Source organism: Candidatus Marithrix sp. Canyon 246, assembly GCF_001723685.1.
Classification (GTDB): Bacteria; Pseudomonadota; Gammaproteobacteria; order Beggiatoales; family Beggiatoaceae; genus Marithrix.
Window position 1 is genome coordinate 57,672 of the sequence record NZ_MCBX01000003.1, and the last position, 170,569, is coordinate 228,240.

Below are 170,569 nucleotides of genomic sequence, written 5' to 3' on the forward strand. Positions count from 1 at the left end.
TTACAGAACAATTGCCTAACTTAATAACAGCTATTTACACTGCTCGCAAAACTTTGAGTATTATCCGTCAAAATGTTACATGGGCAATTGGATATAATGTGATTGCTTTGCCAGCGGCGGCGGCAGGATTGGTAGCTCCTTGGATGGCTGCTATAGGGATGTCACTTAGTTCTTTGTTGGTGGTAACAAATGCTTTGCGGTTGTTGAGGCGTTAATTAACCACAAACTAGAAATAGGAAGTGAGGCTTTAGCCTCATTATGGATAATGTTGTAATAAAATATTAACAATTTCATTCAAGGTTTCATAAACTATTTTCGGCTTCAGATGGGTTGCTGATGGTAACTTGCGAGGATTTTTTCCATGTGCAACCCAATCTCTATATTCTAATATTTGCTTTGCTACTCCAATAATATTTTTACCGCCAATGCTAGTAAATAAGCTATCCTTTAAAAATTCTAAAATATCAGCAGGTTTCCAATATTCTACTTCTTTATAAAGATGTTGATAAAAAGAATCAGCTAATGTAGGAGGTTGCATAGATTTTTTTAGTGCTGTAGCTTTTTGTTGTAGATAGTCTCTAACAAATCGTTCAAAGCTTGCCCATAAACCCAAGATAAATAAATCTTTATTATCCTTTTCTGTTTGTTGAATTAACAATTCAATATTATCTTGTGTTGGAAATTTGGTATGGTTCAGTAGATGACGTTGATACTTTAATAATTCTGCTTGACAATCAATGTTTTGAGTATTAGTTTGTCTAATAACTCTTTTAACTACCTTAAAAGAATTTTCTGATATTTGAAAAGAAACCCATAAGGATGGCAAAGGATTAACCAATGGGTTAAAACTCATAATCGCTTACCAACGTGATTAAATCTTTGAACAGAATTTGGTTCATCAAATGAGCTTTATTTCTATAACTATCTTCTATCCAATACCAACCATTTTCATTAATTCCCTTATACATTGGACGATTTTGACCATATCTATCTGTTATCATTAACCCCCCCTTTAACATATAAATAATGGATTCAGTGCCAACTTTACCTTCCATTTCAATTAAACCTTCTCCGAGTAGCACCGAAGTACCTTTTGATAATAAGTTTGCTAATATTTCTCCATTTTTGGTTTTAATGGATAACTGAGCCGCTTGATAATTCCCTAATGCTTCTCTTATATCTATATTGCTAGTTTCCAAAATAAATGGTTCATCTTGCAACCAATTTTTGATGTTGATATGTAGTTGATTAATAGCTTGTAAGTATATTTGCTGTTTTGGTTCAGGGTTTTTATGTGATTGTTGTTTCATTGTTCATCTTTCCATTCAGGTTTTTGGTTTATCATATCCTCACCGTTTTCTATTACTTAATATAGACTACCACAAATATGATTTTTATTCACTACTAACAAAGCTATATTCCCCAATTTAGTACAACGAATAAACCTCAACACACACAAAAAACTACATGGATTACATATAAACAGGGAGTTTTATCCTTACTTACATGCAATCTCTGTAGTTAATAAATATCCCCGTAAATAACCCCAAAAAAAAAATTGCAAGGGGGGAATTCCCCCCTTGCATCCCCCCTTTAAAGGCAAAATGGTAAAAGTGATAAAGTTTAAAGGGTTACGAGCCTGGAGACCCGGAAGCCCACGATGTTGTTGCGGTTCGTCGGCTTGCTCCTGCCGCGGACAGCCGAGCGCACGCTCCTCGCGCTGCTGATCCACGAGCCGCCGCGAAGGGACAAACGGCTTCCAGTTATAACACATTGTTTTTCTTTGCCTTTATATTTATTTTCAAATTCAGAACACGTCCACTCCCATACATTCCCTGAAGTATCATATAAACCAAATTTATTATCTTTATAATTTCCCACTGGAGAAGTTTTACCAGGATATCCGCCATAATTTGCTTTACTTTTATCAATCTCATTACCCCACCAATGCTTAGTTTCCGTACCAGCTCTAGCTGCATATTCCCATTCAGCCTCAGTAGGAAGACGATAATTTTTACCTGTTTGATTACTAAGCCATTTTGTATAAGCTGTAGCATCATTCCAACTCACACATGTCACTGGATGATTGTTATTTTGAGAAAAATTAGGATTACGCCAATTTACACCTTTTACATGCTTCCAACCATCTTTATATGCATAACAACTACCTTTTTTGTCTGCATCAGTTCGATAAGCAGTTGCATTAACAAATTTGCTAAATTGACCTTTTGTCACCTCATACATCCCCATAGCAAACTTCCCAACCGAAACCCGATGCACTGGTTTTTCATCATAATTACCACCACCTTGAATATCACCCATTCTAAAAGAACCAGCCGGGATTTTAACCATTTTTGGACCCAAACCGCCATCTCTTAAACGATCTTGAAAGACTTTTTTACTGCTGGCAGGAATAGGTTTTGGTTTTGGTTGAGGAACAACATTTGCTACTTGACAACCACCAAAACAAAATGGAGTTCGCAACGAAGCATTATACCAAGGTTCTTGCTTGCCCCTACTTTCCTGCAACACCGCACTGCTTACCTGCATAAACATATCATCTATACGTTGATGAGTTTTATTGGCGGAACTTAACGCTGAAATCAGATGTGAAGTAAATAAACCATTACGTCCATTTCGACTGACATCAGCAGCAATATCTCCATCCGCCGTCGCAAAAGCAATAATTGAACCTCGATTTTGCATTTGCTTTAATCCACGACTGGAATTTTTACCAATGCTACGATAAGGTTTATCACGACACGCATCTAATACAATAATATTCATATCAGTTTTCGCATTGTTCATAGTTTGCAAAACTTTACTAGCTGGCACTGCTTCATATTGCAAATCGTCTGCTGTTCTTATAGATTCATTATCTATAGGCAGCAGATAATTTTCACCATCACCACGCGCCCCATGTCCAGAATAATAAAACCAACCAATACTACTGCGGCTTGCTTTCAAACGCTGCCCAAACTCATGGATGGCATTATTCATAGCGCGGCGATCTAAATCAGTTTTCAAAATAACCTCAAAACCGATTTGTCCTAACACCCGCGCTACATCTGTCGCATCATTAACAGTATTTGCCAATACGCCATATTTGTATTGGCGATTACCTATGACTAACGCCAATTTTTTAGAATTTCTGGATACAACTTGCGTGTTTGCAGGCACAACATACATACCCTTACCACTTGTCGTGCTTGTTTCACAGCCACTGAGCAATAGTGCTGTAATCATAAATATAAATATTTGTTTCATAATAGACTCCTCTATAAATGTTTAGTCTCAACAATCAGTGGCACCACTGTTTTGCCATGACTTACTGCCGAAAATTCAATTTTCGATTTAGTATATTTGATGTCAGATGGTATCACACTTTGATTGCCAAGTGCTTTTTTTACTTTAGTGACAAAATCACCAGAAGCCGCCGCAACTTCTTGCCGTATCGCTTCTATATCTAATTCTTCTTTGGCATATAAGACACAAAGAAAATCGCTGCCCACAGTGTCATCCATTGCAATATAATGATCTTCATCTGGAATGGCTACTTCATTGCCATTATAAGTAAGGGCTGGACTTATTCCCTTTTTATGGGGGAATATTGGATAAATTCCTCCAGTCAAATCTGAAGCAAAAGCATATACATAAGCTGGTTCATTATTAGAAATATATAACCTGAATCTAGTACCAGAACGGTATGCTTTTTTAATTTTATAATGTTCTCCCATCCATTTTGCTTGCATTCATCTATTAATTCAAAGGCATATTTTATCCAAATATAACCGCCATTGCCCCAGCCTGTCCCCCAACTGTTATTTCAAACGCTCCGCCATATTTATCTTCGTCATAACTAATCACTGTCATCGCGTGTCCACCGTAATTAGTAGTTGGATTTTCATTGGCTGCTGGTTGCCAAAATTTATTCCGTGGTCTGAGAAGCGCGTGCCGGCACTACATACAACCTACGACTCAAAGGTGCTTTCAATAGCACCTTATTATACGCGCCATCATCAAAAATCAAGCCCTTTCGATATTGGGATTGAGCCAAGACATTGTTTGATGTTTGGCTTGATGAATCTTTGACATTCTCACAAGATATTTATAGCTTTATTTTCAATAAGATAAATTGTAGGTTGGGTTAGATTTTTTTACGCAGTAAAAAAACGTAACCCAACAGAGCGTGATAAATGTTGGGTTACGCTCAATAAGCTAACCCAACCTACGATATAAAGTAAAAACTACTGGGGAAGAGATCATTGCAGGCAGTGTTAATATTGATAATTCATTAAAAATACAAGTGCATAAAGTCGGCACAGAAACAGTATTATCACATATTTTACGTTTATTAGAACGCGCTCAAACTGAAAAACCTGCTATCACTAAATTGGCTGATCAAATTGCTTCATGGTTTGTATTAGGGGTGCGAATATTCGTGATATTTTCAGCGTTTGGGCAGCAATCACCAAAGAAGCATCTGCTAAATCCATCGGACGATCATGATATATTTCCATCAATTTCAGCATCACGTCTAGCTATTTCTTTAGAAACACTTTGCCAAGGAATTTGTTGATTCTCTGTTGCAACTGCAACCTTATTAGTAACATAAGTCAACATATCCGACACACTGATATTAGGTCTATTTTTCAAAGCTCTAACTAAATATTGAGTATAAACACTATTAGGTGTTCTTTCGCTACTTTTTTAATATAACCCTTATTTCATTTTATCTAAAACCCAACTAGAATTAACCGCTTGAGTCTTAATATTAGCATCGACAGGAATCATTTATTATATTAGTAAATTTATTAACAGCGCATTTCATAGCATCATTAAGCGGATTAGCCAACCAATGGGCTTTTTTATTATAATTAGAATTAACAAAAATACTTAATATTATGTAAATATGTTAAAATATTTGTGATAAGTGTATTAAGGTTTTGTCTTTTAGACATGAATAAAGTTGTCAATATGCTAATATAAGTTATGGATAGTTTTAATTTTGAATGGAATAAAAACAAGAATCAGTCAAACCATGAAAAACATGGTGTCAGAAACCGTAATTCAATTAGAGTTATCTCCGCCCGAAAAGCAAACAAACTGGAATACATAAGGCTGACCTATTATGTATTTATGAATATTAGCGGCAATAGTTGGCATTTTTGCCAGTAAGCGAATCGCTGCTTCATAACGATGTTCTGGATTTTTTATATCTTGAACTTGATCAGGATAATAGCTTGATAATGCTCCTACCACACCAACAAGCATTGACATTGGGTGAGCATCATGTCTAAAGCCTTTGTAAAAGTCGAGCAAGCCCTCATGCAACATTGTATGATGATTGATATTGTTTGTTGTTGTGTAGGTAGTTCACCATTTATTAATAAATTATTGAAGGTACGCATAAAGAGATTTATAAAAATAGTTTTGCTTTTATACGGCGTAATTTACATCATATTCAAAATGGGCAAAGTGTGAATTCAGTGGGAGAATGAGAAATCCTCTTTTAGCTTCTCATGGTAGTCATATTTTACCTTATCGTGGTTTAGGTACTGGTATTCCTAGAGCTTTAGAATATTATAATGATATAGAAATTATTGATGATCGCGCTGCTAATCAATTTAAGATAATAATAAAACGTAGTGTTCCTCAAAGCTGACAGGTTTTTTAAACCTGTCAGCTCTTTTTCTTTACCGTGATACGGAATTTACACAAGATTTGATTTTCTTAGGTTTTCTGAGTTTATCAGAAACTGGGCAACTTACGACTTTAAATTCAACCCGGCGATCAATTGCATCTTGAGCATTGTCAGTGCCAGAACCAACAAGGTTTGCTGCCCAAGCTTTACCGGTACTTTTTGACTTTTTCTTTACACGATTATAATATGGTTGCAATTTTTGTTGAATTGCTTCTGCACGATTTAAAGATAATCTACAATTGTACTGCAATTTTCCAGTGTGACTACTATGCCCTACAATATTTAAACAGAGATTATTTTTCTTAAAGTATTTACCTATTTGACGTAACCAAATAGGATATTCGGCTTTTAACTTACGATCAAAGCTTGTTTTGCTGACTAAAAAGAGAAATTTAATTCCTAAAGTATTATATTCTTCAATACTCAATGCAACCAACTTTCCAAAAGCTTTTTCAGCAGCTTTCAAATTTCTTAAATGAATGTTAGTTCTATATAAACCAACATACACATTCATCATTTTCTTTTTTTCAAGCGATTGCTGTTTAGTAACTTGAGTATATAAGCGTAATGCTGTTTGATAATCTTTATTTTCATAAGCTGCATCAGCTTTAGTTATTAATGCACCTGCTTTTAAAAAGCTTTTATAATGACTTGGAGTTTGTGCGCCAATATTAAGTTTTACTACTTCTTCAGCGATACTTTGAGAACCTTGAATAACCATAGGGCTTTCTTTCACTGTGACATAATCCAAATTTTTATTGGAAATCCAAACGTCTGATTTTGCGACGACTTGACTAGTTTTTTTATCTATTACAGATGATATAGCATGATAAAAATTCCCTTTTTTACGGTATGGTTCATAAAGAATCACACCGTGCATAACATAGTTAGCTTGACTTCTATTTTCGGGAATTAAGCGTTTGATAGTGAATTTATCGGCAAAATTTTTCTTAGTTTCCCTAAAAACAATCCGCTCAATTTGCCGACTCACTTTTACAACTTGATGACTTTTGGTATCAATAAATGGTTCAAGCACGATATTTTTTTGACCAAAACCGTCTAACATTCCTTGCTTATTTTTTACTTGTATTAGTAAACTATTTGCTAACATAGGAATCGCCTCATTAAAGCTAATGGGCAAGTCAGAAGTTTGAGCAACAGGTGTAGAAACACATGATGCCAATAATGAAATACTTAATAAAGTAATCGGTAGTTGTATGTGATTAAGTTTTAAATTTGACAAGTTTTTTTAAACTCCTGTTGTTGAGATGTAAGAGGGGGAAATCCCATAGATTCTGCTCTACGAATTTCTTCGCAATCGCAGTTTTTACAAGAAGAAATGGTTTGTTCTTGTTGTTGTATTTGCTTTTGCTGCTTACGTTTTATTTCTGCTTTTTTAGCATCTGCTAAACGTTCTTGCTGCTTACGTTTTATTTCTGCTTTTTCAGCAGCTAAAAGTTTTTGCTGCTTACGTTGCCTTCTTTCTTCAGCTAAACGTTTTTTTTCATCTTCAATTTGTTCATGATTTATTGTTCTAGCCAAATAAATATCCTCACCATCTAAAGAGGTAGATTCCCATGGTGTTTGTCTTTTTTTAGTTTGTTTTTGAACAGCATTGCGTACTTTTTTGAATATTTCTTCAAGATATAAATCTTGATCAAGAATAAACTTTTTTAAATACATAGTATAAGGGCTATTGCGTCCAACACCATCTTCTGCCACTTTACCGGGCGATGTCGCATAAGCAATTAGTGAACCACTAGGTGCTGTAATTTGCGCCAATCCCTTTCGTACAGCTCTTGTTCCATTTTTAAAGGGGTTATTACGACAAGCGTCAAGAACGATAATATTTACCTGATTATTAGCTTCTTCCATATTAGATAAAACATATTCAATTGGTATTGATTTGTATTTAATTGCAGATACTGTTGGCTCAGATATATCAGCAGGAATCATATAATTCATGCCTTCATATTGCACACCATGCCCAGAAAAATAAAACAATCCAATAATATCATTACCCAGTTTCTTTTTAAAGTTCTTAATTGCTAAATCCATTGATTCATAGTTAGCATTTTTTAGAAATATGACATCAAATCCTAATTTTTTTAGAGAAGCATTCATATCTTCTGCATCATTCACTGGATTTTTTAATGGTGCAAATTTATAATCAGCATTACCAATGATTAAAGCAACACGTTTTTTTGAAATTACCTGTGTTTGTTGAGGTGAAGTATCAGGTATTATTTCAAAACCTTTATTTTTAGTAGGTTTAGGTTCATTACAAGCAAATAATATTATTAATAATGTTATCAATAAATATAATTTTTTATTCTTCATGGTCTTAACTCCTTAATAAAGATTAATAGGATTTAATAATTTTAACATATATAATATAGTAATTACAAACAGAAGAATGAAAAATAATAAAACGCCCGTTATGGTAAAACTACAGGGATTGCATATAAGCAAGGATAAAACTCTTTATAAGAAAATCCCTGTAGTTATCTTGACAAATAACAACAAACTATTGCGTTCCGCCACTTAGCTGCGCTGACTCCGTATCGTATCGTTGTACTAACTGAATACAGTATTGAGTACAACGAATAAATATCAACACAGTAAAAAAATTCGCCGCAGCGCGGGGCTTTAAGTGTAAAAGGACAAAAGCAAAAAGTGCTAATTTGTCCACGCAGCGCTAACTATACGAAAACCAATGTAGTTATCATGATAGAGATCTGAGAACATGCTCCGGCTAGCAGTCCGAACCCCCCAAGGTTTATTGAACCATGAACCACCGCGAATCACTAGGAAATTTTCACCAGCAGTACTAACAGTCCATTCCCAGACATTTCCTACAGTGTCATATAAGCCAAACTTATTAGGAGCAAACGAACCAACCAGCCCGAATAACCACCATTTTTGGACCTAAACTGCCACTTCTTAAAGGATCTCGAAAGACTTTTCCAGCTAAATTAATAGTTTGTTGTTGTAATTGTGCTTCTAAACGAGCTATTTTGGCATCACGTTCAGCTAATTCTTTAGAAACACCACAACGACTAAAACAAAAAATATCTTTCATAGAACCACTTTGCCAAGGAATTTGCCTATTACCAGTTTCACCAGCAACCTTATTAGTAACATAAGTCAACATATCCGACACACTCAAATTAGATCGAGTTTTCAAAGCTCTAACTAAATATTGAGTATAAACACTATTGAATTAACCGCTTGATATTGAATATCTGCTTGAGTATTAATATCAGCATCAACAGGAATCAAATAATTATGAGAATTATTATCCTGTAAACCATGCCCAGAAATTTAATCACTGAGTAAAATTATTAACAGCGCGTTTCATAGAATTATGATCAATATCCTGTTTTAAAATCACATTAAAGTTCAAACCTCTCAACACAGCAGCCATATCAGCAGCATCATTAAGCGGATTAGCCAACCAATCGGCTTTTTTATTATAATTAGAATTACCAATAATCAAAGCCAAACGAGGCAAATTATCAGTAGCGGTAAAACTTGTCGAAGAACTACTAGAACCTACCGAAGAACTAGAATTACCATCACCTTTAGTCTGATTAGAAGCCTGACAGCCACTAATTAATATTACTAATATTACTAAAAAATATTTTTTTATCATTTGAAATTCCTATTACTTTAGACCTGACAGGTTTTAAAAACCTGTCAGGTCTGACCATGAATTATTTATTGTCATTTTATTAAAAATTCGTTATTATTTTAACTTAAATTTAAACTAAGGAGAATAGTATGTTTATAAAAAACCAATTTATATTGACCATTATTTGTATAACTTTAGCTCCATTAGCTTGGGCTGATAACTATCCAACTACAGCGGCAGAAATTGTAAATGCCTTAAGTTCATCGCCGTGGCAAAGAAAATCCTATAACCAAGATAAAAATATCGGTGGCTTTGCATCAGATATACCTACAGTTATAGCAGCAATTAAAAACTTAATAGAAATTGGTGGCCATACAGATAGTAGGGGTGGTTGGAATTACAACAAATATTTATCAAAGCGTCGCGCTAGTTCAGTAAAACGATTCCTAATTAGACAACGAATAAATAGCCGACAATTAAAAGTAGCTGCCTATGGTGAAAGTAAACCAATAGCAACTAATCGTACAAATAGTGGGCGAACTAAAAATCGTCGAGTTGAATTTAAACGATTGAATTAAAAATAGAATTGGAGAAAATAAATTAATATAGGTATAATTAGCTTGTGTGCGACTATTGTTAGTATTTATATAGACAAAAATTGGCCTGATGACGGTCTACCACTTCCTCAACCGCCACTAAAATTTAAAATCGACTACCTCTATCGCCACAAAGATCAATTTGAATTCAAACCACTAACCAACACAGCTAGATTAAAGAATGGTGATCTTTATAAAATAATTTTCACGCCAATAGAAAAATCTTATGTATATATGTTTCAAACCGATTCAAAATCGAACAAGATAGTACAACTATTTCCAAGGTATAAATTTAAAGGTGTAAAATTAAATAACTCTAATCCAGTAATAGCGGCTAAAACTTATCACATCCCTAAAAAAGGCATCTCATTTACCTTAGACAACAACAGCGGCACAACTGAAACAATATATTTTATAGCGGCGCGTGAACCACATTTTGAATTAGAACAACTATATAAAGAAATAAAAATAGCTCAAAACAAAACAATTGGTGAACAACAATATATGGTAGAAGCAGCAACAGTGTCAGGATTTATGGAGATTTGTGATAAGTGTATTAAGGTTTTGTCTTTTAGACATGAATAAAGTTGTCAATATGCTAATATAATTAGAGTTATCTCCGCCCGAAAAGCGACTAAAAAGGAGGCAAAAGTTTATGAAAGAGGAATATGATTTTGAAAATATTAAAGGGCATAAAAACCCTTATGCTTCAAAACTAAAACAACAAATTACGATTAAAGTAGAAACTGATATATTAGAAGATTTCCAAAACGAATCAAAACAAACTGGAATACCCTACCAAGAATTAACTGACAGGTTTTAAAAAACCTGTCAGCTTTATTCATCATCTATTATCTATAGACACATAATCCCGCTGCGCTGATCCAGTATATAGTTGGCGTGGTCGTCCGATTTTTACTGCTGGTTCTTCCATCATTTCCATCCATTGTGATATCCATCCCACTGTTCGCGCTACTGCAAACATTACTGTAAACATATTTAAGGGGATTCCCAAGGCTTTAAATATCATTCCTGAGTAGAAATCTACATTTGGATATAGTTTGCGTTCAATGAAGTAGTCATCTTCTAGCGCGATTCGTTCTAGTTCCATCGCTACTTCAAACAGGGGTTGTTGTGTTGTATCTAATTCTTTTAATAGTTTATGACAAATATTTCTAATGATTGTTGCACGAGGGTCGTGGTTTTTATAAACTCTATGTCCAAAACCCATTAGTCGTGTGGGATCGTTTTTGTCTTTGAATTTTTTGATGTATTGAGGTATATTTTTTATATCACCTATTTGTTCTAACATCTTAATCACAGCTTCATTGGCTCCACCATGTGCTGGACCCCATAAGGTTGCAATTCCTGCCGCTACGCAAGAAAATGGATGTGCTTGTGAGCTACCTGCTAAACGTACTGTTGAGGTGCTAGCATTTTGTTCGTGATCTGCATGTAATATTAGGATAATTTCTAAGGCTTTTTTAGCCGTTTCGCTAAATTTATAGTCTTCTTTAGGTACCGAAAACATCATGTTCATAAAATTATCTACATATCCTAAATTATTACGCGGATATATATAAGGCTGACCTATGATGTATTTATGAATATTAGCGGCAATAGTTGGCATTTTTGCCAGTAATCGAATCGCTGCATCATAACGATGTTCTGGATTTTTTATATCTTGAATTTGATCAGGATAATAACTTGATAATGCTCCTACCACACCAACAAGCATTGACATTGGGTGAGCGTCATGTCTAAAGCCTTTGTAAAAATCGAGCAAGCCCTCATGCAACATTGTATGATGATTGATATTGTTAGTAAAATCAATCGTTTGTTGTTGTCTAGGTAGTTCACCATTTATTAATAAATAACAAACTTCAAGATAACTACTATGTTCTGCCAATTGCTCAATTGGATAGCCGCGATATAATAAAATCCCTTTATCACCATCAATAAAGGTTATTTTACTAGTACAACTAGCTGTCGTCATAAAAGCAGGATCATAAACAAACATTCCCAAGTCTTTATATAAATTTTGAGAATGAATAACAGATGGTCCATGTATGCCCTCGTGAATAGGGTATTCAATGGATTTTCCTGTACGATTGTCTGTTATAGTTACTGTTTGCTTGCTCATTTTTTTACCTCATTATTCCTGTTTAAAGATAATAGCATCTATTAATAGCATTACTGCTCCAATGCTAATTCCAATATCAGCTATATTAAAAGCTGGCCAATGCCATGCTTGATAATATATATCTATAAAATCAACTACATACCCATAAATTAGTCTATCCACAACATTACCTAATGCTCCGCCTAGTATTAAAGCTAATGCACAAGCTAACCAACGTTGTTTGCTGTCAAGGCGAGTTAGCCAAATCATAATAACTATGCTAACAATAATAGCCAGCGCACTTAAAAACCAACGTTGCCAACCGCCTTGATCAGCTAAAATACTCCATGCTGCACCGGTGTTATGTAATAATCTTAAATCAAAGTAGGGTAATATGTTTACTGGTTGATTGTAAGATAAATGAGTACTTACCCATGTTTTGGTGATTTGATCTAGTATCAGTATTATTAATGATAAGAATAGCCACATCAAATAATTTTTAGGCATATTGACGTTGTTCTCCTTCACCAGTTACATTTTCTACACAACGCCCACATAATTCTGGATGATCGGCATTGGTTCCAACATCTTCGCGATGATGCCAGCAGCGTACACATTTAGTGTATTCAGATGCTTTAATTTTAAGTTCAAAATCTTCAATGTCTGTAGATAAATGAATTTGCGCTGATGAAGTTATTAATACAAAACGTAATTCATCTTCTAAGAAACTTAATTGTTTATACAGTTTTTCGTTGCAATAAATTTCAACTTCAGCATCTAATGATGAACCAATCGTGCCAGCATTACGTAGTGCTTCTAATTCTTTACTTACAGCTTCACGTATTGTAAATACACTATCCCATTGTGTTGTTTGTTCTTGGCTTGCAACTAAACCTTGATACCATGTTTCAAGCAAGATTGATTCCCCACGTTCACCGGGCATATGTTGCCAAATATCTTCAGCAGTAAAGCTTAGAATTGGAGCTAGCCAACGTACTAGGGCTTCTACAATATGGTAAAGTGCAGTTTGGGCTGAGCGGCGAGCAAGACTGTCTGTTTGGCAAGTGTATTGACGATCTTTAATTACATCCAGATAGAGGCTACCCATATCTACTGCGCAGAAATGATGTAGTTTTTGATATACTTGATGAAATTGGTAATTGTCATAAGCTGTTATGATTTCTTGCTGTAATTTGCAAGCGCGATCCATTGCCCAACGATCAAAAGCTAACATGTTTTCAGGTTCAACACAATCGGTAGCTGGATTGAAATCATGTAGATTTGCTAGTAAGAAGCGGGATGTATTACGTAAACGTCGATAAGCGTCAGCAATGCGTTTTAGTATTTCATCAGATACTGTCATTTCACCAGTATAATCTGTTGCTGATACCCAAAGGCGTATAATATCTGCACCTAAGTTTTTCATGACTTTTTGTGGTGCCATTACATTGCCCAATGATTTGGACATTTTTCTGCCTTTGGCATCAACTGTAAAGCCATGTGTTAATACGGCTTTGTATGGCGGTGCGCCATCGTTCATTGCTACAGATGTTAAAAGCGAAGATTGAAACCAACCGCGATGTTGATCTGAGCCTTCTAAATATAGATCTGCGGGAATTTTGTCTAAAACTGTTGAATGTGTGACACCTGAATCAAACCATACATCTAAAGTGTCAGTAATTTTGTTATAATCATCAATCTCGAAGTCAAGCCACGCATCAGTGCCTTCTTTTTCAACGCGCTGCGCTATAGTTTCAATTAGTTCCAGAGTGTCTGGATGTAATTCGCCAGTGGTTTTATGGACAAATAAGGTAATTGGCACACCCCAATTACGTTGCCGTGATATACACCAATCTGGTCGATTTGCAATCATTCCTTCAATACGTTGCTCACCCCAATCAGGCATCCAACTAACTGTTTTTACAGAATCTATCGCTTTTTGTCGTAAACCTTGCTTATCCATGCTAATAAACCATTGAGGAGTAGCACGGAAAATAATTGGGGTTTTATGTCTCCAACAATGAGGGTAACTATGGCGAATATTATGTATAGCTAATAAACGTTCACGAAGTTTTAGTTCTTCAATAACATCTTCATTGGCATTAAATACATGTTTGCCAGCAAATAAAGGGGTATCAGGTAAAAATACGCCTCTTTCATTAACTGGATTCTCAATTGGTAAATTATAACGACTACCAACCACATAATCTTCTTGACCATGCCCGGGGGCTGTATGTACAGCACCAGTACCTGCTTCTGTAGTGACATGTGTGCCTAAGATAATAGGTACTTGACGATCATAAAACGGATGCTGTAATTGTAAACCTTCTAAATCTTTACCTTGACAATATGCTATTACATGATATTTTTCAATATTATATCGCAACATAGTATCTTTTAATAAAGCTTCAGCAACAATTAAACGTTCACCTTCACATTGCACCACAGAATATTCCAATTCTGGATGTAAAGCTACTGCTTGATTAGCTGGCAAAGTCCAAGGAGTAGTAGTCCAAATTACTACTGACAATGGTCCATTACCATAATGATCTGGAGCATGATGACAGCGTTCTAATAAGCTTGCTTCATCAATAACAGCAAAACGCACATCAATAGCAGTAGAAGATTTATCCTCATATTCAACTTCAGCTTCTGCCAAGGCAGAACCGCAATCTGTACACCAATGAACTGGCTTAAAACCTTTATCTAAATAACCAGCTTTTATAATTTTTCCCAAGGCACGAATAATATCAGCCTCAGTTTTATAATTCATGGTTAAATAAGGATTATCCCAATCAGCAATAATACCTAATCTTTGAAAATCAGTACGTTGCTTATTGACTTGACGTTGGGCATATTTACGGCAAGACTCACGAAATTGAATAGCATCAACTTTATGCCCTGCTTTACCAACCTTCTTTTCTACTTCTAATTCAATTGGCAAGCCATGACAATCCCAACCCGGAACATATGGTGTATTATAACCACTTAAAGTCCGAGACTTTATAATAATATCTTTTAAGATTTTATTGACAGCATGACCAATATGAATATCACCATTAGCATAAGGGGGACCATCATGTAAGATAAAACTAGGCTGATCTTTCCGCTGTTCTCTCAGCTTTTCATATATTTTTAGCTGTTCCCAATGCTTCAAAAATTCGGGTTCACGTTTTGGTAGATTACCCCGCATGGGGAATTTGGTTTTAGGTAAATTTAAAGTATCTTTATATTGACTCACGATATAATTCTCTTTCTCCACCCAAATGGTGGGTTTCGCTGTCGCTCTACCCACCCTACATAAAAAAATGAGTAGTTGTAGTTGTAGGGTGGGTAGAGCGCAAGCGAAACCCACCATTTGGTGGGCATTTAATTTATGCTAATAAAAATTCAAGCAATGCTTTTTGTGAATGTAAGCGATTTCCTGCTTGATTCCAGACTACACTTTGATTACCATCAATAATATCCGCAGTTACTTCTTCGCCACGATGAGCTGGTAGGCAGTGCATAAATAAAGCATCTGATTTTGCTAATGACATTAATTTATTATTGACTTGATAAGCAGCAAAAATTTTAGCGCGTTCTGTTTGTTCTTGTTCTTGCCCCATGCTTGCCCAAACGTCAGTAGAGATTAAATCAGCATCAGTAACTGCTTGTTCTGGATTATGACTTAATCTAACATGATCCTTAAATTTATTTAATAAATTTGCATCAGGTTCATAACCAACTGGATGTGCAATAACTAATTCAAAATCAAATTGATGTGCTGCTTCCATATAGGAATGACACATATTATTACCATCTCCAATCCAAGCAACTTTTTTACCTTGAATACTACCACGATGTTCAACATAAGTTTGTACATCTGCTAATAATTGGCAAGGATGGTGGAGATCAGTTAAGGCGTTAATAACTGGTTTTACTGAATATTCAGCAAATTTTTCAATCTTATCATGGGCATCAGTACGTACAATAATACAATCAACCATACTAGATAATACTCGCGCCATGTCTTCAATTGATTCACCACGCCCTAATTGAGTATCACGCGGTGATAAAAATATCGCGCTGCCTCCACATTGAGCCATAGCAGTTTCAAAAGAAACGCGAGTACGAGTGGATGATTTTTCAAACACCATTCCAGCGACTTTGTTTTTTAATGGTTCATAGATTGTTTTTTGTGTTTTAAGTTCAATAGCACGAGCAATTAATTGTTGTAATTCATCTTTAGATAAATCCATCAAACTTAAAAAGTGACGATATGCCATTTTTTTCTCCTTTATATAGCATCAAAAAAATTTTTAATCAAATCACTTACCGTAAGCACAATTTTATTCGCTTCTGCATCAGTGATAATAAAAGGTGGCAATAAGCGAATAACATTTGCTGCGGTAACATTAATTAATAAGCCTTGTTCTAAGGCTTGACTAACTAATTCTCCACAAGGCTGATCAAGTTCAATGCCAATCATTAAACCTTTGGTACGAATATCTCGTACACCTTTAATACCATTTAAAGCGGCGATAAATCCTTCAATAAAAATATTATTTAACTGATTTACTCGTGGTAATAAATTCTCCAGTTCAATAGTTTCAATCACTGCTAAAGCAGTTTTACAAGCTAAAGGATTACCGCCAAAAGTGGAACCATGCGTACCCGGTTGAAATACATTAGCCGCTTCACCACGCGCTAAGCAAGCACCAATTGGTATTCCATTACCTAATGCTTTAGCCAAAGTTAAAACATCAGGAATCATATCAAGATGTTGATAAGCAAACCATTTTCCAGTACGCCCAATTCCGGTTTGGATTTCATCCAGCATTAATAACCATTGATGCTGATCACATATAGAGCGTAATTTAGTTAAATAGTCATCGCTAGGAATGACTACTCCACCTTCACCTTGAACTGGTTCAACCAGCACAGCTACCACTTCAGAATTTTGTGATGCTATATTGAGTATGGCATCTATATCATTATAAGGCACTCGAACAAAGCCTTCTACTAAAGGTGCAAATCCAGCTCGGATTTTAGGATTACCAGTAGCACTTAAAGTGGCTAAGGTTCGCCCATGAAATGAACCTTCAGCAACAATAATAGTTGGACATTTTAAACCTTTTTGATGACCATATAAACGCGCTAATTTTATTGCAGCTTCATTAGCTTCAGCCCCTGAATTACAAAAAAATGCCTTCTCCATATCAGAGATTTGCATTAATTTATCTGCTAAAGCTTGTTGATTTTTAATATTATAGAGGTTAGAAGTATGTAATAACTTCTTTGCTTGTTCGCATATAGCAGAACTTATTGCTGGATGAGAATGACCTAAATTGCAAACGGCTATACCTGAAACAGCATCTAAATAAGCTTTATCTTGCTCATCCGATAACCACGCACCTTTGGCTTTTACAAAGCTAACGGGTAGAGGAGCATAATTAGACATTAAAGTACTCATAATTGAATTCCAAAAAAAAACAGTCTTTAAAAGACTGTTGTTGTCATTAAATATAATTATAACACATTGTGTTGATTTAATTTTTAACTAAGTTGAACTCTATTACTAACATGAGTCAATAATTCATAAGCAATAGTACCTGATAGGCTGGCAATTTCTTCTACTGGTAAATTTTTACCCCATAATATTACTGGATCACCTACACGAGCATTAGGTTGATTACGTAAATCTACTATTATCATATCCATAGAAACTCTACCAATTAAGGGTACTCTTCTACCATTTACTAAAATTGGAGTTCCTGAAGGTGCATGACGTGGATAGCCGTCTGCATATCCAATTGGAATTATACCAATTGGCATGGTTTGTGGGCAATGCCATGTTGCTCCATAACCAATTGCTTCACCTTTGCGACATCGTTTGATGCTCATTAAGGATGATTGTAATTGCATTACAGGCTGTAAACCATCATCTTGAGCGACGCTGTTCAGAAATGGCGAAACTCCATATAACATAATTCCCGGGCGTACCCAATTTGCATGAGTTTGAGACCATCCTAAAACTCCGGCTGAATTAGCTAATGATGCTTCCAGATTTAAATTTCTGGCTAAATCTAAAAATATTTGAGTTTGTTGTTTGGTTGTATTATCTTTAAGATCATCAGCACAAGATAAATGGCTCATTAAACGAATAGGATCAGCAACTTGTTGACATTGTGATAATAACTTATAAATAGGTTCAATTTCCGTGGGGCTAAAACCTAAACGGTGCATTCCAGTATCAACTTTTAACCATATATGTATAGGTTGTTCAACTTGAGATTGGACTATAGCTTCAAATTGCTTGGGGGTATGAAGAACAATTTGTAATTGATGTTCTACAATTATCTCTAATTCTTCTGCTTGAAAAAAACCTTCAAGTAAAACTATTGGTAACTTAATACCAGCATCCCGTAATACCAATGCTTCTTGAAGACAACAAACAGCAAAAGCATCGACTTCGGATTCTAATGTATTAGCAATTTTAACAGCACCATGACCATAGCCATTTGCTTTTACAACAGCCATAATAGATTGTTCAGGGGCGCAATCTTTAACTCGTTGTAAATTAGCACGTAAAGCTCCGCTATCAATGAAGGCATTAGTGGGACGGCTCATGTTACTTCTTCTCCGTGAAAAGAATCTGTAGATAGATCTGCAAATTTGGTGAATCTTCCCTGAAAAGACAACTTAGTCATTCCAATAGGACCATTACGTTGTTTACCAATAATAATTTCAGCAATGTTTTTATCGGGACTATCAGGATCATAAACTTCGTCTCTGTAAATAAATACTATTAGATCGCTATCTTGCTCTAGGGAACCCGATTCTCTCAAGTCTGACATTTTAGGTCTTTTATCTGGTCGTTGTTCTAAGCTACGATTTAATTGAGATAAAGCTATTACTGGTACATTTAATTCTTTGGCTAATGACTTCAGGGAACGAGAAATTTCAGAAACTTCGGTGGCGCGATTTTCGTTGCTACCATGAACTTGCATTAGTTGTAAATAGTCAATTATAATTAAGCCTAGTTGACCATGTTCACGCGCTAAGCGGCGTGTTCTAGCTCGTAGATCTGTTGGACTTAATGCTGGTGAGTCATCAATAAATAATAATGATGATTCTAATTTACTGAGAGATTGCGTCAACTTTGACCATTCATCATTATTTAATTTACCGGTACGTATATTTTGTAGATGGACTTCCGCTGTAGATGAAATTAAACGCATCATTAATTGTTCACTTGACATTTCCATACTAAACACAGCTACTGGCAAGTTATTATTTACTGCTACATGTCCAGCAATATTCATTGCAAAGGTTGTTTTACCCATAGATGGTCGCCCTGCAACAATTATTAAGTCTGAAGATTGTAAGCCTAATGTTTCTGCATCGAAATATTTAAATCCCGTTTCTACTCCAGTAATACTTCCTTGTTGTTCAGATAGATATTCTATACGATCTAGCGTTTTACTGGCAATAGTTTTCATATCCTGAAAACCAGTATTTTTATGTGCGCCTAGTTCTGCTATTTCAAAGACTAATTTTTCGGCATTATCTAGCAGTTGAGAGCTTTTTTGTCCCTTGGTATTTAATGCACTTTCCATAATCTTTCGACCAACTTGTATTAATTGGCGTAAAATGGAACGTTCTTGTACGATTTCTGCGTAATTTTCAATATTGGCAGCACTAGGCGTGTTATTAGCTAATAAAGCTAAATATACACCACCCCCAATTTTTTCTAATTTATCATGTCTTTGTAACCATTCACCTAAAGTTACTGCATCAGAAGGCTGACCCTCTTCAGATAATGACTTAATTGCACGAAATAGAATTTGATGTTCTGGTAAATAAAAATCAGCTTCAATGACTACATCGGCAATAGAAATCCATGCTTCATTATTCAGCATCAAGCCACCTAAAACGGACTGTTCAGCTTCTTTTGAAAATGGGGGGGTTTTTAAGGATTCAACTTCTCTATCTTGGGGAACATGACTTTGCATTTTGAGGATTACCATACTAAAATAGTATGGTAAATTAAAACTTAGCTTTCTGAAATAACTTGAATAGTTACAAAAGAATTTACGTCTGGATGTAAATGAACATCAACATCATATTCACCTACATGTCGTATTGGTCCATCTTTTAAACTAATTTCATTTTTTGAGATTTGAATACCACCTTTATTAATCGCTTGAGCAATATCAGCGGCACTAACAGAACCAAATAGTTTACCTTCAAGACCAACTTTACCTGCAATTTCAACTATAATTTCTTGTAATTGTTCTGCACGTTTTTTCGCGTCTTCTAGTACATCAATTTGATTTTTTTCAAATTCAGCACGACGAGCTTCAAATTCAGCAAGATTATCAGCAGTAGCAGCAGCGGCTTTTCCATGAGGAATCAAGTAATTACGACCATAGCCATTTTTAATGACAACTTTATCGCCTAAATTACCTAAATGTTTGATTTTTTCGAGAAGAATTACTTCCATTGTACTAAACTCCTAATTATCGTGTGCATCACTATAAGGTAATAATGCCAAGTAACGAGCGCGTTTTATTGCTTGTGCTAATTGTCTTTGGTAACGAGCTTTAGTTCCTGTAATACGGCTTGGCACAATTTTACCTGTTTCGGTAACATAAGCTTTTAAGACGGCTAAATCTTTATAATCAATGGTTTCAATATTTTCAGCAGTGAAACGGCAATATCTTTTACGACGAAAAAAGCGTGATTGGGTGTTACGTTTTTGCTTATTCTTGTTTTTAAAATTTCTCATAATATCATTTAATAATGGCTAGATTTCTCAGCTTTTTTCTCAGCCGGATTCTCTTTGAATAATGGAGATACTTCAGTAATTGCCTTTTTTTGATTCATAATCATATGACGAATTACTGCATCATTAAAACGAAATGCGGTAGAAATTTCTTCAATTACTTCAGTATCACATTCAATATTCATCAATACATAATGAGCTTTATGTATTTTATTAATCGGATAAGCCAATTGTCGCCTTCCCCAATCTTCAAGGCGGTGAATATTACCATTATTATTGGTAATGATACCTTGATAACGTTCAATCATTGCTTCTACTTGTTCACTTTGATCAGGATGAACAAGAAATAGTATTTCGTAGTGTTTCATAGAAACTCCTTACGGGTTAAACAGCTTTATGTTTATAATTATCATAAAGCAAGGAGAAATAAAAACATTATATTATATAATAATTGAATGTAAATTACAACAATGTTTAGAAAAACATCAAAAAAAAGCTATTAAAGCTGATTCACAGTCCAATTATAATCATAATTGAATGAGCCACGATAATTTCTAAGTCGTTTAGCTAGCTGTGGTTTAGCATATTTGATTAAATGTTGTTTGACATTGCGAAAATCAACTTGATACCATTGATAAATACGAGAAATGACTAATTTGCGACCCTTAAACTGTACACCACGTGTATGATTGATATAATTTATTGCCGCATTATTTAATAAGCTTTCTGTATTTGCAGAAGTATAAGCTGTTGCAGCTAAATTAGGGCAACCAAGACTAGCGCAATTAACTGCATAATGTATTCGATTATCGCGCCAAATTGGACGTAATATATTATGTTCAATATTGTTCAAGCTTAATTTTTTACCCAATACAGTAACATATTTATTATTCCAAGGACCTCTGCCAAACCAGCCAATTTTTTTAATTGAAGAAATCGGATAATTATCGACAACTACCTTTACTGTCAAAGCATTATAAAAGTTAATCCAATATGCTTTTTGTACTTTCTTTGAATAGCGGCGTGGATTTATGGCTTCTAAAGATCTAATATACGCATTTAACTTATTACGATTTCTTTTATTAGCTTTTAAAGCTGCATAGTTGAAACGGTTAATATCAGAAGCTATTAAATAGCCGTTTAAAATTTGTTGCCAAGCATTATGATTAATTTTGACTTTATTGGCTCCATTGCTGTGATTCCAGAATGGCATTAACCGCGCTTGAGGAGCGGCATTTACAGATCCAACTATTGTTAATAACAATATTGCAACTGCATATTTTAACTGCATCATACTTAATTCTCTAATTTAGAATGATTTTATATATGAACATATTAAACTTGTTTAGTCAAGGGTTAAATTCACTTGATATAAATATTGATACCAAACACCAACAACAGATATTAGATTATCTGGTTTTGCTGAAAAAATGGAATCGCGTTTATAATTTAACTGCAATAGCTGATGAAGAAATGATACCTAAGCATGTATTAGATAGTTTAGCTGTATTGCCTTATATTTGTGGAACGCGAATTTTAGATGTTGGTACAGGAGCTGGTTTACCGGGATTATTATTGGCAATCGCACGCCCAGATTGGCAATGTGTTTTAGTTGATAGTAATGCAAAAAAAATTCGTTTTATCAAGCAAGTTATAATTGAGTTAAAACTTGATAATGTTGAGGCTGTATGTTCACGTATTGAGAATTTTAATGATCAAAAACTATTTGATACTATTATTTCCAGAGCATATAGCGATATACAAAGTTTTTATATGCAAACTGAAAGATTATGTTCAAATGGCGGCTGCTTATTAGCTATGAAAGGTAAGAAACCTGAAATAGCAGAAATACAAGCATCTATAAAAATAATACCTTTAAAAATTCCATATTTGCAAGCTGCACGACATTTGGTTAAAATACGTCTGTAGATAAATACCTAATTGTCTGAATCAGAATTTACAGGATTTTAGAATTAACAGAAACGAAGTAATAAAACTCCAAAACCCATTCTGAAAATTCTAAAATCCTGAAAATCCTGATTCAGACATAATTGGTGCTTCTTCATAATTCAACGGCTCACACACAAAATCCACATCTCTTTCGTCATCATAGCGTTTCAAAGCCGCTGCTACATTTTCGCCCCGTGCCACTGCTAAAATCAATTCGCTATATTCCTGTTTTAATTCATACTGTGTACCAGCAAAATTGGCTTTGGCTTCCCGGGCTAAAACTTCATAATTTTTCCAAATTTCCGCAGTTTCAGGGTCTAAAGTTTTTTTAATTGCTAAGGCTTGCTCGGCGAATTGTTGGGCTTCAGGTAAACGGTTGGGATTATTTTGCAATAGATTAGCAAGGTTATTCATTAATAATGATGCTATTACCATATCTTTTCCATGTTCGATTGCTTTTCGATACCAAGCTTCAGATTCTTTGTCTTTACCAAGAGATTCTGTTATACAAGCTAATGCATTCCAATTTGCTATAGCACCATTTTTACCAAAAATTATTCCCAAATTTTCCTTAATCTGGACTGATTTCCTATATACTTTTTCTGCTTCCTCGAATTGATTAGCTTCTTCATACAATAAACCTAATCTATATATAATTATAAATCAAAAAAAGCATACTATTATTTCCAGATCATATAACGATATACAAAGTTTTTATATGCAAAATTTAGAAATAACAGCTAATTGATATTGATAATCTTCTTCTTCTCCCCAAATTTCTTCATTTTTTTCTTCAAGAGTTTGGCGATTAAGCCTGAATAAATTTCCATTTATATAATCATAAAGATAGGTAAATAATCCTTTATCTATCGCTTGCAGTAATCGCGTTTGCCAAAAAAACATCCCCTGTTCTGTTTGAATGTTATCGCTCATGATAATATCGTAAGTTTCAATAATATACTCAAAAAATATTTTTTCAGCTAAACCAGCTGTTAATCCTTTATATTTAGGATCTACAGTTCGCCACAATAAGATTTGTGTTGCTGGGCGAGAATTTAAAAAAACATCATTCACAATAATGACTTTATTGTAATAAATGACTTTTTCTTCCGTTTTTGAGATTAACGCAATTTCAAAAGTATTATCAGCTTCTCTCTCATCAACTCTAATCAGATCAAATCCTTCCAAAATGGATAAGCCCAGTTTAGTCAGTATAGAAACTGGTAAACTATCCATCAGTTTATGATACAAATCATGATTCATTCTTATTTGCATCAACTTTTTAAAATCATGTTTTATATCTTTACGGTTAAGATATAACTGTGGCATAGTTATGCACTCCGGTTATTCAGGAAATATTCCAGTAGATAAATACCTATCGCCTCGATCACAAATAATTACTACAATTATTGCATTATTGACTTGTTCAGATAATTGCAAGGCTCCTGCTACTGCACCACCTGATGAAATACCGCAAAAAATACCTTCTTCAACTGCTAAAGCGCGTGTTGTATTTTCCGCGCTTTGTTGGTCAATATCAATAATGCTATCTACTCGTGTTTCATCAAAGATTTTTGGTAAATATTCTTTAGACCAGCGGCGAATTCCGGGTATTTTAGCCCCTTGGGCTGGTTGCAATCCAACAATTTGTATTTCTGAATTGACTTCTTTTAAATAACGAGAAGTACCCATAATAGTGCCAGTAGTACCCATTGCACTTACAAAATGGGTGATTGTTCCTTCTGTATCGCGCCAAATCTCTGGTCCAGTTGTTTTATAATGAGCCAAGGGATTATCGGGATTGTCAAATTGATTTAAAATTTTGCCTTTACCCTCTTGTTGCATTTTTATAGCTAAATCACGTGCTTCTTCCATGCTGCCTTGTTGTGATACTAGTATAATTTTTGCGCCATAAGCCTTCATTAATTGTCGCCGTTCAAGACTCATATTTTCTGGCATAATCAATACCATTTTATAAGCCTTAATAGCGGCTACCATAGCTAAAGCTATACCAGTATTGCCGCTAGTTGCTTCAATTAATGTATCGCCCGGTTTAATCTCACCTCGTAGCTCCGCTTCTTGAATCATACTCAAAGCAGGGCGATCTTTAACTGAACCAGCAGGATTATTACCTTCTAATTTTAGTAAAATGGTATTATTATTAGGATTTAATCGTTGTAAACGAACCAGTGGTGTATTACCAACAAAATTTTCTATGCTTGGAAATTTCATAACTTATTTTTTTAATGGAGTAAATTTATATTGAATCAACAAATTTTTAAGGTTTATACCAATCGCCAACTTGATAAGATCGAAGCATTACAAAAAATACCTCAAGACATGCTTTTTTCTATGCAAGTAGTCGCAAATGTATTGCCTTTTAGGGTCAATAACTATGTTATAAATGAATTAATTGACTGGAATAATATTCCTGATGATCCAATATTTCAATTGGTTTTTCCTCAACAAAGTATGTTAGAGCAAACCAGTTATGAACGTATGGCATCTTTATTAAAACAAAATCCAGCACCACAATTAGTCAAAAAACTAGCTACAGAATTACGCGCTGAACTCAATCCTCATCCTGCTGGACAAATGGATTTAAATGTTCCATCATTAAATAATGAGCCAGTCAAGGGCATACAACATAAATATAAAGAAACAGTTCTATTTTTTCCAAGTCAAGGACAAGTATGTCATAGTTATTGTACCTTTTGCTTTCGTTGGGCACAGTTTGTAGGCGATAAAAATTTGCGTTTTGCCTCACATGAAATAGACCAATTACACACATATTTGAAAACTCATACTGAAGTTTCTGATATTTTATTTACTGGTGGTGATCCTATGGTTATGAAGACCAAAAATCTACGACCATATTTGGAAACTTTGTTAAGCCCAGAATTATCTCATGTACAAACCATCCGTATTGGTACCAAGGCTTTGACTTTTTGGCCATATCGTTTTGTTACAGATGATGATGCAGATGAGTTGTTAGAGTTGCTGGAAAAGCTTGTAAAATCTGGTAAACATGTTGCCATTATGGCACATTATAATCATTGGCGTGAATTAGAACCACCTATAGCACATGAAGCGATTCGTAGGATTCGTAATACTGGTGCAGAAATTCGCAGTCAAGGGCCTTTATTAGCACATATTAATGATGATCATAAAGTTTGGGCAAAACTATGGCGTGAACAAGTGAAATTAGGGATTATTCCATATTATATGTTTGTAGAACGCGATACTGGAGCCTGTAATTATTTTGAAATACCTTTAGCTAAAGCATGGGAAATTTATCGTCAAGCTATACAAAAAGTTTCTGGTTTAGCACGTACAGCGCGTGGTCCATCAATGAGTGCTGGTCCGGGTAAGGTTGAAATTCAGGGAGTTACAGAAATTCAAGGAGAAAAAGTATTTGTATTGCGCTTTATTCAGGGGCGTAATCCTGAATGGGTGCAAAAACCATTTTTTGCCAAATATGACCCTAAAGCAACTTGGTTGAATCATTTAGAACCAGCATTTGGAGAAAAACAGTTTTTCTTTGAAAAACAATAATATCAAGCATGTCCCCTTTCAAAAAAAGGGGAAGTAAGTGGAGTAATTTACTAAATTATTTATACATATAAGTTTTGGTACGAATTTTCCAACCAGCAAACCAGCGAGATTCATTACGTTGTGCTGGAGAATTTTGAATACGACGTTTCAGTACATATTCAGCACTGTTGGCAAATTCTGTCATAACATCATCAGCATTATTTGACATATTTTCTAAGACTTGTAATAAGCCCCAGCCTTGACCATTATAACGTTCAGTCGGTTTAGTACCTTCACCTTTGAAATTAACATAATCAATTAGGGCATAAATACCATTAGGTCTGGCATTTGCTACTTGATAAAATTGTTCACGTACATGATCACGTTTTCGTTCAGAAGTTAAGCTATCCAACATAATTGGTAATGCTTTTTCTAAACGTTGAATAATAAATTGTACTTGTTGAGGGATAGTATTTTCAAGCAATGTACGTAATTCATTCATGCGAGAACTGTTCTGATCCCTTTTGAAGGCTTCATGAGATTTCCAAGGGGCATCTTCAGGTAACCAAGTTGGAGTTGCTACTCCTTGTTGTTCTAAAAAGGCGATTAAATCAGGAAAAGTTTCATGAAAACGTCCTTCTTGAGCGGCAGGATACCAAATAAAATGACCAATACCTAGTGAGGCAAAATTTTCACCTTTATTCCAAGCGGTTAAATGTTCTACTTTCGCAGAACCTTCATTCATCCAAATTTTGTGTCCAATTTCCTTAGCTTCAGCCATTGCAACTTGGATGTATTTAGGTTTGGGTGCTTCATCTACGACTGTTATGGGTTTTGCTTCTGGTGGCGGTGTTTCTGTGGTAGCACAAGCTGAGAATAAAAATGCTACTAAAAACATTGATGTTTTAATATACATATGATTCATAATGGTCTTATAAGTTATTTAAAAAATTATATCTTATCACAAAATCCGCCTAAATCGAAACTTAGGTTCTGGTGCAGCAGCCACTAATCCACTAGTGGTTTTTTGTAAGTTTTGATTATAAAATAATAAATAACCTTCACTCCAACCTAACAATAAAAATAATAGATAAATGGTTTGTTCTCCTAGCCAAACTGTAGCTATTGACCAAACTATTACAATATATATACTAAACAAAGTAAAACCTAGTGAGCTACCTAATGGCTGAGCTACTGGTTGTAACATTGCATGAGCAAATAAGCGCGTCATCATACTTAACAATAAAGCTAATAATAATCCTAAACCCATCATGCCATGTTGTAAAAAAATCAATAAATAATAATTATCAATTGAAGGTTGAGAAGGAACTTTTGGCCATGTCATACGCCCCCAGCCCCATACAAAACGTTTATTTGCTATATCAACATAATTTTCTATCAATTGCCAACGATATGCTACTGTTTGTTGATTTTCATTTCTTGCTAGTGCTGGATCTACAGAGGCATAATTAATAAACCAACTGATTGCTGGAATACCTACAATTACAAATAATGCTACCAGTGTCCAAAATATCGTCCAACGTTTTTTGGTTTTACCAATTAATAGTACAATTGCCGCAACAATTGCACCGCTTAAAGGGCCTCGTACTAAAGTTATCAATGCCCCTATAAATAAGGTAATGGTTAATAAAGTTGGCAAAGGTATTGGTAACCATTGTAATTGAGCTGGACGTTGAGGCCATGCTTGACTCCACTGTAACCAACGTTGAATTCGATAGCCTACAACCATTACAATACCTGCTAAAATAGCATGACCAAATGGACCGGCGGCGCGTGGTAAACCCCAACGATATTGAGTCGGCCATTCCCAACCTTGTCCACCAAAAAATGGTCCCATCACTTTTTGCCATAAAGTAAAATCTGCTTTTGTCACGGTCTGAAATAAAGCAAATACAGTTACCACTGCTAGAACAATTACAATGCTTTTAGCAAATTGTATCCGTAAACCGGCTGGTTCAATTAATGCTTTGGCTAAAACATAAGGTGCTATCACAGCTCCAATTACAGTGGCAATAAAATTTTGTGATTCCTTATAGCCAACATTGCTATATTCTGAATATATAAGTGTTAGAGCAAAGCCAAATACTAATACATCAGTAAATGAAAACTTCCACCCCGGGGTACCTCGTATAAACCAAACTCCTAAAATAGCTAAAATAGCCGCTTGTTGAGCATTAGGATCAGGTAAACCCGGGGCTTTCCAATAATAATAAGTAGGTATAAATAACAATACAGGCACATAAATTTTTAAAAAAGCCTTATGTGGTGATTGTGTTAAAGCATAATAAAATGCAATAAAGCCGGGTATAAGAATAATAATTGACATTTTTATTTAAGCCACAATTTCTGCTGCTACTTCTCCAATTTTAAGTTTTAAGCCTAATCTTAAAGGAGCAGCGCGTTGTGGTTCTATTACTTTTTTTGTTCCGTCAGGAAATAGAGCAGTCCATTCCATTGTCGTTAAATTTCTAATTCCCCATATTTTGGGATTATTAGGATTTTGGACGACTTGCCCAATAAGCTGAGATTCTGTAAATAATTGTTTGTTACTAGTTAATAATACAATCTGTTGACTAGTTTCATCTGTTAAAACTAATTTAGGTGCTATGGGAATTTCGCTATTACAATGCCAACAATTAAGTGGTGCTTGATCCCATAAATTTTCTGCTTGACATTTATTGCAGTTAATACTACCATTTTTTAGTTGCAAGAATAACTGTTGCCATTCGCCTTCTGTTACACGTGAACTAGGATTATGAATGCCATCAGTAAAAGCGCGAATAAATAAAGCTTGTAATGAAGCAGGGCAATAGTTCCAACGTTTATTAGCGGTACTATATTCAGGATCATTAGGTAATTTATTACGATTATCAATCGGGTCAAAAATAAAAACTGGTATTTCAGCATAAATACGCCGCTTAGCTGGAATATCCCAAACATAAATGTTATATTCCATTTGTCCATGAAATGGATGATGCCATACCCAAATATTAAATAATAATACCGCTAAAGCATATAAATCGGTTTCAATAGAAGGATCAGCTTTTGCTAGTATTAATTCTGGTGCCATATACTCCATAGTTCCCCATACTTGGGATTTGGATTGGCGATTAATACCTACATTATCATTATCACAAATTAAAACTTCGCCGCTATTTGGGTCAAACATAATATTACCAGCAGCAATATCACGATAACAATAACCGCTTAAATGTAAAGCGCGATAACTATTGGCAATTTGATAAGATATTTCGCAAAGAGTTGGCAAGCTAGGAGCTGGTTTACGATGTGCTTGCACTTCCCCTAATTCTGCAAAACGATTGGTATCAATAAGCGGCATTAAATAGCCAAATTCTTTTATTTGTTCTATAGTTATTATGTCTAGCGGCCAAATAAAACGTTGCCCAGCAATACCAGTTGGTCCACCTTGTTTAACTAAATAATTAATAGCTTCTTTTTGTTCTTGCGTTGATTGTTCAAAGCTATACCATTTTAAAGCATAGGTATTTTCACCATCAGTGACGCTATAAACTTCACCTTGACCACCTTCACCTAATTTTTCTTGTACTACTAGTCTTTGTTCTAAGGTATTTGCGTAAACTAATTGTCCTTTTTCTAATGACATTGCTTAAAACACCAATAATGCTAATATGGAAATAATTAATAACCATATTATAGTTAATAATATATTAATACGTTTTTGACTATAATTAATATTCTTAGTTAGGGATGATTTAATTTCTACTCCTAAAGCAAGTGCCCAACTTTCTACTGCCCAAGCAGCAACTTTTTTATCTAAGCCGACATTATCATAAAGTCGTTGTACTAAACGATTAAATAAAGCTGCCTTTGGTAAACCTCGTGGTGGATTTAACAAATCTGCTGCTACTCTTTGTTTTAAAGCATTAATTAAGGCAAAAATTTCAGCTTTATATTTTTTTTTACCAGCACACATATCTTGTAACCATGCTTCACAACGTTTCTGATCTTCACATATAGTATTGCCATGAGAATTAATTAATTCTTGCAATTTTTTACGCGGAAAATTGTTCATTTTTGTCTTCGCAATTTGACTTTAATGATTTTAGTCTTTTGCAAATTAATTTGCTGTTCAAATGCAATATAATTTGGTTTTTCAATTCGCAAAGTATATAAGCCCGGTGCGAGTGCTATATTATATAATGGTGTAGTTCCATAAGCTTTACCATTAATAAATACTTTATCATGATAAACATTTGAACGAATGGTCAAAGGGATGGTTTTGATTGCTGGTTGCTTTTTTTCAATCAGTTGTGGAGCAATTGGTTCCAGTTTTACTTGTGTTGTTGCTTCTGGTTCAACCAATAAAAAGACTATACTAAAAAAAAGAACAAGGCTAATAATTGCTAATGCTTTAACAGAGAAACGCCCTTTTGAGAGTTTATCTAATGAATTAGCCCAAGTGCTGACAGCCCATGCTGATAATTTTTTATCTAAACCTAAACCCTTATGTAAACGAGCAGTTAAGTAAGAAAATAATTGATTTTTTGGTAACCATAGAGGCGGATTCAGCAAATTTTCTGTGATTTTTTCTTTTAAAGCATTAACTAATAATGAGATTTCACGTTGATGTTTGCCACCACAACTATCCCTTAATAAAGCTTCACAACGTTTAGGATCTTCACACAAACAAGTACCATAATGGTTAATAAGTTGTGATAGGGCTTTATTAGGAGTCACATATGGTTTTTTTATGTGATGATCAAATACTCGCTGCTGATATTGTTTGGTTAGCAAGACTTCTAAACCTGCTTTTATTAAAGCATTTTTATCAGTAATTCCTGTTAATTCAGAAGCATTATCTAAAAGACTATCATCAATATTCAAGCTAGTTTTCATGAAAAAACCTTATGAAAGTTGAAAATAATCTGTGAACATGACTAATGTGATATCGTCACCAGTTGCTTGTGAAGAATAGTCATCTAACCATTGTGGTAATACAGATTCAACTGATTTCATTCCAAATTCCTGAATTCGTCGAAAAGTACTACTGCAAAAAGCATGAAATTGTACTTCATCTATAAACGCATTACTTAAACCATCAGTTGCTAATATTAAAGCTTCTCCTTTATTGCGTGTCAATATAACAATTTCCCAAAGTTTATCTGCACCCGGTGATGATAAAGAATAAGTATAATTAGCAATTAATTCATTATTTTCATTAAATAGATTTTCTATTTGATTTTCAGCAGTAAAACGCAGTATATCACCATCCCCAATTTTTCCCATTAGTAATATATCTGGTAACACCAATGCCACTAATAAAGTAGTGCCATAGCGTTTTATCATATAAGTATCATTTTGTTGTGTTAATGCAATCGGTAGAGATAATCTACGATTAAGTGCATCTTTTAATATAGCATTACGCCAATGCAAACCAAGGCGACGAGGAAAATTATCTTTAAAATTCTTTTTTAATAAGGTTAGACTCTTTTCTTGTGCATAAAAATTTTTAAAAAATGCTAGTAATTCTTTGATAGCAATTTCAACAGCATACTCTGCGCCGTATTGACTTAAATCATGATCTTTACTACCATGCCCATCCGCAACTGCTATAGCTAGACATTGTTTATCATCTATGCGTGTAGAAGCAACTGCATAAGCGTCTTGACAAGCAGTATGATTTTTACGGTGAGAAGCACCACGCCGCTTATTAGCTAACACCCAACCTAATTCTGTTTGTTGTAATGACATAGTAATTAAAATACATCATTAGAATCTGCTAATGTAGGTTGAGATTTAGGAGGTGGGCTAAGAATGATATTGTCATTATTTCTATTTTCTTTAAGATTAGCCTGTGAGGCACCAATTGTAGCAGTGACGCTAGCCCATTTGATATATTTAATAAGTTTTGCCGGATTATCTGCTTTAAGAACACCAATATCTTTATGACTGACAAATTTTAATAATTGATCTTCATCATAATCTGATTCATCACCTATAGCGATAGCTAAACGTACTGCCTTTTTACCCCAAGGTTGAGTTATTAACTTATTAATTGCGTTAATATATTCTTGTTCTGGATCAGTGCAGAAACCATCAGATATTAATAAACAAACCGGTGGTAATCCACGTCGTGGCATTTTTTCAAAGCTTAATTCATCAGCTAATAAGTCAATTGCTTTGGCAGTAGCTGTCATTCCATCAACATCTAATTCTGGCCATGAAAATTTTTCTAAAGATACAGCGTTTGGTCCTACATGCCAGCTAGCATCATCGGCAAATTTAATAACACGCATATTGACTTGTACTTGAGGATGATGAGATAATGCTTTTTTTACTTCTGGTAAAGCCTCACGAATTGCTTGGTTTAATGTAGCTATTTTTTGGCCGCTCATTGAGCCTGAATAATCAGTTATCCAAAAAAACTCTAAGGGACGTTTAGCAACTTCCCCACTTGGTGAAGGTATATTTGTTGTCATAATTTATATTATATATTTTGCTTGAATTACTACCATAATAATTTAACTAGCAAAAGTCATGGCAGTTTTTTAAAATCTTTAAAAAAATGTTTAATTGTTTATAATTGATGATTTCATATTTTCAAACCCTCTTTGGTTAAAAAATTAATTATGTCACAAGCCGCAGAATCATATATAGAAAATTATAATAAACTTAAGCAAATTGCTAAAACCATTGCTGAAACTGATGAACCTGATATTGATCAATTAGTTAGTTTAATTGGTGATGCAACTGAGGCTTATAAAAATTGTCAAGCACGTATTGAAGCGGTGGAAAAGGCTTGTTCTATTTCTAAAACTGCTGCAACTGTATAAAATGATCCAAATACAATTATTCTGTCTCCTTCATTGGCATTAGATAGTATTTGTTTGTAAGCTATGTCTATAGATGGATATTTATTTATCGCAGAAACTCCTAGATTTTTCAGTTGTGCTGCTATAAATCCACTGCTAACGGCGCGTTCTGCTTTTAAGTCTGTTACGTGCCATTCTGTAATAGAATCTATTAGTGTTTTTAATACTTGAACAATATCTTTGTCTTTTAGCATTCCTATCAGTGCATGGGTGTTAGCTTTACAAGTTTGTTCTGCCAATAAAGTGGCTAATTTTCGCGCTGCTAAAGGGTTATGTGCTACATCTAAAATACGTGTAATTGGTCCGGGTAATATTTGAAAACGCCCTGCTAATGTGGTTGTAGTTAATCCTTTTTCAATTGCCGCTTCCGAAATTGGAAACTTCAATAATTTTAATACCATTAAAACTCCAGCGGCATTTTGTTGTTGATATTCTCCGGCAAGTTTTGGTGCTGGTAAATTAGCTGGATAACTAAAATCACGATTTATACAATATAATGGTGACTGTAAGTTTTCAGCATGTTTGATCAAACTTTGTGGTGGATTAGGATCAGAACATACTGCTGGGCGTTGTTGACGCAATATTCCAGCTTTTTCAAAGCCAATAGCTTCTCTATCATCTCCTAGCCAATCTACATGATCAATATCAATGGCTGTGACTAAGGCAATTTCAGCATCAAAAATATTAACTGCATCTAATCTGCCGCCTAAACCTACTTCTAATATGGCTAAATCAACTTTATATTGTTGAAATATTAATACAGCGGCTAAGGTTGAGAATTCAAAATAAGTAAGTGAAATTTCTGCACGTGCTTTATCTATTAATTCAAAAGCTTGACAAATATCAGCATCTGTAGCAGTGTTACCATTAACACAAATACGTTCGTTGTAGTGTAATAAATGAGGTGAAGTATATCTACCGATATTATAACCAGCGGCAGATAAGATATTATCTAAAAACATCACGCTCGAACCTTTACCATTGGTGCCAGCAACGCTGATAATTGGAAAAGCTGGAGATAATAAATTTAGACGTTGAGCAACTGTACGACAACGTTCTAAGCCTAGTTCTATTTCTTTAGGATGTAGAGTTTGTTGCCAGTTTAGCCATTGATTTAGTGTATTAAAACGCATATTAATGATTAATTTTATGAATTATTGATATAATATACTATTATTATGAGAATTGCTTTAGGTATAGAATACGCTGGTACTAATTATTGTGGCTGGCAAATTCAAGATCATGCGCCTAGTGTGCAAGCTTGTGTTGAGGCGGCTTTGTCTAAGGTTGCTAATCATCCAGTCAAGGTGGTTTGTGCTGGGCGTACAGATACTGGGGTTCATGCTTTGGAACAGGTTGTTCATATTGATGTCACGGCTGAACGTAGTATGCGATCATGGATATTGGGAGCAAATGCAAATTTACCTACTGATATTAGTATTTTATGGGCAAAATTAGTTGATGATAATTTTCATGCTAGATTTTCAGCTACAGCGCGTCACTATCGTTATGTGATTTTAAATCGTATGACTCGCCCAGCTATATTAGCTAATAGAATAACTTGGGAAAATAGAAATTTAGATGTTAGCAAAATGCAAATAGCGGCTAATTATTTAATAGGTACTCATGATTTTAGTTCATATCGCGCCATTGTCTGTCAAGCAAACAGCCCTGTTCGCACAATATCAGTTTTAAAAATTGTTCGTAAAGATGATGAAGTTACTATAGATATATCAGCCAACGCTTTCTTGCATCACATGGTAAGAAATATTGCAGGAGTCTTGATGACAATTGGTTATGGTAAACAAGCTCCTGAATGGGCAAAAACTGTTTTAGACGCTAGAGATAGAAAATTGGGAGGAATCACAGCACCAGCAACTGGTTTATATTTTTGCCGTGTTGATTATAGATGATATCTAAAGAACTTTTTAAGTATTTTGAAAATACCAAAAATCTAAGCGTTAAACCCAAAAGCTAACAACATGTACAAAAATAGAATAGATAGAGATAGTTATCTACATAGTTTATTAGCAGAATTATGTCATCTACTTGTGTGGGGTATTGATGATCAAACTCATGAAATTGTTGGAACCGACTTTAAACACCGTTGTGTTAAAAAAGGTAATGAGGAACTAGAGAGTTGGTTATTACGCTTGTTCAATCCCAAAATAGAATTTCGTTTTTTTGAACTGCTTGCAAATGATCAACCAGTGGTTATTTTGGAAATTAATTGTGCTAATCATGAACCAGTTAAGTTTAAAGGCACGGCGTATATTCGTATAGGAAGTTATAAAAAACGACTTAAAGATTTTCCAGAAAAAGAACGTAAATTATGGCGTTTATTTGATAAAACCCCCTTTTGAACATCAAATTGCTCTCAATAATCTAAACGCTGATGAAGTCTTAATTTGTTTAGATTATCCTGCTTATTTTGATTTAACAGCACAAAATTTACCTAGTAATAAAAACGGTATTCTGCAACAGTTGGAAGCCGAAAAAATGATTAGAAAACATCGTATAGAAATGACCAATACAGGTAAACCATTAGTTGATCCTCAACGTTTTTTAGACACTCCGCCTCAGTCGCGTAATGAACCATTAGCGGCTTTTTTGCGGCGTATTGAAGTTTGTGAAGAACGTGGTAGTGGTATTGATAAAATAATGCAAGCGATTGAAAAACATCATTATCATTTACCTGCACCACAGTTTGAAGTACTAGAAAAACATACTCGTGTTACGCTTTCAGCAACCAAAACTTTTGCAAAAATGAATCGAGAAGAACGAATCATGACTTGTTATTTTCATGCTGGTTTGAAATATATAAATAAAAGCTATATGACAAGAACTTCTTTGCGCCAACGCTTACGCTGTAGCGATAATGCGGCTAAACAAGTCATTGGACAAACTTGTGAAAAATCTTTGCTTCGCTTATCAAATCCTGAAGCTAAACGTAATTTTCAATATTTGCCTTATTGGGCATAAAAATATCTTAATTTTATAAGCCGTATTTACATATAACGGATTATGGAAATAAACTTGTCTGAATCAGAATTTACAGAATTTAAGAATTAACAGGATGTCTTAATTGAAATTTATTCCTAGACGGTGTCTTATCAGAGATTATCTTGATTATTGAAAAGTTTTTTCCAAATATCTGGAAAATTATTTTTGATTAAATATTTCCATGCTACCGTTTCTGAACGACGCTTTTCTAAGTAGTCTTTGTGGTATATAAGCAGTATATTAATATATTCTGCATCATTATCTAAAAATAGAATAATTCTATTTCCAGATTTTTTGGGAGATTTCTGTGTTCCCGCAACTGCAAAATCAAATTTAAATAAACCATAGGAATCACAAAATTTAATACAATCTAAACGATCTGTATCTTTTAAGCGATAAATTCGCTTAAGAGATTCTATAATCGCTTTTTCTGTTATTTCCCACCCCTTGGTATATTTTTTCTTAAATTTATTTTGATAATGTTTTTTAGAATACTCAGAAAAACTCACATTGAAATCAATGTCTTTAATAAACATTCTTCGGTTCCTCTTGAGTAATCAGTTCATAAGGAATAACTTCATTATCTCGTGAAATTTTCCATGGTAACTGTTCATGTGTGAAATCAACAATACTTTCCGTATTGTGCTGACACCATTTCTTAGCAATTTCCCGAATTAATTCAATTTCTGATTCGTTGAGCAATTCCCTTTCTGGTTCTTCTATTAGAGAAATAAGATTAGCCACTCCTTTTTTTTCTTCTAGTGCAATGCCATGAGCAATCATATATTCTAATACTGAGAAAAATTCTACAGTTACTGGACCATATGGCAACTTTTTATATTCAAATCCGGTCATGGGAGTTAAAAATTTATAAAACATTGCAAAATCTGCTAGATAAACCAATTTCGCCAGTTTAGTTTTCGTAATTTTTCCATCTTTCATGGCACCATCTGCAATACAATGTGCAATGATTTCTTGTAATTTTTTTAAAGCGGGTGTTTTCATTTGTGTGTCTCAATAATGAAGATTTAACATTTTGACATATTCATAATATTTTAACTTGTAAATTTACATTTGTCTATAATATTTGAGGTGATTATAGCTTATGTTATAATAATGATTCAAGAACTGAAATGGAAAATACCAATTATGGAATTAACTTCGTGAGGATTGGATTAATCAACATTTACCTAAAGCCAGTTTGGCTCATATTCTAAATCACATAAACTCAATAAATTATTAGAAGAAGTTATTCAAGCAACCGCATTTAAAACAAACAAATCAAAATATCGCAGTGATTTAATGGTGATTACAGTCTGTGCTGAAGAATACAGATATAATTTTGATAGCGTAGTTATATGTAATCAATTACTCAAAGAACTTATTAGTTTTGAACTAAACGCAGTTTAACTATGCTTTTGTTGCGTTGATTATTTTTTAATTATTTGCTGCCGCCGCCTACTTACCTGACCAATCAATAAGTATTCTTATGCTATAATAAACAATGACTAAATTAATAGACAATTTTAATAGAAAAGTTACCTACTTACGCATGTCAGTTACAGATCGTTGTGATTTTCGGTGTGTTTATTGTATGACTGAGAAAATGCGATTTTTACCGCGTAATCAAGTTTTAACTTTAGAAGAATTAGAATTTTTAGGGCGTGCTTTTGTAGAGCTTGGAGTAAATAAAATTAGAATTACTGGTGGTGAGCCGCTAGTACGTAATAATATTTTAACTTTATTACAAAGCTTAGGAAAATTAAGCGGCTTAACAGAGTTAGTTATAACTACTAATGGTTCGCAATTAACAAAAATGGCTGAACAATTACGAGCCGCTGGTGTTAAACGTATTAATATTAGTCTTGATAGTTTAAAAGCTGAACGATTTGAAAAAATGACTCGTGTAGCTAAACTTGATCAAGTATTGGCTGGTATTGATGCCGCTATAAATGCAGGATTTGAAGCTATAAAATTAAATACTGTTATTTTAAAAAATCGTAATGATGATGAAATCAATGATTTAGTAGCATTTGCTATAGATAAAGCTATAGATATTAGTTTTATTGAAGAAATGCCATTAGGAGTTGTAAGTGATCATCAACGTTCTGAGACTTTTTATTCTAATCAACAAGTTTTAAAAAAGCTTGAAAAATCATATACATTAATTGAAAGTATAAAGAATACGGGTGGACCATCTAAGTATTATAATGTAATAGATACAAACACCCGCGTTGGCTTTATTTCTCCTCATAGCCATAATTTTTGTGACACTTGTAATCGAGTACGCTTAACAACAGAAGGGCGTTTATTATTATGTTTAGGGCAAGAACACTCAATTGACTTAAAACATATAATACGAGCTAATCCTGACAATATGTCATTAGTCAAACAAGCCATAATTAATGCAATGGATATAAAACCCAAGGGGCATGATTTTGATATAAATCAATCTCCAGAAATTATACGTTATATGAATATGACGGGTGGATAATCTTGATATATACTTGTATTATAGTTTATATATTTTTTTAAAAGAGGCATCTTTTGGCAATTCATCAATTCCATTATCAAGCCTGTGATGCAGCAGGTAAAGTTCAAGAAGGGCAAATTTCTGCTGAAACTGAGCAGGAAGTTGTTAATACCTTACAAAGTAAGCAGTTAATTCCTTTAAAAATCGAAAAACAAGCCGCTCAGGGTAGTTTTTTCAAGCGACAAACCATTAAAAATGATGACATCATTGATTTTACTAATGGCTTAACCACTTTGGTTGAAGCGCGAGTTCCTTTAGATAGAGCTTTAGGGCTATTGCAAGGTTTAACCGAAAAGCAAGTTGTTCAACAACTAATTGAAGATTTACGGCGCGATGTTAAAGATGGTAAAACTTTAGCCGATGCTTTACAAACACGCCCTGATATTTTTTCCAAAATGTATATCAATATGGTACACGCTGGTGAGGAAGGCGGTATCTTAGAAACTTTATTGCCTAAATTAGCAGACTTTATGGAAGCTGCGGATAAGGCTAAGCGTTCGATTTTATCATCCTTAATTTATCCTATCATTTTAGGAGTGGTTGGCATACTTAGTGTAATTATGTTATTGGTATTTGTAGTACCATCATTTGCTACTTTATTTGAAGATATGGGATCTAATATTCCAGCTTCAGCCGCGTTTTTATTGGCTTTAAGTGATTGGTTAGTCCATTATGGATGGACTTTAGTGGCGGTGCCAATTTTAATTGGGTATTGGTGGCGACAATTAGACTCTACACCTGAGCGGCGTTTCAAACGCGATACTATGTTATTATCTTTACCCTTGCTTGGTAGCCTGATTTTACAAGCAGAAACTTCACGTTTTTGTCGTACCTTGGGCGCATTACTTGGAGCAGGCATTCCTTTATTAAAAGCCTTACATATTGCTCGTGGTGTTATGGAAAATCAGGTACTTACCAAAAGTTTAGCCCAAATAGAAGAAACTGTACGTGGTGGTACTAGTTTAGGAAAAGCTCTGGTAAATCAAGCTAAATTTCCAGTATTATTAGCGCAACTGGTTATAGTTGGTGAAGAATCAGGGCGCACGGCTGAGATTTTAGATAAATTAGCAGCAACATTTGATACTTATGTTAAACAACAAACCTCACGTTTGGTAGATTTATTGGAACCATTAATGATTTTAATATTAGGAATTGTTGTAGGTTCAATAGTTATTATTATGTTATCTGCAATATTTAGTATAAATGAAGTCAATTATTAATTAATTAAAGTATATGTATTGTAATTTAGAAAAACAAATTATTGTAGTGTTGTTATCTAGTAGCATATTGCTAGCTTGCACTGCAAGACCGCAACAACCACAACCACAAAAATCTAGAGTTAGTGCAGAAGAATTGGCGATGTTTGATGCAGCTGTAGTTACTAAAACTCCTAGAACTCAGCCACTAATAGCAGAATTGCCTACTTCTCAGCCTCAATCTTTACTGGGCATCAATCAAAAAGGGCAATTACCGATAGTTACTACTATTACTGAGCATAATATCAATTTACCAGATATAGATTTATCTGACGATGATCCAATTAATTTGGATTTTGATCAAGTTGCTTTGCGGCAAGTTCTACAAATTCTTAGTGACGCTTTGGGTATAGGTATAATTATTGATCCCAAAATTACTGAGAAGGTGACAATACGCACAGCTAAAGATAAACCTTTGACTAAAAAGGATTTATGGCCATTGTTACAAATGTTATTAAGGGATGCTGAGATTACAATGGAGAGGAAAGGTAATGTTTATTATGTCAAGAAAACCAAACCTGAACATTTACCAGATACAGTTGGTATGATTCCAGAAACATTAACTGCTACTTCGTTTGAAGAGGTAATGCAAGTTACTCCTTTACGTTATATTACAGCGGATGCAGTGAAAAATGTTATTGATCCATTATTGAAACCAAAGGGGCGTATAGTAGCATTACCCGGTTTAAATTTTATTGGGATTGTAACTACACCGGCAAGATTAAAGCGTATTAACAAGTTAATTAAGGTTATAGATGCTGATCCTTTTTTACATCGTGGAATGCGTTTATTTCGTTTGTATAATTCTAAAGCGACTGAAGTTCAAGCGGAACTAGATAAAATTTTAAAAGCTATGTCAGGTAATACCAAATCAACTTATCAAGTTATTGCTTTAGAGCGTGTTAATGCTTTATTAGTAGTTGCTCCACCTCGTAGTGGTTTTAGTAAAGTAGCTTCATGGGTTCAGATTTTAGATGAAAGAACTCCAGATATAACTCAACAGTTATTTGTTTATAAAGTAAAAAACTTAGAAGCTAAAAAATTACAAACTACTTTATCAGCGGCTTTTAAAATCACTGATAAAAAAGCCGCTGAAGAAAAAAGACAACGGGAATTACGTCAACAACAGAATCAAACTGCTATAACTAATCCACCTTTAGCACCTCCGGGTTATGGTTTATTACCTGTGTCAGCAGAATTAGATATTACTATAGTTGCTGATGAAGCGACAAATAGCTTATTGATACGGGCAACAGCTAAAGAATATAGACAATTATTAGAAACTATTGCTGTACTTGATCAAATACCGAAAGAAGTATTGATAAATGTAGTAATTGCAGAAGTTGGTTTAAGTGAAGTTAATAAGTTTGGTATTGATTGGAGTTATATGTTTGGTGGGAACGCTAGAGAAGGCAGCGGCGATACAGTTCAGCGTAGCTATATTGGCACTGAGTTTAAGGTAGGTTCAGCTTCAGGTTTAGTTCTTAATCATTTAGCAGGTAGCATAAATGCATTGTTAAATGTAATTTCAACACATAATCAGACTCGTATCTTATCGCGCCCTTCATTATTAGTACGTAATAATGAAGAAGCTTCAATTAATGTTGGTGCTAATGAGCCATATTTAGGCGATCTTACTACTGGGGCGGTTGGTGTTCAACCAACTCAAAGTGTCCAATATAAAGATGTAGGGATTACTGTCAAAGTCACACCTCGTATTAATGATGATGGTATTATTAATATGAAAATATATCAAGAACTATCGCAACTAGGGGATCTGAGAACTGAAAAACAGTTACAATCTTTTATTCAACGTAAGATAGAAACACATGTAGTTGTACGTGATCGTAGCGCGATTATTATTGGTGGTTTAATTGAAACCATTAATAAAGATAATAAACAAAGTATTCCCGGTTTAAGAGATATACCAGTTATAGGTGATAAAGTTTTTTCTACAAGCGATTTAGATAATAAGCGTACCGAATTAGTATTAATCATTGTACCTCAAATAGTTGATCCAGCAGTAGATAATAGTCCAATTATACAAAATTTCAAACGACAAATGAAAAAAATAGCAAAATTATTAAACAACGAATATGTATTTGTTGGTGAAATAGCTGATCTACCACAACAGAGAAAAAATAATTAATGAACACACATAAGCAAGTTGAAGAATATTACGGCAAAACATTACAAAGTTCACAAGATTTAAAAACTGATGCTTGTTGCACTGATAGCAATATACCTGCTTATATAAAAACTGCTCTTGCTGATGTGCATGATGAAGTCATGGCGCGTTATTATGGTTGTGGCTTAGTCGCGCCAGAACAGTTAGATGCTATGCGTATTTTGGATTTAGGTTCAGGCTCTGGGCGAGATTGTTATGTTTTATCGCGCTTAGTTGGTGAAAATGGTTATGTTGTTGGTGTTGATATGACAACTGAGCAACTTGATGTTGCTAATAAATATATTGATTACCACACAGAAAAATACGCTTATCAGAAAGCTAATATTGAATTTAAGCATGGTTATATTGAGCGTTTAGATGAATTAGGTTTAGCTGATAATAGTTTTGATATTATCATTTCAAATTGTGTTATTAATCTATCACCAGATAAAGAATCTGTACTACGTGAAGCTTATCGAGTCTTAAAACCCGGTGGTGAATTGTACTTTTCTGATGTTTATGCTGATAGGCGGGTGCCAGAAACTCTTACGAAAGATCCTGTATTATATGGAGAATGTTTAAGTGGTGCTTTATATTGGAATGATTTTATCAGATTAGCTAAAGCGGCGGGATTTAAAGATCCACGTTTAGTAGAAGATCGAACTTTGGCTATTAATAATCAATCTGTAGCTGATTTATTAGGAAATATTAATTTTTATTCTGCTACATATCGCCTGTTTAAATTGCCGAATTTAGAAACTGCTTGTGAAGATTATGGGCAAGCGGTAATTTATAAAGGTACGGTTCCACATAATGAACATGTATTTACATTAGATCAACACCATGTTATTGAAATTGGGAAAGTTTTTCCAGTTTGTGGGAATACATATCAAATGTTACATGATAGCCGCTTTGCAGTTCATTTTGAATTTATTGGCAATTGGGATACACATTATGGCATTTTTGAAGATTGTGGAACTAGTGTTCCATTTAGCGGGGGTGGCGGATGTTGCTAAAAAGGCTTAATCGCTTAGAAGAACATTTGATTGCCTTACTGTTAGCGGCTATGACATTAATAACATTTTCTCAAGTTATAGCACGCTATTTTTTTAATAGCGGCGCAGTATGGGCATTGGAATTAACTACATATTTATTTGCTTGGTTAGTTTTATTTGGAATGTCTTACGGTGTGCGCGTTAGAGGGCATATTGGAGTTGACGTTGTTACCAGATTATTATCCAATAAATGGCAAAGAATTTTTGCCATTGTAGCCGCTTTATTATGTATCCTTTATTGTGTGCTGATATTTATCGGTGGATTAGAATACGTTTATAAATTTTATGAACTAGGTATAGGTGCCGAAGACTTACCGATTAAACAATGGATTATTTATAGTATATTACCCATTGGATTTCTGTTACTGTTTTTTCGCTTTGTGGAAGTGATATTTAACAAGGAATAAAAAATGAAATATCGTGTATTAGTTGAAGTAGATGAAGATGGCATGTTTGTGGTTCAAGTTCCTTCTTTGCCGGGGTGTTTATCACAAGGAGAAACCAGAAAAGAAGCATTAAAGAATATTGAAGAAGCCATTGCCGTTTATTTAGAAAGCTTACAAGCATATGATGAACCAATTCCGCCTTCAATTTATGAAGAATTGGTGGAGGTAGCAGCGTGAGCAGTTTGCCTTGTGTTTCTGGGCGTAAAGTTGTCTATGCGCTAAGTAAAATCGGTTACGAAAAAGATAGACAGAGGGGTAGTCATATAGTGTTAAGAGAAATAGAATACCCTCATAGGCGACTTGTAGTTCCAGATCACAATGAAGTTGCTAAAGGAACACTTCGTGCCATAATAAGCCAAGCAGGGTTGACAGTTAAAGAATTTATTGAGCTATTAAACTAAGGAATGTTCCTAGAACGACAATAAATCCCCCCCTTTGAAAAAAAGGGGGTTAGGGGGGGATTTAATTCAACAATCCCCATCTTCATTTTCCCGACTAAATTTCATATTACCAAACCGTAACACTAATTCTGCTAATGTAAGAATGAAAATAGCAATGGTCAGCGTTATAATTGATTCATTTGGCAATGTTTTTATATCAATTGCAAGCAGTCTAGTTAAAGCTGTAATTGCTATATAGATTAAGAATCTTACTGGTAAGCGGTGAGTCTTAAAATAAATGCCGATCATCGCACCTAATTCTAGGTAGATGAATAATAGTAGAATATCATCTAACCCAGCATGTGATTGGTGCATTATACCTATATAAGCATGAACTGCTGACCAAACTACAGTTCCTCCAACCACAAATAATCCAACGGTGTGAAATAGTTCGACTAATACATCGCCTGCTTTTTCTATGTAATTAAATGATTTAGTATTTCTCATATATAATAAAACCTGACAGGTTTTAAAAACCTGTCAGGTTTCTAATTAATCAGAATTTGCTTCCAAATTCTCTTCAGCTTCTAACCATAATAGATTAATGATACCTATTGAACTGGCTAATAATACTCCTAATATCCAAGCAAAATACCACATAATTATTATTTCCTCTTAGTATGATGTGTGTTCAGTATCACGAATATGTTGTACTGTAATTTTACCACGTAATACACTATATACCCAACTAGTATAAAATATTATTAGAGGGATAAATATTACGCTAGCCCAAAATATAATTGTCAAAGTCAGATAGCTAGAAGCAGAATCCCAAACAATCAAGCTATGATTAGGATTAGTGCTGGATGGCATTACAAATGGAAACATCGCCATGCCGGCTGTCATAATCACACCAACTATGCTCATACTACTTGCAATAAATGCTAATACTGGTGCATTTAACGCTGACCAAAATATAGCTATAATAGCACCTAAAAATGCTAATGCTGGAAATAACATTGACCAAGAATATGTTTCATAATTACTCATCCATGCTCCGGGAGCAATTTCAACAGTTTTTGCTAAAGGATTTGATAAAGCATCAAGTGCTGGCATTGAAATAACTTTAAAACCATCAATACCATAAGCGATCCATACACCAGCTATAGCAAAGCTAACTATAAATATTAGACCAAATAGTTTGACTGCTTTTTTACAACGATCATAAATAACATCGGTAGTACGTATTTGCAAATAAACAGCACCATGCATGATTAACATGGTCAGACTAACAATACCTGCTAATAAGGCAAATGGATTTAATAATCCCCAAAAACTACCGGTATAAAAGGAACGTAACTCATCATCAAAATGGAATGGCACCCCTTGTAATAAATTACCAAAGGCAATCCCAAATATCAATGGAGGTACGAAACCGCCTATAAACAAGCCCCAATCCCATGTTGATCTCCAACGGGGATCCTTTAATTTACTACGATAATCAAAACCAACTGGACGGAAAAATAAAGCAAATAATGTTAATAACAATGCTATATAAAAGCCGGAAAATGAGACCGCATAAACAATAGGCCATGCAGCAAAGATGGCTCCAGCCGCGGTAACAAACCAGACTTGATTACCTTCCCAAGTCGCGCCGATAGAATTAATAATCACACGACGTTCCTCATCAGTTTTTCCTAGAAAGGGTAATAAAGCGCCGACACCCATATCAAAACCATCCATAAGTGCAAAGCTAATTAGCAATACACCTACAAGTAGCCATGTAATAAGTTTTAAAGTGTCATAATCAAATATCATTTACTTGCTCCATTTTCAAAATGATAGCGTCCAGTATGTAAGCTACTTGGACCAAGTCGAGCATATTTAAACATCAAATACATTTCAACTACTAATAACAAGGTATAAAAAGCAATAAAACCACCTATACTAAAATATAATTCGCCAACAGTTCGCGTTGAAACACTTAAATGTGTAGGTAATATTCCACCAATAGTCCAAGGTTGTCTGCCAACTTCTGCGACAATCCAACCCATTTCACAGGCTATCCAAGGTAAAGGTATGGCAAATAATGCACTCCATAATAACCAACGTTGATTAACAATTGTACGTTTAGCTGTAAAGTAGAAAGCTAATAAGAACAATAATAACATTAAGAAGCCTGATGCCACCATAACGCGAAATGCCCAAAATAGAGGTGCAACTGGTGGAATAGTATCAAGTGCAGCTTTCTTAATTTGCTCTTCAGTTGCGTCAACTACATTTACGGTATATTTTTTCAATAATAAACCATAACCTAACTCATGCTTATATTTTTCAAACTTAGCTTTAGTTTCTTCACGCACTTTGCCTTCTTGTTTAAGCTCTTTACGTAGCTGTTTAAATAAACCATAAGCAATCATACCTTGACGAATACGCCCCTCGTTAATTTTAATTAAGTCTTTAATTCCTGTCACTTCATGACTAATAGAACGAGTTGCAATAATACCCATTACATATGGTATTTTAAGAGCGTAATCAGTATGTTGTGTTTCTTGATTGGGGAATCCAAAAGCAGTAAATGCAGCAGGTGCTTCTTCTGTATGCCATTCAGCTTCTATAGCAGCTAATTTTACTTTTTGAACTTCACCAGCGTTATAACCACTTTCGTCGCCTAAGATAATCACTGAAAGTATAGAAGCTAAACCAAAACCAGAAGCTACTGCAAAGGAGCGGGTAGCAAAGGCTAAATCGCGTTTTTTCAGCATATAATAAGCACTGATACCTAACACAAAAATAGAAGCAGTAACATATCCAGCAGCTACAGTATGAACAAATTTAACTTGAGCGACAGGGTTAAAAATAACCTGAGCAAAGCTAGTTAATTCCATACGCATGGTTTCATAGTTAAATTCAGCACCAACTGGATTTTGCATCCAACCGTTTGCAATCAAAATCCATAATGCAGACATATTAGAAGCAAAGGCAATTAACCATGTCACCATTAAATGTTTACGCTTACTTAAACGATCCCAACCGAAGAAAAACAGACCGATCATAGTCGATTCTAAAAAGAAAGCCATCATGCCTTCAATGGCTAAAGGTGCGCCAAAAATATCACCTACATAATGGGAATAATAAGCCCAATTGGTTCCAAACTGGAATTCCAGTGTCAAACCAGTAGTTACACCAAGTGCGAAGTTAATTGCGAACAATTTACCCCAAAACATTGTCATATCTCTATAAATCTGTTTATTAGTCATTACATAAACAGATTCCATAATCGCCATTAAGAATGACAACCCTAAAGTTAGGGGTACAAATAAGAAGTGATACATTGCCGTAATGGCAAATTGAAGACGTGACAAGTCAACCACGCTTTCATCAATCATAAATTTTCTCCTAATAAAACTTTATCAATATCAGGTGCTTGCCATGATATGGCAACTGGATTATTAAAAAAAGTTATTTTTAAAAAATAAAGAATTAATACTTTAATTGCTAACACTATTATTAATTCACGTATTAATGGTCTTTGAAAAAACTTATACATATTGTTTCCTATATTAGACGCAAATAATATATATTGACAATATTTATGCCAGCTAGTGAAATAGCTGTGATTAACATAGGTTTTTAATCAAGTTCTTACTTCAAAACCACAAAATATCATTGTGTAATTAATTTGTAATATTGTCAGTTATGACATATAATATTGTCATTAAATGACAATATTATCAGGAGTTATGTCGTGTTACCTATTATTTCTGGGGAAGTTCTGACACTATTGCAGTATTTTTCAGAACCAGCCACTTTACTCAGCACCAATTATCAAATTTTAGCAGCCAATGATGCTTATAAGCGTTTATATGGTAAGGATATTTTATTAAAACATAGTCATTGCTATGAAGTTTCCCATCAATATGATAAACCTTGTGATCTATCTGGAGAAACTTGCCCATTAAAAGAAACATTAAGATCTAAAAAACCACAACATGTTTTACATTTACACCACACTCCACATGGAGAAACTCATGTAGAAGTAGAAACCTTACCTATATACAATGATGATAATGATATTATTTATTTACTTGAAATCATGCGTTGCACTAAAGTTGCTACGCCTAATGCTAAAACTAAAGGTTTATTGGGCAATAGCGCAGCTTTTAGGAAAATATTAGATTTAATTACAAGAGTGGCTGCTAGTAATGCTACGGTTTTATTATTAGGTGAATCTGGTACAGGTAAGGAAGTAGTTGCTCAAGCTATACACGGTACAAGTGCTAGAGCGCAAGAAGCATTTATACCTGTTGAATGTTCAGGTTTATCTGAAAATTTATTTGAAAGTGAATTATTTGGACATCAAAAAGGCGCATTTACTGGAGCATATAATAATAAGCAAGGTTTAGTTGAAGCAGCAAAAGGTGGAACTTTATTTCTGGATGAAATTGGAGATATTCCTTTAAGCCTTCAAGTGAAATTATTGCGTTTATTAGAAACAGGTATTTATCGGCGCGTTGGTAGCATAGAACCACAAGAAGCAAATTTTAGAGTAATTTGTGCTACACATCGTGACTTAAAACAAATGGTTGAGCAAGGGAAATTTCGTCAAGATTTGTATTATCGCATTAGTACTTTCCCTATCAAGTTACCTCCATTACGTGAACGACGTGAAGATTTACCTTTATTAATTGAAAACCAATTACAAATTATAGCTCCTAAACGTAAATTATCCTTACATAACAAAACATTATCAATATTATTACACTATGAATTTCCGGGTAATATTAGGGAATTACGCAACATTTTAGAACGCGCTAGTTTATTAACAGATCAAAATATAATTTTGCCTGAATATTTACCTGAAGAATGTAGCAAACTTACAAAAAAACTTGAAAATTCACCAGTTTCCGCAGCTATAAAGCCACTACAAAGTGTAGAACAAGAATATTTACAATGGGCAGTAAAATCTTTTGATGGTGATAAAGCAGAATTAGCTCAAAAGTTGGGCATTAGTGAACGAACTTTATATCGTAAATTGCAGAAACTTAATTGTAACATTTAATGATATTAAGGAACGTGCTTGAAATAACTTAGTCAACTTTTTAGACAAACCTGTCAGGTTTAATTGCACACATTAGTGGAAAATCCAGATGGTATGACAATTAATATCAACTCAGGGCTAGTTGGACACCGCCTGAATCAGCGGCAGGTAATAACTACTCTGTTCAAGTTAAGATTACAGATGGTATTTTATTTTCAGAGATAACTTTTTCAGTTAGTGTCGCAAGTATCACACCATTACAAACAAACACTGAAGGCAATACAGTAGCAGTAACAGAAGAAGATAGTAATCTTAAAGGTCTCTCTATTAATATAATTGATACTGGCTTGAATAGCTCAGAGATTATATTAAATAAATTGTCAGGTAGTTCCACTTCCACTATATCTAACGATAATTTGCAAGACCGTTCTATGCTTACTATTCCTGACTATATTTCACGTATTAGCGATTTTTTTATAGTTAAAGATCCTGTAGATGGAAAACTGAAAGTAAAACTTCCACTTTCTCTTTAAATGCATATATTTTAGAAGAGCGTGAAGGATACAGAATATTGAAAGCAGGTATCAATGGAGAAGGAAAGACTGTAATACACAGACCATATCAAAGGTAATAATATAACAAGCCATACAGAGATTGCATTACATATAAAAACCACCTCTAACTCAAAGCCTCTTATTATTTCAATAATAGGAAATGCTACATATGATCCAAATATGGATAACGATTCAGCATTCGAGACTGGTGGATATACAGGTTTTTTAGGCAATTCTAAGATTAACGGCAAACGACACTATCATTACAAAACTAAAGATATTACAAGATATACTTTTCCTAAAAAGACATCAGGAGAATTCTTTGTTACTTTGCTTAACCATAATGATACTGATGTATCTCTTGATAAAGCCTATTTAGATGTAAGTAGCTTATTACTTAAAAGCGGCACTTGGACAGTGCCAAAAACTGGTAACTATGAAGTTTATGGTATAGCAGCTGGTGGTATGTGGGCAGGAGATGGCGGAATTGCATATATATCAAGTAAAAATGGAAAAATTTCTAAATCTAATAGAGGTGAAGATTCACTAGCTCAATCTGGATTTGGAAAAGGTGAAAATGGTTACAATAGTGGATCTTCAATCATGCCTAAGAATTTTGGCGCAGGTGGTAATGGAGTTATCAAAATAACAATTATTTAATTTGAGTAGATTGGACTGATGCTAAATTAGACCTGACAGGTTTTAAAAACCTGTCAGGTCTTTCGTAGTCGGAAGTTAAACTACATCGAAATGGTTGGTTATAATTTGGAAAAAACTTTTGAAATTATAGATGGACTTAGACGAGCAAAAGCGGCTGATCTGGCAGGATTTCTATATTTTTTATGTTTATTTGCTATAATATCATATATATGAACTTTCTATTTAAAACAAATACAACCACATTAGTAATATGACAGCAAAAATATTAGATGGTAAAGCAATAGCGGCACAACAACGTCAACTTGTAAAAACACAAGTGGCTGCACTTAAACGCGCACCGGGTTTGGCAGTTATACGTGTTGGCGATAATCCAGCATCACAAGTTTATGTACGTCATAAACGCAATGCTTGTGCTGAAGTAGGGATTAATTCACAAGCCTTTGAATTACCTGCAAATACATCTGAAGATGAATTATTGGTATTGCTTGAAAAATTAAATAATGACAATGAAATTGATGGAATTTTGGTGCAATTACCGTTACCAGATCATATAGATAGTGATTTGGTGTTAGAACGTATCTTGCCAAAAAAAGATGTTGATGGTTTTCATCCTTATAATGTTGGACGTTTGGCTCTACGTATGCCGCTATTACGTTCATGTACGCCTAAAGGAGTCATGACATTATTGGCACATACCGACATTGACTTAACAGGTTTAGACGCTGTTATTGTTGGACAATCGAATATAGTTGGTCGTCCAATGGCATTAGAATTATTAGCAGCTCGTTGTACGATCACAGTATGTCATAGCCGTACCCGTAATTTACAAGAAAAAATTGCTAATGCAGATATTGTAGTAGCTGCTGTAGGTAAACCTAATTTTGTGAAAGGTGAATGGATTAAATCGGGCGCAATTGTGATTGATGTTGGAATTAATAGACTAGAAAATGGCAAGTTAGTTGGTGATGTAGAATTTGAAGCGGCTTCTGAACGCGCAAGTTGGATAACTCCAGTGCCGGGTGGAGTTGGTCCAATGACTGTAGCCACTTTATTGGAAAATACTTTACAGGCTGGTCAGGGATAAATTACCCCAAATTTATTATTTCTACGTCATTGGTTTTTGGGGCGATGTAAGTTACTCTTTTGCCTTCTAAGGAGCTTAGTTGTCCAAGTTGACTTGACCATTTTACTGTATCTGCTCCTCTTGCTTGTAAAGATGCAGTTTCACCGATTTTTCTGTATAAGCTTGAGCATTCAATGGGGTTTTCCAAAAAACAGAACTTAAATGACCTGCTGGAATTCGCCATTTATATTTTCACTTCAATTGAAGTATTGATAAAAACCAAAGTTAGTGTCATGTAACACACCATCTTTATCTTGCCAAGTCCATTTAAATGGTTCTGTTCCACCTACTACTTTGATTTTTTTCATTTTGAAACTCCTTATATAAGAACTAATGATAAATAGCAAAAAAATCCGTTTATTCCGTAAATCCGTTGTACTAAATAGAGTTAAATAGTCAAATGTTGGGTTACTAGAGTTAATGTTGTTATATGGTTAATATTTTTCATGAAGTACAACGGATTATGGAGATAAGTGTGTTACTTCTTTCATATAATGATATAATTACTAATTATATACTGATGTTACGCATTGAACTTCCCGCCCCCCCTGAAAGGGGCAACTGAGAAAATTGACAGGAATCGGGGTGCGTAACATCAGTTGTTTTACTATTGGTAAATTGTATATTATAAATAATAATATACTTAAAGCTACCTATCATTCTCATATAAGTGACACTACAGGAAAGCTTATTTTGGAAACAAAATTTTTTTGAAAGTCATGCAGTTAATGGATTTTCGATTTAAATAGGTATATACTATTAGTATATCTTTTTAAAAAGGGTCTTTTTATGTTAAAGCAAACTATATTAGCAATCATTCTTATGCTTTCCACTGAAGTAACGTTTGCCGCAGTTACATTATTAAATTCAAGCTTTTTAGGTTCAAAAGAGTTTGAAATCACTCATGCTCTTGCTATCGCAGATAATGGTGATGTTATAGTCGCTTTACGAACCAATTCACCAAATTATTCTATTCCAGCAGGGGCTTATTTAAATACATATCAAGGAAATTTTGATGCATTAATTGTTAGATTAGATGCGAATCTAACACAATTACGCGCCGCTACATATTTTGGTGGAAATGGTGATGATACTATTCAAGCTCTAACTATCGCGCCAAATGGCGACATTATAGTAGCTGGCATCACTCGTTCTTCTGATTTTCCAGTGACGGATGGAGCATATTCAAGACATAAAGGTAAAGCAGATAGTTTTATTGCAAGATTCGATGCTAATTTAACTAAGTTGCATAGTGCTAGTTTATTAGGTGGTAATAATGAGGATTATATTAGAGCAATTGCAGTTGCAGAAAACGGAGATATAGTAGTGGCAGGATGGACTGGTTCTGTTGATTTTCCTACTACTGAAGGGGCTTATATGAAACAATATCAAGGTAGCTCATATGGAGATGGTTTTATTGCTCGATTAGATGCTAATTTAACACAATTACGTGCTGCAAGCTTTTTAGGTGGTAGTAACGGTGATTTTATTAATACGCTTGCTATTGATAACAATGGAGAGGTTGTAGTAGCTGGTAAAACTTGGTCTGTTAATTTTCCTACCACCGAGAATGCTTATTTAGGTAAATCTGATGATAATGCAGAAGCTTTTATTGCGAGATTGGATCCAAATTTTAGCCAATTAGTGGCTGCAAGCTTTCTTGGTGGTGGAAAAAATCCTGATAATACTGATTCTACGGATGAGATTAAAACTTTAATTATTGGTCCAAACTCTGAAATTATTGTAGCAGGTTCGACCAAATCATTAAATTTTCCAACAACCGAAGCTGCTTATTTGACTAAGTCTCCAGATAGAACTAATGGTTTTGTAGCTAAATTTAATTCACAACTATCTCAATTAGAAGCAGCTACTTTATTACAGGTTGAAGTTATTAATAGTTTGGGTTTAGCTGCAAGTGGTGAAATCGTGGTAGCTGGTAAAACTATTTCAGCACACTTTCCAAATACAGAAGGAGGGCAAGCTCAGGGTGGATTTGAAGGTTTTGTGACTAGTTTTGATAATAAACTTAGTGAGTTGCATAGTTCAATATTTGTTGGTGGCAAAGAGTATGATGAAGTTACCCATCTTGCTATAACGTCTGCGAATCAAGTGTTTGCCATAGGATGGACAAACTCACCTGAATTTGTTACTACAAAAGGTGCTTATTTAGAACAATTTCAAGGTGGTAATTATGGTGATGCTTTTGTTGCCTCATTTGAGGGTATAGTAGAAAAAGCTATTATTAATACTAATATTTCCCCTTTAGAATTTGTAGGAATAAAACCAAGTTATGCCATTGGTGAAAAGATGAATATAGATTTAAAGGTAAAATTTTTTCCAAATTCTATTTGTGAGCGTGCTGACTTGTGGCTGGCTTTGAGGCTACCTAATGGACCTATTTTCTATCGAGATAATAGTGGAGTTAATATATTTAATTTACTCCCAGTAGCTTTTCAGACAGATATTAAGAATAAAATAGAGACTAATTATCATATTTTAAAAGATATTCCAGTAATACCTGAACTAGCTGGTGAATATACTTTTTATGCTTTTTTTAATTTAGAAGGTAAGGGTATTGATAATTGGATGGATACGCTATGTTCGGAAATTGTTCGTGTAAAAATTAGTTTAGTCTTGTGATAAAATACTAGAATTTAGTGTTGATACCACTTGTTAAATGATCTCATTGAAAAATTATCGGTTGAGGATGCTCAGCGATTCAAAGCAATTGAACGTACCACTAATGGGTAAATTGAATGGACTCTCCAGCTTGCCTCACGGTAATGCAGTTGCTTTCAACTATAAAGTTATGGCATACTTTAACAGGGAGTTTCACCATGCTGATGAACCGCCTTAGTGGTCGTACCCTGTCAGTTGTAAATTACTATCTTTTGATTTTATAGTGTATTATTTGTCGCTAAAGGCGATTTGTTGACCATTTTTAATATTTGTTTTTTATTAGAATCTAAAAGATTGTTATCATTTGCTTCCGATCTGCGATTGCCCCATGCTGCATAAAGATAGTCTAAATGCTTTTCTAAGGATTGATTAGATGATAATTGTTCAATTAGGGTTGCCCGTTTATCAGAATTAACCGCTTCTGGTTTCCTTTTTATCAGTTGTAACAAGTTAATAGGTTTTAGTGCAAATTTAAGTAATATATCTTGCGATTCTTCTTGTAAGGCACCATTCTCATATTTGCTAAGAGTTCTTTCTTTCCAACCTAGCAAACTATTGAATTCTTTTTGAGTTAATCCATATTGTTCACGCCAATTGCGAATTTCTTCAGGTTGTAACAAGTTATGACGACGGCGATATTCACGATAAGCTTCATCTAAGGCATCATGTCCAAGACTACTGGTAAATGCTTGTCCGCAGGTAGCAGTTACTACCACAACTAAAATATTATCCCATATTTCGTAGATAATACGATAATCCCCCACTCGAATACGATAACGATTTTCATAACTTTGCAGCTTTATAGCACCATGTGGACATGGATTATTAGCTAAAGCTTTTAAACTCTCCTGTGTTTCAAGATCATCTATTCTGGCTTTAAGTTGTACCTCATGGCAAATGATAATATAGTGCATTATAAATCTATATCACAAATAAATCAAACCTGACAGGTTTTAAAAACCTGTCAGGTTTAATAGTTAATGTTAAAACGGCAATTCTAAATTACTATCTATAGCCAATAATTGCTCACTAAACTGTTTTTGTATTCTGCTTAGTGCAGCTTCATTATCGGCTTCAAAGCGAAATACTAAGCATGGTGTGGTATTAGATGGGCGTACTAATCCCCAAGCATCTTCAAAGTCTGCTCGTAAGCCGTCAATAGTGGTTACTTTTGCTCCTTCAAATTTGAAGCTGTTTGCAATTTTGTCCATGAATTCATAATGTTCTCCAAATTCTTTAAATTCTAATTTTATTTCTGGAGTATTAACTGCATCTGGTAAGCTTGCAAATACTTCTTCCGGGGCGCGGCTGTCTTTTGATAATATTTCTAATAATCTAGCAGCAGTATATAAAGCATCATCAAAACCATACCAGCGTTCTTTAAAGAAAATATGACCGCTCATTTCTCCGCCTAATAAAGCTCCACTCTGTTTCATTTCTGATTTTATAAATGAGTGCCCTGTTTTCCACATTTTAGGCTTACCGCCGGCTTTAGAAATAGCATTAGGTAAATGGCGACTACATTTTACATCAAAAATAATTTCTGCTCCGGGATGACGACCTAATAAGTCAGTAGCATATAAAATCATTTGGCGATCTGGCCAAATTACACGCCCTTGTTTATCTACTACTCCTAAGCGATCTCCATCTCCATCAAAAGCTAATCCGATGTCAGCGTCTTCTGTTTTTACTGTCTTAATCAAGTCATCTAAATTTTTTAGAACACTAGGATCAGGGTGATGATTAGGGAAAGTTCCATCAACTTCAGTATATAATTCAACTACTTCACATCCTAACTTTTTAATTAGGTCAGGAACCATGACTCCTGCTACACCATTACCGCAATCAATTACTACTTTAAATGGACGCTCTAATTTAATATCACTAGTAATACGTGAAATATAATCATTATAAAGATCAGCCGTAGTTCGTGATCCGTTTCCTGTGACTAAATCACCTGTATCTATACGTTTTTTCAGACCTTGAATCGTATCTCCTGATAAGGTGTTTCCTGCAATCATCATCTTTAAACCATTATAATTAGCAGGATTATGACTACCAGTCAGCATAACACCAGTACCAGTATTCAAAAAATTAGTAGCAAAATACAATACTGGTGTAGGTACCATACCAATATCTATAACTTCACGCCCAGCCATTTCTAAACCGGTAATTAAAGCTTCTATTAAAGATGGACCAGATAAGCGTCCATCGCGTGCAACAACAACTTTAGCTTGATTTTGTGCAGCGGCTTCACTACCAATAGCTTGACCAACTTGTGTCACAATTTCAGGTGTTAAAGATTCTCCAACGATTCCGCGAATATCGTAGGCTTTAAAAATAGACATATTGCATTTCCTTTAAATTAAACTGCCACTGAGGCTTTTATATGTGGATGACTTTGATAATTAATTATTTCAAAGTCTTCAAATTTATAGCTAAAAATATCAGTAGGTTTATCTTTTATAATTAGTTGTGGTAATTCATAAGTTTGACGACTTAATTGTAATTTCACTTGTTCTATATGATTTAAATATAAGTGTACATCGCCACCTGTCCAAATAAATTCTCCGACTTCCAAATCACATTGTTCTGCAACTAAATGTGTTAATAAAGCATAACTAGCAATGTTAAATGGCACACCTATAAAAAAATCAGCACTACGTTGGTATAGTTGACAAGAAAGCTTACCCTTAGCTACATAGAATTGAAATAATAAATGACATGGCGGTAAAGCCATATTTTCAATTTCAGCAACATTCCATGCAGACACAATTAAGCGTCTGGAATCAGGATTAGTTTTAATATCAGTAATTAATTGACTAATTTGATCAATAGATTGATCATCGCAAGTGGGCCATGATCGCCATTGAGAACCATAAACTGGTCCCAAGTCTCCTTTTTCATCTGCCCACGCATCCCAAATATGTACATTATTATCAACTAGGTACTGAATATTAGTTTCGCCCTTTAAAAACCATAACAACTCATAAATTATACTGCGACTATGAAGTTTCTTAGTAGTTAAAAGAGGGAAACCTTGCGATAAATCAAAGCGCATTTGTGGTCCAAAAAGTGACAAGGTACCAGTACCGGTTCTATCATCTTTTTGAACGCCATGCTCTAAAATTTGTTGCATTAAACTTAAATATTGTCTCATTACTTTAAACAGAGTTACTTAATTTAATGTTAATTAATTGTTTATGAATGGTGGGTAGAGCGATAGCGATACGAAGTCAGCGAAGCTAAACCCACCATTCAGACTATTAAATTAAAATCACATTTGTTTTAAATGCACATCTTGTTGAGGATATGGCATCTTTATGCCTGCCTCTTTGAAGCTATCCCAAATAGCAAATAAGATTTTAGATTGCAGCTCGAAAGCATTGGTATTCCTTTGATCAATAAAATAATTAATACGAAACTTGACTTGATATTCGGCAAATTCCGATAAGAATACTTTATAACTAGGCTCGCTGATAATTTCAGAAAATTGATCTAGCACTGATTTAATAATTTTTTCAGCGGCATAAGGATCGTCTTCATAACTAATACTAACATTGAAATGTTTACGTAATATCTGATCAGAATGATTGCGGTTAATTAGATGACCATTAAGCAATTCAGAATTTGGAATTATGACATCTTCACGATCAGGTGTAATAATACTGACATTATTTATTCCAATTCTTGACACATTACCTTCATCATCGCCAATTTTTATATAGTCGCCAGTTTTTAATGGGCGTTGCATTAATAATAAAAGCCCACTGATAAAGTTACTAGCAATATGTTGTAATCCAAATCCTATACCAATACCTAAAGCACCAGCAAATACCGCTAATGTTGTGGGATCTATCCCTAATACTTGTAATGTTACTAAAAATCCAAGTGCGATAATAGTATATTGTGTAAATACTGATAAACTTTGTCGTACTCCTTCATCAGCGAAATTAGCAAATAACCATTGTTCTGCTAGTTTGCGTGACCAATGAGCTAGCCAAAATACTATGATAAGTGTAAAAATTCCTAATAAAGCAGTACCTAGTGTCATGTTTTGATTTTCACTTACTGAAAATAAGGAAAAATCTAAAATTTGTTTAAGCTTATCCTGCACCGCGACATCTGATGACCATCCTGTTATTGAAAATAATATAAATAGTGCTAAAACAAATATACTAATATTTAGGATTTGAGATGTTAAAGGTATTAATACTTGTTTTAATAAATTATTGTTTGCAGAAGTTTTACAATGCAAAAATTTAATCAATGAATTAACAATTCCACCCGCTACCATCCAAACAATTAATACTGCTAAAAATATACTTAATTGTTTCGCAATTGTCCATCCTAAATTGATATAACCAATTAAACCAGTTATTGCAATTACTAAAATGAAGAATGGTAATACTAAAGTAGTTAGACGAATTACTAATACCCAATGAGCTTCTGTGGTTTCGGGTAATGATTTCATAATCAATGAGCTGATACGTATTAGCGGCAATACTATTAAAGATAGTAATATCATAAATATACTATCAATAAAATCTAGCATATTTAGGGATAATATTATTGTATTAGCCTCATCTTTGATATGTGCTAATGCAGTGATAATGCTTAATATTGTTAAAACAATTATAATCCAGCGTAGTTGTCGGTAGAGTTTTGGTTGTTGATGAATAATAAATTTTCTAAGTAAGAGAATTAATAATATTATTATTACAAGTATTAAGCTTACACTTTGCCATGCTACTTTAAATTGTTCTATGAAAAAATCTGGTAAGGTTTTTATTTCTCTAAGAAAAGCATTCCATTCATTGGTATTAGAAGGCAAGGTTCTAGGTTTAGATAATAATAAACGTAAATTGCTTTTATAAGCACTTTGCAATGAAGCTTGTACTTTTTCGCCAGTTTCTAATAATTTAGGCAATTGTTTTGATTCGGTTGCTAAACTTTTCCTGAGTTGGATTAAAACTCGTTGTGCTTTTTTCTTATATCTTAATTCTTGACGACTTAAATCATCGCTACGTTTTTTTAATAATTTATCTTGTTTATCTAAGATAGATAATTTTTGTTGTAAAAAACTTTGTGAATTATTAACTTCTTTTAATAAGATATTAACTTTTTCAATTAAAGCATTTGTCTCTGTTAATTGAGTTTCAGAAATATCTGTTGCAGCCTTGCGGGTTTTCGCGATATTTTGCCATTGTGATAATTGTTGTTGTCGATGTTTATTTTTAAATAAACGTACAACTTGTTGTGCTAATTCATTTTGTTGTTGTAATTGTAGATTTAATAAATCAGCTTGTACTGAATCGCTATCAGCGAGTTTATTTAATTGCCAACGAAATGTAGCAGCAATAGATAGATAATGCTGTTGTTTTTGTTCCATCTCGCGTTCGACGGCTTGTTGATAGTATTTGGGATAAAAGGCTTGTAATTTATCATACCAAGTCATAGCAAGTTTTAAACGTTTTTCGGCTTGTTGAATACGTTGAAGAAGAATATCAATTTGTTGTTGTTCTAAATCTAATTTCTTTTGTTTTAATTTTATTTTATGTTCGCGTTCTAAAATTCTGGCTTCATGTATTGCTAATTGTTCATCAGTAACTGGCTTATTACGAAATTCTTCTAATTGTGTTTGTCGTTGAGATAGTTTTTGAGTTTGTTTTTCAAAATGAGCTTGAGAGCTTTGACGTTCTAAAGCTAGATTATTGAGTTCAACTTCTACTCTATCTTTTTCTAAGGCAGATTTTTCTAAGATCTTAGTTAGAGTGTCTAAATTGACTTGTATGGTTTCTAAATTGGAAATTTCATTAGGTAAATTTTCTTGTGCTTGCTGCAAACGTTCTTGTTTTCGTTCTAAGGTTGTTTTAGCAGCTAAGATAGCTTGTTCTTGTTCAGCAACTAAGCTTTGTTGATTAGCAATTTTTAATTGACTATGCCAATTAATAGCAAAAACAGTTCGTTTAATCGCGATTTCCATTCTGGAATTAATTAATTCCAATAATTTTTTATTAAGATCAACGATCTTAGTTTGTATTAAAATCGCTTGTGATATTTTTTGTTCTTGAAGTGTGGTAAGAACCTGTTGTTCTGCCTCAAGATTAATTTTTTGACGCTCTAAACGTAAAGCTTTGCGTTTGTCATTAGCCTTTTGTCTTTCAGAAGCGGCTTTTTTTAACAGTGATTGACTAAGTTTTCTCTTTTGCCAAATTCGCTCTTGAATTAAGAAAGTAGTTTCTTCTGTTTTTAATAATCTTTGTTGTTGATGAATACGTCGTTTATGTTTTTTTAGTGACTGTATTGTCACATTTTTCAGAATTTCTTCTAAGTGTTTCGCCTCCTCATTAGAAGAGGAATTTATATCTGGTTCTGCATAAGCAGTATTTATGATTAGATAAAGTATAAGTAAGTAATATTTCATATATATGTTCCTAAAAATTATTAATAATTTATGTTAAATAATCTTAACGATAAGCTTTACTACGATGAATAATTTGTAAAATGTTTACAACTTGTTCGGTCTCAAATACTTCATAAATGATTCGCCAATCACCTACCCTACAACGATAAAGTCCAGTTAAAATACCTTTTAATGGCTTGGTATTAGGATGTTTATATGGATTTTGACGTAAACGATCAAAACAACGATTTAAACGTCGTGCTAGATTAACATCAGCTTTCTTATAAAGCTTTTCTGCATCTTGATCTAGTCTTAATTCATACATTGCGTTTAATATCTTCATAACGAACAAATTTTCCAGATTGCATTCGCTGTTTAGACTGTTCTATGGCATCCACTATGCCCGGCATTTCTAATAATTCTTCAGTAGCATATTGTTCAATTTCTTTTAAGTATTGAACAAGTGCTTCCCAAATTGGAAAATCAAGCTGTGCTGCTTTTTTATTACCTTTTGTATCTACTACAAATTGTACTTTATCAATAACTTCAGTTAGCATCATAATGACCTCTTAATTAAGTAATATTTCATATCAGTTCATAACTTAATAGTATCACGATTCAGTGCTTTTTCGATTGTTATTTTTATTATTTTAATTTATGTGCAGACATAGTTTTTAAATAAGCAATGAGATCATCAATTTGTTGCTCTCGATTTTCCATATTGGGAAATGCTGGCATTCTCCTATAAGGAGAAACACTCAATGGATTACGGATTAATTTTTTCAGTTGCTCTTCTTCCATATATTCTGTCACATTGATAGGATAGTTTAAATCTATCATTTTTTTGCCACCATCTCCATTAATTGAATGACAATTCATACAAAAGTTTTTAAAAACTATAAATCCGCGCTTAGTTGGCGCGTTGCTATTTGCTGGGGGTGACACTTTAGGGAATTTTTCAGCAAATGTCACAAATTCAATTGCTATAACTTGATAGGGCCATAATTTAGCGTCAAATATATTATCCCAAATTAAATAAAATGGTCCCAATTGGGCTTGCTCTTTATTTTGAAGATAATTAATAATTTGAAAATTAGTCCTATTAGTTTTTTGATAAGCTAAAAAGCTATTATGTTGAAGGAAAGTTTTAACTGGAATGGAAGATTGATAACCATCATTAGCAGTAAATAAAACTTGTTCATGTTTTTGCCAAGACTTACCAAATAAATGATCGAACAAAGCATTAACCGAAATCGCAGAAAATTGCATCAATTTCTGTTCATGAGGTTCTAAAACGGTGACATTTGTAGGTGGAACAATAGCTTTCATAGTGCTGAGTTTGACTATCATTCCCTTGTCTTTGAAGCTTAGTTGAGCTTCACTTTGTGCTTGAGGTGCTACTAATAATAATAAGAAAAGTATAAGATTTTTTTTCATAATTTAATTTGTATGATCTTCAATATCTGTAAAAATAGCATCAATAATACGGTTATCTTTTACAAGGTTATGACTTGTTGTTGCTAAAAGATGAACCCCAGCATAATGTTTTCCTATTATATCATTATTAATAATTTTATTATGGCAACTAGGAAAATCACTTTGTTCTGGATGTTGGCGTTGTGCGACACCAATCAATACGCCAAAGAAATGAAATTTGTCATTTCTGCCTTTGTTATTGTTAGTTATCAGATTATTTGCTGCTGTACAGGCATAAACTGAGCGTACAAATTTTATTCCATCTCCCCAATTGTCTTCAATTGAATTATTTTCAATACGACAATAAGCGGCATTATCGAGACTGATTCCGGGTAATTTGGCTTTTGAACTACCATCTTCCATAATTCCCATTTGTTCAACAAAATCTTGATTTAATTCCGTTTCATCTTGTAAACCACGTCTGCCGTTATTATAAATATGACAATTGAGTATTTGGCAACCCCATGAGCCATTATCAATAGTAATACCTTCACAATCATTGTTGGCAATCACGCAATTAACCACATTTAGATTGCCTACTCCATCGGTAGTAATACCCATTTTACGATTATAACGAAATGTACAATCTATTAAGCTATTGCGATATGGTAGAGGATCTAGTGGATCAAATGGGGCGAAATTTCCAATTATTTCAGTAGTATGATGTATTTGATTGTGAAAATCTAAGGGATCAATATGCGAAGGTAATTTCAGATCAGTTAAAAAAACTCCACCTTGTTTACAACCTTCTGCTACACAAGATTGTAATATGGTATCCCAAACATTGCGTACCATCATAAAACCAACTAAATTAGCTTCATAAACAGAACAATGTGCTAATCGTGTTCTATGTACATTATCAGCAAATAGAAATCCTACAGCGCGAGGTTTAATAATTTCTACATTGGAAAAAATTAAGTCAGTTGCTTGAGTGATAAAAATAGCAGCACAGAATTTATGTGTGCCTTGATGACGAATTCTTAAATTTTCTACTTCAATTCCATTATGATTCTGAATCATTAAACCAAAATCAACATCTTTAAATATCAATTCAGTTTTGCCAGCAATTCCAATTAAACGTAGATTAGAGGGTAATTTTAAAGTTTCAGTTAATTCAAGTTGCCCCTCTGGTAAGTGAATTTCACCTCCAGTCTTTGCTAATGCCGCTATTTCTTTAAATAAGCGTTTAGCAGTAAATTCTTCTGCTGGAATAATAGATTTATATGAATTACTTGCTTTTGAGAAACGCGCTGGAATTTCAATTTGATTAATCAAATTCATGCGCTCAAACAATGCCCATTGCATTTCTAATTCAATGGTAAAGCTTTGTAATGTTGGTGTTGCTGCAATTTCAATTGGAATCTGCTGCTGAGAGTGATAAGCATCTGCTGTAATATCAAAGCTATATTGATCTGGTAAACATCGTTCAAAAGAGATATTACCATCCTGATTAGTAATTAATGGAGATAATTGATAACAGGAAAGTTTAGCGTTTGAAATTGGTTTCTTTAGTAAATTATCAACCACCTTAATCATCAAGGTGGGTAATATTATTACTTTAGGTGGCTTTTTTTTTAAAGGAATTGTGGATTTATGTAATAATTTTTCTGCTGAAATATCTATAAATAGATCATCTTGAATCATATACTCTGGGGCTGAAATTTCAAATATATATCTATTAGGAAGATAATGATCACATAAAATAGAACCATTTGCATCGGTAATTTTAAATTTATCCAATAATTGTGGACAAATTATTTTAGCTCCTGCTATTGGTTTCTTAGTATCTATATCAATTACATTGATTTGAAGCTGATATTTTGGAGTTGGTACTATTTTAGCTGGGAACCAAGGAGTTTTGCCTAACAGTTTATGTTGTATTCTTTTCAGCCTGTTAGCTTCTGGAAACATAATGTACATAGCTTTATCAGTCTTTTTATGCAAAACTGCTATTTCAGCTGATATTTCAATCAATTCGATATGATTTGGAATAGCGCGATAAGCTTTTAGATGTTCAATTAGCACACGTGAACCAGAAGTTTCTGAGTAAATTTTATGCAGAATAATATAGCCACCTATGCGCACATCATTATAATAAGTATTAAAATCTGCAAAGACTCCTTTTACGGAATAATCACCATCAATGTAAAGCAGATCAATTTTCTCTTTGGTCTGAATATAAATAGATACTGGATTGATCATTATAATTCAGCACATTGCGGTTGATTACACAAATGTAATATGTATTTGAAACTGTTCTCAGAACCAGTCAGTGGCACACCGGGATTCTTAACTATACTATGCAATACATATCGCGCTGGATTGTTAAAAGGCGGTGTGCTTCTAGCAATAGCAGTTAAAAAATTTCCATTGAAATTTATGAGAGAAAAATTCTTAACAGTAGCTTGTGCTTGGTTAAAACTAGCGACATTATTCCAAGTAGCTAAATCTGAACCAAGATAGTAAAATCTAGTTGTAGAAATTGCTTGTAAGTTAGTTCCAATAGCGTTATATGGTCCTGCTGCTATGAGATATAAATCCTTTGGATTAGTAGCAGTTCCCTGAAGTCTAGCATTAAAATTAATAGTTTCACCGACACCATAGAACATTTTATCGCTGCTGATTTCTAACAAATCTTCAGTTGGTGTTGGCATCTGAAATTCAATAAATTTTAAATGTGTATCTCGTGCATCACCTAATACCATTAATAAATATTTGTTATTAAATATTTTGATTCTACATTGACCCTCAGCAGAATAAGGTAATACCACTTGTCTAACATTCCAATTTTGACCATCAGGGCTAAATCTATACATTATTGTACCAGCACCAGCTTGCCCACTTTCTCCATCTATAGGTTTATCAGGCGAATTATCCCAAACTCCATGAAAATTTCCAGCAGCATCTATAGTCAATTTTGGTCCCATTCCTGCACGAGATGCAGATGCACCAGTGCTTTTACCTGCAACAGTTTGAATTTGCCATGCACTATTAATAAATTTACCTATAATATTAGTGCTACCTTGGTGCATTCCTTTAGCATCAGTTTTATATCTAAAATTCGCTACATAGGGTATTCTATTTCGATCTAAAATCAAATCAGTCCAAAATTCATTTTCAGAAATACTTCCACTAGGATCAATTATAGATGTTGACCAGTTTTTTAAATCATCTGAATAAGCATACCATAATTTATGTCCAGCTCCCGCTGGAAATGGTACTGGTGTTTTACCTGCTGTAAGTGGTGGATTTGTAGTTGGATATGTATTTCTTAAAACAACAGCATTTTTATCTCCATAAGTTAAATGGTAACGTCCAACTTGTTTATCGTATAGAAAAGTAGCTAATCGGTAATCTTCTGCTGGAGCAGTAGGAGAAGCTAAACGTAATACATAGTCTCTATCTGTCCATTTATTTTCAGCGTCTGCAATTGGTAATTGTATTCTTAAAGCTTTAGGAAATGGAGGGCTGAGAAGTGTGCCATCTTCAGTTACAAAGATTTCATATTCACGAGCAAAAATTGCTTGTCCGTTTGCATCTAATTGCATTTTGGTATTAAAATTACCTGAAGAAATATTTCTTTTTGGTCCAATCACGCCATTTTGAACAGTTTGATAAACCAAACCACCGTTATGAGTAATACCATCTTTATCAACAAAATCTCTTTCTACAATATAACAAATATGTACTATACCAGTATTATCATCATATATTAAATAAGTTGAAATTGAGGGAATTGAACCATTAGTTTCTAATATATTTCTTTGTTGAAATGTACCACCAACTGGTTTACTAGTATAAATAATATGTGCCTTATTGCCGCCCGGTACAGGTTGAGAATAGACAGCATGAACAATACCAGCTTTACTGACATCAAAGTCATAAGAATAGATGCGTCTTGAAAATGGTTCTTCTGAATTGGCGAGACTTTCTTCTGAGAGTTTAGTTAAAATTGCCCAACTGGGTGTAGTTAATGAGATGCCTAAAATGGCAATTAATAATAAATGTAAGTTTTTCATAAAAATTAACCCTTTATCCATCGCATAACAGCTTTCCAAACATCACTAAATTTAGGTGCTGGGCGGCGACAGATGTTTTCATCATTAACATATAATATTTCTGCTTTTAACCATGATAATCCAAATGATGCTTCATAGTCTGATTGAATCACTAAATCATAATTGCCTCGTAATTGCCAGTATTTTTTCCAACGAGTGAAATTCTTTGGCATAGCAACAAAGTTAGCATTGGGTATTTGAAATCTTGGTTTACCACCCGGTTGTGTGAGAAATTCTATACTTAAATCTGGACGCTGTTTTATTGCTTGTACAAATGCTTCTTGTAGTTGTGTTGCTTGTAAATTGACTGTCCATGATACCAAAACCCTTTTAATCTTAGGATCTAATAAAATTGATATTATTTCTTTGTTTGCTTGTGACTTATAAGGTAATTTTATGTCTTTTTTGCCGAAGTTTCCAGCTTTAAAATCTGCTAGCGCATCATAATGTAATTGTGCTAACTCTGGTTTTCCTATTAGATGATAGTATAGGGCTTTTTTGAGGATGTAGCCTTGCATTCGTTTGAGAGTGGCATTGTCAGCTCCGTGTTTTTGTAATAAGTCTAATATGTTGCGATTATCGTAATATAATACCCATGTAGGAACTTTAGCTGCTGCTGATAGGTGCCAAATCAATGACTTAGCTGATACTACTACGCGATGTCCCATTTTTGCTATGCGTAAGCACCATTCGACATCATCAAAATGAATAAAATAGTCGCGCCATAAGCCAGCGTCTCTAGCTACATCTGCACGAATTAATAAGGAAGCAGCTGCTACATATTCTATATCCATATAAGGCTGGCAGTGCATTAAATATTTGCTTAAGTCTATGTCTATATTTAATAATTCCTGTGCTGAACGCCCTTGCCATGCTGGAATTTTTTCTAAGTGACGATTTAAGACTAATAAGCCGGTGCCACGATCAATAAAGGCTCCCATTTCATTAATTCGCCAAGGGTAGTCAAGTTGCATCATGGTAGAACCTGCTACTGCAATATCTGGTTTGGCTTCTAATAAATTGACTAGTTCGGTTAAGGCGCGTTGATGTACTAACACATCATTGTCAAGTAACCAGAGGTATTTATAATTTTCTAATGGCTGTTCAAATGCCCAGCTTAAACCGGTATTAAATCCACCAGTGCCACCGATATTTTCTTTATTGCAAATTAGGTTTATGTCTGGATAATCTTGCTTGATAGCATCAACAGTACCATCAGTACTAGCATTGTCTATTACTAAAATATCCAAATTTTCTTTAGGATATTCTAAGGTATTAACTGCTGCTAACAGATCTAAGACGTATTTTTGTTTATTCCAAGTAACAATTATTATTAGTATTTTAGCTGTATTGGTCATAATGTTATCAATGTTTCAAAAGACGCACTTATGATAACAGCTAAATTATAGAAATTGTTATTTTTAACGCACAATTTCATACTCAATAGTGCTTAATGACCAACGCGCTGAGCGATTTAATTGTTGAGTTAATTTTTGTAATGTTGCTGTTGCTTGTTTGGCTGGTATTTGTGTAAATGCTTTGGGAATTAGGTTTTGATATTTTGATATGTTATCTTCTATCAAGATGGCTATTAATGATCCTTTGCCTATCGGTTCTCCGGTAATGAATTTAAAGCCATAAAATCGGTCTGGAATTGTTATTGTTGATCTTGCTTTTATATAACGTCGCTTGTTTTGTTTGGGAAATAGGCGCATTAAGTCACCTTTACTATTGATTTCAAATAGTAATAAATAGCCGTTTTTATTGCTACGTATTCTTATTTTCATGCTTTTGCCAATTTTAAGGCGGCTATTTGGTAAGACGCTTATTTGTAGATTAGCCTGATTATTATCTCTTGAAACTTTCCAAGTGCTAATATCCGCCGCTAGCATTTCTGGTTTGGCTTCTAGTTGTGGGCTGAGTTTTCCAAGTCGGCATTGCCACGGTTTTCTATCACAATAGGCTTGTGATTCTCGGCGTATATAATCTAATAATTCAGCATGAGTAACTTTGCCATCTTTATTATTATCAGCGCGTTTGTTTTTAATGCCTTCAATAAAGCGAGAAGTAAATACTCCACGATAGGGCTTTTCTACATCTACTAAAGCCACTTGGTTAGGAGCTACGGCACTATAAGCAATTATATTTTGCTGCGTAGCAATAAAACCATCCCGTTCAACATATAAACCGCGTGTTAATTTGGGTAGGCGACTAAAAACGGGAACTTTGATAGTTGGATTGGCAATGCTGCGTGTTATGGTGCCAGAATGACAAGCATCAATAACTATCATCACTTGTCGCCCTTTTAAGTGTTGCAAACGAGCGTTAATTTCATCATCAATAATCATACGTGGAAAATCGACAGGCAATAAGAATTCATCATAACCATCGCTTTCGTCGCCATTTCTATCATTAGTATGAGAACCATGCCCACTGAAATAAAATAATATTTTATCACCACGGCTACTACCTTTGATTAGCCAATTATCAAAGGCATTTAAAATGGCTTGACGAGTAGCTTGAGCATCGGTTAAGATGCGAATTTGATGATTTTTATAGCCCCATACAGATTTAATAAATTGTTGCATATCTTTGGCATCTTGCTTACTGCCAACTAAGTTGCTAGCATTTTGGTATTTATCAATGCCGATTAATAATGCACGATCTTGAGCGTTGGTGGGAATATTAAGTATGAAAAATAAGAATATGCTAGTAGATATGTTTTTGATTGTCATAAGAGTTGTAGTTAATATTGTTATTTGATAAATGGAACTGTATAACTACAGGGATTGCATATAAGCAGGGATAAAACTAATATATATACCTATATAATCCCTGCTTATATGCAATCTCTGTAGTTTTTAAGATTGAAAGTAGTGATGTGAATTGAAATCATGGATTAGACCTGACAGGTTTTTAAAACCTGTCAGGTCTGTTGTGGTTAGAAGTGAAGATTCACACCAAAAACCAAACCATTTATTGTATTATTATAATTGCTATTTTCATAGCCTAACGCTTGGAACCGATATCCCAAATGGATAGAAGCAGCTTCAAATACATTAATATAATCTAACTTAGAAGAATATATTAGTCCTAACTCTCCTAACTTATATTCAACATCACTACTATCATCCTTCAACCACCCAAAAGAAAAGTTTCCATACATGCCAAATTTACCTCTTAAGGGAGCTCAAGTTTAAACTGGGTATCAATACAAGTTATTTTTTATCCACAAATCCATCAAACTCAGTGTGCCACGCCTTTACACCAACCGAAGCAGAAAAATCCTTCTTAAAATGAGACTTAGAAAGGGAACTTAATAAAGAACTTTCATCTGCAATAGCAGAGTTTCCTAACCCGATACAAATCAGGCTTGTTATTGTAATGTAAATTGTTTTTTCATAGTTTATTTTTCCTCAGAAATTAAAAAGCAATTGGTGCTGTAATAAAATCATAATCTCTTTGTGATGCTTGTCTTTCTGCCTCTTGTGCCCGTCTTTCAGCTTTTTCGATTTGCGGATTTCTACAACCTGACGGTGAAAAACATAATTTACGATATAATGAGGTGTTATTTCACATTACATGTTGAAATTATTAATTTTTAAAATTTATTGTTTTACATTTGGTCGCACTAATATCAACATGTCTTGAATTGATAAATGACCATGTTCCTTTATGCCATTCAATAGGTGTTTGGTAAATACACCATTGCTTCCATGACCATCATAAGCCTGTTTGCCTGGAGCTGTAGAATAAATCAGAATTGAGCCTGCCGGATTATCCATTTCTGCTAAACCATTTTTTGCTACTAATTTAGGTCTTATACTTCTAGTTTCACTTTTGACAGGAAGAGGATTGTCTCTACAAGCATCTAATACAATAATATTAAGAGCATTTCGAGCGAACTTCATATTATCAAGCACATAATTGGCTGACATCGCCCTATCTTTAAGTTTTTGTTGTGTTGGAATACGAGTTTTGGTAGGAATTAGATAATTTTCTCCCTCTGCTTGTATGCCATGACCTGCGTAATAAAACAAACCGATGCCTTTTGCCCGCTTTAATTGCCAATAATTAGCGCATAACGTTGCATTTCTTGAGTGTTTATATCGGTGCTGAAATGATTACTTATGCTATCTTTTAATTGGTTACAACTAGATAGTATGAATATCAATGTAATACCAAGAAATAGTCTATTTATTTTCATTACATTTCTCCTATTGAGTAATAATTTCCACTCGTCGATTAAGTTCATCAATTTCTTCTTGTGTGTAATTGTCAGAATTTTCTAACAGTAATGGTGCTTTTTCTCCTCTACCAGTTGTGGAAATATCAATTGTTACAGCTTCAGTTTTCAAATAGTTTCTTAAAAATCAGCGCGTTTAAGCGATAATTTATCATTAAACTCTCGACGATAGGAGAGACCTTCATCTTAGATGGTTTTCGTTCAGACATTAGTTAAGTATTTGATCTAAGCCCTGAAGGGGCGAAATAATATAGCCTAGGGCAACTTTCGAGGCAAAAGTTTTTTGAAAAAAAACATTTGCCTCGAAACTAGGATGATATATATTATCCCAACCAAGCCCTGAAGGGGCGACATATATGACATATATATATAAATGCCTCATTATTTCGCCCCTTCAGGGCTTATAAATTTGTGGGGGGGGGTTTCCACGCGGAGCGCGTGGAAATTAAAGAAGGGAGACTAAATTATTTAGCGTTCATTAAAGCTACTGTGGTGTCTAACATTCTGTTAGAGAAACCCCATTCATTATCATACCAAGATAGTACTTTTACTAATGTACCACCTGTGACTTTAGTTAAACTAGCATCATAGGTTGATGATACTGTTGTATGATTGAAATCAACAGATACTAATGGTTCGTCATTGTATGCTAACACGCCTTTTAAATCACCTTCAGAGGCTTCTTTCAATATGCTATCAATTTCTTCTTTGCTAGTGTCGCGAGCGGCTACGAAGCATAAATCAACTACTGATACATTGATTGTTGGAACGCGCATAGCAAAACCATCTAATTTACCATTTAATTCTGGTAATACTAAACCTACAGCGGCAGCAGCACCAGTTTTAGTTGGAATCATTGATTGGGTTGCTGAACGAGCGCGACGTAAGTCTGGATGATATACATCAGTCAACACTTGGTCATTAGTATAAGAATGAATAGTTGTCATTAAACCATGCTTAACACCAATTTTGTCATGTAATGGTTTAATCATTGGTGCTAAGCAGTTGGTGGTGCAAGATGCGTTAGAAATAACAGTATCACTAGATTTAAGTACACCATGATTAACACCATAAACAATAGTAGCATCAACATCATTACCACCCGGTGCTGAAATAATAACTTTTTTAGCACCACCGGCGAAATGCGCACTAGCTTTTTCTTTGCTAGCAAAGAAACCTGTGCATTCATGTACTACATCAACACCTAATTCACCCCAAGGAAGTTTAGTTGGATCACGTTCTGCTAATACGCGAATTTTATCGCCATTAACAACCATGTAATCACCTTCCATTGACACTTCAGCATTAAAACGTCCATGTACAGTATCATACTTGGTTAAGTGAACATTAGTGTTGACATCACCTAAATCATTAATAGCGACGACTTGAATTTCATCTGTACGCCCAGCTTCATATATCGCACGTAAAATATTGCGACCAATACGCCCATAACCGTTAATTGCGACTTTAATTGCCATTAATTTTTCCTTTTTATGTAATTTAAATTATTGATTCTACTGAACTTACAACATTTTCAACGGTAAAGTTAAACAATTTGAATAAATCACCTGCTGGTGCAGATTCACCAAAGCGATCCAATCCAATTACTTTACCTTGAAAACCAACATATTTGAACCAAGCATCAGTAACACCTGCTTCAACTGCTACTCTTGCAGTTACATTTGAAGGTAATACAGATTCACGATAAGCATCGTCTTGAGCATCAAACATATTTGTTGATGGCATGGAGACTACGCGAATTTTCTTGCCTTTTTCTGTCAATTGTTGAGCTGCATTCATAGCCAATTCAACTTCTGAACCGGTAGCTATAATAATAGCTTCTGGAGTACCATCACAGTCAGAAAGGATATAACCACCTTTTTCAATGGCTGCTATTTGGTCTGCGCTACGATTTTGAGGTGCTAAACCTTGACGTGAGAAAATTAAACTACAAGGACCATCCTTACGTGCAATCGCAACTTTCCAAGCAACAGCAGATTCAACCGCGTCACATGGTCTCCATACAGACATATTAGGTATTAAACGTAAAGTGGCTGTTTGCTCAACTGGTTGATGAGTTGGACCATCTTCACCTAAACCTATGGAATCATGGGTATAAACAAAAATACCTTGAATTTTCATTAAAGCTGCCATGCGTAAAGCATTGCGAGCATATTCTGAAAACATTAAGAATGTTGCGCCATAAGGAATGAAACCGCCATGCAGACTAATACCATTCATTATAGCGGACATAGCAAATTCACGTACACCATAGTAAATATAATTACCATCGGCATTGTCTTGTATGCCCTTACAACCAGACCAAAGTGTTAAGTTTGAACCGGCTAAATCTGCTGATCCACCTAAAAATTCTGGTAATAATGGTCCAAAACCATTAAGGGTATTTTGTGAAGCTTTACGTGAAGCTATTTTTTCTGCTTTAGCATCAACATCAGCAATAAAGGCATCAGCTTTTTCTATGAAGTCTGCTGGTAAATCACCTTTTAAGCGACGACTTAATTCAGCACCAAGCTCTGGGTATGCTGTTTGATAAGCGGCAAATTTGTCATTCCATTCTTCTTCTATACGACTACCAGCTACTTTAGCATCCCAACCTTCATAAACCTCATCAGGCATTTCAAAAGGTGCTTCTTTCCAACCAATAGTTTCTCTAACTAAAGCGATTTCGTCATCACCTAAAGCGGCACCATGACAATCTTCTTTGCCTTGTTTATTTGGTGAACCCCAACCAATAATGGTTTGGCAACAAATTAATGTTGGTTTGTCGCTAACAGCGCGAGCTTCTTCTATCGCTTTTTTGACAGCATCAGCATCATGCCCATCAACTTTTGAAATCACATGCCAACCATAAGCCTCAAAACGCTTAGGGGTATCATCTGTAAACCAGCCTTCGACTTCACCATCAATGGAAATACCATTGTCATCATAAAACGCGGTTAATTTACCTAATTTATGTGTTCCTGCTAATGAACAAGCTTCATGAGAAATACCTTCCATCATGCAGCCATCGCCTAAGAATACATAAGTATTATGGTCGATTATTTCATTATCTGGCTTATTAAATTGTCCAGCTAAGACCTTTTCGGCAATAGCCATACCAACAGCATTGGTAATACCTTGTCCTAAAGGACCAGTGGTAGTTTCAACGCCCGGGGCATAACCATATTCTGGATGTCCCGGTGTTTTAGAATGCAATTGACGGAAGTTTTTAATTTCTTCCATTGGTAAGTCATAACCGGTCAAATGCAATAAGGAATAAATCAGCATTGAGCCATGCCCATTAGACAATACAAAACGGTCACGATTTGCCCAATTTGGATTAGCCGGATTGTGGTTCATGTAATCGTTCCACAATACTTCGGCAATATCAGCCATACCCATTGGCGCACCGGGATGCCCTGAATTGGCTTTTTGTACGGCATCCATGCTTAAGGCACGAATAGCATTAGCGAGTTTTCTTCTCGAAGTCATTGACTTCTCCTGTGGCTAGCTATAATAATAATTAAAAATATTGATTATACATTTGATTATGTAATGTATAATGAATTTACTATTGTATGATGTTTTTTCAATGATGTTGAGATTAAAATGTTTTTGTAAGAACAAATTTTGCTTATATTGCTTAAATTGAATTAAAATTAATTAATTATTTGGAGTAAAAAACATGGGTGTATTTGAGATCGTAGCTGGTATATTAGTACTAGCAATAGGGGCTTTTAGTGTTAAAATTAAGCGGGATTTAAATGAGGTTTCGGTAAAATACCAAGATGTGCAAAAAAAACATCGAGATGTTGAACAAAGCCTTAAAGATAATCAAGCTAAATTATCTGCAACTTCAGATAAATTGACAAAAGAACAACAACAAAATAAAAAGAATGAACAATCTCTTAAAGACAATCAAGCTGAATTAGCTAGCACAATAAAAAAATTAATTAAAGTTCAAACTCAAAATACCAAATTTGAACAAACGTTAAACGACACTCAAGCAAAATTGACAAAGGCAGAAACTAAGCTTCATGATATACATACAGAAGCTGCTGGATTAAAACAAAGCTTAAACGACACTGAAGCAAAACTGACACAAACAGAAACTAATCTGAAGAATAGCCATAAAGAAGCTGAAGGATTTAAGAAATCGTTAGAAGCTGCTGAAGCTAATCTTAATAATAGCCGCACAGAAGCTGAAGGATTTAAGAAATCATTAGAAGAAGCTGAAGCTAATCTTAATAATAGCCGCACAGAAGCTGAAGGATTTAAGAAGTCTTTAGAAGAAACTGAAGCTAAATTAGTTGAAACAGAAAATAATCTTAATGATAGCCATAAAGAAGCTGAAGGATTTAAACAATCATTAGAAGCTGCTGAAGCTAATCTTAATGATAGCCGTACAGAAGCTCAAGGATTTAAGCAATCATTAGAACAAGCTGAAGCTAAAGTAGAAGAACTTAAAAAATCTCTTGCTGAAACTAATGAAAAATTAAATAAACTTAGTGAGACTCCAGAAATTATAGATGAAGATTTGATTTACAGTATTAAATCAGTAGCAACTGGTAAAGTTTTATTTATTCCGCAGGGTTCATTAAAGAATAATACGCCCATTAAGCAAGATACTTGGCGCGGTGGGCAAAATCAACAATGGCGTTTACAGTTATTAGGTGGTGCTGATCAAGGTTATTGTTATATTTTTTCGGTTAAAAGTAAAAAATGTATAGTCGCTTCACCGAAAGCAAAAGATAATAAAGCTGAAATTAATCAATATCAATGTAACGCTGAAAATCATCAAAAATGGAAATTAGTTCCTGTAAATGATGAACATTTTGTGATTGAATCTAAAAATAGTGGCAAAGTCTTAACGGTGTCAGATAATAAAATTATTGAAGACACATTACATGATGATGAGAATCAATACTGGATTTTAAATCAAGTAAATTCAAAATAAATTGGATAAATATAATGTCATTTATAGAATGGGATGATAAATATAGTGTTAATATCACTAAAGTTGATGATCAACATAAGCATTTTATGTCTATAATAAATAAATTATATGATGCACTAATGGTTGATCAACATCCAAAACCAGTAATTGAGAAAATAGTTAATGAATTAGTTGATTATACTGACTATCATTTTAAAACTGAAGAAAACTGGTTTGAACAACATAATTATTCAGATAAAGAAGCTCATAAACAACAACATGATAATTTGCGAGCTCAGGTATATAAATTGCGAGATGATTTTGCTGCAAATCGCGTAGAAATAGATTTATCAGTTTTGAGTTTTTTAACAGAATGGCTGGTGGAACATATACTGGGTAGTGATATGGAATATTCTCCTTATTTAATTTCTAAAAACGTATGAAATATATTAATCTTAATCCTTCAGTGCAAGGTGCTGAAGATAGCGAAGATACACTAGTTGCTAGTGAAATCTTAGAAACAAAATTAGCCGATATTGAGCAAAAGTTGGCACAATTACCTGCTAATTCTTCTATGGAACGCGCTAATCTTTTGTTAGATTCAGCTTATACTCGCTTAGAGTTAGAAAAGGATGTTGAAGCTTGGCAATTAGGGCATGAGGTTTTTAAAATCTTTGCAGATGCTGAGGATTGGGAAGCGGCTGTGCAAGCGGCTGATATTATTTATAATGCTAATCAATCAGATGCTTTAGTTGCATTAGGTAATGGCGTATGGTTGGCAGTTACTTTTCCTATTGATCCTGAACTGACAGCTGTGATGTTAGATCATATTGTTGAGGAAACGCCTGCTGATTCTGATGGTGCAGCAGTAGCGGCAGTGACTGCTCATTATATCGCAGATTTACGTTCTGAAAATGAAAATTTATTGTTTTTCACTAATCAATTATTGGCAAAAGTAGCGCGTCGTCATAGTAATGTTGAAAAACAAGCCGATTTTGAAGCATGGATGAAAAAAATGGAGCTTGATTCTCCACCTGATTTCTTGGGGCGTTTATCACAGGTATTAAATGTGATGGTTCAAGATGATTGGTGGGTAAATAGGGATGCGCTTAGAGAGAAGATTGAGCAATGAGTGTACAGGAATATATGTTGCGTATCGGCAAACAAGCTCGTGCTGCCGCTAAAGTTTTAGCTCGTGCTGATACTGGTATTAAAAATAAAGCCTTAGAATCAATCGCGCAACAATTGGAACAACAGCAACAACAATTACTTATCGCGAATGCCAAAGATTTAGAAAAAGCTAAAGGTTTGGATAGTGCCTTATTGGATCGTTTAAGTTTAAATGAGTCTCGCATTGCTAGTATGGTAGAAGGTTTACGCCAAATGGTGCAGTTGCCTGATCCAATTGGTACTATTACTGATTTAAGCTATCGCCCCAGCGGCATTCAAGTTGGAAAAATGCGTGTAGCTTTAGGGGTAGTGGGAATTATTTATGAATCGCGCCCTAATGTTACTGCTGATGCCGCTGGTTTATGTTTGAAATCTGGAAATGCTACGATTTTACGCGGTGGTTCAGAGGCTATTCATTCTAATCAAGCTATTGCTGAATGTATTTATGCTGGTTTAGAAGCCGCTGGTTTACCTCGTACTGCTGTACAAGTTATTGAAACTACTGATAGAGCTGCTGTTGGTGAATTAATTGCGATGCCAGCTTATGTGGATGTTATCATTCCACGAGGCGGTAAGGGTTTAATTGAACGTATCAGTGCTGATGCGCGTGTTCCTGTAATTAAGCATTTAGATGGTGTTTGTCATGTATATATTGATGATCAAGCAGATATTGATAAGGCAATTAATGTAGCTTATAATTCTAAAACTCAACGCTATGGTACTTGTAATACTATGGAAACTTTGTTAGTTGCTAAATCTGTAGCTGATGAGGTATTACCTAAATTAGCGGAAAAATATCAAGCAGCAGGTGTTGAGTTGCGTGGATGTGCTGCGACACAAGAAGTATTAACTAATATTAAAGCGGCTACCGATGAGGATTGGCAAACAGAATATTTAGCTCCAATCTTATCAATTCGTACAGTGACAGATATAGATGAAGCAATGGAACATATACATCAATATAGTTCCCAACATACTGATAGTATAATCACAGAAAATTGGAGTAAATCGCGACGCTTCTTAACAGAAATTGATTCAAGTTCTGTGATGGTAAATGCTTCAACTAGATTTGCTGATGGCTTTGAATATGGCTTAGGTGCTGAAATTGGTATTAGTACTGACAAATTTCATGCCCGTGGTCCTGTGGGATTGGAAGGCTTGACTTCTCAGAAATATATTGTCTTGGGTGATGGGCATATTAGGCAATAAGTTGAATTTTAATATTATTAATATGAGTTATACAGTAAAAGAGATATTTTATACCCTTCAAGGTGAAGGCAGATATGCAGGGCGAGCGGCAGTCTTTTGTCGCTTTACTGGTTGTAATTTATGGAGTGGGCGTGAAAAAGATCGCGCTATTGCTAATTGTAAATTTTGTGACACTGATTTTATTGGTGGGGAAAAATTTAAAACCCCTCAAGCTTTAGTTGATAAAGTCATTAATACATGGGCTGCTACAGAAAATGATCATAAATTTGTAGTTTGTACTGGTGGTGAACCTTTATTGCAATTAGATACTCCATTAATCAATGCTTTTCATGAAGCTGGATTTGAAATTGCTATTGAAACCAATGGCACCTTAGCGGCACCACAGGGAATTGATTGGATTTGTGTTAGCCCAAAGGCTAATATGACATTAAAAATAACAACTGGTGATGAATTAAAATTAGTTTATCCTCAAATTGAAAATACACCTTCCAATTTTGAACACCTTGATTTTAAATATTTTTATTTGCAAGCTCTGGATGGACCAGAACTAGACAATAATATCAAATTAGCCATAGATTATTGCTTAAAGCATCCACAATGGCGTTTAGGTTTACAAACTCATAAAATCATTGGGCTTCAATAGCCGCACGAGGCGATGATAATTAGAAAACCCGAGAACAAACATTATCAAATTTCCATATAGCATAAGTAATTATTATCGAATAGTAACGGAAAATTTTTTTAAAATCCCTAATTTAGTAGCACGTAAGCTTTATGTTGAGCGGCTATTTGAAATGCACTTGACAAAGTCAGAACGTGAATAAACAGGTAAACTTGCTCAATAATTTTTTCAAGGTTTTTGACAATCGTGATTATAAGCTCGCCAATATATAAGTTTATCAGAAGTGAATCTAAGCGGGAAAGAACTTAGAAATATGAATGTTGATAAATTAAAATTGAAATTGATTAGTGTTGTGGCTGTGGGGTTTGATCGCTTGGTTTGGGAAATTGTTGGTGAATAGTTAGTCATAGCGTCATACACCAATGAAGTTTTGTTGTATGACGCTATATAGCTTATACAAGCTACTTCACTATATACCATAGTGCTCGATTATAATAATTGGCATCCGCTCCTACAAGCTCGGGACTTTTGAGCCAACCACCCTCATTTCCGTCAGCACCAGTATGTTTCTTCCCTGTTGAAAACAGATATCTATTTGTCTTGAGGTTTTTCAACATATAGGCATCTCCTCTTTTAATAAGTGTCCACTGTGCTCGGTTATAATAATTGGCATCTGCTCCTACAATAGTAGGACTCTTAAGCCAACCACCCTCATTTCCGTCAGACCCAGTATGCTTGCTCCCTGTTGAAAATAAGTAGCGTTTAGTTTCTTTGTTTTGGAACTGGTAGATATTTCTATATGTAGTCATACACCAGCGTGCTCGGTTATAATAATTGGCATCTGCTCCTACAATATTAGGACTTTTTAGCCAACCTCCTTCTTTATTATTCACCGGTTTTCCTGTTGAGAATGCATAACGCTTAGTCTCTTGATTTTTCAAAAACACCGCATTTGCACACTTCAGAGGAGGAGTACTTTGTATTTCATTATTCTTACAACTATCAGCTTTTGTTTCTTTAACAGAATAGATTGCAATATTATATTGACCAGCATTTTCATCAAATCCACCATCTGACACGCCGAAAGATAACTTACCAGCATCTTTAGGAACTTCAATCACAAAATGATAACGATTATTGGAATTATAAGTTGGAAGATTTGCTTTTCCTATACCATCTACAAACTTGATAAAGTTTGCAATATTGCGTGGTTCGCCTGCATAGGGTTTAAGCGGAGCACCATTCCAACCTATATTTAATTGATAATATTGTGGATCAAGAGGTTTACCAGTTTTAACACCAAAAAAAGCATCATTAACTGTCATTCCATAACTGTATCCAGTTCCAGAAACTATCACTTCAACTAAGCCACTATAAGATTTAGCTGTAGAAGTAGATGGAGATGTAAATGGAGCTACTAAGCTTTCACCAGTACCAGTACGAGTGTAGGCTTGTGAAATATTCTTAGTGTTGCAATTTTCCACATACACAGCAGCACTTTTCATATAAGTAGTCATTTTCCAGTGCCCAGTACTGCCATCTGTACCCTTAGAACCGCCAGCACCAACATCCCAGTCACCAATAGGTTTATAACCGTTTGGTCCAGGACGAGGAGTTCCTGTGTTTGATGCGGTTAATTGAACATCTGTCACACAATTTTTTGTACCTGAACCAATTTTGGCTGTATTAGCATACATAGCCATCATATAGTGTCCAGTACTACCATTAGTACCATGAGAACCGCCACCATCGACATCCCAATAACCAATCTGCTTATAACCAGCGGGGCCATTTGGAGGTGTTGATGAACTTGAAGCTCTTAATTGGACATCTGTTACACAAGTAGAAGCCCCAGTTAAGTTGCCCTTTTTGAGATACAAAGCCATCATATAGTGTCCAGTACTGCCATTGGTTCCCTTTGAACCGCCACCATCGACATCCCAGTAACCAACACGTGTGTAACCATTTGGCCCACTTGGGGGTGTTGCAGAGCTTGAAGCTCTTAATTGGATATCAGTTACACCATAATTCACATTTTGAGCATTAACGGTACTCACCGCAGCTAAACCAAAAGACACTAAACCAATGATTATTTTTTTTGACATTATTTAAACAATTTCCAAGAAAAGAAACTCCAATTCTACAACATAAATTAATAATTAATACTATTAATTATTAATAATAACCATTACTAATTTTAATAAATTGCAAAAATATCTCATATTCCCCACAAATGACCAATTTTATTGTTACTTGATAAACTATTTGATAATCTCAAAATAGACTGAATGAAGTCACTTTATTTAATAGAGTTGTCCGGAAATAAGTATTTTATAGGTTTGTTTAAATAATTGTTTTTATTCAGTGAAAATTTATTTCCGGACAACTCTAATAAACAAAAAGGCGTTGTTGCATAAATATAAAATCAATGATATATCAAACGAATGATTTAGTTATGAGCAAGAAACAACGTTATAAAGTAAGAAATTGGAAATAATATAATGAGGCTTTGGTAAAACGAGGTAGTGTGATCTTTAAATCACACTTTGCATTTAAATGCATGATGCTGGCAAATTGCTCTTCACAGGATAAACTTTAATATTATATTGACCACCATTATCAGCAAAATCACCATCTGCTACGCCAAAGGATAAACGACCAGCATTTTTAGGAACTTCCATTACAAAATGGTAACTGTGCTTATTGTTATAGGCTGGAAGAGCAGCTAATCCCATACCATCCACAAACTTGATGAAGTTTGCAATGTTACGTGGTTCACCTAAGTAGGCTTCAAGTGGAGCACCATTCCAACCAAGGTTTAACTGATAATATTGTGGATCAAGAACTTTACCTGTTTTAACACCAAAAAATACATCATTAACTGTGGTTCCATAACTGTATCCAGTTCCAGAAACTACTATTTCAACTAAGCCACTATAAGATTTAGTAGTGGAAGTAGATGGAGAAGTAAATGGAGCAACTAGATTTTCACCAGCACCAGCGCGAGTGTAGGCTTGTGAAATTTGCTTCGTTTTGCAGGGATTTGGCACTTTTATGAAAGTGTTACCAAAATCTATATTTCCAATACTATCACCAAGCTTCACGACTATTTTATAACCACCAGCACTTGAATTCAAGGCAGTGTCTGCCTGAGCAATGTTGCTGATAATAGTTATCGGCAGAAGGCTTGTAAGAACTGCTACCTTACTGTAGTGCCATATTTCTCTTTGTACCATGTGAATACCTAAAATTGAATGATTTTAGCAGGAGTGATGATAAAAACAAAACTATCAGACCTGTCAGGTTTTAAAAACCTGACAGGTCTTTAGGCCAAAATATTTAGAAAAACTATATATTAGTTACGAGGACCGGGAAAGGTTTGTCTGTAGCCTTGAGGAACGATTTCGCGTACCACATATGTGCCAGCTTCCAAATTGGAGAATTTGTATTTACCGTTTTTATCAGTAACTTGACTTGGTTCACCTTTGTCGAGTTTACCATTCTCATTAACATCCAGATAAATAGTCACGCCGGCTATTCCAGCTTCATCCTTATCGCGTAAACCATCGCTATCTAAGTCATTCCACTTAGTACCCCAAATTTCAGCTAACTTGATTAAAGTATTACCAAAATTGATATTTCCAATACTATCACCAAGCTTAACTACTACCTTATGACCACCTGCAATAGTTTGTTGTCCCATAAAGCTGGTAGGAGAAGTGGTTTGGTTTGGAAGATTATAAGAACCTGAACAACCGTTTATAACTATAGAATCAAGAGCAAAGTTGACCCCAGTACCGACTTTGTTGGGATTATTAACTACACTTAGTGCCTTATGATTGTATCTTGTCCAGTAAATTTTACCATTATGGGCTAACTTTGGACCACCAAAACCAGCAGTTAAACTCAACTGGGTCTTGATTTTATCTTTTAGATCGAATTGCCATGCTTTGCCATTATATCCATTAATACCATCAGTATAATACAATTTGCTACCGTCTGGAGAAAAAGCTGTTGCATATCCAACTGTGCCGGTTATTATCTCTTTGAGATCAGAAATTTTACCAGTGGAACGGTCTATTTTAGCAGTAGCAATACGTTTATTTCCCCAACCCAAAGCAAGTGTATCATAATTAGGGCTATGAACAATAGAACCAGAAGCTATATTGCCAGTAAAACCAGTGTTGGAAGTAACTGGTAAGCGGGCTAACCCAGAACTATTTAGTTTGTAAGCATCTATTTTATCAGCTTTGTTAAAGACAAGTATCCATAAATCAGTACCATTGGTATGTGGTACTACACCAAGTGTATGACCAGTATTATTGGCTAGCAACTCTTTTTTTCTGATAACTGTGCCGTTAGATCCCATAGACAAATCAGCAACAGAGAAATATACAATGTTGCCGTTGCTAGTGAAAACATAGAACAAGTCAGGATTGGTGCCTATAGCTGGCACAATCATTGCTATCCCCAAATGATTTGTCGTGCCACCCAATACAGTTCCGTTTTCTAAAGCTTGATTAGTTTGTCCATTGAAAACTGTATTTCCATCAGTGTAGAGTATTAGTTTGCCAGAATCTGGATCAGTAAAGTTGGCGCTGCCCCCATAACTCGCGCTTTGACCAACTGGAGTTTTGCAAGTTATTTTAGGATTTTCATCAGTGAAATCAATTAAGAACTTTTTATTTTGATTACCAGAATACCAGATTTGTTCCAAAGATGTGTTCGCCTTAACAACACCAGTAGCAAGAGCTATCGGCAGAATGCCTGCAATAAGTTTGGTAGAAATTCGTACCATATTAATACCTTAAATTAATGTTAATTGAATAATAATAGTAGTTGCAAAATCTATAGATTCTGCTTTCAGTGGGCTTATTGACTGACAGAACTGTGCAATTCTAGCCCACCCGAGACACTACTAATCTCGGGTTCGATGTGTGATTGAAAAAACAATGTGAAAACTTAGAAGAATTCAATCACTAACTAATTTCCTATTTTGAGCATGATGCTGGCAAATTGCTCTTCACAGGATAAACTTCAATATTATATTGACCACCGTTATCAGCAAAATCACCATCTGCTACGCCAAAGGATAGGCGACCAGCATTTTTAGGAACTTCCATCACAAAATGGTAACTGTGCTTGTTGTTATAGACTGGAAGAGCAGCTAATCCCATACCATCCACAAATTTGATAAAGTTTGCGATATTACGTGGTTCACCTAAGTAGGCTCTAAGTGGAACGCCATTCCAACCAAGGTTTAACTGATAATATTGTGGATCAAGAGGTTTACCTGTTTCAACACCAAAAAATACATCATTAACTGTGGTTCCATAACTGTATCCAGTTCCAGAAACTATCACTTCAACTAAGCCGCTATAAGATTTAGTTGTTGAAGTAGATGGAGATGTAAATGGAGCAACTAGATTTTCACCAGCGCCAGTGCGAGTGTAGGCTTGTGAAATTTTCTTGGTTTTGCAATCAGGCTTGACACCAATTGGCTCAAATCTATCACGATATGTCCATGATAGAATGTCATGATTTGCAAAAGCAGCACCGGTAGCAGATGTAAAACCTATAAACGCTTTAGGAGCAGCACCGATGATTTGTGAGAGATTCAACGAACGCGCCAATAAAGCTTTGGCTGGACGCTTGCCAGTAGTGTTAGCACGTACTTCCATCTTGCCACCATCATAGTCTATCCACACATGCCAAATTTGACCTCTTTCAAAAGCGGGATTGACTACAACCGTAGGACCATTAAAACCGCCATTAATGTTGATACCGACATGGTTGTCGTTAGGATCGTTCCAAGAGCGACTATTGTTCCATGTGTCAAATTCTACATTTGAACTGATGGGTTGTACCACAAAAACGATACCATCTGCACCGCCATTACCCGGGCTACTTATTTTAAATTTAGTTAAGCGTAGTACCACACCATCTTGTGTTCTTACAGTTTTGGCGTGTCTATTTAAGCTACAGTACTATTCGCTATAGGAGAAAATGCTGTTAATACACCTGTCATGATTAATGTTGACGGATTAGTCATTTTTTTTACTATCTTCATAAATAATATAATTATTAATTGTTTAAATGAAACTTTTTATTAAAATAGGGTGACCAATTCAATTATACAGCATAAATTTATAAATAATAATAATTTTTATTAACTGACATTATTAATACATGAATATAACTTAAAAAAACAATATATTAAGATTGTAATTATTTTAATTAGTGTTTCTAAATAGCAAAAAATACCATATTCCCCATAAATTACAGTTTTATTACTTCTTGATAAACTATTTGATAATCTCAAAATAGACTGAATGAACTTTTTTAAAAAACATATTAAATAACTGGATAATATAATAATTATAATAATTATGGAAGTTTTCTCTTTTTTATTTAACTTTACTTTCTATTATCCTTTATTTATGGCATATGTCTGGATGCTTGGTGCTATATATTATTACTTTTACTGGGAGCGAAAAGGCACTACAGAATTACCTACATTATCTCAATACCCCCCAGTTTCTATTCTAATACCTTGTCATAATGAGGGTGATAATGCACGAGAAACTATTCATTATGCCATACAGCAAGTATATCCAAATTTCGAGGTGATTGCTATCAACGATGGTAGTACCGATAATACCGCTGAAATATTGGATGAATTGGTCAAACAATATGACAAATTACGTGTAATCCACTTAGCTACTAACCAAGGTAAAGCTATGGGATTGTGCATGGCTACTTTAGCATCATCCTGTGAATATCTGATTTGTATTGATGGTGATGCTTTATTAGATCCTCATGCAACTCATTGGATGATGAAACATTTTGTGGACAATCCTTCGGTAGGAGCAGTCACTGGTAATCCACGCATTCGCAATCGTTCCAGCATACTAGGAAAGCTTCAAGTTGGCGAATTTTCCTCTATTATAGGACTGATAAAACGGGCACAAAGATTTTATGGGAGAATATTTACAGTGTCAGGAGCTATTGTTGGCTTTCGTAAAGTAGCTTTACAACGTATTGGTTATTGGAGTTTGGATATGATAACTGAAGATATTGATGTTAGTTGGCGACTACAATTAGATCATTGGGAACTCCATTACGAACCTCGTGCCTTGTGTTGGATACTCATGCCTGAGACTTTAAAAGGACTATGGAATCAACGCCTACGTTGGTCTCAGGGTGGTACAGAGGTTTTAATTCGATATTTCAATAGGTTGTTTGAATTAAAAAGCTGGCGCATGTGGCCCTTATATTTGGAATACCTTATCAGTATATTTTGGGCTTATTCTATGGTTTTGACTGTAATTATTTTATTAATAAATATATTAATATCAAATATGTCAGATTCTTTAAATCAACCCATTTTGATCTCAGGTTGGAGCAGTATGTTACTTGGTGTAACTTGTTTGTTGCAGTTTTTACTTAGCTTAGTTATTGATGGACGCTATGAAAAAGGTTTAGCTAAATACTATTATTGGATGATTTGGTATCCAATTGCTTATTGGTTAGTAAATGTAGCAACCTGTGTAATTGCTACACCTAAAACTTTTTTAACGAAACGTGGTAAACGAGCCACATGGGTTAGTCCAGATAGAGGTAAGAAAATATGAATTCAATTATAATTGAAACACCTAATTTGCAAATACTGAAACAACACTATCAAGATAGTACATTAGTTTTAATCGGTTGGATAAGCTGGTTTTATTTCTGGCGACCAATATTGAATTTAATATTGTGGGGAGGCATGATATGGTTTGTTTACAATAAAGTATTGTTTATAAATTTTACCAGCATCTTTAATGAATATATTGTAATTATTTTAATAATTGGAATTCTGATGGCTTTTTGGTTGCTTTATACTCATTTCAAATACCAATATCAGAATAATCAACAAACTCTAACAGCGAATCATCAAAACATTGCTAATGATTTTGGTGTTACAATACAGACATTGGGGACATTACAAATGGCACAACGGATGATAATCCATTTAGATGATAAAGGCTGTATCCACCAAGTTGATGTTTCATAGCAATTATGAAACAAGTGTAGTGGCAGTGGGATTTGATCGATTGGTTTGGGAAATTGTAAATTAGTTGTACTATAATATATTTCAATTATTAGAAAATCCGAGAACAAACATGATCAAATTTCCATATGGCATAAGTAATTATTATCGAATAGTCACAGAAAATTATTTTTATGTAGATCGTAGTCATCACATTAGACTAATTGAAGAAGCAGGGGATTAATTACTTTTTTTACCCCCTCGTCGCTTTGGTAAAAGTCTGCTATTATCAATGCTATAAAATTACTACGACGTAGCCAAAGCTGATGATTTTGATAAATTATTTGGTATGTCGGTATGTATAAATCTTAATGCATATTTACATAATATTAAGTACAGCGAATTACGTGGATAAACAAATTATTTAAATTAAACTTTATTAGTTTATCCACGTAATTCGTTGTACTTATTTTTGTAAATTAATATCAATCCTAAAGATGCTTTAGCTTCATGGCAATCATTATTAACTGCAATACAAAAAACTTCTTACAAACTCTATTTATTGACGAATATTGCCAATGAAGTAATGATGGGCAAACAGAAAATCAGCTACTAGCGGGCAAGGTTTAGAGCGAGTTTTTATTACTGGTGTTTCTCCAGTTTTAATGACTGATATTACCAGTTCTTATAATGTTGCAAAAGATATTTATTTAAGATCAGAATTTAATGATTTATGCGGATTTAGAGAATCTGAAATTAAATCACTTTTAAGCCTCTAAACAAAAAGAACAAGATGCCTTACATCTAATCAAAAGCTTTTATAATGGTTATTGTTTTAACGAAACTGCTCAGGAATTTCTTTATAATCCCTAATTTAGTAGCACGTAAGCTTTATGTTGAGCGGCTATTTGAAATGCACTTGACAAAATCAGAACGTGAACAAACAGGTAAACTTGCTCAATAATTTTTTCAAACTGCTGATTTGCAAGCAATCTGCGATTTTATGGAACCGCATTATTTCAAGGTTTTTGACAATCGTGATTATAAGCTCGCCAATGAATTAACTATAAAAACAGCATTTTTAACCATTTTATTTAATGACGTTCTTTATGTAATGGATTCAGAATTTTCAACCGGGCGACGCTATGTAGATTTGAGTATGATTATTCGCCCAGAGCGACGTAAGTTTCCAATTTTTGATTTTATTTTAGAATTCAAATATATAAGTTTATCAGAAGTGAATCTAAGCGGCGAAGAGCTTAAAGATATGAGTGTTGATAAATTAAATGATTTGGCTCTTGTTAAGAAAAATGCTGCTGATGCTAAAAAGCAATTGCTTAGCTATAATGCTAGTTTGCAGAAAAAATATGGTGATGAATTGAAATTGAAATTGATTAGTGTTGTGGCGGTGGGGTTTGATAGATTGGTTTGGGAAATTGTTGGTGTTTCATAATCGCAATTATGAAACAGAGTGTGACCTAAATTTGAGGTAACATAAAATTATATGTCACAGTATAATTTTTTAAATGTTTTATAAAAAATTATTCTACACAATGCCTAGATTTATTACTATAATCGGCTATTATGGAGCAACTACTTTGAAACTACTAAAAGCCTTAGTAGTAGAATACCCATTCTTTGCAAACATACGCAACTCATATTCTCCAATACCAAGCTTGGCTAAATTAAACGTTAATCTACCGGAGATATTACCAGAATATTGAAAATCAATATACTGCTTATGATTATTAACACCCTTTTTGTATATACCAATCCAGTCCTTCGAGTTGCGGTTTAATTTATTTTTATAGCTAACTACTATATGATCACCATATTTGATAATAGCTTCATTATTTATAAAAACTTGTTTTGCATTGGGGTTAGGATTTGCAATCTTGTAAACACTATTTGTCCAAGAGTCACCGCATTTTTGGCTTGGATTACCCTTACAAGGCATATTGCAATTACTGGCAGTCCCATATTTGCCATAACTATTCCCACAATGACAGTAGCTACTATACTGAGTCCCAGCATAGGCATATCCCAGAAGTTTACAGTGTTCTATGCACTTTTCAGTTGTCATTTGAGAATTATCAATCCACTGGACTCCATTTAAATCACGATCATTTATTGTAGAACCACTGTCTTTAAAACAACCGAGTGCTTTAGCAACTGCTTCTGAATCGGGTTTATTATTTTCAGAGTTACAAACAAGCTGATTGTTAATAGGATAGATTTCAATATTATATTGACCATCATTTTCATCAAATCCACCATCTGACACGCCGAAAGATAACTTACCAGCATCTTTAGGAACTTCAATCACAAAATGATAACGATTATTGGAATTATAAGTTGGAAGATTTGCTTTTCCTATACCATCCACAAACTTAATGAAGTTTGCAATATTGCGTGATTCACCTACATATGGTTTAAGTGGAGCACCATTCCAACCAAGGTTTAACTGATAATATTGTGGATCAAGAAGTTTAGCAGTTTTAACACCAAAAAAAGCATCATTAACTGTCATTCCATAACTATATCCAGTTCCAGAAACTATCACTTCAACTAAGCCACTATAAGACTTCGTTGTTGAAGTAGATGGAGATGTAAATGGAGCAACTAAGCTTTCACCAGCACCAGTGCGAGTGTAAGCTTGTGCAATTTTTTTACTTTGGCAATTTTCCACAGACACATCAGCACTATTAGCTATAGGCGAAAATGCTGTTAATACACCTGTCATGATTAATGTTGACGGATTAGTCATTTTTTTTACTATCTTCATAAATAATATAATTATTAATTGTAATTAAATACTTTTTGTTGTTTAAATAGAGTCACCAATTCAATTCTACAGCATAAATTTATAAATAATAATAAATTTTATTAACTGACATTATTAATACATAAATACATTTAAAAAAACAATATATTAAGATTGTAATTATTTTAATTAGTGTTTCTAAATAGCAAAAAATACCATATTCCCCATAAATTACAGTTTTATTACTTCTTGATAAACTATTTGAGAATCTCAAAATAGACTGAATGAACTTTTTTAAAAAACATATTAAATAACTGGATAATATATTAATTATGGAAGTTTTCTCTTTTTTATTTAACTTTACTTTCTATTATCCTTTATTTATGGCATATGTCTGGATGCTTGGTGCTATATATTATTACTTTTACTGGGAGCGAAAATGCACTACAGAATTACCTACATTATCTCAATACCCCCCAGTTTCTATTCTAATACCTTGTCATAATGAGGGTGATAATGCACGAGAAACTATAAATATTGGATGAATTAGTAAAACAATATGACAAATTACGTGTAATCCACTTAGCTACTAACCAAGGTAAAGCTATGGGATTGTGCATGGCTACTTTAGCATCATCCTGTGAATATCTTTCGGTAGGAGCAGGATCTGGTAATCCACGCATTCGCAATCGTTCCAGCATACTAGGAAAGCTTCAAGTTGGCTTTCGTAAAGTAGCCTTACAACGTATTGGTTATTGGCAACTCCATTACGAACCTCGTGCCTTGTGTTGGATACTCATTTCTTGGGAAATTGTTGGTGAATAGTGAGTCAAATCATCAACCTTAAAGTGTTAGGTTGATGATCTACTTGCTTATTCTTCAATAGCCGCACGAGGCCATGCTGCTAACAATGCTTTAACTAATGTGGCCAAAGGTATGGCAAAAAATACTCCCCATACTCCCCACAAATTACCGAATACTAAAATTGATACCATAATTGCTACAGGATGTAAATTTACGGCTTCTGAAAATAGTAGAGGTACTAAAACATTACCATCAAGTGCTTGTAGAACCAAATAGGCACCTACTGCCCAGAAAAAATATGGATCAACTCCCCATTGAACATAAGCTACTATCATAACAGGAAATGTTACTACTACAGCTCCAATATAGGGAATTATAACTGATAAACCTACTAGCACTGCTAATAAAGAGGCATAATTCATATCTAAATATGCAAATAATAAGTATGCCGCAATACCAACTAAAAATATTTCATATACCTTACCACGCACATAATTACCCATCTGACTGTTCATTTCAGTCCAAACTTGTGCAGCAACAGTATGTTCATTAGGCAAGAAAGCTACCAACCAATCTATAATTTTATCTTTATCTTTTAAGAAAAAAAAGACTAACAAAGGAACTAAAATCGCATATATAACTAAAGCAATTAAAGTTGGAATTGACGATAAAGAATAAGATAATACCTGTTTGCCTAATTGATTCACGCGCTCACGTATTGATTCTATAATACCATTAACCTGATCAGCAGAAATAAACTCATATTTTTCTGGCAGATCTTTTAATAATTTATGTCCCTCTACAACCATTGTAGGCAGTTCTTTAATTAATTGTGTTAATTGATATGATAATAATGGTAATAATACCACCATAAAAAATAGCAATATTGTTATAAAGCCACTATAAACTAAGAACATTGCTAAAAAATTTGGAAAATGCCAATGCTTTAAATTTTTAATTAAACCATCTAATAAATAAGCAATTACAATACTTGCTAACACTGGAGCCAATATTTGACTCATTGTCATCAATACAGTAAAACTAACGATCAATAAGATAGCTAGCAATACCGCTTGCGGATCAGAAAAATAGCGATGGAACCATTCTTTTATTACTTTAATCATGTCGTTTGTTCTTTATAATGTCGTAAAAAAACAGCTTCTAATTCATCAATGATTTCAACTGAATCCCGTCCTTTTAACATATGTTCAGTCATTAAATTAGATGTTTCATCAAGCATCTTTGCCTTATCCAGCATTGGATAACTTTTAGATAGACGCTTGATAGCAGCAATTACTGATTCATTAGGTGGACGGGGTTTAATTTGAGGTTTTGCAGGAGATTCTGGAATTGTTTGTGCAAGCAAAAACTCTGCAAAACTCAATATAGTTTCTTTATGTTGCGGCGGTAATTGTTTAAAAATATTTTCTAGCCGCCGCTGTGCTTCTAATGATGCCATTAAGCCTTAGAATTTTTTTCGCAATGATTAGTAGAAAATTTTAATAACTCTTCTATCGCACGTAAACGAAATTTTTGTTTTTGATGAACAAAAGACAGAGGACGTTCTAGTATCGGACTCAGCTTCAATTCTTTTAAAGTTCCTAATTCTATATCTTTTTGAATTGCTGCATGTGACAAAATTGATATTCCCATACCAGCCGCTACTGCACCCTTGATTGCTTCTGGACTACCTAATTCCATTACAATATCTAAATTGTCAGCAGATAAACCAGCTTGAGCAATATATTCACCAATTACTTCACGAGTACCTGAGCCTTCTTCTCGGGAAATATAGGGATAACTAATTAAATCTTTCGCAGAAACTTTCTCACGACTTGCTAACTTATGCCCCGGTGGAACTATAGCAACTAGTTGATCCATACGACAAAGATTCACAACTAAATTTTTATTATTAACAGGTGATTCAACCATACCTAAGTCAATAATATTATTTTCTACCATTGAGACTATTTCATCGCTATTAGCAACTTTTAAACGAATATTTACATCTGGATATTTAGCTTTAAAATCACCCAATAAGACTGGTAATAGATATTCTGCAATCATGGTGCTAGCACCAATCATCAAAATTCCATCAACATCACCAGTCATTTCTTTAACGGTGTTTTCCATTTCTCCATATAACTGAAAAATATTCTGAGCATATTCATAAACTCGCTTACCAACTTCAGTCAAGGTAATACGGTTATGGGTGCGATCAAATAAACGTGTATTAAAATGTTCTTCTAATTGACGAATTTGAAACGTCACTGCCGGTTGAGTCATGTGTAATGCTTCAGCAGCTTTGGTAAAACTTAATAAACGAGCCACGGTATGAAACACCTGAAGACGACGATCTGCCATAATTATTTTAATCCTTCAATTCGTTTTATAAAACCATTTATCATAACATATTTATGACTTATAAATCCTCATAATCTTGTACCCAGTGTCCAAAATGAGCGTGTATGAAATACAATTGGACTCAATTTTTGATTTTCGACTTTTAAATGACGATTTAGCACAAAATTAAATAATAAAGGGTTATGTTGACGCAATTGTGCTAATACTTTTACTTGTTCTGCTGTCAGAAGTTCTTGTGCTTGTAAATCTTTTAATGAAATTAAGGGTATTATACCGGGTAATGGGTAATCAGAACCATATAATAAACGTGAATGCCACTCTTTACGACTAATAACAGTTTTAAGCGCTAACATATCATCACGATTAACTTGTGACATAGCAGAAATATCACCAAACAATAAACCTTCATAACGCGGTTCTTCCATTAGTTGAGTAAATAACTCAAAATTATTTTTACCCAATGAGGCGCAATGAGCAATTATTACTTTAACTCCGTGATCTAAAGCGCGTCGTACCAATAATGGATTACCATAAGCATAAGCTTCAATATTAGCTCCATCAACAGCTTCTTCATCACCGCAATGACATAACAAAGGAATATTCCAATGTACCATTGCTTCATAAAATGGATCACATAATGCTGAATCTGGATTAATATTCATAGCTTGTGGCAACCATTTTACTCCTAATGCGCCATCAAACACTGCTTGTTGTAAAGCTTCAAGACTATCTTTACGATAAGGATGAATTGAGGCTAGCCATTCAAAATGTTGTGGTGACTCTTTATGAATCTGTGCAGCATAACTATTAGGTGTATGAAAAGCAGTTTGATCTAGCAAACGTTCACCTTGTTCATCATAACTATAGTCAAATGCGAGTAAAATCACACGTGATCCTCGTCCCCATTTTAAGGTTTTTAAACGATTCACAAAAGCTTCATCTACAGAGATACCCGGTTCTACACACGAAGCATTTAGATAAAAACGAAATTGAATATATTTTTTTAACTCGAACACATCCTGATAATTAGGATTCACAAAAATTCCACTATCAGTATCACCTAAACCGATTAAATGAACATGCCCATCCCACATGTGGGTACTATCAATTCCTTCCAATGCTGATAAAATAACTTCATGTTTTTCTAAGCTTTCTGGTAATTTACTATCTAAACAAGGATTAAAAAATTGATTATCATTAGGCCAATATTTAGACTTTTGTAGTTTTTGAAAACCAAATGCAGAAAGACCTCCTACTCCTAATACTCCTAATAAACTAAGGAAATTACGGCGTTTCATTTATATTATTACTCAGTTTGAATTAATTGACTTAATAATCTTAATGGATTATCTACTATATATTTACCATTATGAAATAATGATATTAATTTTAAAGGGCCTTTTTTTAAGGCTTTTGAAGCAACATTATCTGGGCTAATAGTAAAACGACCTAATGTTTTATTAGTAGGCCAACTTATTCCCGTATAAACAATATAAATTAATTCAGAACAAACTATTTTATCTGTAGTTTCAACATCAAAATTAAAGTCATATTCTTTACCTAGTTGACGTAAAGCCAAAATAATACGTTCAGCCCGTGTGTTATTATCCATTTTAGTATCACGTAAAATTGCTAAATCATCAATATTAAGAAAGTGTTGTAAAGAATTTAATTGAACACCGGGGCGTAATGCTTCTACAACTAATTTGGCTTGTCTAATCTTATGATGATATTTTTTTACCACTGGATGATGCCAAATTTTTAATTGTTTTAATTCTGACTCAGTTCCAATCCAAATAGCAGCATGACCCCAATGACCGGGAATAAATTTATCAGTTAAACGAAATGGTGTTTTTTCTAACAGAATATCACCGGCTTTTAGCTTGTTATTCAGAAATGTTAATACATCAGCGCGATTGTACAATAATCCCTTACGAGATTCTATTAAACCAATAGAATTACCAAAAAATTTACTAAATAAATTTAATCCATCATTACCAAATGAATATAATTTATCACTACCAATAGCGTTCATAAATTGTAACTTTCTACCAAATATATAAAATATCCCTTTCTTTTTTAAAGTTAAATGATAAGATGGACTTTGATCTATTAATAGTTTTAGAGATCTGAAGGATTGATCATTTTGCATCTGCTTTGATAAGGCTACAACACGCTTAGAATAAAATCTTAATGCTTTTTGAATACGTTTGCGTTTACGGTAGGAATTATAAGAACGAGTAATTTTTTGCAATTCATCTTGTCCAATACCATAACCAGAATCTCGTGTATTAAGAACGCGACGTAATTTTTCATCTTCTTCAAATATAGAAATAGCCAATAAATAATTATCATATAAAAGCAAAGCGGCAGACAATGATAACATTACAGCTTTTAATTGTTCTTGATCTGAAATGGGTTTAATTGTAAGGGATTTAAAAGCAGAAAGATTTAACCAACATTCATGCAATTCAGCTATTTTATAGAATTTCTTGCGAATCTTTAGATATTTTAGTAAGGATTTATTCAGCTCGTCTAAATCAGCACCTGATAATGGTTTATCTTCGCTAATTTGTTGTTTTAAATGTTTAGCAAGTCTGATTGTTTTAGCTCTATGAGTCAGAGACATTTCAACTAATGATTCATAATCATGAATTTCATGATTTATAACTGCTGTCATAGATTCGTCAGTATTACCATGAAATTTCATTAAATGTTGCCAACAAGGCTGGTTAGGATTGATTTTTGCAGTCGGAGCTATATGTTGATGTGAGCATCCTATTAATAATAACGGTAGAAGCAATTTTAAAAAATTTTTAGTATTCATAACAAAATCAAATGAAACAAAATAATTTAATTATAACATTATTACTATCGTGGCTGGTTTCTGGCTGTGCCACTACGACTCCAAGCGATCCATTTGAAAAATTCAATCGTGGTGTATTTGCTATTAATGATGGTATTGATAAAATCATGATTAAACCAGTAGCAGTATTTTATAAAGAAGTTGTACCAACAAGAGTTTTAACGGGAGTTACTAATTTTTTTAGTAACCTCGATGATGTTTTTGTTGTTGCAAATGACGTTTTTCAATTTAAATTTAAACAAGCTGGTTCAGATACAGTACGTTTGTTATTAAATTCTAGTGCTGGAGTCTTAGGTTTATTTGATGTAGCTACTAAAATGGGTTTTGAAAAACATTATGAAGATTTTGGACAAACTTTAGGTTATTGGGGAATTGGTAGTGGTCCTTATATAGTATTACCGATTTTTGGCCCTAGTTCAGTACGTGATACTATCGGTTGGGCTGGAGATATTCTATTAAGACCTGATTATTATTACGGACAATCAAAAAATAAATCAGCGCGTTATATATTATTAACTAGTACTAGTATTGAATTTGTCGATGAACGTGCAAAGTTATTGCAATTTGAATCAGTACTTAAAACCGCAGCTTTAGATAAATATAGTTATATTCGTGATGCGTATTTAGCTAGACGTAAATATTTGGTGTATGACGGTAATCCACCAGAAGAAGATGCAATTTTTGAAGAAGATGATATATTTGATGATGAAGATGAAGATGAATAATATGTCTGAGTTAAAATCATTAGAAACTAAAATTGATAGTATCATCCAAATTTGTAAAAGATTAACTGAAGAAAATAAGCATTTAATTTCTGAACGCACCGCTTTGTTAGAAAAAAATTCTTTAGCTAAAACACATATTGAAGATATGATTAAACGGCTAAAAATCATGGAAGAAGATCAATGATTATAGGTAAATCTATTCCAGTAAAATTACATATTATTGATAAGGATTATGTCATTGCTTGTCCAGAAGAAGAACACGAAACTTTGATGGCTTCAGCACGTTATCTAAATGAGAAAGTGCAAATTGTGCGTGAAGGCGGTAAAGTGGTTAGTACTGAACGTATTGTTGTAATCAGTGCATTAAATATTATTCATGAATATTTACAATACAAACAATCTACAGAAGAAGATAAAAACCATCTTCAAGAAAAAATAGAACTTGCATTATCTGAAATAAAGTAATAAAATGTAGTCTAAAGTTTTTAGCATTCGCTCCATATTGTAAATTGGATAAAACACTTGAACCTAACATTATTGCATAAGGGACTAGGTGTAGTGGATGTTGTTGAGCAAATTCAGTTTAAATGAATAGCCTGATACATCTCTCGAAGGACCCGAATTATCACGCTGTGGTTCAAAGCGGCAACAATTTTACAATATGGCTGTGAATGCTTCCTATCTATTATTCTCCTAACATATATTCAATAGCAGCCTCTAGTTCTTCATCTGTTAAACTAGGATTACCGCCACGTGCTGGCATGTTATTTAAACCATTGATCGAATTTTGAAGTAAAACATCTTTTCCTTTGGCAATACGATTAGCCCAATCAGCTTGATCACGAAATTTAGGCGCAGCTAATACGCCAGTTCCATGACAAGCAAAACACACACCATCATAAACTTCTTTACCTGATTTTGGTGCAGTTACTACTACTACTTCTTCTTCTTCTGGTTTGGAACCTTCAATATTGACTTGACCAATAGGTTTTATTCGCTCAACGCGCAAATCTTTGGGTTCTTGATAATCACTATTATCAAGTCCAGCGCTTAATAAGAAATACATTAAAAATAGTATAAGTACTGATACTACTGTATAAATAATCACTGTCCAGTTACGAGCTGAATCTGTAGTATTTTTATCGGTCACAAACATCTCCTTTTGGTAAAAAACCAAATATTATAACAGAAAAAATTGCTCTAAATAAAAAATTATGGTATTATTGAGTGATAATGCGCCCGTAGCTCAGTTAGGATAGAGCGTTGGCCTCCGGAGCCAAAGGTCACAGGTTCGAGTCCTGTTGGGCGCGAAAGTTTTTGGAGTTGGTTGAGCAGTCGCTATATTTATGATTTATAAGAATATAGAGGAAAGTCCGGGCTTCATAGGGCAAGGTGCCAGATAATCTCTGGGAAGCGTGAGCTTATGGATAGTGCCACAGAAAATATACCGCCTACGGGTAAGGGTGAAAAGGTGTGGTAAGAGCGCACCGCATTAATGGTAACATTAATGGCAGGGTAAACCCCACCTGAAGCAAGACCAAATAGTTAAACATTGATGTTGTCCGCATCGTTTATGGGTAGGTCGCATGAGGTGACTGGTGACAGTCATCCCAGATGAATGACTGTTCTTGACAGAACCCGGCTTATAGACTAACTCCACCTTTATTGAATATAAACATTATTTGATATGTTAATTAATTTTGTTACATACTTAATGTAGGTAAATCATTAAGGTTTTTCAAACTGAAATAATTCAAAAATTCACGAGTAGTACCATATAAAGCAGGGCGACCAGGAGTCTCTCGATGTGCTAATACTCGTATCCAATTATAATCTTGTAATTTTTTGATTATATCTGTACTAACACTAATTCCACGTATTGATTCAATTTCCCCACGAGTTATAGGTTGTCTATAAGTAATGATCGCTAGAGTTTCTAGTAATGCTCGCGAATAACGCGGTGCGCGTTCAGCTTGTAAGCGTTGTAACCATGAATTTAGTGTAGCTTTGGTTTGGAAACGATAGCCGCTTGCAACTTCAACTAATTCTATACCTCGATCAGTATAATCTTCAGCTAGTTGTTTTAAGCTGGTTCGTATAACTGATCTTTCTGGTTGTTCCAGCTCAGGAAATAATTTTAACAAGTTATCAATTGTTAAAGGTTTAGTAGCTATAAATAAAGCGGCTTCAATTATTGACTTATGATCTGTCATTAATATTTATTATTTCAATTTGTATTAGTGATTCTTTTACTAATTCTAGTATTGCTAGTAATGTTACTACTACTCCTGCTCGACCTTCTTCAAGTTTAAATAAGCTTATAAAGTTTATTGTTGTGGTTGTGCTTTTAATCTTCTCTAAAATGAAGCTCATACGCTCTCTGACTGACAGAGCTTCTCGTATGATTTTATGTGAATTTAGCAGTGTAGCGCGTTGCATTACCTCTTTTATTGCTACTAATAGTTCAGAATATTCTATAGTTGGAACTATAACAGGTGTTTCAACTTGATTATATTCAACTGATGCAATAAATAAGTCTCTATCTATTCTAGCTAAAGCCTCTATATATTGAGCTGCTTGTTTATATTGAGCGTATTCTTGTAATTGTTGTACTAAATTTTTTCTAGGATCAGACGCTGTTTCAGTTGTAGTTTGTGGCAGCAACATACGGGATTTTATTTCCATTAATAATGCTGCCATCAGTAAATATTCTGCCGCTAGTTCCAAATCTAATTCTTGCATTAAATCAATGTATTTTACATATTGATTGGTAATATCTGCAATTGGAATATCAAGTATATCTAACTTTTGGGTTTGTATTAAATGTAATAATAAATCTAAAGGACCCTCAAAGCTTTCAAGAAATACTTGCATAGCATTTGGCGGAATATAAAGTTCCTTCATTGATATTTTAAACCCATAACTTCTCTGACTTCGCTAAGGGTTTCACGAGCAGCAGCGCGTGCAACTTCGCAACCTTCATTAATTATTGTTTGTACGGATTCTGGATCTTCAGTATAGCGTTGAATACGTTCTTGTATCGGTTTTAATTCTGTTATCACAGCATCTATTATTGGTTTTTTACATTCTATACAGCCGATTTCAGCAGTTTTACAACCGTTTTGTACCCACTTTTTAGTATTTTCATTAGAATAAACTTGATGAAATTGCCAAACTGGACATTTTGCAGGATCACCAGCATCAGTTCGACGTACTCGTGCTGGATCAGTGGGCATGGTACGGATATTTTTTTCTATAATTATAGGATCATCACGTAATGCGATAGTATTTTTATAGGATTTGGACATTTTTTGTCCATCCAAACCGGGCATTTTAGATGTTGGAGTTAATAAGGCTTCTGGTTCTGTTAAAATTGTTTTAGTTTCGCCTTCTAAATAACCTAAAAGACGTTTTTTATCTCCTAGATTTATATTTTGTTGTTCATCTATTAAAGCTTTAGCGGTACTTAAAGCATCATCATCACCTTGTTCTTTATAAAGTTTTCTTAAACGCTTATAATTTTTACCGATTTTTTTACCCATTTTACGAATGGCTGCTTGTACTTTTTCTTCAAAATCTGCTTCACGCCCATAAATATGGTTAAAACGTCGTGCTAATTCGCGGGTAAATTCAATATGAGGTACTTGATCTTCACCAACAGGTACACCACCAGCTTTATAAAGTAAAATATCTGCCCCTTGTAGTAAGGGATAACCTAAAAATCCGTAAGTAGAAAGATCTTTATTTTGTAATTTTTGTTGTTGATCTTTATAAGTTGGAATCCGTTCTAACCAACTTAGTGGAGTTGACATTGATAATAATAGATGTAATTCCGCATGTTCAGGTACTTTAGATTGAATAAATAAAGTTGATTCACTCGGATTAATACCTACAGCTAACCAGTCAATTATCATGTCATAGACACTTTGAGCAATGATTTTGGTGTTATCATACTCAGTAGTTAATGCGTGCCAGTCTGCTACAAAAAAGTAACATCGGTATTGATGTTGTAATTCTACCCAGTTGTTTAGTACGCCGTGTAAATGTCCTAAATGTAATTGCCCTGTTGGTCGCATACCAGATAAAACACGTTGCGATATAGACGAATCCAAGAAAGTCTCCTTAATTTAAGTTAATAAAGATTAAAAATTGTAAAAGTACTTGCATAAATCCAAGAAAGTATTGCATAATTTGTTGCAGAACACCGGTTAAAAGTAATACTATTAATACAATTATACCAAAAGGTTCAAGTCTGCCATATTTATCTGCCATATTTAGTGGTAACATTGCATGAACCACTCGCCCACCGTCTAATGGTAAAATTGGTAATAAGTTTAATAACATTAATATAAAATTAATAATTACCCCTGCTTGACCTACGTAAATAAAGAAAATTGCAGAATCATAACTTGAGTAAAAAAAGAAACCTATATTAATTATAATAGCCCAAAATAATAGCATTAGCAAATTGGCTCCCGGGCCAGCGAGAGCAACTAATGCCATATCACGGCGCGGCTGATTTAATTGTTGAAAATTTACAGGTACAGGTTTAGCCCAGCCAAATACAAATCCAGTAAATATCAATAATAATGATGGTAGTATCACTGTGCCTATTGGATCTATATGCTTAATTGGATTGACTGTAATACGCCCTAGTTGATGAGCAGTATTATCGCCTAGTTTGAAGGCAGCCCAACCGTGTCCAACTTCATGTAATGTAATAGCAAATATTACTGGTAATATCCAAATCGCTATAAGTTGTAAAGTAGTTAATTCATTCATTGGCTAACCAATCTATTAAACCTTTTCCTTGTCTGATAATTTTTGGGGGATCACTAATTAAATCTACAACAGTTGTGGGTTTCAAGCCACAATTATCTCCATCAATTATAAGATCTACATGTTTTTCTAATAATTGTCTAATTGTTTCTGGATCAGTTTCTGGCATGTCTTGCTCTGGCAAAATTAGGGTAGAACTCATAATAGGTTCACCTAATTCTGCTAAAATTGCTTGAGCAATAGGATGAGCAGGCACACGTAATCCAATGGTTTTTCGTTTTGGATTTTGCAAGCGACGTGGTACTTCATGAGTGGCTTGCAGTATAAACGTATAAGGACCGGGGGTTAAGCTTTTCATCAGACGAAAAGCGGCATTGCCTACTTTAGCATAAGTTGCAATTTCAGATAAATCACTACAAACTAAAGTGAAATTATGTTCTTTATCGGTTTGACGAATACTATTAATGCGTGCCATAGCGGTTTTATTACCTATAGAACAACCGAAGGCATAACATGAATCGGTTGGATAGATACATAACGCGCCAGCACGAATGTTAGCAACAACTTGTTGAATAAATCGTGCTTGTGGATTTTTTGGGTGAATAGTAACAAATTGACTCATTTTTTATGAAATTTGAAATCCCATACCTTATGCCCTAGTTTTAAGCCACGTTGTTCAAATTTTGTTAATCGACGTATATCAGGGCGATCTGCAAAACCGCCATTAAATAATGGCGTAGTTTCTAATACTTCATTAATATGTTCAGCATAATTTTGCCAATCAGTAGCTATATAAAGCTCAGAATCTAATTTCATTACTGTTGCTAGTAATTTCAGAAATTCTGTTTGTATTAGTCGCCGTTTATGATGACGTTTTTTGGGCCAAGGATCAGGAAAAAATATATATACACAATCTAAAGATTCTAAAGGCAAATAATCTGTTAATATTTCTACAGCATCAGCGCAAATGACTTTAACATTAGTTAATTGAGCAGCTTCTAGTTCTATTAATAGATGACCAATACCGGGATTATAAACATCAATCCCTAAGAAATCATGTTCAGGATTATTTTTTGCCATACTGATTAAAGCATCACCCATACCAAAACCGATTTCTAAATGCTTAGGATTTGATCTACCAAATATTTGTTCTAATTTTAATACTTTTTTGTCTAAATTAATACCGTATTGGCACCATAATTTTTCACGCGCTTTTTTTTGTGATGCTGTTATACGCCCACTACGACTAACAAAACTACGAATCATTTGTTTATAAGCCCATCTAATGGAGATGATGCACTTGCATAGCGTTTACGTGGCATACGCCCTGCCATATAGGCTTCATATCCAGCTTCAATCGCTTTTTTCATTGCTGATGCCATTAAAATTGGTTGTTTAGCTGCGGCTATGGCGGTATTCATTAATACTCCATCACAACCCAATTCCATTGCTATCGCAGCATCTGAAGCAGTACCTACACCAGCGTCAACTAAAATTGGTACATCTGCATTTTCGACAATAGTCATGATGTTTAAGGGGTTTTGAATTCCTAAACCAGATCCAATTGGAGCGGCTAGTGGCATAACTGCAACACAACCTAATTCTTCAAAACGCTTTGCTATAATAGGGTCATCATTAGTATAAACCATTACTTGAAAGTCATCTTTAACTAAAACTTTTGCTGCTTCTAAGCTGGCAGTAATATCTGGATATAGGGTTTTTTGATCGCCTAATACTTCAAGTTTGACTAAATTATGACCATCAAGTAATTCTCGCGCTAAGCGACAAGTGCGTATAGCATCTTCTGCGGTATAACAGCCTGCTGTATTAGGTAATATCGTATATTTATCAGGTGATATGACTTCTAATAAATTGGGTTCATTTGGGGTTTGACCAATATTAGTGCGTCTAATTGCGACTGTGACAATTTCGGCACCACTGGCTTCAATCGCAAGCCGCGTTTGTTCTAAGTCTTTATATTTACCAGTTCCTACTAATAAACGAGAATTATAAGTTTTATTTCCTATAGTGAATGTATTTGACATATCACTCCTTATTGTGTGTAAATAAATTCAACATCTACTGATGAAAATTTGACATATCAGCAGCTTCTAAAATTAGATACTTATATATATAATTAATAAAATCAGCATATTACAATATTGGCAACTATATTGCAATACATATGAGTATCACAATCAAACTAATCCTACCTAGTTTATATTGTGACTAAGGTGCATCTCGTGTTGGTCACATTTAGATGCACCTTTCTATTTTACTCCTTACCTTCTTCGCTTTCCCGGCATTGATTTATTTTTTAATCCACGCATCATATTTCCCATACCGCCTTTTTTAGAAACTTTCTTTACCATTTTTTGCATTTGAGTAAATTGTTTTAATAAACGATTTACATCCTGTATTTGTGTTCCTGAGCCATTAGCAATACGCTTTTTACGAGAACCTTTTATAACCATTGGTAAACGTCGTTCATGTGGAGTCATAGAATTTATTATGGCTTCCATACGAGTTATTTCTTGATCATTTAATTGTGATTTAGCTTGCTCAGGAATTTGTTCTAAACCGGGCATTTTATCCATTAAGCTGGATACTCCACCCATACTTTTCATTTGAATTAATTGAGTACGAAAATCTTCAAAGTCAAATCCTTTGCCCTTTTTTAATTTCTTAGCTAATTTATCAGCTTCTTTTTGATCAACTTTACGTTCAACTTCTTCAATTAAACTTAGTACATCACCTTGACCTATAATTCTTGAGGCTATTCTGTCAGGATGAAATACTTCTAAGGCATCGGTTTTTTCACCGATACCTAGAAATTTAATCGGTTTGCCAGTTATATGACGTACTGATAATGCCGCTCCTCCACGAGCATCACCATCGACTTTGGTCAGAATTACCCCTGTTAAATCTAAGGCATCATTAAAAGCTTTGGCTGTTTTTGCAGCGTCTTGCCCTGTCATACTATCTACTACAAATAAAGTCTCAGTAGCTTCAACAGCTTTATGTAATGCCTTGATTTCACCCATCATTTCTTCATCAATATGAAGACGACCAGCGGTATCAATTATTAATACATCAATAAAGTCTAGGCGAGCTTGTTTAAGTGCATTTTTAGCAATTTTAACTGGTTTTTGTGTAGTTTCACTAGCAAAAAAATTGGCACCAACATCTGCAGCTACAGTTTCTAATTGTTGAATCGCGGCTGGGCGATATATATCGCAACTAGTAACCATAACTGATTTTTTATGGCGTTCCATCAACCAACGCGCAAGCTTTCCAACAGTAGTGGTTTTACCAGCACCTTGCAAGCCTGCCATTAAAATAACCATTGGTGCCGGAACATTTAAATTTAGTTCATTCGACTCAGCACCCATTAATTCAGTTAGCTCATCGCGCACTACCTTAATCAGAGCTTCCCCGGGTGTCAGACTACCAATAACTTCTTGACCAATAGCTCGTTGTTTTACTTGTTCTATAAATTCTTTAACAACTGGTAAGGCTACATCTGCTTCTAATAATGCCATACGTACTTCACGTAGTGCATCTTTAATATTTTTTTCAGTTAAACGCCCTTGCCCGCTTAAATTTTTTACCGTTTTGCTGAGACGTTCGCTAAGATTATCAAACATTTAAACTCCTTCTAGTGTTTCAGTGGTTTCTAACCACAATAATTCTGTTTCTTCTAATTGTTCGGTTAATTGTGCTTGCTTTTGAATATATTCTGTTAATTTTGCTTGATCATCATATAATAATGGATCAGCTAATAATGTTTCTACAGCTTGTTTTTCATTGCTTAATGTATCTATTTTTTTTTCTAAGGTTTTTAAGCGGTTTTGTAAAGTGCGACGCTGTTTACGTTGTGTATTATCTACACGTTTAGATGAAGATGATTTTTTTTCAGCGCGATGTTTTAGTAACCATTGTCTATAATCGTTTAAATCACCCTCAAAGGCAGCAACCCGCTGTTGTGCTACCAGATATAATTGATCAGTTGTAGTGCTTAATAGATGACGATCATGAGATACTATGACTAATGCACCAGCATAGTCTTGTAATGCAAAAGTTAGTGCATGACGCATTTCTAAGTCTAAATGGTTGGTGGGTTCATCTAACAGTAAAATATTAGGATTTTGCCACACAATTAAAGCTAAAGCTAAACGTGCTTTTTCTCCACCTGAAAAAGGGCTAATTGGTTCATATATTATATCTCCAATAAAACCAAAACTGGCTAAAAAATTTCGTAAATTTTGCTCAGTAGCTTTACTATCAATTGCTTGCAAATGTTGTAACGGACTATCTTGAGAAGATAATTGTTCTAATTGATGTTGGGCAAAATAGCCAATTTGCAAGCCATCTGCTAAACTAGATTCACCATTAATAGATTTAATTTCGCCAGCTAATAATTTTATTAATGAAGATTTACCAGCCCCATTAGGACCCAACAAACCAATACGTGACCCAGCAGAAATACGTAGTGTGATATTTTCTAATATAGGAATTTCGGTATAAGCTATACTTACTTTATCTAATAAAATTAAATTGTTAGGAATACTTTCAGGCGATTTAAAGCTAAAATTAAATGGTGATTCTACATGAGCAGGTGTAATGATTTCCATTCGTTCTAAAGCTTTTAAGCGACTTTGCGCTTGTTTAGCCTTAGTTGCTTTATAACGAAACCGTTCAACAAATGAATTAAGATGAGTAATTTGACGCTGTTGTTTTTTATAACTAGCTTGTTGTAGGGCAAGCTGAGCCGCTCTTTGCTGTTCAAAAGCTTCATAATTACCCGTATATAAATTTAGGCTTTCTTTTTCTAAGTGAATAATATTATTAATCACATTATTTAAAAATTCACGATCATGAGAAATTAATAATAAAGTGCCGGGATAGTGCTTTAGCCATTGCTCAAACCATAAAATGGCATCTAAATCTAAGTGATTAGTTGGTTCATCTAATAATAATAAATCGGAACGGCATATAAGAGCGCGTGCTAAATTTAAACGCATTCGCCAACCACCAGAAAATTCTGCCACTGGTTTATTAATATCATTTTCAGCAAAAGCTAAACCGTGCATCAATTGTGCAGCGCGTGCTTTGGCGGTATAACCATCAATAGCCTCAAATTGAGAGTGTAAATTAGCATCATCTTGTGCTATGCTTAATTGTTTTTCAATGTCTCGTAATTCTTGATCTCCATCTAATATATATTCAAGAGCAGATGTTGAAACAGCGGGAGTTTCTTGAGCGACATGGGCAATGGTTAAATTGTTTGGTAAAATTACATTACCTGAATCAGCTTGTAATTCATTACGTAGTAAAGCTAAGAAGCTAGACTTACCACTACCATTAGCACCAATTAAACCCAGTTTTTGCCCTTTATGCAAAATCAGATTAGTATTATTAAATAATATTTTCGTCCCTAATTGTAGGGATAAATTTTCAATAGTAATCATTAAAATTATAGAATATTAGAATTATGGCAAGAAATATAAAAGTTAAAGTTGCGAAAACTAAACATGGTACGAAAGTACAATCTCCAATGATTGTACATGAATCTTCAATTTTTTCATTTAAAACAGTTTTTTTAATGATGATATTATTGGGATTAATTGTATTAACTCATTTAGAATTAAAAGAACAATTTGTATTAAATAACATTATTGAACCACTTTTATCAGGCAAGAAGTCAGTTCCTGAAGAAGAAAAAAGGGATTTTTCTTCTACATCAGTGACTTTTCATGACAGGTTACAAAATGCAATGGATGCAGTTGAAAAAGTTTCTTTAATGGATCCACCTACTCAAATATTTAAACCAGTAATAACACCAACTCCAAATCCAACTGTAACAACTCAAACTGATGTAGTAAAACCTATAGTAACAGCATCTGTTTCAAATGTAGTAACTAAGTATCATGCTGTAGTTTCAGGAGATATTTTATATAATATTGCACAAAAATATGGAGTTAATTATAAGGATTTAGCGGATTGGAATAATATTGATAATCCTGCGGATTTGAAATTAGGACAAAAATTATTACTTTCTGAACCAGCAAAACCCACAGTGGTTGCTGTGAATAATAAGGGTTTAGAACAACCAGCTTATCATGTAGTAAAAAGTGGTGATTTTTTAGCTAAAATTGCAAAACAATATAACGTGAATTATATGAATTTAGCGCGTTGGAATAATATTGCTGCTCCTTATGCTTTGAAATTAGAACAAAAATTATTAGTTTCTGAACCTCCCAAAACTAAAAAACCCGAACCAGTTCCAGTGATTGATAAGCATCATATAGTAAAAAGCGGTGATTTTTTAGCTAAAATTGCAAAACAATATAACGTGAATTATATGAATTTAGCGCGTTGGAATAATATTGCTGCTCCTTATGCTTTGAAATTAGGACAAAAATTATTAGTTTCTGAACCACCAAAACCAACAGTGGTTGCTGTGATTGATCATGATAAGGATGGTGTTCCTGATGATAAGGATTTTTGTCAAAATACTACAACTGAAGAAATTAGTAAGGGAATTGATAATATGGGTTGTGTTATCAAAACGCAAGAAAAACCGAAACAATCAGAACAACCAGCTTATCATGTAGTAAAAAGTGGTGATTTTTTAGCTAAAATTGCAAAACAATATAACGTGAATTATATGGATTTAGCGCGTTGGAATAATATTGCTGCTCCTTATGCTTTGAAATTAGGACAAAAATTATTAGTTTCTGAACCACCAAAACCAACAGTGGTTGCTGTGATTGATCATGATAAGGATGGTGTTCCTGATGATAAGGATTTTTGTCAAAATACTACAACTGAAGAAATTAGTAAGGGAATTGATAATATGGGTTGTGTTATCAAAACGCAAGAAAAACCGAAACAATCAGAACAACCAGCTTATCATGTAGTAAAAAGTGGTGATTTTTTAGCTAAAATTGCAAAACAATATAACGTGAATTATATGGATTTAGCGCGTTGGAATAATATTGCTGCTCCTTATGCTTTGAAATTAGGACAAAAATTATTAGTTTCTGAACCACCAAAACCAACAGTGGTTGCTGTGATTGATCATGATAAGGATGGTGTTCCTGATGATAAGGATTTTTGTCAAAATACTACAACTGATGAAATTATTAAAGGAATTGATAATATGGGTTGTGTTATAAAAACGGAAGCAACACCGGAACAACCAGCTTATCATGTAGTAAAAAGCGGTGAAATATTATTTAATATTGCTAAAATTTATAAAGTCTATTATAAGGATTTAGCGCGTTGGAATAATATTCCTTATCCTTATGCTTTGAAATTAGGACAAAAATTATTAGTTTCTGAACCAGAAGCACCAGAAGCACCAGAAGCACCAGAAGAAACAATTATTGCTGTTCCTGATAATGACAAAGATGGTGTTAATGATGATAAAGATTCTTGCCCCAATACCACTACTGATGAAATTATTAAAGGAGTTGATGATTTCGGTTGTGTTATCAAAACGGCAGAAAAACCAGCTTATCATATAGTAAAAAGCGGCGATTTTTTAGCTAAAATTTCTAAACGTTATCGAATTTCTTATAAAGATCTAGCTCGTTGGAATAATTTACCGCGCCCTTACAATTTGAAACTAGGACAAAAATTAGTACTTTCTGCACCTCTTGATCAAGATCACGATGATGTTCCTGATGATAAAGATCATTGCCTTAATACCACTATTGAAGAAATAGGTAAAGGTGTTGATGCTATGGGTTGTGTTATTAATACACCTGAAATTTCAAAAAATGAACCAGTATATCATATTGTAAAAAGGGGTGAAAGTTTATTTAAAATTTCTAGGTTGTATAAAGTGTCTTATACAGATCTTGCCCGTTGGAATAACATTTCCATATCTTCTTCATTGAATCTGGGTCAAAAATTATTAGTTTCCAAACCTATAGAGTCATTTTTAAGTGTGGATACAGATGAAGATGGGATTGATGATGACAAAGATCGTTGTCCAAATAATACTGAAGATGAAGTTATTAATGGGGTTGATGAAAATGGTTGTGCTATTAAAATAGAAGATTATTTTGATTTTCCTAAAAAAAAAGTTTCTAAACCAGTATTAAGAACTACAAAAAAAAAGTTATTGTTTCATGATCGTTTAAGAAATGGCAATTTAGGACCACAAATGGTATGGATACCTGCTGGTTCGTTTAAGATGGGTGATCTGCAAGGAGGCGGTGAAAAAGATGAACAACCTATTCATAAAGTAGATATTAAACGCTTTGCAAGTTCTCGTTATGAAATAACATTTTCAGACTATGATAAATTTGCTACAGCCACTAGACGCAAAAAACCACATGATGAAGGTTGGGGTAGAGGAATTAGACCAGTTATAAATGTTAATTGGGAAGATGCCAGAGCTTATTGTACATGGTTAAGTCGTGAAACTGGACATCACTACCGCCTGCCTACTGAAGCAGAATGGGAATATGCAGCTCGTGCTGGAAGCAAAACCAAATATTGGTGGGGAAATCGTATTGGAACTAACAATGCAACTTGTAATAAATGTAATTCTAAATGGGGCTGGGATGCTCAAAATATGACTGCACCAGTTGGTTCTTTTAAAGCGAATCCATTTGGATTATATGATACAGTTGGTAATGTTTATGAATGGACTTGTTCTGCATATGGAGTAGAACTAAAAGCTAATAAAAAAGAACTGGTAAAATATAATGGCAAAGAACAGACTTGTGTGAATAGAAAAACTAAAAATAAATTCAGAGTTATTCGTGGCGGGCATTGGTTAAGCGATCCTGAAGATAATCGTGCCGCACACCGTTTTGAGTCTTGGTTAGGTTATCGGGTTAATTTTATTGGATTTAGAGTTGTAAGAGAATAAAAATGAAAAGCTCGCCCATCAAATTCAGTATAGTTAATAATATAAGAGGAGATTTAAAATGATTTTTGATCTTGAAATTGAAAATTTTAGATGTTTTGGTAAATCGTATCTGTCTGGATTTGGTCAAATTAATTTGATCGGTGGTCAAAATAATGTTGGCAAAACGGCTTTTTTGGAGGCTTTGTATTTAAATCATTCGCCTCAAGTTTCCACTCTAATGCAGCTTAGAGGAATTAATCAAGATGTGATAACTGCTTATCCGGCTAAGGCTTGGAATAATTTATTCTTAAATCAACAGAAAAATGCTACCATTAATATTAAATCAGTTAATGAGGATAATATTACTAATATTATTAGTATGAATGTTGGTCTGAGATTTTATTACATAATGATAAATCTAAAATTTCTACCTTAAACTTAATCTATCAAAACGGCGAACCTTTATCTTCTTTAGTGGCACATTCTAAAGGCATTTTAGTCAAAGCCAATAGTGAATACTCAGATAATCTTCCTTTTAAACAGATTTATTGGATACCAGCGTCAGGTAATTCTTCTGAGCAAAACTTAGCCAGACTTTATGATCAATCTTATTTAGATGGTAATAATGATAAAGTCATGAAAGCATTCAAAATCATTGATTCATCTATATTAGATGTAAGAACTTTGACACTTGGAACTCCGCTGATTTATTTAGCTAGGAAAGATGAAAACCTTATGCCTTTATCTGTTTTTGGCGAATCTTTAAATAGGGTAGCTGATTTATTTCTGAAATTGGTGAATGATCGAGGAGGTATTTTGCTGATAGATGAAATCGAAAATGCGATTCATCATATTCATCAATCCAAATTATGGGAAATGTTATTTGAATTAGCCACTGAATTTAATGTCCAAATATTTGCCACAACTCATAGCTTAGAAATGCTTAAAGCATTTACACAAGTATCTTCCGCTCAAGATAAAGTTGTGGTTATTATTTTGAGTTTGCGCGTCATGTTCACACTAATCAAATTATTGGGATGAAATATGATATGGAGGTTTTAGATTATGGATTAAAGCGCAAAAAAGGAGTTAGAGGTGAGTAATGTTTTAATAGTGGAAAGTGAAAATGATAAATACTTTGTAGAAACATTAATCGAACACTGGCAATATGCCAATATTACTCTGAATTCACCTATTTTAGTTGTTTACTATAGTTTTATCATTACCACGCGCCTGCTTCCAGTTTTAAGAGAAGAATCTTGACGCTGGCGCGTGGGATACCCAGGAGGTGCCAGCTAACCGGAGAAATTATTGAAAGCAAGGTAGCTAATTTATTGTCTTATATTGATTTATCTAAAAGAGATTATCCTTGTTATTTTTAATTGAATATTGCAGATATAACAGACAACATGATTATCCAGAAAATTAGGTCTATACGCAAGTCAAAAGGTTGGTCACTGTCTGTGAATGGATATGCTAATATTGAACGCGGCGAAACTGATGTACAAGTTTCTAGGCTGGAACAAATTGCTGAGACTTTCGGGATGGGATTATTGGAATTATTTAATTTTGGTGAAAAAAATGAATTTGAACATGAATTAGAAAAAGCCCGTCTTCTATTGCAACAACAGCAAAAAGAAAATAATTATCTAAAGGAAATTATAGCTAATCTTATGAAAAATGAAAGCGAATAATTTTATGACAGGCTTTAATCCTGTCATAACTGCTAGCCGGGATAAAATTCATCCAGTAAGATTTGTTTAATTGTATATTCACAGGCTGTTGCAAATTGGCTTGTCGCTAAGCCAGTTTCTGCTTTCGCTAATTTAACCGCGTCAGGATAGGCTTTTATCATCAAAGTTTCAAGTTGATTCTTAAGACTAGGGCTATCTTCCAATTGTTTTTCAATTTTATAGCGTTGTTCCACAATTGAGCCTCGCCAACTGTTACTGCGATGTGTTGGCTGATATTGCCACTTGAGTAGATGAGCCAACAATATCACAAGCCGGCTTAAAAGTTCACGCCTATCGCGTTTTGCCATACTTTCTAATTCATCAAGTAAAATTTCCGTATTAAGCTCAGACAAACGTCCCTGTTTGAGTAAATTTATTGTATGTTCTAGCCACCCATAAAAATCTTTTTCATATAATACTTGGTTAAACATCTTTAATCCTAAATGGACGCATATGCTGGACCGCGTTTTTGCCCTGCTTTTTCTAACTTATCCAAATATTCTTGCCACAATTGATCATGATTTTTACCGATATTATATAACCATTCCCAAGAATAAATTCCTGAATCATGATCATCGTCAAAAACTAATTGTACAGCATAAGTACCAACAGGTACAATTTTATCAATATTTATATCAGCCTTACCAACTTGTAAGACAGCTTGATCAGGGGAATGCCCACGCACTTCGGCTGAAGGTGAAGAGATTCTTAAATATTCACAGCTTAATTCAAACTGTTCACCATTATCAAAGCTGATTTCTAAAATCTTAGATTTTTGATGTAATTCTATATTAGTAGGGATTGGATTTTTCATAATATCAAAGATAAGATTAAAAACTGATTTTACAATAGTAAAAGTGTTATAAACAACAGCGAGGTTAAATTATATCCTTATTCATTGGCAAGTAACAATCGGTCAGCATGTTGATGCTTATATAAAGCCATTGCTTCAAGTTCGCCTTTTCCCAAACCTTGAGCTACAATGATAAATTTAGATAAATCAATATCAATGATTTTATCAAATAGATAATTTCTTAATGCACTTGCTTGAGGAACTTGTATTTCATCGAATAATGTATCCAGCCAATGAAGTCCATTACAAGCAGCAATAGCAATAAGGGCGGATGTGTCTGCAATAATTAACATCAGGAAATTTGGCGCAAATCAGCAAGTTCAGCATCTAAACTTTCAGGTGAATAATTCAAAATTGGTATATTATGTTTTTTGCATTCTGCTATAAAAGCATAACGATCTATTCCTGCTAATTCTGTAGCTGCTCCTGCTGATAATTTACCAGATCTAAATAAAGCTAATGCAGCATAAAGCTTCAATGTAACACCTATTTATAGTGGTGTTTTGTTAAAAGCAAATTGTTCTGGTATATCTAATGTAACTTGCATGTTAATTACTCCAAAATACATTACAAACTTAAATTACCCAAGTGCGTAACATTAGTTAATACACTGATTTCTAAAATCTTAGATTTTTGATGTAATTCTATATTAGTAGGGATTGGATTTTTCATAATGTCAAAGATAAGATCAAAATCTCATTTTACAATAGATACATTTTTCGCATAAGCCCTAGCCATTTGATCAGCGCGGCGTAATGGTTCACAGATTCTATATTTTGGACTTAATTGCAAGATTATATTTATGGCTGTATTAAGAGTTATTTTATTGCCAATACTTACAAAAACTGGCTTTATATTATCTTGTGTACGTAGAACTTTACCAACTATTTCTTGTTTTAAAAAAACTGCTAAACAACTACCACGTTTTTCAGCTAAATTTCCTTGGTATGGCAATAAACTACGCTTAGCACAACCAATAACTGGCAAATTAGTTTGAACACCTAACCAACAAGCCACTCCAAAACGACGCGGATGAGCAATACCATGCCCATCTACGATTAATAAAGCTGGATTTAAATTCAATTTTTTTTGTACTAACTGTATGATTTCTAAAAGAGGTGGACCCTCTCTAAAGCAAAAAAATTGTGGAATATATTCCATCTCAACACTGGTTTTTTCTACATAAGTATCAATTATTTCACCAGCATAAGTTTGAATATCCACAGCAACAAAAGCAATATTATCAAGATATTGAATATCCAAACTAAAAATAAGATCACTTGATTTGAATCTATGATCCTCATTAGGAATAATAACCTGCTTGGCTAATTGTTGTTGTAAATTAGATAATTTATTTAAATCCATAATTCTACTGATACCGATTTTGGCCTAAAGACCTGACAGGTTTTAAAAACCTGTCAGGTCTGATACGAAGTCTATTGTTAGACCTGACAGGTTTTAAAAACCTGTCAGGTCTGATACGAAGTCTATTGTTCTAATTTATCATAGCTTTAAATCCATAATTCTACTAACACCGATTTATAACTAGGTGTTTTGCTACGTTGGTCAGTTGTTTTTGGAATCAGTACATTAGATTCAGGAAAATAAGTTAGCAGATTGCCGGCTGGAATATCGAAAGAGCGTACTTTCAGAGCAAGCATCTTGCCTGTTCACGATATATGTCTTCTTGTTCATAAATAATCGTATTGAATTGCCCCTCACTGCGCACCGATGTCATGCGATAAGTTTTATCAGTTTGTCTGTATTCAGGAATCGCAATTACGCGGAAAAAAGCTTTACCATTTGTTGTCGGAAAGTCTGGTTTATGGAAAGTACGCCCATCAATTTGAAATTCTTCGCGCTTTTCCATAGCTTCAAATCCGGGAATGCTATTAGCAATGGCATCACGAATGTTGGCATGTTTGGCAAATACTGAAAAGTCGAAAATATCTTTAGCAATCACCGCGCAAGCAAGCTGATTAATCAATTCCACTTCTGAACGTAGTTCTGGAAAACGATAAATTCCGCCTTCGCTGATACGCACATAGTTGACGAAGCCATTATGTTGCGTAATCCCCATGCCCCAAGCAAAAACGGCTTTTTTAGCTGTTATATATAACTCGGCTACTTTTTCAAATGTGGCTTGATCAAGCCCTGATTGTTTAGTGATGCTATGCCAACTGGTATTTTCAATATCAACAGCATAGGCTGCAAAACCTCTGAGCCGCCACCAAGCATGGAACGCCAATCACTTGGCAAAGTAAAATTGACTAAACCTTTTTCTGTTACTGGATTGATAATAATTACCTGACCATCTGCTTGTTTATAAAGCGGCGTGGTGAGACGACCATCAAGCTTATCTAAATCACAACTTTTACAAGTATTTTTAGCATATAAGGCTTGTAATGAAGGGCTGATTCCCATCTGGCGTGCAACTTTAAGGGTATAAGCTAAAGCTGCTGTACCACCAACTGTTTTTTTCATTAGATTTTTCCCTTGCGAATATATTTATATGAACCATAAAAATAAAAAATATAACAAAACTCTCCAGCAAGCATTCTATATAAACATAAAGAAAAATTTTTTTTCTATTGAAAACCATTTAATGGCCATTATATTTATAGCAAAGGCCGTTTAATCCGTTTATTCCGTTAATCCGTTGTACTATTTTTTTTATTAAGTACAACGGATTTTCCGAATAAACGGATTGACACAATTTAACTCTTAAAGGACAAACTTTCTTGAAAAAATATACATTTATAAATGCTATGGTCTTATCTGCTGCATTAAGCGGCAATGTTTGGGCTGATTTGAAAGATGGATTGGTTGCTTATTATCCGTTTAATGGTAATGCTGAGGATGAATCGGGGAATGGGAATGATGGAACGGTTAATGGCGCGACGCTGATTGAGGATCGGCTTGGGAATAAAGGAAGTGCTTATAGTTTTGATGGAAATGATGATTATATTTGGATTGGTGATAAAGGCAAACCAGAAAGAATTACTATCAGTGCTTGGTTTAAAACCACATCTGAAAATGGGTTAGTAATAAGATACCGACTTTATGGTTATGGAATAACTTTGAGAGGAAATTCAATACATACTTATATATCTGTAGATAATAGAAATGTATACACTTTGAATACATCAAAAGGTAATTATCAGGATGGTATTTGGCATCATGTAGTATTGAGTTTTGATGGTGAACAAGCTAATTTGTATGTTGATCGGCTACTAATTACCACTGATAAGCAACATGATTCAAATTCTATATATTATCAAACAGGTGGCTTATCTATAGGAAGAGATGGTGATTATTCAAGTAATTATTTTCAAGGTGATATTGATGATCTCAGAATTTACAACCGCGCCCTATCAGAATCCGAAATCCAACAACTTTATAAGATTGAAGAGGAAGAACAAGAAAAACCACCAAAAGAAATTTCATCAAAAGCCATTTACGATATAAAAACTAAAACACTATCTTTAAAAGGTGTTTTAGTTCCATTTTTAGATGGTTTTAGCCGTGAAGAAACTGGTGAAAAAGGAATTTTTAATGTTCAATTACAGGAAAAAATTAAAGATGCTTTTGAACTCATACCTTGGAGTATAAATCTCTTAGCTATGTTTGAAGGAAAAGATACTAGCGGCTATATTAACTATGATCATGAAGCCAGATCAGTTTATATTCCTTGTTTTAAAGTTGCTACAATTGCTGAAATAGGTGATGGAATTGAAGGAAAAGTTATATTTTACAAGGATGTAACTATGAAGCAATGGAATCAATCCTATCCAATATTTCATATTAAAGATATGACTAAAGCTGATAGTTGTAAATAATTTTGTAAGTTGGGCTGATGACAGAAAGCCCAACAATGCCACTGCCATAAATTCTACAATTCTGTAAATTCTGATTCAGACAAACAATATTGTAAAAACTCTTCCATATGAGTACAGCGAATTACGTGGATAAACTAATAAATGTGATAAATCCGTTTATCCACGTCATTCGCTGTACTTATTTTATGTATATTTTCATATTCCATTTCAACGCTGGATATTTCTACATAAGTACCAATTATATCACTAGATAATTTCTTTAAACCCATATATTAAACATGACAAACAAAATTAAATTAATCGAACAATTGTTACCAAACAAATACAAAAACCATCCAATTTGGATATCACTAACAATTTTATTAGGATTTATTCTATACCAATGTACTGACACTAATGTTCAACCTAACTTTCCTGAATCCGCTTGGCTACCAACAGCAAATAATTATCCAAACCCAATTACACCGCTTGATCGTATTGGTTATGTAGTTGGTTATGATGAACAGCGTAAAAATCCAGCATGGGTATTCTATCATTTAGCCCTAATAGAAAAAAAACCAGCTGGTATTTCAAAACGACCAAGTAAATTTAATACCGACATGACTACAGAAGCCAAAGTATCACATAAAGATTATACCCATAGCGGCTATGATCGAGGGCATATGGCACCAAACTATGGTATTTCCACTCGTTATGGAAGACAAGCACAAGTAGAAACCTTCTTAATGTCAAACATTGTGCCTCAAAAATCTAACTTAAATCGAGGCGTTTGGCGAGAATTAGAAATGAAAGTAGCAAAATTAGCCAATCGTTTCGATAGCGTATATATATACACTGGTCCAATTTATGATAATCAGATTGAAACAATCGGTAAAAATAAAATAGAAATTCCAGATAGCTTCTATAAAATCATAGTAGATTTAGAAAACAATACCCCTCGCGCACTGGCGTTTATAATGCCACAAAACGTCAAGCGCAAAGATGAACCAGAAAATTTTTTAACTAGCATTGACGAAATTGAAAAACAAACAGGCTTAGACTTTTTTGCAGACTTAGAAGATTCATATGAATCTCAATTTGAAGCTAAAACAGCTAAACAAATTTGGTAAATATGACTTATATAGTTATAATTACTATCTGAAGTCGGGTTTTAGACCTGACAGGTTTTAAAAACCTGTCAGGTCTTGCGCCTAGATTAATTCTTAAAACAGGAAAATCTTATGAAACTAAAATCAGCTTTTATGGCAACAATAACACTGCTAGTATTAGTCAGTTGCGCTACATCCCCTTTAGGGCGCAAACAAGTGATGATGATGCCAGACACTCAATTAAACCAAATGGGCATAAAAAGTTTTGCAGCTTATAAACAAAAACTACCAATAGAAAGAGATTCTACTACTAATCGTTATGTTCGTTGTATTGCAAATGCGATTTTAACTGCCGCTAATTTACCTGCTAATCAATGGGAAGTCGTAGTATTTCGTGATGATTCAGCAAATGCTTTTGCTGTGCCCGGCAATAAAATTGGTGTACATACAGGTTTAATAGATATTTCTGAAAATCAACACCAATTAGCCGCTGTAATAGGGCATGAAGTGTCTCATGTGCTGGCTAAACATAGTAATGAACGCGCTTCTCAAGGTGCTCTTTTAAATACAGGATTAAATGTAGCTCAACAACTTGGTAAAAATCAAATGATAATGGGCTTATTAGGTTTAGGCGCTCAATTTGGAGTAATGTTACCTTTTAGTCGTATTCATGAAATTGAGGCTGATGAACATGGCTTGTATTTAATGTCAGCGGCAGGATTTAATCCTAATGAAAGTGTGAGATTATGGCAGAATATGAGTAAAGGCGGTGGTAAACCTCCTGAATTTTTATCAACCCATCCATCTGGGCAAACTCGTATTAGCCGCTTAAATCAGGCAATGCCTAAAGCTATGAGAAATTATAATCAAGCACAAGCGAGTGGCAGAAAACCACGTTGCGGATAAGAGGCAAAAAAAAAGCCTTTCACGAAAGTGAAAGGCAAAACCACACAAAAAGGAGAAGTCAATAATAAAATATATTCAAGATATATTCCACTTCTTTCTGCTACTCAAAAAAAACCGTTCAATCTATGAGAGAACGGCTAAATTACATAAAGGAGGAATGCGATTCAAATATATACAATATTCATTCCATCTAACTTCACAATACATAAGACAATAAAAAACCCCTTAACCAGAATAATTAAGGGGCTAAATGAGTACATAAAGGAGAAATGTACATATCGAATATATGCAATATTATTACCATATTTATTGAAGTCAAAAAAAAACCTCTCGACTAAGAGAGGTTAAAACATAAAGGAGGAATGCAATGATGTTTTAAGCATATAATATGCCATAAAATCATATTCAAACCTCACAATAATCTCAAGCTGGAATCAATACATCACCAAAATCATCTAATATATCAAATCGTGATTTTTCAACTTTTTGTGTCTTTGCATGATCTTGAGCTTGCATTTGAAGAATGCTTAAAATATGCTGATGTAACCAATTAGTAATAAAATTGATTATTTCTTCAGCGGCAAACATTTCAACCTTAACTAATTGTGTTTGTGTTTCTAATAACTTAGCTGAAAGCTCATCATATTCATCTTGATGATAATCAAGATTGGAATAATTACGTTCCTTGAAAATTCTTTCTTCAGTTTGAAAATGATAATTCATAAAGTTAAACTAAACCCTCTATGTCGCCATAAAGAACTCGTCTTCAGAACCGGACGTGAGACTTTCACCTCATCCGGCTCCCCCCATGTGGTCCTCATCGGTGCGCACCTTTTACTAATCTTTTAGCTCAATATAACTCATCACCGTCATAATATGATTTTCCAGCCTGTACCTTGACGTGTCTTTTTATCTTGGTATCTGTATATTTAATCAATATTTGATCTACGATTCCGTCTTTTTTCGTGGCAAAGCACCATTTTCTTGTACCAATGGTGTGGAAATACTTGCCTACTATCCATTTTTTTCCTTTGGAATTGTGCCTTCTTTTGGCCCATGCCCAAAGTTTTTGCCACATCAAATAGTCCAACTTTTGAAATGTTTCTGAAGCCACGCAAGTTTTGTAATAGTTTGCCCACCCCCTAATTATTGGGTTTAAACGCCAAATTACTTGTTCTTGATTCGCTGCTTTCATTTGTCTCAGCACTTCTTTGATCTTGTTTGAATGTGTTTCTATGGATTTTTTACTTGGTTTTATGAGTGTCTTGAAACCTTGTTTGTTCGCGAAATTCCTTGCTTCGTAACCAGTGGTTTTATTCTCGTAGTGCCTGCAATTGAAACCCAAAAAATCAAACCCTTCTGTGCTATGCACAATTTTAGTTTTTTCTTCTGATAATTCCAGACCACGAACCTTTAACCATTCAGCTATTATTGGCTTAGAATCTTCTATAACTTTTTTGTTTTCGTGCATTACCACAAAGTCATCGACATATCTTACGACTCTGATTTGACCATGACTTCTGTATCCTTTCTCTCTTAGCTTTTCACATAAATAACCTTCCATTCCATCTAAGGTTATATTAGCTAAAAGTGGGCTGATAATTCCGCCTTGCGGCGTGCCAATATCTGACGCTTGGAATTTTTGGTTTTCCATTACGCCTGCTTTTAACCATTGTTTAATAGTAGCTTTAGCGGCTTTACCATCTATTAGACTTAGCAAATGGTTGTGGTCAATGTTATCGAAACAAGCTTTGATGCCCGCGTCCAGTACCCATTTCTGTTTATGAGATAGACATTTGAAAATGTCTTCCAGAGCATCGTGGGTACTGTGTGCCGGCCTGAAGCCATAACTATTAGGCTCAAAAGTTGCCTCAAACTGAGGTTCTATAGCAGTTTTGATTATTCCTTGAACCACTCTATCTTTGATAGTTGGTATCCATACCCTTCTTATTGGTTTTGCACGATAATTTTTGAATGATGATTGGGCAAGTTCCATTAACTCTTTAACTAATTCTTTCTTTTGTAAAGAACTTAATGATTTAATCTTCCCAGAATTATCTTGTGTGATTATGCGAACGTTCAAGAGTATCGAGCAACTACTTCGTAAAAGTAGTTTACTTAAAGCTTTTGCTTGTTTAAGTTGACCAGTTTTGGTGGCTTTATAAATACGCTTTTGCAAATTAAAAACTCTGTTCTCAACTTTTTTCCAGACAATATCCTGCCATTCCCACTTATCTATTAGATAAGTCTTCTCAATATAGTTTTCGTTTAAAGTTTCTACTGTTATCATTTTACAATGTCTATTCACCCTGTTTATCAAGGGATTTACTATTTACGATTTACTCTCCATATGACACTAAGGTAATCCTATATCCATATAATTTCCCCTTAGTTCCTACCCGGATGCTGCGCTATCAGTTGACTGCTGACCTCGTGTGTTGCAAAACTACCACAACAGAGTGCTTTACTACACCCGTTTTTCCTCGTTCCGATAAAAATGTATTCATTGATCGTTTAGGCTTTAGCTTTACGCCGAGGTTCTTGAGTTGATTAAATCACAGACTATGAACTGTGATTTACTAACCTGTTGTGTCCTTTCGAATTACCGACGCTTCAAACGCTAATTTCTTGCGTAGCCATACTATCTTGCTTGCCTTTCATCCTTTTACGGCTTTTTACCCTTGCTCAACCAGCAACGTGTCATTGCGCCAGCCGGGTAATGCTTTTGAACATATTTCAACTAATGTTCTGGGTTTTTAACCCTACCATTTTTATCAGTTATACTGAACTCCTGTTCAGTACTCTAATCCCTGAATACTACTTCGATTTCAGTTAGTTAGAAACGAGTCGCACCATAGTAAATTCATTAAAATACCATCTGAATAAACTATGATCTACAAGCTTATTCTGCCACGCTTTATAAGCGTTTTCAAGATTATTAATTAAAGTAATTAGTTCTTGATGTTCTTCATCAATATCATTAATATTTACGCAATACTCATTAGACCATGTTATCAAAGCCATTTTGTGTCTCCTTTTATGTACCAAATAAGAGCTAACTATCTTCTATAGTTAGTACTTATTGTTTTTTTTATGGGTTAATAGATATTTTTCACTTAATTAAAATGGTCACTTTTTAAAAAAGTTTATATGCAATTCCTACCCAAATCAGTACATATACTATTATAACAATATCCTAGATTGTTATCTAGCTTTTTACATCATATATATGGCAAAGTTCGTGAATATAATAATTCATATTATTTTTTACTATTGAGAGTCAACCTTGAAACAATATATAAGCAATCTTTTTACTCAAGCATTAACTGAATTAAAAAATCAAAACATAATCCCTGAAACCGTCAATGTTTCTATAGAACGAACTCGTGATAAAAATCATGGAGATTTTGCTTGTAATGCCGCTTTAATTTTAGCTAAAACTGCCGCCATGCCTCCGCGTGCTTTGGCAGAAAAAATTATTAAACAATTAAATAATAATAATCCTGCTATAAAAAAATTTGAAATTGCGGGTCCGGGATTTATCAATGTATTTTTAACGCCACAAGCTTATTCTAAAGTCATAACAGATATATTAGAAAATAAAGACAAATATGGACACAGTAATATTGGTGCTGGGCAATCAGTAATGATTGAATTTGTTTCCGCCAATCCTACTGGTCCATTACATGTTGGACATGGGCGTGGTGCTGCTTATGGTGCGGCATTAGCTAATTTATTATCTGCTGTTTCTTATAAAGTGCATAAAGAATATTATATTAATGACGCTGGCAGACAAATGGATATTTTGGCAATTAGTGTCTGGTTACGTTATTTAGAATTGGCTGGAGAAACTTTGAACTTCCCTGCTAATGCTTATCAAGGAGATTATATTTGGGATATAGCAGCTAGTCTTCATCGTGAGCAAGGCGATAAATGGCGACATACTAGCAGTGTAGTATTTGATAATCTTCCAGATATTGCTGATAAAGAATTACATATTGATGGTTTAATTCAACGTTGTCAACAATTGCTTGGTGAGAGCGAATATAAGATAATTTTTCAACGCGCTTTAGATGTAATTACAGAAAATATTCGTCTTGATTTAGAACAATTTGGTGTGGTTTATGATCAATGGTTTCCTGAATCACGTCTAACTTCTTGCATTGATCGTTTAGCAGAACACACTTATAAAAAAGATGGTGCTTTATGGTTTAAATCCACTACTTTTGGTGATGAAAAAGATCGAGTGCTGGTTCGTGACAATGGACAATTTACCTATTTTGCTTCAGATGTCGCTTATCATTTAAATAAATTTGAACGTAATTTTGATAAAATAATTAATATTTGGGGTGCAGATCATCATGGTTATGTGGCACGAGTCAAAGCGGCAATCACTGCACTTGGCATGGATGCAGAACGTTTAAAAGTATTATTAGTACAATTTGCGGCACTATATCGTGGCAAAGAACGTTTAAAAATGTCCACTCGTAGTGGCGAATTTGTAACCTTACGTGAATTACGTCAAGAAGTTGGAACTGATGCTGCTCGCTTTTTTTATATACAACGTAAATCTGAACAGCATTTAAACTTCGATTTAGAATTAGCTAAATCTCAATCGAATGAAAATCCAATTTATTATATACAATATGCACACGCACGAATCTCAAGTGTATTTCGCAAACTAGATAATATAAAATATGAAAATGCAAATTTGGAATTGTTAAGTAATAAACACGAACAAGCTTTATTTGTGACATTATCGCGTTATCCAGAAATGATAGAAAACGCAGCCGCTGTCTATGAACCACATCAAATTACATATTATTTACGTGAACTAGCACAACAATTCCATACATTTTATGATGCAAATAAAATTTTAATAGATGATCAAGACGACTTACGTAATGCTCGTTTAAGTTTAATTGCCGCTATACAACAAGTATTACGTAATGGTTTAACCATTATAGGTGTAAAAGCACCAGAGGTAATGTAATTATGGCAACTAGAAGGCGACGTACACAACAAAATTCTTGCCCACCGGGTTGGACTTGGTTATTAGTTGGATTTTTTATGGGGGTATTTGTATCATTTTTATTTTATTTACAAAAAACGCCTCCTCAAAAAGCCACAATACCAGCACCAGTGTCTGAAAAACCACTGCCATATGGAAAATTTGAATTTTATTATCCTTCAGTAATAAAAACTGAAACTAATAAACCAGTAACAGAATTAGTCACAAATCCCGGTAGATATTTATTACAAGTTGGTTCTTATCGAGAACAAGATGGTGCTGAAGGATTAAAAAGACATATAGAATCATTCGGTATAACAACTAATATTGCAAAAACTAACTTGACTAACAAAGGGCGTTGGTATCGAGTTCAAATTGGACCATTTACAGATTTAAATAAATTAAATCAAACCAGCGCGAAATTAAAAGCCAACGGTATAAATGCGATTGTTAGAAAATATTAAATAATTGAGAAACCTTCAGCCTCAAGCATACGAACCAGACGAATTAAAGGCAAACCTATTATTGCTGTTGGATCACTACCAATCATTCTATCTAATAAGGCTATACCTAAACCTTCTGATTTAAAACTACCAGCACAATTATAAGGTTGATCTATTTTTAAATAATTTTCTATTTGTGTGCTTGTGAGTTGGCGAAATTTAACAGCAAAATGTACTACATCAGTTTGAATTTTATCAGTTTCAGTATTAATTACTGATAATCCAGTCAGAAAATCTACTTGTTTACCAGAAACCTGATTTAATTGTTTCACTGCTTGTTCATGATTACCCGGTTTACCTAAAATGGTATTATTATCTACAACTGCGACTTGATCAGAACCTATAACTAAAGCGCGTTCTAATTTAGCAGATTTGGCTTTTAATATAGATAAACGAGTTACCAATTGAGTTGGCGATTCATTTTCAAGCGGTGTTTCATCAACTAATGGTGCAACAGTTTCAAAAGCAATATGAAGACGACTTAGAATTTCTTTTCTAAATGGAGATGTTGAAGCAAGTACTAAAGTTTTTGACATATTTTTCTATTTATTATATAATACATACATTAAATGTTAGATAAATTACCCAATTTTATTGATGCAAAGCGTTTTACTTTGCAAGATTGTCATTTAAAAGGAAATGTTGATCTAGCAGAAATGTCAAGATTACAGGATAGTCTATATAATCAAGATGGAACTGTAGAAATTGATTGGCATTTTACAACTAATGAACAACATCGCTCAATTATTACAGGTAATATACAAACAACTGTAAATGTGTTATGTCAACGTTGTTTGCAAGTGATGTTATTACCAATTGAGACAAAAGTTGCGTTAATCATATTAAATAATGAAGATCAAGAAGTACCTCAGAATTATGAAGCTTTAATACTTACAAATCCTGAAGTTTCATTATATAATATGATTGAAGATGAACTACTGTTAGCATTACCGATTGTAAGCTATCATACAGATTGTTCATCAAATCAATATAAAAGATTAAAATCAGATCCAGAAGATCTGAAAGAAAACCCCTTTAAAATTTTAGAAAATTTAAATTTATAATAGGAATATAAATAAAATATGGCAGTCCAACAAAATCGTAAAACCCGTTCCAAACGAGGTATGCGCCGTTCCCATGATAGCTTAAAGGGACCAACTTTATCTATTGAACCCACATTAGGAGAAGAACATCTCCGTCATCATATTAGCCCATCTGGTTATTATAAAGGACGTAAAATCATTACAACTAAGGATGATAATAGTTGACACTGCGTATTGCATTAGATGCGATGAGTGGTGATCATGGACCATCAATAGTTATTCCAGCCGCTGCACAAATATTAGCAGAATTTGATAATGTAGAGCTAACTCTTGTTGGTGATGAAAAGGTAATAAATCCTTTAATCGCTCAACAATCTACTAAAATACAACAAAGCTTATCTGTTCATCATGCTACTCAACGAGTAGAAATGGATGAACTTCCTTCGCGTGCTTTACGTTATAAGAAAGATTCATCTATGCGCGTTGCTATTAATTTAGTTAAGCAAGGTGAAGCAGATGCTTGTGTTAGTGCTGGTAATACTGGTGCATTAATGGCAACTGCTCGTTATGTACTAAAAACTTTACCCGGTATTGATCGCCCTGCTATAATTAGTGCAATACCTAACATGGAAGAAACAACTACCCATGTACTTGATTTAGGTGCTAATATTGACAGCAGTGCCGAACAATTATTTCAATTTGCAATCATGGGTTCAGTATTAGCTGAAGCCGTCGATAATTTAGCTAATCCACGTATTGGATTATTAAATATTGGCGAAGAAGAAATAAAAGGCAATGAACAAATTAAAGCGGCAGCAAAACGCTTAAATGCGATTTCCGATATTAATTATATTGGTTTTGTTGAAGGCGATGATATTAACAAAGGTACTGTTGATGTCGTAGTATGTGATGGTTTTGTGGGTAATGTATCTTTAAAAACCACAGAAGGTGTGGCTAAAATGATCAGCCATTATGTGAAACAAAGTTTTAATAAAAATTGGCTGACACGTTTAGCAGCATTAATTTGTCTGCCGATATTAAAAGATATACGTAATAAAATTGATCCGCGTCGTTATAATGGGGCAAGTTTATTAGGTTTACGTGGTATTGTTATCAAAAGTCATGGTAGTGCTGATGTATTATCATTTAGCTATGCCATTAGAGAAGCAATAATTGAAGTACAAAAAAACGTCCCATCAAAAATTAGCCAACAATTAGCAACCTTGTTAAACGAACAAAAGGCAAACTGAGTGAGTTATTCTCGTATTATTGGAACCGGTGGTTATCTACCAGATAGAATTTTGACTAATGCAGAATTAGCAACTATGGTAGAAACTAGCGATCAATGGATCGTAGAACGCACTGGCATACGTACTCGTCATTTAGCTGCTGCTGATCAAGGAACTTGCGATTTAGCAGAACAAGCGGCTCGTCGCGCATTAGAAGCAGCTAATCTTGATGCTGCTGAATTAGATTTAATCATTGTAGCTACTACTACGCCGGATCGAATTTTTCCTAGCACTGCCTGCCTTCTACAAGAACGATTAGGGAATAATCATGCCGCTGCATTTGATGTACAAGCTGTTTGTAGTGGTTTTATTTATGGTTTAAGCATTGCCGATAAATTTATCAAAACTGGCAGCGTCAAACGCGCTTTAGTTATAGGTGCAGAAGTTTTTTCGCGCTTAGTAGATTGGAAAGATCGTAATACTTGTGTATTATTTGGTGATGGTGCCGGCGCAGTGATATTAGAAGCCAGCTCAGAACCCGGTATCTTATCTACTAGCTTACATGCTGATGGTTCCCATAAAGATAAATTAACCGTTCCTGCTACAGTTAGACAAGGCAAACTTGATGGTAATGGCTTTACCGAAATGAAAGGTAATGAAGTTTTCAAATTTGCAGTTAAAATATTAGGCAGTCTAGTTGAAGAAGTCTTGACAAAAAATCAATTAAATACTAGTGATATTGACTGGTTAATTCCCCATCAAGCAAATATTCGGATTATATCCGCAACCGCCAAAAAATTAAATCTACCTATAGAAAAAGTAATATTAACCGTATCAGAACATGGTAATACCTCAGCTGCATCAATACCATTAGCCTTAGATGTAGGTGTACGTGATGGACGTATTAAACGTGGGGATACTATGTTATTAGAAGCAATCGGTGGAGGATTTACTTGGGGAGCAGCTTTAATTAAATTATGACACACGCATTTATTTTTCCCGGGCAAGGTTCTCAATCAGTCGGAATGTTAGCCGACTTAAATGCAACTTACCCAATAGTGCAGCAAACCTTTGAACAAGCAAGTGATATTTTACATTATGACTTATGGAAACTAAGTCAAAATGGACCAAAAGAAAGCTTAAATCAAACCGAAAAAACCCAACCCGTCTTATTAGCTGCTAGTGTAGCTTTATGGCGTATTTGGCAAGATCAAGGTGGTAGTAGCAAACCTAGCTTTATGGCAGGGCATAGCTTTGGTGAATATAGTGCCTTAGTTTGTGCTGGTGCATTAGCATATGAAGATGCAGTTAGCTTAGCCCAAGATCGTGGGCGTTTTATGCAAGCAGCAGTGCCAGAAGGTGAAGGTGCAATGGCGGCTATCTTAGGTTTAAAAGATGAACAAGTGATTGAAGCTTGTAAAGCTCAAGCACAAGTTGTTTCAGCAGTGAATTTTAACGCCCCCGGGCAAGTTGTTATTGCTGGGAATGCTGCCGGAGTAGAAGCTGCAATTGCAGCAGCTAAAAAGCTTGGTGCAAAAAAGGCAATTAAATTACCTGTAAGCGTTCCATCTCATAGTAGCTTAATGAAACCCGCTGCTGAACAAATGGCTGAAAGATTAAAAGATGTCACTATAACAGTGCCAAAAATTGCCGTAATTCACAATGTAGATACCTCCATAAAAACCCAAGCACCTGATATTGCTACAGCTTTAGTACAGCAATTACATAATCCAGTGCTATGGGTAGCAACAATTGAAAAGATGATTGCAGAAGGAGTTACCACATTAATTGAATGCGGAGCTGGAAAAGTATTAACCGGCTTAAATAAACGCATTTCGCGTCAAACAACTGCAAAAACACTAGAACAAGCTTTAGAGACAGCAGCATGAACTTAGATTTAACTGGAGAAATAGCTTTAGTAACAGGAGCTAGTCGTGGAATAGGTAAAGGAATTGCCTTAGCTTTAGCCCAAGCAGGAGCTGTTGTTATTGGAACCGCAACTAGTTCTGCTGGTGCTGATAACATCACTGAATATTTAACTGATTATCAAGGTGAAGGCAAAGTACTAGATATTACAGATACTGATAGCATTAAAAACTTATTTGATGACATACAAAGTCCGAGTATTCTAGTCAATAATGCTGGTATTACTCGTGATTCATTATTTGTACGCATGAAAGATGATGATTGGAATGCAGTAATTGATGCCAATTTAAGTTCAGTATATCGCCTATCAAAAGCCGTATTGCGCCCAATGACAAAAGCGCGACATGGACGTATAATTACAATTACCAGTATAATAGGTTTAACTGGAAATGCTGGGCAAACAAATTATGCAGCGGCAAAAGCCGGTACAATAGCATTTAGCAAATCACTTGCAAAAGAAGTAGGTAGTCGTAATATTACAGTCAACACAGTTGCACCGGGATTTATTGAAACCGATATGACACGTGGATTGATAGAAAAACAACAAGAAGCAATGTTAAAAAATATCCCACTGAACCGTATTGGCAATGTAGATGATATTGCAGCTGCGGTAGTATTTTTAGCCTCAAAAGCATCGGGGTATATTACAGGTGAAACCATACATGTCAATGGTGGCATGTATATGTCATAAGGAGAAAATATAAAATGAGTATTGAAGAAAAAGTAAAAGGTATAGTTGTAGAACAATTAGGTGTTCAAGCAGATCAAGTTAAAACAGATTCCTCTTTTGTTGATGATTTAGGTGCAGATTCTCTTGATACAGTTGAATTAGTAATGGCATTAGAAGAAGAATTTGGATGCGAAATTCCAGATGAAGATGCAGAAAAAATTACAACTGTAAAAGAAGCAGTTTCTTATATACAGGATCATCAAAAATAATTTCATAACAATCCGTTGGGCTTACTTTTGTCAGCCCAACCTACAACATAAATATCGTGACTAAAAGACGTGTAGTAATTACTGGTTTAGGAGCTGTTTCTCCAGTAGGTTTAACAGTAGAAGAAAGTTGGAAAGCTATATTAGCAGGCAAAAGTGGTATTGCAAAAATCACCAATTTTGATATTTCTAGTTTTCCTAGTCAAATAGCAGGGCAAGTCAAAGGTTTTGATGTAAAACAATATTTGTCAGCTAAAGATGCAAGAAAAATGGATCCATTTATCCATTATGGAATTGCTGCTGCAACTCAAGCTATTGAAGATGCAGGATTAGAAATAACAGAAACTAATGCAGAACGAATTGGTGTAGCAATTGGCGCAGGAATAGGCGGATTACCCGGAATTGAAAAAGGTCATAATGCCTATTTAAAAGCTGGAGTACGTAAAATATCCCCATTTTTTGTACCTGCTAATATTATAAATATGATCTCTGGTAATTTATCAGTTAAATATGGTTTAAAGGGTCCAAATTATGCAATTTCAACAGCCTGTTCCACAGGAACTCATAATATTGGAAATGCCGCTCGCCTAATTCAATATGGTGATGCAGATGTTATGATTGCTGGTGGTGCCGAAATGGCAAGTTCAGAAATGGGAATGGGTGGTTTTGGAGCAGCCCGTGCATTATCTACCCGTAACGACGATCCAGAAACAGCTAGCCGCCCTTGGGATATTGATCGTGATGGCTTTGTATTAGGTGATGGTGCTGGCGTTTTAGTATTAGAAGAATATGAAACTGCAAAACAACGCGGTGCCAAAATATATGCAGAATTAGTAGGTTCAGGTATGAGTGGTGACGCATATCACATGACTTTACCGCCTAAAGATGGCAATGGCGCACGACGTTGCATGTTAAATGCCTTAAACGATGCAAAAATAAATCCAGAACAAGTAAACTATATAAATGCACATGGCACCTCAACTCCAGCAGGCGATAAAGTAGAAACACTAGCAATAAAAACAGCCTTTGGCGATTATGCGAAAAATTTAGCAATCAGCTCTACGAAATCCATGACTGGACATTTATTAGGAGCAGCAGGAGGATTAGAAGCCATATTCAGTATATTAAGTATTCGCGATCAAGTTGCACCACCGACAATTAATATACATAATATTGATCCTGAATGTGAAGGCTTAGATTATGTAGCAAACCAAGCCAAAGAAATGACAATTGAAGTAGCAGTGTCAAACTCCTTTGGATTTGGAGGCACTAATGGCAGCTTGGTGTTTAGGAAATGTTAAGAATCCTATTATTCCTCTTCTTATTCATCACTCTCGTAGTTAGCACAATAGCGGGAGGTGGTTATTGGGTTTATAAAAATAAACTTCATATGCCAATTGCATTATCTGAAGATGTGCATCATATGGTAGAGCCTAATACCACCTTGCGCACCGTTGCCATTAACTTAATGGATAAAAAACTTCTAAATTACCCAACTGCATTATTATGGGTAAATTTAGCGCGTTGGCAAAAAAAAGCTCATAAAATTAAAGCTGGAGAATATCTGATAAATGTTGGAATTACCCCTCAACAACTATTAGATAAAATGATTGCTGGTAAAACCGTAAAGTATAAATTAACCATACCTGAAGGTTGGAATTTCAAACAAGTTTTAGCCGCAATACGTAAACATCCGAAACTAATTCAAACTTTGGATGATAATGATACGATCATGGCAAAACTTGGATTTGCAAATCAGCATCCAGAAGGGCGTTTTTATCCAGATACTTATATTTTTACCAGCAAAACTACCGACGTTGCGCTTTTAAAGCGAGCTTATAAAATGATGCAAAGCAAATTAGCAGCCGCTTGGAAAAAACGCGATGATAATTTACCTCTAAAAACTCCATATCAAGCTTTAATATTAGCATCAATAATAGAAAAAGAAACGGCTGCTGCTGTAGAACGCCCATTAATTGGTGGTGTATTTACCAGACGCTTAAAAAAAGGAATGTTATTACAAACTGATCCAACAGTGATTTATGCACTATCTGAAGCTTACGATGGCAAAATTTACAAACGAGATCTAAGAATTGATAGCCCTTATAATACTTATAGATACAAAGGATTACCGCCAACACCTATCGCAATGCCCGGAATTGCAGCCATAGAAGCCGCTCTACATCCTAGCGAAGGAACTACCCTATATTTTGTTGCAAAAGGCAATCAAGGCTACCATTATTTTTCTTCAAACTTAAAAGAACATGATTGTGCAGTGATAAAATATCTACTAACAAAACATTCATCTAGTTATAAACGCTGGTGTAGAAAACGTCCAAGTTGTCAAGCCTGCCGCAGCTAATGAACATAGGAATTTGTGGCAGTCATCGAACTGGCAAAACAACATTAGCAGCAGCAATTGCCAAACAAAAGCAAATAAAATTTGTAAAAACCAACACTAGCGGCGTATTTGCAGAGCATGGATTAGATCCATCTCAGCCGCTAGACTTTAAAACTCGCTTATCAATTCAACACCACGTAATAGAAGCCGCTATTACAATTTGGCAAGCAGAAACCAAAGCTTTCATAACAGATCGAACTCCCATAGACTTCATGGCTTACACACTAGCAGAAATACAAGGCGACACTGAAGTCGATTACTCTCAACTAGAAAGCTATCTGAACAAATGCTTTAAAGTATGCAAGCAATACTTTAACAAACTAATAATAGTACAACCAGCAATACCATTAGTATATGAAACAGGCAAAGCAGCCCTAAATCGCGCCTATATGGAACATCTAAATAGCTTAATTCAAGGATTATGTGCAGATGAACGGCAACATTGTACTAGTATTTTAATTCCACGCCAGACATTGAGTATTGAAGAACGGATTGATTTAGTTGGATAAAAGCATAATATTTCATATACTCTCTGTTACCTGTTGGATGGATTCCAAAATAACCTGCAACATAAACTCTATAAAAACAGTGCTTTCTCCATCATTGCCCGATTGCTGTAGTGCATGATAATAATCCTGTTGATAATCCCTGATCACACTTTCCACTGGTATAGTTTGAAACAGGGGTTTCCAGTTATTTAAAATCAGTGTCTGCCACAAACGACCCATCCTACCATTGCCATCAATGAATGGATGGATAAATTCAAACTCATAGTGAAAAATACTACTGCTAATTAAAGGATGTTCTGCTGACTGTTGCAACCAGTCAAACAGCTCAGCCATTAAGCCTGATACCATATTTGCTGGTGGTGCAATATGAGTAACACCTTCTTTTCCATACACACCAACAGATTGTGTGCGAAAGTGTCCAGCACGGGTTAATATTTGCCCCATCATCAATTGATGTGCCTTGAGCAAATGATCTATATTATAGCAATCATAGTGCGGAAACTGCTCATAAACAGCAATTGCCCCTTGCACTTCGGCTAGTTCTTTGGGTGTACTTAATACTCTTTTCCCTTCCAATACAGCAGATACTTTTTGTTCTGAAAAACTATTACCCTCTATTTGCAGTGTGCCAGTAATGGTTTTGATCTTGTTGATTTTGCGTAGTTTGGGCGTATTCAGCTTTGAATCTATGTATTTTATCTCTCCTAATATTTCAGCAATATTAGTTAGAAAATGGGTTATTTTTGTAGTGATACGGTAGGGTGGTTGATAGCTCATCATTTTATCCTTTATTTTTAAAGATTTTGCAAAACTATTTGCTCTAAGCTAATGCATCACTGGGTTTAACACTTTCCATTACCACTATTGTGATTGCTTGGATATTTTATCGTCCAAGTTGTGAGGCTTGCCCAAAGCAGCCCTAAATCGCGCCTACATGGAACATTGAAGATATTTAAAACTTATAATCAATCTCAAGCATAATATTTTTTACCTTAACATTATCATTATTAATAGGTACTTCTTTGGCTTTATGCTGAGCATATCTAAGGTGAATCAGGAAGTTGTCGATCTTTTTGCCAATCCCTAGCATATAACTCTCTTTAAACTCCATAGCGTGATGTTGTACTTTAAGTCCTTCATTCATAACAGCAAATATACGTTCTCCTAGATAGGTTCCTACACCAAGGTGGTAACCTTTATAATGAGCATGACCCTTTAGTCCCAAGCTAAAGTAGTTGTTCTTGGCTTTTTTGCTAAAGTTATTGCTGTTTTTATCGTTGAGGTGGATGTACTTCCCTATAACTGCACTGATAAACTCTATATTGTTAAACTTTTTTTTGAAGCCAAGTTTAAGATCACTCTGATAAACATCAAAGTTCTTATAGTCACTAAGGTATTGCGTTAAACTTAGTGTTTTGTAGCGATAGCCTAAACCATAAATATGACCTCCATCAGTCTCTTTCATCAGGTTATCATCTATGTTGGCATAGGATAAAGATAAGTTATTCTTTTTGGATATGTTATATTGATATTTTAAGGTATGTTTTTTTACTTCTAGATCTTTATTGAGCCTCTTTGTTGTATCGGTATAGGTCTCTTCATAATAGAACTGATAATGGTGTTTGTGATCTTGATGGTCTAGTTCTATACCATAACGTTTACCATTGTCTTTCTTTTTTGAGTTCTCAAAATCTAGCGTTCCATAGTTGATTTTAATATTTGTATTACCAACATGCTTATGATGATCTTCTTCCAAAGCATATGATGTAGTAGATATGACTGTCAATAGCACTATCAGGTTTAATTTTTCATTTTTATCCATAAGAATATTAGGTAATAAGGTCTTTAAATTACAAATGATGATTTCTCATATGGTTTAGGTTATAAATAATAATACCATTTTTTTTTAAATTTGTCTATTAATATCTGAGCTTGCGCTGACTGCGTATCTCACGTTCTAGCCTTGTAGGGTCGGTGATAACCGACCATTTTACTACAGATACTTCATAAGATTTTTATCGAGTTTCAGACCTGACAGGTCTTTAAAGCTAAACGTATCGGTGGAAATTGGGCAACAGTAGCTGTTACAAGTAGCCCATAAGCCGGTAAATTTGCTAAGTTTTCCGCTAATTATCATGTTTAAGTTTATCTTCCATTAACATATTGAACAATGTATCAGCCGCATTGGAGGTTTGATTAGTCGAAATATTTATTTCCATTTTGTATCTCCTGTTATAACTATGAGGAATAATGTAAGTACAACGAATTACGTGGATAATATAATTAATTTTATAGACTTATTCGTTTATCCACGCCATTCGTTGTACTCTATACAAACAACCGCCATCCATCAAAAAAGCAGTAGTAAATCAAAAATAGGTGAGCGGCAATCAGTAACAGAAAAGCGAAGCGAGCTAACCAAGAGGGAGTGCCGGTTTTTAAACTGTTATCCACGAAGCCCGCCTCTTCATCCAAATCTCCAAACGCCAATTGCATTATCTGAAGATGTGCATCATATGGTAGAGCCTAATACCACCTTGCGCAGAGTTGCCATTAACTTAATGGATAAAAAACTTCTAAATTACCCAACTGCATTTTTATGGGTAAATTTAGCGCGTTGGCAAAAAAGAGCTCATAAAATTAAAGCTGGAGAATATCTGATAAATGTTGGAATTTCAAACAAGTTTTAGCCGCAATACGTAAACATCCTAAACTAATTCAAACTTTGGATGATAATGATACAATCATGGCAAAACTTGGATTTGCAAATTAGCAGCCGCTTGGAAAAAACGCGATGATAATTTACCTCTAAAAACTCCATATCAAGCTTTAATATTAGCATCAATAATAGAAAAAGAAACGGCTGCTGCTGTAGAACGCCCATTAATTGGTGGTGTATTTACCAGACGCTTAAAAAAAGGAATGTTATTACAAACTGATCCAACAGTGATTTATGCACTATCTGAAGCTTATGATGGCAAAATTTACAAACGAGATCTAAGAATTGATAGCCCTTATAATACTTATATATACAAAGGATTACCGCCAACACCTATCGCAATGCCCGGAATTGCAGCCATAGAAGCCGCTCTACATCCTAGCGAAGGCAATGCCTTATACTTTGTTGCAAAAGGCAATCAAGGCTACCATCATTTTTCTTCAAACTTAAAAGAACATGATTGTGCAGTGATAAAATATCTATTAACAAAACAATCATCTAGTTATAAACGCTGGTGTAGAAAACGTCCAAGTTGCTCAGCCTGCCGCCGCTAATGAACATAGGAATTTGTGGCAGTCATCGAACTGGCAAAACAACATTAGCAGCAGCAATTGCCAAACAAAAGCAAATAAAATTTGTAAAAACCAACACTAGCGGCGTATTTGCAGAGCATGGATTAGATCCATCTCAGCCGCTAGACTTTAAAACTCGCTTATCAATTCAACACCACGTAATAGAAGCCGCTATTACAATTTGGCAAGCAGAAACCAAAGCTTTCATAACAGATCGAACTCCCATAGACTTCATGGCTTACACACTAGCAGAAATACAAGGCGACACTGAAGTCGATTACTCTCAACTAGAAAGCTATCTCAACAAATGCTTTAAAGTATGCAAGCAATACTTTAACAAACTAATAATATTACAACCAGCAATCCCATTAGTATATGAAACTGGCAAAGCAGCCCTAAATCGCGCCTATATGGAACACCTAAATAGCTTAACCCAAGGATTATGTGCAGATGAACGGCAACATTGTACTAGTATTTTAATTCCACGCCAGACATTGAGTATTGAAGAACGGATTGATTTAGTTGGATAAAAGTGATATTATAAATATTTGGGGACAAATAGATATGAATATCACAGAATTAACTAAAAAAGTTAGAGAATATTTTGCTCATAAACCACAAGCGGCAAGCTGAATTAGCCACGCTTGTGTTGGTAGGGAATTGATTAGAGTTTTTTTCCAAATTCTGCCATAGCATTTAATACTTCTTTCAGCTTTCTCCCAATGCTTGTTAGTTCATATTCTGTTGTTGGTGGAACTGTAGCATATACAGTTCTGGTAATTAAGCCTTTTTGTTCTAGCAGCCTCAAACGAGAGGTTAGCACCTTTGGGCTGATACCTTTTAAAGCTCTTTGAATTTCCGAATATCGCTTTTTATGAGGCAAGAGTTCTCTAATAACCAGTGTTGTCCACTTTCCCTCGATAATCTCAGCCGTTTTTTTTACAGGACATTCTTCATTGCAAGCTTGATTTTGAGCTAAACTATCCATAATACTCCTTACTATACTTTTGGTAATTACTTGCAAAAGTATACCTTAATTCTTATAATTTAACTTTATTTTAAAATAAAGAGTTAAAAACATGAAGAAGATGACTTATTTATTGTACCTTGTTGGAGCTATTCAGATTATATTGGGTGTTTTTCATTTATTTCTTCCAGAGTTTTTTTTGAAAAGTACAGGACATAGTATTCCTCAAGCTGACATTTATTACCCACTAGCAATGTTAGCTGCGAGATTTATAGCCTATGGTATTGCTTTAATTTATATAGCAAAAGATCCTTTGAAATATATTTTATGGATTCAATTTATGATCTTAATTCAGTTCATAGACTTAGGAGCTGGAATATTTTATACCATGAATGGCACTGTAAATATTACAGATTCTGCTTTCCCTATGTTTAATGCAACATGGATTATTGTTCTTTTATTTTTATGGATGCCTAAACAGAGCAGCAAAGCATGATTTTATGGCTGCAAAAATATTATTTTCAGATGCAAATTAAGATGTTGATTATCTTTAAACCCACTGTACTTTTTGACAAAATTAATGAGTTAAATTGGTATAAGAATACGCTACATCAGTGGATTGATGATCATAAGCTTCCTACTAAAAGTAAAATATTAGAAGTCGGATGTGCAACAGGTGCTTTAACTTCATATATGGCGAAATTGGGCTATATTCCTAAAGGGGTTGATGCTTCTAATAAGATGATTGAGCTTGCTAAAACCAACCACAGTCAAATTGATTTTTTAGTTGCAAGTGTGTTTGATTTACCCTTTGAAGATAATTTTTTTGATGTCGTTATTGCTGCTTCACTTATTAATATTGTACCTGATAAGAGTAAAGCAATTTACGAACTAACTCGTACTTGTAAAAAAGGAGGTACGATTACTATCCTTGTACCTTCAGCTAAATTTAATGATGAAAACTTAGGTTCATTACAAGCATCAGTTGGGGATTCAGAATTTTCTGTTGCTGCAATGAGAGCTTGGCACAAGCTAGCTCCAAAAATGAAAATGAGTGATATTTCAGATTTATTCAAAGAAGCAGGAATGAAAAATATCACAACCAAAAAATATTTGCAAGGTATGGTTATTTCGGTATCTGCAATAAAACATTTTTAATTTCAAGTCTATAGGTGTAGGGTTTCAGACCTGACAGGTTTTAAAAACCTGTCAGGTCTTTGCCAATTATTATTCTAAATTGTTCATTCGGCTAGCTATTTTCACGAATTCATCAATAGTAGCTTTTAGCATTTCAGCCTGATTCTCGTTTTTTAGTTGTTCATTGTCGTCAAACGCTTGAAATCCTGAGTTAATAGCAGTTTGTGAAGGCACAACAGTTACCCCAATATTGCCAAGCATCATACGCAGAGGTACAAGTCCACGTAATCCACCTAATCCACCCGGGGAAACCGAACCCAATGCTGCAACCTTGCCCTTGAATGCAATCAAAGCTGCTTCATTTTGTTCGTGTGGACGTGATATCCAATCCAATGAGTTCTTCAATAGAGCGGACATGGAACTATTATATTCGGGTGATGCAATGAAGAAACCGTCGTGTTCTACAAAAACTTGTTTCAGTTTTTTAGCATTTTCAGGAATACCATTTTGCGCTTCCAAATCACCGTCATATAACGGCATTTCAAAATCTTTTAAATCAATATATGTAACTTGTGCGCCAGCTTTTTGTGCCATATTAGCAGCTAGCTTTGCTAACTTCTTGTTTATGGAATCTTTACGCGCACTTCCTGCAAAAAATAGTAATTTAACCATGATTATTTCCTTTAGTTGTGATTACAATAATTTGCACATCATCAACCGCTTTAAAATTTAAATTATCACCGCGAATAAGATCACCATCTTTCACGATTTCATTATTCAGCTGACCTTTTCCTCTGGTGATATACGCTAGAAATTCACCATTCTTTGAAATTTCCTGATTAGCAGACAACATTCCCACTTCCATAATAGTATGGCTATCAAGCGTTTTGTCCTGATCTTTTGAGCCACCATAGATACGAGTCAATTTACCTTGCTCAAGCGTATATAACTTATAACTAGCTGGTTCACCTTCAGTCTCAGGTAAAACCCAAAGCTGTATCAGGCGATTTTTTTTATCATCAGGATTTATTTCGTTATGACTAAAGCCTTCACCGCCTGCGCGTTGAGCCTGTGCTTGATCGGTATCCAATGATTGACCGTGTTTTAGCGAACCTTCATGGGTGATGCCTCCTTCTACAAGAATTGAGATAACATCAATTTCTTTATGAGAATGCATATGTGTCTCACCATTGGGTTGAAAACGTGCATCCGCTAAATAAACGAAGTTACCAAGCCCATCCCATGCATCATTATCACCACCAATACGCTGATCTACAACCAGACGATGTTCTTTTAATCCTGCAAATCCACCAAGTGGCAGCTGATCTCTATGTAATATTTGTATATTCATACCATATAATATAGTGGTGTACAATAATATTGTAAAGTAGGTACCTTTTAGTAACTGTTAAACTGGAGTGATAATATGACTAAAAAAAAGCATCAATTTGCTTGCCCAATAAGAGGCACACTAAACGTTTTTGCTGGGCGTTGGAAATCAGAAATTCTTTGGCATCTTAAAGATGGATGTATGCGATTTAACCAATTGCAAAGGTCAATTGGAAATGTTTCGCAAAAAATGCTAACTCAGCAATTGCGAGAATTAGAACGTGATGGTTTGGTCAAGCGCACACAATACCCAGAAATTCCCCCACGTGTTGAATATGAATACACAGACTTAGCGAATAGCCTTGCACCTATATTTGAAACACTTGTAGAATGGAGTGATAAGAATTATGGGGCTGTTAGTAAGGCACGGCAAAAATATGATAATCTTAATAATTACCAAAAGGATCATCAGATAATAAAATAATATAGATATTAAAGCTTCAATATTGGTGTCTGTTATGTATTTTTTTAATTGCTTTTATCCTTTTTAAATAATTAATAATAGCATTTTTTTGAAATTTGTCTATTAATATATGAGCTTGCGCTGACTGCGTATCCCACGTTCTAGCTTTGTAGGGTCGGTGAGAACCAACCATTTTACTACAGATATTTCATAAGATTTTTATCGAGTTTCAGACCTGTCATGATTTAGGGCGTGAGGCTTTTTTTGATAAAATTTGGGAATGGAAACAAGAATATACTCGCCAATTACGCAGCATGGTCGCTATGGGTTATGGGCTTTCTGGGGCGGTACATTTAATCTATACCTTCAATCTTGTTTGAATACACTCTTCTAGCGATGGATATTGCTTTAGAATTTTTTCCTTTGTCTCTCCTGCACTTAAAAATTCAACAATTGTTTGGACTGTTACCCTTTTTCCACGTATTGTAGGTTTCCCATTACATAAGTTAGGATAAATTGTAATTCTTCCGTCTATGTAGTTGAGTTTAATTGGTTTCACATCTGTATATCTTCTCTGTCCACGTTGTTTGAATCATAGCTGATTTTGACTTTTTTTGTATCATTTATTTTTTTTCATGATCAAGTTATTTAATAACTAATGTTAATTTGATGTAAGTACAACGAATTACGTGGATAATCTAATTAATTTGATAGACTTATTCGTTTATCCACGCCATTCGTTGTACTCTATACAACAAAAATAGGTTAGCGGCAATTAGCAGTAGAGCAACGAAGGTACCTAACCAATCAGAATCATCATGAAACATTGCCATGAGAATAATAGAACACCACCCAATTTACGTAATTTGTTGCCAAATTGGTTAATTGCTTGTTTCATTTCCCGTAAATTAAGATTATTCTTATGAATAACCTTAAAATATAATTGACTCAACACAGCAGCCAAATCCTTACCATCCTGATAATCAGAATTTCCAATCACCAAAGCGAAACGCTCTTGTGCTGGTGCATTTGTTACTATTAAAAAATAATAATATTATATATAAATATTTTCTTGTTAATGACATTTGTTTTTCACCTTGTACTCTTGATAAAACGTATTAGTCTTGTAATTTCAGACCTGACAGGTTTTAAAAACCTGTCAGGTCTTTTCGCTAAGTATAATAATGTCCCACAATTCCAACAAAGACAGCCATTCCAAACCAATGATTATTCAAAAACGCTTGAAAACATTTTGCAGCTTCTCGATCTTTGATTAGCCATTGTTGATATATTGCTAACATTGCTGCTATAAATATCCCTATATAATATAAATAAGTATAACCTAATAACATTCCTAAATATAACAACAAAATTATCACTATAATTTGTAAGCTTGCCACTATCACTTTATCTGCTTTGCCAAATAAAATCGCTGTTGATTTTACTCCTATTAATAAATCATCTTCGCGATCAACTATCGCATATAATGTGTCATAAACCACTGTCCATAATATATTTATTACAAATAACAACCATGCTATTAAGGGAATTTCACCAGTTTGTGCAGCAAATGCCATTGGTATTGCAAATCCAAAAGCAGCACCTAGAAAAACTTGTGGAAAATGGGTATAACGTTTCATAAATGGATATGCAGCCGCTAATAAAGCCGCTATTACAGATAGTCCAATTGTTAAAATATTCATTAATAACACCAGACTAAAAGCGATTAAGCATAGAACCACAAATAATATTAAGGCTTCTTTTTCAGTAACGCGCTTAGCCGCTAATGGACGTTCACGAGTACGTTTTACATGTGGATCAATATTACGATCTGCATAATCATTTATGACACAACCAGCAGAACGCATTAATATAACCCCCAAAATGAATACCGTTGTTACTAATACATCAGGATGACCTTGTCCAGCAATCCATAAAGCCCACAACGTGGGCCATAATAAAAGCAAAATTCCAATTGGACGATTTAAACGCATTAATATTGCATATTGATATAATTTCATAACATATATAACTAATTAAAAAAACATGGAAAAAACTTACAATCCTAAAACAATTGAACAGCATTGGTATCAAACTTGGGAACAAAAGGGTTACTTTACTCCTCAAAATGCTGATACGCCTTATTGTATTATGATTCCGCCGCCTAATGTAACTGGAACTTTACATATGGGTCACGCTTTTCAAGATACTTTAATGGATTTATTAACCCGTTATCATCGTATGAAGGGTGATCAAACCTTGTGGCAAGCTGGAACTGATCATGCCGGAATTGCGACACAAATGGTAGTTGAGCGACAATTAGCCGCTGATGGTCAAACCCGACATGATTTAGGGCGTGAGGCTTTTGTTGACAAAATTTGGGAATGGAAACAAGAATCTGGTGGGCATATTACTCGCCAATTACGCCGCATGGGCGCATCATTGGATTGGCAGAATGAACGTTTTACTATGGATGAAGGGCTTTCTGAGGCGGTACGTGAAGTATTTGTCCGTTTATATGATGAAGGTTTAATTTATAGGGGTAAACGCCTAGTTAATTGGGATCCAGTATTACATACTGCCGTCTCTGATTTAGAAGTAATTTCAGAAGAAGAAAATGGCTCATTATGGCATTTACGTTACCCATTAGCCGATGGTAATGGTGATCTAATCGTTGCCACTACGCGCCCTGAAACCATGTTAGGTGATAGTGCCGTTGCAGTGCATCCTGATGATGAGCGTTATCAACACCTAATTGGCAAACAAATCGCTTTACCCTTAACTGAGCGTAAAATCCCCATAATTGCTGATAATTATGTCGATCCAGAATTTGGAACCGGCTGCGTAAAAATCACACCAGCTCATGATTTTAATGATTACGCAATGGGTCAACGCCATGATTTGCCACTAATAAATATTTTTACTATTGATGCCAAATTGAATGATAATGCACCAGCGGCTTATCAAGGCATGGATAGATTTGTAGCGCGTAAACAAATTTTAGCCGATTTAGAAGCCGCCGAATTATTAGTTGAAACCAAACCTCATAAATTAACGGTACCGCGCGGTGATAGAAGTCAGAGCATAATTGAGCCGTTTTTAACTGATCAATGGTTTGTCAAAGTCGAAGACTTAGCCGCACCAGCAATTAAAGCGGTTGAAGATGGACGTATTAAATTTGTACCAGATAACTGGAAAAAAACCTATTTTGAATGGATGAATAATATTCAAGACTGGTGCATAAGTCGCCAATTATGGTGGGGACATCGCATTCCAGCTTGGTATGATGAAAATGGTAAATTCTATGTCGGGCATTCAGAAGCACAAGTTCGTGAAAAATATCAACTAGCGGCAACGGTAAAATTACAACAAGATCCAGACGTACTAGATACATGGTTTTCATCAGCATTATGGCCATTTTCCACCTTGGGATGGCCAGAAAACACTGAGCGTTTAAAGGCTTTTTATCCAACTAGCGTACTAGTAACAGGCTTTGATATTATATTCTTCTGGGTTGCCCGCATGATTATGATGGGTCTCAAATTCATGGATGACGTACCCTTTCATGAAATCTATATTCACGGCTTAATTCGAGACGCTGAAGGGCAGAAAATGTCTAAATCAAAGGGTAACGTCTTAGATCCCATTGATTTAATAGATGGTATAGACTTAGAAACATTACTTGTCAAGCGTGCCAGCGGCTTAATGCAACCACAAATGGCAGCTAAAATTGAAAAGGATACTCGTAAACATTATCCTGATGGAATTCCAGCCTTTGGAACTGATGCTTTACGATTTACCTTTGCAGCTTTAGCCTCAACAGGGCGCGATATTCGTTTTGATTTAGGCAGAATAGAAGGTTATAGAAATTTTTGCAATAAATTATGGAATGCAACCCGCTATGTATTAATGAATACAGAAGGCAAAGATAGCAGCCCCACGGAATTATCCTTAGTAGATCGTTGGATAATCTCACGCTTTCAACAACTAAGCGAACAAGTAAATCAACATATAAACAACTATCGCTTTGATTTAGCAGCAAATAGCTTATATGAATTTACATGGAATGAATATTGTGACTGGTACTTAGAATTCTCAAAACCGATGTTACAATCCAGCAACCCAGCTGGAACATTACACACTTTATTGCATGTGCTAGAAAAACTACTATGTTTGTTACATCCATTCATGCCATTTATCACAGAAGAATTATGGCAACGAGTAACGAATAAAACTGATGACACCATCATGTTACAACAATACCCACAACCAGAACATGATAAAATAGATCCACAAATTCAGTTAGAAATAGAATGGGTAAAACAATTCATACAAGGAGTACGACGTATTAGAGCAGAAATGGACATTGCCCCAAGCAAGCCATTACCAATTTTAATACAAAACGGCAATGCCGATGATCAACAAAAATTAGCAAAACATGAAAACATACTAATAAGTCTTGCCAGATTAGACAAAATCACATGGCTTAAAAAGGATGAAGAAGCACCAGAATCAGCAATAGCCCTAGTTGGCGAAATGAAAATATTAATACCGCTAGCGGGATTAATAGACAAAGACGCTGAACTAAAGCGACTAAATAAAGAAATGGAAAAACTAAAAAAAGAGCTAGCAAAATGCACAGCCAAACTAGAAAATCCAAAATTTACTGATCGCGCACCAGCAGCAATTGTAGAAAAAGAACGACAAAGAGTTGCAAAAATGAACTCATCTCTGCAACAATTAGAACAACAACAAACTAAAATTCGAGCTATTTAATAGTAAGGGCAATCCTTTATGGTTGCCCTTGTATATCTATGACAACACAAGAAAAACGACTTTTAAAGATACTATTAGGAATATTTTTCTTATACATCTTGCCATTTCAATTATATCCATTCATATCTAATTATTATAATGATTATATGACTAGTGTTCAAAAATTGAATAAAGATATAGAACGTTATAAGAAACTAAGTAAACGTGCTGAATATTGGGAAAAAACTTATAAAGATACTAAACAAGTAGAAAAGCAAATTAATGCAGGATTATTATCAGGTAACAATCGAGAATTAATAGGTGCCAAAATGCAAGGTATAGTTAAGCGATTAGCACAACGAACAGGCATAAGATTTAAAACACTTGATCCACCTGATACATCCAATACTACCGGGCAATGGCTATTAGTAATTCAATCAATGCAATTTGAAGCAACATCATATACACTGATGCGATTTTTACAAGCTATTGAAAATGCAAGAATTCATTTAAAAGTGACAACCTTAGATGTACGCGCTCGTAAAAAGAAACTAAATTGTAAAGTTAGAATAACTGGCTTTAGTCGTGCCCCTGCTGCTGAGGAAAATTAACACAATGCATACTCTAAATTTACCAATATTTAACCAATTATTATCTGACAAGGGCATTGCCCCTGTCGAAACTTTTCCAGAACCACCCCGTTTATTATTTGCAGATACTTTACCTGAAATTGAAGATCGCGCTAAAATTCGCTTTATTTTAGGATCGCAAGTTAGTTTTGAACACGCCGAACAACATAAAATTGAAAACTTAATAAAAAAGTGGCGAGCCAAATTATCACCAGAATTAGATGGTGCTGATGAAGATGGTAACTTCAATTTAGATAGTGAATATCTTGATGAAGCAGCAAACGATGCACCTATTATTCGTATGGTAAATCACCTTATGGATCGATCTTTAGATTTAAGTGCCAGTGATATTCACTTTGAACCCGAAGAAAAACATTTAAAGATACGTTGTCGCGTAGATGGTGTCATGGTTGATCTTGAAACTTTACCAGCTTCAGTAAAAGCTGCTGTATCGTCTCGTGTCAAATTGATGGCGCGATTAGATATTGGTGAAAAGCGTCTGCCACAAGATGGGCGCATTCAATATAAAATGGGTAGTAAAAACCTTGATATGCGTGTATCTACTCTACCCGGTGTACATGGCGAATCCATTGTATTACGTATTTTAGATCGTAGTGATGTAAACGTCAGTTTAGATCAACTCGGTATGCCAGAAGATATTATAAAACCTTATAATAATGTTATTAAACAACCACATGGTATTATACTAGTAACCGGACCAACTGGTAGCGGTAAAACCACTAGTTTATATGCAACTTTAGAAAAAATTAATACCGGTAAAAATAAAACTATTACTGTAGAAGATCCAGTAGAATACCAATTAGAAGGCATTACCCAAATTCATGTAAACTCAAAAATCGGCTTAAATTTCGCCGCTGGATTACGCTCAATCGTGCGACAAGATCCTGATATTATAATGGTTGGTGAAATACGTGACGCTGAAACTGCTGAAATTGCAATCGAATCAGCTTTAACCGGGCATTTAGTATTCTCTACCTTACATACTAACGATGCTGCTGGTGCAATTACACGTTTACAAGATATGGGTATTGATACCTATTTAATAAGTTCCAGTGTAATCGCCGTCATGGCACAACGTTTAGTGCGTAGAATCTGCTCCCATTGCATTGAAACCGTGCAAATAAGCGAAGAAGAAGCAGAACTATTAGAAATTAACCAACAGGAATGCCCAGACATAAAACGTGGTAAAGGTTGTGAACGCTGTGGTAATACTGGATATAAAGGGCGTTTAGGATTATATGAATTACTCCTGATCTCAGATGATATTCGTCACGTAATTGGTAACGGCGGCGATGCGAATGCCATTCGTAAACAAGCAGTTAAAGAAGGATTAAGAACTTTACGGAAAGATGCAATGGAAAAATTATATCAAGGTATAACTACACCAGAAGAGATTGTTCGAGTCACAAGGGCGAATTAAAATTACACCCTTGTAACATAAGTTACCAATTTAAAAAATTTTCTAACAATTTCAAGCCAACATCTTGGCTTTTTTCGGGATGAAATTGCACAGCAAACACATTATCTTTTGCCACTGCTGAGGCAAAATTAACCCCGCCATAAGCAGTTGTACCAGCCACTACATCCACCAAATCAACATAATAACTATGTACAAAATAAAAGCGGCTATTATCAGCAATACCATTCCATAAAGGATGGGATTGTTGTGCAACTTGATTCCAACCCATATGAGGTATTTTATACTCTGGAGAATCTGCAAAACGCCTTACAGTACCACTTATTACATCAAATCCAGCAATACCACCGTTTTCTTCACTGCGCGTTAATAAGCTTTGCAAACCCAAACAAATACCTAAAAACGGTTTCTCTTCAACAGATTGCTGAATTACATCTAACAATTGACTTTCTTTAAGCAAGTGCATACACTGACCAATCGCGCCTTGCCCGGGAAACACAACTTTATCAGCCTGCAAAATCACATCTGCTTGATCACTAACTTGAACCTGCCAATTATTTGCAGCTACATGTTCTAAAGCCTTACTAACAGAGCGTAAATTGCTCATACCATAATCAATTACTGCTACAGTTTTCATAAACTATTCATTTTTCAAAAATTTACGGATTTCTTGTCGAATCCAATGACGTACTTTGCCTTCTTTTCGCTTAAAAGCTGGTAATTCAATACCCAATAGAACACGGTAAGTTGCGGAAAATGGCAAAAAGGGCAGAGAAATTATAATTGCTAAAATAGTAACTATACTGACTATAGATAAAATAGTTGCAGGATCAGCGGGAACAGGTAAAGGGCTACTAAACATACCTTTTAATACAGGAGTTTCTGTTAATATCACTATATAAATAGCATACCAATCTGGATCAGATATTTGATAAACTAAGAAAGCACTACCAATTGCAATGGTAACTAGAAAAAAATCTGCAAATAAACGAATTAATAAAAATGATAAATATATAGTTACAAAAACTACTATTGCTACAGCAATAGGTGAATTTAATAAACTGATAACAATAGGTGAATCCACTCTTAATTCCTTTGGTTTAAATTAATGTATTTTACCACCCCATTATGTCTTGAGCCACGTTTTTCTAAACGCTTTGCATTAGTATTAATAATAATACACGGAGCTGCAATATTACTATTGATACCTTTAGCCTTAACATTAGTTATAAAACTATGTTTAGCTATTATCATCTTAGCAAGTACAAAATATAGCAGAGATAATTATTTATTAGTAAATAAACATCCTTTATATGGCTGCACTATACGTTATGACGAACAAGAACATCGTTTAAGGGTATTCTTAAAATCTGGCATTGAAGTAAAAATAGCCTCTAGCTATTATAGCCCACAATTAGTGATAATAAAAATCAGTAATATAAAAAAAGCAATGATTATTTTTCCAGATGCCCTAGACATGCGAATATTTCGCCAATTAACAGTTCATTTACGCAGCATGTAACCAAAATCAACAATCTTTTTACTTATAGCAGGGCTAGCCAAGAAACTCATAAAAGCTTGTGCTGCCTTATTATTTTTAGCGTTTTTCAGTATAACCCCAGCTTGTTTTATTGGTCTATAAAAATCATCAGGTACTTGCCAATATGAACCAGTTTGTTGTACTACCTGAGATAAAGCAACAAACCCCAATTCCGCACTACCAGTAGCAATAAATTGAAAATTTTGCCCAATATTATGTGCTTGCACTAATTTTCCTTGAACTTTACGCCACAAACCTAACTTGATCAAAGCTTGTTTTGCCGCTTTACCATAAGGTGCTAATTTGGGTTTAGCAATTGCCAAATGACGAAATTTCCCAGTTGTTAAAAGCTTCAAACTGTCACCCCGTGGATTCCATAAAACTAATTTACCAATAGCATAAATAAAAAAACTATCAGCCACAGCTTCTCGAATCAACATTTTAGGGCGTTTAGTATCAGCGGCTAAGAAGACATCATAAGGCGCACCATGTTTAATTTGAGCATACAACTGCCCAGTCGCGCCAACACTAAGCATAACACGATGCCCAGATTCAGCCTCAAACTGACGCTTCAATATTTTGATAGGCTTAATAAAATTTGCTGCTACTGCAACATGTAAGACATCGGCTGAAACCGAATTTATGCTTAATATTAAAATAAGATAAAAAAACTTATTTTTCATTGATTTATATTACGTAATAAATGATCCATCAACACAATTGCCAACATTGCTTCTGCGATTGGAGTAGCGCGAATACCCACACAAGGATCATGGCGACCAGTGGTAATTACCTCAATTGGATTACCATGTATATCAATACTCCTTCCCGGAATACGCAAACTAGAAGTTGGTTTTAAAGCGATATGAGCAATAATATCTTGCCCAGTAGAAATTCCACCCAAAATGCCACCAGCATGATTACTTAAAAAACCTTCAGGTGTCATTTCATCCCTATGTTCAGTACCTTTTTGCTCAACACTGGCAAAACCATCCCCAATTTCAACACCTTTTACAGCATTAATACTCATAAGAGCATGAGCAATCTCAGCATCTAAACGATCAAAAACAGGTTCTCCTAAACCTACCGGCACATTACTAGCAACCACAGTAACACGCGCCCCAACAGAATTACCTTCCTTACGCAAAGCATCCATATAAGCTTCTAATTCAGATACTTTATTAGCGTCTGGACAAAAAAATGAATTCTTATTTACCTGATCCCAATCGAAATTCTCTGGAACAATTGGACCTAATTGCGATAAATAAGCACGTATTTCACAACCATGATGAACCTGTAAATATTTTTTTGCTATAGAACCTGCTGCAACACGTACCGCAGTTTCACGAGCAGAAGATCTTCCCCCACCGCGATAATCCCGAATACCATATTTTTTATGATAAGTATAATCAGCATGACCCGGTCTGAATTGATCCTTGATTTTACTATAATCTTTAGAACGTTGATCAGTATTTTCGATTAATAAACCAATTGGACAACCAGTAGTTTTACCCTCAAAAGTACCAGAAAGGATTTTAACAATATCATCCTCACGCCGCTGAGTAGTATGTCTCGAAGTACCCGGTTTACGACGATCTAAATCAACTTGCAAATCATCAGCAGTTAAATCCAAACCCGAAGGGCAACCATCAACAATTCCACCGATAGCGGCACCATGACTTTCACCAAAAGTAGTAACAGTGAATAATTTTCCGAAGCTATTACCTGACATTTTTTAAATTTCCATAATTAATTTTGTTCGTTTAATTTATCAAACAACCTAGCAAAGCTGTTAGTAGTTTTCATTTGTTGCAAATTCAACCTTTTCGCAATTTGAATACCATCTATTGTTTTTTGATAGCTTCAGGTTCAAATTGATTTAATAGTGTAACCGATTGTGTGGATAAACGGATTTATCACATTTATTAGTTTATCCACGTAATTCGCTGTACTCATATGGAAGAGTTTTTATAATATTGTTTGTCTGAATCAGAATTTACAGGATTTTAGAATTTATGGCAGTGGCATTGTTGAATTATTTACAACTATCAGCTTTAGTCATATCTTTATTATAATACCATTATAACCATTCCCCGATTCATCCTCAGCATTACCATTAAACGGATAATAAGCAACCAATCCATCATTCAAATCAGCCAAAACATTGCCGCTTAATGCAGCAGATAAAACCATAGCATTTATAAATGTATATTTTTTCAAGAAAGTTTGTCTTTTAAGAGTTAAATTGTGTGACGGCCTTTGCTATAAATATAATCGCCATTAAATGGTTTTCAATAGAAAAAAATTTTTCTTTATGTTTATATAGAATGCTTGCTGGAGAAAAAGGTCAGGGTGTTTTTATATTTTTTATTTTTATGGTTCATATAAATATATTCGCAAGGGCAAAATCACTTAGAACATCATCAATTTCCCGCTCCCCTGAAAGGGGATAACATACCAGCCCGGGGCAACGCCCTGGGATTATGTTGTGATTATGTGATGTTAAGCCCTGAAAGGGCGTGACATCACACCTCATTCCTAGGGCGTTGCCCTAGGCTGGTATGTTATCCCCTTTCAGGGGAACTGGAAGTTCAATTTTAATTTGTTCGCAATTGTGTACTTTTAGCAGCTTCAACAAGATCTAAAGATTGCTTCCATGATTCTTCACAAAATTTAACCAAATTAACTAAAAGTTCTTTATTTGGTAATAGTGGTTCTCCAGCTATAGCTTGACCAACAGCTAATTCATATTTTGATAATAATTGTATATATTCTCCTTTTGTTCCACCTTTAGTCATGATTATTTTAGGTACAATATAAAGCATTGGATATGCTGGTACGACAATTTCCTTAATAAATCTCTCTTCAGTTTGCCCTTCACAAAGGATAATTATCACTAATAACGCCCTCCAAGATAGTTATTTTCCCAAAGTTGCCCTAATGAATATTCATTCAGCCAAGCTTCTAATTCTAATTCATTCAAACGCTTTATTTGACTGCCAGATGGAGTGCGATCAACTACCATAATATCTTCAGGTTCAAATTGATTTAATAGTGTAACCGATTGTGTAGATAAAATAATTTGAGTTTGGCAAGATGCTTTTTTGATCAGTTCTGCCAATACACTAATTGCCAGAGGATGTAACCCAAGTTCTGGTTCATCTATTACTATCATTTTAGGTGGTGTTGGTTGCAAAAGCAGGGCAGATAAACAGATAAATCTAATCGTACCATCAGATATAAGTGAGGCACTAAACTTCTTTAGATTATTTTTCTCTCTCCATCTTAATTTTATTTGAGAAGGATTATTTGGTTCGGATTCAAGAATAAAATCTTTAAAATTCGGAGAACCAAACTTTTCCGCATCCACAATATAATCTTCTTCAGTGGCTCAATGTGATAAGTCATAAACATTTGAAGATTGGGCATCAAAGAAAAAACGTAAACTTATAGATTCATTTTCCTGAATACCATTATAAACCAGATTATCAAATCCACCTTTATTAGTTATCCAATTCCTCAATCTGCCTATATAAATATAATTAAGCACTTGAGTGTTACTAAATGATCTGAAGTTACTTAGTTTGATTTGTTTTAACATAAAATATAGCAAATATGAATTTAAAAAAATTATATCAAAAAACCAGCGTCGAGATGGAATAAAGTAGAACAATAGACTTCGTATCAGACCTGACAGGTTTTTAAAACCTGTCAGGTCTAACTTCGCGCTGATCAAATGGCTAGGGTTTATTTACAACTATCAGCTTTAGTCATATCTTTAATATGAAATATTGGATAGGCTTCATTCCATTGCTTCATAGTTACATCTTTGTAATATATAGCTTTTCCTTCAATTCCATCACCTATTTCAGCAATTGTAGCAACTTTAAAACAAGGAATATAAACTGATCTTGTTTCATGATCATAGTTAATATAGCCGCTAGTATCTTTTCCTTCAAACATAGCTAAGAGATTTATACTCCAAGGAATGAGTTCAAAAGCATCTTTAATTTTTTCCTGTAATTGAACGTTAAAAATTCCTTTTTCACCAGTTTCTTCACGGCTAAAACCATCTAAAAATGGAACTAAAACACCTTTTAAAGATAGTGTTTTAGTTTTTATATCGTAAATGGCTTTTGATGAAATTTCTTTTGGTGGTTTCGGTTTTTCTTGTTCTTCCTCTTCAACCTTATAAAGTTGTTGGATTTCGGATTCTGATAGGGCGCGGTTGTAAATGCGGATGTCGTCTATTATTCCTGGTGTATAATCTGTTTTTTGCCTGTTTAAATTTCCGTGTTTTCCAATAAAAATGTTAGTATCATATGATGCTATTCTAAAATTAGAATCAAAGCTTTTAATTTCTTTTAATTTACCATTTAGATAAAATCTAATACCAGTATCATCAAAAGACATAACAAGATGATGCCAAATTCCAATAAAGTTGTTTGTCTTATGATTTAGTCCAACACCATTACCATTTGAAGTGGCAATCGATCCACTAAATATAGTCTGTCCATTACAAGATGAATATTGATCGCCACATATTCCAAGATGCCACTGATAATGTGGATTAACATGACTCGTATATGGTTTATGAATGATTACATTATTTCCGTTACCCTGAAAAGATTTGTCGGAAAAATACCATGCACTTATAGTGATGTAATTGGGATTCATGATTTTCGTATTCTTAATTTCAATGTAGTCGTTTACCCCATCAAAACTATAAGCACTTTCCTTATTCCCAAACCGATCTTCAGTCAGCGTCGCGCCATTAACCGTTCCATCATTCCCATTCCCCGATTCATCCTCAGCATTACCATTAAACGGATAATAAGCAACCAATCCATCTTTCAAATCAGCCCAAACATTGCCGCTTAATGCAGCAGATAAAACCATAGCATTTATAAATGTATATTTTTTCAAGAAAGTTTCTCCTTTAAAAGTTAAATTGTGTGACCGCCTTTGCTATAAATATAATGGCCATCAATATGGATTTCAATAGAAAAAAATTTTTCTTTATGTTTATATAGAATGCTTGCTGGAGAGTTTTTTTATATTTTTTATTTTTATGGTTCATATAAATATCTTCGCAAGGAAAAAAAACAGTTGGTGGTACCGCAGCTTTAGCTTATACTCTTAAAGTTGCACGCAAGATGGGAATCAGCCCTTCATTACAAACCTTATATGCTAAAAATACTTGTAAAAGTTATAATTATTACAAATGATTACCAAAATAACCATAAAAAATTTCAAGAAAATAGAATTTGCTGAGTTTGAATTAGGGCGCACTGTAGTTTTTGTCGGTGCTAATAATTCTGGTAAAACTTCTGCTTTACAGGCTATTAGTTTATGGGAATTAGCCCTGCGCCAAGCGTCTTCTACTCTTAACCGATATGATATTTATGCAGCACCTGTTCCTTCTGTTAGGCAATTATGGAAAGATTTAGATGTAGAAAATCAAACTATAGAAATAGTTGCAGAAGGTTTTACTGATGCTAAAACATGGCGTTTAGGATTTGAATTTAGTTATGCCAATTCTGAATCCATCAATTATCGCATGATTCCAACAAGTTCAGATATTTCTCAATCTAAACTATTAGAACAAGTTGGTTTTTTGCCGCCCTTATCAGGATTAGCCGCTAAAGAAGATAAATTAGAATTTGGCTCTATTAGGGCGCGAATTGGTGAAGGGCGTACTGCTGATGTGTTACGTAATTTATGTTGGCTAGTGGCAAAACAACAAGATAAATGGAAACAATTAACTGACTTAATTTATCAATTATTTAAAATACAACTTGATCCACCAGAATTTAATGATTTAACAGGGCAGCTTACTGTAACTTATAAAGAGTTTAATAAGCAATATAGCATGGATTTAGCTAATGCAGGACGTGGTTTTCAACAAATTTTATTATTATTTGCTTATGTTTATTTTACCAAAAATACTATTTTATTAGTTGATGAACCAGATTCTCATTTAGAAATTTTACGACAAAAAGATATTTATAATCGTCTAAGCAGCTTAGTAAAAAGTCAACAATCGCAATTGATTATTGCTACTCATTCTGAAGCTATTTTAAATGAAGCCGCTGATACTGATACAATTGTTGGATTTTTAGGAACGCCTCATATAGTCAATAATAAAAAACAACTAGTGAAAGCCCTTACTAGTATAGGTTTTGAACAATATTTATTAGCGGCACAAACAAAATTAGTAATTTATTTAGAAGGATCAACTGATTTACGAATGTTAATAGCATGGGCAAAAGTATTAAATCATCCAGCATTATCTTGTTTAACTAACAATCCTTTTATCAAATATGTAGCAAATAATACATCAGATGCACGTAATCATTTTTATGGTTTAAAAGAAGCAATTCCAGATTTAAAAGCAATCGCTCTGTATGATCGTATCAATAATAGATTACAATCAACAGATTTAAAAGAAATAATGTGGCAGCGGCGCGAAATTGAAAATTATTTACCAATTCCAGAGGTAATCGAAAGATATATTGAAAAACAAAAAGGTGATCTTGGTTTAATAAGAAGCTTAATAAATGATTATATGCCACCAATTGCGAAAAAAGATAAAACAGAAAGTTGGTGGTTTGATACTAAAATGAGTGATGACTTTTTAGATAAAATATTTCGTAAATATTTTATTAAATTAAAACAACCAGTTTCATTAATGAGTAAAAGTAATTATTATCAACTAGCTGAATTAGCGAAACCAGATGAATTAGATATTGAAATTCAAGAGAAATTGGATTGTTTTGTTTTAGATAGATAAAAGTGGCATTGCTGGGCTTTTTTTCGTCAGCCCAAGCTACAAAATTATTTACAACTATCAGCTTTAGTCATATCTTTAATATGAAATATTGGATAGACTTCGTATCAGACCTGACAGGTTTTTAAAACCTGTCAGGTCTAACACCCTGCTTACTTCGCATTGATCATCATCAAGATCAGCTAAATGCGAAAAAAATTGCTAAATCCTTGATGTATCAATAATTTGGTGTTTTTAGTATTTCCACCTCTTTCAATATTCATGATTCTGGATCAAGGCGACGCAAGTGGCTACCTTCATCATCTCGTTCACAAATCACCACATTCTCTGGGGATAATGCTGAAATTAAAATATCAGAATGGGTTGTAACAATTAATTGTGTTCTTTGCGAAGCATCAATTAACATATCAGCAATAATCGGTAAAATATCTGGATGTAAACCCAGTTCTGGCTCTTCTATACACAATAGCGGATATGGATTAGGATCAAGCAATAGAGCCATTAAAAATAAATAATGTAATGTTCCATCAGATAAACGAGGGGCAGGAATAGGTTGACTTGGCAATTGGTATTGTAAATTATTTAAGACAAATCCAAGATTACTACCATCTTCCTCAAGAGGATGTTCAGGTAAATCAGTATGTTGATGTTTTATTAGAGCTGAACCTTGACCCAAATACCAATTGCGATAAATTCCGATGTCAGAAAATTTATTTTTTAGAAAGAACAGCTATTGCCTGACATTGTTTAAATTTGCATAATAACTTGCCTCATTATATTATATATGATATGATTAAACTATGCAACTTCAAAAAGGAAACCAATACCATGAAACAAGTAGCACCATTACGTTATGATGTCATTTTTAAAAAGGCTTTTTCTGTACCAGAAGTTTTTAATGCCTTTGTTCGTGATTTTTTAAATATAGAATTTGAGGTTGATACAGTAGAAACTGATAAAACCTATACACCAGCTATTGGTAATGTTGCAGCAAAATTTGATCTTTATGCTCAAGATAAAAAAAATCGCGTCATTGTCGATATGCAACATGTTCGTTATCCTGATCATTATCATAGATTTTTACATTATCATTGCGCAGCTTTATTAGAACAAACCGTAAAATCAAGAGATTATCGCCCGAAATTAAAAATATTTACGCTAGTTATTTTAACTTCTGGTGATAAACATAAAAAGGATATTTGTGTCATAGATTTTGATCCAAAGGATTTACAAGGTAATCCTATTGGTGAAATAGACCATAAAATAATTTACATTTGTCCAAAATATCTTAATAAAGAACTTACACCTAGCAAATATCATCAATGGATGGAAGCAATTGAGGATACTTTAGATGAAGAAGTTGAAGAATCAAAATATACTTTGCCTGCAATTCAACGTGTATTCAAAATAATTGAAAAAGATCAAGTTACTCCAGAAGAACGTGCGATAATGTTTGATGAATATGGTGAAGAAGAAATTAAAAAAGAAGGATTTAAAGAAGGTTTAAAGGAAGGTATCACTCAAAATATACATGACACAGTATTACGCATGTATAAAAAGGGATTAGATATTAAAATGATTGCCGAAATTGCTGGGATAGCAAAAAAGCAAGTAAATGAGATTTTGATCAAGAATAAATAGTAGGGGCAATCCTTTATGGTTGCCCTCTCTTATTACCTATTACATCTCTCTCTAGGAGAATTGATGATATTTTGATAAGTATTCACATCAATATAACGTGGTTGATAATCTACACCATTTCTTCGCAATAAACGAGTAAAAGCTCGTAAATGGTTTCTTGAACCTCTATTCAGATTTTGAAATACATATGTAATATCATCATTATCAGTTTGAGTTAAACTTTGTTCTAAATCAAAAATATCTAAATCTTCAATTATAGCTCCAACAGTTAGAGCTTCTACTAAGGAGTTACGCCCTTTGGCAACTAAATCATTATAAAGGCTAGTAAATTGAGGATCAGCAAAAACACCAACAGTATCATCTACATAAGGATCATCAATATTATATTTTTTAAGCAAAGCTTTAATAGCATCCATATGCCTTTGTTCGCTGCTAGAAATATTACTAAATGGTCGAAGTGACCATGTTTCATATAAAGTTATATAAACATCTCTAGCCAGTTTCTCTTCACCACGCATATGAATCAGATTTTCTGTTTCTTCTTTACTTAATTCCTGATATTTGAACTTAGTTAATACTTCCTCTGGATTATGTCTCATGCCTCCTCTACCCATACCTTGACCATAACCCATACCTTGCCCATTAAAGCCATAGCCATTTTGTGCAGAACAAGCAGGTGCTGCTAAAGCTATACCCATAGCAGCAGAAAGACTAATTATTGTATGATTGCGTTTCATAATGTTATTTCCTTTTATTTATTCTACTGAAAAATCAACAGTTTGCCCATTGAAAATAATCGTACCATCTGATAAACGATAACCAACTGCTAGTTGATATCTACCTGCTGGCAAACTACCTTTATACACATTAAGTGTTTGAACTTGATTACTTAATTCTAATGGTGCTTGAGCAGCAGAAATGTTATTAAAATTACCATCCCAAATTTTCCAATTACCAGCTTCATCACGCACTAACATTACACTTTGTTTGCTATCAATTGATGTCCAAGTTGCAATTATAAACAATTCAGCAGTTTGTCCAATATGATTTGTATCTGCTTCAAAATTCACAGCAATAGTTACTTCATCGTTTTGAGATAGAATCTCACCATTGTTAAGTGAAGATTTGAATTTTGCATTATTAGCAACATTATAATTCAGAATATAATCTACTTCATATTGAAGTAAATACTGAGCTTTATACGTCTCACCTAAAGATTCAATCTGACGTACAAAAGCGTTTAAATGATTATAAGAACCATTCATTAAATTGGTATAAACAGTTTGTAATGCTGGATTATTAGTTGCAGCTAGAGCTTGTTGCAAATCTTTTATATCAACTTCTTCGACTAAACCACCTACACGTAATGCTTCTATTTTTGAAGTCTTACCACGTTTTACCAGACTATCATATAACTTTTGAATATCAGCATTAGTAAAAACACCAACTGGTTCTTGCACTGGATCAGATAAACCATAACTATCCATTAAAAATTTAACTTGATCCATATGTTGTTGTTCAGCTCTGGAAATATTCTGAAATACTTTTATTTGCCAAGCATCATAAAGGCTAATATAAACATCCCTAGCCATTTTTTCTTCTTCACGCATAAAAGATAGCATCTCTATTTCAGTTTCAGATAATTTATTTTCAGTGTTTACATCTATAAGCGGAACACTGTTGCTTATTAGTGGCATAGTGATTAAAATCATCGCTATTAAACTTTTCATAATTACTTTCCTTTATATTATTAATTGGCGATCATTAAAACAAAAAAATGTAAACTGCTTATGTCTGAAATAGCCTTTATTGTTAGAAAATTTGTCTAATCGCCGCTTGTTTACATTAGCTTACAATTTATGAAAAACCAACTTGATCACATTGTCATTCTCGATGATGACCCTGAAATTTGTAATTTATTACAAGAATATTTAGAAAAAAACGGCTTACGAGCCACAACAGTAAATAATGGCAAAGCCTTATGGCGAATGCTTGATGAAAAACATATAGATCTGATAGTATTAGATTTAATGTTACCGGGAGAGGATGGTTTAGAACTATGCCGCAACTTACGCGCTCGTTTGAATATACCCATTCTCATTCTAAGTGCTTTAGGAGAAGAAACTGATCGTATCATTGGCTTAGAAATGGGCGCAGATGATTATCTGGCTAAACCATTTAATCCTCGCGAATTGTTAGCGCGAATTAAGGTAATATTACGTCGTAGCAGAACATTACCCGGGCGCGATGAAATAGAAACAGTATCACAACTAGTATTTGCAAATTGGACACTAGATTTAACGACTCGTCACTTAATATCACCAGCAAAAGTTGTTATCCCTTTAAGTGGTGGTGAATTTAGATTATTGCGAGTATTTTTAGAACATCCCAAGCGAGTATTAACACGAGATCAATTATTAGAACTAAGTCAAGGGCGAGAAGCTCAAGCTTTTGATCGTAGTATTGATGTATTGGTGGGGCGTTTACGTCGCCATTTAGGGGAAAATGCTAGAGAACCACGTCTTATTCAAACAGCGCGAGGTGCTGGATATATTTTAGCCGCTGATGTACAAAACTTAAAATAATTATGCAATTATTACCATCTTCTTTATTTGGCCGCTTAGTAATAGTATTATTAATTGGTCTATTAATAGCGCAATTGCTTAGTAGCATTATTCTTTTCAAAGCTAGGCAACAGCAAATTTCTAAAATTCAACAGAAGCATTTAAGTCAACGTATTTTTGGAACCTTACAAGTTTTAGATTCTTTAGCAAGCAAAGAGAGAATAAAATTTGTCAAATTATTTGATACATTACGATTACGAGTAAGTTTAAATTTATCAGCTCCTAATCCTGAAGATTGTTTGCCAGTGGTGGAAAATTTCTTAGAATCTATTGATCGATCCTTATGCCTGATTGAATTTGAAAAACCAGCTGCTCATCCACCTTTTCTGGTAAAAATACAATTACAAGATGGCAGTTGGATTGGCTTTAAACATATTCATCCAATAAAAACAACAATAGCTCCTCCGTGGAAATTATTAATCATTTTAGCTATATTGTTAATCACAGTACTTATTTTATCCTTATTAGCGGTACGATGGCTGACACGCCCATTAGCGATTTTAGCTGAAGCCGCTGAACATTTAGGCAGAGATATTCATCAGCCGCCATTATCAGAAAATGGACCTATAGAAGTACGTCGCGCAGCTCACGCTTTTAACACTATGCAAGCACGATTAAGTCGCTATTTAGAAGATCGCGCCCGTATTCTAATTGCAGTTTCTCATGATTTAAAAACTCCAATTACACGTTTACGTTTACGAGTTGAACAATTAGAAGATAACAAACTGCGTGATAGCTTTATAAGAGACTTAGACGATATGCAAAGCATGACAACAGCAACTTTAGATTTTATGCGAGGTTTAGAAAACACAGAACAAGTTCAAAGCTTAGATATTCGCGCATTATTGGAAAGTTTACAAGCCGATTATGAAGAAATGGCAAAACCATTTACAATTCAAGGCGATACTCCAAAACCCTATCCTGCACGCCCCTTATCTCTCAAACGTTGCCTAGTAAATCTAATTGACAATGCCCATAAATACGGACAACAAGTAACAGTAAGTCTCAAAAATCAACCAGAGCAATTACAAATTACCATTGCAGACCGAGGTGCGGGCATTCCAGAAACTGCTTTAGAAACAGTATTTGAACCATTTTATCGCTTAGAAACATCTCGCAGTCGTAGCACCGGAGGAACCGGCTTAGGATTAAGCATAGCAAGAAACATTGCCCGCTCACATGGTGGAGAAATAATTTTACGTAATCGTATTAATGGAGGGCTTGAAGCGATTTTGTCATTGCCATGAATCATTAATATAATATTCAAGCGGCTGATAATCATTTTTATAGCGCATTTTTTTACAATCCTCAATCCAATATCCCAAATACAGCCACTGCAATTCCAACTGTTTGCAGTGTTCTATTTCCCATAACACTGCATAAACACCTAAACTGCGTGAATGATAATCTGGATCAAAAAAAGTATATACTGCCGACAGCCCATTTTGTAGGCGATCAACAACCGCAACTCCAATCAATTGTTTTTCAAGGTATATTTCAAAAAATATAGTTTTTGACCATGAACTAGTTAAAAAATCTACATAAGCTTCAGGTGTTGGTTTATCCATACCCTCACCTTGATGACGCGCTGCCAAATAACGACAATATAACTCAAAATGTTCAGATTTAAACACAGAAGTTGCCGCTACAATGGTTAAATCTTGATTCTTTTTCCAAATACGCCGCTGACGACGATTAGCCACAAATTCTGTTACTGGAACACGCACCGAAATACAAGCTTGACAATTTTTACAAGCCGGAATATATAAATCATTGCCGCTACGTCGAAATCCTTGTTCAGCTAAATCATTATACAAGTTCACGTTTTTCGGCATTTTAGGATCAACAAATACAGTTGTAGCTAATTTATCCGGCAAATAACTACATTTATGCGGTGGTGTTCCATATAAATTAAAAGACATTTTCAATTTCCCATTTACCTATTTTTCCTTGTTGTTTACATAAAGAATCTAATAAATTACCAAATTCTATGCGTGGAATTTCTACAGCACCTAAACTTTCTAAATGCTTAGTATATACCTGACAATCAATCAACTCATAACCCCATATTTGTAATTGTTTAACTAGATGAACAAAGGCGACTTTAGAAGCATCAGTCATACGAGTAAACATAGACTCACCAAAAAAAACCTTACCTAAAGCCACACCATATAAACCAGCTACTAAACGCCCATCATACCAAACCTCTACAGAATGAGCTAGGCGATGTTGATGTAATTTATAATAAGCAGCTTGCATTTCAGAAGTAATCCATGTGCCATTTTGATTATCGCGTGGTGCTGCACAAGCCTCAATCACATCCTCAAAATGAGTATCCATAGTAATACTAAACTTTTGTTTCCTAATAGTTTTAGCTAAGCTGCGTGATATTTTTAAAACTTCAGGAAATAACACCAATCGTTGACTAGGTGCCCACCATAAAATTGGTTGATCATCGTTATACCAAGGAAAAATACCTTGCAAATAAGCACAAATAATACGATTTATATTTAAGCTTCCTCCAACAGCTAATAATCCATCTGGATCATCTAAAGCCTGTTCTAATGGTGGAAAGTCATCTGGATGTGCATTAAAAGGAATATAATAAGGGCGACGCATATTAATATTGTTAAGTAAATTTTTTGTATATAGCGTAAAATTGTTACTATATTATAGCCTATGTTGCATAAAATTTAAGTGTTATTGGCACGAGCTATGAATAGTAGAAAAGTTTTATAAGCAAATTGAAAACAGGAGAAGCAAAAGAAGATGCTTGATAATAATCATGAGGTGCTTTCTAGCGCAACACTTGAACAAAGACGAAGAGAAATGCAAGATATTGGGGGTATCGTCTGGTTAATTGATTTATTTTTAAGCGAATTGCCTAATTATGAAAAGGAATTGAAAGACGCAATTACTACCGAAGATAGTAATGCACTTTATTTAGCCGCTCATAAATTTAGAGGTAGTTGTGCTAATTTAGGTGCAATTGCTATGGTTGAATTATGTAAAGAATTAGAAACATTAGGGCAAAAAGGCGATATGAAACCAGCAACTGTTATAATGGCTAATTCTTTAGATACTGAAATTCAACGCTTAAAACAAGCTTTGGAACAAGAAAGAGAATAAGCAATAAGCAAATTAAAGGGCAACCACAACAGGATTGCCCCTATTGGAAATAAACATGAATTCTCATACTATATTACTTACAGACGATAGTCGAATTTCTCGAATGCTAGTGCGTGGTATTATTGAACGTGCTGACATAGAAACCGAAATTATTGAGGCTAGTAACGCTAAGGATGCTCTAAGCAAACTTACAGATAGACAAATTAATATCGCTATATTGGATCTTAATATGCCCGGCATCGATGGTTTAATGCTAGCAACTGAATTATTAGCCCGATTTCCAATCCTAAAAATTGGATTATTAACCGCTAATGTACAAGACATTGTACGCGACAAAGCCAAAGCATTAGGTGTGACTTTTATCGCGAAACCAATCACCGAACAGAAAATTTTAACTTTTATTTCAGCCATTTAAATAAAATAGCTGAAATAATTACAGTTAATATTCCTAAGCTTAAAAAAATATCTGCTATAGTAAATCCTATCTGTAATACAGCAACAGTGCTTAAAGCTGAGATTACCATAAATAAAGCATTTAAAATATTATTAGCCGCAATAACTCTAGCGCGACGATTTGGATGACTGCGTTTTTGCACCATTGCATTTAAAGGTACAATATAAAACCCTCCAAATAATCCGATTAAGACTAAATCTAATAATACTCGCCAACTGCCTGCAATATCTAAAAATTGTATTGCATTCATTTGCGCTTCTGGTAGTGATAAAGCGATGAAATGTAAGCTAGAAAAGTAAATATCAATAGAAAATATAATGATGCCTATCGCACCTACAGGTACTAAACCCAGTTCAATACGACCATTTGACAGTCTTGCACACAGCATAGAACCTAATCCAATACCAACGGAAAACATGGTTAATAATAAAGTCACCACTTCATTATTACTGCCAAGAATATATTTACTATAAGCAGGTACTTGTGATAAATAAGTCGCGCCTATAAACCAAAACCATGAAATCGCAATAATTGCAATAAAAACACTGCGATCTTCTAAAGCATAGCGCATTATTTTCACAGTTTCAGTTGCTATATTCCAATTGATTTTTATTTTCTCTGTCGAAACTGCCGTTGGAATATAACGACTGCTAACAAAACCTAAGATTGCCAGTATTATTACCAAACAGCCAATTATTAAAGCTCCATTAGTTAAAGATATTAAAATACCACCTAAAATTGTACCTAATAAAATTGCTAAAAAAGTACCCATACTAATTAAACCATTAGCAGCAGTTAATTCTTCTGTGGCTAAATGCTGAGGCAATATACTATATTTCAATGGACCAAATAGCGTAGATTGTGTCCCCATTAAAAATAATAATACAATTAACATTAATATATTTTGATAATAAAAAGCTATAATGGCTAAAGACATTATAACAATTTCAAGTATTTTAACGCGCCTAATTAATTGTGATTTTTCATAACAATCAGCTAATTGCCCTGCTGTAGCAGAAAATAAAAAATATGGCAGAATGAAAATTCCAGCACTTAGCGTCACTATGATATTGGTATCAATACCATATAAGCTACTACCTTGAAATATAATTAAGATTACTAGGGCATTTTTATAAACATTATCATTAAATGCCCCTAAAAATTGTGTAATAAATAATGGCAAAAAACGACGAGTTTTTAATAACTGGAATTGACTCATAATGAAAATATATAAAGTTGGTGGTGCTGTACGTGATAAATACTTGAGTATATCAAGTAAAGATACAGATTGGGTAGTAGTTGGAGCTACTGTTGATGAATTATTATCACAAGGATATACCCCAGTTGGGCGCGATTTTCCAGTATTTTTACATCCTAATACTCATGAAGAATACGCTTTAGCTCGTACAGAACGTAAAATTGGCAAAGGTTATACAGGTTTTACCGTTTATGCAGCACCTGATGTTAGTTTAGAAGATGATTTATGTCGGCGCGATTTAACTATTAACGCTATGGCAGAAGATTCAGAAGGCAAATTAACCGACCCTTTTAATGGTTTAGCAGATTTACGTGCTGGAATTTTACGACATGTTTCACCTGCCTTTGTCGAAGATCCAGTACGAATTCTACGTGTAGCCAGATTTGCTGCTAGGTTTAACTTTCGTGTCGCTGATGAAACCTTAGCTTTAATGCAACAAATGGTTAAGAATTCTGAAGTAGATAGCTTAGTGCCAGAACGGGTATGGCAAGAAATGGTACGAGCATTAGCTGAACCACAACTGCAATTGTTTTTTGATGTATTACAAACTTGTGGTGCTTTAGCCCGAATTTTTCCTGAAATTGATTATAATTCATTACATTTACAACAATACAATGACACTCAAATAACATTTGCAGTGCTGTGTAAAGCTGTAACATCAATAGAACAGTTGTGCAAACGATACAAAGTGCCTAGTCAATATCGCGATTTAGCTATATTAGTTGCACGTCATGATTGTACAAAATTATTTACAGCTACTAGCATAGTAGAAACCTTACAAAAACTAGACGCTTTTCGACGACCACAACGATTTGAACAATTTTTAATAGCGGCAGAAACTGAAGCTTGTGACACACTGCGTAATGCCTTTAAAATTGTAAGTAAGATAGAAGTTGCAGCAGTATTAGCTCATGGATTTCAAGGCGCAGCAATCAGCAAAGAATTGCAGCGGCGACGAATAGAAACATTACAGCCAAACCTGACAGGTTTTTAAAACCTGTCAGGTTTCATTTCTGAAATGCTGCTACTGGAGGCGTTAATATTTGTTCAGCGTAATCAATATCGACTGTTTGTTCTTGTATATCTTGTAAGGCTAATTCAGCATCATTCCAACCTTTTAAACCAGTCTTTAAAGATTTTACTGACTTATAACCCATCAACTGCATGGTATGAGCCGCTAACACGCTACGATTACCAGAACGACAAATCACAACAACATCCTGATCTCGTGCATTTACCAGTTTTGCTACCGTTTCATGATAACCATATTCGCAACTTTGCTCTAAAATACCACGAGGAACATTAAAAGAACCTTTGATATGTAAGGCTTTAAATTCATCAGGCTCACGTATATCAAGCAATAATGGAATGTTATTAGATTCTAATATTCCCTCTAAATCCCAAGGAAAAATTTCTTCAATATGCTGTAAGCTATCACTAATTAATTCATTGAAAGTTTTCATCTATTAATAATAATGGGTTGTTTAAATTTTCAAACTGGTTAATAATAATTAATATATAATAATATCTTTTTATTTACTTAGAGGAGCTTTTTTAAAATGGATCAAGGTTATTATGATAACGTTAGTAAAATGGAACAAATGTCAGTAAATAAAGATTATTTACTTGGCTGGGTTGGTGGTTATTTGCATAATCCAATGCGTGAAGAGCAACGTGTGAATGATGCTTATGAAGCTGGATATGCTGATGGCGAAAATAATAATTCTGATAATTTTGAACAATGGGTTAAATAAATAAACCTTATAAAGGCAATATATATATATATTGCCTTTATAAAAGTAGGTAAAAAATATGCAAACTGTGCGTATGTATAGCACACAAATTTGTCCCTATTGCGTTAGGGCAGAAAATTTGTTAAATAGAAAAGGTGTAGAAGTAAAAAAAATTCTGATTGATCATAACCCAACAGAATTAAGAGCAATGATTAAATTAACTGGGCGACGTACAGTTCCTCAAATTTTTATTGGGGATAAACATGTTGGCGGTTATGATGATTTAGTCGAACTTGATATGGATGGAGAACTTGAGCCGCTTTTAAATGCTTGATTCTCTACAGATGTGTTGCTAAAATGAGACATAATTTTTACGTTTAATTCAGTAAAGGATATCTATATGCTTGATACTCATAAAATTCTACTAGGGGTAGTCGCTGGAACATTGTTATCTACACCAGCAATGGCTACAAATGAAGACAGTCATTATCTTCTGTTGAAAAATCAAAATGATAAGCCTGTTATGACAACTTGGGAAAATGAGTGCGTTCTTACTCCTCAAACTCCTAATACTCCAGCTAAATTATTTGAACAATGCGGTGATTCTACCGATAGAGATGGAGATGGCATACGCGATAATGAAGACAAATGCCCTGATAATACGCCTGAAGAAATATCTAAAGGTGTATATCAAAACGGTGATAAAATGGGTTGCCCATTAGATTCTGATAATGACGGTGTACCAGACTATCGTGACGATTGTCCAAATAATACACCTGAAGAAATCTCTAAAGGCGTTGATGAACGCGGTTGCCCATTAGATACTGATCAAGATGGCGTAGCTGATTATAAAGATGAATGCCCAAATACTCCATTTGGTATGGCTGTTGACGAAAAAGGTTGTCAAATTGTCGAGAAAGAAGAAAAATTCGTACTCACCGGTGATGTAAACTTTGCTTATAATAAAGCCGATTTAACTCCACAAGCTAGAATGACATTGGATAATTTTGTTAGAAAAATTAGTAATCCAGCATTCGTTAAGCTAGAAGTAGTTGGTCATACTGATAGTAAAGGTTCTGATGATTATAATCAGGGCTTATCAGAAAGACGTGCTATGAGTGTGGCTGAATACTTGATGGATAATGGTGGTATTGCGGGTGAAAATATTACCCAATGGGGTGAAGGTGAAAGAAATCCTGTAGCTTCTAATGACACTAAAGTTGGTCGTGCTAAGAACCGTCGGGTTGAAATTAAAATTATTACTTATAAAAGAAAATAAGTAACTAATAAATTATATTGATAATATTATGCGGTGTTCCGAAAGGAACATCGCATTTTTTTTGCAAGTAAGTATTTACTTCATTAATAATTTAAGAGGTTTAAATTTGAAACTTATAGTAACCGGTGGTGCAGGCTTTATTGGTTCTGCTGTTATTCGTCACCTTATAAACGAAACCGATATCACAGTCATGAATCTGGATAAGCTCACATATGCAGGTAATCTTGAATCCTTAACACCTGTGTCAGATAATCCACGTTATCATTTTGCTCAAGTGGATATTTGTGATAAGCCAGCATTAGAACAAGTATTTACCAGCTTTCAGCCTGATGCTGTTATGCACTTAGCCGCTGAATCACATGTAGATCGTTCTATAGATGCACCAGCAGAATTTATCAATACCAATATTGTTGGTACTTATAATTTATTAGATGTATCGCGCCATTATTATGCGAAAAAACCACAGTTTCGTTTTCATCATGTATCAACAGATGAAGTTTATGGTAGTTTAGGCGCAACCGGTTTATTTACAGAATCGACTTGTTATCAACCCAATTCACCATACTCAGCTAGTAAAGCCGCTTCTGATCATTTAGTTAGAGCTTGGTTGCATACCTTTGATTTACCAGTAGTTACTACCAATTGTTCCAATAATTATGGACCATATCAGTTTCCAGAAAAACTAGTGCCGTTAATAATTCTCAATGCTTTAGAAGGTAAACCATTGCCAGTCTATGGTAAAGGTGACAATGTACGCGATTGGCTTTATGTTGATGATCATGCTCGTGCCTTATGTTTAGTATTAGAACAAGGTGAAATCGGTGAAACTTATAATATTGGTGGGCATAATGAGAAGACTAATTTAGAAGTTGTGGAAACTTTATGCTCATTATTGGATCAAATGTTACCAAATTCAGCACATAAACCACATTATGAATTAGTCAATTTTGTCACAGATCGCCCCGGGCATGATTTACGTTATGCTATTGATGCTACAAAGATTGAACAAACTTTAGGCTGGAAACCAGAAGAAACTTTTGAAACTGGATTAGCTAAAACCGTGCAATGGTATTTAGATAATCGCGAGTGGTGGCAACGAGTACAAGATGGTAGTTACCGTGGCGAACGTTTAGGAGTGTTATCATGAAAGGAATTATTTTAGCAGGTGGCTCAGGCACACGTTTACACCCAGTAACTCAGGTAGTTTCTAAGCAATTATTACCGGTTTACGATAAACCAATGATATATTATCCATTAACAACTTTAATGTTAGCGGATATTAAAGATATTCTGATAATTTCAACTCCACAAGATACCCCACGTTTTGAGCAATTATTAGCTGATGGTAGCCAATGGGGAATTAATATCAATTATGCAGTACAAGCATCACCAGACGGTTTAGCACAAGCCTTTATTATAGGAGAGTCATTTATTGGTAATGATAATTGTTCTCTAGTATTGGGTGATAACATTTTTTATGGTCATAATTTACAAAAACAAGTACAACACGCGGCAGGATTAACTAGCGGCGCGACAGTATTCGCTTATCGAGTGCATGATCCAGAACGTTATGGTGTAGTTGAATTTGATCCAGAAGGTAAAGCTTTGAGTTTAGAAGAAAAACCAGAAAAACCCAAATCTAATTATGCCGTAACTGGGCTATATTTTTATGACAATGAAGTGGTTAATATTGCCAAAAATATAAAACCATCAGCTCGTGGAGAATTAGAAATAACTGATGTCAACAAAGTATATTTAGAACAAAACAGATTATCAGTAGAACAAATGGGGCGAGGCATGGCATGGTTAGATACAGGAACTCATGAAGCACTAATGGAAGCCTCATTATTTGTAGAAACCATTGAAAAACGGCAGGGGCTAAAAATTGCCTGCCCAGAAGAAATCGCTTGGCGCAAAGGCTATATTAATAACGAACAATTACAACAATTAGCCCAGCCGTTAATGAAAAATTATTATGGCAAGTATTTGAATTCTTTGTCAGCTTAGAATTAAACCTGACAGGTTTTTAAAACCTGTCAGGTTTGTTCAACTAATTATCCAATATTCCTTTTGGAGTTAGATTAAAGTTTCCAATAAAGTCTATTATCAAATAAATAATTTTACATATGATTATGAATACACATAATATAACCAATCTTATGTTATAATTCAAATAATTATTCACAAGAAATAGCTAAATCATGCAATACCCCTTAACTGAAAAAATAGGCGAACCAGAATTACTAGTTGGGCGAGAAAAGGAATTTAAACACTTCGGCAAATGGATAAAAAACATACCAAAAAGACTCTCCAAATCCAGAGTAATAATAGCCAGAAGGAAAAGCGGCAAAACTAGCTTTGTACAACGAATTTTCAACCAATTATGGACAGAAAATGGAGCTGTGATACCATTTTATTTTGAGTTTGATGAAAATAAAATGTGGTATCCAAATTTAGCGATAGATTATTATTGTGCTTTTGCTTCACAGTATATTTCCTTTATTACTCGAAATCCAAAATTAGTCACAGATCATTTATCTTTGAAACAAATCAAAGAATTTGGTGTAAGTAATTCAATTACAACATTAGTCAATGATGTAGATTTTTTAATTGAAAATAAAGAACTTGGAAGTAGTCATGAATTGATGTGGAAAACTGCTTGTGAAGCACCACATCGTTATGCTTCTGTTCTTGATACTAAATTTTTAGTGATTTTAGATGAATTTCAAAATATTACTAAATATATATATCCAGATCAAGAGTATCAAACAGCAGCAATTGAAACTCTAGCTGGCAGTTATCATTCTCTTGCTGAATCAAAAGTTGCTCCAATGCTAGTAACTGGCTCTTATGCTGGTTGGCTATTAAAAGTTATCAGTAAATATTTAGAAGCAGGAAGACTAAGTCAAATACGTTTTTCTCCTTATTTAACCGAAGACGAAGGTTTAGAAGCAGTCTATAAATATGCTTCATTTTATGATGAGCCTATTACTAATGACACTGCTATGCAAATTAATAAATTGTGTATGGCTGATCCATTCTTTATTTCTTGTGTAATAATAAGTAGTTATGAAGATAAAAATTTAACCATATCAAAAGGAGTAGCAGATACAGTTGATTATGAACTTTCAGAAGAAAATGCTGAAATGTATTTAACATGGGGAGAATATATTCATCATACTGTCAATGAAGTTAATGATAAAAATGCTAAAAATATTTTATTGTTTTTGAGTAAACATAATGAAAAATATTTTACACCCGAAGATTTGAAACGAGAATTAACATTGAATTTAGAAGTTAATGAAATTCATAAACAATTAATAGTTTTAAAAGAAGCTGATTTAATTAATAGAGGTGTATCTAATATTAAATATAAAGGTTTAGAAGATGGAACTCTTAACTTAATATTACGTAAAAGCTATGAAGAAGAAATAGACGGATTTGAACCTGATTTTAAGCAAGAATTTTATGACAAAATTACTGCATTAAAGAAGGAAAATAAACAACTACAAGGTAAGCTAAATTATTTTTCTGGTAAAATGGCTGAAAATCTGTTAGCTACTGCTTTAAGAAATAAAAAACGTTTTAGTCTATCTAAATTTTTTCAGAATGTTAAAGATAATACCGCTTTAAATATTCAAAAAGTTAAAGAAAGAGTTCACATTCAGCGTGAAGATGGCAAAAACATGGAGCTTGATATTGTTGCAGAATCTTCATGTGGCAGAGTTGTTTTAGTAGAAGTTAAAAAAACTAAGACTAAAATTGGTTTAAATCAGCTTGAAGATTTTCAAGAAAAGGTTGAGGTTTATAAAACTCTTTTTCCTGACGCTATTGTTTTAGCGGCTTATTTATCTTTGGGTGGTTTTACTGATGAGGCTGGTGATTTTTGTTTGAAGCATGGAATTGGGGTGGCTGAGAGAATTGAGGAATTGTAGTTAGCGAAGTAAACCTGACAGGTTTTAAAAACCTGTCAGGTTTGTTCAACTAATTATTCAGGCAAAACAAACAATCGTTGTTCTGCTCCATCAGGATAAGTAATCATAACATCATTGCTATCTGGGATTTCTGTTACTTTTACTGTTTCAGATCTTGCTTTTCCTTGTTTCACTTGATAGTCTAAACGACCTTTAAATTTTTGACCATCAATTTCAATTTCCAATATTCCTTTTGAACTTAGGTCAAATTTTCCTAAAGCTGACATATCTGCTGGGGATGGGTAGAAAATTTGTTCTCGTTTTTCTCCATTTTCATCTTCAAATATTAGAGCTAGATTGCCATCTTCTTTGCTAATAAAGCCGTTTGGTGTATCTTTATCAACTGTTCTGGAGGCTAAATCTGCTCTGCCGCTATACCAAACTGTTTCAGTCACTGGAACTTTAATGTTACCATCATTACTAATATTTACTTCTGGTAAATTAATTTTAATTAAAGTTTCTTTAAAAGTTGACATATCTTGTACCGCTGGAGGAGCTAATACGTCTATTTGTGTATCAGTTTTAAAGCGTACTGTTTGTCCAGATTCTAGTTGCAAACGTTCTGCTTCTGATAAATGCTTTACTTTCATTGGATTGACAGCATAGCGTATTCCTTCTATATCCAAATAGATAAAACCTTTGTCATGTTGAAGAATTGTTAATTCTGGTGACTCAAAGTCTGGTAGACGATTAATTGCTGGTAAAATACCTTTTCCTCCTAGCACTGGATCAGCAGATAAATCTACGCTTTCT

Annotated in this window: 194 protein-coding genes, 1 tRNA gene, 1 other RNA gene and 3 pseudogenes (1 of these 199 running past the window's edge); 82 read left to right on the forward strand and 117 right to left on the reverse strand. The window is 34.3% G+C overall.

Features of this window, described 5'->3' with window-relative positions:
* Positions 1-215, forward strand: the 3' portion of a protein-coding gene (locus BHU68_RS02735; protein ID WP_069470563.1) for a heavy metal translocating P-type ATPase. Its footprint begins 2,128 nt before the window's first position; only the last 215 of its 2,343 coding nucleotides appear in the window; its start codon lies beyond the left edge, outside the window; its stop codon occupies positions 213-215.
* Positions 216-256: 41 nt separating this feature from the next.
* Here the strand turns inward: BHU68_RS02735 and BHU68_RS02740 are convergent, their stop codons facing one another.
* The 4 genes from BHU68_RS02740 to BHU68_RS02755 all read right to left on the reverse strand — a co-directional run bounded on the left by BHU68_RS02740 (position 257) and on the right by BHU68_RS02755 (position 3,752).
* Positions 257-853 (reverse strand): hypothetical protein, encoded by a 597-nt coding sequence (locus BHU68_RS02740; RefSeq protein WP_069470562.1) that lies wholly within the window; start codon positions 851-853, stop codon positions 257-259.
* Positions 843-1,310, reverse strand: a complete 468-nt coding sequence (locus BHU68_RS02745) for a hypothetical protein (protein WP_069470561.1) — start codon at positions 1,308-1,310, stop codon at positions 843-845. The genes BHU68_RS02740 and BHU68_RS02745 overlap by 11 nt, the downstream gene beginning before the upstream one ends.
* 313 nt (positions 1,311-1,623) lie before the next feature.
* On the reverse strand, positions 1,624-3,267 hold the full coding sequence (locus BHU68_RS02750) for an SUMF1/EgtB/PvdO family nonheme iron enzyme (protein WP_069470560.1): 1,644 nt from the start codon (positions 3,265-3,267) through the stop codon (positions 1,624-1,626).
* A gap of 11 nt (positions 3,268-3,278) precedes the next feature.
* On the reverse strand, positions 3,279-3,752 hold the full coding sequence (locus tag BHU68_RS02755; protein ID WP_069470559.1) for a DUF4384 domain-containing protein: 474 nt from the start codon (positions 3,750-3,752) through the stop codon (positions 3,279-3,281).
* 503 nt (positions 3,753-4,255) lie between these two features.
* Between BHU68_RS02755 and BHU68_RS18205 the strand changes: the two are divergent.
* A pseudogene (locus tag BHU68_RS18205) lies at positions 4,256-4,450 on the forward strand (P-type ATPase); the annotation flags it as partial.
* Here BHU68_RS18205 and BHU68_RS18210 read toward each other — a convergent pair.
* The 3 genes from BHU68_RS18210 to BHU68_RS16235 all read right to left on the reverse strand — a co-directional run bounded on the left by BHU68_RS18210 (position 4,389) and on the right by BHU68_RS16235 (position 5,352).
* Positions 4,389-4,520, reverse strand: coding sequence for a hypothetical protein (locus BHU68_RS18210; protein ID WP_256359177.1), 132 nt, complete (start codon positions 4,518-4,520; stop codon positions 4,389-4,391). The pseudogene BHU68_RS18205 and the gene BHU68_RS18210 overlap by 62 nt on opposite strands.
* Positions 4,504-4,656, reverse strand: a complete 153-nt coding sequence (locus BHU68_RS18215) for a hypothetical protein (protein ID WP_171899627.1) — start codon at positions 4,654-4,656, stop codon at positions 4,504-4,506. The genes BHU68_RS18210 and BHU68_RS18215 overlap by 17 nt, the downstream gene beginning before the upstream one ends.
* 414 nt (positions 4,657-5,070) lie before the next feature.
* Positions 5,071-5,352: a citrate/2-methylcitrate synthase gene (locus BHU68_RS16235; RefSeq protein ID WP_256359179.1), complete on the reverse strand. Its 282-nt coding sequence runs from the start codon at positions 5,350-5,352 to the stop codon at positions 5,071-5,073.
* 145 nt (positions 5,353-5,497) lie between these two features.
* On the opposite strand from BHU68_RS16235, the gene BHU68_RS17080 reads away from it, so the two are divergent.
* Positions 5,498-5,665 (forward strand): hypothetical protein, encoded by a 168-nt coding sequence (locus tag BHU68_RS17080; protein WP_171899626.1) that lies wholly within the window; start codon positions 5,498-5,500, stop codon positions 5,663-5,665.
* Between the two features lie 31 nt (positions 5,666-5,696).
* On the opposite strand, the gene BHU68_RS02765 is transcribed toward BHU68_RS17080, so the two are convergent.
* The 5 genes and pseudogenes from BHU68_RS02765 to BHU68_RS02780 all read right to left on the reverse strand — a co-directional run bounded on the left by BHU68_RS02765 (position 5,697) and on the right by BHU68_RS02780 (position 9,359).
* The gene (locus BHU68_RS02765; RefSeq protein ID WP_069470556.1) at positions 5,697-6,947 is read right to left on the reverse strand and encodes an OmpA family protein; all 1,251 of its coding nucleotides are present in this window, start codon (positions 6,945-6,947) and stop codon (positions 5,697-5,699) included.
* A complete protein-coding gene (locus BHU68_RS02770) occupies positions 6,935-8,044 on the reverse strand; it encodes a caspase family protein (protein WP_069470555.1) in 1,110 nt (369 codons plus the stop codon). Before BHU68_RS02770 ends, BHU68_RS02765 begins: the two co-directional genes overlap by 13 nt.
* A 339-nt stretch (positions 8,045-8,383) precedes the next feature.
* Entirely contained in the window at positions 8,384-8,608 is a 225-nt protein-coding gene (locus BHU68_RS18220) for an SUMF1/EgtB/PvdO family nonheme iron enzyme (protein ID WP_083234939.1), read from the reverse strand.
* Positions 8,586-8,912 (reverse strand): annotated as a pseudogene (locus BHU68_RS02775) (hypothetical protein); the annotation flags it as partial. The gene BHU68_RS18220 and the pseudogene BHU68_RS02775, both read right to left, overlap by 23 nt.
* A gap of 120 nt (positions 8,913-9,032) precedes the next feature.
* The gene (locus tag BHU68_RS02780) at positions 9,033-9,359 is read right to left on the reverse strand and encodes a caspase family protein (RefSeq protein ID WP_069470553.1); all 327 of its coding nucleotides are present in this window, start codon (positions 9,357-9,359) and stop codon (positions 9,033-9,035) included.
* A 128-nt stretch (positions 9,360-9,487) separates the two neighbouring features.
* Between BHU68_RS02780 and BHU68_RS02785 the strand changes: the two genes are divergently transcribed.
* The 3 genes from BHU68_RS02785 to BHU68_RS16690 all read left to right on the forward strand — a co-directional run bounded on the left by BHU68_RS02785 (position 9,488) and on the right by BHU68_RS16690 (position 10,757).
* Positions 9,488-9,916, forward strand: a complete 429-nt coding sequence (locus BHU68_RS02785) for an OmpA family protein (protein WP_069470552.1) — start codon at positions 9,488-9,490, stop codon at positions 9,914-9,916.
* Positions 9,917-9,958: 42 nt separating this feature from the next.
* On the forward strand, positions 9,959-10,519 hold the full coding sequence (locus BHU68_RS02790; RefSeq protein WP_069470551.1) for a DUF4384 domain-containing protein: 561 nt from the start codon (positions 9,959-9,961) through the stop codon (positions 10,517-10,519).
* Positions 10,520-10,589: 70 nt separating this feature from the next.
* A complete protein-coding gene (locus BHU68_RS16690) occupies positions 10,590-10,757 on the forward strand; it encodes an antitoxin (RefSeq protein WP_102135569.1) in 168 nt (55 codons plus the stop codon).
* A 21-nt stretch (positions 10,758-10,778) separates the two neighbouring features.
* On the opposite strand, the gene BHU68_RS02795 is transcribed toward BHU68_RS16690, so the two are convergent.
* The 11 genes from BHU68_RS02795 to BHU68_RS02845 all read right to left on the reverse strand — a co-directional run bounded on the left by BHU68_RS02795 (position 10,779) and on the right by BHU68_RS02845 (position 22,120).
* Entirely contained in the window at positions 10,779-12,077 is a 1,299-nt protein-coding gene (locus tag BHU68_RS02795; RefSeq protein ID WP_069470550.1) for a citrate synthase, read from the reverse strand.
* A gap of 12 nt (positions 12,078-12,089) precedes the next feature.
* Positions 12,090-12,563 carry a signal peptidase II gene (lspA, locus tag BHU68_RS02800; RefSeq protein WP_069470549.1) on the reverse strand — a complete coding sequence of 158 codons (474 nt, stop codon included), beginning with the start codon at positions 12,561-12,563 and terminating at the stop codon, positions 12,090-12,092.
* Positions 12,556-15,297, reverse strand: coding sequence for an isoleucine--tRNA ligase (ileS, locus tag BHU68_RS02805; protein ID WP_102135568.1), 2,742 nt, complete (start codon positions 15,295-15,297; stop codon positions 12,556-12,558). The genes lspA and ileS overlap by 8 nt, the downstream gene beginning before the upstream one ends.
* A 133-nt stretch (positions 15,298-15,430) precedes the next feature.
* Complete coding sequence (gene argF, locus BHU68_RS02810) at positions 15,431-16,324, reverse strand: ornithine carbamoyltransferase (RefSeq protein WP_069470548.1); 894 nt, start codon at positions 16,322-16,324, stop codon at positions 15,431-15,433.
* An 11-nt stretch (positions 16,325-16,335) separates the two neighbouring features.
* Complete coding sequence (locus BHU68_RS02815; protein WP_069470547.1) at positions 16,336-17,511, reverse strand: aspartate aminotransferase family protein; 1,176 nt, start codon at positions 17,509-17,511, stop codon at positions 16,336-16,338.
* A gap of 83 nt (positions 17,512-17,594) precedes the next feature.
* Positions 17,595-18,668 (reverse strand): alanine racemase, encoded by a 1,074-nt coding sequence (gene alr, locus BHU68_RS02820; RefSeq protein ID WP_069470546.1) that lies wholly within the window; start codon positions 18,666-18,668, stop codon positions 17,595-17,597.
* Positions 18,665-20,053: a replicative DNA helicase gene (gene dnaB / locus BHU68_RS02825; RefSeq protein ID WP_069470545.1), complete on the reverse strand. Its 1,389-nt coding sequence runs from the start codon at positions 20,051-20,053 to the stop codon at positions 18,665-18,667. The genes alr and dnaB overlap by 4 nt, the downstream gene beginning before the upstream one ends.
* A gap of 41 nt (positions 20,054-20,094) precedes the next feature.
* Positions 20,095-20,544 carry a 50S ribosomal protein L9 gene (gene rplI, locus BHU68_RS02830; RefSeq protein WP_069470544.1) on the reverse strand — a complete coding sequence of 150 codons (450 nt, stop codon included), beginning with the start codon at positions 20,542-20,544 and terminating at the stop codon, positions 20,095-20,097.
* A gap of 12 nt (positions 20,545-20,556) precedes the next feature.
* Positions 20,557-20,829 carry a 30S ribosomal protein S18 gene (rpsR, locus tag BHU68_RS02835; protein ID WP_069470543.1) on the reverse strand — a complete coding sequence of 91 codons (273 nt, stop codon included), beginning with the start codon at positions 20,827-20,829 and terminating at the stop codon, positions 20,557-20,559.
* 8 nt (positions 20,830-20,837) lie between these two features.
* On the reverse strand, positions 20,838-21,194 hold the full coding sequence (gene rpsF, locus BHU68_RS02840) for a 30S ribosomal protein S6 (RefSeq protein ID WP_069470542.1): 357 nt from the start codon (positions 21,192-21,194) through the stop codon (positions 20,838-20,840).
* A 131-nt stretch (positions 21,195-21,325) separates the two neighbouring features.
* Positions 21,326-22,120, reverse strand: a complete 795-nt coding sequence (locus BHU68_RS02845) for a DUF547 domain-containing protein (RefSeq protein ID WP_069470541.1) — start codon at positions 22,118-22,120, stop codon at positions 21,326-21,328.
* Between the two features lie 32 nt (positions 22,121-22,152).
* On the opposite strand from BHU68_RS02845, the gene rsmG reads away from it, so the two are divergent.
* Positions 22,153-22,755 carry a 16S rRNA (guanine(527)-N(7))-methyltransferase RsmG gene (gene rsmG, locus BHU68_RS02850; RefSeq protein ID WP_069470540.1) on the forward strand — a complete coding sequence of 201 codons (603 nt, stop codon included), beginning with the start codon at positions 22,153-22,155 and terminating at the stop codon, positions 22,753-22,755.
* 90 nt (positions 22,756-22,845) lie between these two features.
* Here the strand turns inward: rsmG and BHU68_RS02855 are convergent, their stop codons facing one another.
* The 4 genes and pseudogenes from BHU68_RS02855 to cysM form a co-directional block, all read right to left on the reverse strand.
* The gene (locus tag BHU68_RS02855) at positions 22,846-23,340 is read right to left on the reverse strand and encodes a tetratricopeptide repeat protein (protein WP_141698790.1); all 495 of its coding nucleotides are present in this window, start codon (positions 23,338-23,340) and stop codon (positions 22,846-22,848) included.
* A gap of 12 nt (positions 23,341-23,352) precedes the next feature.
* Positions 23,353-23,436, reverse strand: a pseudogene (locus tag BHU68_RS18225) (hypothetical protein); the annotation flags it as partial.
* Positions 23,437-23,490: 54 nt separating this feature from the next.
* Positions 23,491-24,105, reverse strand: a complete 615-nt coding sequence (locus tag BHU68_RS02860) for a hypothetical protein (RefSeq protein WP_069470538.1) — start codon at positions 24,103-24,105, stop codon at positions 23,491-23,493.
* Between the two features lie 15 nt (positions 24,106-24,120).
* Entirely contained in the window at positions 24,121-25,008 is an 888-nt protein-coding gene (gene cysM / locus BHU68_RS02865) for a cysteine synthase CysM (protein WP_069470537.1), read from the reverse strand.
* A gap of 30 nt (positions 25,009-25,038) precedes the next feature.
* Here cysM and BHU68_RS02870 point away from each other — a divergent pair, with 30 nt between their 5' ends.
* Complete coding sequence (locus BHU68_RS02870) at positions 25,039-26,331, forward strand: KamA family radical SAM protein (protein ID WP_216092580.1); 1,293 nt, start codon at positions 25,039-25,041, stop codon at positions 26,329-26,331.
* A gap of 55 nt (positions 26,332-26,386) precedes the next feature.
* Here BHU68_RS02870 and BHU68_RS02875 read toward each other — a convergent pair whose 3' ends face one another.
* Genes BHU68_RS02875 through BHU68_RS02905 form a run of 7 tightly spaced genes read right to left on the reverse strand, consistent with a single transcriptional unit; the run spans position 26,387 to position 32,792 of the window.
* Positions 26,387-27,235, reverse strand: a complete 849-nt coding sequence (locus tag BHU68_RS02875) for a hypothetical protein (protein ID WP_216092866.1) — start codon at positions 27,233-27,235, stop codon at positions 26,387-26,389.
* Positions 27,236-27,271: 36 nt separating this feature from the next.
* Positions 27,272-28,657, reverse strand: coding sequence for an O-antigen ligase family protein (locus tag BHU68_RS02880; protein ID WP_069470534.1), 1,386 nt, complete (start codon positions 28,655-28,657; stop codon positions 27,272-27,274).
* A gap of 6 nt (positions 28,658-28,663) precedes the next feature.
* Positions 28,664-29,956, reverse strand: a complete 1,293-nt coding sequence (locus tag BHU68_RS02885; protein ID WP_069470533.1) for a protein kinase domain-containing protein — start codon at positions 29,954-29,956, stop codon at positions 28,664-28,666.
* A gap of 3 nt (positions 29,957-29,959) precedes the next feature.
* Complete coding sequence (locus BHU68_RS02890) at positions 29,960-30,385, reverse strand: hypothetical protein (protein ID WP_069470532.1); 426 nt, start codon at positions 30,383-30,385, stop codon at positions 29,960-29,962.
* Entirely contained in the window at positions 30,382-31,209 is an 828-nt protein-coding gene (locus BHU68_RS02895) for a PEGA domain-containing protein (protein ID WP_069470531.1), read from the reverse strand. The genes BHU68_RS02890 and BHU68_RS02895 overlap by 4 nt, the downstream gene beginning before the upstream one ends.
* A gap of 9 nt (positions 31,210-31,218) precedes the next feature.
* Positions 31,219-32,064, reverse strand: coding sequence for a PP2C family serine/threonine-protein phosphatase (locus tag BHU68_RS02900; RefSeq protein ID WP_069470530.1), 846 nt, complete (start codon positions 32,062-32,064; stop codon positions 31,219-31,221).
* A gap of 5 nt (positions 32,065-32,069) precedes the next feature.
* Entirely contained in the window at positions 32,070-32,792 is a 723-nt protein-coding gene (locus BHU68_RS02905) for a vWA domain-containing protein (RefSeq protein WP_069470529.1), read from the reverse strand.
* Between the two features lie 150 nt (positions 32,793-32,942).
* Between BHU68_RS02905 and xseB the strand changes: the two genes are divergently transcribed.
* On the forward strand, positions 32,943-33,146 hold the full coding sequence (gene xseB, locus BHU68_RS02910; protein WP_069470528.1) for an exodeoxyribonuclease VII small subunit: 204 nt from the start codon (positions 32,943-32,945) through the stop codon (positions 33,144-33,146).
* Here xseB and folC read toward each other — a convergent pair.
* A complete protein-coding gene (folC, locus tag BHU68_RS02915; protein ID WP_069470527.1) occupies positions 33,083-34,318 on the reverse strand; it encodes a bifunctional tetrahydrofolate synthase/dihydrofolate synthase in 1,236 nt (411 codons plus the stop codon). The genes xseB and folC overlap by 64 nt on opposite strands.
* 45 nt (positions 34,319-34,363) lie before the next feature.
* Here folC and truA point away from each other — a divergent pair, with 45 nt between their 5' ends.
* The 3 genes from truA to BHU68_RS17495 all read left to right on the forward strand — a co-directional run bounded on the left by truA (position 34,364) and on the right by BHU68_RS17495 (position 36,167).
* A complete protein-coding gene (gene truA, locus BHU68_RS02920; RefSeq protein WP_171899468.1) occupies positions 34,364-35,098 on the forward strand; it encodes a tRNA pseudouridine(38-40) synthase TruA in 735 nt (244 codons plus the stop codon).
* A gap of 69 nt (positions 35,099-35,167) precedes the next feature.
* Positions 35,168-35,548 carry an ATP-binding protein gene (locus BHU68_RS17490; RefSeq protein WP_069470525.1) on the forward strand — a complete coding sequence of 127 codons (381 nt, stop codon included), beginning with the start codon at positions 35,168-35,170 and terminating at the stop codon, positions 35,546-35,548.
* The gene (locus BHU68_RS17495) at positions 35,529-36,167 is read left to right on the forward strand and encodes an ATP-binding protein (RefSeq protein ID WP_069470524.1); all 639 of its coding nucleotides are present in this window, start codon (positions 35,529-35,531) and stop codon (positions 36,165-36,167) included. The genes BHU68_RS17490 and BHU68_RS17495 overlap by 20 nt, the downstream gene beginning before the upstream one ends.
* 131 nt (positions 36,168-36,298) lie before the next feature.
* On the opposite strand, the gene BHU68_RS02935 is transcribed toward BHU68_RS17495, so the two are convergent.
* Positions 36,299-36,724 carry a hypothetical protein gene (locus tag BHU68_RS02935; RefSeq protein WP_069470523.1) on the reverse strand — a complete coding sequence of 142 codons (426 nt, stop codon included), beginning with the start codon at positions 36,722-36,724 and terminating at the stop codon, positions 36,299-36,301.
* Positions 36,714-37,193 carry a Panacea domain-containing protein gene (locus tag BHU68_RS02940; RefSeq protein WP_069470522.1) on the reverse strand — a complete coding sequence of 160 codons (480 nt, stop codon included), beginning with the start codon at positions 37,191-37,193 and terminating at the stop codon, positions 36,714-36,716. Before BHU68_RS02940 ends, BHU68_RS02935 begins: the two co-directional genes overlap by 11 nt.
* A gap of 499 nt (positions 37,194-37,692) precedes the next feature.
* On the opposite strand from BHU68_RS02940, the gene moaA reads away from it, so the two are divergent.
* The 7 genes from moaA to BHU68_RS18230 are packed head-to-tail and all read left to right on the forward strand — an operon-like array spanning position 37,693 to position 44,046.
* Positions 37,693-38,682 carry a GTP 3',8-cyclase MoaA gene (gene moaA, locus BHU68_RS02945; RefSeq protein WP_069470521.1) on the forward strand — a complete coding sequence of 330 codons (990 nt, stop codon included), beginning with the start codon at positions 37,693-37,695 and terminating at the stop codon, positions 38,680-38,682.
* A 53-nt stretch (positions 38,683-38,735) separates the two neighbouring features.
* Positions 38,736-39,941, forward strand: coding sequence for a type II secretion system F family protein (locus tag BHU68_RS02950; protein WP_069470520.1), 1,206 nt, complete (start codon positions 38,736-38,738; stop codon positions 39,939-39,941).
* 13 nt (positions 39,942-39,954) lie between these two features.
* On the forward strand, positions 39,955-42,126 hold the full coding sequence (gspD, locus tag BHU68_RS02955) for a type II secretion system secretin GspD (protein ID WP_069470519.1): 2,172 nt from the start codon (positions 39,955-39,957) through the stop codon (positions 42,124-42,126).
* Entirely contained in the window at positions 42,126-43,160 is a 1,035-nt protein-coding gene (locus BHU68_RS02960) for a methyltransferase domain-containing protein (protein WP_069470518.1), read from the forward strand. The genes gspD and BHU68_RS02960 overlap by 1 nt, the downstream gene beginning before the upstream one ends.
* The gene (locus BHU68_RS02965) at positions 43,151-43,606 is read left to right on the forward strand and encodes a TRAP transporter small permease (protein ID WP_069470517.1); all 456 of its coding nucleotides are present in this window, start codon (positions 43,151-43,153) and stop codon (positions 43,604-43,606) included. The genes BHU68_RS02960 and BHU68_RS02965 overlap by 10 nt, the downstream gene beginning before the upstream one ends.
* 3 nt (positions 43,607-43,609) lie before the next feature.
* On the forward strand, positions 43,610-43,822 hold the full coding sequence (locus BHU68_RS02970) for a type II toxin-antitoxin system HicB family antitoxin (protein ID WP_069470516.1): 213 nt from the start codon (positions 43,610-43,612) through the stop codon (positions 43,820-43,822).
* Complete coding sequence (locus BHU68_RS18230) at positions 43,819-44,046, forward strand: type II toxin-antitoxin system HicA family toxin (RefSeq protein WP_069470515.1); 228 nt, start codon at positions 43,819-43,821, stop codon at positions 44,044-44,046. Before BHU68_RS02970 ends, BHU68_RS18230 begins: the two co-directional genes overlap by 4 nt.
* A gap of 66 nt (positions 44,047-44,112) precedes the next feature.
* Here the strand turns inward: BHU68_RS18230 and BHU68_RS02980 are convergent, their stop codons facing one another.
* Genes BHU68_RS02980 through cydP form a run of 5 tightly spaced genes read right to left on the reverse strand, consistent with a single transcriptional unit; the run spans position 44,113 to position 47,575 of the window.
* Positions 44,113-44,532 carry a phosphate-starvation-inducible protein PsiE gene (locus BHU68_RS02980; RefSeq protein ID WP_069470514.1) on the reverse strand — a complete coding sequence of 140 codons (420 nt, stop codon included), beginning with the start codon at positions 44,530-44,532 and terminating at the stop codon, positions 44,113-44,115.
* 45 nt (positions 44,533-44,577) lie between these two features.
* Positions 44,578-44,685 carry a cytochrome bd-I oxidase subunit CydX gene (cydX, locus tag BHU68_RS02985; RefSeq protein WP_069470513.1) on the reverse strand — a complete coding sequence of 36 codons (108 nt, stop codon included), beginning with the start codon at positions 44,683-44,685 and terminating at the stop codon, positions 44,578-44,580.
* A 15-nt stretch (positions 44,686-44,700) separates the two neighbouring features.
* On the reverse strand, positions 44,701-45,843 hold the full coding sequence (gene cydB / locus BHU68_RS02990) for a cytochrome d ubiquinol oxidase subunit II (RefSeq protein ID WP_069470512.1): 1,143 nt from the start codon (positions 45,841-45,843) through the stop codon (positions 44,701-44,703).
* Positions 45,840-47,414, reverse strand: coding sequence for a cytochrome ubiquinol oxidase subunit I (locus BHU68_RS02995; protein WP_069470511.1), 1,575 nt, complete (start codon positions 47,412-47,414; stop codon positions 45,840-45,842). The genes cydB and BHU68_RS02995 overlap by 4 nt, the downstream gene beginning before the upstream one ends.
* On the reverse strand, positions 47,411-47,575 hold the full coding sequence (gene cydP, locus BHU68_RS17085; RefSeq protein ID WP_171899467.1) for a cytochrome oxidase putative small subunit CydP: 165 nt from the start codon (positions 47,573-47,575) through the stop codon (positions 47,411-47,413). Before cydP ends, BHU68_RS02995 begins: the two co-directional genes overlap by 4 nt.
* Before the next feature lie 198 nt (positions 47,576-47,773).
* Between cydP and BHU68_RS03000 the strand changes: the two genes are divergently transcribed.
* Positions 47,774-49,087 carry a sigma-54 interaction domain-containing protein gene (locus BHU68_RS03000; RefSeq protein ID WP_216092617.1) on the forward strand — a complete coding sequence of 438 codons (1,314 nt, stop codon included), beginning with the start codon at positions 47,774-47,776 and terminating at the stop codon, positions 49,085-49,087.
* A gap of 163 nt (positions 49,088-49,250) precedes the next feature.
* On the opposite strand, the gene BHU68_RS16835 is transcribed toward BHU68_RS03000, so the two are convergent.
* Entirely contained in the window at positions 49,251-49,466 is a 216-nt protein-coding gene (locus BHU68_RS16835) for a hypothetical protein (RefSeq protein ID WP_141698789.1), read from the reverse strand.
* A 334-nt stretch (positions 49,467-49,800) separates the two neighbouring features.
* Between BHU68_RS16835 and BHU68_RS03005 the strand changes: the two genes are divergently transcribed.
* Positions 49,801-50,280: a hypothetical protein gene (locus tag BHU68_RS03005; RefSeq protein WP_069470509.1), complete on the forward strand. Its 480-nt coding sequence runs from the start codon at positions 49,801-49,803 to the stop codon at positions 50,278-50,280.
* 250 nt (positions 50,281-50,530) lie between these two features.
* Positions 50,531-51,364, forward strand: coding sequence for a bifunctional methylenetetrahydrofolate dehydrogenase/methenyltetrahydrofolate cyclohydrolase FolD (gene folD, locus BHU68_RS03010; protein WP_069470508.1), 834 nt, complete (start codon positions 50,531-50,533; stop codon positions 51,362-51,364).
* 1 nt (position 51,365) lies between these two features.
* Here the strand turns inward: folD and BHU68_RS03015 are convergent, their stop codons facing one another.
* The gene (locus BHU68_RS03015; protein WP_141698899.1) at positions 51,366-51,551 is read right to left on the reverse strand and encodes a hypothetical protein; all 186 of its coding nucleotides are present in this window, start codon (positions 51,549-51,551) and stop codon (positions 51,366-51,368) included.
* A 641-nt stretch (positions 51,552-52,192) separates the two neighbouring features.
* Between BHU68_RS03015 and BHU68_RS03020 the strand changes: the two genes are divergently transcribed.
* Positions 52,193-54,043 (forward strand): hypothetical protein, encoded by a 1,851-nt coding sequence (locus BHU68_RS03020; RefSeq protein ID WP_069470506.1) that lies wholly within the window; start codon positions 52,193-52,195, stop codon positions 54,041-54,043.
* Between the two features lie 257 nt (positions 54,044-54,300).
* Here the strand turns inward: BHU68_RS03020 and BHU68_RS03025 are convergent, their stop codons facing one another.
* The 17 genes from BHU68_RS03025 to tkt form a co-directional block, all read right to left on the reverse strand.
* Positions 54,301-54,996 (reverse strand): type II toxin-antitoxin system MqsA family antitoxin, encoded by a 696-nt coding sequence (locus BHU68_RS03025; protein WP_069470505.1) that lies wholly within the window; start codon positions 54,994-54,996, stop codon positions 54,301-54,303.
* A 69-nt stretch (positions 54,997-55,065) separates the two neighbouring features.
* Entirely contained in the window at positions 55,066-56,430 is a 1,365-nt protein-coding gene (locus BHU68_RS03030; RefSeq protein WP_069470504.1) for a phosphomannomutase/phosphoglucomutase, read from the reverse strand.
* Positions 56,431-56,447: 17 nt separating this feature from the next.
* A complete protein-coding gene (locus tag BHU68_RS03035; RefSeq protein WP_069470503.1) occupies positions 56,448-57,242 on the reverse strand; it encodes a thymidylate synthase in 795 nt (264 codons plus the stop codon).
* A gap of 117 nt (positions 57,243-57,359) precedes the next feature.
* Complete coding sequence (locus BHU68_RS03040) at positions 57,360-60,509, reverse strand: mechanosensitive ion channel domain-containing protein (RefSeq protein WP_069470502.1); 3,150 nt, start codon at positions 60,507-60,509, stop codon at positions 57,360-57,362.
* 43 nt (positions 60,510-60,552) lie between these two features.
* The gene (locus BHU68_RS03045; protein WP_069470501.1) at positions 60,553-60,813 is read right to left on the reverse strand and encodes a type II toxin-antitoxin system RelE family toxin; all 261 of its coding nucleotides are present in this window, start codon (positions 60,811-60,813) and stop codon (positions 60,553-60,555) included.
* The gene (locus BHU68_RS03050) at positions 60,806-61,048 is read right to left on the reverse strand and encodes a hypothetical protein (protein WP_069472799.1); all 243 of its coding nucleotides are present in this window, start codon (positions 61,046-61,048) and stop codon (positions 60,806-60,808) included. Before BHU68_RS03050 ends, BHU68_RS03045 begins: the two co-directional genes overlap by 8 nt.
* Before the next feature lie 85 nt (positions 61,049-61,133).
* Positions 61,134-61,925, reverse strand: coding sequence for a c-type cytochrome (locus BHU68_RS03055; RefSeq protein ID WP_069470499.1), 792 nt, complete (start codon positions 61,923-61,925; stop codon positions 61,134-61,136).
* A 3-nt stretch (positions 61,926-61,928) separates the two neighbouring features.
* Positions 61,929-64,166, reverse strand: coding sequence for a right-handed parallel beta-helix repeat-containing protein (locus tag BHU68_RS03060; protein ID WP_069470498.1), 2,238 nt, complete (start codon positions 64,164-64,166; stop codon positions 61,929-61,931).
* On the reverse strand, positions 64,166-65,983 hold the full coding sequence (locus BHU68_RS03065) for a hypothetical protein (RefSeq protein WP_141698884.1): 1,818 nt from the start codon (positions 65,981-65,983) through the stop codon (positions 64,166-64,168). Before BHU68_RS03065 ends, BHU68_RS03060 begins: the two co-directional genes overlap by 1 nt.
* A 5-nt stretch (positions 65,984-65,988) precedes the next feature.
* Positions 65,989-67,380: a glycosyltransferase family 2 protein gene (locus BHU68_RS03070; protein WP_069470496.1), complete on the reverse strand. Its 1,392-nt coding sequence runs from the start codon at positions 67,378-67,380 to the stop codon at positions 65,989-65,991.
* Between the two features lie 63 nt (positions 67,381-67,443).
* Complete coding sequence (locus BHU68_RS03075) at positions 67,444-68,757, reverse strand: caspase family protein (RefSeq protein ID WP_069470495.1); 1,314 nt, start codon at positions 68,755-68,757, stop codon at positions 67,444-67,446.
* A 206-nt stretch (positions 68,758-68,963) separates the two neighbouring features.
* Positions 68,964-69,188 carry a hypothetical protein gene (locus BHU68_RS03080; protein WP_069470494.1) on the reverse strand — a complete coding sequence of 75 codons (225 nt, stop codon included), beginning with the start codon at positions 69,186-69,188 and terminating at the stop codon, positions 68,964-68,966.
* Positions 69,189-69,630: 442 nt separating this feature from the next.
* Complete coding sequence (locus BHU68_RS03085) at positions 69,631-70,062, reverse strand: caspase family protein (protein ID WP_069470493.1); 432 nt, start codon at positions 70,060-70,062, stop codon at positions 69,631-69,633.
* 20 nt (positions 70,063-70,082) lie between these two features.
* The gene (locus tag BHU68_RS17090) at positions 70,083-70,229 is read right to left on the reverse strand and encodes a hypothetical protein (protein ID WP_171899580.1); all 147 of its coding nucleotides are present in this window, start codon (positions 70,227-70,229) and stop codon (positions 70,083-70,085) included.
* A 10-nt stretch (positions 70,230-70,239) separates the two neighbouring features.
* Entirely contained in the window at positions 70,240-70,380 is a 141-nt protein-coding gene (locus tag BHU68_RS17095; RefSeq protein ID WP_171899581.1) for a hypothetical protein, read from the reverse strand.
* Between the two features lie 352 nt (positions 70,381-70,732).
* A complete protein-coding gene (gap, locus tag BHU68_RS03090; RefSeq protein ID WP_069470492.1) occupies positions 70,733-71,746 on the reverse strand; it encodes a type I glyceraldehyde-3-phosphate dehydrogenase in 1,014 nt (337 codons plus the stop codon).
* Between the two features lie 22 nt (positions 71,747-71,768).
* Entirely contained in the window at positions 71,769-73,760 is a 1,992-nt protein-coding gene (tkt, locus tag BHU68_RS03095; protein WP_069470491.1) for a transketolase, read from the reverse strand.
* A gap of 193 nt (positions 73,761-73,953) precedes the next feature.
* On the opposite strand from tkt, the gene BHU68_RS03100 reads away from it, so the two are divergent.
* Genes BHU68_RS03100 through queE form a run of 5 tightly spaced genes read left to right on the forward strand, consistent with a single transcriptional unit; the run spans position 73,954 to position 78,226 of the window.
* Entirely contained in the window at positions 73,954-75,225 is a 1,272-nt protein-coding gene (locus BHU68_RS03100) for an RICIN domain-containing protein (protein WP_069470490.1), read from the forward strand.
* A gap of 14 nt (positions 75,226-75,239) precedes the next feature.
* Complete coding sequence (locus BHU68_RS03105) at positions 75,240-75,647, forward strand: bacteriohemerythrin (protein WP_069470489.1); 408 nt, start codon at positions 75,240-75,242, stop codon at positions 75,645-75,647.
* Positions 75,644-76,336 (forward strand): hypothetical protein, encoded by a 693-nt coding sequence (locus tag BHU68_RS03110; RefSeq protein ID WP_069470488.1) that lies wholly within the window; start codon positions 75,644-75,646, stop codon positions 76,334-76,336. Before BHU68_RS03105 ends, BHU68_RS03110 begins: the two co-directional genes overlap by 4 nt.
* Positions 76,333-77,583, forward strand: coding sequence for a glutamate-5-semialdehyde dehydrogenase (locus BHU68_RS03115; protein WP_069470487.1), 1,251 nt, complete (start codon positions 76,333-76,335; stop codon positions 77,581-77,583). The genes BHU68_RS03110 and BHU68_RS03115 overlap by 4 nt, the downstream gene beginning before the upstream one ends.
* A 22-nt stretch (positions 77,584-77,605) precedes the next feature.
* Positions 77,606-78,226, forward strand: a complete 621-nt coding sequence (queE, locus tag BHU68_RS03120) for a 7-carboxy-7-deazaguanine synthase (protein WP_069470586.1) — start codon at positions 77,606-77,608, stop codon at positions 78,224-78,226.
* 440 nt (positions 78,227-78,666) lie between these two features.
* On the opposite strand, the gene BHU68_RS03125 is transcribed toward queE, so the two are convergent.
* The 4 genes from BHU68_RS03125 to BHU68_RS03140 all read right to left on the reverse strand — a co-directional run bounded on the left by BHU68_RS03125 (position 78,667) and on the right by BHU68_RS03140 (position 84,144).
* Complete coding sequence (locus BHU68_RS03125; RefSeq protein ID WP_069470486.1) at positions 78,667-80,310, reverse strand: hypothetical protein; 1,644 nt, start codon at positions 80,308-80,310, stop codon at positions 78,667-78,669.
* Positions 80,311-80,757: 447 nt separating this feature from the next.
* Complete coding sequence (locus tag BHU68_RS03130; RefSeq protein ID WP_069470485.1) at positions 80,758-81,441, reverse strand: hypothetical protein; 684 nt, start codon at positions 81,439-81,441, stop codon at positions 80,758-80,760.
* Between the two features lie 119 nt (positions 81,442-81,560).
* Complete coding sequence (locus BHU68_RS03135; RefSeq protein WP_069470484.1) at positions 81,561-83,003, reverse strand: SdrD B-like domain-containing protein; 1,443 nt, start codon at positions 83,001-83,003, stop codon at positions 81,561-81,563.
* Positions 83,004-83,196: 193 nt separating this feature from the next.
* The gene (locus BHU68_RS03140; protein ID WP_069470483.1) at positions 83,197-84,144 is read right to left on the reverse strand and encodes a hypothetical protein; all 948 of its coding nucleotides are present in this window, start codon (positions 84,142-84,144) and stop codon (positions 83,197-83,199) included.
* A gap of 450 nt (positions 84,145-84,594) precedes the next feature.
* On the opposite strand from BHU68_RS03140, the gene pgaC reads away from it, so the two are divergent.
* The 4 genes from pgaC (at position 84,595) to BHU68_RS03155 (ending at position 87,690) form a co-directional block, all read left to right on the forward strand.
* The gene (pgaC, locus tag BHU68_RS03145; RefSeq protein ID WP_069472913.1) at positions 84,595-85,839 is read left to right on the forward strand and encodes a poly-beta-1,6-N-acetyl-D-glucosamine synthase; all 1,245 of its coding nucleotides are present in this window, start codon (positions 84,595-84,597) and stop codon (positions 85,837-85,839) included.
* The gene (gene pgaD, locus BHU68_RS03150) at positions 85,836-86,261 is read left to right on the forward strand and encodes a poly-beta-1,6-N-acetyl-D-glucosamine biosynthesis protein PgaD (protein WP_069471898.1); all 426 of its coding nucleotides are present in this window, start codon (positions 85,836-85,838) and stop codon (positions 86,259-86,261) included. The genes pgaC and pgaD overlap by 4 nt, the downstream gene beginning before the upstream one ends.
* A gap of 109 nt (positions 86,262-86,370) precedes the next feature.
* The gene (locus BHU68_RS18235) at positions 86,371-86,481 is read left to right on the forward strand and encodes an AAA family ATPase (RefSeq protein ID WP_445082185.1); all 111 of its coding nucleotides are present in this window, start codon (positions 86,371-86,373) and stop codon (positions 86,479-86,481) included.
* A 759-nt stretch (positions 86,482-87,240) separates the two neighbouring features.
* Positions 87,241-87,690 (forward strand): PD-(D/E)XK nuclease domain-containing protein, encoded by a 450-nt coding sequence (locus BHU68_RS03155; RefSeq protein WP_069471899.1) that lies wholly within the window; start codon positions 87,241-87,243, stop codon positions 87,688-87,690.
* 129 nt (positions 87,691-87,819) lie between these two features.
* Here BHU68_RS03155 and BHU68_RS03160 read toward each other — a convergent pair whose 3' ends face one another.
* Positions 87,820-89,022 carry a WSC domain-containing protein gene (locus BHU68_RS03160; protein ID WP_083235005.1) on the reverse strand — a complete coding sequence of 401 codons (1,203 nt, stop codon included), beginning with the start codon at positions 89,020-89,022 and terminating at the stop codon, positions 87,820-87,822.
* Between the two features lie 311 nt (positions 89,023-89,333).
* Between BHU68_RS03160 and BHU68_RS03165 the strand changes: the two genes are divergently transcribed.
* Both BHU68_RS03165 and BHU68_RS03170 read left to right on the forward strand, forming a co-directional pair.
* Positions 89,334-89,546, forward strand: a complete 213-nt coding sequence (locus BHU68_RS03165) for a hypothetical protein (protein WP_069471901.1) — start codon at positions 89,334-89,336, stop codon at positions 89,544-89,546.
* Positions 89,539-89,826, forward strand: a complete 288-nt coding sequence (locus BHU68_RS03170; RefSeq protein WP_069471902.1) for a hypothetical protein — start codon at positions 89,539-89,541, stop codon at positions 89,824-89,826. Before BHU68_RS03165 ends, BHU68_RS03170 begins: the two co-directional genes overlap by 8 nt.
* Positions 89,827-89,873: 47 nt before the next feature.
* On the opposite strand, the gene BHU68_RS03175 is transcribed toward BHU68_RS03170, so the two are convergent.
* The 5 genes from BHU68_RS03175 to BHU68_RS03195 all read right to left on the reverse strand — a co-directional run bounded on the left by BHU68_RS03175 (position 89,874) and on the right by BHU68_RS03195 (position 94,996).
* The gene (locus BHU68_RS03175; RefSeq protein WP_069471903.1) at positions 89,874-90,929 is read right to left on the reverse strand and encodes an AI-2E family transporter; all 1,056 of its coding nucleotides are present in this window, start codon (positions 90,927-90,929) and stop codon (positions 89,874-89,876) included.
* A complete protein-coding gene (locus tag BHU68_RS03180; RefSeq protein ID WP_069471904.1) occupies positions 90,926-91,264 on the reverse strand; it encodes a DUF2281 domain-containing protein in 339 nt (112 codons plus the stop codon). Before BHU68_RS03180 ends, BHU68_RS03175 begins: the two co-directional genes overlap by 4 nt.
* Entirely contained in the window at positions 91,264-92,169 is a 906-nt protein-coding gene (locus BHU68_RS03185; RefSeq protein ID WP_069471905.1) for a selenium metabolism-associated LysR family transcriptional regulator, read from the reverse strand. Before BHU68_RS03185 ends, BHU68_RS03180 begins: the two co-directional genes overlap by 1 nt.
* Positions 92,170-92,237: 68 nt before the next feature.
* Entirely contained in the window at positions 92,238-93,467 is a 1,230-nt protein-coding gene (locus tag BHU68_RS03190; RefSeq protein ID WP_069471906.1) for an amidohydrolase family protein, read from the reverse strand.
* A gap of 8 nt (positions 93,468-93,475) precedes the next feature.
* A complete protein-coding gene (locus BHU68_RS03195) occupies positions 93,476-94,996 on the reverse strand; it encodes a YiiX/YebB-like N1pC/P60 family cysteine hydrolase (protein WP_069471907.1) in 1,521 nt (506 codons plus the stop codon).
* A gap of 11 nt (positions 94,997-95,007) precedes the next feature.
* Between BHU68_RS03195 and BHU68_RS03200 the strand changes: the two genes are divergently transcribed.
* The 3 genes from BHU68_RS03200 to BHU68_RS03210 are packed head-to-tail and all read left to right on the forward strand — an operon-like array spanning position 95,008 to position 96,225.
* Entirely contained in the window at positions 95,008-95,760 is a 753-nt protein-coding gene (locus tag BHU68_RS03200; RefSeq protein ID WP_069471908.1) for an MlaA family lipoprotein, read from the forward strand.
* 1 nt (position 95,761) lies between these two features.
* The gene (locus BHU68_RS03205; RefSeq protein WP_069471989.1) at positions 95,762-95,944 is read left to right on the forward strand and encodes a hypothetical protein; all 183 of its coding nucleotides are present in this window, start codon (positions 95,762-95,764) and stop codon (positions 95,942-95,944) included.
* Positions 95,941-96,225, forward strand: a complete 285-nt coding sequence (locus BHU68_RS03210) for a cell division protein ZapA (RefSeq protein ID WP_069471909.1) — start codon at positions 95,941-95,943, stop codon at positions 96,223-96,225. Before BHU68_RS03205 ends, BHU68_RS03210 begins: the two co-directional genes overlap by 4 nt.
* Before the next feature lie 220 nt (positions 96,226-96,445).
* Here BHU68_RS03210 and BHU68_RS03215 read toward each other — a convergent pair whose 3' ends face one another.
* Positions 96,446-96,910, reverse strand: coding sequence for a c-type cytochrome (locus BHU68_RS03215; protein WP_171899501.1), 465 nt, complete (start codon positions 96,908-96,910; stop codon positions 96,446-96,448).
* A gap of 85 nt (positions 96,911-96,995) precedes the next feature.
* Between BHU68_RS03215 and BHU68_RS03220 the strand changes: the two genes are divergently transcribed.
* Both BHU68_RS03220 and rnpB read left to right on the forward strand, forming a co-directional pair.
* Positions 96,996-97,070 (forward strand) — tRNA-Arg (locus BHU68_RS03220).
* Positions 97,071-97,079: 9 nt separating this feature from the next.
* An RNA gene (rnpB, locus tag BHU68_RS03225) (RNase P RNA component class A) lies at positions 97,080-97,422 on the forward strand.
* Between the two features lie 41 nt (positions 97,423-97,463).
* Here the strand turns inward: rnpB and scpB are convergent.
* The 9 genes from scpB to BHU68_RS03270 form a co-directional block, all read right to left on the reverse strand.
* A complete protein-coding gene (gene scpB, locus BHU68_RS03230) occupies positions 97,464-97,973 on the reverse strand; it encodes an SMC-Scp complex subunit ScpB (RefSeq protein WP_069471911.1) in 510 nt (169 codons plus the stop codon).
* Positions 97,960-98,664: a segregation and condensation protein A gene (locus BHU68_RS03235; RefSeq protein WP_069471912.1), complete on the reverse strand. Its 705-nt coding sequence runs from the start codon at positions 98,662-98,664 to the stop codon at positions 97,960-97,962. The genes scpB and BHU68_RS03235 overlap by 14 nt, the downstream gene beginning before the upstream one ends.
* Complete coding sequence (locus BHU68_RS03240; RefSeq protein WP_216092602.1) at positions 98,661-99,872, reverse strand: tryptophan--tRNA ligase; 1,212 nt, start codon at positions 99,870-99,872, stop codon at positions 98,661-98,663. Before BHU68_RS03240 ends, BHU68_RS03235 begins: the two co-directional genes overlap by 4 nt.
* Positions 99,873-99,882: 10 nt before the next feature.
* Complete coding sequence (locus tag BHU68_RS03245) at positions 99,883-100,542, reverse strand: site-2 protease family protein (RefSeq protein WP_069471913.1); 660 nt, start codon at positions 100,540-100,542, stop codon at positions 99,883-99,885.
* Positions 100,535-101,161: an L-threonylcarbamoyladenylate synthase gene (locus BHU68_RS03250; protein ID WP_069471914.1), complete on the reverse strand. Its 627-nt coding sequence runs from the start codon at positions 101,159-101,161 to the stop codon at positions 100,535-100,537. The genes BHU68_RS03245 and BHU68_RS03250 overlap by 8 nt, the downstream gene beginning before the upstream one ends.
* Positions 101,158-101,805, reverse strand: a complete 648-nt coding sequence (trmB, locus tag BHU68_RS03255) for a tRNA (guanosine(46)-N7)-methyltransferase TrmB (RefSeq protein WP_069471915.1) — start codon at positions 101,803-101,805, stop codon at positions 101,158-101,160. Before trmB ends, BHU68_RS03250 begins: the two co-directional genes overlap by 4 nt.
* Positions 101,802-102,584, reverse strand: coding sequence for a thiazole synthase (locus tag BHU68_RS03260; RefSeq protein ID WP_069471916.1), 783 nt, complete (start codon positions 102,582-102,584; stop codon positions 101,802-101,804). The genes trmB and BHU68_RS03260 overlap by 4 nt, the downstream gene beginning before the upstream one ends.
* A gap of 237 nt (positions 102,585-102,821) precedes the next feature.
* Positions 102,822-104,186 carry a signal recognition particle protein gene (ffh, locus tag BHU68_RS03265; RefSeq protein WP_069471917.1) on the reverse strand — a complete coding sequence of 455 codons (1,365 nt, stop codon included), beginning with the start codon at positions 104,184-104,186 and terminating at the stop codon, positions 102,822-102,824.
* Positions 104,187-106,010 (reverse strand): ATP-binding cassette domain-containing protein, encoded by a 1,824-nt coding sequence (locus BHU68_RS03270; protein WP_069471918.1) that lies wholly within the window; start codon positions 106,008-106,010, stop codon positions 104,187-104,189. It lies immediately after the preceding gene.
* Between the two features lie 23 nt (positions 106,011-106,033).
* On the opposite strand from BHU68_RS03270, the gene BHU68_RS03275 reads away from it, so the two are divergent.
* The 5 genes from BHU68_RS03275 to BHU68_RS03290 all read left to right on the forward strand — a co-directional run bounded on the left by BHU68_RS03275 (position 106,034) and on the right by BHU68_RS03290 (position 111,102).
* Positions 106,034-109,429, forward strand: coding sequence for a LysM peptidoglycan-binding domain-containing protein (locus BHU68_RS03275; protein WP_069472912.1), 3,396 nt, complete (start codon positions 106,034-106,036; stop codon positions 109,427-109,429).
* Between the two features lie 58 nt (positions 109,430-109,487).
* Positions 109,488-109,844, forward strand: coding sequence for an AAA family ATPase (locus BHU68_RS03280; RefSeq protein ID WP_069471920.1), 357 nt, complete (start codon positions 109,488-109,490; stop codon positions 109,842-109,844).
* A gap of 38 nt (positions 109,845-109,882) precedes the next feature.
* Positions 109,883-110,449, forward strand: coding sequence for an AAA family ATPase (locus BHU68_RS03285; protein WP_069471921.1), 567 nt, complete (start codon positions 109,883-109,885; stop codon positions 110,447-110,449).
* Between the two features lie 54 nt (positions 110,450-110,503).
* Positions 110,504-110,671, forward strand: a complete 168-nt coding sequence (locus BHU68_RS17100) for a hypothetical protein (protein WP_171899604.1) — start codon at positions 110,504-110,506, stop codon at positions 110,669-110,671.
* Between the two features lie 200 nt (positions 110,672-110,871).
* Positions 110,872-111,102, forward strand: coding sequence for a hypothetical protein (locus tag BHU68_RS03290; RefSeq protein WP_069471922.1), 231 nt, complete (start codon positions 110,872-110,874; stop codon positions 111,100-111,102).
* A 32-nt stretch (positions 111,103-111,134) separates the two neighbouring features.
* Here the strand turns inward: BHU68_RS03290 and BHU68_RS03295 are convergent, their stop codons facing one another.
* From BHU68_RS03295 to BHU68_RS03320, 7 genes are all read right to left on the reverse strand, one after another.
* A complete protein-coding gene (locus BHU68_RS03295) occupies positions 111,135-111,572 on the reverse strand; it encodes a DUF29 domain-containing protein (protein WP_069471923.1) in 438 nt (145 codons plus the stop codon).
* 8 nt (positions 111,573-111,580) lie between these two features.
* Positions 111,581-111,955 carry a gamma-butyrobetaine hydroxylase-like domain-containing protein gene (locus tag BHU68_RS03300; protein ID WP_069471924.1) on the reverse strand — a complete coding sequence of 125 codons (375 nt, stop codon included), beginning with the start codon at positions 111,953-111,955 and terminating at the stop codon, positions 111,581-111,583.
* A 77-nt stretch (positions 111,956-112,032) separates the two neighbouring features.
* Positions 112,033-112,287, reverse strand: a complete 255-nt coding sequence (locus BHU68_RS03305) for a hypothetical protein (RefSeq protein WP_069471925.1) — start codon at positions 112,285-112,287, stop codon at positions 112,033-112,035.
* Entirely contained in the window at positions 112,287-112,472 is a 186-nt protein-coding gene (locus tag BHU68_RS03310; RefSeq protein WP_069471926.1) for a UPF0175 family protein, read from the reverse strand. Before BHU68_RS03310 ends, BHU68_RS03305 begins: the two co-directional genes overlap by 1 nt.
* A gap of 218 nt (positions 112,473-112,690) precedes the next feature.
* A complete protein-coding gene (locus tag BHU68_RS03315; protein WP_069471927.1) occupies positions 112,691-113,359 on the reverse strand; it encodes an endonuclease V in 669 nt (222 codons plus the stop codon).
* Between the two features lie 146 nt (positions 113,360-113,505).
* Positions 113,506-113,655 carry a hypothetical protein gene (locus tag BHU68_RS17105; RefSeq protein WP_171899603.1) on the reverse strand — a complete coding sequence of 50 codons (150 nt, stop codon included), beginning with the start codon at positions 113,653-113,655 and terminating at the stop codon, positions 113,506-113,508.
* A complete protein-coding gene (locus BHU68_RS03320) occupies positions 113,643-114,242 on the reverse strand; it encodes a hypothetical protein (protein ID WP_141700003.1) in 600 nt (199 codons plus the stop codon). The genes BHU68_RS17105 and BHU68_RS03320 overlap by 13 nt, the downstream gene beginning before the upstream one ends.
* Positions 114,243-114,735: 493 nt before the next feature.
* On the opposite strand from BHU68_RS03320, the gene BHU68_RS03330 reads away from it, so the two are divergent.
* From BHU68_RS03330 to BHU68_RS03340, 3 genes are all read left to right on the forward strand, one after another.
* Positions 114,736-115,833, forward strand: coding sequence for a LamG domain-containing protein (locus BHU68_RS03330; protein WP_069471930.1), 1,098 nt, complete (start codon positions 114,736-114,738; stop codon positions 115,831-115,833).
* Positions 115,834-116,111: 278 nt separating this feature from the next.
* Complete coding sequence (locus BHU68_RS03335; protein ID WP_069471931.1) at positions 116,112-116,942, forward strand: DNA/RNA non-specific endonuclease; 831 nt, start codon at positions 116,112-116,114, stop codon at positions 116,940-116,942.
* Positions 116,943-117,053: 111 nt separating this feature from the next.
* The gene (locus tag BHU68_RS03340; protein WP_069471932.1) at positions 117,054-117,827 is read left to right on the forward strand and encodes a M48 family metallopeptidase; all 774 of its coding nucleotides are present in this window, start codon (positions 117,054-117,056) and stop codon (positions 117,825-117,827) included.
* 423 nt (positions 117,828-118,250) lie between these two features.
* Here BHU68_RS03340 and BHU68_RS03345 read toward each other — a convergent pair whose 3' ends face one another.
* From BHU68_RS03345 to BHU68_RS03355, 3 genes are all read right to left on the reverse strand, one after another.
* Positions 118,251-118,550 carry a hemerythrin family protein gene (locus BHU68_RS03345; protein WP_069471933.1) on the reverse strand — a complete coding sequence of 100 codons (300 nt, stop codon included), beginning with the start codon at positions 118,548-118,550 and terminating at the stop codon, positions 118,251-118,253.
* 127 nt (positions 118,551-118,677) lie between these two features.
* On the reverse strand, positions 118,678-120,117 hold the full coding sequence (ltrA, locus tag BHU68_RS03350) for a group II intron reverse transcriptase/maturase (RefSeq protein WP_069471934.1): 1,440 nt from the start codon (positions 120,115-120,117) through the stop codon (positions 118,678-118,680).
* A gap of 542 nt (positions 120,118-120,659) precedes the next feature.
* Positions 120,660-120,845, reverse strand: a complete 186-nt coding sequence (locus BHU68_RS03355; RefSeq protein ID WP_171900383.1) for a hypothetical protein — start codon at positions 120,843-120,845, stop codon at positions 120,660-120,662.
* A 268-nt stretch (positions 120,846-121,113) separates the two neighbouring features.
* Between BHU68_RS03355 and argS the strand changes: the two genes are divergently transcribed.
* Both argS and BHU68_RS03365 read left to right on the forward strand, forming a co-directional pair.
* Positions 121,114-122,820, forward strand: a complete 1,707-nt coding sequence (gene argS / locus BHU68_RS03360) for an arginine--tRNA ligase (protein WP_069471936.1) — start codon at positions 121,114-121,116, stop codon at positions 122,818-122,820.
* Positions 122,821-122,822: 2 nt separating this feature from the next.
* Complete coding sequence (locus BHU68_RS03365; RefSeq protein ID WP_069471937.1) at positions 122,823-123,302, forward strand: SPOR domain-containing protein; 480 nt, start codon at positions 122,823-122,825, stop codon at positions 123,300-123,302.
* Here the strand turns inward: BHU68_RS03365 and BHU68_RS03370 are convergent.
* Positions 123,299-123,877 (reverse strand): Maf family protein, encoded by a 579-nt coding sequence (locus BHU68_RS03370; protein WP_069471938.1) that lies wholly within the window; start codon positions 123,875-123,877, stop codon positions 123,299-123,301. The genes BHU68_RS03365 and BHU68_RS03370 overlap by 4 nt on opposite strands.
* Before the next feature lie 33 nt (positions 123,878-123,910).
* On the opposite strand from BHU68_RS03370, the gene BHU68_RS03375 reads away from it, so the two are divergent.
* The 10 genes from BHU68_RS03375 to BHU68_RS03420 are packed head-to-tail and all read left to right on the forward strand — an operon-like array spanning position 123,911 to position 131,385.
* Positions 123,911-124,405, forward strand: coding sequence for a YceD family protein (locus BHU68_RS03375; RefSeq protein WP_069471939.1), 495 nt, complete (start codon positions 123,911-123,913; stop codon positions 124,403-124,405).
* 18 nt (positions 124,406-124,423) lie between these two features.
* Positions 124,424-124,609: a 50S ribosomal protein L32 gene (rpmF, locus tag BHU68_RS03380; protein ID WP_069471940.1), complete on the forward strand. Its 186-nt coding sequence runs from the start codon at positions 124,424-124,426 to the stop codon at positions 124,607-124,609.
* Positions 124,606-125,634: a phosphate acyltransferase PlsX gene (plsX, locus tag BHU68_RS03385; protein ID WP_083234240.1), complete on the forward strand. Its 1,029-nt coding sequence runs from the start codon at positions 124,606-124,608 to the stop codon at positions 125,632-125,634. Before rpmF ends, plsX begins: the two co-directional genes overlap by 4 nt.
* Positions 125,635-126,594 (forward strand): beta-ketoacyl-ACP synthase III, encoded by a 960-nt coding sequence (locus BHU68_RS03390; RefSeq protein ID WP_069471941.1) that lies wholly within the window; start codon positions 125,635-125,637, stop codon positions 126,592-126,594.
* The gene (gene fabD / locus BHU68_RS03395) at positions 126,591-127,502 is read left to right on the forward strand and encodes an ACP S-malonyltransferase (protein ID WP_069471942.1); all 912 of its coding nucleotides are present in this window, start codon (positions 126,591-126,593) and stop codon (positions 127,500-127,502) included. The genes BHU68_RS03390 and fabD overlap by 4 nt, the downstream gene beginning before the upstream one ends.
* Positions 127,499-128,230 carry a 3-oxoacyl-ACP reductase FabG gene (fabG, locus tag BHU68_RS03400; protein WP_069471943.1) on the forward strand — a complete coding sequence of 244 codons (732 nt, stop codon included), beginning with the start codon at positions 127,499-127,501 and terminating at the stop codon, positions 128,228-128,230. The genes fabD and fabG overlap by 4 nt, the downstream gene beginning before the upstream one ends.
* A gap of 14 nt (positions 128,231-128,244) precedes the next feature.
* The gene (acpP, locus tag BHU68_RS03405) at positions 128,245-128,478 is read left to right on the forward strand and encodes an acyl carrier protein (protein WP_069471944.1); all 234 of its coding nucleotides are present in this window, start codon (positions 128,245-128,247) and stop codon (positions 128,476-128,478) included.
* 56 nt (positions 128,479-128,534) lie between these two features.
* Positions 128,535-129,776 (forward strand): beta-ketoacyl-ACP synthase II, encoded by a 1,242-nt coding sequence (gene fabF, locus BHU68_RS03410; RefSeq protein WP_069471945.1) that lies wholly within the window; start codon positions 128,535-128,537, stop codon positions 129,774-129,776.
* Entirely contained in the window at positions 129,770-130,837 is a 1,068-nt protein-coding gene (gene mltG, locus BHU68_RS03415; RefSeq protein ID WP_069471946.1) for an endolytic transglycosylase MltG, read from the forward strand. Before fabF ends, mltG (BHU68_RS03415) begins: the two co-directional genes overlap by 7 nt.
* On the forward strand, positions 130,837-131,385 hold the full coding sequence (locus tag BHU68_RS03420) for an AAA family ATPase (protein ID WP_069471947.1): 549 nt from the start codon (positions 130,837-130,839) through the stop codon (positions 131,383-131,385). Before mltG (BHU68_RS03415) ends, BHU68_RS03420 begins: the two co-directional genes overlap by 1 nt.
* Positions 131,386-131,397: 12 nt before the next feature.
* Here BHU68_RS03420 and BHU68_RS03425 read toward each other — a convergent pair whose 3' ends face one another.
* Positions 131,398-132,165: a Fic family protein gene (locus BHU68_RS03425; protein WP_083235008.1), complete on the reverse strand. Its 768-nt coding sequence runs from the start codon at positions 132,163-132,165 to the stop codon at positions 131,398-131,400.
* Positions 132,166-132,337: 172 nt separating this feature from the next.
* The gene (locus BHU68_RS03430; RefSeq protein WP_069471949.1) at positions 132,338-133,207 is read right to left on the reverse strand and encodes a hypothetical protein; all 870 of its coding nucleotides are present in this window, start codon (positions 133,205-133,207) and stop codon (positions 132,338-132,340) included.
* 448 nt (positions 133,208-133,655) lie between these two features.
* On the opposite strand from BHU68_RS03430, the gene BHU68_RS16840 reads away from it, so the two are divergent.
* The 3 genes from BHU68_RS16840 to BHU68_RS03440 all read left to right on the forward strand — a co-directional run bounded on the left by BHU68_RS16840 (position 133,656) and on the right by BHU68_RS03440 (position 135,206).
* A complete protein-coding gene (locus BHU68_RS16840; protein WP_141699531.1) occupies positions 133,656-134,075 on the forward strand; it encodes an endolytic transglycosylase MltG in 420 nt (139 codons plus the stop codon).
* 70 nt (positions 134,076-134,145) lie between these two features.
* Positions 134,146-134,658: an endolytic transglycosylase MltG gene (gene mltG, locus BHU68_RS03435; protein ID WP_083235009.1), complete on the forward strand. Its 513-nt coding sequence runs from the start codon at positions 134,146-134,148 to the stop codon at positions 134,656-134,658.
* Positions 134,658-135,206: an AAA family ATPase gene (locus BHU68_RS03440; protein ID WP_069471951.1), complete on the forward strand. Its 549-nt coding sequence runs from the start codon at positions 134,658-134,660 to the stop codon at positions 135,204-135,206. Before mltG (BHU68_RS03435) ends, BHU68_RS03440 begins: the two co-directional genes overlap by 1 nt.
* A gap of 134 nt (positions 135,207-135,340) precedes the next feature.
* On the opposite strand, the gene BHU68_RS03445 is transcribed toward BHU68_RS03440, so the two are convergent.
* Positions 135,341-135,664, reverse strand: coding sequence for a winged helix-turn-helix transcriptional regulator (locus BHU68_RS03445; protein WP_069471952.1), 324 nt, complete (start codon positions 135,662-135,664; stop codon positions 135,341-135,343).
* Between the two features lie 91 nt (positions 135,665-135,755).
* On the opposite strand from BHU68_RS03445, the gene BHU68_RS03450 reads away from it, so the two are divergent.
* Both BHU68_RS03450 and BHU68_RS03455 read left to right on the forward strand, forming a co-directional pair.
* Positions 135,756-136,139, forward strand: coding sequence for a hypothetical protein (locus BHU68_RS03450; protein ID WP_069471953.1), 384 nt, complete (start codon positions 135,756-135,758; stop codon positions 136,137-136,139).
* Positions 136,136-136,801 (forward strand): class I SAM-dependent methyltransferase, encoded by a 666-nt coding sequence (locus BHU68_RS03455; RefSeq protein WP_069471954.1) that lies wholly within the window; start codon positions 136,136-136,138, stop codon positions 136,799-136,801. Before BHU68_RS03450 ends, BHU68_RS03455 begins: the two co-directional genes overlap by 4 nt.
* Before the next feature lie 69 nt (positions 136,802-136,870).
* On the opposite strand, the gene BHU68_RS03460 is transcribed toward BHU68_RS03455, so the two are convergent.
* Together BHU68_RS03460 and BHU68_RS03465 are read right to left on the reverse strand one after the other, a co-directional pair.
* Complete coding sequence (locus tag BHU68_RS03460) at positions 136,871-137,452, reverse strand: NADPH-dependent FMN reductase (RefSeq protein WP_069471955.1); 582 nt, start codon at positions 137,450-137,452, stop codon at positions 136,871-136,873.
* A complete protein-coding gene (locus tag BHU68_RS03465; protein WP_216092896.1) occupies positions 137,445-138,131 on the reverse strand; it encodes a pirin family protein in 687 nt (228 codons plus the stop codon). Before BHU68_RS03465 ends, BHU68_RS03460 begins: the two co-directional genes overlap by 8 nt.
* Before the next feature lie 75 nt (positions 138,132-138,206).
* Here BHU68_RS03465 and BHU68_RS03470 point away from each other — a divergent pair, with 75 nt between their 5' ends.
* Positions 138,207-138,593: a winged helix-turn-helix transcriptional regulator gene (locus BHU68_RS03470; protein ID WP_069471956.1), complete on the forward strand. Its 387-nt coding sequence runs from the start codon at positions 138,207-138,209 to the stop codon at positions 138,591-138,593.
* A gap of 337 nt (positions 138,594-138,930) precedes the next feature.
* Here BHU68_RS03470 and BHU68_RS18240 read toward each other — a convergent pair whose 3' ends face one another.
* From BHU68_RS18240 to ubiA, 3 genes are all read right to left on the reverse strand, one after another.
* The gene (locus tag BHU68_RS18240) at positions 138,931-139,131 is read right to left on the reverse strand and encodes a DUF433 domain-containing protein (RefSeq protein WP_083235010.1); all 201 of its coding nucleotides are present in this window, start codon (positions 139,129-139,131) and stop codon (positions 138,931-138,933) included.
* A 240-nt stretch (positions 139,132-139,371) separates the two neighbouring features.
* Entirely contained in the window at positions 139,372-139,572 is a 201-nt protein-coding gene (locus BHU68_RS03480; RefSeq protein ID WP_069471957.1) for a caspase family protein, read from the reverse strand.
* Positions 139,573-139,744: 172 nt separating this feature from the next.
* Entirely contained in the window at positions 139,745-140,593 is an 849-nt protein-coding gene (ubiA, locus tag BHU68_RS03485; protein WP_069471958.1) for a 4-hydroxybenzoate octaprenyltransferase, read from the reverse strand.
* A 25-nt stretch (positions 140,594-140,618) separates the two neighbouring features.
* Between ubiA and BHU68_RS03490 the strand changes: the two genes are divergently transcribed.
* Genes BHU68_RS03490 through BHU68_RS03500 form a run of 3 tightly spaced genes read left to right on the forward strand, consistent with a single transcriptional unit; the run spans position 140,619 to position 145,397 of the window.
* Positions 140,619-143,348: a valine--tRNA ligase gene (locus BHU68_RS03490; protein WP_069471959.1), complete on the forward strand. Its 2,730-nt coding sequence runs from the start codon at positions 140,619-140,621 to the stop codon at positions 143,346-143,348.
* 38 nt (positions 143,349-143,386) lie between these two features.
* Positions 143,387-143,938, forward strand: coding sequence for a GspMb/PilO family protein (locus tag BHU68_RS03495; RefSeq protein ID WP_141698819.1), 552 nt, complete (start codon positions 143,387-143,389; stop codon positions 143,936-143,938).
* A 4-nt stretch (positions 143,939-143,942) separates the two neighbouring features.
* Complete coding sequence (locus BHU68_RS03500) at positions 143,943-145,397, forward strand: GspE/PulE family protein (protein WP_069471961.1); 1,455 nt, start codon at positions 143,943-143,945, stop codon at positions 145,395-145,397.
* A gap of 22 nt (positions 145,398-145,419) precedes the next feature.
* Here the strand turns inward: BHU68_RS03500 and hisH are convergent, their stop codons facing one another.
* Positions 145,420-146,031: an imidazole glycerol phosphate synthase subunit HisH gene (gene hisH, locus BHU68_RS03505; RefSeq protein ID WP_069471962.1), complete on the reverse strand. Its 612-nt coding sequence runs from the start codon at positions 146,029-146,031 to the stop codon at positions 145,420-145,422.
* A 3-nt stretch (positions 146,032-146,034) separates the two neighbouring features.
* Positions 146,035-146,478, reverse strand: coding sequence for a hypothetical protein (locus tag BHU68_RS03510; protein ID WP_069471963.1), 444 nt, complete (start codon positions 146,476-146,478; stop codon positions 146,035-146,037).
* 24 nt (positions 146,479-146,502) lie between these two features.
* Here BHU68_RS03510 and BHU68_RS03515 point away from each other — a divergent pair, with 24 nt between their 5' ends.
* Positions 146,503-146,916 carry a protein YgfX gene (locus BHU68_RS03515; RefSeq protein ID WP_069471964.1) on the forward strand — a complete coding sequence of 138 codons (414 nt, stop codon included), beginning with the start codon at positions 146,503-146,505 and terminating at the stop codon, positions 146,914-146,916.
* On the opposite strand, the gene modA is transcribed toward BHU68_RS03515, so the two are convergent.
* From modA to BHU68_RS03545, 7 genes are all read right to left on the reverse strand, one after another.
* Positions 146,898-147,617, reverse strand: a complete 720-nt coding sequence (gene modA, locus BHU68_RS03520) for a molybdate ABC transporter substrate-binding protein (RefSeq protein WP_069471965.1) — start codon at positions 147,615-147,617, stop codon at positions 146,898-146,900. The genes BHU68_RS03515 and modA overlap by 19 nt on opposite strands.
* Positions 147,614-148,666, reverse strand: a complete 1,053-nt coding sequence (gene aroC / locus BHU68_RS03525) for a chorismate synthase (RefSeq protein WP_069471966.1) — start codon at positions 148,664-148,666, stop codon at positions 147,614-147,616. Before aroC ends, modA begins: the two co-directional genes overlap by 4 nt.
* Positions 148,667-148,992: 326 nt before the next feature.
* On the reverse strand, positions 148,993-149,154 hold the full coding sequence (locus BHU68_RS17110; RefSeq protein ID WP_171899602.1) for a hypothetical protein: 162 nt from the start codon (positions 149,152-149,154) through the stop codon (positions 148,993-148,995).
* Positions 149,155-149,531: 377 nt separating this feature from the next.
* Positions 149,532-149,831 (reverse strand): hypothetical protein, encoded by a 300-nt coding sequence (locus tag BHU68_RS03530; RefSeq protein ID WP_069471967.1) that lies wholly within the window; start codon positions 149,829-149,831, stop codon positions 149,532-149,534.
* Positions 149,831-150,304 carry an AAA family ATPase gene (locus BHU68_RS03535; RefSeq protein ID WP_069471968.1) on the reverse strand — a complete coding sequence of 158 codons (474 nt, stop codon included), beginning with the start codon at positions 150,302-150,304 and terminating at the stop codon, positions 149,831-149,833. The genes BHU68_RS03530 and BHU68_RS03535 overlap by 1 nt, the downstream gene beginning before the upstream one ends.
* A gap of 21 nt (positions 150,305-150,325) precedes the next feature.
* Positions 150,326-150,535, reverse strand: coding sequence for a hypothetical protein (locus tag BHU68_RS03540; protein WP_069471969.1), 210 nt, complete (start codon positions 150,533-150,535; stop codon positions 150,326-150,328).
* Positions 150,536-150,681: 146 nt separating this feature from the next.
* Positions 150,682-151,860, reverse strand: a complete 1,179-nt coding sequence (locus tag BHU68_RS03545) for a LamG domain-containing protein (RefSeq protein WP_069472908.1) — start codon at positions 151,858-151,860, stop codon at positions 150,682-150,684.
* A gap of 298 nt (positions 151,861-152,158) precedes the next feature.
* Between BHU68_RS03545 and BHU68_RS03550 the strand changes: the two genes are divergently transcribed.
* Entirely contained in the window at positions 152,159-153,727 is a 1,569-nt protein-coding gene (locus BHU68_RS03550; RefSeq protein ID WP_069471971.1) for an ATP-dependent nuclease, read from the forward strand.
* A 256-nt stretch (positions 153,728-153,983) separates the two neighbouring features.
* Here the strand turns inward: BHU68_RS03550 and BHU68_RS03555 are convergent, their stop codons facing one another.
* Positions 153,984-154,400, reverse strand: a complete 417-nt coding sequence (locus BHU68_RS03555) for an AAA family ATPase (RefSeq protein WP_069471972.1) — start codon at positions 154,398-154,400, stop codon at positions 153,984-153,986.
* Between the two features lie 152 nt (positions 154,401-154,552).
* Between BHU68_RS03555 and BHU68_RS03560 the strand changes: the two genes are divergently transcribed.
* Positions 154,553-155,365: a PD-(D/E)XK nuclease family transposase gene (locus tag BHU68_RS03560; RefSeq protein WP_069471973.1), complete on the forward strand. Its 813-nt coding sequence runs from the start codon at positions 154,553-154,555 to the stop codon at positions 155,363-155,365.
* Positions 155,366-155,397: 32 nt separating this feature from the next.
* Here BHU68_RS03560 and BHU68_RS03565 read toward each other — a convergent pair whose 3' ends face one another.
* Both BHU68_RS03565 and BHU68_RS03570 read right to left on the reverse strand, forming a co-directional pair.
* A complete protein-coding gene (locus BHU68_RS03565) occupies positions 155,398-156,102 on the reverse strand; it encodes a DUF2202 domain-containing protein (RefSeq protein WP_216092615.1) in 705 nt (234 codons plus the stop codon).
* Positions 156,103-156,120: 18 nt separating this feature from the next.
* The gene (locus tag BHU68_RS03570) at positions 156,121-157,095 is read right to left on the reverse strand and encodes a DUF2202 domain-containing protein (RefSeq protein WP_069471974.1); all 975 of its coding nucleotides are present in this window, start codon (positions 157,093-157,095) and stop codon (positions 156,121-156,123) included.
* Positions 157,096-157,224: 129 nt separating this feature from the next.
* On the opposite strand from BHU68_RS03570, the gene BHU68_RS03575 reads away from it, so the two are divergent.
* Positions 157,225-157,950, forward strand: coding sequence for a response regulator (locus tag BHU68_RS03575; protein ID WP_069471975.1), 726 nt, complete (start codon positions 157,225-157,227; stop codon positions 157,948-157,950).
* 2 nt (positions 157,951-157,952) lie between these two features.
* Positions 157,953-159,236 carry an ATP-binding protein gene (locus tag BHU68_RS03580; protein WP_069471976.1) on the forward strand — a complete coding sequence of 428 codons (1,284 nt, stop codon included), beginning with the start codon at positions 157,953-157,955 and terminating at the stop codon, positions 159,234-159,236.
* On the opposite strand, the gene BHU68_RS03585 is transcribed toward BHU68_RS03580, so the two are convergent.
* Together BHU68_RS03585 and aat are read right to left on the reverse strand one after the other, a co-directional pair.
* Positions 159,225-159,911: an arginyltransferase gene (locus BHU68_RS03585; protein ID WP_069471977.1), complete on the reverse strand. Its 687-nt coding sequence runs from the start codon at positions 159,909-159,911 to the stop codon at positions 159,225-159,227. The genes BHU68_RS03580 and BHU68_RS03585 overlap by 12 nt on opposite strands.
* Positions 159,901-160,608 (reverse strand): leucyl/phenylalanyl-tRNA--protein transferase, encoded by a 708-nt coding sequence (aat, locus tag BHU68_RS03590; protein WP_069471978.1) that lies wholly within the window; start codon positions 160,606-160,608, stop codon positions 159,901-159,903. The genes BHU68_RS03585 and aat overlap by 11 nt, the downstream gene beginning before the upstream one ends.
* Positions 160,609-160,758: 150 nt before the next feature.
* On the opposite strand from aat, the gene BHU68_RS03595 reads away from it, so the two are divergent.
* Together BHU68_RS03595 and BHU68_RS03600 are read left to right on the forward strand one after the other, a co-directional pair.
* The gene (locus BHU68_RS03595; protein WP_069471979.1) at positions 160,759-161,118 is read left to right on the forward strand and encodes an Hpt domain-containing protein; all 360 of its coding nucleotides are present in this window, start codon (positions 160,759-160,761) and stop codon (positions 161,116-161,118) included.
* A 55-nt stretch (positions 161,119-161,173) separates the two neighbouring features.
* Complete coding sequence (locus BHU68_RS03600) at positions 161,174-161,533, forward strand: response regulator (RefSeq protein ID WP_069471980.1); 360 nt, start codon at positions 161,174-161,176, stop codon at positions 161,531-161,533.
* Here the strand turns inward: BHU68_RS03600 and BHU68_RS03605 are convergent.
* Positions 161,517-162,791, reverse strand: a complete 1,275-nt coding sequence (locus BHU68_RS03605; protein WP_069471981.1) for an MFS transporter — start codon at positions 162,789-162,791, stop codon at positions 161,517-161,519. The genes BHU68_RS03600 and BHU68_RS03605 overlap by 17 nt on opposite strands.
* Before the next feature lies 1 nt (position 162,792).
* On the opposite strand from BHU68_RS03605, the gene cca reads away from it, so the two are divergent.
* Entirely contained in the window at positions 162,793-163,824 is a 1,032-nt protein-coding gene (gene cca / locus BHU68_RS03610; protein WP_069471982.1) for a hypothetical protein, read from the forward strand.
* Between the two features lie 13 nt (positions 163,825-163,837).
* Here cca and BHU68_RS03615 read toward each other — a convergent pair whose 3' ends face one another.
* A complete protein-coding gene (locus BHU68_RS03615) occupies positions 163,838-164,293 on the reverse strand; it encodes a rhodanese-like domain-containing protein (RefSeq protein WP_069471983.1) in 456 nt (151 codons plus the stop codon).
* Between the two features lie 96 nt (positions 164,294-164,389).
* Here BHU68_RS03615 and BHU68_RS03620 point away from each other — a divergent pair, with 96 nt between their 5' ends.
* The 6 genes from BHU68_RS03620 (at position 164,390) to BHU68_RS03645 (ending at position 169,777) form a co-directional block, all read left to right on the forward strand.
* Positions 164,390-164,584 carry an Alvin_2107 family globule sulfur oxidation protein gene (locus BHU68_RS03620; RefSeq protein ID WP_069471984.1) on the forward strand — a complete coding sequence of 65 codons (195 nt, stop codon included), beginning with the start codon at positions 164,390-164,392 and terminating at the stop codon, positions 164,582-164,584.
* A 58-nt stretch (positions 164,585-164,642) separates the two neighbouring features.
* Positions 164,643-164,897 carry a glutaredoxin 3 gene (grxC, locus tag BHU68_RS03625; protein WP_069471985.1) on the forward strand — a complete coding sequence of 85 codons (255 nt, stop codon included), beginning with the start codon at positions 164,643-164,645 and terminating at the stop codon, positions 164,895-164,897.
* 66 nt (positions 164,898-164,963) lie between these two features.
* Positions 164,964-165,842 (forward strand): OmpA family protein, encoded by an 879-nt coding sequence (locus BHU68_RS03630; protein ID WP_069471986.1) that lies wholly within the window; start codon positions 164,964-164,966, stop codon positions 165,840-165,842.
* 106 nt (positions 165,843-165,948) lie between these two features.
* Positions 165,949-166,989: a dTDP-glucose 4,6-dehydratase gene (rfbB, locus tag BHU68_RS03635; RefSeq protein ID WP_069471995.1), complete on the forward strand. Its 1,041-nt coding sequence runs from the start codon at positions 165,949-165,951 to the stop codon at positions 166,987-166,989.
* Complete coding sequence (rfbA, locus tag BHU68_RS03640) at positions 166,986-167,849, forward strand: glucose-1-phosphate thymidylyltransferase RfbA (RefSeq protein ID WP_069471987.1); 864 nt, start codon at positions 166,986-166,988, stop codon at positions 167,847-167,849. Before rfbB ends, rfbA begins: the two co-directional genes overlap by 4 nt.
* Before the next feature lie 194 nt (positions 167,850-168,043).
* Positions 168,044-169,777, forward strand: coding sequence for a hypothetical protein (locus BHU68_RS03645; RefSeq protein ID WP_069471988.1), 1,734 nt, complete (start codon positions 168,044-168,046; stop codon positions 169,775-169,777).
* A 53-nt stretch (positions 169,778-169,830) separates the two neighbouring features.
* On the opposite strand, the gene BHU68_RS17115 is transcribed toward BHU68_RS03645, so the two are convergent.
* The coding region (locus tag BHU68_RS17115) for a hypothetical protein (RefSeq protein ID WP_171900384.1) at positions 169,831-170,569 on the reverse strand (739 nt) is incomplete at its 5' end.

Excerpts from the sequence above, each read along its gene's own strand:
- BHU68_RS03295 (WP_069471923.1), bottom strand. The coding sequence starts at position 111,572 with ATGTTTAACCAAGTATTATATGAAAAAGATTTTTATGGGTGGCTAGAA.
- BHU68_RS03630 (WP_069471986.1), top strand. The coding sequence starts at position 164,964 with ATGCTTGATACTCATAAAATTCTACTAGGGGTAGTCGCTGGAACATTG.
- BHU68_RS03300 (WP_069471924.1), bottom strand. The coding sequence starts at position 111,955 with ATGAAAAATCCAATCCCTACTAATATAGAATTACATCAAAAATCTAAG.
- BHU68_RS02980 (WP_069470514.1), bottom strand. The coding sequence starts at position 44,532 with ATGAGAAATACTAAATCATTTAATTACATAGAAAAAGCAGGCGATGTA.
- BHU68_RS03110 (WP_069470488.1), top strand. The coding sequence starts at position 75,644 with ATGAAATATATTAATCTTAATCCTTCAGTGCAAGGTGCTGAAGATAGC.
- BHU68_RS02885 (WP_069470533.1), bottom strand. The coding sequence starts at position 29,956 with ATGTCATTAGAAAAAGGACAATTAGTTTACGCAAATACCTTAGAACAA.
- BHU68_RS03370 (WP_069471938.1), bottom strand. The coding sequence starts at position 123,877 with ATGTCAAAAACTTTAGTACTTGCTTCAACATCTCCATTTAGAAAAGAA.
- BHU68_RS03315 (WP_069471927.1), bottom strand. The coding sequence starts at position 113,359 with ATGGATTTAAATAAATTATCTAATTTACAACAACAATTAGCCAAGCAG.
- BHU68_RS03565 (WP_216092615.1), bottom strand. The coding sequence starts at position 156,102 with ATGAAACGCAATCATACAATAATTAGTCTTTCTGCTGCTATGGGTATA.
- BHU68_RS02780 (WP_069470553.1), bottom strand. The coding sequence starts at position 9,359 with ATGATAAAAAAATATTTTTTAGTAATATTAGTAATATTAATTAGTGGC.
- BHU68_RS03495 (WP_141698819.1), top strand. The coding sequence starts at position 143,387 with ATGACAACACAAGAAAAACGACTTTTAAAGATACTATTAGGAATATTT.
- acpP (WP_069471944.1), top strand. The coding sequence starts at position 128,245 with ATGAGTATTGAAGAAAAAGTAAAAGGTATAGTTGTAGAACAATTAGGT.
- BHU68_RS03430 (WP_069471949.1), bottom strand. The coding sequence starts at position 133,207 with ATGGATAAAAATGAAAAATTAAACCTGATAGTGCTATTGACAGTCATA.
- fabD (WP_069471942.1), top strand. The coding sequence starts at position 126,591 with ATGACACACGCATTTATTTTTCCCGGGCAAGGTTCTCAATCAGTCGGA.
- BHU68_RS02750 (WP_069470560.1), bottom strand. The coding sequence starts at position 3,267 with ATGAAACAAATATTTATATTTATGATTACAGCACTATTGCTCAGTGGC.
- BHU68_RS03440 (WP_069471951.1), top strand. The coding sequence starts at position 134,658 with ATGAACATAGGAATTTGTGGCAGTCATCGAACTGGCAAAACAACATTA.
- BHU68_RS02815 (WP_069470547.1), bottom strand. The coding sequence starts at position 17,511 with ATGAGTACTTTAATGTCTAATTATGCTCCTCTACCCGTTAGCTTTGTA.
- modA (WP_069471965.1), bottom strand. The coding sequence starts at position 147,617 with ATGAAAAATAAGTTTTTTTATCTTATTTTAATATTAAGCATAAATTCG.
- BHU68_RS02845 (WP_069470541.1), bottom strand. The coding sequence starts at position 22,120 with ATGATGCAGTTAAAATATGCAGTTGCAATATTGTTATTAACAATAGTT.
- hisH (WP_069471962.1), bottom strand. The coding sequence starts at position 146,031 with ATGAAAACTGTAGCAGTAATTGATTATGGTATGAGCAATTTACGCTCT.
- BHU68_RS03035 (WP_069470503.1), bottom strand. The coding sequence starts at position 57,242 with ATGAGACAATATTTAAGTTTAATGCAACAAATTTTAGAGCATGGCGTT.
- BHU68_RS03185 (WP_069471905.1), bottom strand. The coding sequence starts at position 92,169 with ATGGCAGATCGTCGTCTTCAGGTGTTTCATACCGTGGCTCGTTTATTA.
- BHU68_RS02785 (WP_069470552.1), top strand. The coding sequence starts at position 9,488 with ATGTTTATAAAAAACCAATTTATATTGACCATTATTTGTATAACTTTA.
- BHU68_RS03155 (WP_069471899.1), top strand. The coding sequence starts at position 87,241 with ATGGAACCGCATTATTTCAAGGTTTTTGACAATCGTGATTATAAGCTC.
- BHU68_RS03205 (WP_069471989.1), top strand. The coding sequence starts at position 95,762 with ATGTCTGAGTTAAAATCATTAGAAACTAAAATTGATAGTATCATCCAA.
- BHU68_RS03100 (WP_069470490.1), top strand. The coding sequence starts at position 73,954 with ATGGGTGTATTTGAGATCGTAGCTGGTATATTAGTACTAGCAATAGGG.
- BHU68_RS03260 (WP_069471916.1), bottom strand. The coding sequence starts at position 102,584 with ATGTCAAATACATTCACTATAGGAAATAAAACTTATAATTCTCGTTTA.
- xseB (WP_069470528.1), top strand. The coding sequence starts at position 32,943 with ATGTCACAAGCCGCAGAATCATATATAGAAAATTATAATAAACTTAAG.
- BHU68_RS03280 (WP_069471920.1), top strand. The coding sequence starts at position 109,488 with ATGATTTTTGATCTTGAAATTGAAAATTTTAGATGTTTTGGTAAATCG.
- BHU68_RS03605 (WP_069471981.1), bottom strand. The coding sequence starts at position 162,791 with ATGAGTCAATTCCAGTTATTAAAAACTCGTCGTTTTTTGCCATTATTT.
- BHU68_RS02905 (WP_069470529.1), bottom strand. The coding sequence starts at position 32,792 with ATGACAACAAATATACCTTCACCAAGTGGGGAAGTTGCTAAACGTCCC.
- rsmG (WP_069470540.1), top strand. The coding sequence starts at position 22,153 with ATGAACATATTAAACTTGTTTAGTCAAGGGTTAAATTCACTTGATATA.
- BHU68_RS02965 (WP_069470517.1), top strand. The coding sequence starts at position 43,151 with ATGTTGCTAAAAAGGCTTAATCGCTTAGAAGAACATTTGATTGCCTTA.
- BHU68_RS03070 (WP_069470496.1), bottom strand. The coding sequence starts at position 67,380 with ATGACCAATACAGCTAAAATACTAATAATAATTGTTACTTGGAATAAA.
- BHU68_RS03585 (WP_069471977.1), bottom strand. The coding sequence starts at position 159,911 with ATGTCTTTTAATTTATATGGAACACCACCGCATAAATGTAGTTATTTG.
- BHU68_RS03570 (WP_069471974.1), bottom strand. The coding sequence starts at position 157,095 with ATGAAAAGTTTAATAGCGATGATTTTAATCACTATGCCACTAATAAGC.
- BHU68_RS02860 (WP_069470538.1), bottom strand. The coding sequence starts at position 24,105 with ATGCCACAGTTATATCTTAACCGTAAAGATATAAAACATGATTTTAAA.
- BHU68_RS03270 (WP_069471918.1), bottom strand. The coding sequence starts at position 106,010 with ATGATTACTATTGAAAATTTATCCCTACAATTAGGGACGAAAATATTA.
- BHU68_RS03345 (WP_069471933.1), bottom strand. The coding sequence starts at position 118,550 with ATGAATTATCATTTTCAAACTGAAGAAAGAATTTTCAAGGAACGTAAT.
- BHU68_RS02880 (WP_069470534.1), bottom strand. The coding sequence starts at position 28,657 with ATGTCAATTATTATTCTTATACCCGGCTTTATTGCATTTTATTATGCT.
- alr (WP_069470546.1), bottom strand. The coding sequence starts at position 18,668 with ATGAGCCGTCCCACTAATGCCTTCATTGATAGCGGAGCTTTACGTGCT.
- rpmF (WP_069471940.1), top strand. The coding sequence starts at position 124,424 with ATGGCAGTCCAACAAAATCGTAAAACCCGTTCCAAACGAGGTATGCGC.
- rpsF (WP_069470542.1), bottom strand. The coding sequence starts at position 21,194 with ATGAAACACTACGAAATACTATTTCTTGTTCATCCTGATCAAAGTGAA.
- BHU68_RS03040 (WP_069470502.1), bottom strand. The coding sequence starts at position 60,509 with ATGAAATATTACTTACTTATACTTTATCTAATCATAAATACTGCTTAT.
- BHU68_RS03455 (WP_069471954.1), top strand. The coding sequence starts at position 136,136 with ATGATTTTATGGCTGCAAAAATATTATTTTCAGATGCAAATTAAGATG.
- BHU68_RS03470 (WP_069471956.1), top strand. The coding sequence starts at position 138,207 with ATGACTAAAAAAAAGCATCAATTTGCTTGCCCAATAAGAGGCACACTA.
- BHU68_RS02900 (WP_069470530.1), bottom strand. The coding sequence starts at position 32,064 with ATGTCATTACAACAAACAGAATTAGGTTGGGTGTTAGCTAATAAGCGG.
- BHU68_RS03465 (WP_216092896.1), bottom strand. The coding sequence starts at position 138,131 with ATGAATATACAAATATTACATAGAGATCAGCTGCCACTTGGTGGATTT.
- BHU68_RS03460 (WP_069471955.1), bottom strand. The coding sequence starts at position 137,452 with ATGGTTAAATTACTATTTTTTGCAGGAAGTGCGCGTAAAGATTCCATA.
- cysM (WP_069470537.1), bottom strand. The coding sequence starts at position 25,008 with ATGAAATTTCCAAGCATAGAAAATTTTGTTGGTAATACACCACTGGTT.
- argF (WP_069470548.1), bottom strand. The coding sequence starts at position 16,324 with ATGGCATATCGTCACTTTTTAAGTTTGATGGATTTATCTAAAGATGAA.
- cydP (WP_171899467.1), bottom strand. The coding sequence starts at position 47,575 with ATGTATAAGTTTTTTCAAAGACCATTAATACGTGAATTAATAATAGTG.
- BHU68_RS17090 (WP_171899580.1), bottom strand. The coding sequence starts at position 70,229 with ATGAAAATAAATAGACTATTTCTTGGTATTACATTGATATTCATACTA.
- BHU68_RS03055 (WP_069470499.1), bottom strand. The coding sequence starts at position 61,925 with ATGAAAAAAAATCTTATACTTTTCTTATTATTATTAGTAGCACCTCAA.
- BHU68_RS02755 (WP_069470559.1), bottom strand. The coding sequence starts at position 3,752 with ATGCAAGCAAAATGGATGGGAGAACATTATAAAATTAAAAAAGCATAC.
- trmB (WP_069471915.1), bottom strand. The coding sequence starts at position 101,805 with ATGATTCGTAGTTTTGTTAGTCGTAGTGGGCGTATAACAGCATCACAA.
- rpsR (WP_069470543.1), bottom strand. The coding sequence starts at position 20,829 with ATGAGAAATTTTAAAAACAAGAATAAGCAAAAACGTAACACCCAATCA.
- BHU68_RS03425 (WP_083235008.1), bottom strand. The coding sequence starts at position 132,165 with ATGATGAGCTATCAACCACCCTACCGTATCACTACAAAAATAACCCAT.
- rplI (WP_069470544.1), bottom strand. The coding sequence starts at position 20,544 with ATGGAAGTAATTCTTCTCGAAAAAATCAAACATTTAGGTAATTTAGGC.
- BHU68_RS03160 (WP_083235005.1), bottom strand. The coding sequence starts at position 89,022 with ATGAAGATAGTAAAAAAAATGACTAATCCGTCAACATTAATCATGACA.
- BHU68_RS03450 (WP_069471953.1), top strand. The coding sequence starts at position 135,756 with ATGAAGAAGATGACTTATTTATTGTACCTTGTTGGAGCTATTCAGATT.
- BHU68_RS02890 (WP_069470532.1), bottom strand. The coding sequence starts at position 30,385 with ATGAACAATTTTCCGCGTAAAAAATTGCAAGAATTAATTAATTCTCAT.
- queE (WP_069470586.1), top strand. The coding sequence starts at position 77,606 with ATGAGTTATACAGTAAAAGAGATATTTTATACCCTTCAAGGTGAAGGC.
- BHU68_RS03105 (WP_069470489.1), top strand. The coding sequence starts at position 75,240 with ATGTCATTTATAGAATGGGATGATAAATATAGTGTTAATATCACTAAA.
- BHU68_RS17080 (WP_171899626.1), top strand. The coding sequence starts at position 5,498 with ATGAGAAATCCTCTTTTAGCTTCTCATGGTAGTCATATTTTACCTTAT.
- BHU68_RS02960 (WP_069470518.1), top strand. The coding sequence starts at position 42,126 with ATGAACACACATAAGCAAGTTGAAGAATATTACGGCAAAACATTACAA.
- BHU68_RS02795 (WP_069470550.1), bottom strand. The coding sequence starts at position 12,077 with ATGAGCAAGCAAACAGTAACTATAACAGACAATCGTACAGGAAAATCC.
- BHU68_RS18210 (WP_256359177.1), bottom strand. The coding sequence starts at position 4,520 with ATGGAAATATATCATGATCGTCCGATGGATTTAGCAGATGCTTCTTTG.
- lspA (WP_069470549.1), bottom strand. The coding sequence starts at position 12,563 with ATGCCTAAAAATTATTTGATGTGGCTATTCTTATCATTAATAATACTG.
- folD (WP_069470508.1), top strand. The coding sequence starts at position 50,531 with ATGACAGCAAAAATATTAGATGGTAAAGCAATAGCGGCACAACAACGT.
- BHU68_RS03550 (WP_069471971.1), top strand. The coding sequence starts at position 152,159 with ATGATTACCAAAATAACCATAAAAAATTTCAAGAAAATAGAATTTGCT.
- BHU68_RS03165 (WP_069471901.1), top strand. The coding sequence starts at position 89,334 with ATGGAAGTTTTCTCTTTTTTATTTAACTTTACTTTCTATTATCCTTTA.
- BHU68_RS03575 (WP_069471975.1), top strand. The coding sequence starts at position 157,225 with ATGAAAAACCAACTTGATCACATTGTCATTCTCGATGATGACCCTGAA.
- BHU68_RS03445 (WP_069471952.1), bottom strand. The coding sequence starts at position 135,664 with ATGGATAGTTTAGCTCAAAATCAAGCTTGCAATGAAGAATGTCCTGTA.
- dnaB (WP_069470545.1), bottom strand. The coding sequence starts at position 20,053 with ATGCAAAGTCATGTTCCCCAAGATAGAGAAGTTGAATCCTTAAAAACC.
- cydX (WP_069470513.1), bottom strand. The coding sequence starts at position 44,685 with ATGTGGTATTTTGCTTGGATATTAGGAGTATTATTAGCCAGTTCAATA.
- pgaD (WP_069471898.1), top strand. The coding sequence starts at position 85,836 with ATGAATTCAATTATAATTGAAACACCTAATTTGCAAATACTGAAACAA.
- BHU68_RS02970 (WP_069470516.1), top strand. The coding sequence starts at position 43,610 with ATGAAATATCGTGTATTAGTTGAAGTAGATGAAGATGGCATGTTTGTG.
- BHU68_RS03025 (WP_069470505.1), bottom strand. The coding sequence starts at position 54,996 with ATGCACTATATTATCATTTGCCATGAGGTACAACTTAAAGCCAGAATA.
- BHU68_RS03500 (WP_069471961.1), top strand. The coding sequence starts at position 143,943 with ATGCATACTCTAAATTTACCAATATTTAACCAATTATTATCTGACAAG.
- ubiA (WP_069471958.1), bottom strand. The coding sequence starts at position 140,593 with ATGAAATTATATCAATATGCAATATTAATGCGTTTAAATCGTCCAATT.
- BHU68_RS17490 (WP_069470525.1), top strand. The coding sequence starts at position 35,168 with ATGTACAAAAATAGAATAGATAGAGATAGTTATCTACATAGTTTATTA.
- ffh (WP_069471917.1), bottom strand. The coding sequence starts at position 104,186 with ATGTTTGATAATCTTAGCGAACGTCTCAGCAAAACGGTAAAAAATTTA.
- BHU68_RS02740 (WP_069470562.1), bottom strand. The coding sequence starts at position 853 with ATGAGTTTTAACCCATTGGTTAATCCTTTGCCATCCTTATGGGTTTCT.
- BHU68_RS03620 (WP_069471984.1), top strand. The coding sequence starts at position 164,390 with ATGGATCAAGGTTATTATGATAACGTTAGTAAAATGGAACAAATGTCA.
- BHU68_RS03365 (WP_069471937.1), top strand. The coding sequence starts at position 122,823 with ATGGCAACTAGAAGGCGACGTACACAACAAAATTCTTGCCCACCGGGT.
- scpB (WP_069471911.1), bottom strand. The coding sequence starts at position 97,973 with ATGACAGATCATAAGTCAATAATTGAAGCCGCTTTATTTATAGCTACT.
- aat (WP_069471978.1), bottom strand. The coding sequence starts at position 160,608 with ATGCGTCGCCCTTATTATATTCCTTTTAATGCACATCCAGATGACTTT.
- BHU68_RS03075 (WP_069470495.1), bottom strand. The coding sequence starts at position 68,757 with ATGACAATCAAAAACATATCTACTAGCATATTCTTATTTTTCATACTT.
- BHU68_RS03060 (WP_069470498.1), bottom strand. The coding sequence starts at position 64,166 with ATGATCAATCCAGTATCTATTTATATTCAGACCAAAGAGAAAATTGAT.
- BHU68_RS03115 (WP_069470487.1), top strand. The coding sequence starts at position 76,333 with ATGAGTGTACAGGAATATATGTTGCGTATCGGCAAACAAGCTCGTGCT.
- BHU68_RS03190 (WP_069471906.1), bottom strand. The coding sequence starts at position 93,467 with ATGAAACGCCGTAATTTCCTTAGTTTATTAGGAGTATTAGGAGTAGGA.
- BHU68_RS03515 (WP_069471964.1), top strand. The coding sequence starts at position 146,503 with ATGTATTTTACCACCCCATTATGTCTTGAGCCACGTTTTTCTAAACGC.
- ltrA (WP_069471934.1), bottom strand. The coding sequence starts at position 120,117 with ATGATAACAGTAGAAACTTTAAACGAAAACTATATTGAGAAGACTTAT.
- BHU68_RS03335 (WP_069471931.1), top strand. The coding sequence starts at position 116,112 with ATGACAAACAAAATTAAATTAATCGAACAATTGTTACCAAACAAATAC.
- BHU68_RS16690 (WP_102135569.1), top strand. The coding sequence starts at position 10,590 with ATGAAAGAGGAATATGATTTTGAAAATATTAAAGGGCATAAAAACCCT.
- BHU68_RS02940 (WP_069470522.1), bottom strand. The coding sequence starts at position 37,193 with ATGAAAACACCCGCTTTAAAAAAATTACAAGAAATCATTGCACATTGT.
- cydB (WP_069470512.1), bottom strand. The coding sequence starts at position 45,843 with ATGATATTTGATTATGACACTTTAAAACTTATTACATGGCTACTTGTA.
- BHU68_RS03175 (WP_069471903.1), bottom strand. The coding sequence starts at position 90,929 with ATGATTAAAGTAATAAAAGAATGGTTCCATCGCTATTTTTCTGATCCG.
- BHU68_RS03595 (WP_069471979.1), top strand. The coding sequence starts at position 160,759 with ATGCTTGATAATAATCATGAGGTGCTTTCTAGCGCAACACTTGAACAA.
- BHU68_RS03375 (WP_069471939.1), top strand. The coding sequence starts at position 123,911 with ATGTTAGATAAATTACCCAATTTTATTGATGCAAAGCGTTTTACTTTG.
- BHU68_RS02770 (WP_069470555.1), bottom strand. The coding sequence starts at position 8,044 with ATGAAGAATAAAAAATTATATTTATTGATAACATTATTAATAATATTA.
- BHU68_RS03180 (WP_069471904.1), bottom strand. The coding sequence starts at position 91,264 with ATGGCATCATTAGAAGCACAGCGGCGGCTAGAAAATATTTTTAAACAA.
- BHU68_RS03045 (WP_069470501.1), bottom strand. The coding sequence starts at position 60,813 with ATGTATGAATTAAGACTAGATCAAGATGCAGAAAAGCTTTATAAGAAA.
- aroC (WP_069471966.1), bottom strand. The coding sequence starts at position 148,666 with ATGTCAGGTAATAGCTTCGGAAAATTATTCACTGTTACTACTTTTGGT.
- BHU68_RS03250 (WP_069471914.1), bottom strand. The coding sequence starts at position 101,161 with ATGAGTCAATTTGTTACTATTCACCCAAAAAATCCACAAGCACGATTT.
- BHU68_RS03130 (WP_069470485.1), bottom strand. The coding sequence starts at position 81,441 with ATGGTACAAAGAGAAATATGGCACTACAGTAAGGTAGCAGTTCTTACA.
- BHU68_RS02745 (WP_069470561.1), bottom strand. The coding sequence starts at position 1,310 with ATGAAACAACAATCACATAAAAACCCTGAACCAAAACAGCAAATATAC.
- BHU68_RS03235 (WP_069471912.1), bottom strand. The coding sequence starts at position 98,664 with ATGAAGGAACTTTATATTCCGCCAAATGCTATGCAAGTATTTCTTGAA.
- BHU68_RS03305 (WP_069471925.1), bottom strand. The coding sequence starts at position 112,287 with ATGTTAATTATTGCAGACACATCCGCCCTTATTGCTATTGCTGCTTGT.
- gap (WP_069470492.1), bottom strand. The coding sequence starts at position 71,746 with ATGGCAATTAAAGTCGCAATTAACGGTTATGGGCGTATTGGTCGCAAT.
- BHU68_RS03275 (WP_069472912.1), top strand. The coding sequence starts at position 106,034 with ATGGCAAGAAATATAAAAGTTAAAGTTGCGAAAACTAAACATGGTACG.
- BHU68_RS03540 (WP_069471969.1), bottom strand. The coding sequence starts at position 150,535 with ATGTTAAAACAAATCAAACTAAGTAACTTCAGATCATTTAGTAACACT.
- BHU68_RS03125 (WP_069470486.1), bottom strand. The coding sequence starts at position 80,310 with ATGTCAAAAAAAATAATCATTGGTTTAGTGTCTTTTGGTTTAGCTGCG.
- BHU68_RS03420 (WP_069471947.1), top strand. The coding sequence starts at position 130,837 with ATGAACATAGGAATTTGTGGCAGTCATCGAACTGGCAAAACAACATTA.
- BHU68_RS03195 (WP_069471907.1), bottom strand. The coding sequence starts at position 94,996 with ATGAATACTAAAAATTTTTTAAAATTGCTTCTACCGTTATTATTAATA.
- tkt (WP_069470491.1), bottom strand. The coding sequence starts at position 73,760 with ATGACTTCGAGAAGAAAACTCGCTAATGCTATTCGTGCCTTAAGCATG.
- moaA (WP_069470521.1), top strand. The coding sequence starts at position 37,693 with ATGACTAAATTAATAGACAATTTTAATAGAAAAGTTACCTACTTACGC.
- BHU68_RS03135 (WP_069470484.1), bottom strand. The coding sequence starts at position 83,003 with ATGGTACGAATTTCTACCAAACTTATTGCAGGCATTCTGCCGATAGCT.
- folC (WP_069470527.1), bottom strand. The coding sequence starts at position 34,318 with ATGCGTTTTAATACACTAAATCAATGGCTAAACTGGCAACAAACTCTA.
- cca (WP_069471982.1), top strand. The coding sequence starts at position 162,793 with ATGAAAATATATAAAGTTGGTGGTGCTGTACGTGATAAATACTTGAGT.
- BHU68_RS02935 (WP_069470523.1), bottom strand. The coding sequence starts at position 36,724 with ATGTTTATTAAAGACATTGATTTCAATGTGAGTTTTTCTGAGTATTCT.
- grxC (WP_069471985.1), top strand. The coding sequence starts at position 164,643 with ATGCAAACTGTGCGTATGTATAGCACACAAATTTGTCCCTATTGCGTT.
- BHU68_RS03340 (WP_069471932.1), top strand. The coding sequence starts at position 117,054 with ATGAAACTAAAATCAGCTTTTATGGCAACAATAACACTGCTAGTATTA.
- BHU68_RS03200 (WP_069471908.1), top strand. The coding sequence starts at position 95,008 with ATGAAACAAAATAATTTAATTATAACATTATTACTATCGTGGCTGGTT.
- BHU68_RS03560 (WP_069471973.1), top strand. The coding sequence starts at position 154,553 with ATGAAACAAGTAGCACCATTACGTTATGATGTCATTTTTAAAAAGGCT.
- BHU68_RS18235 (WP_445082185.1), top strand. The coding sequence starts at position 86,371 with ATGATCAAATTTCCATATGGCATAAGTAATTATTATCGAATAGTCACA.
- BHU68_RS17105 (WP_171899603.1), bottom strand. The coding sequence starts at position 113,655 with ATGCTTGCTCTGAAAGTACGCTCTTTCGATATTCCAGCCGGCAATCTG.
- BHU68_RS03210 (WP_069471909.1), top strand. The coding sequence starts at position 95,941 with ATGATTATAGGTAAATCTATTCCAGTAAAATTACATATTATTGATAAG.
- pgaC (WP_069472913.1), top strand. The coding sequence starts at position 84,595 with ATGGAAGTTTTCTCTTTTTTATTTAACTTTACTTTCTATTATCCTTTA.
- BHU68_RS03030 (WP_069470504.1), bottom strand. The coding sequence starts at position 56,430 with ATGTCTATTTTTAAAGCCTACGATATTCGCGGAATCGTTGGAGAATCT.
- mltG (WP_069471946.1), top strand. The coding sequence starts at position 129,770 with ATGTTAAGAATCCTATTATTCCTCTTCTTATTCATCACTCTCGTAGTT.
- BHU68_RS02875 (WP_216092866.1), bottom strand. The coding sequence starts at position 27,235 with ATGAATCATATGTATATTAAAACATCAATGTTTTTAGTAGCATTTTTA.
- BHU68_RS03245 (WP_069471913.1), bottom strand. The coding sequence starts at position 100,542 with ATGAATGAATTAACTACTTTACAACTTATAGCGATTTGGATATTACCA.
- truA (WP_171899468.1), top strand. The coding sequence starts at position 34,364 with ATGAGAATTGCTTTAGGTATAGAATACGCTGGTACTAATTATTGTGGC.
- BHU68_RS03490 (WP_069471959.1), top strand. The coding sequence starts at position 140,619 with ATGGAAAAAACTTACAATCCTAAAACAATTGAACAGCATTGGTATCAA.
- BHU68_RS03615 (WP_069471983.1), bottom strand. The coding sequence starts at position 164,293 with ATGAAAACTTTCAATGAATTAATTAGTGATAGCTTACAGCATATTGAA.
- gspD (WP_069470519.1), top strand. The coding sequence starts at position 39,955 with ATGTATTGTAATTTAGAAAAACAAATTATTGTAGTGTTGTTATCTAGT.
- fabG (WP_069471943.1), top strand. The coding sequence starts at position 127,499 with ATGAACTTAGATTTAACTGGAGAAATAGCTTTAGTAACAGGAGCTAGT.
- BHU68_RS03080 (WP_069470494.1), bottom strand. The coding sequence starts at position 69,188 with ATGTATGGAAACTTTTCTTTTGGGTGGTTGAAGGATGATAGTAGTGAT.
- BHU68_RS03050 (WP_069472799.1), bottom strand. The coding sequence starts at position 61,048 with ATGATGCTAACTGAAGTTATTGATAAAGTACAATTTGTAGTAGATACA.
- BHU68_RS03020 (WP_069470506.1), top strand. The coding sequence starts at position 52,193 with ATGTTAAAGCAAACTATATTAGCAATCATTCTTATGCTTTCCACTGAA.
- BHU68_RS03645 (WP_069471988.1), top strand. The coding sequence starts at position 168,044 with ATGCAATACCCCTTAACTGAAAAAATAGGCGAACCAGAATTACTAGTT.
- BHU68_RS02895 (WP_069470531.1), bottom strand. The coding sequence starts at position 31,209 with ATGAAAACTAGCTTGAATATTGATGATAGTCTTTTAGATAATGCTTCT.
- BHU68_RS03065 (WP_141698884.1), bottom strand. The coding sequence starts at position 65,983 with ATGAAAAACTTACATTTATTATTAATTGCCATTTTAGGCATCTCATTA.
- rfbA (WP_069471987.1), top strand. The coding sequence starts at position 166,986 with ATGAAAGGAATTATTTTAGCAGGTGGCTCAGGCACACGTTTACACCCA.
- BHU68_RS02995 (WP_069470511.1), bottom strand. The coding sequence starts at position 47,414 with ATGATTGATGAAAGCGTGGTTGACTTGTCACGTCTTCAATTTGCCATT.
- BHU68_RS03005 (WP_069470509.1), top strand. The coding sequence starts at position 49,801 with ATGGATAACGATTCAGCATTCGAGACTGGTGGATATACAGGTTTTTTA.
- BHU68_RS03600 (WP_069471980.1), top strand. The coding sequence starts at position 161,174 with ATGAATTCTCATACTATATTACTTACAGACGATAGTCGAATTTCTCGA.
- BHU68_RS03580 (WP_069471976.1), top strand. The coding sequence starts at position 157,953 with ATGCAATTATTACCATCTTCTTTATTTGGCCGCTTAGTAATAGTATTA.